At 37.9% G+C, this 230,686-nt stretch carries 229 protein-coding genes, 1 tRNA gene, 2 pseudogenes, 1 riboswitch and 1 other annotated feature (2 of these 234 running past the window's edge); of the genes and pseudogenes, 86 read left to right on the top strand and 146 right to left on the bottom strand.

Going from position 1 to position 230,686, the window contains the following annotated elements; translation table 11 throughout:
* The 5 genes from K1I61_RS02760 to K1I61_RS02740 form a co-directional block, all read left to right on the top strand.
* A protein-coding gene (locus K1I61_RS02760; protein ID WP_223334336.1) for a bifunctional riboflavin kinase/FAD synthetase crosses the window boundary here: on the top strand, nucleotides 1–165 show its 3' portion. Its footprint begins 747 nt before the window's first position; 165 of the gene's 912 nt are visible here — the last part of the coding sequence; its start codon lies beyond the left edge, outside the window; it ends in the stop codon at nucleotides 163–165.
* A gap of 122 nt (nucleotides 166–287) precedes the next feature.
* Complete coding sequence (locus tag K1I61_RS02755; protein ID WP_223334338.1) at nucleotides 288–1,247, top strand: hypothetical protein; 960 nt, start codon at nucleotides 288–290, stop codon at nucleotides 1,245–1,247.
* A gap of 290 nt (nucleotides 1,248–1,537) precedes the next feature.
* The gene (locus K1I61_RS02750) at nucleotides 1,538–4,099 is read left to right on the top strand and encodes a pneumococcal-type histidine triad protein (RefSeq protein WP_223334339.1); all 2,562 of its coding nucleotides are present in this window, start codon (nucleotides 1,538–1,540) and stop codon (nucleotides 4,097–4,099) included.
* Between the two features lie 155 nt (nucleotides 4,100–4,254).
* Nucleotides 4,255–5,184: a metal ABC transporter solute-binding protein, Zn/Mn family gene (locus tag K1I61_RS02745; protein WP_223334341.1), complete on the top strand. Its 930-nt coding sequence runs from the start codon at nucleotides 4,255–4,257 to the stop codon at nucleotides 5,182–5,184.
* 7 nt (nucleotides 5,185–5,191) lie between these two features.
* The gene (locus K1I61_RS02740) at nucleotides 5,192–8,899 is read left to right on the top strand and encodes a pneumococcal-type histidine triad protein (RefSeq protein WP_223335801.1); all 3,708 of its coding nucleotides are present in this window, start codon (nucleotides 5,192–5,194) and stop codon (nucleotides 8,897–8,899) included.
* Between the two features lie 26 nt (nucleotides 8,900–8,925).
* On the opposite strand, the gene pepT is transcribed toward K1I61_RS02740, so the two are convergent.
* The 3 genes from pepT to K1I61_RS02725 form a co-directional block, all read right to left on the bottom strand.
* Nucleotides 8,926–10,149 (bottom strand): peptidase T, encoded by a 1,224-nt coding sequence (gene pepT, locus K1I61_RS02735; protein WP_223333165.1) that lies wholly within the window; start codon nucleotides 10,147–10,149, stop codon nucleotides 8,926–8,928.
* 22 nt (nucleotides 10,150–10,171) lie between these two features.
* The gene (mnmE, locus tag K1I61_RS02730; RefSeq protein WP_223333163.1) at nucleotides 10,172–11,545 is read right to left on the bottom strand and encodes a tRNA uridine-5-carboxymethylaminomethyl(34) synthesis GTPase MnmE; all 1,374 of its coding nucleotides are present in this window, start codon (nucleotides 11,543–11,545) and stop codon (nucleotides 10,172–10,174) included.
* A 114-nt stretch (nucleotides 11,546–11,659) separates the two neighbouring features.
* Nucleotides 11,660–11,842, bottom strand: coding sequence for a 4-oxalocrotonate tautomerase (locus K1I61_RS02725; RefSeq protein ID WP_001117401.1), 183 nt, complete (start codon nucleotides 11,840–11,842; stop codon nucleotides 11,660–11,662).
* 122 nt (nucleotides 11,843–11,964) lie between these two features.
* Here K1I61_RS02725 and K1I61_RS02720 point away from each other — a divergent pair, with 122 nt between their 5' ends.
* The 13 genes from K1I61_RS02720 (at nucleotide 11,965) to msr(D) (ending at nucleotide 24,694) form a co-directional block, all read left to right on the top strand.
* Nucleotides 11,965–12,549: a thymidine kinase gene (locus tag K1I61_RS02720; protein WP_004252774.1), complete on the top strand. Its 585-nt coding sequence runs from the start codon at nucleotides 11,965–11,967 to the stop codon at nucleotides 12,547–12,549.
* A gap of 2 nt (nucleotides 12,550–12,551) precedes the next feature.
* On the top strand, nucleotides 12,552–13,631 hold the full coding sequence (prfA, locus tag K1I61_RS02715) for a peptide chain release factor 1 (RefSeq protein ID WP_223335800.1): 1,080 nt from the start codon (nucleotides 12,552–12,554) through the stop codon (nucleotides 13,629–13,631).
* Entirely contained in the window at nucleotides 13,631–14,467 is an 837-nt protein-coding gene (prmC, locus tag K1I61_RS02710) for a peptide chain release factor N(5)-glutamine methyltransferase (RefSeq protein ID WP_223333157.1), read from the top strand. The genes prfA and prmC overlap by 1 nt, the downstream gene beginning before the upstream one ends.
* Nucleotides 14,451–15,053 carry an L-threonylcarbamoyladenylate synthase gene (locus K1I61_RS02705; RefSeq protein ID WP_223333155.1) on the top strand — a complete coding sequence of 201 codons (603 nt, stop codon included), beginning with the start codon at nucleotides 14,451–14,453 and terminating at the stop codon, nucleotides 15,051–15,053. Before prmC ends, K1I61_RS02705 begins: the two co-directional genes overlap by 17 nt.
* 1 nt (nucleotide 15,054) lies before the next feature.
* The gene (locus K1I61_RS02700) at nucleotides 15,055–15,501 is read left to right on the top strand and encodes a GNAT family N-acetyltransferase (RefSeq protein ID WP_223333148.1); all 447 of its coding nucleotides are present in this window, start codon (nucleotides 15,055–15,057) and stop codon (nucleotides 15,499–15,501) included.
* On the top strand, nucleotides 15,498–16,754 hold the full coding sequence (gene glyA, locus K1I61_RS02695; protein ID WP_223333145.1) for a serine hydroxymethyltransferase: 1,257 nt from the start codon (nucleotides 15,498–15,500) through the stop codon (nucleotides 16,752–16,754). The genes K1I61_RS02700 and glyA overlap by 4 nt, the downstream gene beginning before the upstream one ends.
* 6 nt (nucleotides 16,755–16,760) lie before the next feature.
* Entirely contained in the window at nucleotides 16,761–17,735 is a 975-nt protein-coding gene (locus K1I61_RS02690; protein WP_223333143.1) for a nucleoid-associated protein, read from the top strand.
* Complete coding sequence (locus K1I61_RS02685; protein WP_006148472.1) at nucleotides 17,735–18,337, top strand: lysozyme family protein; 603 nt, start codon at nucleotides 17,735–17,737, stop codon at nucleotides 18,335–18,337. The genes K1I61_RS02690 and K1I61_RS02685 overlap by 1 nt, the downstream gene beginning before the upstream one ends.
* Nucleotides 18,338–18,418: 81 nt before the next feature.
* A complete protein-coding gene (locus tag K1I61_RS02680; RefSeq protein ID WP_223333142.1) occupies nucleotides 18,419–19,393 on the top strand; it encodes a DUF1002 domain-containing protein in 975 nt (324 codons plus the stop codon).
* Between the two features lie 74 nt (nucleotides 19,394–19,467).
* The gene (rlmD, locus tag K1I61_RS02675; protein ID WP_223333141.1) at nucleotides 19,468–20,823 is read left to right on the top strand and encodes a 23S rRNA (uracil(1939)-C(5))-methyltransferase RlmD; all 1,356 of its coding nucleotides are present in this window, start codon (nucleotides 19,468–19,470) and stop codon (nucleotides 20,821–20,823) included.
* Nucleotides 20,824–21,337: 514 nt separating this feature from the next.
* Nucleotides 21,338–21,508, top strand: coding sequence for a hypothetical protein (locus K1I61_RS02670; protein ID WP_000873143.1), 171 nt, complete (start codon nucleotides 21,338–21,340; stop codon nucleotides 21,506–21,508).
* 385 nt (nucleotides 21,509–21,893) lie between these two features.
* Nucleotides 21,894–23,111, top strand: coding sequence for a macrolide efflux MFS transporter Mef(A) (gene mef(A), locus K1I61_RS02665; protein WP_000417519.1), 1,218 nt, complete (start codon nucleotides 21,894–21,896; stop codon nucleotides 23,109–23,111).
* A 119-nt stretch (nucleotides 23,112–23,230) separates the two neighbouring features.
* Nucleotides 23,231–24,694, top strand: a complete 1,464-nt coding sequence (gene msr(D), locus K1I61_RS02660; RefSeq protein WP_000420313.1) for an ABC-F type ribosomal protection protein Msr(D) — start codon at nucleotides 23,231–23,233, stop codon at nucleotides 24,692–24,694.
* Nucleotides 24,695–24,811: 117 nt separating this feature from the next.
* On the opposite strand, the gene K1I61_RS02655 is transcribed toward msr(D), so the two are convergent.
* The 4 genes from K1I61_RS02655 to K1I61_RS02640 are packed head-to-tail and all read right to left on the bottom strand — an operon-like array spanning nucleotide 24,812 to nucleotide 26,056.
* Nucleotides 24,812–25,111 carry a DUF5960 family protein gene (locus K1I61_RS02655; RefSeq protein WP_001072467.1) on the bottom strand — a complete coding sequence of 100 codons (300 nt, stop codon included), beginning with the start codon at nucleotides 25,109–25,111 and terminating at the stop codon, nucleotides 24,812–24,814.
* Entirely contained in the window at nucleotides 25,098–25,466 is a 369-nt protein-coding gene (locus tag K1I61_RS02650; protein ID WP_000567222.1) for a hypothetical protein, read from the bottom strand. The genes K1I61_RS02655 and K1I61_RS02650 overlap by 14 nt, the downstream gene beginning before the upstream one ends.
* A 12-nt stretch (nucleotides 25,467–25,478) precedes the next feature.
* Complete coding sequence (locus K1I61_RS02645; protein WP_000806926.1) at nucleotides 25,479–25,814, bottom strand: DinB/UmuC family translesion DNA polymerase; 336 nt, start codon at nucleotides 25,812–25,814, stop codon at nucleotides 25,479–25,481.
* A complete protein-coding gene (locus K1I61_RS02640) occupies nucleotides 25,811–26,056 on the bottom strand; it encodes a hypothetical protein (protein ID WP_001813542.1) in 246 nt (81 codons plus the stop codon). Before K1I61_RS02640 ends, K1I61_RS02645 begins: the two co-directional genes overlap by 4 nt.
* Nucleotides 26,057–26,791: 735 nt before the next feature.
* Between K1I61_RS02640 and K1I61_RS02635 the strand changes: the two genes are divergently transcribed.
* The 17 genes and pseudogenes from K1I61_RS02635 to K1I61_RS02555 all read left to right on the top strand — a co-directional run bounded on the left by K1I61_RS02635 (nucleotide 26,792) and on the right by K1I61_RS02555 (nucleotide 38,357).
* Nucleotides 26,792–28,561 carry a DUF262 domain-containing protein gene (locus tag K1I61_RS02635; RefSeq protein ID WP_223333140.1) on the top strand — a complete coding sequence of 590 codons (1,770 nt, stop codon included), beginning with the start codon at nucleotides 26,792–26,794 and terminating at the stop codon, nucleotides 28,559–28,561.
* Between the two features lie 583 nt (nucleotides 28,562–29,144).
* Entirely contained in the window at nucleotides 29,145–29,897 is a 753-nt protein-coding gene (locus K1I61_RS02630; protein WP_223333139.1) for a CPBP family intramembrane glutamic endopeptidase, read from the top strand.
* A pseudogene (locus K1I61_RS02625) lies at nucleotides 29,882–30,023 on the top strand (VOC family protein); the annotation flags it as partial. The gene K1I61_RS02630 and the pseudogene K1I61_RS02625, both read left to right, overlap by 16 nt.
* A 21-nt stretch (nucleotides 30,024–30,044) precedes the next feature.
* Nucleotides 30,045–30,365, top strand: coding sequence for a TfoX/Sxy family protein (locus K1I61_RS02620; RefSeq protein ID WP_223333136.1), 321 nt, complete (start codon nucleotides 30,045–30,047; stop codon nucleotides 30,363–30,365).
* A 247-nt stretch (nucleotides 30,366–30,612) separates the two neighbouring features.
* Complete coding sequence (gene aac(6') / locus K1I61_RS02615; protein ID WP_223333134.1) at nucleotides 30,613–31,041, top strand: aminoglycoside 6'-N-acetyltransferase; 429 nt, start codon at nucleotides 30,613–30,615, stop codon at nucleotides 31,039–31,041.
* Between the two features lie 47 nt (nucleotides 31,042–31,088).
* The gene (locus tag K1I61_RS02610; RefSeq protein ID WP_223333132.1) at nucleotides 31,089–31,697 is read left to right on the top strand and encodes a Type 1 glutamine amidotransferase-like domain-containing protein; all 609 of its coding nucleotides are present in this window, start codon (nucleotides 31,089–31,091) and stop codon (nucleotides 31,695–31,697) included.
* Between the two features lie 73 nt (nucleotides 31,698–31,770).
* On the top strand, nucleotides 31,771–32,262 hold the full coding sequence (locus K1I61_RS02605) for a phosphoribosylanthranilate isomerase (RefSeq protein WP_223333131.1): 492 nt from the start codon (nucleotides 31,771–31,773) through the stop codon (nucleotides 32,260–32,262).
* A 136-nt stretch (nucleotides 32,263–32,398) separates the two neighbouring features.
* Nucleotides 32,399–32,809 (top strand): DUF7668 domain-containing protein, encoded by a 411-nt coding sequence (locus tag K1I61_RS02600; RefSeq protein WP_223333129.1) that lies wholly within the window; start codon nucleotides 32,399–32,401, stop codon nucleotides 32,807–32,809.
* A 111-nt stretch (nucleotides 32,810–32,920) separates the two neighbouring features.
* A complete protein-coding gene (locus K1I61_RS02595; protein WP_223333185.1) occupies nucleotides 32,921–33,487 on the top strand; it encodes a hypothetical protein in 567 nt (188 codons plus the stop codon).
* Nucleotides 33,488–33,714: 227 nt separating this feature from the next.
* Complete coding sequence (locus tag K1I61_RS02590; RefSeq protein ID WP_223333128.1) at nucleotides 33,715–34,098, top strand: hypothetical protein; 384 nt, start codon at nucleotides 33,715–33,717, stop codon at nucleotides 34,096–34,098.
* Between the two features lie 25 nt (nucleotides 34,099–34,123).
* Nucleotides 34,124–34,489 (top strand): hypothetical protein, encoded by a 366-nt coding sequence (locus tag K1I61_RS02585; RefSeq protein ID WP_223333127.1) that lies wholly within the window; start codon nucleotides 34,124–34,126, stop codon nucleotides 34,487–34,489.
* A 146-nt stretch (nucleotides 34,490–34,635) separates the two neighbouring features.
* Nucleotides 34,636–34,773 (top strand): hypothetical protein, encoded by a 138-nt coding sequence (locus K1I61_RS02580; RefSeq protein ID WP_223333125.1) that lies wholly within the window; start codon nucleotides 34,636–34,638, stop codon nucleotides 34,771–34,773.
* 14 nt (nucleotides 34,774–34,787) lie between these two features.
* Complete coding sequence (locus tag K1I61_RS02575) at nucleotides 34,788–35,759, top strand: DUF6892 domain-containing protein (protein ID WP_223333123.1); 972 nt, start codon at nucleotides 34,788–34,790, stop codon at nucleotides 35,757–35,759.
* A gap of 270 nt (nucleotides 35,760–36,029) precedes the next feature.
* Nucleotides 36,030–36,911, top strand: a complete 882-nt coding sequence (locus K1I61_RS02570; RefSeq protein WP_223333120.1) for a diacylglycerol/lipid kinase family protein — start codon at nucleotides 36,030–36,032, stop codon at nucleotides 36,909–36,911.
* Nucleotides 36,912–36,966: 55 nt separating this feature from the next.
* Nucleotides 36,967–37,845: a DUF4300 family protein gene (locus tag K1I61_RS02565; protein WP_223333119.1), complete on the top strand. Its 879-nt coding sequence runs from the start codon at nucleotides 36,967–36,969 to the stop codon at nucleotides 37,843–37,845.
* A 13-nt stretch (nucleotides 37,846–37,858) separates the two neighbouring features.
* The gene (locus tag K1I61_RS02560; protein ID WP_195184269.1) at nucleotides 37,859–38,041 is read left to right on the top strand and encodes a hypothetical protein; all 183 of its coding nucleotides are present in this window, start codon (nucleotides 37,859–37,861) and stop codon (nucleotides 38,039–38,041) included.
* Between the two features lie 4 nt (nucleotides 38,042–38,045).
* Nucleotides 38,046–38,357, top strand: a complete 312-nt coding sequence (locus tag K1I61_RS02555) for a hypothetical protein (protein ID WP_223333118.1) — start codon at nucleotides 38,046–38,048, stop codon at nucleotides 38,355–38,357.
* A gap of 61 nt (nucleotides 38,358–38,418) precedes the next feature.
* On the opposite strand, the gene K1I61_RS02550 is transcribed toward K1I61_RS02555, so the two are convergent.
* Complete coding sequence (locus K1I61_RS02550) at nucleotides 38,419–39,438, bottom strand: hypothetical protein (RefSeq protein WP_223335799.1); 1,020 nt, start codon at nucleotides 39,436–39,438, stop codon at nucleotides 38,419–38,421.
* 251 nt (nucleotides 39,439–39,689) lie between these two features.
* On the opposite strand from K1I61_RS02550, the gene K1I61_RS02545 reads away from it, so the two are divergent.
* The 10 genes from K1I61_RS02545 to K1I61_RS02500 all read left to right on the top strand — a co-directional run bounded on the left by K1I61_RS02545 (nucleotide 39,690) and on the right by K1I61_RS02500 (nucleotide 48,950).
* Nucleotides 39,690–40,706, top strand: a complete 1,017-nt coding sequence (locus tag K1I61_RS02545) for a hypothetical protein (RefSeq protein WP_223333116.1) — start codon at nucleotides 39,690–39,692, stop codon at nucleotides 40,704–40,706.
* 586 nt (nucleotides 40,707–41,292) lie between these two features.
* Nucleotides 41,293–42,747: an aminotransferase class I/II-fold pyridoxal phosphate-dependent enzyme gene (locus K1I61_RS02540; RefSeq protein ID WP_223333113.1), complete on the top strand. Its 1,455-nt coding sequence runs from the start codon at nucleotides 41,293–41,295 to the stop codon at nucleotides 42,745–42,747.
* Nucleotides 42,748–43,608, top strand: a complete 861-nt coding sequence (speE, locus tag K1I61_RS02535) for a polyamine aminopropyltransferase (protein WP_084857435.1) — start codon at nucleotides 42,748–42,750, stop codon at nucleotides 43,606–43,608. It begins immediately after the preceding gene.
* Nucleotides 43,605–44,864 (top strand): saccharopine dehydrogenase family protein, encoded by a 1,260-nt coding sequence (locus K1I61_RS02530; protein ID WP_223333110.1) that lies wholly within the window; start codon nucleotides 43,605–43,607, stop codon nucleotides 44,862–44,864. Before speE ends, K1I61_RS02530 begins: the two co-directional genes overlap by 4 nt.
* Nucleotides 44,864–45,991, top strand: coding sequence for a carboxynorspermidine decarboxylase (gene nspC / locus K1I61_RS02525; RefSeq protein WP_223333108.1), 1,128 nt, complete (start codon nucleotides 44,864–44,866; stop codon nucleotides 45,989–45,991). The genes K1I61_RS02530 and nspC overlap by 1 nt, the downstream gene beginning before the upstream one ends.
* Entirely contained in the window at nucleotides 45,988–47,073 is a 1,086-nt protein-coding gene (aguA, locus tag K1I61_RS02520) for an agmatine deiminase (protein WP_223333107.1), read from the top strand. Before nspC ends, aguA begins: the two co-directional genes overlap by 4 nt.
* 9 nt (nucleotides 47,074–47,082) lie before the next feature.
* Nucleotides 47,083–47,958: an N-carbamoylputrescine amidase gene (gene aguB, locus K1I61_RS02515; protein ID WP_223333106.1), complete on the top strand. Its 876-nt coding sequence runs from the start codon at nucleotides 47,083–47,085 to the stop codon at nucleotides 47,956–47,958.
* A 144-nt stretch (nucleotides 47,959–48,102) separates the two neighbouring features.
* Nucleotides 48,103–48,240, top strand: coding sequence for a hypothetical protein (locus tag K1I61_RS02510; protein WP_223333187.1), 138 nt, complete (start codon nucleotides 48,103–48,105; stop codon nucleotides 48,238–48,240).
* 63 nt (nucleotides 48,241–48,303) lie between these two features.
* Nucleotides 48,304–48,540, top strand: a complete 237-nt coding sequence (locus K1I61_RS02505; RefSeq protein ID WP_006148508.1) for an AbrB/MazE/SpoVT family DNA-binding domain-containing protein — start codon at nucleotides 48,304–48,306, stop codon at nucleotides 48,538–48,540.
* Entirely contained in the window at nucleotides 48,537–48,950 is a 414-nt protein-coding gene (locus tag K1I61_RS02500) for a type II toxin-antitoxin system death-on-curing family toxin (protein ID WP_223333105.1), read from the top strand. Before K1I61_RS02505 ends, K1I61_RS02500 begins: the two co-directional genes overlap by 4 nt.
* A 140-nt stretch (nucleotides 48,951–49,090) precedes the next feature.
* Here K1I61_RS02500 and K1I61_RS02495 read toward each other — a convergent pair whose 3' ends face one another.
* The 3 genes from K1I61_RS02495 to K1I61_RS08970 are packed head-to-tail and all read right to left on the bottom strand — an operon-like array spanning nucleotide 49,091 to nucleotide 50,940.
* Nucleotides 49,091–49,906, bottom strand: a complete 816-nt coding sequence (locus tag K1I61_RS02495) for a TIGR03943 family putative permease subunit (protein ID WP_223333104.1) — start codon at nucleotides 49,904–49,906, stop codon at nucleotides 49,091–49,093.
* Nucleotides 49,903–50,808, bottom strand: coding sequence for a permease (locus K1I61_RS02490; protein WP_223333102.1), 906 nt, complete (start codon nucleotides 50,806–50,808; stop codon nucleotides 49,903–49,905). The genes K1I61_RS02495 and K1I61_RS02490 overlap by 4 nt, the downstream gene beginning before the upstream one ends.
* Nucleotides 50,809–50,940, bottom strand: a complete 132-nt coding sequence (locus K1I61_RS08970; protein WP_000268695.1) for an SPJ_0845 family protein — start codon at nucleotides 50,938–50,940, stop codon at nucleotides 50,809–50,811.
* Nucleotides 50,941–51,094: 154 nt separating this feature from the next.
* Between K1I61_RS08970 and K1I61_RS02485 the strand changes: the two genes are divergently transcribed.
* The 3 genes from K1I61_RS02485 to K1I61_RS02475 are packed head-to-tail and all read left to right on the top strand — an operon-like array spanning nucleotide 51,095 to nucleotide 53,993.
* Nucleotides 51,095–53,224, top strand: coding sequence for a Tex family protein (locus K1I61_RS02485; RefSeq protein ID WP_223333101.1), 2,130 nt, complete (start codon nucleotides 51,095–51,097; stop codon nucleotides 53,222–53,224).
* Nucleotides 53,211–53,660, top strand: coding sequence for a SprT family protein (locus K1I61_RS02480; protein ID WP_223333100.1), 450 nt, complete (start codon nucleotides 53,211–53,213; stop codon nucleotides 53,658–53,660). The genes K1I61_RS02485 and K1I61_RS02480 overlap by 14 nt, the downstream gene beginning before the upstream one ends.
* A gap of 60 nt (nucleotides 53,661–53,720) precedes the next feature.
* Entirely contained in the window at nucleotides 53,721–53,993 is a 273-nt protein-coding gene (locus K1I61_RS02475) for a PspC domain-containing protein (RefSeq protein ID WP_223333099.1), read from the top strand.
* A gap of 54 nt (nucleotides 53,994–54,047) precedes the next feature.
* On the opposite strand, the gene K1I61_RS02470 is transcribed toward K1I61_RS02475, so the two are convergent.
* Nucleotides 54,048–54,743 carry a VIT1/CCC1 transporter family protein gene (locus K1I61_RS02470; protein WP_223333098.1) on the bottom strand — a complete coding sequence of 232 codons (696 nt, stop codon included), beginning with the start codon at nucleotides 54,741–54,743 and terminating at the stop codon, nucleotides 54,048–54,050.
* Between the two features lie 191 nt (nucleotides 54,744–54,934).
* On the opposite strand from K1I61_RS02470, the gene K1I61_RS02465 reads away from it, so the two are divergent.
* Nucleotides 54,935–56,215 (top strand): O-acetylhomoserine aminocarboxypropyltransferase/cysteine synthase family protein, encoded by a 1,281-nt coding sequence (locus tag K1I61_RS02465; RefSeq protein ID WP_223333095.1) that lies wholly within the window; start codon nucleotides 54,935–54,937, stop codon nucleotides 56,213–56,215.
* 63 nt (nucleotides 56,216–56,278) lie between these two features.
* On the top strand, nucleotides 56,279–56,959 hold the full coding sequence (gene radC / locus K1I61_RS02460) for a RadC family protein (RefSeq protein ID WP_223333093.1): 681 nt from the start codon (nucleotides 56,279–56,281) through the stop codon (nucleotides 56,957–56,959).
* 2 nt (nucleotides 56,960–56,961) lie between these two features.
* Here the strand turns inward: radC and K1I61_RS02455 are convergent, their stop codons facing one another.
* The 8 genes from K1I61_RS02455 to K1I61_RS02420 all read right to left on the bottom strand — a co-directional run bounded on the left by K1I61_RS02455 (nucleotide 56,962) and on the right by K1I61_RS02420 (nucleotide 62,281).
* Complete coding sequence (locus K1I61_RS02455) at nucleotides 56,962–57,474, bottom strand: hypothetical protein (RefSeq protein WP_223333091.1); 513 nt, start codon at nucleotides 57,472–57,474, stop codon at nucleotides 56,962–56,964.
* Nucleotides 57,475–57,498: 24 nt separating this feature from the next.
* Entirely contained in the window at nucleotides 57,499–58,188 is a 690-nt protein-coding gene (locus K1I61_RS02450; RefSeq protein WP_223333090.1) for a gamma-glutamyl-gamma-aminobutyrate hydrolase family protein, read from the bottom strand.
* A 15-nt stretch (nucleotides 58,189–58,203) separates the two neighbouring features.
* Entirely contained in the window at nucleotides 58,204–58,845 is a 642-nt protein-coding gene (locus K1I61_RS02445; RefSeq protein WP_223333089.1) for a redox-sensing transcriptional repressor Rex, read from the bottom strand.
* Between the two features lie 87 nt (nucleotides 58,846–58,932).
* Complete coding sequence (locus K1I61_RS02440; protein ID WP_223333086.1) at nucleotides 58,933–59,142, bottom strand: DUF4649 family protein; 210 nt, start codon at nucleotides 59,140–59,142, stop codon at nucleotides 58,933–58,935.
* Between the two features lie 9 nt (nucleotides 59,143–59,151).
* Nucleotides 59,152–59,499 carry a DUF1831 domain-containing protein gene (locus K1I61_RS02435; RefSeq protein ID WP_223333083.1) on the bottom strand — a complete coding sequence of 116 codons (348 nt, stop codon included), beginning with the start codon at nucleotides 59,497–59,499 and terminating at the stop codon, nucleotides 59,152–59,154.
* Between the two features lie 5 nt (nucleotides 59,500–59,504).
* On the bottom strand, nucleotides 59,505–60,623 hold the full coding sequence (locus K1I61_RS02430; protein WP_223333080.1) for a cysteine desulfurase family protein: 1,119 nt from the start codon (nucleotides 60,621–60,623) through the stop codon (nucleotides 59,505–59,507).
* Between the two features lie 15 nt (nucleotides 60,624–60,638).
* On the bottom strand, nucleotides 60,639–61,589 hold the full coding sequence (locus K1I61_RS02425; protein ID WP_004252940.1) for a ribose-phosphate diphosphokinase: 951 nt from the start codon (nucleotides 61,587–61,589) through the stop codon (nucleotides 60,639–60,641).
* Between the two features lie 122 nt (nucleotides 61,590–61,711).
* Complete coding sequence (locus K1I61_RS02420) at nucleotides 61,712–62,281, bottom strand: CYTH domain-containing protein (protein ID WP_223333077.1); 570 nt, start codon at nucleotides 62,279–62,281, stop codon at nucleotides 61,712–61,714.
* Nucleotides 62,282–62,414: 133 nt separating this feature from the next.
* Between K1I61_RS02420 and yjbM the strand changes: the two genes are divergently transcribed.
* The 7 genes from yjbM to K1I61_RS02385 all read left to right on the top strand — a co-directional run bounded on the left by yjbM (nucleotide 62,415) and on the right by K1I61_RS02385 (nucleotide 69,106).
* A complete protein-coding gene (yjbM, locus tag K1I61_RS02415; protein WP_004252944.1) occupies nucleotides 62,415–63,086 on the top strand; it encodes a GTP diphosphokinase in 672 nt (223 codons plus the stop codon).
* On the top strand, nucleotides 63,070–63,888 hold the full coding sequence (locus K1I61_RS02410) for an NAD kinase (protein ID WP_223333075.1): 819 nt from the start codon (nucleotides 63,070–63,072) through the stop codon (nucleotides 63,886–63,888). The genes yjbM and K1I61_RS02410 overlap by 17 nt, the downstream gene beginning before the upstream one ends.
* Nucleotides 63,885–64,784 carry an RluA family pseudouridine synthase gene (locus tag K1I61_RS02405; RefSeq protein WP_036754014.1) on the top strand — a complete coding sequence of 300 codons (900 nt, stop codon included), beginning with the start codon at nucleotides 63,885–63,887 and terminating at the stop codon, nucleotides 64,782–64,784. The genes K1I61_RS02410 and K1I61_RS02405 overlap by 4 nt, the downstream gene beginning before the upstream one ends.
* A gap of 15 nt (nucleotides 64,785–64,799) precedes the next feature.
* On the top strand, nucleotides 64,800–65,774 hold the full coding sequence (gene pta, locus K1I61_RS02400) for a phosphate acetyltransferase (RefSeq protein WP_223333074.1): 975 nt from the start codon (nucleotides 64,800–64,802) through the stop codon (nucleotides 65,772–65,774).
* A 148-nt stretch (nucleotides 65,775–65,922) separates the two neighbouring features.
* Nucleotides 65,923–66,774: a ribosome biogenesis GTPase YlqF gene (gene ylqF / locus K1I61_RS02395; RefSeq protein ID WP_223333073.1), complete on the top strand. Its 852-nt coding sequence runs from the start codon at nucleotides 65,923–65,925 to the stop codon at nucleotides 66,772–66,774.
* Nucleotides 66,761–67,540, top strand: coding sequence for a ribonuclease HII (locus K1I61_RS02390; RefSeq protein WP_223333072.1), 780 nt, complete (start codon nucleotides 66,761–66,763; stop codon nucleotides 67,538–67,540). Before ylqF ends, K1I61_RS02390 begins: the two co-directional genes overlap by 14 nt.
* A 15-nt stretch (nucleotides 67,541–67,555) precedes the next feature.
* Nucleotides 67,556–69,106 (top strand): ClC family H(+)/Cl(-) exchange transporter, encoded by a 1,551-nt coding sequence (locus K1I61_RS02385; RefSeq protein ID WP_223333070.1) that lies wholly within the window; start codon nucleotides 67,556–67,558, stop codon nucleotides 69,104–69,106.
* A gap of 837 nt (nucleotides 69,107–69,943) precedes the next feature.
* On the opposite strand, the gene K1I61_RS02380 is transcribed toward K1I61_RS02385, so the two are convergent.
* The gene (locus tag K1I61_RS02380) at nucleotides 69,944–71,179 is read right to left on the bottom strand and encodes an Abi family protein (RefSeq protein WP_223333062.1); all 1,236 of its coding nucleotides are present in this window, start codon (nucleotides 71,177–71,179) and stop codon (nucleotides 69,944–69,946) included.
* Between the two features lie 744 nt (nucleotides 71,180–71,923).
* On the opposite strand from K1I61_RS02380, the gene K1I61_RS02375 reads away from it, so the two are divergent.
* From K1I61_RS02375 to xerS, 3 genes are all read left to right on the top strand, one after another.
* On the top strand, nucleotides 71,924–72,898 hold the full coding sequence (locus K1I61_RS02375) for an Abi family protein (protein ID WP_223333061.1): 975 nt from the start codon (nucleotides 71,924–71,926) through the stop codon (nucleotides 72,896–72,898).
* Nucleotides 72,899–73,426: 528 nt separating this feature from the next.
* On the top strand, nucleotides 73,427–73,687 hold the full coding sequence (locus tag K1I61_RS02370; RefSeq protein WP_223333060.1) for an adenine-specific methyltransferase EcoRI family protein: 261 nt from the start codon (nucleotides 73,427–73,429) through the stop codon (nucleotides 73,685–73,687).
* 96 nt (nucleotides 73,688–73,783) lie between these two features.
* Entirely contained in the window at nucleotides 73,784–74,854 is a 1,071-nt protein-coding gene (gene xerS / locus K1I61_RS02365; RefSeq protein WP_223333058.1) for a tyrosine recombinase XerS, read from the top strand.
* A 70-nt stretch (nucleotides 74,855–74,924) separates the two neighbouring features.
* On the opposite strand, the gene K1I61_RS02360 is transcribed toward xerS, so the two are convergent.
* From K1I61_RS02360 to pynA, 11 genes are all read right to left on the bottom strand, one after another.
* Nucleotides 74,925–75,914, bottom strand: a complete 990-nt coding sequence (locus K1I61_RS02360) for a lipoate--protein ligase (protein WP_223333055.1) — start codon at nucleotides 75,912–75,914, stop codon at nucleotides 74,925–74,927.
* Nucleotides 75,915–75,973: 59 nt separating this feature from the next.
* Nucleotides 75,974–77,677, bottom strand: coding sequence for a dihydrolipoyl dehydrogenase (gene lpdA / locus K1I61_RS02355; RefSeq protein WP_223333053.1), 1,704 nt, complete (start codon nucleotides 77,675–77,677; stop codon nucleotides 75,974–75,976).
* Nucleotides 77,678–77,716: 39 nt separating this feature from the next.
* Nucleotides 77,717–78,760 carry a dihydrolipoamide acetyltransferase gene (locus K1I61_RS02350; RefSeq protein WP_223333047.1) on the bottom strand — a complete coding sequence of 348 codons (1,044 nt, stop codon included), beginning with the start codon at nucleotides 78,758–78,760 and terminating at the stop codon, nucleotides 77,717–77,719.
* A 215-nt stretch (nucleotides 78,761–78,975) separates the two neighbouring features.
* The gene (locus K1I61_RS02345) at nucleotides 78,976–79,968 is read right to left on the bottom strand and encodes an alpha-ketoacid dehydrogenase subunit beta (protein WP_049548449.1); all 993 of its coding nucleotides are present in this window, start codon (nucleotides 79,966–79,968) and stop codon (nucleotides 78,976–78,978) included.
* Between the two features lie 16 nt (nucleotides 79,969–79,984).
* A complete protein-coding gene (locus K1I61_RS02340) occupies nucleotides 79,985–80,953 on the bottom strand; it encodes a thiamine pyrophosphate-dependent dehydrogenase E1 component subunit alpha (RefSeq protein WP_223333046.1) in 969 nt (322 codons plus the stop codon).
* A gap of 181 nt (nucleotides 80,954–81,134) precedes the next feature.
* Complete coding sequence (locus tag K1I61_RS02335) at nucleotides 81,135–82,475, bottom strand: MATE family efflux transporter (protein WP_223333045.1); 1,341 nt, start codon at nucleotides 82,473–82,475, stop codon at nucleotides 81,135–81,137.
* Nucleotides 82,476–82,518: 43 nt separating this feature from the next.
* On the bottom strand, nucleotides 82,519–83,787 hold the full coding sequence (locus tag K1I61_RS02330; RefSeq protein WP_223333044.1) for a dihydroorotase: 1,269 nt from the start codon (nucleotides 83,785–83,787) through the stop codon (nucleotides 82,519–82,521).
* A gap of 12 nt (nucleotides 83,788–83,799) precedes the next feature.
* Entirely contained in the window at nucleotides 83,800–84,264 is a 465-nt protein-coding gene (locus tag K1I61_RS02325; protein ID WP_001135768.1) for an NUDIX hydrolase, read from the bottom strand.
* A gap of 9 nt (nucleotides 84,265–84,273) precedes the next feature.
* Nucleotides 84,274–84,927, bottom strand: a complete 654-nt coding sequence (locus tag K1I61_RS02320; protein WP_223333043.1) for a uracil-DNA glycosylase — start codon at nucleotides 84,925–84,927, stop codon at nucleotides 84,274–84,276.
* Between the two features lie 11 nt (nucleotides 84,928–84,938).
* Entirely contained in the window at nucleotides 84,939–85,694 is a 756-nt protein-coding gene (locus K1I61_RS02315; RefSeq protein ID WP_223333040.1) for a DUF4336 domain-containing protein, read from the bottom strand.
* Between the two features lie 64 nt (nucleotides 85,695–85,758).
* A complete protein-coding gene (gene pynA, locus K1I61_RS02310; protein WP_223333038.1) occupies nucleotides 85,759–86,451 on the bottom strand; it encodes a pyrimidine 5'-nucleotidase PynA in 693 nt (230 codons plus the stop codon).
* Nucleotides 86,452–86,867: 416 nt separating this feature from the next.
* On the opposite strand from pynA, the gene K1I61_RS02305 reads away from it, so the two are divergent.
* A complete protein-coding gene (locus K1I61_RS02305; protein ID WP_223333035.1) occupies nucleotides 86,868–88,799 on the top strand; it encodes an LPXTG cell wall anchor domain-containing protein in 1,932 nt (643 codons plus the stop codon).
* A 99-nt stretch (nucleotides 88,800–88,898) separates the two neighbouring features.
* On the opposite strand, the gene K1I61_RS02300 is transcribed toward K1I61_RS02305, so the two are convergent.
* From K1I61_RS02300 to K1I61_RS02265, 8 genes and pseudogenes are all read right to left on the bottom strand, one after another.
* A complete protein-coding gene (locus K1I61_RS02300) occupies nucleotides 88,899–90,983 on the bottom strand; it encodes a glucosaminidase domain-containing protein (protein WP_223335798.1) in 2,085 nt (694 codons plus the stop codon).
* Between the two features lie 215 nt (nucleotides 90,984–91,198).
* Nucleotides 91,199–91,624, bottom strand: a complete 426-nt coding sequence (locus K1I61_RS02295; RefSeq protein ID WP_223333030.1) for a hypothetical protein — start codon at nucleotides 91,622–91,624, stop codon at nucleotides 91,199–91,201.
* Nucleotides 91,599–92,510 carry a phosphodiester glycosidase family protein gene (locus tag K1I61_RS02290; protein WP_223333025.1) on the bottom strand — a complete coding sequence of 304 codons (912 nt, stop codon included), beginning with the start codon at nucleotides 92,508–92,510 and terminating at the stop codon, nucleotides 91,599–91,601. The genes K1I61_RS02295 and K1I61_RS02290 overlap by 26 nt, the downstream gene beginning before the upstream one ends.
* Nucleotides 92,507–93,550 carry a bifunctional glycosyltransferase family 2/GtrA family protein gene (locus K1I61_RS02285; protein ID WP_223333024.1) on the bottom strand — a complete coding sequence of 348 codons (1,044 nt, stop codon included), beginning with the start codon at nucleotides 93,548–93,550 and terminating at the stop codon, nucleotides 92,507–92,509. The genes K1I61_RS02290 and K1I61_RS02285 overlap by 4 nt, the downstream gene beginning before the upstream one ends.
* Nucleotides 93,551–93,759: 209 nt before the next feature.
* Complete coding sequence (locus tag K1I61_RS02280) at nucleotides 93,760–94,257, bottom strand: YkgJ family cysteine cluster protein (RefSeq protein WP_006152239.1); 498 nt, start codon at nucleotides 94,255–94,257, stop codon at nucleotides 93,760–93,762.
* A gap of 89 nt (nucleotides 94,258–94,346) precedes the next feature.
* The gene (gene addA, locus K1I61_RS02275) at nucleotides 94,347–97,997 is read right to left on the bottom strand and encodes a helicase-exonuclease AddAB subunit AddA (protein ID WP_223333023.1); all 3,651 of its coding nucleotides are present in this window, start codon (nucleotides 97,995–97,997) and stop codon (nucleotides 94,347–94,349) included.
* On the bottom strand, nucleotides 97,994–101,245 hold the full coding sequence (gene rexB / locus K1I61_RS02270) for an ATP-dependent nuclease subunit B (protein WP_223333184.1): 3,252 nt from the start codon (nucleotides 101,243–101,245) through the stop codon (nucleotides 97,994–97,996). Before rexB ends, addA begins: the two co-directional genes overlap by 4 nt.
* 132 nt (nucleotides 101,246–101,377) lie before the next feature.
* Nucleotides 101,378–102,049: pseudogene (locus tag K1I61_RS02265) on the bottom strand (lysostaphin resistance A-like protein).
* A 184-nt stretch (nucleotides 102,050–102,233) separates the two neighbouring features.
* Between K1I61_RS02265 and K1I61_RS02260 the strand changes: the two are divergent.
* The 3 genes from K1I61_RS02260 to K1I61_RS02250 all read left to right on the top strand — a co-directional run bounded on the left by K1I61_RS02260 (nucleotide 102,234) and on the right by K1I61_RS02250 (nucleotide 104,989).
* Complete coding sequence (locus tag K1I61_RS02260; RefSeq protein ID WP_223333022.1) at nucleotides 102,234–103,043, top strand: Cof-type HAD-IIB family hydrolase; 810 nt, start codon at nucleotides 102,234–102,236, stop codon at nucleotides 103,041–103,043.
* 268 nt (nucleotides 103,044–103,311) lie between these two features.
* On the top strand, nucleotides 103,312–104,220 hold the full coding sequence (locus tag K1I61_RS02255) for an ATP-binding cassette domain-containing protein (RefSeq protein WP_223333021.1): 909 nt from the start codon (nucleotides 103,312–103,314) through the stop codon (nucleotides 104,218–104,220).
* 10 nt (nucleotides 104,221–104,230) lie between these two features.
* Complete coding sequence (locus K1I61_RS02250) at nucleotides 104,231–104,989, top strand: ABC transporter permease (protein WP_223333019.1); 759 nt, start codon at nucleotides 104,231–104,233, stop codon at nucleotides 104,987–104,989.
* A gap of 39 nt (nucleotides 104,990–105,028) precedes the next feature.
* Here K1I61_RS02250 and K1I61_RS02245 read toward each other — a convergent pair whose 3' ends face one another.
* The 8 genes from K1I61_RS02245 to glmU form a co-directional block, all read right to left on the bottom strand.
* Nucleotides 105,029–105,907: a sensor histidine kinase gene (locus tag K1I61_RS02245; protein ID WP_223333018.1), complete on the bottom strand. Its 879-nt coding sequence runs from the start codon at nucleotides 105,905–105,907 to the stop codon at nucleotides 105,029–105,031.
* Nucleotides 105,904–106,605 (bottom strand): response regulator transcription factor, encoded by a 702-nt coding sequence (locus K1I61_RS02240; protein WP_223333017.1) that lies wholly within the window; start codon nucleotides 106,603–106,605, stop codon nucleotides 105,904–105,906. Before K1I61_RS02240 ends, K1I61_RS02245 begins: the two co-directional genes overlap by 4 nt.
* 105 nt (nucleotides 106,606–106,710) lie before the next feature.
* Nucleotides 106,711–106,971, bottom strand: coding sequence for a SemiSWEET family transporter (locus tag K1I61_RS02235; RefSeq protein ID WP_045763891.1), 261 nt, complete (start codon nucleotides 106,969–106,971; stop codon nucleotides 106,711–106,713).
* 130 nt (nucleotides 106,972–107,101) lie between these two features.
* Nucleotides 107,102–109,390, bottom strand: a complete 2,289-nt coding sequence (gene pcrA, locus K1I61_RS02230; protein WP_223333016.1) for a DNA helicase PcrA — start codon at nucleotides 109,388–109,390, stop codon at nucleotides 107,102–107,104.
* A 121-nt stretch (nucleotides 109,391–109,511) separates the two neighbouring features.
* Nucleotides 109,512–110,207 (bottom strand): 5'-methylthioadenosine/adenosylhomocysteine nucleosidase, encoded by a 696-nt coding sequence (locus K1I61_RS02225; RefSeq protein WP_223333015.1) that lies wholly within the window; start codon nucleotides 110,205–110,207, stop codon nucleotides 109,512–109,514.
* A gap of 10 nt (nucleotides 110,208–110,217) precedes the next feature.
* Entirely contained in the window at nucleotides 110,218–110,529 is a 312-nt protein-coding gene (macP, locus tag K1I61_RS02220) for a cell wall synthase accessory phosphoprotein MacP (RefSeq protein WP_016465808.1), read from the bottom strand.
* Between the two features lie 11 nt (nucleotides 110,530–110,540).
* Nucleotides 110,541–111,086, bottom strand: coding sequence for an NUDIX hydrolase (locus tag K1I61_RS02215; RefSeq protein WP_223333014.1), 546 nt, complete (start codon nucleotides 111,084–111,086; stop codon nucleotides 110,541–110,543).
* A gap of 9 nt (nucleotides 111,087–111,095) precedes the next feature.
* Nucleotides 111,096–112,475 carry a bifunctional UDP-N-acetylglucosamine diphosphorylase/glucosamine-1-phosphate N-acetyltransferase GlmU gene (gene glmU, locus K1I61_RS02210; protein WP_223333013.1) on the bottom strand — a complete coding sequence of 460 codons (1,380 nt, stop codon included), beginning with the start codon at nucleotides 112,473–112,475 and terminating at the stop codon, nucleotides 111,096–111,098.
* Nucleotides 112,476–112,632: 157 nt separating this feature from the next.
* Between glmU and K1I61_RS02205 the strand changes: the two genes are divergently transcribed.
* From K1I61_RS02205 to lysS, 5 genes are all read left to right on the top strand, one after another.
* Nucleotides 112,633–113,433 (top strand): glycoside hydrolase family 25 protein, encoded by an 801-nt coding sequence (locus tag K1I61_RS02205; protein WP_223333012.1) that lies wholly within the window; start codon nucleotides 112,633–112,635, stop codon nucleotides 113,431–113,433.
* Between the two features lie 106 nt (nucleotides 113,434–113,539).
* Nucleotides 113,540–114,382 (top strand): DUF368 domain-containing protein, encoded by an 843-nt coding sequence (locus K1I61_RS02200; protein WP_074324115.1) that lies wholly within the window; start codon nucleotides 113,540–113,542, stop codon nucleotides 114,380–114,382.
* Nucleotides 114,382–114,864 (top strand): aminoacyl-tRNA deacylase, encoded by a 483-nt coding sequence (locus K1I61_RS02195; RefSeq protein ID WP_223333011.1) that lies wholly within the window; start codon nucleotides 114,382–114,384, stop codon nucleotides 114,862–114,864. The genes K1I61_RS02200 and K1I61_RS02195 overlap by 1 nt, the downstream gene beginning before the upstream one ends.
* The gene (locus tag K1I61_RS02190) at nucleotides 114,864–115,490 is read left to right on the top strand and encodes a histidine phosphatase family protein (protein ID WP_223333005.1); all 627 of its coding nucleotides are present in this window, start codon (nucleotides 114,864–114,866) and stop codon (nucleotides 115,488–115,490) included. The genes K1I61_RS02195 and K1I61_RS02190 overlap by 1 nt, the downstream gene beginning before the upstream one ends.
* A gap of 134 nt (nucleotides 115,491–115,624) precedes the next feature.
* A complete protein-coding gene (gene lysS / locus K1I61_RS02185; protein ID WP_223333004.1) occupies nucleotides 115,625–117,115 on the top strand; it encodes a lysine--tRNA ligase in 1,491 nt (496 codons plus the stop codon).
* 84 nt (nucleotides 117,116–117,199) lie between these two features.
* On the opposite strand, the gene K1I61_RS02180 is transcribed toward lysS, so the two are convergent.
* Nucleotides 117,200–118,870 (bottom strand): formate--tetrahydrofolate ligase, encoded by a 1,671-nt coding sequence (locus K1I61_RS02180; protein WP_223333003.1) that lies wholly within the window; start codon nucleotides 118,868–118,870, stop codon nucleotides 117,200–117,202.
* A 233-nt stretch (nucleotides 118,871–119,103) separates the two neighbouring features.
* Between K1I61_RS02180 and coaB the strand changes: the two genes are divergently transcribed.
* The 3 genes from coaB to K1I61_RS02165 are packed head-to-tail and all read left to right on the top strand — an operon-like array spanning nucleotide 119,104 to nucleotide 120,903.
* Nucleotides 119,104–119,790 (top strand): phosphopantothenate--cysteine ligase, encoded by a 687-nt coding sequence (gene coaB, locus K1I61_RS02175; protein ID WP_223333002.1) that lies wholly within the window; start codon nucleotides 119,104–119,106, stop codon nucleotides 119,788–119,790.
* Nucleotides 119,791–119,804: 14 nt separating this feature from the next.
* Nucleotides 119,805–120,356: a phosphopantothenoylcysteine decarboxylase gene (coaC, locus tag K1I61_RS02170; protein ID WP_223333000.1), complete on the top strand. Its 552-nt coding sequence runs from the start codon at nucleotides 119,805–119,807 to the stop codon at nucleotides 120,354–120,356.
* The gene (locus K1I61_RS02165; RefSeq protein ID WP_004253621.1) at nucleotides 120,340–120,903 is read left to right on the top strand and encodes an ECF transporter S component; all 564 of its coding nucleotides are present in this window, start codon (nucleotides 120,340–120,342) and stop codon (nucleotides 120,901–120,903) included. The genes coaC and K1I61_RS02165 overlap by 17 nt, the downstream gene beginning before the upstream one ends.
* 33 nt (nucleotides 120,904–120,936) lie before the next feature.
* Here the strand turns inward: K1I61_RS02165 and udk are convergent, their stop codons facing one another.
* The 3 genes from udk to K1I61_RS02150 form a co-directional block, all read right to left on the bottom strand.
* Nucleotides 120,937–121,575, bottom strand: coding sequence for a uridine kinase (gene udk, locus K1I61_RS02160; protein WP_004253618.1), 639 nt, complete (start codon nucleotides 121,573–121,575; stop codon nucleotides 120,937–120,939).
* Between the two features lie 119 nt (nucleotides 121,576–121,694).
* Complete coding sequence (gene ptsP, locus K1I61_RS02155; protein ID WP_025170577.1) at nucleotides 121,695–123,428, bottom strand: phosphoenolpyruvate--protein phosphotransferase; 1,734 nt, start codon at nucleotides 123,426–123,428, stop codon at nucleotides 121,695–121,697.
* A 4-nt stretch (nucleotides 123,429–123,432) separates the two neighbouring features.
* Nucleotides 123,433–123,696 carry a phosphocarrier protein HPr gene (locus tag K1I61_RS02150; RefSeq protein ID WP_000146952.1) on the bottom strand — a complete coding sequence of 88 codons (264 nt, stop codon included), beginning with the start codon at nucleotides 123,694–123,696 and terminating at the stop codon, nucleotides 123,433–123,435.
* A gap of 360 nt (nucleotides 123,697–124,056) precedes the next feature.
* Between K1I61_RS02150 and nrdH the strand changes: the two genes are divergently transcribed.
* From nrdH to K1I61_RS02130, 4 genes are all read left to right on the top strand, one after another.
* Entirely contained in the window at nucleotides 124,057–124,275 is a 219-nt protein-coding gene (nrdH, locus tag K1I61_RS02145; protein ID WP_036757515.1) for a glutaredoxin-like protein NrdH, read from the top strand.
* Between the two features lie 69 nt (nucleotides 124,276–124,344).
* Nucleotides 124,345–126,504 (top strand): class 1b ribonucleoside-diphosphate reductase subunit alpha, encoded by a 2,160-nt coding sequence (nrdE, locus tag K1I61_RS02140; RefSeq protein ID WP_223332998.1) that lies wholly within the window; start codon nucleotides 124,345–124,347, stop codon nucleotides 126,502–126,504.
* 137 nt (nucleotides 126,505–126,641) lie between these two features.
* Nucleotides 126,642–127,604, top strand: coding sequence for a class 1b ribonucleoside-diphosphate reductase subunit beta (nrdF, locus tag K1I61_RS02135; protein WP_036757519.1), 963 nt, complete (start codon nucleotides 126,642–126,644; stop codon nucleotides 127,602–127,604).
* Between the two features lie 130 nt (nucleotides 127,605–127,734).
* A complete protein-coding gene (locus K1I61_RS02130; RefSeq protein ID WP_006151600.1) occupies nucleotides 127,735–128,502 on the top strand; it encodes a DeoR/GlpR family DNA-binding transcription regulator in 768 nt (255 codons plus the stop codon).
* 39 nt (nucleotides 128,503–128,541) lie between these two features.
* Here the strand turns inward: K1I61_RS02130 and lacG are convergent, their stop codons facing one another.
* The 22 genes from lacG to eno all read right to left on the bottom strand — a co-directional run bounded on the left by lacG (nucleotide 128,542) and on the right by eno (nucleotide 150,054).
* Nucleotides 128,542–129,948 (bottom strand): 6-phospho-beta-galactosidase, encoded by a 1,407-nt coding sequence (lacG, locus tag K1I61_RS02125; protein WP_317627977.1) that lies wholly within the window; start codon nucleotides 129,946–129,948, stop codon nucleotides 128,542–128,544.
* Nucleotides 129,949–130,161: 213 nt separating this feature from the next.
* Nucleotides 130,162–131,853, bottom strand: coding sequence for a lactose-specific PTS transporter subunit EIIC (locus K1I61_RS02120; RefSeq protein WP_223332995.1), 1,692 nt, complete (start codon nucleotides 131,851–131,853; stop codon nucleotides 130,162–130,164).
* Nucleotides 131,853–132,170, bottom strand: a complete 318-nt coding sequence (locus K1I61_RS02115) for a PTS lactose/cellobiose transporter subunit IIA (protein ID WP_223332994.1) — start codon at nucleotides 132,168–132,170, stop codon at nucleotides 131,853–131,855. Before K1I61_RS02115 ends, K1I61_RS02120 begins: the two co-directional genes overlap by 1 nt.
* A gap of 33 nt (nucleotides 132,171–132,203) precedes the next feature.
* Nucleotides 132,204–133,040: a PRD domain-containing protein gene (locus K1I61_RS02110; RefSeq protein WP_223332993.1), complete on the bottom strand. Its 837-nt coding sequence runs from the start codon at nucleotides 133,038–133,040 to the stop codon at nucleotides 132,204–132,206.
* A 229-nt stretch (nucleotides 133,041–133,269) separates the two neighbouring features.
* Nucleotides 133,270–134,250, bottom strand: coding sequence for a tagatose-bisphosphate aldolase (gene lacD / locus K1I61_RS02105; RefSeq protein WP_006148581.1), 981 nt, complete (start codon nucleotides 134,248–134,250; stop codon nucleotides 133,270–133,272).
* 1 nt (nucleotide 134,251) lies between these two features.
* Nucleotides 134,252–135,181 carry a tagatose-6-phosphate kinase gene (locus K1I61_RS02100; RefSeq protein WP_223332991.1) on the bottom strand — a complete coding sequence of 310 codons (930 nt, stop codon included), beginning with the start codon at nucleotides 135,179–135,181 and terminating at the stop codon, nucleotides 134,252–134,254.
* Nucleotides 135,182–135,191: 10 nt separating this feature from the next.
* Complete coding sequence (gene lacB, locus K1I61_RS02095) at nucleotides 135,192–135,707, bottom strand: galactose-6-phosphate isomerase subunit LacB (RefSeq protein WP_001216925.1); 516 nt, start codon at nucleotides 135,705–135,707, stop codon at nucleotides 135,192–135,194.
* Between the two features lie 29 nt (nucleotides 135,708–135,736).
* Nucleotides 135,737–136,162, bottom strand: a complete 426-nt coding sequence (gene lacA, locus K1I61_RS02090; protein WP_006148584.1) for a galactose-6-phosphate isomerase subunit LacA — start codon at nucleotides 136,160–136,162, stop codon at nucleotides 135,737–135,739.
* 263 nt (nucleotides 136,163–136,425) lie between these two features.
* Nucleotides 136,426–137,319, bottom strand: a complete 894-nt coding sequence (locus tag K1I61_RS02085; RefSeq protein ID WP_223332989.1) for an aldose 1-epimerase family protein — start codon at nucleotides 137,317–137,319, stop codon at nucleotides 136,426–136,428.
* Nucleotides 137,320–137,414: 95 nt separating this feature from the next.
* Nucleotides 137,415–138,890, bottom strand: a complete 1,476-nt coding sequence (locus K1I61_RS02080) for a PTS galactitol transporter subunit IIC (protein ID WP_223332987.1) — start codon at nucleotides 138,888–138,890, stop codon at nucleotides 137,415–137,417.
* A 44-nt stretch (nucleotides 138,891–138,934) separates the two neighbouring features.
* Complete coding sequence (locus K1I61_RS02075; protein WP_006148587.1) at nucleotides 138,935–139,240, bottom strand: PTS sugar transporter subunit IIB; 306 nt, start codon at nucleotides 139,238–139,240, stop codon at nucleotides 138,935–138,937.
* 41 nt (nucleotides 139,241–139,281) lie between these two features.
* Complete coding sequence (locus K1I61_RS02070; RefSeq protein WP_006148588.1) at nucleotides 139,282–139,758, bottom strand: PTS sugar transporter subunit IIA; 477 nt, start codon at nucleotides 139,756–139,758, stop codon at nucleotides 139,282–139,284.
* Between the two features lie 186 nt (nucleotides 139,759–139,944).
* The gene (locus K1I61_RS02065) at nucleotides 139,945–140,556 is read right to left on the bottom strand and encodes a hypothetical protein (RefSeq protein WP_036757544.1); all 612 of its coding nucleotides are present in this window, start codon (nucleotides 140,554–140,556) and stop codon (nucleotides 139,945–139,947) included.
* Between the two features lie 73 nt (nucleotides 140,557–140,629).
* On the bottom strand, nucleotides 140,630–142,453 hold the full coding sequence (gene lepA / locus K1I61_RS02060) for a translation elongation factor 4 (RefSeq protein ID WP_036757546.1): 1,824 nt from the start codon (nucleotides 142,451–142,453) through the stop codon (nucleotides 140,630–140,632).
* A gap of 81 nt (nucleotides 142,454–142,534) precedes the next feature.
* Complete coding sequence (locus tag K1I61_RS02055; RefSeq protein ID WP_036757547.1) at nucleotides 142,535–143,263, bottom strand: metallophosphoesterase family protein; 729 nt, start codon at nucleotides 143,261–143,263, stop codon at nucleotides 142,535–142,537.
* Nucleotides 143,264–144,931 (bottom strand): DNA repair protein RecN, encoded by a 1,668-nt coding sequence (gene recN, locus K1I61_RS02050; protein ID WP_223332986.1) that lies wholly within the window; start codon nucleotides 144,929–144,931, stop codon nucleotides 143,264–143,266.
* Between the two features lie 6 nt (nucleotides 144,932–144,937).
* Nucleotides 144,938–145,369 (bottom strand): arginine repressor, encoded by a 432-nt coding sequence (locus K1I61_RS02045; RefSeq protein ID WP_223332985.1) that lies wholly within the window; start codon nucleotides 145,367–145,369, stop codon nucleotides 144,938–144,940.
* Nucleotides 145,362–146,177: a TlyA family RNA methyltransferase gene (locus tag K1I61_RS02040; RefSeq protein ID WP_223332984.1), complete on the bottom strand. Its 816-nt coding sequence runs from the start codon at nucleotides 146,175–146,177 to the stop codon at nucleotides 145,362–145,364. The genes K1I61_RS02045 and K1I61_RS02040 overlap by 8 nt, the downstream gene beginning before the upstream one ends.
* A complete protein-coding gene (locus K1I61_RS02035; RefSeq protein ID WP_223332983.1) occupies nucleotides 146,170–147,045 on the bottom strand; it encodes a polyprenyl synthetase family protein in 876 nt (291 codons plus the stop codon). Before K1I61_RS02035 ends, K1I61_RS02040 begins: the two co-directional genes overlap by 8 nt.
* Nucleotides 147,042–147,254 (bottom strand): exodeoxyribonuclease VII small subunit, encoded by a 213-nt coding sequence (locus tag K1I61_RS02030; protein WP_004253516.1) that lies wholly within the window; start codon nucleotides 147,252–147,254, stop codon nucleotides 147,042–147,044. The genes K1I61_RS02035 and K1I61_RS02030 overlap by 4 nt, the downstream gene beginning before the upstream one ends.
* Entirely contained in the window at nucleotides 147,232–148,572 is a 1,341-nt protein-coding gene (xseA, locus tag K1I61_RS02025; protein ID WP_223332981.1) for an exodeoxyribonuclease VII large subunit, read from the bottom strand. The genes K1I61_RS02030 and xseA overlap by 23 nt, the downstream gene beginning before the upstream one ends.
* Nucleotides 148,573–148,749: 177 nt before the next feature.
* Nucleotides 148,750–150,054: a surface-displayed alpha-enolase gene (gene eno / locus K1I61_RS02020; protein WP_006148599.1), complete on the bottom strand. Its 1,305-nt coding sequence runs from the start codon at nucleotides 150,052–150,054 to the stop codon at nucleotides 148,750–148,752.
* A 163-nt stretch (nucleotides 150,055–150,217) separates the two neighbouring features.
* Here eno and K1I61_RS02015 point away from each other — a divergent pair, with 163 nt between their 5' ends.
* Complete coding sequence (locus tag K1I61_RS02015) at nucleotides 150,218–150,661, top strand: DUF1694 domain-containing protein (RefSeq protein ID WP_006148600.1); 444 nt, start codon at nucleotides 150,218–150,220, stop codon at nucleotides 150,659–150,661.
* A 2-nt stretch (nucleotides 150,662–150,663) separates the two neighbouring features.
* Here the strand turns inward: K1I61_RS02015 and K1I61_RS02010 are convergent, their stop codons facing one another.
* From K1I61_RS02010 to gyrA, 28 genes are all read right to left on the bottom strand, one after another.
* Complete coding sequence (locus tag K1I61_RS02010; RefSeq protein ID WP_006148601.1) at nucleotides 150,664–151,773, bottom strand: glycerate kinase; 1,110 nt, start codon at nucleotides 151,771–151,773, stop codon at nucleotides 150,664–150,666.
* Between the two features lie 18 nt (nucleotides 151,774–151,791).
* A complete protein-coding gene (serB, locus tag K1I61_RS02005) occupies nucleotides 151,792–152,433 on the bottom strand; it encodes a phosphoserine phosphatase SerB (RefSeq protein WP_223332979.1) in 642 nt (213 codons plus the stop codon).
* Between the two features lie 62 nt (nucleotides 152,434–152,495).
* On the bottom strand, nucleotides 152,496–153,929 hold the full coding sequence (glgA, locus tag K1I61_RS02000) for a glycogen synthase GlgA (protein WP_223332976.1): 1,434 nt from the start codon (nucleotides 153,927–153,929) through the stop codon (nucleotides 152,496–152,498).
* Nucleotides 153,926–155,065, bottom strand: coding sequence for a glucose-1-phosphate adenylyltransferase subunit GlgD (gene glgD, locus K1I61_RS01995; RefSeq protein ID WP_036757569.1), 1,140 nt, complete (start codon nucleotides 155,063–155,065; stop codon nucleotides 153,926–153,928). The genes glgA and glgD overlap by 4 nt, the downstream gene beginning before the upstream one ends.
* The gene (locus tag K1I61_RS01990; protein ID WP_004253502.1) at nucleotides 155,055–156,197 is read right to left on the bottom strand and encodes a glucose-1-phosphate adenylyltransferase; all 1,143 of its coding nucleotides are present in this window, start codon (nucleotides 156,195–156,197) and stop codon (nucleotides 155,055–155,057) included. Before K1I61_RS01990 ends, glgD begins: the two co-directional genes overlap by 11 nt.
* Entirely contained in the window at nucleotides 156,187–158,115 is a 1,929-nt protein-coding gene (gene glgB / locus K1I61_RS01985; RefSeq protein WP_223332974.1) for a 1,4-alpha-glucan branching protein GlgB, read from the bottom strand. Before glgB ends, K1I61_RS01990 begins: the two co-directional genes overlap by 11 nt.
* Nucleotides 158,116–158,522: 407 nt before the next feature.
* Nucleotides 158,523–160,805 carry a type I pullulanase gene (gene pulA, locus K1I61_RS01980; protein WP_223332972.1) on the bottom strand — a complete coding sequence of 761 codons (2,283 nt, stop codon included), beginning with the start codon at nucleotides 160,803–160,805 and terminating at the stop codon, nucleotides 158,523–158,525.
* 106 nt (nucleotides 160,806–160,911) lie between these two features.
* Entirely contained in the window at nucleotides 160,912–162,870 is a 1,959-nt protein-coding gene (gene ligA / locus K1I61_RS01975) for an NAD-dependent DNA ligase LigA (RefSeq protein WP_223332970.1), read from the bottom strand.
* A 93-nt stretch (nucleotides 162,871–162,963) separates the two neighbouring features.
* Nucleotides 162,964–164,223, bottom strand: a complete 1,260-nt coding sequence (locus tag K1I61_RS01970; RefSeq protein WP_223332967.1) for a nucleobase:cation symporter-2 family protein — start codon at nucleotides 164,221–164,223, stop codon at nucleotides 162,964–162,966.
* On the bottom strand, nucleotides 164,223–164,804 hold the full coding sequence (locus K1I61_RS01965) for a xanthine phosphoribosyltransferase (protein WP_223332965.1): 582 nt from the start codon (nucleotides 164,802–164,804) through the stop codon (nucleotides 164,223–164,225). The genes K1I61_RS01970 and K1I61_RS01965 overlap by 1 nt, the downstream gene beginning before the upstream one ends.
* Nucleotides 164,805–164,880: 76 nt before the next feature.
* A riboswitch (purine riboswitch) is annotated at nucleotides 164,881–164,977 on the bottom strand.
* A complete protein-coding gene (guaC, locus tag K1I61_RS01960) occupies nucleotides 164,970–165,953 on the bottom strand; it encodes a GMP reductase (protein ID WP_223332962.1) in 984 nt (327 codons plus the stop codon). (Overlaps the previous riboswitch by 8 nt.)
* Nucleotides 165,954–166,136: 183 nt before the next feature.
* Entirely contained in the window at nucleotides 166,137–167,432 is a 1,296-nt protein-coding gene (locus tag K1I61_RS01955) for an McrC family protein (protein ID WP_223333182.1), read from the bottom strand.
* A complete protein-coding gene (locus tag K1I61_RS01950; RefSeq protein WP_223332960.1) occupies nucleotides 167,419–169,056 on the bottom strand; it encodes an AAA family ATPase in 1,638 nt (545 codons plus the stop codon). Before K1I61_RS01950 ends, K1I61_RS01955 begins: the two co-directional genes overlap by 14 nt.
* Nucleotides 169,057–169,228: 172 nt before the next feature.
* Nucleotides 169,229–170,008, bottom strand: a complete 780-nt coding sequence (locus tag K1I61_RS01945; protein WP_223332958.1) for an L-threonylcarbamoyladenylate synthase — start codon at nucleotides 170,006–170,008, stop codon at nucleotides 169,229–169,231.
* A gap of 23 nt (nucleotides 170,009–170,031) precedes the next feature.
* Nucleotides 170,032–170,625, bottom strand: coding sequence for a 3-isopropylmalate dehydratase small subunit (leuD, locus tag K1I61_RS01940; RefSeq protein ID WP_223332956.1), 594 nt, complete (start codon nucleotides 170,623–170,625; stop codon nucleotides 170,032–170,034).
* Between the two features lie 9 nt (nucleotides 170,626–170,634).
* Nucleotides 170,635–172,017: a 3-isopropylmalate dehydratase large subunit gene (gene leuC / locus K1I61_RS01935; protein WP_223332955.1), complete on the bottom strand. Its 1,383-nt coding sequence runs from the start codon at nucleotides 172,015–172,017 to the stop codon at nucleotides 170,635–170,637.
* Between the two features lie 3 nt (nucleotides 172,018–172,020).
* The gene (locus tag K1I61_RS01930; protein ID WP_223332954.1) at nucleotides 172,021–172,290 is read right to left on the bottom strand and encodes a DUF1294 domain-containing protein; all 270 of its coding nucleotides are present in this window, start codon (nucleotides 172,288–172,290) and stop codon (nucleotides 172,021–172,023) included.
* Nucleotides 172,287–173,324 (bottom strand): 3-isopropylmalate dehydrogenase, encoded by a 1,038-nt coding sequence (gene leuB / locus K1I61_RS01925; RefSeq protein ID WP_223332953.1) that lies wholly within the window; start codon nucleotides 173,322–173,324, stop codon nucleotides 172,287–172,289. The genes K1I61_RS01930 and leuB overlap by 4 nt, the downstream gene beginning before the upstream one ends.
* Before the next feature lie 11 nt (nucleotides 173,325–173,335).
* The gene (locus K1I61_RS01920) at nucleotides 173,336–174,898 is read right to left on the bottom strand and encodes a 2-isopropylmalate synthase (RefSeq protein WP_223332952.1); all 1,563 of its coding nucleotides are present in this window, start codon (nucleotides 174,896–174,898) and stop codon (nucleotides 173,336–173,338) included.
* 310 nt (nucleotides 174,899–175,208) lie between these two features.
* On the bottom strand, nucleotides 175,209–175,865 hold the full coding sequence (locus tag K1I61_RS01915; protein ID WP_223332951.1) for an MmcQ/YjbR family DNA-binding protein: 657 nt from the start codon (nucleotides 175,863–175,865) through the stop codon (nucleotides 175,209–175,211).
* 43 nt (nucleotides 175,866–175,908) lie between these two features.
* Nucleotides 175,909–176,541, bottom strand: a complete 633-nt coding sequence (locus tag K1I61_RS01910) for a copper homeostasis protein CutC (protein WP_223332950.1) — start codon at nucleotides 176,539–176,541, stop codon at nucleotides 175,909–175,911.
* 92 nt (nucleotides 176,542–176,633) lie between these two features.
* Nucleotides 176,634–176,993, bottom strand: coding sequence for a YbaN family protein (locus tag K1I61_RS01905; RefSeq protein WP_223332949.1), 360 nt, complete (start codon nucleotides 176,991–176,993; stop codon nucleotides 176,634–176,636).
* A 108-nt stretch (nucleotides 176,994–177,101) separates the two neighbouring features.
* A complete protein-coding gene (gene topA / locus K1I61_RS01900; protein WP_223332947.1) occupies nucleotides 177,102–179,189 on the bottom strand; it encodes a type I DNA topoisomerase in 2,088 nt (695 codons plus the stop codon).
* Between the two features lie 120 nt (nucleotides 179,190–179,309).
* The gene (gene dprA, locus K1I61_RS01895) at nucleotides 179,310–180,167 is read right to left on the bottom strand and encodes a DNA-processing protein DprA (RefSeq protein WP_348982806.1); all 858 of its coding nucleotides are present in this window, start codon (nucleotides 180,165–180,167) and stop codon (nucleotides 179,310–179,312) included.
* 106 nt (nucleotides 180,168–180,273) lie between these two features.
* Nucleotides 180,274–181,209 carry a 4-hydroxy-tetrahydrodipicolinate synthase gene (gene dapA / locus K1I61_RS01890; protein WP_036757606.1) on the bottom strand — a complete coding sequence of 312 codons (936 nt, stop codon included), beginning with the start codon at nucleotides 181,207–181,209 and terminating at the stop codon, nucleotides 180,274–180,276.
* Between the two features lie 283 nt (nucleotides 181,210–181,492).
* Nucleotides 181,493–182,569, bottom strand: a complete 1,077-nt coding sequence (locus K1I61_RS01885) for an aspartate-semialdehyde dehydrogenase (protein WP_223332945.1) — start codon at nucleotides 182,567–182,569, stop codon at nucleotides 181,493–181,495.
* 155 nt (nucleotides 182,570–182,724) lie between these two features.
* Nucleotides 182,725–183,471, bottom strand: coding sequence for a class A sortase (locus K1I61_RS01880; protein WP_223332940.1), 747 nt, complete (start codon nucleotides 183,469–183,471; stop codon nucleotides 182,725–182,727).
* On the bottom strand, nucleotides 183,471–185,939 hold the full coding sequence (gene gyrA, locus K1I61_RS01875; protein WP_223332939.1) for a DNA gyrase subunit A: 2,469 nt from the start codon (nucleotides 185,937–185,939) through the stop codon (nucleotides 183,471–183,473). The genes K1I61_RS01880 and gyrA overlap by 1 nt, the downstream gene beginning before the upstream one ends.
* A gap of 194 nt (nucleotides 185,940–186,133) precedes the next feature.
* Here gyrA and K1I61_RS01870 point away from each other — a divergent pair, with 194 nt between their 5' ends.
* Nucleotides 186,134–187,120 (top strand): L-lactate dehydrogenase, encoded by a 987-nt coding sequence (locus K1I61_RS01870; protein ID WP_006155600.1) that lies wholly within the window; start codon nucleotides 186,134–186,136, stop codon nucleotides 187,118–187,120.
* A 61-nt stretch (nucleotides 187,121–187,181) separates the two neighbouring features.
* Here the strand turns inward: K1I61_RS01870 and sdbB are convergent, their stop codons facing one another.
* The 10 genes from sdbB to K1I61_RS01820 all read right to left on the bottom strand — a co-directional run bounded on the left by sdbB (nucleotide 187,182) and on the right by K1I61_RS01820 (nucleotide 194,725).
* Nucleotides 187,182–187,745: a thiol-disulfide oxidoreductase-associated lipoprotein SdbB gene (sdbB, locus tag K1I61_RS01865; protein ID WP_036757613.1), complete on the bottom strand. Its 564-nt coding sequence runs from the start codon at nucleotides 187,743–187,745 to the stop codon at nucleotides 187,182–187,184.
* Nucleotides 187,746–187,757: 12 nt separating this feature from the next.
* Nucleotides 187,758–188,465 carry a thiol-disulfide oxidoreductase-associated membrane protein CcdA2 gene (gene ccdA2 / locus K1I61_RS01860; RefSeq protein WP_223332938.1) on the bottom strand — a complete coding sequence of 236 codons (708 nt, stop codon included), beginning with the start codon at nucleotides 188,463–188,465 and terminating at the stop codon, nucleotides 187,758–187,760.
* Between the two features lie 119 nt (nucleotides 188,466–188,584).
* On the bottom strand, nucleotides 188,585–189,445 hold the full coding sequence (locus K1I61_RS01855; RefSeq protein ID WP_223332936.1) for a methionyl aminopeptidase: 861 nt from the start codon (nucleotides 189,443–189,445) through the stop codon (nucleotides 188,585–188,587).
* Between the two features lie 15 nt (nucleotides 189,446–189,460).
* Complete coding sequence (gene spxR, locus K1I61_RS01850; RefSeq protein WP_223332930.1) at nucleotides 189,461–190,738, bottom strand: CBS-HotDog domain-containing transcription factor SpxR; 1,278 nt, start codon at nucleotides 190,736–190,738, stop codon at nucleotides 189,461–189,463.
* Complete coding sequence (locus tag K1I61_RS01845) at nucleotides 190,731–191,282, bottom strand: GNAT family N-acetyltransferase (protein ID WP_223332927.1); 552 nt, start codon at nucleotides 191,280–191,282, stop codon at nucleotides 190,731–190,733. The genes spxR and K1I61_RS01845 overlap by 8 nt, the downstream gene beginning before the upstream one ends.
* 16 nt (nucleotides 191,283–191,298) lie before the next feature.
* A complete protein-coding gene (locus K1I61_RS01840) occupies nucleotides 191,299–192,558 on the bottom strand; it encodes a UDP-N-acetylglucosamine 1-carboxyvinyltransferase (RefSeq protein WP_004253395.1) in 1,260 nt (419 codons plus the stop codon).
* Between the two features lie 309 nt (nucleotides 192,559–192,867).
* The gene (gene rpmA, locus K1I61_RS01835) at nucleotides 192,868–193,161 is read right to left on the bottom strand and encodes a 50S ribosomal protein L27 (protein ID WP_223332924.1); all 294 of its coding nucleotides are present in this window, start codon (nucleotides 193,159–193,161) and stop codon (nucleotides 192,868–192,870) included.
* Between the two features lie 16 nt (nucleotides 193,162–193,177).
* Nucleotides 193,178–193,522 (bottom strand): ribosomal-processing cysteine protease Prp, encoded by a 345-nt coding sequence (locus tag K1I61_RS01830; RefSeq protein WP_000613699.1) that lies wholly within the window; start codon nucleotides 193,520–193,522, stop codon nucleotides 193,178–193,180.
* A gap of 15 nt (nucleotides 193,523–193,537) precedes the next feature.
* A complete protein-coding gene (rplU, locus tag K1I61_RS01825; RefSeq protein ID WP_000109141.1) occupies nucleotides 193,538–193,852 on the bottom strand; it encodes a 50S ribosomal protein L21 in 315 nt (104 codons plus the stop codon).
* A 35-nt stretch (nucleotides 193,853–193,887) separates the two neighbouring features.
* Nucleotides 193,888–193,975: a sequence feature (ribosomal protein L21 leader region), on the bottom strand.
* Between the two features lie 54 nt (nucleotides 193,976–194,029).
* Nucleotides 194,030–194,725 carry a YoaK family protein gene (locus K1I61_RS01820; RefSeq protein ID WP_223332922.1) on the bottom strand — a complete coding sequence of 232 codons (696 nt, stop codon included), beginning with the start codon at nucleotides 194,723–194,725 and terminating at the stop codon, nucleotides 194,030–194,032.
* A gap of 146 nt (nucleotides 194,726–194,871) precedes the next feature.
* On the opposite strand from K1I61_RS01820, the gene K1I61_RS01815 reads away from it, so the two are divergent.
* Both K1I61_RS01815 and K1I61_RS01810 read left to right on the top strand, forming a co-directional pair.
* Nucleotides 194,872–195,849, top strand: a complete 978-nt coding sequence (locus K1I61_RS01815) for a Gfo/Idh/MocA family protein (protein ID WP_223332920.1) — start codon at nucleotides 194,872–194,874, stop codon at nucleotides 195,847–195,849.
* Nucleotides 195,846–196,928, top strand: coding sequence for a DEAD/DEAH box helicase (locus K1I61_RS01810; RefSeq protein ID WP_223332918.1), 1,083 nt, complete (start codon nucleotides 195,846–195,848; stop codon nucleotides 196,926–196,928). The genes K1I61_RS01815 and K1I61_RS01810 overlap by 4 nt, the downstream gene beginning before the upstream one ends.
* Before the next feature lie 179 nt (nucleotides 196,929–197,107).
* Here K1I61_RS01810 and K1I61_RS01805 read toward each other — a convergent pair whose 3' ends face one another.
* Complete coding sequence (locus K1I61_RS01805) at nucleotides 197,108–197,485, bottom strand: YwiB family protein (protein WP_016465741.1); 378 nt, start codon at nucleotides 197,483–197,485, stop codon at nucleotides 197,108–197,110.
* A 72-nt stretch (nucleotides 197,486–197,557) separates the two neighbouring features.
* On the opposite strand from K1I61_RS01805, the gene K1I61_RS01800 reads away from it, so the two are divergent.
* On the top strand, nucleotides 197,558–198,862 hold the full coding sequence (locus K1I61_RS01800; protein ID WP_223332916.1) for an HD domain-containing protein: 1,305 nt from the start codon (nucleotides 197,558–197,560) through the stop codon (nucleotides 198,860–198,862).
* A 12-nt stretch (nucleotides 198,863–198,874) separates the two neighbouring features.
* On the top strand, nucleotides 198,875–199,681 hold the full coding sequence (yidA, locus tag K1I61_RS01795) for a sugar-phosphatase (RefSeq protein ID WP_223332915.1): 807 nt from the start codon (nucleotides 198,875–198,877) through the stop codon (nucleotides 199,679–199,681).
* 75 nt (nucleotides 199,682–199,756) lie between these two features.
* Here yidA and K1I61_RS01790 read toward each other — a convergent pair whose 3' ends face one another.
* From K1I61_RS01790 to K1I61_RS01740, 11 genes are all read right to left on the bottom strand, one after another.
* Nucleotides 199,757–200,230, bottom strand: coding sequence for a hypothetical protein (locus K1I61_RS01790; RefSeq protein ID WP_223332914.1), 474 nt, complete (start codon nucleotides 200,228–200,230; stop codon nucleotides 199,757–199,759).
* Between the two features lie 61 nt (nucleotides 200,231–200,291).
* Nucleotides 200,292–201,164: a hypothetical protein gene (locus tag K1I61_RS01785; protein WP_223332913.1), complete on the bottom strand. Its 873-nt coding sequence runs from the start codon at nucleotides 201,162–201,164 to the stop codon at nucleotides 200,292–200,294.
* 308 nt (nucleotides 201,165–201,472) lie between these two features.
* Nucleotides 201,473–202,258 carry an ABC transporter permease gene (locus tag K1I61_RS01780; RefSeq protein ID WP_223332911.1) on the bottom strand — a complete coding sequence of 262 codons (786 nt, stop codon included), beginning with the start codon at nucleotides 202,256–202,258 and terminating at the stop codon, nucleotides 201,473–201,475.
* Between the two features lies 1 nt (nucleotide 202,259).
* Nucleotides 202,260–203,054 (bottom strand): ABC transporter permease, encoded by a 795-nt coding sequence (locus K1I61_RS01775; RefSeq protein WP_003013825.1) that lies wholly within the window; start codon nucleotides 203,052–203,054, stop codon nucleotides 202,260–202,262.
* Nucleotides 203,051–204,037 (bottom strand): ABC transporter ATP-binding protein, encoded by a 987-nt coding sequence (locus tag K1I61_RS01770; protein WP_003010129.1) that lies wholly within the window; start codon nucleotides 204,035–204,037, stop codon nucleotides 203,051–203,053. Before K1I61_RS01770 ends, K1I61_RS01775 begins: the two co-directional genes overlap by 4 nt.
* 577 nt (nucleotides 204,038–204,614) lie before the next feature.
* Nucleotides 204,615–204,686 (bottom strand) — tRNA-Arg (locus K1I61_RS01765).
* Between the two features lie 42 nt (nucleotides 204,687–204,728).
* Nucleotides 204,729–205,076 carry a 50S ribosomal protein L19 gene (gene rplS / locus K1I61_RS01760; protein WP_001068670.1) on the bottom strand — a complete coding sequence of 116 codons (348 nt, stop codon included), beginning with the start codon at nucleotides 205,074–205,076 and terminating at the stop codon, nucleotides 204,729–204,731.
* Between the two features lie 118 nt (nucleotides 205,077–205,194).
* Nucleotides 205,195–205,524: a fluoride efflux transporter CrcB gene (gene crcB / locus K1I61_RS01755; RefSeq protein ID WP_036757292.1), complete on the bottom strand. Its 330-nt coding sequence runs from the start codon at nucleotides 205,522–205,524 to the stop codon at nucleotides 205,195–205,197.
* Nucleotides 205,518–205,892, bottom strand: coding sequence for a fluoride efflux transporter CrcB (gene crcB, locus K1I61_RS01750; RefSeq protein ID WP_036757295.1), 375 nt, complete (start codon nucleotides 205,890–205,892; stop codon nucleotides 205,518–205,520). The genes crcB (K1I61_RS01755) and crcB (K1I61_RS01750) overlap by 7 nt, the downstream gene beginning before the upstream one ends.
* A complete protein-coding gene (locus K1I61_RS01745) occupies nucleotides 205,889–206,155 on the bottom strand; it encodes a chorismate mutase (RefSeq protein ID WP_006148651.1) in 267 nt (88 codons plus the stop codon). Before K1I61_RS01745 ends, crcB (K1I61_RS01750) begins: the two co-directional genes overlap by 4 nt.
* 114 nt (nucleotides 206,156–206,269) lie before the next feature.
* A complete protein-coding gene (locus K1I61_RS01740) occupies nucleotides 206,270–206,713 on the bottom strand; it encodes a flavodoxin (RefSeq protein WP_004253355.1) in 444 nt (147 codons plus the stop codon).
* 103 nt (nucleotides 206,714–206,816) lie between these two features.
* Between K1I61_RS01740 and K1I61_RS01735 the strand changes: the two genes are divergently transcribed.
* Together K1I61_RS01735 and K1I61_RS01730 are read left to right on the top strand one after the other, a co-directional pair.
* A complete protein-coding gene (locus tag K1I61_RS01735) occupies nucleotides 206,817–207,755 on the top strand; it encodes a DHH family phosphoesterase (RefSeq protein WP_223332909.1) in 939 nt (312 codons plus the stop codon).
* A 92-nt stretch (nucleotides 207,756–207,847) separates the two neighbouring features.
* Complete coding sequence (locus tag K1I61_RS01730; protein ID WP_004253349.1) at nucleotides 207,848–208,090, top strand: type B 50S ribosomal protein L31; 243 nt, start codon at nucleotides 207,848–207,850, stop codon at nucleotides 208,088–208,090.
* A gap of 214 nt (nucleotides 208,091–208,304) precedes the next feature.
* On the opposite strand, the gene K1I61_RS01725 is transcribed toward K1I61_RS01730, so the two are convergent.
* The 4 genes from K1I61_RS01725 to K1I61_RS01710 all read right to left on the bottom strand — a co-directional run bounded on the left by K1I61_RS01725 (nucleotide 208,305) and on the right by K1I61_RS01710 (nucleotide 212,081).
* Nucleotides 208,305–208,580, bottom strand: a complete 276-nt coding sequence (locus K1I61_RS01725) for an HU family DNA-binding protein (RefSeq protein ID WP_004253345.1) — start codon at nucleotides 208,578–208,580, stop codon at nucleotides 208,305–208,307.
* Nucleotides 208,581–208,688: 108 nt separating this feature from the next.
* Nucleotides 208,689–209,525, bottom strand: a complete 837-nt coding sequence (locus K1I61_RS01720) for a DegV family protein (protein ID WP_223332907.1) — start codon at nucleotides 209,523–209,525, stop codon at nucleotides 208,689–208,691.
* Between the two features lie 170 nt (nucleotides 209,526–209,695).
* Nucleotides 209,696–210,928: a tetratricopeptide repeat protein gene (locus K1I61_RS01715; RefSeq protein ID WP_223332905.1), complete on the bottom strand. Its 1,233-nt coding sequence runs from the start codon at nucleotides 210,926–210,928 to the stop codon at nucleotides 209,696–209,698.
* Nucleotides 210,918–212,081, bottom strand: a complete 1,164-nt coding sequence (locus K1I61_RS01710; RefSeq protein ID WP_223332903.1) for an AI-2E family transporter — start codon at nucleotides 212,079–212,081, stop codon at nucleotides 210,918–210,920. Before K1I61_RS01710 ends, K1I61_RS01715 begins: the two co-directional genes overlap by 11 nt.
* A gap of 188 nt (nucleotides 212,082–212,269) precedes the next feature.
* Between K1I61_RS01710 and K1I61_RS01705 the strand changes: the two genes are divergently transcribed.
* The gene (locus K1I61_RS01705; protein ID WP_223332901.1) at nucleotides 212,270–213,283 is read left to right on the top strand and encodes a lactonase family protein; all 1,014 of its coding nucleotides are present in this window, start codon (nucleotides 212,270–212,272) and stop codon (nucleotides 213,281–213,283) included.
* A 43-nt stretch (nucleotides 213,284–213,326) separates the two neighbouring features.
* Here the strand turns inward: K1I61_RS01705 and K1I61_RS01700 are convergent, their stop codons facing one another.
* From K1I61_RS01700 to K1I61_RS01645, 12 genes are all read right to left on the bottom strand, one after another.
* Nucleotides 213,327–213,746, bottom strand: coding sequence for a F0F1 ATP synthase subunit epsilon (locus tag K1I61_RS01700; protein ID WP_006148659.1), 420 nt, complete (start codon nucleotides 213,744–213,746; stop codon nucleotides 213,327–213,329).
* A gap of 10 nt (nucleotides 213,747–213,756) precedes the next feature.
* On the bottom strand, nucleotides 213,757–215,163 hold the full coding sequence (atpD, locus tag K1I61_RS01695) for a F0F1 ATP synthase subunit beta (protein ID WP_036757320.1): 1,407 nt from the start codon (nucleotides 215,161–215,163) through the stop codon (nucleotides 213,757–213,759).
* Nucleotides 215,164–215,353: 190 nt separating this feature from the next.
* The gene (locus K1I61_RS01690; RefSeq protein ID WP_004253324.1) at nucleotides 215,354–216,232 is read right to left on the bottom strand and encodes a F0F1 ATP synthase subunit gamma; all 879 of its coding nucleotides are present in this window, start codon (nucleotides 216,230–216,232) and stop codon (nucleotides 215,354–215,356) included.
* A gap of 15 nt (nucleotides 216,233–216,247) precedes the next feature.
* The gene (gene atpA, locus K1I61_RS01685; RefSeq protein ID WP_006152674.1) at nucleotides 216,248–217,753 is read right to left on the bottom strand and encodes a F0F1 ATP synthase subunit alpha; all 1,506 of its coding nucleotides are present in this window, start codon (nucleotides 217,751–217,753) and stop codon (nucleotides 216,248–216,250) included.
* 14 nt (nucleotides 217,754–217,767) lie between these two features.
* Entirely contained in the window at nucleotides 217,768–218,304 is a 537-nt protein-coding gene (locus K1I61_RS01680) for a F0F1 ATP synthase subunit delta (RefSeq protein WP_223332900.1), read from the bottom strand.
* Nucleotides 218,304–218,798 carry a F0F1 ATP synthase subunit B gene (atpF, locus tag K1I61_RS01675; RefSeq protein WP_036757323.1) on the bottom strand — a complete coding sequence of 165 codons (495 nt, stop codon included), beginning with the start codon at nucleotides 218,796–218,798 and terminating at the stop codon, nucleotides 218,304–218,306. The genes K1I61_RS01680 and atpF overlap by 1 nt, the downstream gene beginning before the upstream one ends.
* An 18-nt stretch (nucleotides 218,799–218,816) precedes the next feature.
* The gene (gene atpB, locus K1I61_RS01670) at nucleotides 218,817–219,533 is read right to left on the bottom strand and encodes a F0F1 ATP synthase subunit A (protein WP_004253312.1); all 717 of its coding nucleotides are present in this window, start codon (nucleotides 219,531–219,533) and stop codon (nucleotides 218,817–218,819) included.
* A gap of 32 nt (nucleotides 219,534–219,565) precedes the next feature.
* Nucleotides 219,566–219,766, bottom strand: a complete 201-nt coding sequence (locus K1I61_RS01665; RefSeq protein WP_004253309.1) for a F0F1 ATP synthase subunit C — start codon at nucleotides 219,764–219,766, stop codon at nucleotides 219,566–219,568.
* A gap of 228 nt (nucleotides 219,767–219,994) precedes the next feature.
* Nucleotides 219,995–220,306, bottom strand: a complete 312-nt coding sequence (locus K1I61_RS01660) for a CHY zinc finger protein (protein WP_223332899.1) — start codon at nucleotides 220,304–220,306, stop codon at nucleotides 219,995–219,997.
* A 13-nt stretch (nucleotides 220,307–220,319) separates the two neighbouring features.
* The gene (locus K1I61_RS01655) at nucleotides 220,320–221,606 is read right to left on the bottom strand and encodes a peptidase U32 family protein (protein WP_223332898.1); all 1,287 of its coding nucleotides are present in this window, start codon (nucleotides 221,604–221,606) and stop codon (nucleotides 220,320–220,322) included.
* A gap of 122 nt (nucleotides 221,607–221,728) precedes the next feature.
* Nucleotides 221,729–223,939 (bottom strand): ComEC/Rec2 family competence protein, encoded by a 2,211-nt coding sequence (locus K1I61_RS01650; RefSeq protein ID WP_223332897.1) that lies wholly within the window; start codon nucleotides 223,937–223,939, stop codon nucleotides 221,729–221,731.
* Complete coding sequence (locus tag K1I61_RS01645) at nucleotides 223,923–224,564, bottom strand: helix-hairpin-helix domain-containing protein (RefSeq protein ID WP_223332896.1); 642 nt, start codon at nucleotides 224,562–224,564, stop codon at nucleotides 223,923–223,925. The genes K1I61_RS01650 and K1I61_RS01645 overlap by 17 nt, the downstream gene beginning before the upstream one ends.
* 240 nt (nucleotides 224,565–224,804) lie before the next feature.
* Here K1I61_RS01645 and ald point away from each other — a divergent pair, with 240 nt between their 5' ends.
* On the top strand, nucleotides 224,805–225,917 hold the full coding sequence (gene ald, locus K1I61_RS01640; protein WP_036757336.1) for an alanine dehydrogenase: 1,113 nt from the start codon (nucleotides 224,805–224,807) through the stop codon (nucleotides 225,915–225,917).
* 49 nt (nucleotides 225,918–225,966) lie between these two features.
* On the opposite strand, the gene K1I61_RS01635 is transcribed toward ald, so the two are convergent.
* The 6 genes from K1I61_RS01635 to trmFO form a co-directional block, all read right to left on the bottom strand.
* Nucleotides 225,967–226,953 (bottom strand): PhoH family protein, encoded by a 987-nt coding sequence (locus tag K1I61_RS01635; protein WP_223332895.1) that lies wholly within the window; start codon nucleotides 226,951–226,953, stop codon nucleotides 225,967–225,969.
* 84 nt (nucleotides 226,954–227,037) lie between these two features.
* Nucleotides 227,038–227,253 (bottom strand): YozE family protein, encoded by a 216-nt coding sequence (locus tag K1I61_RS01630; RefSeq protein ID WP_001232087.1) that lies wholly within the window; start codon nucleotides 227,251–227,253, stop codon nucleotides 227,038–227,040.
* Nucleotides 227,254–227,261: 8 nt separating this feature from the next.
* Nucleotides 227,262–228,116 (bottom strand): RNA-binding virulence regulatory protein CvfB, encoded by an 855-nt coding sequence (cvfB, locus tag K1I61_RS01625; protein WP_223332894.1) that lies wholly within the window; start codon nucleotides 228,114–228,116, stop codon nucleotides 227,262–227,264.
* 60 nt (nucleotides 228,117–228,176) lie between these two features.
* On the bottom strand, nucleotides 228,177–228,734 hold the full coding sequence (gene frr / locus K1I61_RS01620; protein ID WP_074324176.1) for a ribosome recycling factor: 558 nt from the start codon (nucleotides 228,732–228,734) through the stop codon (nucleotides 228,177–228,179).
* An 8-nt stretch (nucleotides 228,735–228,742) separates the two neighbouring features.
* The gene (gene pyrH, locus K1I61_RS01615) at nucleotides 228,743–229,480 is read right to left on the bottom strand and encodes a UMP kinase (protein WP_004253279.1); all 738 of its coding nucleotides are present in this window, start codon (nucleotides 229,478–229,480) and stop codon (nucleotides 228,743–228,745) included.
* Nucleotides 229,481–229,563: 83 nt separating this feature from the next.
* A protein-coding gene (gene trmFO, locus K1I61_RS01610) for a methylenetetrahydrofolate--tRNA-(uracil(54)-C(5))-methyltransferase (FADH(2)-oxidizing) TrmFO (protein ID WP_223332891.1) crosses the window boundary here: on the bottom strand, nucleotides 229,564–230,686 show its 3' portion. Its footprint extends 212 nt past the window's final position; only the last 1,123 of its 1,335 coding nucleotides appear in the window; the start codon falls outside the window, past its right edge; the stop codon is at nucleotides 229,564–229,566.

The raw sequence follows: 230,686 nt of genomic DNA, 5'->3' as shown, positions 1-230,686 counted from the left end.
GAGGAAGAGCGTTTTGAAGTGAATATCTTTGATTTTGATGAAGATATTTATGGTGAAACAGTGACCGTCTATTGGTTAGATCGTATCCGAGATATGGTGAAATTTGACGGCATTGAACAACTGGTCAAAGAACTCGAAGAAGATGAAAAAGCTGCAAGAAAATAAAATCAAGTTCGAATGAAAATTCGAGCTTTTTATTTTGTTAAAATCTAATAAAAATTAGAATAAGAGATGAGATATAAACTTAAGTCTGGTATAATTCTAATAAGAGATTAAGGGAGATTATGATGTTTAAAGAAAAAAGAAATAAGGGTTTTATTTCTGTACTGATGCTTTCGCTGGTATTCTTTGCGATTGCTTCTATTTCAGGATTCTTAGGTCAAATGCACAAGAAGCCTACAGAGAGGTTTGCAGATACAACTGATACTGGAAAAGAAGTTACTATGTCAGTCTACGGTATCTATCCTGAACCTGTTGGTGAAGTTGATGGTGGAACTGTTGTTTATATTGTGCAATATAGCAAGGAAGGTGAAGGAAAGTTTGCTGTAGTTGAATCTAAAGTGAAAGATGAGTCAATTAATAAACTTCTTGAGAACGCAGACAGTCTTGCTGATAATCCTGAAACTCTCACAGGTATACAGTTAGAACCCCTCACTGATACCAATTTTGTCAATACTTCGAAGAACACTAAGATTATCAATCTTGATGAATTTATTAGCTCTATTCTTCCTGCTAAATCGGTTGTCGCTCGTAATATGAATACAAGAATTTATCTCAGTCTCAGTGAATACTTACGAGACAGTCTGAGCTATATTTTTGGTATTGTGATTTTTTCCGGCATGGGGCTAATGACTTTAATCGCAGCATTTATCATACGAAAGAAAACAGTTGATTCATTCAAAGAGCTGTATCGTCTGTACCCTGAATTAGACGGAAATCTTGAGCTGCTTGATACTCAAGCTGAATTTTACGACCAGGACTTGAAAGTTATTTTGTATAAGAATCATCTCATTACTTATTACAAAGGAACCCAAGCTCTAGATCTTAGAGATGTGTGGAGGATCTATTTAGTACGTACAAGTTATAGCCGTTTTACAAAAGTTTATCAGTTTGTATACACTCGAAAAGATAGTTCTAAGAATTATAGCCTAACTATTCGAAATACTAATAGAGTAGAAGAACAATTAGAAGAATTCTGGAATCTTCTTCCAAAAAAATTTCCTGAGATCAACATTGGTAGTTTATAAGAAAGCATCTTTTAGGGTGCTTTTCCTTTTGGGTAAAATTTTGGAAAAAGTGAATTTATAACTTGACATCTTAAATGTTAAGGAGTAGAATATTTACTGGTTAATTAAATGGTAAAGTTTATATATCCAATATATTTGGCTAAACAATACTAGAAATCTATAAAAAGGATTAGAACATTTTAATTGTTTTTATAAATATTTCTAGTCATAAACTTAACTGGTTAATGACACAAAACTTATAGTGTTGCCTAAATCTTATATTTAGTAGTAAAAATAGAAAGTGTGTTTAGATGAAAATCAATAAAAAATATGTTCTTGGTTCTGTAGCTCTTTTAGCCTTAAGCCTTTCAAGTTATGAATTAGGGCGTTATCAAGCAGTACAGACTGGCAAAGAGTCTAATCGTGTGGCTTATATAGATGGAAATCAGGCTAGTACTAAGAGAGAAAATTTGACGCCAGATGAAGTTAGTCAGCGAGAAGGAATCAATGCAGAACAGATAGTCGTTAAGATTACCGATCAAGGCTACGTAACTTCACATGGAGACCATTATCATTACTTTAATGGTAAGGTTCCTTATGACGCTATTATTAGTGAAGAACTCTTGATGAAAGATTCGAATTATCAACTTCGAAATGAGGATATTGTCAACGAAGTCAAGGGTGGCTATGTCATTAAGGTTGATGGTCGCTATTATGTATACCTCAAAGATGCTTCTCATTCCGAAAATATTCGTAGTAAGGATGAGATCAATCGTCAGAAGCAGGAACATGGACATGGTGGAGGAGTAAAGGTTAGTAATGAAGTCGCTGTTGCAAGAACTCAGGGACGTTATACGACGGATGATGGTTATATTTTTAATGCTAGTGATATTATTGAGGACACGGGTGATGCTTACATCGTTCCACATGGCAATCATTTCCACTATATTCCTAAGAGTGACTTGTCTGCCAGTGAATTAGCTGCTGCTCAAGCCTTCTTATCCGCTAAAGGTGGTCAAACAAGCTCAGTTGGGTATCGACAGTCAACAAATTCTTCTAGCAGCTCATCAGATGCTTCGAATAGTAGTACATATAGACAAACGAATCAAAGCAATGTTGAGGCAAATACTAGAAGATGGACCCCAAGTGTTAGCCCACAAGTGGATAATAGTTATCAAGCAAGTCCAAGTGAAGATGTATCTAGTCTTTTGAAACAACTTTATGCCTTGCCACTCAGCCAACGTCATGTGGAATCCGATGGTTTGCTCTTTGACCCTGCCCAAATCACGAAAAAAACAGCAAATGGGGTAGCAGTACCTCATGGGGATCACTATCATTTTATCCCTTATAGTCAAATGTCAGCTTTGGAAGAAAAGATTTCACGGATAATTCCAGTTGGAAATCAAAAAATTGTTTCCGTTCCTGGGGCTACTAGTTTACAGCCGAATCTTACGATAAAACCTCTTCCTCAACCAGTTCCAAATCCGCAACCAACTCCAGTTCCTATTCCTGAAAATCATTCTAATGAGGAACTTACCAAGCAAGTAGTCAGAAAAATTGGTCAGGGTTATGTCCTTGAAGATAAAGGAGTATCACGTTATGTCTTGAGTAAGGATTTGTCTAATGAAACTCTTTCATCCTTTGATAAAAAAATAGCCAAAGTAGATAAGATTTCTCACACCTTAGGGGAGAAGAAAATTACAGTAGCTCCTAGAGATCAGGAGTTTTATGATAAGGCTTATAGTTTGTTGGAACAAACACATAAGAATCTACTTGAGAACAAGGGACGGATGTCTGACTTCAAGACTTTGGATCAGTTGTTAGAAAGATTAAATGATGAGCATGTTAATAAGATAGCTTTTGTAGATGATTTGCTTAAATTTATTGCACCGATTAGTCATCCAGAACGTCTTGGCAAGCCGAACGCTCAAATTGAGTATACTGAATATGAAGTTCGTGTAGCCCAGCTAGCGGATAAGTACACAACATCGGATGGTTATATCTTTGATGCCCATGATATTATCAGTGATGAGGGGGATGCCTATGTAACACCACATATGGGGCATAGTCATTGGATAGGTAAGGATAGTTTGTCCGAAGCTGAGAGGGCAACTGCTCAGGCTTATGCCAAAGAGAAGAGGTTGACGCCTCCTAAGACTGATAATCAGAACTCAACAAAATCGGAAGCAAAAGGGGCAGAAGCTATCTTCAATCGGGTAAAAGCTGAGAAGAAGGTACCGCTAGATCGCATGCCTTACAATCTACAGTATGCAGTTGATGTCAAAAATGGTAACTTGATTATCCCTCACTTTGATCATTACCATAATATCAAGTTTGAATGGTTTGATGAAGGGCTTTACGAAGCTCCTAAGGGATATGCGCTCGAAGATCTTTTTGCGACTGTGAAGTACTATGTCGAGCATCCAAGCGAGCGTCCGCATTCGGATAGTGGTTGGGGAAATGCAAGTGACCATGTTCTAAGAAACCAAAATGGACAACATGACCATTCGAATAATGAAAAACCAAATGGGGAGAAACCTCAGACAGATAAAACTGAAGATGAAAAAACTCTTGAGGAGAAACCGCAAATGGAAAAGCCAGAGGATACTAATCCAGCTGATGAACCAGAAGAATCTCCAGAGGAAGAACCACAGGTTGAGACTGAAAAGATAGAAGCTAAACTACAAGAAGCTGAGGAGTTATTAAAGAATGTGACAGATGCAGGAGTGAAATCCAATGCTAGTGAAACTTTAGCTGGTTTACGAAATAATCTAACACTAGGTACTATGGATAACAATGGTATTATGGCTCAGGCTGAAAATCTTTTAGTCTTGCTAAAAAATAGTAAGCCTATAACAAACGAAAAGAATTAAAAGTCAAATGATAAAGATGACTAGTGAGAACTGATCATGAAATCTAGTTCTCACTTTTTTCATGAAAATCCATAAAAAATATTGACATTTTAAGTTTTTAGGAGTAAACTATTTACTAGTTAATTAAATGGTTAAATACTAGTTAAGGAGTTGTTATGAAAAAAAGAAGTATTCTATGGGTCATGATTACCTTCTTTGTTCTCGTTTTGGGAGCTTGTGGACAAAAGGCTAGTCAAGACAATCGCAATGAAACTAAGGGAATGAAGATTGTGACTAGTTTTTATCCTGTCTATGCTATGGTCAAAGAGGTTTCAGGTGATCTAAATGATGTTCGGATGATTCAGTCGAGTTCAGGTATCCATTCCTTTGAACCTTCGGCAAATGATATTGCAGCCATCTATGATGCCGATGTTTTCGTTTATCATTCTCATACCTTGGAATCATGGGCGGGAAGTTTGGATCCAAGCCTGCAAAAGTCTAAGGTAAAGGTTTTAGAAGCATCAGAAGGTATGACCTTGGAGCGCGTGCCTGGATTAGAAGATATGAAAGCTGGAGACGGGATTGATGAGAAGACCTTGTATGATCCTCATACTTGGCTTGATCCTGAAAAGGTTGCTGAAGAAGCTCAGATTATCGCTGATAAGTTATCCGAACTAGACAGCGCTAATAAGGATAATTATCAGAAAAACGCACAAAATTTCAGTGCCAAAGCTCATGATTTGACCAAGAAATACCAACCCATTTTTGAAAAAGTCAATCAAAGAAATTTTGTAACTCAACACACAGCTTTTTCATATTTAGCTAAACGCTTTGGATTAAATCAACTCGGAATAGCTGGTATTTCACCAGACCAAGAACCAAGTCCGAGACAGTTAACCGAAATTCAAGAATTTGTAAAGAATTATAAGGTCAAAACTATCTTTACAGAGAGCAATGCTTCGTCTAAGGTTGCTGATACACTTGTTAAATCAACAGGTGTGAGTCTTAAAACCCTCAATCCTTTAGAGGCCGACCCACAAAATGACAAGTCCTACTTGGAAAATTTAGAAGACAATATAGCTATTTTAGCTGAAGAATTGAAATGAGGAGTTTATGAAAATTAATAAAAAATATCTAGCAGGATCTGCAGTTGTCCTTGCATTAAGTGTCTGCGCTTACGCTTTAAATCAACACCAAGTGCCTGAGAACAAAGAAAATAATCGTGTATCCTATGTTGATGGGAAAGAGTCTGATGCTAAAAAGAATGATAATCTGACACCTGATCAAGTTAACCAAAAAGAAGGAATAGAAGCTGAACAGATTGTTACTAAGATTACAGATCAAGGCTATGTGACTTCCCACGGTGACCATTTCCATTTCTACAATGGTAAGGTGCCTTTTGATGCCATCTTTAGTGAAGAATTGGTCATGAAGGATCCAAACTATCAACTAAGTGATGGAGATATTGTCAATGAGATTAAAGGTGGCTATATCATCAAGGTGGATGGCAAATATTATGTCTATCTGAAGGATGCTAGTCACGCAGATAATATTCGTACCAAAGACCAAATCGAGAAACAAAAACAAGAACACACATCAGATAGTAACAGTACAAGTAATGAAGTTATTGCTGCCAGAGCACAAGGTCGATACACAACTGATGACGGTTACGTCTTTAATGCTGCAGATATTATTGAAGATACAGGTGACGCTTATATCGTTCCTCATGGTGGCCATTATCATTACGTTCCTAAGAGTGCTCTATCTTCAAGTGAATTGGCTGCCGCTCAAGCTTACCTTACTGGAAGAGGAAGTCAACAAAGTTTAACAAACTATAAACCGATTCCAAGTGTTGAACCAAGTCATCAAGTAGAGAAACCAGCTACAAGCAATCCAGTACAAGAAGAAAATAATCTTCAAAAACTTCTAGAACAGCTTTACGCTTTACCAGTTAGTCAACGCTATAAAGAATCTGATGGTTTGGTATTTGACCCGGCTAAAATTACCAGTCGTACGCCTAATGGAGTTGCTATCCCTCATGGAAATCATTACCATTTCATCCCTTATAGTAGTTTATCTGCTTTGGAGCAAAAGATTGCACGCTTGATGCCACTTTCAGGTCTAGTAACACCATCAAATCCTGTAGAAACTCCAAGTAAACCAAACGAAGACCATGATCACGACCATGGCCACGAAGATGTTGATCATCAACACGAAGAAGACCATGACCACGATCATGCTAATCATCGACATGGTGAAGACCACGATCATGGCTTTGCTATTGATCGAGTGATTAGTGAGGACGACCAAGGTTTCGTAGTTTCACATGGAGACCACAATCATTATTTTTACAAGAAAGATTTGACGGCTCAACAGATTAAAGAAGCTCAGGAACACTTGAAAGGTAAAACCGAAGTTAAACCTAATCCATCAGATGATCACCATGATGAAGACGGGCATGATCACCACCATGGTGAAGACCATAATCACGGATTCGATGCTGATCGAGTGATAAGTGAAGATGAAAAAGGATTTGTCGTTTCTCATGGGGACCACAATCATTATTTTTACAAGAAAGATTTGACGGCTCAACAGATTAAAGAAGCCCAGGAACACTTGAAAGGTAAAACCGAAGTTAAACCTAATCCATCAGATGAGCACCATGATGAAGACGGGCATGATCACCACCATGGTGAAGACCACGATCACGGATTCGATGCTGATCGAGTGATAAGTGAAGATGAAAAAGGATTTGTCGTTTCTCATGGGGACCACAATCATTATTTTTACAAGAAAGATTTGACGGCTCAACAGATTAAAGAAGCTCAGGAACACTTGAAAGATAAAACCGAAGTTAAACCTAATCCATCAGATGAGCACCATGATGAAGACGGGCATGATCACCACCATGGTGAAGACCACGATCACGGATTCGATGCTGACCGAGTGATAAGTGAAGATGAACAAGGTTTTGTAGTTTCACATGGAGACCATGCCCATTATTTCTTTAAGAAAGATTTATCAGCAGAGCAGATTAAGGCTGCACAAGACCATCTTCATGGCCATCAGCAGACAGAACCTGTTAAACCTCTTGCCAAGACGGTTGAAAGTTTCTCTCGAGATGCCAGCGATGAAGAAAAAATAGCTTATATTTCTAAAACATATGACGTTCCTCTTGAGGCTATCAGAATTTCAAATGGATTCTTTGTATTTGGTAATCCAGACCAGGCTTATGACCCAACTCACATTCACCCTTACGCTGTTCGTAAGGAACACGTTCGTATTCCGATTCAAACTGGAGATGCAGAGCTTGATTTCCTAAACGAACTCTATACAACTGCTCTACGTGATGGTGTTTCTCCTTATAGCTTGCAGGTTGAAAATGGTAGCTTTGTTATCCCTCATGGTGACCATAACCACTACATCAAGGTTCAAACTAAAGGTTATGAAGTCGCTTTGAAAAACAAAATTCCTGTATTACAGTCAACTTACCAACCTGGTGCTTTTGATGAAAAAGTAGTCCAGTATAAGATTGATCAACTCCTGGCAGAGAGTCGTGAAGTCTATAAAGATAAACCAATTTTACAAAGACAGATTGAACTTGCTTTGGGGCAATTTTCTGAGAATATGAAGAAGCTATCAACTAACTCTACTGCAGGTTATTTGGCAGCTTTGGATTTGTTTGATAAGCAGTATATTCACATTGACTCAAGTGTCAAACCAACAGAAATCAGTCCTTTAGACAAGAAATATCAAGCTTTAGTAGATAAGATTAATACCTTAGACACAGATGCTTATGGACTTCCTAAGAAGGATTTATTGACTCAGCTTCAAGAAAACAAACTAGCCCAAGATGAAGCAGGTTTAGATGCAGTTGAAGCTAAGTTGCAAGCTTTGCAAGATTTTAATGACCGTACTGGAGTTACAACAGTAGAATACATCAAGTATTTCTACCAACATCTATCTGACGGTCGCTTAAATGACACTCTTAGAAATAAAGTTGCCAACCTAACGTGGACTCTTTACCAGTCACAATCATTCCTAAAGGCAACAGATTTAAATAAACTCTTCCCTGAAATCTACCAAACAAAAATGGAAGTAGAGGAAGCACTGAAAAATGAGCCAGTTGCAAGCAAGGCTTCTGAAACAATCTTAGATACAGAAAAAGTGGATGGACATAGTGCTAAAACTGCAGTCTATGAGTTCTTGAAAGGTTTGTATGATGATCTCAAACCTGAGGAACAAAGTAACCATGTCTTAAAAGGGCAAGTAGAAGAGTTACTAACAAAAGCTGAAGAATTAGTGAATCAAGTCAATGAGGAGGGGGTTAAAGCTTCACTCTCTGACGAAGTGAAAAATCTGAAGGTTGCTATGGAGAAAGAAGACGCAGACCTTGATGAATTAAATACACAGGTTCAAGATCTCTTGAAACGTATTTCACTAACAATCCAAAATGAACGTGATAATTCGAAACAAGACCCAGAGGTTTTAGTTCTTTACCAAAAACTCTATAACGGTGTCATTGCTCTCCATACTTATTTGGAAATGAATAATGGTTCTGATGCGGACTTTGATAAAGTAGATGCCTTGTTTGATAAGCTAAGTGCAGCAAGCAAAGATAAGCAGGCTCTTCTAGCTCTTGCCCAAGAAATAGTCTTGTTAAATCAAGAGCTTAGATCTAAAGCAACGCCAAGTCAAGAAACACCTGTTGAAGCAAAACAAGAAACACCAGGTCAAGCTAGCACCGAAGTAACAAGTGAAGAATCAAGTTCACATTTAACAACTACAAGTCCTGAAACAAGTGACAAAGAAGTAAATTAAAAAGAAGTACCATTGCTACTTCTTTTTTAGTCTTTATAAGCTACAATTCCAATAATAGTATCAACTGCACGTTCCATGGTTTGAAGGCTAACGTATTCAAAACGACCATGCATGTTTTCACCGCCAGCGAAGATATTCGGCGTTGGAATTCCCATAAAGGAAATCTTAGAACCATCTGTTCCTCCACGGATAGGCTCGATAATAGGTGTGATATCAAGACTTTCCATTACTGATTTAGCGATGGTGATTGGTGTCATATCCTTTTCGATGACTTCTTTCATGTTGTAATACTGGTCTGTCAAAGTCAAGGTTACACGATCACTACCAAGTTCTTGGTTCATCTTATCAGCGATAGCTTGCATAGCAGCTTTACGCGCTTCAAAGTTTTCATTTTCGAAGTCACGAATGATGTAGCTAGCACGCGCTTCCTCAACACTACCAGATACATCCATGAGATGGTAGAAACCTTGATAGCCCTCAGTCAATTCTGGGCGGTCACCAGCTGGGAGTTGGTTGTGGAAGTCAATTGCCAACTGAAGAGCGTTAACCATTTGTCCTTTAGCTGTTCCTGGGTGAACATTACGGCCTTGGAAGTGAAGTTCAGCTCCTGCAGCAGAGAAGGTTTCATACTGCAATTCTCCAAGAGGTCCGCCGTCGACTGTATAAGCGAAGTCAACATTGAAGTCCTCTGCATCAAATTTATTGGCACCGACACCAATCTCTTCATCAGGTCCAAAGCCGACACGGATTTCACAGTGTTTAATCTCAGGATGAGCAGTCAAGTATTCGATAGCAGTCATGATTTCGGCGATACCAGATTTGTCATCGGCACCGAGAAGAGTAGTCCCATCTGTAGTAATCAAGGTTTGTCCATGATACTTCTCTAAGCTCTTGAAATCTGCAGGATCAAGTTTGAAACCAGAATTCCCAAGCTCTATAACTCCCCCATCATAGTTTTCAATAACTTGAGGGTTAACACCTTCAGCATTAAAATCAGCCGTATCCATGTGGGAGATAAAACCAATCTTGCGAGTTAAACTTGGATCGTTAGCTGGAAGTGTACCGATAGCAAAACCGTTTGGCAAATAATAGACATTTTGCAAACCGACACGTTTCATTTCTGGGATGAGGATATTAGTCGCAAAGTCTACTTGACTCTGAGTGCTTGGTGTAGTAGTAGAATTTTCGTCTGAACGTGTGTTAACCTTAACATAAGTTAAAAAACGCTCTAGTAATGTTGGATATTTCATCATAACTCCTTTTTATAATTTTTTATTTACCTAAACAGAATTGGCTAAATAATTGAGTAATAAGTTCATCTGGCGCAGCATCACCAGTTATTTCGCCAAGAATTTCCCAGGTACGGGTCAAATCTACTTGAAGAAGATCAACTGGCATCCCCAGTTCAAGACCTTCGTTAACAGCTTGCAGGCTTTCAACTGCCTTCTCAATCAGAGAAATATGACGGGCGTTGGATAAATAGGTAGCATCTTGTTCAACAAGTCCTGCATTTTCAAAGAAGAGGTTATTGATGCGTTCTTCAATCTTATCAATGTTTTGATTTTTGAGGACTGAAATACGAATGACATCATCTGGAAGTTCAGAAGTTTCAATCGCTTCTGGCAGGTCAGTTTTATTAAGTAGGATGATTCGATTAGTATCTTGACTAATTTCAAGAAGTTGTCGGTCTTGAGCAGTCAGAGGTTCACCAGCATTTAGGACTAGTAGAACTAAGTCAGCTTCCTTGAGGGCTTTTTTGGAGCGTTCAACACCAATTTGTTCCACGACATCATTCGTTTCACGAATACCAGCTGTATCAATCAACTTCAGTGGAACACCGTTGATATTAACGTATTCTTCGATGACATCTCGAGTAGTCCCTGCAATATCCGTTACAATGGCCTTGTCTTCACGCAGGAGGTTGTTGAGAAGGCTTGATTTCCCAACGTTTGGACGACCGATAATGGCCGTTGCAATTCCTTCGCGGAGAATTTTCCCACGACGTGCAGTTTTTAGGAGATTGGTTAAGAGTTGTTCAAACTCCATAGTTTTTTCGCGGACAACAGCAGTAGTGGCTTCTTCCACATCGTCATACTCAGGGTAATCAATATTAACCTCAACCTGAGCCAAAGTATTGAGAATTTCCTGACGAGTATTGTTAATGAGGTCGGACAGGGATCCATCAAGTTGTTTGACTGCTATATTCATAGCCTTGTCAGTCTTAGCACGGATGATATCCATCACTGCCTCAGCCTGAGTCAAGTCTACACGACCATTGAGGAAGGCACGTTTGGTAAATTCACCAGGTTCTGCCATGCGAGCCCCTTCACGGATAGCCAATTGCAGGATTTCATTGGTCACGGCAATCCCTCCGTGGGTGTTAATCTCGATAATATCCTCGCGAGTAAAGGTCTTCGGAGACTTCATAGCCCCAACCATGACCTCGTCCATAACCTTACCAGTCAAAGGGTCAATAATGTGACCGTAGTTCAGTGTGTGGCTAGCAACTTTGCTCAAGTCTTTGCCTTTAAAAATTTTTTGTGCAATAGCAAAGCTATCCGTTCCGCTTAGGCGAACAATCCCAATCGCCCCTTCACCAAGCGGAGTCGAGATTGCAGCAATGGTATCAAATTCACGTGTAATCATTTCATTTCCTTTTAACAATTTATATACAAATATCTCTTAAAATTGTAACAAAATAAAGTTTTTTATTCAACGAATGCCACTTATAAAGAAAAGCCTAAGCATATCGCTTAAGCTTTACTTAGTGCGCATTTCACCTTGTGGGAAATAGGTTCCTTCAGGCATATCGTTGATAATGACATGAACAGCAGATTGAGGTGCACCAGTGTTACGAACCACAGCTTCAGTTACTTCCTTTGCTAGGGCTTTCTTTTGCTCGAGCGTGCGCCCTTCAAATAAATCGATGCGTACAAATGGCATAATAGCTTCCTCCACTAGTTTTTGATTTCTTCTATTTTACCACATTTTGCCGTTTAAAGCTTTTGGAAAATATGATATACTAGAATGTAGCAGAAAATTAGAAATGGACGTGAAATAGAAACATGGCACAGTTGTATTATCGTTATGGGACCATGAATTCAGGAAAGACCATCGAGATTCTCAAGGTAGCCTATAACTACGAGGAGCAAGGAAAGGGAGTTGTTATCATGACTTCGGCTCTGGATACAAGAGATGGTATAGGCTATGTGTCGAGTCGGATTGGCATGAAGCGACCAGCAGTTGCTATCGATGATACTACGGATATTTTTGGATTTATTCGAGATTTACCTGAAAAGCCCTACTGTGTTTTGGTCGACGAGGCCCAGTTTTTGAAACGTCATCATGTTTACGACCTAGCGCGTGTTGTCGATGAGTTAGACATACCTGTTATGGCATTTGGTTTAAAGAACGACTTTCGTAATGAGCTGTTCGAAGGATCTAAACATCTATTGTTATTAGCAGATAAAATTGATGAGATCAAAACCATTTGTCAGTATTGTAAGAAAAAAGCGACCATGGTGTTGCGTACGCAGGACGGACTGCCTGTTTATGATGGTGAACAAATCCAGATAGGTGGGAATGAAACCTATATCTCGGTTTGCCGTAAACATTATTTTGCCCCTGAAATCAATAAGGAGAATCAATAAGAATGAATATCTATGATCAACTACAAGCTGTAGAAGACCGTTATGAAGAGTTGGGAGAATTGCTGAGTGACCCTGATGTGGTCTCTGATACCAAGCGTTTTATGGAGCTTTCAAAAGAGGAAGCTTCAACACGTGACACCGTAACTACCTACCGCGAATACAAACAAGTCCTCCAAAACATCGTTGATGCTGAAGAGATGATTAAGGAATCAGGCGGAGATGCTGACTTGGAAGAAATGGCCAAGCAAGAACTCAAGGATGCTAAGGCTGAAAAAGAAGAGTACGAAGAAAAACTAAAAATCTTGCTCCTTCCAAAAGATCCAAACGATGATAAGAACATCATCCTTGAAATCCGTGGAGCTGCTGGTGGAGATGAGGCAGCACTTTTTGCTGGTGACCTTCTAACAATGTACCAAAAGTATGCTGAAGCCCAAGGCTGGCGCTTTGAAGTCATGGAAGCCTCAATGAACGGGGTTGGTGGTTTCAAAGAAGTGGTTGCCATGGTTTCAGGTCAGTCAGTATACTCTAAGCTTAAGTACGAGTCAGGTGCCCACCGTGTGCAACGTGTCCCTGTGACAGAAAGCCAAGGTCGTGTTCATACTTCTACAGCAACTGTCCTTGTCATGCCTGAAGTAGAAGAAGTAGAGTACGATATTGATCCAAAAGACCTTCGTGTTGATATCTACCACGCATCTGGTGCTGGTGGACAGAACGTCAACAAAGTTGCGACTGCCGTTCGTATCGTTCACTTGCCAACCAATATCAAGGTTGAGATGCAGGAAGAACGTACCCAGCAGAAAAACCGTGAGAAGGCTATGAAGATTATTCGTGCGCGTGTTGCTGACCACTTTGCTCAGATTGCCCAAGATGAGCAAGACGCAGAGCGTAAGTCTACTATCGGTACTGGTGACCGTTCAGAACGTATCCGTACTTACAATTTCCCACAAAATCGTGTAACAGACCACCGTATCGGCTTGACTCTACAAAAACTTGATACAATTCTAGCAGGTAAATTGGATGAAGTTGTAGATGCCTTGGTTCTTTATGACCAAACACAAAAATTGGAAGATTTAAACAAATAATGAAACTAGCTCAAATTTTTAAAGATTTTGAGGAAAAGTTGATAGCTAAAGGAGAGGAAGCAGAAAGCCTCTCCTTTGTCTATCGTAGCCTAAAAAATCTATCTTTTACAGACTTCGTCTTTGCCCTCCAGCAAGAAGTAACAGAGGAAGAAAAGCAATTTGTGGAGGAAATCTACAAAAAATTAGCAGCACATATACCTGCCCAGTACATCATCGGTTATGCTGAATTCTTTGGGACGGAGTTAAAGGTAGATGAGCGGGTCTTGATTCCCCGTCCAGAGACAGAAGAGTTGGTGGAGCTCATCCTAGCCGAGAATCTAAAGGACAATCTCAAAGTTCTGGATATCGGAACAGGAAGCGGTGCAATAGCCCTTGCTTTAGCTAAAAACAGACCAGATTGGTCGGTCACAGCTGCGGATATTTCACAGGATGCTTTAGACTTATCGATGGAGAATGCTAACGATCAAAATCTAAATCTCTCTTTTATCAAATCTGACTGTTTCTCTGAAATTTCTTCAAAATATGATATAATTGTATCCAATCCACCATACATTTCTCGTGAAGATCAAGAAGAAGTTGGCTTGAATGTTTTGCATTCAGAACCACATTTGGCACTTTTTGCTGACGAGGATGGCCTAGCTATCTACCGTAGAATAGCGGAAGACTCCAAGGACTATCTAAATGATGGTGGTAAGATTTATCTTGAAATTGGCTACAAACAAGGTCAAAGTGTACCGGATCTCTTTATGAAAAATTTTCCAGAGAAACGAGTTCGAACGCTTAAAGACCAATTTGGCCAAGATAGGATGGTAGTCATTGATGATGGAGAAAATTAAGCAAGAGTTGGAAAAAGGTAGAGCAGTAGTTTTGCCAACTGAGACAGTTTACGGTCTCTTTGCAAAAGCATTGGATAAAAAGGCTGTTGACCATGTCTACCAGCTAAAACGTCGTCCAAGAGACAAGGCACTTAATCTCAATGTCGCTCATCTAGACGATATCTTGAACTTTTCTAAGAATCAGCCACCTTATTTACAAAAACTTGTTGATAGTTTTCTTCCTGGTCCATTGACCATTATCCTAGAAGCTAATGACAAGGTCCCTTACTGGGTCAATTCAGACTTAACGACTGTTGGATTTCGCATGCCCAGTCACCCTATAACACTAGAATTGATTCGTGAGTTTGGTCCCTTAATCGGCCCTTCTGCAAATATTTCGGGTCAAGCTAGTGGTGCTAGCTTTAAAGAAATTTTAAAAGACTTCGGACAAGAGGTTCTTGGGATAGAAGATGATGCTTTTTTGACAGGTCAAGATTCGACTATTTTAGATTTGACTGCTTGTAAGGCAAGAATTCTACGCCAAGGTTCGATAACTCGAGAAGATATCCTTGCCAAGATACCTGAAATTCCTTTTGAGGAGGTATGACATGCTACGTGCTTTGAAAGCAACAGATGTTGCATCGATTTATGAGATTAACAAAGATGCTTTAGGTTATGATTTTAGCCCTGAGGAAACGGCTAGTCAACTAGCAAAATTATCCCAAGACTCACATCATTTCCTACTTGGTTATGAGGACGATACTAGTCACGAACTAGTTGGTTATATTCATGCTGAGGTTTATGAGTCTCTCTATTCTAAAGCAGGATTCAATATCTTAGCCTTGGCAGTGTTGCCGCAAAGCCAAGGTAGAGGTTTTGATAGAGATTTACTTGAAGGGTTGGAGAAAGAAACAAAAAGACGGAGTTATGAGTTTATTCGATTAAATTCTGCAGACCATCGTCTTGGTGCGCATGCATTTTACGAAAAAGTTGGTTATACCTGTGATAAAGTGCAGAAACGATTTATTAAGTTAATTAAAGGAGAAAAACTATGATTTTTGACAAAGATGATTTTAAAACATATGACGCAGAACTTTGGAATGCCATTGCCAAAGAAGAAGAACGCCAACAAAATAATATTGAATTAATCGCTTCAGAGAACGTAGTCTCTAAGGCTGTTATGGCTGCTCAAGGTTCTATCTTGACTAATAAATACGCTGAAGGTTATCCAGGACGTCGTTACTATGGTGGTACTGATGTAGTGGATGTTATCGAAAGTCTAGCTATTGAACGTGCGAAAGAAATTTTTGGTGCTAAATTTGCCAATGTCCAACCTCACTCAGGAAGTCAAGCTAACTGTGCAGCATACATGGCCTTGATCGAACCAGGTGATTCGGTTATGGGGATGGATTTAGCTGCGGGTGGGCACTTGACTCACGGAGCTCCTGTTAGCTTCTCAGGCCAAACCTATAACTTTGTTTCATATAGCGTTGATCCGGAGACAGAGCTATTGGACTTTGACGCTATCTTGAAACAAGCTCAAGAAGTGCAACCAAAACTTATCGTAGCTGGTGCCTCAGCCTATTCTCACATTATTGATTTCTCAAAATTCCGTGAAATTGCGGATGCTGTGGGCGCAAAACTCATGGTCGACATGGCTCACATTGCTGGCTTAGTTGCAGCCGGTCTTCACCCAAATCCAGTTCCATACGCACATATCACAACGACAACAACTCACAAAACTCTTCGCGGACCACGTGGTGGGTTGATTTTGACTAACGATGAAGACCTTGCTAAGAAAATCAATTCTGCGATTTTCCCAGGTATCCAAGGTGGACCATTAGAGCATGTTGTTGCTGCTAAGGCTGTAGCCTTTAAAGAAGTATTGGATCCTGCCTTTAAAGAATATGCAGCTAATGTCATCAAGAACAGCAAGGCCATGGCAGATGTCTTCTTGCAAGATTCTGATTTTCGTATTATCTCTGGTGGTACTGAAAACCACCTCTTCTTAGTGGATGTCACAAAGGTTGTAGAAAGTGGAAAAGTAGCCCAAAACTTATTGGATGAGGTTAACATTACCCTTAATAAAAATTCAATTCCTTACGAAACATTGTCACCATTTAAGACAAGTGGTATTCGTATCGGAGCGGCAGCAATTACTGCTCGTGGTTTTGGTGAAAAAGAAAGCCGTCAAGTTGCTGAACTTATTATTAAAGCCCTTAAGAATGCAGAAAACGAAGCTGTCTTAGAAGAAGTGAGAAGTGCAGTCAAATCCTTGACAGATGCCTTCCCATTATATGAGGACTAATATTTTATGGATATTTATATTAAGAAAGCCATTATCCATCAGTTCATCCCTGATGACACAGAGTTGTTCTTGGCGGATAAGTTTCTCAATATCACTCCTAAAATCGAGGAATACTTGCGTAAAAAAGTGGAGCGTGTGTATTCGGATGATGCCAAAACTGGTATTTTTGAAGAGGATAATCCATTTTTCAACCACATCACAGATGATTTAATGGAAACATCTGTTACAATTGCTAATCTCTGGAAAGAGGAATTCTCTGTATCTGAAAACCAAAAGACGAATGACTTGGTTTTTGTCCAGTTTTCAAAAGAGGGAGTAGACCACTTTGCCTTTCTACGAATTGCATTACGCGAAACTTTGACACACTTGGGTGGCGAGGTTGACAATCCAATCAAACTGACTCAGAATAACCTACCTGGATTTGGAACTGGAGCAGATGAAGCACTAGTTGTTAATCTTCAAAGTCGCAAGTATCACTTGATTGAAAAACGCATCAAGTATAATGGAGCCTTTTTAAACTATTTTTCTGAGAATCTTATTCAAGCACAACCAAAGATTTCACCAAAGAAATCCATTAAGGAACTAGAAAAAACGGCTCAAAAGATTGCCGAAACCTTTAACACAGATGATTTTCAATTTCAATCCAAGGTAAAATCAGCAATTTTCAATAATCTTGAAGAGAATAATGAGCTCTCTCCAGAAAAATTAGCCAATGATCTTTTTGACAATAATCTTACTGCTCGACTTAGCTTCATTGACCAGGTCAAAGAAGCGGTACCAGAGCCAGTACAGTTTGATGAAATTGATGCCAGTCGTCAGTTAAAGAGATTTGAGAATCAGAAACTTTCCTTGTCAAACGGAATTGAACTCATCGTACCAAACAATGTCTATCAAGATGCGGAATCAGTTGAGTTTATCCAAAACGATAATGGAACCTATTCTATCTTAATCAAAAACATCGAGGATATACAAAATAAATAATGTTTAAATTTATACGAAGAATGCTGGTACTAGCAGTCTTCCTTTTCGCTGGATATAAAGCTTATCTGATTCGTCAGGATGTCAAACAAGTCATGACCTACCAACCCATGGTTCGCGAAATCTTGAATGAAAGAGATACCCCAGCAAACGAAGAGCTTGTGCTCGCCATGATTTATACAGAAACTAAGGGTAAAGAAGGGGACGTGATGCAGTCAAGTGAATCTGCTAGTGGCTCTACCGATACCATAAACGATAACGCAAGTAGTATTCGTCAAGGAGTTCAAACCTTGACAGAAAATCTCTATCTAGCTCAAGAAAAAGGAGTGGATGTCTGGACAGCCATTCAAGCTTATAACTTTGGACCTGCTTATATCGATTTTATCGCCCAGAATGGGAAAAAGAATACTCTTGTACTAGCTAAGCAATACTCCAGAGATACAGTTGCGCCTATATTAGGAAATACAACAGGGAAAACCTATCGCTACATCAATCCCATTTCTATTTTTCAAGGTGGAGAACTTTATGTGGATGGGGGAAACTATTATTACTCTAGACAGGTTCAGCTAAATCTCTATATTATGAAAATTTTTAATCTATTTTAAGCATCTAGAATTTCTAGGTGCTTTTATAAGTTTTCTTTAAGGATATTTTAATATTCTAGAGTAGAAAAGGAGGAACGTCTCATGCGAAAGAAATTCTTTCTGACTAGCGCTGCAGTACTTTTAGCAGTTGCAACACTGCAAAGCGCCCAGGCAGCTACTGATGTTCAAAAAGTCATTGATGAAACCTATGTTCAACCTGAGTACGTCTTGGGTTCTTCATTAACGGAAGATCAAAAAAATCAAACACTTAAAAAACTTGGCTATGATGCCTCAAAAGATACTAAAGATTTGAAGACTATGACACCAGATGTCTACTCAAAAATTATGAATGTCGCAAACGATTCAAGTCTTCAACTTTATTCATCAGCAAAAATTCAAAAATTAGGAGAAAAATCTCCCCTTGAGGTCAAGATTGAGACACCTGAAAATATCACTAAAGTGACGCAAGATATGTACCGTAATGCGGCTGTCACCTTGGGTGTGGAGCACGCGCGTATCACCGTTGCGGCACCAATTCCGGTTACTGGTGAAAGTGCCCTAGCAGGTATTTACTATTCCCTTGAGTCAAATGGTGTAAAATTACCTCAGGAAAATAAAGACTTGGCTCAGGAAGAGCTCAAGGCCTTGTCAGATATTAACGATGAAAACAAGGACAAATCAGGCTTTGATGCCAATAAACTGAACGTAGCCCTTGCTGATATCAAAGCTGCAGTCGCTAAGGCTAAAGAGTCTAAGGGTGAACTTACAGAAGATGATGTTCGTAAGATTGTTGAAGATACTTTAAAGAACTATAAACTAGATCAAGTTGTTACAGGCAACCAAGTCAATGTCATCATCAACTTTGCCTTTAATCTTTCTAAGAGCGATATTCTTAACAACGAAGACTTTACTAAGACGCTAAAAGATTTGAAACAAAGTATCGTTGCACAAGCAGGTGATAGTTTCAGCAATATCGATCTAAACTTTGATGCTAATAAAGCTATTCAAGACGGTGGAAACATCCTCAGCGCAATTTGGCAAGCTATCCTTGATTTCTTCAAGAGTTTTGGTGCTTAGATCAATTCATGGTATAATAGATGGTAACAGGATTGTTGCCGTCTTTTTTTGTCGGCTTATAGAAAGTGAAAATTATGTTAAAGAAAAATGATATTGTAGAAGTTGAGATTGTCGATTTGACTCATGAAGGAGCAGGTGTTGCCAAGGTAGATGGCTTGGTCTTTTTTGTAGAGAATGCTCTTCCGACTGAAATAATCCTTATGCGTGTCCTTAAAGTCAACAAGAAAATTGGCTTTGGTAAAGTCGAGGAATATCTTACGCAATCTCAACATCGTAACCGAGACTTAGATTTGGCTTACCTTCGTTCAGGCATTGCTGACTTGGGGCATCTAGCTTATCCAGAGCAACTCAAGTTTAAAACCAAGCAAGTAAAAGATAGTCTTTATAAAATTGCTGGAATCACGGATGTAGAGGTTGATGATACTCTTGGTATGGAAAATCCTATCAAATATCGGAACAAGGCTCAGGTTCCTGTTCGTCGTGTCAATGGTGTTCTGGAGACTGGTTTTTTCCGTAAGAATTCTCATGATCTTATGCCACTAGAAGATTTTTATATCCAGGATCCAGTCATTGACCAAGTTATTGTGGCTTTACGTGATTTGCTTCGTCGCTATGACTTAAAACCCTATGATGAAAAGGAACATTCTGGCTTGATTCGTAACCTTGTTGTACGTCGTGGCCATCATTCAGGTCAAATTATGGTTATCTTGGTGACAACTCGTCCTAAAATTTTCCGAGTTGAACAGTTGATTGAACAAGTCATCAAGCAGTTCCCAGAGATTGTGTCTGTCATGCAAAATATTAATGACCAAAATACAAATGCGATTTTTGGGAAAGAATGGCGAGTTCTCTATGGTCAAGATTACATTACGGATCAAATGTTGGGGAATAGCTTCCAAATTTCTGGACCAGCCTTTTATCAGGTCAATACAGAAATGGCAGAGAAGCTTTATCAGACAGCTATTGATTTTGCGGGGTTGAGTGAAGATGATGTGGTGATCGATGCCTACTCAGGAATCGGAACTATTGGATTATCTGTCGCTAAGCATGTCAAGGAAGTCTACGGGGTGGAAGTTATCCCAGAAGCAGTAGAAAATAGCCAGAAGAACGCAGAATTGAACGGTATTACCAATGCCCACTATGTCTGTGATACAGCTGAAAATGCCATGAAGAATTGGCTCAAGGAAGGCATCCAACCAACTGCCATCCTGGTCGACCCACCACGCAAGGGCTTGACCGAAAGCTTTATCAAAGCAAGCGCTCAAACAGGAGCTGACCGCATCGCCTATATCTCATGTAATGTCGCAACCATGGCGCGTGATATCAAACTCTATCAAGAGTTGGGCTATGAATTGAAGAAAGTCCAGCCGGTGGACCTTTTTCCGCAAACGCACCATGTTGAGGCGGTAAGTTTGCTAGTCAAGGAGTAAAACGACGAAGATTAGCATTTACTTCCGCCCATGCGATAGCTGTCCGTGATTGACAAGTGCTAGCACGCAGACAGAACGGAGATAGCGAACCGCTGAGTGTGTCGCTCTGCTCGTAAAAGCTTAGAAACCTTTGAACGAAAGGGATAATGAAAGCCTTGATTGCAAGGCTTTTTGCTTTATGGTGGGTAAGTATCAGAGTGAGAAAATTTTTGGAATGAGTAGAAGTGATAGCTAGAAATTATCAGTTTCTATTTCCATTTACCCTGTGGGTACGTGTTTGTTTCCATTGACAAGGAGTTTGTGGGAATAGAAATGTACCCACCTTGTTTGAATCAAGTGAAGTGTAGTTGAAGGAAATCTGTTGAAAGCAATACTTCATTTTACCGAATAAGTAATAATTTAGGCAACTTCAAATCGATTAAAAAAAACTATTTTAAAGGTTAAGAGTAGACAAAAATTGTCCACTCTTTTTTGCAAACTCAATTTATCAATAAATGAAATGAGGGAATGTAAAATGAAATATTTTGAGGTTGAGTTAGAAAATCCTGATGAATTTTTAAAACTACAAACAGAAGATTTTGTGAAAGCTAATCGCTTGCTACTAAGGAAGATAATCCAGAGCGTTACAGTCTATGAAGAAAACTTCGTCATATCCTTTAAATCTGGCATCGAATTGGAAGTATGAGTCTCATTCCATAACTTTTATATTGAACATATCATCTTGTTGTGTTATACTATAAATTGATATAAACAAAGATGTAGGAGGAACCGAAACTATGACAGCCTCAATGCGTTTAAGATAAGCTGGCAATAAAAAAAGCAGAATCTATACCCGATGATAGGCTTTTTTGTTGTGCTTATTTATACGATATTGAGCATTCATTAGTTACGGTGAGGATATTGGTTATTTAACTATACCTTTATTTAACTATGTCTTTAATATGAATGTTTCCAAATTGTATGTATGCAGACCAAAAGCCACATTGTGGGGTTTGGCCTGCATTTTTTATTGCCTAGAATGCTATTCAAAATAGAAATTCAAGCAAAATAATATGCAGGAGATAATATAAATGGAAAAATACAACAATTGGAAACGAAAATTTTATGCAATATGGGCAGGGCAAGCAGTATCATTAATCACTAGTGCCATCCTGCAAATGGCGATTATTTTTTACCTTACAGAAAAAACAGGATCTGCGATGGTCTTGTCTATGGCTTCATTAGTAGGTTTTTTACCCTATGCGATTTTGGGACCTGCCATTGGTGTGCTAGTGGATCGTCATGATAGGAAGAAGATAATGATTGGTGCCGATTTAATTATCGCAGCAGCTGGTGCAGTGCTTGCTATTGTTGCATTCTGTATGGAGCTACCTGTCTGGATGATTATGATAGTATTGTTTATCCGTAGCATTGGAACAGCTTTTCATACCCCAGCACTCAATGCGGTTACACCACTTTTAGTACCAGAAGAACAGCTAACGAAATGCGCAGGCTATAGTCAGTCTTTGCAGTCTATAAGCTATATTGTTAGTCCGGCAGTTGCAGCACTCTTATACTCCGTTTGGGATTTAAATGCTATTATTGCCATCGACGTATTGGGTGCTGTGATTGCATCTATTACGGTAGCAATTGTACGTATACCTAAGCTGGGTAATCAAGTGCAAAGTTTAGAACCAAATTTCATAAGGGAGATGAAAGAAGGAGTTGTGGTTCTGAGACAAAACAAAGGATTGTTTGCCTTATTACTCTTAGGAACACTATATACTTTTGTTTATATGCCAATCAATGCACTATTTCCTTTAATAAGCATGGAACACTTTAATGGAACGCCTGTGCATATTTCTATTACGGAAATTTCCTTTGCATTTGGGATGCTAGCAGGAGGCTTATTATTAGGAAGATTAGGGGGCTTCGAAAAGCATGTATTACTAATAACAAGTTCATTTTTTATAATGGGGACCAGTTTAGCCGTTTCGGGAATACTTCCTCCAAATGGATTTGTAATATTCGTAGTTTGCTGTGCAATAATGGGGCTTTCGGTGCCATTTTATAGCGGTGTGCAAACAGCTCTTTTTCAGGAGAAAATTAAGCCTGAATATTTAGGACGTGTATTTTCTTTGATCGGAAGTATCATGTCACTTGCTATGCCAATTGGGTTAATTCTTTCTGGATTCTTTGCTGATAAAATCGGTGTAAATCATTGGTTTTTACTATCAGGTATTTTAATTATTGGCATTGCTATAGTTTGCCAAATGATAACTGAGGTTAGAAAATTAGATTTAAAATAAACAATATTGGAGGAATATTTATGTATCTTATTTTCATGTAACTCTTCCTGCTAAAATCGCAGGGTTTTCCCTGCATACAAGCAAATGAAAGCATGCGATTATAGACAGGAGGAAATGTTATGGAATTAATATTAAAAGCAAAAGACATTCGTGTGGAATTCAAAGGACGCGATGTTTTAGATATAAATGAATTAGAAGTATATGATTATGACCGTATTGGTTTAGTAGGAGCAAATGGTGCTGGAAAAAGCACTTTACTCAGGGTACTTTTAGGAGAATTAACTCCCCCAGGATGTAAAATGAATCGTCTGGGTGAACTTGCCTATATTCCCCAGTTGGACGAAGTAACTCTGCAGGAGGAAAAAGATTTTGCACTTGTAGGCAAGCTAGGTGTTGAGCAATTAAATATACAGACTATGAGCGGTGGTGAAGAAACAAGGCTTAAAATAGCACAGGCCTTATCGGCACAGGTTCATGGTATTTTAGCGGATGAACCTACGAGCCATTTAGACCGTGAAGGAATTGATTTTCTAATAGGACAGCTAAAATATTTTACAGGTGCACTGTTAGTTATTAGCCATGACCGCTATTTTCTTGATGAAATAGTAGATAAAATATGGGAACTGAAAGATGGCAAAATCACTGAGTATTGGGGAAACTATTCTGATTATCTTCGTCAGAAAGAGGAAGAACGTAAGAGCCAAGCTGCAGAATACGAACAATTTATTGCGGAACGTGCCCGATTGGAAAGGGCTGCGGAGGAAAAGCGAAAACAGGCTCGTAAAATAGAACAGAAGGCAAAAGGTTCTTCAAAGAAAAAAAGTACTGAAGACGGAGGGCGTTTAGCTCATCAAAAATCAATAGGAAGTAAGGAAAAAAAGATGTATAATGCTGCTAAAACCCTAGAGCACAGGATTGCGGCCTTAGGAAAAGTAGAAGCTCCGGAAGGCATTCGCAGAATTCGTTTCAGGCAAAGTAAAGCATTGGAGCTCCATAATCCATACCCTATAGTCGGTGCAGAAATTAATAAAGTATTTGGGGATAAGGCTCTGTTTGAAAATGCATCTTTTCAAATTCCGTTAGGAGCAAAAGTGGCGTTAACTGGTGGTAATGGAATCGGAAAAACAACTTTAATCCAAATGATCTTAAACCATGAAGAAGGAATTTCTATTTCGCCTAAGGCAAAAATAGGTTACTTTGCACAGAATGGTTACAAGTACAACAGTAATCAGAATGTTATGGAGTTTATGCAGAAGGATTGTGACTACAATATATCAGAAATTCGTTCAGTGCTAGCATCTATGGGGTTCAAACAGAACGATATTGGAAAAAGTTTATCTGTTTTAAGCGGTGGAGAAATTATAAAATTGTTGCTTGCTAAAATGCTCATGGGTAGATATAACATCCTAATAATGGATGAACCCAGTAACTTCCTTGACATACCAAGTTTAGAGGCTTTGGAAATACTAATGAAGGAGTACACCGGAACTATCGTGTTTATCACCCACGATAAACGATTACTCGAAAATGTAGCAGATGTAGTTTATGAAATTAGAGATAAGAAAATAAATCTGAAACATTAAATTTAAGGTAGTCGCTGGTCAGTATAGTCTGTTCTGGTTGGCGACTCCATTGTTAAAGAGTATAAAGACTTTAGATTTTATGAATATTAAAAATAGGAACAGTCAATTGAACTGCTCCTATTTTTCTGCTAAATATATTGTAGTTTTCTTATATGTATAATGATAGATTAGCGGATTCTCATCTACGGTACTTACTTCAAATATGAAGAAGTGATCGCGGTTATCTCTGGACTTTTCCTTATTGAGGACAAAGTAATTCTTACGTGAAGTCGCCATTGTTTTTAGGATATCATCAGTTAGGAAGGTCAATGGAATATTCATGTTAGAGTAGCGGTAGAAGTCACGTTCAAAATCTTGGTAGCTCTCGCTATAATAGTCCATTTGTAGGTGATTACGCTGAAACTCAAGCTGATTCATAGAGCACCTCCTCGACAAGTTCAATACTAATAATGTCTTTTAATTTCAAATTGATGTGACCTGTTGTAGTTTTTATCAAAATGAAATCTTTGGTCAGACTTGGTATTGTTCCAGTGTAGGAAACACGCTTGTTTTTTTCAATCACTTGAATGCGTGTGCGTAGCTGCCCGGCGTATACTTGACTGAGGAGTAATAATTTCTTCTCTAGTGATAAGTCAGACATGTACGTTACTTTGTTTGTATCATCAGAGAGTGCTGATGCATGTTCAGATAGGAAAAAGCCCATCCATTTTTGCATCTTTGTATCCTGGTACTCTCTTGCTGATTGAAATGGTAAATATGAACGGTCAATCATATCAAATCCTTTCTATGCAGAGGCAAGGGTATTTTTATCAAATTGAATCGTAAAACCTTGAATTCCCCCACCTGTGTAACATTCTTTAAAGCGATTGATTACCTCAGTATAGATTATCACAGATGAGCTTGTTGGCTTAATGCTAAATGTAAATTCCAATGGTAATCGGTTTTCAGATTTAGCATGTACTAGTCGTATCGATATTTCAGTTGTTTTGAGTTTTCTCTGACGAAGTTTTGAAGTTGCTGTTTCAACGATTCCATGTAAAAATCTTTCAAGCATTTCAATATCATTACATCCTTTGCTACGGATTTCTGAAAATTGTACTGTATTTTTTTCTTGTTTCATTTTAATCCCTCCAATCCACCCGCGGAATGACCACCGATAAGTTTACTGCGTTCAATATTTCTGGAACCTTCAGTTAGGACGGTTCCTTTTTGTATGGCTAAAAAACCAAACTGTTCTCTGACAACATCAATAGCTGTCTGAAGTCTATTATCTTTTTCAATTTGTTCTACATCATCAAAGAGTGATAGTAGAGTATAGCTTTCATCTACGAAGCCACTATAAGATACACCAATTTGTCTCACTGCACCAGAGGTGTATTTTTTCGGAATAATACAAGTACATGACTCACCATTGTTTTGGGGAGATTTGCGGGTTCAATTTTATTCTGAGCATTTATAGATTTTTTCATCTCAGTCCTAGAATAGCCAATATGAATAGAAACGACAGTAGTCAATACTAGGGCTACTGTTCCGTTCCACAGTATCATTTAAAAATCATTTTCACACCCTTTCGTCTATTAGTATAGAAGAAAGCTCTCAGCACACGCGTTGAGTGTGTTGCTCTGCTCGTTAAAGCGTAAAAACCTTGTAACGAAAGGGGTTAAGAAAAGCCTTGTAGGTAAGGCTTTTTCTTATGTGCTGGGGAAGTATCAGAGTGAGAATACAAGTTGAGTATCTTGATGTGATAGCCTGATAGGCTGTCAATCTATTTCCATAAACCCTAGGGGGTACGGAGTTGTTACCATAGACTAAGCGTTAACAGGAATAAACGTATCCCCTATTAATGAAACTCAAGCAAAGTTTGATCCAGGGAGATAAATAGAAGTTAGATGATACAATTTAATTCAATAAAATCGTTGAAATTTTAAACTTTCAAGGATTTTATTTAGGGAGTAGATAGATTTCAAAAATGTCATCGTTCAAAAAATGTAAACGTTAAAATGCTATTAAATCGTTAGATAGTTCGGATATACTTAGAGTTTAAATGTTAGCGTTTTCGTGATATAATATCATAAGAAAAATTATTGGAGAAACTGAATGAGAAACGATATTCAACCGGCTTTACAAACAATAAAATCTTATTTTGAAAAATCAGAATTTTATATTCCTACCTATCAGAGACCCTATGCTTGGCAAGTATCACAATGTGAACAACTCATTGAAGATATTAATCTTCATATGGAAAATTTCGATGATAGTTCCCAAGACAATTATTTCTTTGGAGCTGTTCTCATTGCTCAAGAATCTGGAGAAGAGCATGAAGTAACCTTGATTGATGGCCAGCAAAGAACAACGACATTTATGTTACTTCTTAAGGCAATCTTATTGAAGATTGATAAGGAGCTTGAACTTCAACCGACTCTAGATACTGATGCACGCAGATTAGTGAAACGTCTTAATGGTCTTAAAGAGCAGATTGTAACAATGCTTTTCAATGTTTCTGATGACGAAAAAGATGATTTCGTTGATGGACTATATTATCCTAGCGATGATAGAATAAAGTATCTAAATCATTCGATTTCAGAAAAATATGCTAGTGAGATGACTACTATCTTGCTAGGTAAAGATTTTATATCTATTAAAGATAGAGTTCATCAAATCTATCGTCGCCAGAAAGACAACCGCTATACTAACTTCTATAAAAACTTTAGATATTTTTACAATATGTGTAACGAATTGAACGTTTTTACTCTTATCAATTTTGCTAACCACTTTATTGATAATTGCCAAGTGATTACTATTACAAGTTATAATACTGATCAGGCAATAAATATTTTCAATTCTTTAAATGGGACTGGTGTTCCATTGACCCCAATTGAAGTAATTGTATCTAAGACCACCGCAAACGCATCAGATAGGAAAAACTTCGAAAAAAATTGGCAAGAGATTGTACAACGTACAGATTCATCTAGATTAGACTTAAATGCGTTAATTACTCACTATATTTTCGTAAAACTCTCAGAACAAAACGGAGCTGATAGAAGAAATCCTGGTATAAGAGCCTTTTTCTCAAAAAATAAGCATCTATTAAATGAAGATATTCTGTTTACTTCTGAACTAAATACAATCATAAACAATTTTGAACGAGTATCTGATACTATCAATGGTCAATTGATAAACAAATTAAACGGTAATTTACGACCTTTTGTTAGTAGTTATTTATTTTTCAGACAAGACAACACATATCTGGAATATTTACTTAGACTTGGAGTTTTGATTGAATTATCTGAACTCTCATATAGCCATAAACTTTTTAAAGGCTTCCTAGAAGAAATTAATCTGATGTACAGTCAAGTCGATTCAATTTCAATCGACGAACTTATTTCAAAAATAAAGAACCATATTCATACTAATTTTGTTTATGAAGATGTTAAACAAACTTTGACTGAAAGTGGTGTTTCAAATTCTATTCTTTATGTAAATGAATTCCTATTTTCATTGGAAAAAGGTATGGAATTTAATTTAGATGGAAATATTGATATTGAACACATTATGCCGCAAAGTGGTTTGAATAGAGAAAATATTATGTCAGATGCTGGACTAGAAAGCCAGGAAGAATTTAGAGATTATGCTGAGAAACTTGGTAATAAAATTCTCCTTGAATCCGAAATTAATCGTGGAATTGGAGATGCTTGGTTTAGAACAAAAAGAGAGAATACAATCACAAGTGGTCATGGATATATAGGTAGTAAGTTCCCAATAGCTAAATCTCTTGTTAATTATGTAAATGACACTTGGACTAAAACTGACATTGAAGTGGCAACAGAAAAAGCTGCTAAACGAATTGCTGATTTTATTTTTGAATAAACTAGAACGATAGAATTAAGAGGTAGGTTATAATTATGTCATCAAATCAAGTTACTATAGAAATTCCATTAAATATTCAGAAAGGATTAGACTCTGGAATTTATAAAAGCTTACATGCAGTTCAGAATTTCTTATTTATAAACTAGAGTACAAAACCGATTACTGAAGAGTATTTAGAAAGTTTGGTATTACTATAGTTATTATTTATTTCCACATTAAAATTCTAAAATTACTTTTTCTTACCTTGTCCATCAGTATATAAGAACTCTATCACCACATGTTGAGACGGTATCACTGCTTGTACGAGCTGAAGCATCAGAGAAGTAGAAGCAGACGATCTGCCCATGGGATAGCTGTCGTAGAGTAAGGAGTTTACGACGAAACGATACGGCAACAGAGAACCGTTGAGTGTGTAGCTTTGCTCGTAAAAGCCTAGAAAGCTTGGTGTGAATCAATAATGAAAAGCCTTGATTGTAAGGCTTTTTTTGTGTTTTTGTGATAGAATATAGGTAGTTATAATCGAGAGCAACTAAGAAGCAGTAAAAAATTATTAAACATAGAATATCAGGATTAGGAAGATAAAATGACAGAAATTGACAAAAAGAATTTAAAAAATTATCTTTATTGTACATTTGGTATTACTTATATAGCTTGGGGGATTCTTTCCATCTTTACGCAATCTCATATTTTAGGATTAGAAACATTTATAGGGAGAATGTTACATATAGTAGGTGCACTTGGTCCGGCTATTGCAAGTGGCTTTTATTTGAAAAGGAATAATATAAAATTTAAACATTTTGTATTTAATAAAAGAAAAAATAGTAGTATTTATTTCATTATTCATTTGTTAGCAATTTTGATACTATTTTCTGTATCTTCCTTAGAATTAAATGAAGTATCAATTTATCTGATGCCATTATTCTTTATACAACTAATTTTTTTTGGTGGTGGACATGAAGAATTAGGATGGAGAGGAATATTACAGCCGTTACTTGATAAAAAATATACTTATTGGCAATCTAATTTGATTGTAGGATCAATTTGGGGAATATGGCATCTGCCTTTATGGTTTATAGTTGGAGAAAGTCATCAAGGATTTCCTTTTATTCTATTTTTTATATATACATTATTTTTAAGTTTTGTTTTAGGGCTTCTTTACCGTCAAACGAAATCTGTGGGATACTGTATATTATTTCATGCGTTCGCAAATTTGTTAAATCTCTATTTTGTGTTAAAAATTAATGTTATTTTTATTATCATTTTTATTGCTTATTTAATTTATACAATATTGGCGAGTAATAGAATTAGTAAGGAAAAGCAGGTGGAAAAATTGTAAAAGAGCCACAGGGACTTTTCTGGGGTGGATATTACGAATATTTTTCAGATTTAGATGGATATTATTGGGAGGTTTCTTGGGGGACTTAATTTTCAATTTGATGAAAATGGACTATTGAAATTTTAGTAATTAAGGGAGATAGCAAAAATGGCTTCAAGTAAAGAATATTTAGATTTCATTTTAGAACAATTGTCCGAGTTAGAAGAAATATCATATAGAGCGATGATGGGTGAGTATATAATTTATTATCGAGGAAAAATCATGGGTGGAATTTATGATGATAGATTTTTAGTGAAGCCTGTCAAATCTGCAATAGCGTATATGCCGAATGGAGAATACGAATCGCCGTATGAAGGTGCAAAGGAAATGCTATTGGTAGATGATGTTGACAACAAAGAATATTTGACCGGCTTATTTAATTCAATGTATGATGAGTTACCTGCACCAAAACCAAAGAAAAAGAAATAATAAAATCTCAGTTTGTCTAGGTAATACCATTTAACGATAACCTTATGCTATCATTAAAAAGTTTATAGAACAGACAAGACTACCTGGCATAATTAGTGTTCACTCGTTTCATGCTGAGACCGTACCACTGCTTGTCCGATCTGAGACATCGAAAAGTAGAAGGGGATGGTATTGGTATCAATCAATGAGTAACAAAGTAACAGCATGATTCGAAACATTTGCCTGTAATTTGCGGAGGAACATCAATATGGATGGAATAACAAAAGATTCTATAAAAACGGCTAAACTAATGAAACAATTATGGCCCCAATTGACCGATAAAGAAGCTATTGATGAAGTGAAAAAATATACGAATGGCAAAAATACTGCAATCTTTACTGAAGTTGAAGGTGACACAATTGTAGGTCTAGCACTATGTTCACTCAGATTTGATTATGTTGAAGGTTGTAAATATAGTCCTGTTGGATTCTTAGAAGGGATTATTGTCGACGAGGAATATCGTTTAAAGGATATTGCTAAAAATCTCTGTACAAAATGTGAGGAATGGGTGAAAAATAAAGGATGCAAGGAATTTGCAAGTGACTGTACTTTAACGAATACGGATTCTATAAGATTTCATCTCAATATTGGATTTCAGGAGGCAAATAGAATTATTCATTTTAAGAAAAAATTATAATTTCAGAACGTGGTCAAAATTTATGTATCTTTAGAAAGTGTGAAAGATTGGACGAAAAAATTTTTTTGATGGGTGGAAATCCGCCGATAAAGAACCATACGATTGTTAATAAAATTGTGTCATCAAGGAAGATCGAAAGAATTGTCATTTTTACAGTTTTTCGAGACAATTGGAAACCGTATATGAAAAAGTACACGGAAGTTATCCAAAGCCATTTTCCTAACTTAAACACTGATTACTTATTCTTGGACACTGAACAGATTGATTTTGATAGCTATCTAGATGCTGATCTAATTATTATCGGTGGTGGAAATACGGAAAAGTATTTAGCTACTTACGTCAATCAGCAGTTCAAAAATTATATCGATCATATGCTGAATAAAGGTGCGAAAGTTATGGGATTTTCTGCAGGAGCCCTATTATTAGGAGAAAAGGTCTATGTCTCACCTAATGATAATTCAGATCATCAGATAAAGATAAAAAATGGATTAGGAGTCTTTAGTCAGTTTTTAATTAGTGTCCATTATGATTCATGGAATGATAAAGCTAATAAGGATAGAGCTGAAGAACTTGTTGATGTTCCCATAATTCCACTAAATGATCATTCATGTCTTGTATTGGATAAACTTGGAAATATCATAGAGAAAATTGACTAGTTTACATTATCTAAATCTTGATTTAGGTAACTAAAGTGTAAACTAACATTTATATGAAAGGCTTAAAGTAAACATGAGTCTCTTATTTGAAGAATTTAAAACCATTTGTTTCCATTTAAATCGAGTCGGAATTACACCGACACTGATGGGTTCTTTGGGATTGGAGTTTAGAACGAAAGAAAATTGGGGGTCGTCTGACATTGACATTCATGTACCTGGTGACCCTAGAGGTTGGGAAGCACCTGACCATCTCAGAATTTATGACTGGGACAAGATAATGAAAGTGATGAAAGACTTAGGCTACGTCTTAATAGATATTCATGAGCATGAATTCCAAAAGGATAGAGAGAGTGTTGAATTTGGAAGTATCGATTCCTTACTCGATTTTGCAGGAGTTTCGGAATCGGATATAGAGCTTATTCACATTGAAGGCATCACTTTTCGTCTTCCAAGTCTGGAGCAGTATCTAAGTATCTACAAAGCTTCTTCTCAAGACTCCTATCGAAATGAACAAAATAACAATAAGGATTTTAAAAAGATCGAGTGGCTGGAAAAACATTTGTAAATTATCATATGAAAAGTAGTAAGTTGTAAGACTGGTTGCTATGTTATTTTTATTGGTTATTTAATTTATACTATATTGGCGAGTAAGAGAATTAGTAAGGAAAAACATTTTAAATTTTAGAAAAGGAAGTATTATCATGGGAATATTCGATGATTTTGAGTACAAAGAGAACTACCAAAATGAAGAAAAAGTAATTGAAGTACTTAAAAAGATTTTAAGAGCAATTCATCTAAATAATTATAGAGATATTATGGATTGTGTTGATGGTTCAGAAGTTGATGATGTAAGAGAGTTGCTTGAATATATTGACGATTCATTACAATTAAATGATTTTGATAAAATTGATGAATATGGTGTAGAATGTAATTTCCATCCGACTTATGAGTATTCTCAACTACAAGTTTATGAATTTAATGATCAAACAGGATTTGCTGTTGAATATCAGATGACCTCCGATTCTGAATTAGTAGATTTAACCCTACAATTAGAATTTTTATACCAAGAGGATGATTACAAAATAACTTCTATAGATGTAGATCCTGGATAAACTTTAGTTAAATAACTTCGTTATGAAATATATGTGTATACTAAGGATAGATAATTAGGTTGTAAGTCGCTTAAATCTCGGTTGGTTTTTCAAATATTGGAAGGATTAATGATGTATCTATTAGAATTGTACCAAAACAATTATTCAAAGGATTTAGTCATATTTGAGACTTTAGAAGAAGGGAAAGAATTTGTAGCCAAAATACCTGGATATACTTTAGAAAAAGAAGATAGTTTTGAAGTGGAGTATTTTAATCCAAAAAATCTTCCGGATTATATGGAGATTATCTTCAACGGAAATATTGTCCCTTTATCTAGATTATCGTTTAATTCTGAGGAAAATGTGGACATTATTTGGAAAGAAATTTCGAATCTATCCCTTAAAAACGATAAAATGATCGAAGGAGCTACAAAAGTAGATGCTTATGTCGTGAATAACGATGAAGTGAAAGCCTATGTCGAAGCCAGAGAATCTAACTTCCGCAAGGCAAAAGCTTTCTTAGAAAACAAAGGATATGAAGTTGACAGAAGCTTTTTCGGAAGTGAAGACGGCGAAGCAATTCTCTACAGAAAGAAAGACGCCAAAGATTGGCACTTTTTATGTCACTTAGATCCAATATTTGTAGAGTTTGAAGATGTAGAGGGATATGTGGAAGAAGCGATAGAAGAAATGCAATAGTCAAATTAAATTCCTCGTGAGTGAGTAGCTTTGCTGGTAAAAGAGTAAAAACCTTGTATCGAAGAAAATCTTTTTCGTCTTAATGTAGATTGGTGAGTTTAAACATAATTTCTAGCAAGCTGTAGGGTTGGAGAAATAAGATGATTTGGGATAAAGAATATTTTTCAAAATTTGAATTTATTATCTATTGTGGATGTTAAATTATTGGTTATTTTAAGTGTAATTTGATGACCTCTGAACTGTCTTACCAAGAATCTAGTAATCGTGGAATAATCTCCTTTGAACATAGTCAAAAACTGTCAGAAAAAGCTCTGTCAAAACTCACGCTCTATACGCATCTTATTGATTTTGAACAATATAGAACGGGGAACAATTCAAATAAGAAGGATAAAATTATTGGTTATAGAGATGTATTTTCGATAACTTTTAAGGGCTATAGCCAAGATGGAAAACCCTTGCTGATTTATAAGATGGAATATGTATACAAGGATTGGTACAAAAGACCGGTTGATAAACTATACAATTTTATCAGTAATACCTATTTTTCAGACTTCCAAAATAATAGTTGTTTTATTGCTCAAGGTTTGATGGCTGGTGTACTTCCATTTTAGGTATAATAGAAAGGTTTAATAAATAGTGAAATCAAAAAAATTATTACTCATAAACGGAATTAGTGCCATCATTGGATTTTATGTGATTGTTTATGCCTCTTCTGATAAAGATGGGGGAAAAATTTTCTATTTAATCTCTCGGTTTGTTGAAGTTCCTGATTTGAGAAATATGGTCTATTTCACCTGTTTTATATTGCTAATTTTGGCTTTTCTGGCATTTTTTCTCCATGATGAGAACTCAAAAGTCAATAATAAAACCTATCAGTTTTTGTTTACTGCATCCATTCTAGGATTTATTCCCTTTTTTTCCTACTTTTCTAGTATATTAGCTTTAGTTTCAGGAGTTTTGTACTTGACAGACTATGTGACTTTATCTAAGAAAGATGTGTAGGAGTTAAACCATTGTAGCTTTAATCTTTTTAATGAGTTATTGAATGTGATCCTGAAAGCTTATAGATGGAGTTTCAATAGCACAAATGATATAGTCAGTTACTAGAAATTTTGCCATATCTTTAAAGAGAATGATATATGAATAAAATGATGGTGATTATTAATCCAACATCTGGTAGTGAAAAAAACTTGGATTATGATGTGAGCATTTCACCCTCAGAGGTGTTTGCCTATGCTAAAGAACAGGAATACCAAGCGGTCAAAATTTATCTGGAAGAAACTTAAGAAAAGGTAGTAATATGTTTAATTTTTTTAAGAAAGCAACACACAAAAAACTTGAAATCAATCTCCACAACAATTCAATGATTATTAACGGAACCAGTTTAACTTTTCCTATGTCCTTGAAAGATATTGAAGCTGTATTGGGGAAGCCTGATCAGGTTGTCAAAAGAGATAATAAGTTTATTAAATACATTTATGACAATATTGGTATTGTATTTGAACATTCATTTTCGATTAAAAATCATTTAAAAAAATCTAAAACATACATTGATGAGGAACATTTGATTTCTACTGTTTTCCTCTACTATGGCGATGTTGTAAAATCTATGACTGGAGAGAAAGAATTGCCAAAGCAACCATGTCAAGCTGTGGTATTATCAGATGGAAAATCTCCTTATTTCTTTTCTGATAGGCATAGAGTAGGGGATTTTAACCTTATTTTATGGACTCCTTATGGAGCAAATTTTAAAGGAATTACAGAGACAATCACAGACACACTTTCTATTTCCTATTTTCCAGAGATAAAGCGTGAACGGGAAAGTTACAAGTTAAAAGAAACTGACGAAGAACTGCTTTCCTTTGAAAATATAAATTTTAAACTAGCTATTATCCAGGTTTTAATGTATGATTTAGAGGTTTTGAAACCTGTTTTTAATATTTTTGACTTTGCAGAGGAAACCAGTGAGTTGAACATCGACACAGAAAGTATGGAGATTATTCAGCCAGCACTTGATTACATGATAAATCTTCCTATACCTAAGAAATATGCTGAACAAGTTCAAGAAATCGATATGGATGGAGGTAACGAGATTTATATGAATCTGATACCTCAGTGGGACGGTGAAGATGATAGTTTCGATCTAAATGAAGTTAGTCTTAAAGAACTGCAACAGTTTCCAAATCTGAAGAAAGCGACAATTATGACTAGTAATTTTGAACAAGTTGAGGATATTTTTAAGAGTCAAGGAATAAAAGTAGAACGACTATAAACGTCCTTTTTAACTAGATTTAATAAGTTCTCTCAAGATGGAGTGTCAAAGGATACTAGTAGCAAGCATTCTACTCTTCATGATTTTTAACATTGAAAACTTAAGAACTTTAAGAATTAATATTAAGGCAATAAAAGGCAAGAGATCAATCTATTTAAATTCAGGACATCCAATTTTTAATTTTGAGAATTTAGTTATATAATGGCATAGTATTAAAAAAGCTATATTGAAACTTAATTTTTTATAGTTAGGTTGTAAGGAGAATTATAAATGAAAAAAATTATGGTAATCATCAATCCAACCTCTGGTGGCGAAAAAGCTTTGGATTATAAGGTGAAACTTGAGAATAAAGCTAGAGACTATTTTGAAGATGTGGAAATTAAAATTACGGAGAAAGCGCAAGACGCCACAAACTTTGCAGAAGAAGCTTCTCGTGAGAGATATGATGCTGTTCTTGTTTTTGGTGGAGATGGGACTGTCAATGAAGTAATCTCTGGTATCGCGGAAAAAGACTACATTCCTAAACTTGCGATTATCCCAGGAGGAACTGGGAATCTTATCACCAAACTATTAGAAATCAATCAAGATATTGATGGTGCCATTGACGAACTCGATTTTAATTCTACCAATAAGATTGATATCGGAAAATCAAATGGGCACTATTTCGGATACATTTTTAGTATTGGTTCACTACCAGAAGCCATCCATAACGTTGGGATAGAAGATAAAACAAAATTTGGTATGCTTGCCTATGCGATTAATACCATGAAGTCTGTCGTGACAGATCAAGCATTTAACATTAGAGTTGAGACAGAAAATGGAAATTACATTGGCCCAGCCAGTCATGTCTTGGTTCTCCTTACCAATTATTTCGCTGACAAAAAAATCTTTGATGAAGACAAGGATGGTTATGCAAATATTTTGATACTAAAAGATGCCTCAATCCTTACTAAATTGTCAGTTATCCCTGATTTATTAAAAGGGGATGTCGTCGTAAATGATAATATCGAGTATATAAAAGCTCGTCATATCAAAATCTCTTCTGATTCTGAATTGGAAACGGATGTTGATGGTGACAAATCTGATGACCTACCAGTAGAAATCAAGGTGCTAGGTCAGCATATCGAGGTCTATTCTCAACCGAAAGAATAAGATTTTTAAACTTTGACAAGCCTTTTTAACGATATTTTTTAATAAAGGAAAGCCTATGAAAATTAAAAAATTAGCAACTGTTACTCTTTGCTCAACACTTCTTTTGACCTTAGTAGCTTGTAGTCAAACTCAAAAGACTTCTGATAGTACTGCTGAAACTTCAGTGACTCAATCACAGTCGAATCAAGTTTCCTGGAAAGCAACTTATAGCAATTTGAACAATCAACCGAGTGTAGAAGAAGTTCGAAAAGCCTTGGCTGCACATTTGGATCAAGAAAGTGTCGATGCATTTTTCAACCTTGTCAATGATTATAACGCGACTGTCGGTTCAGTAGGCTTAACTGGGGATTTTTCTACATTTACAAAAACAGACTATGATGTTGAAAAGATAAGTAATCTATGGGCACCTAAAAAGGGTGATTTTGTCGGTACCAACTGTCGTATTAACAGTTATTGTTTATTGAAAAATTCTATTGAAATTCCTAAATTAGAGAAAGATGATTCTCTCTTGTTTGTCGATAATGATGCCATTGACAAAGGTAAGGTCTTTAATGCAGAAGACAAGGATGCTTTTGATATTTTATTCTCAAGAGTCAAGACCGAAGCAACGACAGATGTTAAGGTGCATGCTGCAAAGATGGAACAATTCCTTTCTCAATTCAAATTTAATGAAAATGCAAGAATGCTCTCTGTAGTAGTACATGATGACTTGGATGGTCAATCCCTCTTTATTGGCCATGTCGGGATACTTGTACCAAGCGAGGATGGGTATCTCTTTGTCGAAAAGTTAACCTTTGAGGAGCCTTATCAAGCCATCAAATTTGCGACCAAGGAAGATTGTTACAAATATCTAGATACAAAATACGAAAACTATACAGGAGAAGGTCTAGCTAAACCATTTATTATGGATAATGATAAGTGGGTTCAATTTTAAAGGAGTAGACATAATGGATGTATTGTTTGGACTGATAGTCTTATTCCTAATAGGAGTATGGGCTGTTTGGGTTATCAAAGGAAACCAGCAGAGACCAAGAAAAAATGAAAGGTTTATTGGTTATATCAATCGATACGATGAAGATGGAGAACCTTACCAAGCAGAGATTTGGGAAGTTAGTGAAGATGAGGAGTAGACATATGGAATTACAAGATTTTACGAAACAAGAACAAGAAATGATTAAAAAGGGATTAACTTTTTCTAAACTGAGTGATAAAGAAACTGCTGACAAAATTATCGCGTTGATCCCTCAAGAATACATTAAGCGTATTCCATTTTTTGTTAGAAAACATGCGATTACACGTACTGTCAAGAGAATTTCTCTTGAATATCCGGAATTGTACGCTGTTGCTAAACAAGAAGGGCAACTTCCAGAAAAAGAAGCTCAAGAATTACGACAAATTCTTACAGATATTTTCCAAGAAAAAATGAATAAGCATAAAATCAAGTAGGAACGCCTAAACGCTCATCTATTTGATTATATGCTTACTAATGACTAAAGCTAACACTCCATCATTCCCACATGCTATGCTGGGCTCTGACTCCATAGCTATCAATCGAACCATCTGAATTGAACTTGGATTCAATACGGTACCTTTTCCAGAGGTCGTAATCTGCTGTTTGAATGGTTAGGATAAAATTGTTATCCTTATCAGAGACATTATAATCAGCAGGATTGACTTCGAAGATATTGATTAATTTTCGTCTTTGAAAATCTTGGAGCTTGAGATTTGCTAGCTTGACATGATTGATGGAAATTTTTTCTAGTTGATTGCTATCCTTAGGTGTTCTGTAATAGGTGATGACGCAGTTTTTAAGTTGATCAGTATCTCTTCCTGTGGGAGTAAGGCTCATAAAGCCGTAGGATTGATTATCCCGCTTGACTTCTAGAAGCTGACCGTAATAGAAGTGGTCGTTTTTGGGATTGGTGATGGGACTCTCTGGACTTTTATCTTCGAAGCTAAAGCCTTGGTCTAAAAGCTCGGAAGCCTTGGTCTCCCCGATAATGATAGTGGTATCTTGAATGGTTACTGGAACAGGTTGAGCTGGAAGGCCACTCATCATCATGCAAAACATAAAAACATAACTCGTTAAAAAAGCTGTCCCGATAAAAGCGTTGGTTGATGCATAGACATGACTGTTATGAAAGTTTTTTCTTATAGCGAGTACAACAAATTTGCCAATACTTTTTAAAACCATACTAACAATTACGATAAAAAATTGTTTTTTCAAACATTCATAAATGGCTTGAGGAAAGCTATTACCATGATAGTAGAAGACAGCCAATACGAGTAGATTTACGATTAAATAGATTAGCAAGAACCAATGAATCTCTTTAAGGGCATTAGCATCAGTGATTTCTTCATAGTCAACGTGAATTCTTCCTTGAATAGCATGGCCAAGTTTATAAATCCATTTGGGAATGTCTTTGCCTTTTTTAACCGCAACTACAAGTCTAATATAGAGATAGATAGTAAAGCACAAGTATAGAAAGAAAAGAGCATAAAATCCTAAAACTATAGTGGTGAGCATGACTACTTCCCCCGTTTTTCAATTGCTAGAGAACAATTTTGTTAGCTCCATTATAGCACTTTCTAGGGAAATAGAGCTAGAAATATCAGCAGTTTCCTTAAAGATAAAAAGAGGAGAATCATTGCCATTTAAGCTTTACCGATTGTGATGATAGAAGGCTGCCCCCTTCTTCTTAATGGTTTTATTGATTGGGAATTGGACAATGAAGAGAAAGATAAGATTTGAGAGAGAACATAAAGGAGTAGAGAGCCATGGGTAGAACGGTGATTATAGGTACTTTAATTGCTTTTGCAATTTTTAATCTGCTACTCGGTCTGGGTTTTTATCTCTTTCTAAAAAAGAGGAAAGAGAATGGGCAGTCATTGTACGAAACTCCTGTAAATCAAGAAACTCGAACAGAAAAACTAGGTTTAGGTGAGATTTTGGTCTACCTGACACTGATTGCCATCGCAGGGATTTTTGCTTTTCAGACCTTAAATAGAGGCGGTGTAGGGAATTCTATTTTAGCCAAAATGATCCTCCTCCCTGCTATAATGGCTCTTTTCAATGCAAGAAAAAGGACTGGAAAGTCTTTACTTGCCCTCCTTATAACCTTCCTAGTCTTTCTAGTAGGAGTTATGTTTAATCTCACGATTGGTTTGCCACCTCAAACACCAATTTTGCAAATTAATGAAAGTAAAATCACATTAGCAGAAACCAAAGCAAGTGATCTGATGGAAGCTGGATTTGATATCTATGTAAGACAAGGTGATGGTGCTAGCGACTACGAAGACCTCCTGACAGATGGCAATTTCCAAAAGTATTCAGGAGATAAACCAGTCATTATCGAAAAAGGCTTCAGACTTGATAGCAATGCTGTTCCCTACGCTCCCTATCTCTTTGCAAAAGATGGCATAGTACTGGGCAGTATTTCCTTTTACGGGGCAGAAGATAAGGACGTGGTTTTAGAAGATTCTAAGGTTATTCAAATTCGATTTAATAAGGACAGTATTGAAGAAGCAAAGAAACATTCTATCGCTTTCAAGTTAGATGAACTCGACTTGACTAGTCGACTGGACCTTCCTCTTGTTAAAGAAACTTTCAAAAAGCATCTATGGTCAATCCCCCCATCAAATACAAGTGATGTCACTCAATTGTGGTATGGATTACAGTGGTCAAGTAACAGTGACTCTCTATTTTGGAATGAGTATTATAGTCTTATCCATCTAGATGAAAATTATTTGATGACTGATTTTGAACTAGCTGCCAAAGTTGCGCGTGATGAGTAAGTACGATTTTGAATAGTTGAATTTGCTTATGACTATCTATAGGAATTAATTTATTTAGTTCCTTTTTTTGTTTTTGATTTAAATGTAAAACGATTTCTATTTTGAAATTAAATAAATTTTACGAACAAAACATAAATTTTTTACAAAAAAGTACTTTACAAGCTAGTCAAAACATGTTATAGTAATGAAGCTTAGAAAATGAGATGATGTTTTCTAGCAAATATAAACCCGAGTAAAAAATGCCTACGGACAGGCAGGGTTGAATGCCGAAGCGTGGTTGAAAAGCCACATTATTGATAGGGTTAAAAGCCTACTTTTATAAGTTGATGTTAGGACACTTGTCCTAATTCGTATAGATTTGTTAGTGTGGTGAAAGCACACGTCATCTTGTGAAACGATCAATAAAGTACGTAATATTTGCTACTAGAGAGTTAGGAAACATCAGGAACAGACATACTCAAAAGAAACAAACATAAACACGTCAGTAGATTGTAGAGCAGGTGCCAACCTGCTCTTTTTTTCATAAGTATCCTTTAGAGCCTTACATAAGGTGAAAATAACTATGATAAAGGAGTATGTCTCTATAATGTTAAATCAAAACCAAGCTCCTATCTATGAGGGGCTGGTAAAGTTACGAAAAAAAAGAATTGTACCTTTCGATGTACCAGGTCATAAGCGTGGTCGTGGGAACCCGGAATTAGTGGAACTTCTGGGTGAGAAATGTGTTGGGATCGATGTCAATTCTATGAAGCCCTTGGACAATCTAGGACATCCCATTTCGATTATTAGAGAAGCGGAAGAGTTAGCGGCAGAAGCATTTGGTGCTGCTCATGCCTTTTTGATGATTGGTGGGACAACTTCATCCGTGCAGACCATGATTCTTTCTACCTGTAAATCAGGTGATAAAATCATACTTCCACGAAATGTCCATAAATCAGCAATTAATGCGCTAGTTTTATGCGGGGCTATTCCCATCTATATCGAGATGAGTGTGGATCCAAAAATTGGTATTGCTTTGGGGCTTGAAAATGAGCGTGTTGCCCAAGCAATCAAGGAACATCCGGATGCCAAGGCTATACTCATTAACAATCCAACCTATTATGGGATTTGTTCAGATCTTAAGGGTTTAACAGAGATGGCACACGCAGCGGGAATGAAAGTCTTAGTAGACGAGGCGCACGGCGCTCATCTGCACTTTACAGATAAACTTCCTCTGTCTGCTATGGACGCAGGAGCAGATATGTCAGCTGTATCCATGCATAAGTCCGGTGGCAGCTTGACTCAAAGTTCCCTTCTTTTGGTTGGCAATCAGATGAATCCTGAGTACGTACGCCAGATTATTAATCTGACACAGTCAACATCAGCATCCTACTTGCTAATGGCTAGTCTAGATGTTTCTCGTAGAAACCTAGCCCTTCGTGGTAAGGAGTCCTTTGAAAAGGTCATTGAGCTATCTGAGTACGCACGTCGTGAAATCAATGCCATCGGTGGCTACTATGCCTACTCAAAAGAACTAGTAGATGGTGTATCAGTTTGTGATTTTGATGTAACCAAGCTGTCAGTTTACACTCAGGGGATTGGTCTAACAGGGATTGAAGTTTATGATCTCTTACGAGATGAATATGACATTCAAATTGAGTTTGGTGATATAGGCAATATCTTAGCCTACATTTCGATTGGTGACCGTATCCAAGACATTGAACGCTTGGTCGGTGCTTTAGCTGATATCAAGAGACTCTACTCGCGAGATGGGAAGGACTTGATTGCTGGAGAATATATCCAACCAGAGTTGGTGCTGTCTCCTCAGGAAGCCTTCTATGCAGATAGAAGAAGCTTAACATTGGACGAGTCCGTTGGCCAGGTCTGTGGGGAATTTGTCATGTGCTATCCTCCAGGTATTCCAATCCTAGCGCCAGGTGAACGGATTACACGAGAAATTGTCGATTATATCCAATTTGCCAAAGAACGTGGTTGTTCCCTCCAAGGAACGGAAGATCCAGAGGTCAATCACATCAATGTTATTGAGAGAAAGGAGAACTAGATGGATTTATGGTTTTCTGAAGTTCATACTCCAGATGTTAAGTTAACGATGAGAACAGCAAAACAACTGTATTCTGGTCAAAGTGAATGGCAGGATATTGAAGTATTAGATACACCAGCTTTTGGGAAAGTGTTAATTTTAAATGGGCACGTTTTGTTCTCAGATGCGGATGATTTCGTCTACAATGAAATGACGGTTCACGTTCCTATGGCTGTCCATCCAAATCCAAAGAAAGTCTTGGTTATTGGGGGTGGTGACGGTGGAGTTGCCCAGGTTTTGACACTATATCCTGAATTGGAACAAATCGATATTGTAGAACCAGATGAGATGCTGGTTGAGGTTTGTCGAGAATACTTCCCTGATTTTGCTGCAGGACTTGATGACCCTCGTGTCACCATTTACTACCAAAATGGACTGAGATTTTTGAGAAACTGTGAAGATGATTATGACATCATCATCAACGATGCGACAGATCCATTTGGCCATACGGAAGGGCTCTTTACCAAGGAATTTTACGGCAATAGCTATAGAGCTTTGAAAGAAGACGGTATCATGATCTACCAGCATGGTAGTCCTTTCTTTGACGAAGATGAGTCAGCTTGCCGAAGTATGCACCGCAAGGTCAATCAAGCCTTTCCAATCAGCCGAGTTTATCAGGCACATATCCCAACTAGTCCTGCGGGCTATTGGTTGTTTGGATTTGCATCGAAAAAATATCACCCTGTCAAAGATTTTGACAAGGAAGGCTGGAAAAAACGCCAGTTATTTACGGAATATTACACTGCAAACTTACATGTGGGGGCCTTTATGTTGCCTAAGTATGTAGAAGACATTTTAGAAGAAGAGGAAGGAAAAAAATGAGTCGTTTATTAGTTATTGGATGTGGGGGAGTTGCCCAAGTTGCTATTTCAAAGATTTGCCAAGATAGCGAAACTTTTAAAGAAATTATGATTGCTAGCCGTACCAAGTCAAAATGCGATGATTTGAAGGCTAAATTAGAAGGCAAAACAAGTACTAAAATTGAAACAGCTGCTCTTGATGCTGACAAGGTAGAAGAAGTGATTGCCTTGATCGAAAGCTACAAACCAGAAGCTGTTTTGAACGTAGCTTTGCCTTATCAAGACTTGACTATTATGGATGCTTGTTTGGCAACAGGTGTCCACTATATCGATACTGCCAACTATGAGGCCGAGGATACAGAAGACTCTGAATGGCGTGCTATTTATGAGAAACGTTGCAAAGAACTTGGTTTTACAGCTTACTTTGACTACTCATGGCAGTGGGCTTATCAAGAAAAATTCAAGGAAGCAGGCTTGACCGCTCTTCTGGGTTCTGGTTTTGACCCAGGTGTAACCAGTGTCTTTTCAGCTTATGCACTCAAACATTACTTTGACGAAATCCACTATATCGATATTTTAGACTGTAATGGTGGTGACCACGGTTATCCATTTGCGACAAACTTTAACCCAGAAATCAATCTACGTGAGGTTTCTGCACCAGGTTCTTACTGGGAAGATGGAAAATGGGTAGAAGTCGAAGCCATGTCTATCAAACGTGAGTATAATTTCCCTCAAGTTGGTCAAAAAGACATGTATCTCCTCCACCATGAAGAAATCGAATCATTAGCAAAGAACATTCCAGGTGTTAAACGAATTCGCTTCTTTATGACTTTTGGTCAATCTTATTTAACTCACATGAAATGCTTGGAAAACGTTGGTCTCCTTCGTACAGATGCTATTAATTTTAACGGACAAGAAATCGTACCAATCCAATTCTTGAAAGCCTTGCTTCCAGATCCTGCCAGCCTTGGCCCACGTACTGTTGGTAAAACAAATATCGGATGTATCTTTACAGGTATCAAAGATGGCGTTGAAAAGACCATCTACATCTACAATGTTTGCGACCATCAGGAGTGCTATGCAGAGGTTGGTTCACAAGCCATTTCTTACACAACAGGTGTTCCTGCCATGATTGGGACAAAATTAGTGATGGATGGTACATGGAAACAACCAGGAGTTTATAACCTTGAAGAGTTGGATCCAGACCCATTCATGGAAGCTTTAAATAAATACGGTTTGCCATGGGTTGTGGTTGAAAATCCAGAAATGGTGGACTAATGAAATTAGAACAAGTACCAACGCCTTCTTATATCATTGACTTAGGAAAATTAGAAGAGAATTGCCGCATTCTACAAGAGGTTCAGGAAAAGGCAGGTTGTAAGGTTTTGCTAGCTCAAAAGGCTTATTCTCTCTATAAAACCTATCCTTTGATTAGCCAGTATCTATCAGGTACGACAGCTAGTGGACTCTATGAAGCGAAGTTAGCTAGAGAAGAGTTTCCGGGGGAAGTCCATGTATTTGCGCCTGCTTTCAAGGAATCAGATATGGAAGAGCTACTGCAAATATCTGATCATATTGATTTTAACTCAGAGAGACAACTTCGAAAGTATGGTCAACGTTGTCGTGAGGCTGGTATCAGTGTGGGTCTTCGCATCAATCCTCAATGTTCAACGCAGGGTGACCACGCGCTTTATGACCCCTGTGCTCCCGGCTCTCGTTTTGGAGTAACTTTGGATAAGATACCAAGTGATCTATTGGATTTGGTTGACGGACTTCATTTTCATACCCTCTGTGAGCAAGGGGCAGATGATTTACAAACGACTTTGAAAGCAGTTGAAGACCAGTTTGGTGCCTATTTGCACCAAGTTAAATGGCTCAATATGGGCGGTGGACACCACATCACAAGAGAAGATTACGATGTGGACTTACTGATTACTGAGATTAAACGTATTCGAGAAACTTATAACCTTGATGTCTATGTCGAACCAGGTGAAGCCATTGCCCTTAATGCGGGCTATCTAGCGACAGAAGTCTTGGACATTGTTGAAAATGGAATTGAGACCTTGGTGTTAGATGCTTCAGCAAGCTGCCATATGCCAGATGTTCTTGAGATGCCTTATCGTCCCCCATTGAGAGATGGTTTTGAAGCGCAAGAAAAGGCATATACCTATAGACTTTCTTCCAATACCTGTCTAACAGGCGATATCATTGGGGATTACAGCTTTGAAAAACAGATTGAAATTGGCGATCGCCTCTATTTTGAAGACATGGCTATTTACTCATTTGTCAAAAATAATACCTTTAACGGCATTGGGCTTCCAAGTTTGTATCTCATGGATAAAGAGGGTGAGTGCAGTCTAGTCAAAGCATTTGGCTATCAAGACTTTAAGGAGAGATTATCATGATGGACAGTCCCAAAAAATTAGGCTATCGTATGCCAGCCGAGTATGAACCCCATCATGGAACTCTCATGATATGGCCGACTCGACCAGGGTCTTGGCCTTTTCAAGGAAAGGCTGCAAAAAAAGCATTTAGCCAGATTATCAAAACCATTGCCCAAGGGGAAACAGTCTACCTTTTGGTTGAGGAGGACTATCTATCTGAAGCACAATCCTATCTTGGAGACAAGGTTGTTTATCTAGATATTCCGACAAATGATGCCTGGGCGCGCGATACAGGTCCGACCATTCTCCTCAATGATCAAAGGGAAAAGTTGGCGGTAGATTGGTCTTTCAATGCATGGGGTGGTGCTGTTGACGGTCTTTACCAAGACTATGAAGCAGATGACCAAGTAGCCAGTCGTTTTGCTGATGAGTTGGAAATACCTGTTTACGATGCCAAACCATTTGTACTGGAAGGTGGAGCTATTCACAGTGACGGTCAAGGAACCATTTTTGTGACTGAAAGTTGCCTTCTCAGTCCTGGTCGTAATCCTCACCTGACTAAAGAGGAGATTGAAAAGACCTTACTAGAGAGTCTTGGTGCCGAAAAAGTTATCTGGCTTCCTTATGGTATTTATCAAGACGAGACAAATGAACACGTCGACAATGTTGCAGCATTTGTTGGTCCTGCAGAGCTTGTTTTAGCTTGGACGGACGACCAAGATGATCCTCAGTATGCCATGTCTGCAGCTGATTTAGCTCTCTTAGAGAAGGAAACTGATGCAAAAGGCCGGAGTTTCACTATTCATAAACTTCCAATCCCAGCTATTCATCAAGTAGTTACAGAGGAAGATTTACCGGGCTATTCTTATGAAGAAGGCGAAGAGGAGCGTTATGCAGGGGAACGTTTAGCAGCTTCCTATGTAAATTTTTACATTGCTAATAAATCTATATTAGTGCCACAATTTCAGGATGCTAACGACCAAGTGGCCTTGAATATTCTGAGCCAGTGTTTCCCAGACCGCGATGTTGTCGGAATTCCTGCAAGAGATATTCTATTAGGTGGTGGAAATATCCACTGCATTACCCAACAAATTCCAGAATAGGAGAAAAAGATGAGAAATGTAACGGTTGCAGCTATTCAGATGCAATGCACTAAGGATGTGGAAACCAATATCCAAACAGCTGAACGTTTAGTTCGACAAGCTGCTGAGCAAGGAGCCCAGATCATTCTTTTACCAGAATTATTTGAACGTCCCTATTTCTGTCAGGAGCGTCAGTATGACTACTACCAGTATGCCCAGTCGGTGACAGAGAATACGGCCATTCAGCATTTTAAAGTAATTGCCAAGGAGCTAAAGGTCGTTTTACCAATTAGTTTCTATGAAAAAGATGGTAATGTCTTATACAATTCCATTGCTGTCATTGATGCGGATGGAGAAGTACTAGGAGTTTATCGTAAAACTCATATACCAGATGACCATTATTATCAGGAGAAATTCTTCTTTACTCCTGGAAATACTGGATTCAAGGTCTGGGACACTCGCTATGCTAAGATTGGTATCGGGATCTGTTGGGATCAATGGTTCCCTGAAACTGCCCGTAGTCTTGCGTTAAATGGTGCAGAATTACTCTTTTATCCAACAGCCATTGGTTCAGAACCTATTTTGGATACAGATAGTTGTGGTCATTGGCAACGTACCATGCAAGGACACGCAGCAGCAAATATTGTCCCAGTTATTGCTGCTAATCGTTATGGTTTGGAAGAAGTCATTCCTTGCGAGGAAAATGGAGGACAAAGTTCCAGTCTGAATTTCTACGGTTCATCCTTTATGACCGATGAAACAGGAGCTATTTTAAGTCAAGCTGAACGACAAGATGAAGCAATCCTCTTAACCACTTATGACCTTGACAAGGGAGCAAATGAGCGCCTGAACTGGGGTCTCTTTAGAGATAGAAGACCAGATATGTATAAAGATATCGTGAAATGAGAAAAAGCCTACTATAGGCTTTTTTCTATATATACTATAATAATTTTTGATAATGTCCCAGGATTCTGATAAAATGAACATAGTGTAAGAATGATAAGAGAGATTGGTGAGCTCTCAATCAATTTATTCTTGAAGAATTAAGTAGTGACTGAGGTTAATTATGGGAAATGGACATGTAGATGTGGTCAAGAAATGAACGACCACCAAGCGCCTGATCCAAATGCTTATTCGGTTTATTCGGATGAGTTGTTTGAAGAAATCTCTCATGCAGGAGTATTCTGACTGATATCCTCTTATTGTAATTACGGTAATTATTTGTTATAATACTTCAAAGGAGGAAATCAGATGGTAGTAAAAACAAGAAAACAAGGAAATTCAATCACCATCACCATTCCAAGTGAATTCAATATTCCAAGTGGTGTAAAATACGAAGCAAAATTGTTACCAAGTGGTGAAATTATCTTTACTCCCGAAGAGTCTGGACATCAGATTTCTTATGTAACTGATGATGCCTTTGACTTAAATTTGGACAAAATTTTTGACGAATACGATGATGTTTTCAAAGCTTTGGTGGAAAAATGACAGTCTATCTGACAGAAAAGCAAATTGAAAAAATCAATGCTTTAGCAATTCAACGGTATTCACCTAATGAAAAAATTCAGACAGTTAGTCCTTCTGCCTTAAATATGATTGTCAATTTACCAGAGCAATTTGTCTTCGGTAAACCTCTTTATCCAACAATTTTTGATAAGGCAACAATACTATTTGTCCAATTGATCAAAAAGCATGTTTTTGCCAATGCTAATAAACGAACTGCTTTCTTCGTATTGGTGAAATTTCTACAGTTGAATGGCTATCTTTTTTCTGTAACAGTTGAGGAAGCGGTCGATATGTGTGTAACTATTGCAGTAGAATCCTTAACAGATGAAAGATTATCTAGCTACACCAAATGGATTTCTGAACATTCATTTAGAGTTAATGGCAAGAATTAAGTTTGGATGTTTAAATCCTATAAGAAAAAAATAGACAAACAGACAGTATTAGAATTCTGTAATTCAGAAAACTAATATTTTGAATATGTCAAACATTCAACCTTACTAAACAAGAAAAAGTAGCCCTCTCAGGCTACTTTTTAAAATTCTTTGTAAACATAAGTATTTTCGGGTTTGTCTACTTTGATGAAGGACTGGACTTCAAGGGTTGGGAGGACTTGGTTGAGTTCTTTGTGATAGTGATTCCTAATCTTGCCTTTGACTCTGACCCAAGTGTTATTTTCGTACTGATTGGTGTTTCCTGTAGTCAAAAGGCCAAAAACTCCTGAATCAGCGATACAGTGCATAATACCAAAGCGAAAAACAAATTGACTATTGGTATGATTTGGATCGTTGTAGACAAAACCAGTAAACTCTATTTCCTTACCTTCAAACTCATTTGGATAATCATAGATAGCTTCCATGACCTCTAGGTAATTTTCATCATTGATAACTATACTAGATTGAGCTAAGTATTTATCAGCACTCTTCCGAATAATATTTTCATAAGCTGTTTGTGAATAAAAGCGACTGGTATCCGGCTTAAGATACTGACTGCTCGTTCCTTCACTTGCTTGGATTGCCTTGTCAGTTCCTTCCGACAAAGGGAAATAATATCCTTTTGCCGATACTGTTTGTGAATCCAGAGTAACTGTTGGAAATGTAAATCCAACTAACAAAGGCAAACTTAAGAGGACAAAACTAGCAAGCTTGGCTGAATAGCTGTGTAAGTGGCTATGTTCTTTCAAACGCTTGAAGCAAATATAGGCTTGAACGATGGCTAGGAACAATGACAAAACCATGGTGATATAAGCCAGATAAGAGTAATGGAGGTTTAGATACTGATTGAGCTTACCTGATAGGTACAAATAAAGGGTTAAGATAAAATAGCCAAATAAGATAAAAAATCGAATCATAGCATTACTCCGACTAAATAAGAATAGACAAGAACAACAAGAGTTACAATTGTCATGAACTGCCAAATAAAGCGAGTTTTGAGATAGTTCTTCATCATGAGGAGGTTCTTGACATCAAGCATGGGACCTATTACCAGAAAGGCAAGTACTGGAGCAAAGCCAAAACTTGATAGAAGAGAAGAGCCGATAAAGGCATCAGCTTCACTACAGAGTGATAGAAGGAAGGACAAGATCATCAGAAGAACAATCGCAAGTAGTGGTGTTGCGCTGATAGATGTCAGGATACGAGTTGGAACATAGACTTGGACTATACTTGCAAAAAGACAGCCAAAGACCAAGTAACGCCCCATATCAAAGAATTCATCAATAGCTTGGATAAAGACCTGAAGGATTTTTTGACTTTTAGTTAAGTGAGAGAAATCATGCTCATGACAAGCCAATCTATTTTCTTTTTGGATAGGTTCCTCCCATACAAAACCAAGAAAGACACCCAATATAGTAGCAACTAGAATCGCGCCCAAAGCTCTTAGGAAAACCATTTGAATTGAATTACCAAAAGCTGAATAGGTCGCAAAAAGTACGATAGGATTGATGATAGGAGCCGTTACTAGAAAAGGTACCGCTGTATAGCTAGGAACCTTCTTTTCTAAAAAGCGATTGATGATAGGAACGATTCCACACTCGCAAGAAGGGAAGAGGAAACCGATGAAGCTACCAAAAAAGATTCTCCCCAAGCGATTTTTAGGGAGAAACTTATAGACCTTCTCAGGTGTGACATAGACTTCAATGGCACCAGAGATGATGCTACCGATTAAGACAAAGGGTAAAGCTTCAATGATAATTGAAAGAAAAATGGCGCCAGCTTGTAGCACACTAGAAGGTAAACTTTGAAAGAGTGTCATCTATTTTTTCTTTTCTGCCTTATCTTTCTTTTCTTTGTCGTCTGGAAATGTTACTTGCTTCAAGTCAGGTAGTTTAGCGAATTCTTCGAACATCTTATCTAAGTCATCAGTTTTTGTAAATTTAACAGCCATAAGGCATACCTCGATTCTTTTAGTTAACACTATTATACTATTATTTCTAAGAAATAGTTGGATTTTAAAATAAACATGGTTTTATCTTTATAAAGTTGAATGAAAGCAACAAATTAATGAAAACAAGCTTTCTTCCTTATGGTATAATAGTTTCATGGATAAAAAATATGAAAAAATTTCCCAAGATTTGGGTGTAACTTTAAAGCAGATTGATACTGTCTTGTCTTTGACAGCAGAAGGAGCAACTATCCCCTTTATCGCCCGTTATCGGAAAGATATGACCGGAAGTCTAGATGAGGTAGCTATTAAAGCTATTATCGACCTCGATAAGAGTTTAACTACTCTAAATGATCGCAAGGAAGCGGTCTTAGCAAAAATCAAAGAGCAAGGCAAGCTAACAAAGGAATTGGAAGAAGCTATTTTAGCAGCTGAAAAACTCGCAGATGTAGAAGAACTCTATCTTCCCTATAAGGAGAAACGTCGCACCAAGGCAACGATTGCGCGTGAGGCTGGACTTTTTCCACTTGCTCGTTTAATTTTACAAAATGTTTCTAACCTAGAAAAAGAAGCAGAAGCATTTGTCTGTGAAGGTTTCGAAACTCCTCAAGAAGCTTTGGCTGGGGCTGTAGACATCTTGGTTGAAGCACTATCCGAGGATGTTTCTTTACGTTCAATGACATATCAAGAGGTACTTAGACGCTCTAAGATTACTTCTCAACTTAAAGACGAAACTCTAGATGAAAAGCAAGTCTTTCAGATTTATTACGATTTCTCAGAGACAGTTGCAAACATGCAAGGTTACCGTACGCTTGCCCTTAATCGTGGTGAGAAGCTAGGCATTTTGAAAATTGGCTTTGAGCATGCGACTGATCGTATTCTATCTTTCTTTAATGTTCGTTTTAAGGTTAAGAACGCCTATATTGACGAAGTTATTCAGCAATCTGTTAAGAAAAAAGTATTACCAGCTATTGAGCGTCGTATTCGCACTGAACTAACAGAGAAGGCAGAAGAAGGAGCTATCCAACTCTTCTCAGAAAACCTTCGAAATCTTCTCCTTGTTGCACCTCTTAAGGGGCGCGTGGTCCTTGGATTTGATCCTGCCTTTCGTACAGGTGCTAAGCTTGCGGTCGTAGATGCTACTGGGAAGATGCTGACAACGCAAGTCATTTATCCAGTCAAACCAGCTTCAGCTCGTCAGATTGAAGAAGCAAAGAGAGATTTGGCAGATTTGATTGGCCAATATGGTGTTGAAATCATTGCCATAGGTAATGGTACTGCTAGTCGTGAGAGTGAAGCCTTCGTCGCTGAAGTACTTAAAGATTTTCCTGAGGTCAGCTATGTCATTGTCAATGAAAGCGGGGCATCTGTCTACTCAGCTAGTGAACTTGCTCGTCAAGAGTTTCCAGAGTTAACTGTTGAGAAACGCTCTGCTATTTCTATTGCTCGTCGCTTGCAAGACCCACTTGCTGAATTGGTTAAAATTGATCCCAAATCCATCGGTGTCGGTCAATATCAGCACGATGTTAGTCAAAAGAAACTGTCTGAAAGTCTAGACTTTGTTGTTGATACAGTAGTTAACCAAGTTGGTGTCAATGTCAATACAGCTAGTCCAGCCTTACTTTCACACGTAGCTGGGCTTAACAAAACAATCTCTGAAAATATCGTGAAGTACCGTGAAGAAGAAGGAAAAATTACATCACGCGCCCAAATCAAGAAAGTTCCTCGTTTAGGAGCAAAAGCCTTTGAACAGGCTGCAGGTTTTCTCCGTATCCCTGAAAGTAGCAATATCCTTGACAATACAGGTGTTCACCCAGAAAACTATGCTGCCGTCAAGGAACTTTTCAAACGTTTGGACATTAAGGACCTAAACGAAGAAGCACAAGCAAAACTCAAGTCTATATCAGTTAGTGAAATGGCTCAAGAGCTAGACCTCGGTCAAGAAACCCTCAAAGATATTATTGCAGATCTTCTCAAACCAGGCCGTGATTTCCGTGATTCTTTCGATGCTCCGGTCCTTCGCCAGGATGTCTTGGATATCAAGGATTTAAAAATCGGTCAAAAGCTTGAAGGTGTCGTTCGTAACGTTGTAGACTTCGGTGCCTTTGTTGACATTGGTATTCACGAGGATGGCCTGATTCATATCTCTCACATGAGCAAGAAATTCATCAAGCATCCGAGTCAAGTCGTTTCAGTTGGTGATTTGGTAACCGTTTGGGTAAAGAAAATCGATGTCCAACGCGAAAAAGTAAATCTGTCGCTCATTGCACCAGATGAATCTAACTAATTACGTTCGACAAGTTTCTTTAGAAGACTTTGGGAAACCTTTCAAACACCAAGCTCAATGGAATTCTCGTCTACGGTCGACAGGTGGACGATTTTTCCCTAAGGATGGGCATTTAGACTTTAATCCTAAAGTCTATCAAGAACTTGGTTTAGAGGTTTTTCGGAAAATTGTCCGTCACGAACTCTGTCATTATCATCTATACTATGAGGGCAAGGGGTATAAACATAAAGATGTAGCCTTTAAGAAACTGTTAAAAGAAGTAGACGGGCTCCGCTTTGTTCCTCCCTTATCAAGTGTCAGTCAAACACCACTTCTAGTCTATATTTGTCAGACTTGTCGCCAAACCTATCAACGAAAGCGACGAATTGATACCAAACGTTATCGTTGTGGTCTCTGTCGTGGTAAACTTATCCTACAAAATCCGCCTAAGGACTGATGCAAGCAGTTTTTATTTCATGTTATACTTATTACAAGAATACCGAAAGAGGTACAAACTATGAATAAAAATTTTTACAAAATGAGACGAAATCGTATGATATCAGGAGTACTTGCTGGACTCTCTGATAAATGGGACCTTGATGTTACTCTTGTGCGCTTCATTTTTGCTATCTTTACAATCGCAAACTTTGGGCTTGGAATCATCATTTACATCATCCTAGCCACTATCTTACCTACCAAGGAAGATATCGAAGCAGAAATGTACGGAACTGGCCCACGTAAGATTAAAGAGGCTGAACCAATTGATGATGATAAAGGTTGGTTTTGGTAGTTTTACTTAATTGTTTATGTTTGGATAAAAAAAAGATACCGTAAGGTATCTTTTTTAAATACTAAACAACTGACCCAATAGATAAGTCACTCCCATGGTTAAAAGACCGATACAAAGGTTACGAATCATAGCTGTTTTGGTTGGGGCTTTTCCGAGTTTTGCACTGGTATAACCTGTAATCAATAGAGAAATCACAACGATAAAAACAGTAGCAGGGATTCGATAGTCACTTGGAAAAATGGTAATGGAAAGCATTGGTGGTAGACTACCAAGAACAAAAGCGATGAAGCTAGATGCTGCAGCATGCCAAGGATTTGTAAACTCTTCATACTCGATTCCGTATTTTTCTTCAACTAAGGCTTTAAGTGGATTTTTAAGAAAATCTTTATTGACTAAAAGTTGAGCTGAAGTTTCACACTCACCATTTTGAAGATAAGCAGCATAAAGAGATTTCTTTGCGGCCTCGATATCCTTATCCAAAAGTAATTGTTCACGGGCTACAGCGGCTTCTTCAGTGTCTTTTTGAGTGGATACTGAAACATATTCACCTCCAGCCATAGAGAAGGCACCCGCTAAGATGGCAGCCAAACCTGAAAGAAAGATTATCCAGATATTGCTGGTTGCACTGGCAACCCCGATAACAACTCCAGCGATGGAAATGATCCCGTCATTGGCTCCGAGCACACCAGCACGTAAAATATTTAAACGACCAGCGAAGTTTGAATCAATTTCATGTGTAATTTCTGACATAGTCTTCTCCTTTTTATCCATTATAAAGTATAGAAATAGCGAATACAAACTTTTTAAACTATCTGAAAAAAGTTTTTCAATTCTAATAAATGCCATAGCTGTTGCTTATGCTAATATATAACAAAGTTGTATTTGTAACTGACTGCCATAGATGATACAATTAATTTAATGAAATCTTTGGAGGTCTGATGATGACTCGTGAATTTAAATTTGAAACTCTTCAATTGCATGCAGGGCAAGTGGTAGATGCTACTACCAAGTCTCGTGCTGTCCCTATTTATCAAACAACATCTTTTGTATTTGAAGATACACAGGAGGGTGCAGACCTTTTTGCCCTTCAAAAAGCTGGAAATATCTATACTCGTATTACCAATCCAACAACTTCAGCCTTTGAAGAGCGTATTGCAGCGCTAGAAGGCGGAGTAGGTGCACTTGCCACAGCTTCAGGAATGGCAGCTCTTACTTATACTATTCTTGGACTTGCTCACGCAGGTGACCATGTTGTTGCAGCTTCAACTATCTACGGTGGGACCTTTAACCTTTTGAAAGAAACTCTTCCTCGTTACGGAATCACCACAACTTTTGTTGATATTGATAATCTAGAAGAAGTAGAGGCAGCGATTAAAGATAATACAAAACTTGTCTTGATTGAAACTTTGGGTAATCCGGTTATCAACATTCCTGATATCGAAAAAATTGCTGAAATTGCCCACAAACACCAAATTCCTTTAGTTTCTGATAATACTTTTGCAACACCATATCTCATTAATGTCTTTTCACACGGTGTAGATATTTCAGTTCACTCGGCAACTAAATTTATCGGTGGTCACGGTACAACTATTGGCGGTGTCATTGTTGATAGCGGTAAGTTTGACTGGGCTGCTTCAGGGAAATTCCCTCAATTCGTAAATGAAGATCCAAGCTACCATAATTTGAGCTATACTCGAGATGTAGGTGCTGCAGCCTTTATCGTTGCTGCTCGCGTGCAATTGCTTCGCGATATGGGAGCTGCCCTTTCACCATTTAACTCATTCTTGCTCCTACAAGGTCTTGAAACACTATCTCTCCGTGTTGAACGTCATGTGCAAAACGCTGAGAAAATCGTTGATTTCCTTGTGAACCATCCAAAAGTTGAAAAAGTTAATTATCCAAAATTAGCTGATAGCCCTTACCATGCCTTGGCGGAGAAATATTTACCAAAAGGTGTTGGTTCAATCTTTACCTTCCATGTTAAAGGTGGAGAAGCAGAAGCTCGTAAGGTGATTGATAGCTTAGAAATCTTTTCAAACCTTGCAAACGTAGCAGATGCCAAATCATTAGTCGTTCATCCGGCAACTACAACTCATGCTCAATTGTCTGACTCTGATCTAGAAGCAGCAGGAGTAACTAAAAATCAAATCCGACTTTCAATCGGTCTTGAAAATGTCGATGATTTGATTGAAGATTTACGACTAGCACTTGAAAAAATCTAAAAATAACTAGTTTTTATCGAATTAAGCATCCTTCTCACGAATAATAAAGTGAGGAGGATTTTTATGTATAGTATTTCATTTCAAGAAGATTCGCTTTTACCAAGAGAGAGACTAGTAAAAGAAGGAGTAGAAGCGCTCAGCAACCAAGAATTACTGGCAATATTACTAAGGACAGGCACAAAACAGGCCAATGTTTTTGAAATAGCACAGAAGGTCTTAAATCAGCTGACATGTTTAACTGACCTAAAAAAAATGAGTCTACAGGAATTGCAGACTCTATCGGGTATTGGACGTGTTAAGGCTATCGAATTACAAGCCGTTATTGAATTAGGCTACCGTATCCATAAAAGGGAAACAGTGGAAATGGAGAGTATTCTTAGCAGTCGTAAATTAGCTAAAAAGATGCAGTCTGAGCTTGGAGATAAAAAACAAGAGCACCTAGTGGCGATCTATCTAAATACTCAAAATCAAATCATTCATCAGCAGACTATTTTTATCGGGTCTGCCACGAGAAGCATTGCTGAACCGAGAGAAATTCTCCACTACGCTTTGAAGCATATGGCAACATCTGTGATTCTGGTTCATAATCATCCATCAGGAGCAGTAGTTCCTAGCCCCAATGATGACCATGTTACGAAGCTTGTTAAAGAAGCCTGTGAAATAATGGGATTGGTCTTATTGGACCATTTAATTGTCTCTCATTCTGATTATTTTAGTTACCGTGAGAAGACGGACTTGATATAGGATTATTTTTTGAAGTTTAGGGGACCCTGCTCAAACGCTTGTAAAGCATAGGATTCAACTTCGTTCATAACAATTTTAGGAAGAGGATCAATTGTAGGGACTAGCAACTTTTCTTGCGCGATAAAGTCAATAATAGCATTGAAGTCTTCAATTTTATAATACTTTTTTGAGTGGATCAAGATATCTCTGTAAAAAACAAGCGAAGAACGAAATCTGCCTTTAAATTTAGCATCTGCCTTTTTACAAAATGGTTTTGCCTTTTTAGACATTTCTTTTAGTTCTTTTTTTTTGTCTTTTAGTGAGAGTTTGTCGAGATACTCTTTATTCTTAGAAAATGATTGGTAACTTTCTGCCGTTAAAAGTCTGTATAGATTAGAAAGTTGAAAATAAACTTCTATTTTCTTTTCCTTATAGGTTGAGAAATGGTCAATTTCCTTGCTCTTAATAGATGAGAAAACATTAACATCTAAATCTCTCAAAAGCTCATGAGTAGAAGGTGGGGTAAGTTCATTCATAATTAATTAGCTAATTTATCGAAATTATAATTCATTGACGACATAGTCGAAAAGTGTTTTATCTTTGGGGCGATTTTCAAAGAGAAATTCAGGATGCCATTGAACCCCAAGATAAGGGAAGCCATCCGTAGTTGTAACAGCTTCGATAATACCATCTTTAGGATCATGTGCTACAACCTTAAGATTAGGAGCTAAATCTTTGATGCTCTGATGGTGGAAAGAATTGATATGAGAGATTTCTCCATAGATTTCTCTTAGAATAGTATCTGGTTCGGTGATAAGTCGCTGAGTGGTGTATTCAGCGGAAGTATCTTGCCAATGATCTTCGATATCTTGATAAAGTGTTCCACCCATGGCAACGTTAAAGAGCTGAGTACCACGACAAACAGAAAAAATTGGTTTATTTTGTTTAATGGCTTCTTTGATAAGTGCTAGTTCAAAAATATCACGTTGAAGGTGGTAATCGTCGCTATCAATAGCTTTTGGCTCACCATAGTATTTAGGGTCAACATTTTGCCCACCAGTTAGAATAAGCTTATCAATTAAACTAATGTAGTAACTGGCCATTTCTTCATCGCCAATCGGTAGGATAATGGGGATACCTCCAGCTTCTTTAACACCTTCAACAAAACCTTTTGCAGCATAACTCATCATAAGATCATCATCTGGATGTGGGGTTTCATTTCCTGTAATCCCAATAACTGGTTTTTTCATAAATCAATTCGCTTTCTAATCCTCTTTTCGCATGAAATAGAGGAGGGTTTGAAGTTCGCTAGTAAGATCGACATACTGAACAACTACGTCTTTAGGAAGATGTAGGTGAACAGGAGAAAAACTGAGGATACCTTTGATACCAGCATCAACCAAAAGTTCCGCAACTTCTTGAGATTTAACACTAGGAACCGTAAGAATAGCAGTTTTAACATCACTATCCTTAATTTTATCCTTTATTTGAGAGATTCCATAGATTGGAACACCATCAGGAGTTCGAGTGCCGACCTCTGGATGATCATCTAGATCAAATGCCATAATGATTTTCATCTTATTGCGCTCATGAAAACGATAGTGGAGAAGGGCATGCCCCATATTTCCAATACCTACAAGCATAACATTGGTAATAGAATTATCATTTAAAAGATCAGCGAAAAAGTTCATGAGCTTTTTGACATCATAGCCAAATCCACGACGTCCAAGTTCGCCAAAGTAAGAGAAGTCACGACGAACAGTGGCAGAATCAATTCCAATCGCTTCTGCAATTTGTTTGGAATTAGCTCTTTCAATTTTCTCGGCATTAAATCTTTTAAAAATACGGTAATAGAGAGAAAGTCTCTTTGCTGTTGCTTTTGGAATAGCAGACTGTTTTTCTTTCACAAAATCACAACCTTTCTATCTATTATTTTATAGAAAGCTTGTGAAAATTGCAACAATAACGAAAAAAAACTAAGAAAAAATCTTAGTTTATGTATTTTCGTGATAGGTTGTTAAAAAACGATAAAGATTTCCAAGAAGACCTTGATAGATTTTAACCCCATTGTGGGTCAGTGATGTGACAACAGTCGTATCAGGAAGCGTCACACAGCCTGATAGAGAAAGCATAAGAGCTTCATAGTCTTCGTATTCTTGAATACGCTCTACTTGATAGGCATCTTTATAAGTTAATCGAAACATAACAAGCTTCTATCTTTTGCTTTTTGTAAATATGCCACGTTCGACCAGGCTATCCATCAAAAAGTAGAATTTCTCTTGGTGGATATGAGTTTCTTCTGATTTGAAGATATCAACTAAACGTAGACCAAATTTATCAGTGATATTGATTTTTACACCAGTTAAGTCTTTGTTGATGATAATCTTAAGTTGGAATCCTTCTCCGCTATTTGGAACTTTTTCAAGTAGACGCGTTAATTCATAGTTACCAACTTTAGTTTCAAAAAAAGTATTATCTTTAAGCGTGAATTTTTTAACAGTTGGACTAAGTGTGTATTCGTAACGACAATTTTTAAGTTTAATCGTTTGTTCAAATGCCATTAAGTTTATCCTCCGATGATATTTTTAAGAGTTTTAGCAAGAGTTATCATTTCTTGTTCCGTATTTTGAGGTGAAATGCTGACGCGTACAGACTCGTGTAAGCGAGGAGATTCTTCTCCGTAGAAGGCTTGAAGAACATGACTGACCTGAACAACACCAGCTGTACAAGCAGAACCTGTTGAAATAGAAATACCTTCAAGGTCTAAACGAAGTAGTAGTAGATCGTTGCGTTGTCCCGGAAATCCGATATTTAGGACATAAGGGAGTTGCTCTTTACCTTGATTCAGATAATAGGTTGATCCAGCCATTTCAGTTAGAAAAACTTTCTGTAGTTTTTGAACTTTATTAAAGTTAGCCTCTAGATGATCTATATCGTCCTTAAGAGCTGCAACCATACCTATAATTGCGGGAAGGTTTTCTGTCCCTGCTCTTTTTTTCTGTTCTTGATCTCCACCATGTAGGTAAGGATCAAAATCTGAAGAAGCAACGTATAGGAAACCGATACCCTTTGGACCGTGAAATTTATGAGCAGAAGCACTGAGGAAATCTATTCCTAGTTCTTCAGGAAGAATCTTTAGCTTCCCGACAGCTTGAACAGCATCTACATGATAAGCTGCTGAATGGACTTTTAAAATCTGACCAATTTCAGCGATTGGTAAAAGAGTACCTGTTTCATTGTTAACATACATAGTTGAAACGAGAATAGTATCTTCACGCAGTGCATTTTTGACTTGATCTGCAGTGATTTCTTGATTGTCGTCGGGTTTTAAAATAGTCACTTCAAACCCAAAATTTTCCACCAGATATTCAATTGGTTCAAGCACAGCGTGATGCTCAATAGCAGTAGTAATAATGTGTTTTCCGCGATTTTGATGACGAAGACAGTAGCCGATAATAGCTGTATTATTACTTTCTGTACCACCAGATGTGAAGAAAATGTGTTGGGGCTTTGTACCTAGTAAACATGCTAACTCTTGACGGGCTTCACGTAATAATTTTCCTGCTTGACGCCCATGACCATGAATACTAGAAGGATTGCCATAAGTCTCCTGCATGACTTGAGTCATTGCTGAGATAGCTGCAGATGACATGGGTGTCGTAGCAGCATTATCTAAATAAATCAAAAACTCACCTAATTTCTATTTAAATTTAAATAGTGGACTAACTGGTTTTCTTTCATGAATACGAACCATGGCATCACCAATTAGTTCGCTTGCGGTAATATATTGTACATTCTTAGGTTTTTTACTTTCTGTCAATACAGAATCTGTAACCAAGACTTCCTTGATATTAGCTGCATCCAACAACTCTGCAGCACCGTTGACGAACAAACCATGGCTGGATACTGCGTAGATTTCAGTAGCACCATCGCGTTCCAAAATTTTAGCAGCTTCAGAGAAAGTACGGCCTGTATTAAGAATGTCATCGATTAAGATTGCTTTCTTACCTTCAACCTCTCCGATAATGTAACCTTGGCTACGTTCAGAATCATCTTGAGCATAGTCAATGATAGCAATCGGAGCATCAAGGTATTCAGCAAGGCTACGAGCACGTTTTACACCTGAGTTTTTAGGGCTGACAACAACCACATCTGGACCAGTTAAACCTTTATCAATGTAGTGTTTTGCAAATAGCGGAATTGTATAGAGGTTATCTACAGGAATATCAAAGAAACCTTGTACTTGAACAGCATGAAGGTCCAGTGTCAATACACGGCTAACCCCAGCTTTTACTAACATATTTGCAACAAGTTTAGCTGTAAGAGGTTCTCGAGAAGAAGCAATACGGTCTTGACGTGCATAACCAAAATAGGGCATGACAACATTAATTGTATTTGCACTGGCGCGGACACAAGCATCGACTGTGATTAAAAGTTCCATTAAATGATTGCTAACTGGATAAGAAGTAGACTGAATGATGTAAACATCATATCCACGTACACTTTCTTCGATATTAACCTGGATTTCGCCATCGGAGAATTGACGTGATGACAACTTTCCAAGTGGAACACCTGCAGCATCTGCAATTTTTTGAGCTATTTCATGATTGGATGAAAGTGAAAAAAGCTTCATATTTTTTGTATCTGACATTGATAAACCGTCCTCTATAAACTAAGTAAATCGGTGAAAAAACATTTTTAAAGGAAAGTGTTTTCTTTCACAGATTCTATTATTTTTTATCTCTTCTATTTTATCAAAAAAAGAAGATTATTTCAGTTATTTTTCATATTTTCTATAAATCGTACTAATTTTGAAGATGCTTTCTTGTATTGGATCACATTTACCTGTAAAAACTCCTGAAAATCAAGACTTCCTTGGTCACCGTTTTCAACTTCTAGCTCTAGTTCATAATCTACAATATCGAAGTAGCTGCTTTGGTCAAGCGCCATGAGTCCAATTGCTGTTTCTTTTTCGAAACGAACGGTTGTTAAACAACCTAAAACCACCCAACCACTTGTTGAAAGTCCTCGACTTTTTAGTTCTTCCACAATCATCCCCTGGGGGAGTTTACAATTATCAAGACAATTTTTAGCTTCCTCAAGAGTGAGGTCTTGGTTGTATTCCATATTTCCGATTTCTTGAGGAATCTTAATAGTCAATTCAGCGCTTGTATCGAAAGTACGAATGCGCATAGCAATTTTATGATGTCGAAGGTAAAAATCAGGCGTATCTAGGTAGTAATTTTTTTGTGTAACAGGAGTGACTTCTGAAAATTGAGCTAGCAATCGATCATATTCTTCTTCACTGAGAAGTGTTTTCATTTCTATTTCTAAATGTTTCATTTTTACAACCTTTTCTTTATATTTGAAAGCGATTTATGGTATAATAAGCATTGTATTTATTGTATATGATTTTCATGAGAAAATCAAAAACTAGATAAATTAAACTGCATAGAGAATTGGACGTAAGAGCTATATGATTACAGAATGGGAAGAATTTTTAGATCCTTACATTCAAGCTGTCGGAGAATTAAAAATAAAACTCCGAGGAATCCGAAAACAATACAGAAAACAAAACCGACATTCTCCAATCGAGTTTGTCACGGGTCGGGTTAAACCGATTGAAAGTATCAAAGAAAAAATGGCACGCCGGGGTATTGGCTATGACACACTTGAACAGGATTTGCAAGATATTGCAGGTTTACGTGTCATGGTTCAATTCGTAGACGACGTAAACGAGGTTGTTTCTATCCTTCGTAAAAGACAGGATATGAGAGTTGTTCAAGAACGTGATTACATTACTCATCGAAAGGCTTCGGGTTATCGTTCTTATCATGTGATTATTGAGTATATGGTTGATACGATTTACGGTGCAAAAACCATTCTAGTTGAGATTCAAATTCGTACCTTGGCTATGAACTTTTGGGCTACAATCGAGCATTCACTCAACTATAAATATCAAGGAGATTTCCCAGAGGAAATCAAGGAACGACTTGAAATTACAGCCAGAATTTCACATCAGTTAGACGAAGAAATGAGTAAAATACGTGCTGATATCCAGGAAGCACAAGCGCTCTTTGATCCTTTGCATAGAAAGTTAAATGACGGGGTAGGAAACAGTGACGATACCGATGAAGAATACAGGTAAACGAATTGACCTAATTGCCAACCGTAAGCCTCAGAGTCAGAAAGTTCTATTTGAGTTAAAAGAACGATTAAAAAAGAATAATTTTATCCTGAATGATAAAAATCCAGATATCGTCGTCTCTATTGGTGGAGATGGGATGTTGTTGTCTGCTTTTCATAAGTATGAAAACCAACTGGATAAGGTTCGTTTTGTTGGGGTTCATACGGGACATTTAGGTTTTTATACGGATTATCGTGATTTTGAGTTGGACCAATTGGTTACAAATTTACAATTGGATAATGGAGCTCAGGTTTCTTATCCACTCTTAAGTGTCAAAATATTTCTCGAAAATGGTGAAATCAAGTCTTTCCGAGCACTAAATGAAGCTAGCATTCGTCGAGCGGATCGAACTATGGTTGCTGATGTCATTATTAACCATGTTCCCTTCGAACGCTTTCGTGGTGACGGCCTAACAGTTTCAACGCCGACTGGAAGTACTGCTTATAATAAATCACTTGGTGGAGCAGTACTTCACCCGACTATAGAGGCCCTACAATTGGCTGAAATTGCTAGTTTGAACAACAGAATCTACCGCACACTAGGTTCATCAATTATTGTTCCTAAAAAAGACAAGATTGAATTGATACCAACACGAAATGACTATCACACAATCTCAATTGATAATAGTATTTATTCTTTCCGAAATATTGAGAAAATAGAGTATCAGATTGATCACCACAAGATTCATTTTGTAGCCACGCCAAGCCACACCAGTTTTTGGAATCGTGTTAAAGATGCCTTTATTGGTGAGGTGGACGAATGAGGTTTCAGTTTATTGCCGACGAACATGTCAAGGTCAAAACCTTTTTGAAAAAACATGAAGTTTCAAAAGGGTTACTTGCCAAGATTAAGTTTCGAGGTGGTGATATTCGAGTAAATGGGCATCCGCAGAATGCAACCTATCTCTTAGATATCGGAGATGAAGTCGTCATTGATATTCCGCCAGAGGAAGGATTCGAGACACTTGAAGCAATTGATTATCCTCTAGATATTCTATTTGAAGATGATCATTTCTTGATTATCAACAAACCCTTTGGTGTTGCATCCATCCCTAGTGTCAATCATTCCAATACCATTGCCAACTTTATCAAAGGTTACTATGTAAAACAAAACTATGAGAATCAGCAGGTTCACATTGTGACTCGGCTTGATAGAGATACCTCTGGATTGATGCTTTTTGCTAAACACGGCTATGCGCATGCCAGATTAGACAAACAATTGCAAAAAAAGGCTATTGAAAAGCGTTATTATGCCTTAGTCAAGGGAGATGGTCATCTGGAACCTCAGGGAGAAATCATCGCTCCGATAGCCCGAGATGAAGATTCTATCATCACTCGACGAGTAGCAAAGGGTGGAAAATATGCCCATACATCCTATCAAATCGTGGCATCTTATGGGAATATTCACTTAGTTGATATTCGTCTCCACACTGGGAGAACTCACCAGATTCGGGTTCATTTCTCGCATATTGGATTTCCATTACTTGGAGATGATCTTTATGGGGGAAGCTTAGAACATGGCATCGAGCGCCAGGCTCTACATTGCCATTACTTATCGTTCTATCATCCTTTCTTAGAAGAGCAGTTAGAGCTAGAATGCCCACTGCCGGATGATTTCGACACACTTATTACACAGTTATCAAATAATAATTTATCTTAAAAGGAGTCAAAACTCATGGAAGTTTTTGAAAGTTTGAAAGCCAACCTAGTTGGTAAAAATGCTCGCATCGTTCTACCTGAAGGTGAAGAACCACGTATCCTACAAGCAACGAAGCGTTTGGTTAAAGAAACAGAAGTTATCCCTGTACTCCTAGGAAACCCTGACAAGATTAAAATCTATCTCGAAATCGAAGGAATTACAGAGGGTTATGAAGTCATCGATCCAGAACATTACCCACAATTTGAAGATATGGTAGCTTCACTTGTTGAACGTCGTAAAGGAAAAATGACAGAAGAAGAAGCGAGAGAAGTACTCATCAACGATGTTAACTACTTTGGTGTGATGTTAGTTTATATGGGATTGGTTGATGGTATGGTTTCAGGAGCTATTCACTCTACAGCTTCAACAGTTCGTCCAGCTCTTCAAATCATTAAGACTCGTCCTAATGTGAGCCGTACATCAGGTGCCTTCCTTATGGTTCGTGGCACTGAACGTTACTTGTTTGGTGACTGTGCTATCAACATCAACCCAGATGCTGACGCTCTAGCTGAAATTGCTATTAACTCTGCTATCACTGCTAAAATGTTTGGTATTGAACCTAAGATTGCTATGCTTAGCTATTCAACTAAAGGCTCAGGTTTTGGCGAAAGTGTTGACAAGGTTGTTGAAGCAACAAAAATCGCTCATGAGCTTCGTCCAGACCTTGAAATTGATGGCGAATTGCAGTTTGACGCTGCCTTTGTTCCAGAAACTGCAGCTCTTAAAGCACCAGGAAGTAATGTAGCTGGACAAGCTAATGTCTTTATCTTCCCAGGTATTGAAGCTGGTAACATTGGTTACAAGATGGCTGAACGTCTTGGTGGATTTGCTGCAGTTGGACCGGTTTTGCAAGGACTTAACAAACCTGTAAACGACCTTTCTCGCGGATGTAACTCTGATGATGTTTACAAATTAACTCTTATCACTGCAGCACAAGCGATTCATCAATAAGAATTTTATCCCTCTTTTCCTCTTGGTAAAGGGGGATTCCCCTTTTTTAAAGACATCATTCATCTGCAAAATTAGCCAAAATATGGTAAAATAGTCAGTAATCATCTATGTTTTATAGAATAAGTTTGTATGAAGAAAAGGAAATAAAATGGCAACTATTCAATGGTTTCCTGGGCATATGTCCAAAGCACGACGTCAGGTCCAGGAAAATTTAAAATTTGTTGATTTTGTGACAGTTTTAGTAGATGCACGTTTGCCCTTGTCTAGTCAAAATCCGATGCTGACTAAAATCATCGGAGATAAGCCAAGACTATTGATTCTAAACAAGGCAGACCTTGCGGACCCAGCTTTAACAAAAGAGTGGCGTCAGCACTTTGAATCACAAGGTATTCAGACACTTGCTATCAACTCTAAGGAACAAATAACAGTAAAAGTAGTAACGGATGCTGCTAAGAAACTCATGACAGATAAGATTGCTCGTCAAAAAGAACGTGGAATTCAAATTGAAACCTTACGCACCATGATTATCGGGATTCCAAACGCTGGTAAATCTACTCTGATGAACCGTTTAGCTGGTAAGAAAATTGCTGTAGTTGGTAATAAACCTGGTGTGACAAAAGGCCAGCAATGGCTTAAAACCAATAAGGATTTAGAAATTTTGGATACTCCAGGGATTCTCTGGCCAAAATTTGAAGATGAAACTGTTGCACTCAAACTCGCGCTTACGGGAGCAATTAAGGATCAGTTACTTCCAATGGATGAGGTAACGATTTTCGGTCTCAATTACTTTAAAACCCATTATCCTGAAAAGCTTCAAGAACGTTTTAAACAAATGAATCTGGACGATGAGGCTCCAGAGATTATCATGGACATGACGCGTATCCTTGGTTTCCGTGATGATTACGATCGTTTTTACAATCTCTTTGTCAAAGAAGTTCGTGATGGAAAACTGGGTAATTACACATTAGATACATTGGATGATCTCAATGGCAACGATTAAAGAAATCAAAGAAGAATTAGCAAAGATAACTGATTTTGAAAGCCCTTTATTTAAGGAATTTGAAAAAGATTCTCGTTCAGGTGTACAAAAGGAAATTGAAAAGCGTAAAAAGGCCATCCAAGCGGAAATGGATGAAAATCTTCGCTTAGAATCTATGCTTCGATATGAAAAAGAACTTTACGTTCAAGGGATAAACCTAATTGCAGGTGTAGATGAGGTTGGACGTGGTCCGCTAGCTGGTCCAGTGGTGGCTGCTGCAGTGATTTTACCTCAAAATTGTAAAATTAAAGGTTTAAATGACAGCAAAAAAATTCCTAAGAAAAAACACCAGGAGATTCATCAGGCTGTCAAAGAGAATGCCCTAGCAATCGGTATCGGGATTATGGACAATCATGTCATTGACCAAGTCAATATCTATGAAGCGACGAAACTAGCCATGAAGGAAGCTATCTCTCAACTTGAACCTCAACCAGAGCACCTCTTGATTGATGCTATGAAGTTGGATTTGCCGCTTTCTCAGACATCCATCATCAAAGGGGATGCCAACTCCTTATCTATTGCAGCAGCATCGATTATAGCTAAAGTTACCAGAGATAAGATCATGGCTAACTATGACGAAGAATTTCCAGGCTATGATTTTGCTCAAAATGCTGGCTATGGAACTGCTAAGCATCTAGAAGGAATTGAAAAGCACGGTGTCACACCTATTCATCGCACCAGTTTTGAACCGATTAAAACGACCATTTCAGAAACTAGTAAAAGATAATTAAAGGAGAGAATTATGGAGGAACAGTCGGAAATACTAAGTTCCAAGAAAGAATTTGCTTTCGCGTCCAGTACGATCTTAGCTCAAGTTGGGCGAGGTATTATTGTCGGATTAGTCGTAGGAATTATTGTAGGATCATTTCGATTTTTGATCGAAAAAGGCTTTCATATCGTTCAAGGATTTTATCATGACCAAGAGAATCTGATACGGAATCTATTGATCATTTTATTGTTTTATATCCTCATTTGCTTACTTAGTGCCAAATTAACACGTTCAGAAAAAGATATCAAAGGTTCTGGTATTCCTCAAGTTGAAGCGGAGTTAAAAGGTCTCATGTCTCTCAATTGGTGGAGTATCCTCTGGAAGAAATACATTCTAGGTATTTTGGCCATTGCGAGTGGGCTCATGCTCGGTCGTGAAGGTCCCAGTATTCAGCTAGGTGCCGCTGGAGGAAAAGGAATTGCTAAATGGCTCAAGTCTAGCCCTGTTGAGGAGCGTTCTTTGATTGCTAGTGGAGCTGCGGCTGGACTTGCTGCAGCCTTTAATGCACCGATTGCGGGGTTATTATTTGTAGTAGAAGAAGTCTATCACCATTTTTCACGATTCTTCTGGGTTTCTACCTTAGCTGCTAGTCTAGTAGCAAACTTTGTTTCCCTTCTCATCTTTGGCTTAACACCTGTGCTTGATATGCCTGATAATATTCCTCAAATGAGTCTTAGTCAATATTGGATTTATCTGGTTATGGGGATTTTTCTTGGAGTTTCTGGATATCTATATGAGAAAGCCGTTCTGAATGTCGGGAAAGTATATGATTGGGTTGGTCAAAAAATTCATCTAGATAAGGCCTATTATCCTATTCTAGCTTTTCTTCTTATCATTCCAGTAGGAATCTTCCTACCACAGATACTTGGTGGGGGAAATCAAATCGTATTATCCTTAACAGAACAAGATTTTAGTTTTAAAATTCTCTTAATTTACTTCATCATTCGCTTTATCTGGAGCATGATCAGTTATGGAAGTGGACTACCAGGTGGAATTTTCCTACCTATTTTAGCTTTAGGATCCTTACTTGGAGCTCTGGTCGGTGTTATTTGTGTCAATCTTGGCCTTGTTAGCCAGCAGCAATTTCCTATCTTTGTGATTCTTGGAATGAGTGGGTATTTTGGTGCTATCTCAAAAGCACCTTTGACAGCTATGATTCTTGTGACTGAGATGGTCGGTGATATCCGTAATCTCATGCCTTTAGGTATGGTGACCTTAGTTGCTTATATTGTTATGGATCTGCTCAAAGGAGCCCCTGTCTATGAAGCCATGTTGGAGAAAATGTTACCTGAATCAGCAGCTGATGATGGAGAAATTACCCTAATTGAAATTCCAGTTTCAGATAAAATTGCTGGTAAGCAGGTACATGAACTCAATTTACCACACAACGTACTCATCACAACCCAAGTACATAATGGGAAAAGTAAGACAGTTAATGGATCTACAAGGATGTATCTAGGTGATATGATTCATCTCGTGATTCCAAAAAGTGAAATTGGAAAAGTGAAAGATTTATTGTTGTAGAATTAGTTGTTTACATAACTTATGTTATGTCTTATGTATTGTTGGTCTAAAATTAGCAATTAAAATGATAGACCGAATCATATGAATAAAAACTCGATTCCTAAATAATGGTATCGAGTCTTTTTATTTTATTCTGATAAACTGGAGAAGCTTTAGAAATTTTTTAAGTCAATAAATTAATGATCTATAATTCACTTAGCTAATCTAGACGTTTTTTAGAATTGTATAGAAAACTAAAAATTTATGAACAATTGACCTTACATAGTCTAAAGTCTTGATAATACTGGGATAGAAGCATAAAGTACATTGATTAAAAAATGTACTTTATTTTTATTTTGTACTTTTGAATAGGGTTATTTATTGTTCATAATGATTAGTTTATTTTATTCTTTGTATCAATTTCAAAAGTATATTTTTGAGTTGCAGAATCGTATATCTCTTCTCGAAATTCAGAAGAAAGTTATGAATGGGCTAGAGCATGTGGTGAATTTAATCCTAAAAAGAAATTTATACGATTTGATGATATAAAAAACAAGGCTGATTTTCCATCAAATTTATGGCGATATCAATATCAACTTGCTAATGAAGTTACTCATCCTTCTTCACAAGGCACTTTCAATAGACTTGGGACAATGCAAAGTGAAGAAATAAGCAATGCAGTTAATAATAATTAACAGCCCTCAATCAGATCTCCCAGTATATACGCTGGTTGAATATAAAAAAGCTCCAATAAACTTGGAGCTTCATTTAGAGTACCCATCATTAAGGCACTCACGCCGTCTCGGCAATTCAATTATGTGAACATTATATCAGTATCGTATAATATTGTCAACACTTTTATTTCACTCTTTTTAGAAAATTTTTGTTAATTTTCCATTTTAACTGAATAATATTTTTCAAAAAATATATTAAAAGTATTTTTCTGATTCTTCTAACATCGAATAAGGTAACCTCGTTTAGTACTTTCAATATATCAAATAAAGCAATTTTCTTTAAATCATTAGAATTATTAATTTTAGGATTCAGTTTTAGGCGACGAACTAAATTAGTATTTAGAATCAAATTTTCAGGAGTTCGAATTCGAGAAATTAGACCATAGTGTGCAACACAATTTCTAGCTTCTCTCATTATTTCAAGATAATTTATAAACTCTTCTTTCTTAGAAGATGGACTCCCTACAAAACCTAAATCTTTCATAATATTATTTTGAATAGTAAAGTCTAGACCTAAAAATAGTACAATCAAATCATTTAGCATCAAAGTGTTAATAACTACCCATATAGGTGGATATTCATATTTTGCTACATATGGGTACTTAAATTTGCAGTAATCGCTGTAACTTAAACTAATAAAGTCTCCAGTGCATTCTTTCATTCTAAAATTTGTTAATTGTTGATTATTAGACAAGTTTTGCAAAGCTGAAGACTGTGCTGAATCAACTACAAATTTTCCTTTGAATCTGTTTTTTTCGATACCTCCAAATTTTCCTCTAAATTCTCCATCAAAAAATAATTTCTGATTACCTAATTTATTATGATAAGTACAAGTACCAGTGAAATAGACATTAAACGCAAAAACGTCTTTCTGGACATATTTTTTAAAAAATTTATGGCTATTATATACTTCATTTTTTTGAATATCATAGTTATAAAAATAATTAATTAAATGAGCTGGACCAGAATTTTGATTAGGAATAGAATAATGACTAATATCAAGGTAGAAAGTGTTTAAATTTGAAGTAATTGTACCAAAATTACCAAAATAAGACTTACTTAAATGATAAGAAATACTAGAACTAAGTGCTAATTCAACTAAAGCTAGTTGCTTATATAATTCCTTAGAAATTTGCTTATCTAGATTATACACTCGTCTAAAATCATTAAAAGAAATATTTTTATGGTAAATTTTAGATTTTTTATCACTCAAAAAAAGTGTTTCAAAACCATTAATAGCATTAAAATAATTATTCTGTTTTATATACTCATCAAATATTGACTCATTGATGCGTTTAAGTCCTCTTTGGGATTGAATTTTTCTTTGATCAGGAATGTCTTTAAAAAGCTTATTTTTCATTTTTGGATATTATTTTTCCTTAACATATTTTACATTTCCTGAAAGGTGCTTCATAAATCAGCATTCTCTCTATCTATATTATATCACATATAACAAACCGAAACAGGATAAAATAATTCAGAGTTTATTTATTGTGAAAAATTTCAAAAATCGAACTAGTAAAAATAAGGTCGTTGCTTTGTAAGGTATGAAAATTAATAAGATTAAAATGGAACGCTGGATTTTATATTTATCAAAAAAATACGACATATTCGAACTGTTGGGCATACTGATTATGGATTAACTACTCCAGGTGAACACTTCGCAATTACTTTAGCACAACTTACAAGTTTGCTTTTAACCGTGTATCCATCTGGTGATGCTCTAGTTGCAACAAACATGATAAATAAGTGGGTAAATGTGGTAAGAGAAGAGTATTTCAAGACTCATGATTTCATTTTTCCAGATGCTGCTAAATTATGGGATGATAAAATAAATTAAAGTATAAGATGGGTATTTGATAGAAAAAAAGTTCAAAAAATTTAAAAATTTTTTTAACAAAGATTCAGCCAAGACACAAGATATTGATTTTTTTATTTATAAACTTCAAGTTATCATTGAAAATCACTACATATTGTGTTACAAGTAGTAATTTGACAATTATCATTGGGTGTAGTAGAATAGACTTATGAAGACAATCCCCTCATTCCGTAAAGGCAGACACGTTCTGACATGAGGGCTTTTATTTTACTCTCGGGAGCATATATGGAACCAAAATCTTTAAAAATTGAAGACCAACTTGATCTCTTTTATAGGAGAGGTGTTTTCATAACAGACAAAAATAAAGCCTTAGAGAAACTTAAGCACATTAGTTATTATAGGCTTAAAGATTTCGCTAAACCTTATTCAAGTATAACAATGTACGGTAATGTACCTGTGTTGAAATATTCCAACATTACATTTGAAGACATTGTTAAAAGATATTATCAAGACAAAAATTTAAGAATACATCTTCTTCATGCCATTGAAAAAATAGAAGTATCAATAAAAAGAAATATTTCTTTCATTTTAGGGAATAGATATGGCTCTTATGGGTATTTAGAATTTGATAAATGGGCAAATAAAAAAGATTACAACAAATTTGAGCTAGAAAAGAAACAGTTTTATTTTAAAAAAGATTTACTTAAAACCGTAAAAAAATCGTCCCTCTCAGTTCTAGCTGATAGAAGGAATTTGAATTCTGAAGGATTTCCAACAATTTGGATTGCAACTGAAGTTTTAATGTTTGGTGAGCTAGTTCACTTAATAAAAATAATGAGTACCAAAAATCAAAATGAATTAGCAAAATTTTATAACTGTTCATTCAAAGAGTTGTTATCATGGCTTAAATGTTTAAACTTTGCTAGGAATGTTTGCGCTCACAATGCCAACATCATTGATATCAATTTGCAAACAAAGCCCTTAATACGTAATAAATGGAAAGATAAATTTTTATATACTACGACAGATAGCAATGGCAACAAAATAGTAGTTCATAAAGTCGCCACTATAATTTTGATTACAATAACTTTAGTAAATGAAATAAATAAAAAGTATAGGTGGAAGCCTATTAGGAGTAATATTGCTACAATTTGCAAAGATTCTAATGTTTATAAAGCTGATTTGAATTCTAATATCATAGGTTTTGCAAATTCGACTACTGCGTTAGATTTAGCTACATTTGCGAATGGTAACTACTGAATTTAAAGAGGAATCTGGAGAGATACAATAAAGTGACGTAGTTTGTGTTAAAAAATCTCTGTAAAGTTTATTTAATTAGAAAAAAATAATTGAATTAAACAAGGAAGGCTCTTTGAACCCACCTTAGTGAGATTGAAATCTGATATCGAGAAAGAACTAGTATTGTTCTTTCTTTTTATTGTATCTAATTTTGAAATTATGTCCCTTACTTTATCTTCAAAAAAATTCAATTTACTTTTGATCTATGAGCATGTTTTTTCTAGTAAAATATTATTAATTAATGATATAGTGTAAAGTGAAATGGCACAAAATAGAGAGAAACATTTAAACATCTAATACACTTACTTAAATTATGATTGTTTAAGTGTACGTATATCATTGAATCAATATAAGAGAAAACGATATAAATACAATACTTTTAATTAACAAATCGTTTGTTAATTAAAAGAGAATTTTGAGTATATTTTTAAAACTAAATACAACGATTCTATATTTTTCTTTTATTTCCTAAAAAAGAGAGGAGATCAAATGGCTGCAAACTTAGCTCTACATACAGCAATGAGTGATAAAAATGATGAATTCTATACTTTATACTCTGACATCGAAAGAGAAATGAATTCTTATATTGATTTTAACCCCAAAGTATTTAACGGGAAAACTATACTTTTACCTTGCGATGATCCAGAATGGTCGAACTTCACAAGATATTTTGCCGCAAACTTTGAACGATTAGCTTTAAAAAAATTTTTGGTTATAAAACTTACTGTTATCTTATTTGAATATTCCTAAGTCTCCCTTATAACATCTTTCCGAAAAACTATAATTTTCTTGAAAAATATATCTAGCTATGCTATACTACTAGTATAGAAAGATTTGGAGAGAAATATGAAACGCGAGATCTTATTAGAACGTATCGATAAACTCAAACAAGTCATGCCCTGGTATGTTCTAGAATACTATCAATCGAAACTGGCTGTTCCATACAGTTTTACGACCTTGTACGAATACTTAAAGGAATATGATCGATTTTTTACTTGGGTTTTAGAATCTGGCATATCAGATGCTGACACCATGGCCAATATTCCCTTAGAAGTTCTGGAGCACATGACCAAGAAGGACATGGAATCTTTTATTCTTTACTTACGGGAACGACCTTTGCTTAATGCTAATACAACCAAAAACGGAGTTTCTCAAACAACAATTAACCGTACTTTATCTGCATTGTCTAGTCTTTATAAGTATTTGACCGAGGAAGTTGAAAATGAACAAGGTGAACCTTATTTCTACCGTAATGTCATGAAGAAGGTTTCTACCAAGAAAAAGAAAGAAACCTTGGCGGCCCGAGCTGAAAATATCAAGCAAAAGCTCTTTTTAGGGGATGAAACAGAGGGATTTTTGAATTATATAGATGAGGAATACCCTAAAACTCTCTCAAATCGAGCCTTATCGTCCTTTAACAAGAATAAGGAGCGAGATTTAGCCATTATCGCACTCCTTCTTGCCTCTGGTGTCCGTCTCTCTGAGGCAGTTAACCTAGATCTTCGAGATCTCAATCTTAAGATGATGGTGATTGACGTCACTCGAAAAGGTGGAAAGAGAGACTCGGTCAATGTTGCTGCCTTTGCTAAGCCCTATTTAGAGCAATATCTTGCTATTCGAGACAAACGTTATAAGACAAAAAAGACTGATACAGCTCTCTTCTTAACCTTGTATCGAGGTGTTCCAAACCGGATTGATGCTTCTAGTGTTGAAAAGATGGTGGCCAAGTATTCAGAAGACTTTAAAGTCCGCGTAACTCCCCACAAACTACGCCATACTCTTGCAACCCGTCTCTATGATGCAACCAAATCCCAAGTTTTGGTCAGCCACCAGCTGGGACATGCTAGCACACAGGTAACGGACTTGTATACGCATATCGTTAATGACGAACAGAAAAATGCCTTAGATAGTTTATAATTTACATAATATAAACTATGTAAATAATAGCTACAAAAAAGAAGCTGGGAAAAACCAACTTCTTTTTTGTTTATTCTACAACAGCTTCGGCAATTTCTTCTGCAGTTATTCCTGCGAAGTAACGACCTAGGTTAATGGTTTGAAGGGCTTTGAGGACGTCTTCACGTTCGTATTTAACGCCACGAAGAACATCTTCTACTGCTGCAACATCTTCGATACCAAAGAAGTCACCGTAAATCTTGATGTCTTGAATTTTTGACTCAATAACATTCGCAAAGATTTCAACCTTACCGCTTGGGAATTTAGTTCCACGACGGACATTGTATTCAGGTGATTTCCCATAGTTCCAGTCCCAAGTTCCAAACTTAGTTTCTTTGATGCGATTGATTTCAGCCAATTCTTCATCTGAGAATACATACTCAGTCATCTCAGGGTATTCTTTTTTCATGTATTCCAAGAGTAAATCACGGAATTCTTCAACAGTGATCTTTTCTGGCAATTCATCGATAATATTAGTTACACGAGCACGTACTGATTTAACCCCTTTTGATTCAAACTTATCTTTAGACACTTTAAGTGCGTTAGCTAGGACTGACAAATCTACGTCAAAGAGAAGACAACCATGGTGCATGATGCGGCCATTGATATAGGCTTGTGCATTTCCACAGAATTTCTTACCGTCGATTTCTAAGTCGTTACGGCCTGTAAATTCAGCTTTAACACCAAGTTCAGCCAAGGTATTGATAACTGGAGTAGAGAAGCTCTTGAAGTCAAAGGCCTTGTTTTCATCTTCTTTTGAAATGATGGTATAGTTAAGGTTGTTCAAATCATGGTAAACAGCACCACCACCACTGATCCGACGGACTACTTCAATACCGTTTTCGCGTACATAGTCACGGTTAATTTCTTCGATGGTATTTTGGTGACGTCCTACAATAATAGATGGTTTGTTAATCCAAAGAAGGAAGATTTGATCTTCGTCAACAAGATGCTTAAAAGCGTACTCCTCTAAAGCAATATTAAAAGCAGTGTCGTTTGAATGATTGATAATGTATTTCATAAGGTACCTTCTAATACGATAGAGACTGGAAAAATAATTCCAGTCTAGTCTATCAATTTTTATTTTTTCTTAGGTGAATGGATAGCCATTCCAAGAACATCAGCAAATGCTTCGTACATAACTTCAGAGTATGTTGGGTGACCGTGGATTGTCTTAAGCATTTCTTCAACAGTGATTTCCATTTCGATGATGCTTGACGCTTCATTGATCAACTCTGCAGCAGCAGGACCAATGATATGAACACCAAGGATTTCACCATACTTCTTGTCTGCAATGACTTTAACAAATCCTTGAGCTGCATCTGATGCAATGGCACGTCCGTTTGCAGCAAAGTTGAATTTACCGATTTGGACGTCATATTTTTCACGAGCTTGTTCTTCTGTCAAACCAACTGCTGCTACTTCTGGAAGTGTGTAAATAGCTGCAGGAGTCAAGTTCAATTTGGCAACAGCGTGGTTTCCTTTAAGGGCGTTTTCAGCAGCTACTTCACCCATACGGAAGGCAGCGTGAGCCAACATCTTAGTACCGTTAATATCACCTGGTGCATAAATACCAGGAACAGAAGTTTCCATGTACTCGTTAACCTTGATACGACCACGGTCTAACTCAAACTCAACTTCTCCGATTCCTTCAAGGTCTGGAACACGGCCGATTGAAAGAAGGGCTTTATTTGCGATGATATCATCTTTTCCTTCAACCTTGATACGAAGTTTGCCATCTTCTTCGATGATTTCTTGAAGTTTAGTACCTGTCAAGATAGTCATACCTTTACGTTCAAGAATCAAGCGAAGGTTTTTAGATACTTCAGCATCCATTGCTGGAACAATACGGTCCATCATTTCGATAACCGTAACTTTTGAACCAAATGTCATGAAGGCTTGACCAAGCTCGATACCGACAACTCCACCACCAATGATCACAAGGCTTTCTGGTACTTCATCCATTTCAAGGATGTCATCACTAGTCATCACAAGAGATGATTCCATACCAGGAACATTGATTTTGCTTACTTTAGAACCACCAGCAAGGATAATCTTCTTAGTTTCAAGCAATTCAGAACCATTTACCAAAACATTCTTATCTTTAGTAATAGTACCGATACCTTTATGAACATCAACTCCATAGCTACGAAGAAGTCCTGCAACACCACCTACAAGGGTATTGACAACTTTAGATTTAGTTTCCAAAAGTTTCTCCATATCAACTGTGAAATTAGGATTTTCAATCACGATACCACGATTGGCTGCATGACCGATATTCTCGATAATTTCAGCGTTATGAAGGTAAGTTTTAGTTGGGATACATCCGCGGTTCAAACATGTTCCACCAAGTTCAGATTTCTCAACAAGAGCGACCTTACCACCTAATTGAGCTGCTTTAATGGCAGAAACATAACCAGCAGGTCCACCACCAATAACAACGATATCATAAGCATCATCGCTCTTACCATCATCGTTCGAAGCACTTGCTGCAGGTGCTGGGCTAGCTTCTGGTGCAGCTGCTCCAGCTGTTGGGATATTTTCCCCTTCTTCACCAAGATAACCGATAACTTCAGTAACAGGAACAGTCTCGCCGTCCCCTTTCAGGATAGCGATCAAGTAACCGTCTTCTTCTGCTTCCAATTCCATGCTGACTTTGTCAGTCATGATTTCCAAAAGGATTTCTCCTTCTTTTACAAATTCTCCGACTTTTTTATTCCATTGGACGATTTGTCCTTCTGTCATATCCACGCCTGCTTTTGGCATAATTACTTCTAAGGCCATATCTTACTTCCTTTATCTATATTTCTAAAAATAAATTCTCTAAACCAACATTGAGATTGGGTTTTCAATTAAAGCTTTCAAGTCTTTCATAAACTTAGCACCAGCCATACCATCTACGACACGGTGGTCAATTGTTAAACCAAGACTCATAATTGGACGAATCACGATTTCACCATTAACAACAACTGGTTTCTCAATTGTTGAGCTAACCCCAAGGATTGCTGAGTTCGGTTGGTTAATGATTGGACCGAATGATTGAACACCAAACATTCCCAAGTTACTAATGGTGAAGGTTGAATTTTGCAACTCGCTAGGAGCTAGTTTACCATCCAAAGTACGTCCGATAACATCTTTAAAGGCAACTACTAACTCAGACAAACTCAATTTTTCAGCATTATAAACAACTGGCGTCATCAAACCATTATCCATTCCTACAGCCATCGCAAGGTTGACATAGTTGTGAGTGATAATTGTCTTACCGTCTTCAGTTAATGAAGCGTTAATGTACGGGTGTTTCATAAGCGTCTTAACAACCGCAAGTGAAAGCAAGTCTGTAACGGTAATTTTCTTACCAGTTGCTTCCATGATTGGATCAAGGACCTTCTTACGAAGGGCAAGCATTTCAGACATATCGACATCATAGTTAAGCGTGAAGGTTGGTGCAGTCAAGTAAGATTCAACCATACGTTGAGCAATAACCTTACGCATTGGTGTCATCGGAATACGCTCGATTTCCCCATAAGGAGTTACGTTATCTGGAATTTCTTCCACTTTTTCGATCTGAGAAGGTGACTTGATTGTATCGTTTTCAATATTTTCCGGAAGGAAAGCTAAAACATCCTTCTTCATAATCTTGCCACGATGACCAGTTCCTTGGATTTCCTGCCATGCAATGTTATGTTCAAGGGCAATTCGTTTTGCAAGTGGTGAAATGCGAACCACATTAGTGTCTTTAAATGTTTCCACGTCTTCTTTGTGGACACGACCGTTTGCGCCTGAGCCAGAAATATCGTAGAGATTAATTCCTAAATCATCCGCTAATTTTCTAGCTGCAGGAGTCGCTCTTAGCTTATCATCAGCCATGACCTCTCCTATTCTATTTATGATGCAAAGGGCGTTTAAAAGCAACCGAAAAATAGGAAATCAACACAGACTTCGATGAAGTCAAGGAGATTTATCTTTTTTCCGAGCTTTTAGCCCGTGCTCTAATCTAAGATACTAAGGACGTAGAGAACTTTGCATCTATAGATACAAAGCATCTCGTCCGATTAATTTATTTACATAATTTATATTATGTATTATTGTTTGTTGTGAGTTTTACGGATTGCATCTTTGATGCTTTCAACTGTTGGAATCATTGCATTTTCAAGATTTTGTGCATAAGGCATTGGTACATCCTCACCTGCACAACGGCGAATAGGTGCATCTAAATAATCGAATGCTTCTGATTCTGAGATAATAGCTGAAATTTCACCGATAAAACCACTTGTCTTGTGGGCATCGTTGACAAGAACTACTTTTCCAGTCTTCTTAACTGAGTTAATGATGATTTCTTTATCAAGTGGAACCAAAGTACGTGGGTCTACTACTTCTACTGAGATGCCTTCTTCAGCCAACTCTTCAGCAGCTTGCATAACACGACGAAGCATTTTACCGTATGTTACAACAGTTACATCAGTTCCTTCGCGTTTAATTTCACCAACGCCAAGTGGAATGGTATAGTCAGGATCTACCGGTACTTCACCCTTTTGGTTAAATTCTGATTTGTATTCAAGAATGATAACAGGGTTGTTGTCTCGAATAGAAGACTTGAGAAGTCCTTTCATATCAGCCGGAGTACCTGGAGCAACAACTTTCAAACCAGGAATATGGGTAAACCATGATTCCAAAGATTGGGAGTGTTGAGCTGCAGAACCTACTCCGTTACCAGCGGCACAACGGATTGTAATTGGTACTTGACCTTTACCACCAAACATGTAACGAGTTTTAGCAGCTTGGTTGACGATATTATCCATGGCAATAACAGAAAAGTCCATGAAAGTCATATCAACGATTGGACGAAGTCCAGTCATAGCAGCACCAGCAGCTGCTCCAGAAATAGCTGCTTCAGAAATCGGACAGTCTCGAACACGTTCTGGTCCAAATTCCTCAAGCATACCTACAGATGTACCAAAGTCTCCACCAAAGACACCTACATCTTCACCCATCAAGAGTACATTTTCGTCGCGACGCATTTCCTCAGACATTGCAAGGATAATGGTATCGCGGAAAGACATTAATTTTGTTTCCATATTTCTCTACTTCTCCTTAGTCTGCGTAAATATCTTCAAAAGCTGATTCTAGTGGAGGGAATGGACTTTCTTCTGCAAACTTAACAGATGCTTCCACTGCTTCCTTGACTTGAGCCTGAATTTCTTCGAGTTCTTCTGCACTAGCAATTTTATTTTCAACAAGGTACTTGCGAAGGTTTTCGATTGGATCTTTTTCTTTCCACTCATCGACTTCTTCACGTGTACGATATTTACCAGGGTCTGATGATGAGTGACCAAGCCAACGGTAAGTTACACTTTCGATTAAGACAGGACCTTTACCAGAACGAACATGGTCAACTGCTTTCTTAAATCCTTCGTAGACATCGATAACATTGTTACCGTCTTCGATAAACATTCCAGGAATACCGTAAGCAGCACTACGCTCATGGATATGCTTGACATTTGTCATTTTCTTAATATCGGCAGAGATTCCATAACCGTTATTGATACAGTAGAAAATAACTGGTAGATTCCAAATTGAAGCCATATTAACAGCTTCGTGGAATACACCTTCATTCGTCGCTCCATCACCAAAGAAGCAGACAACGATCTTGCCAGTGTTTTTCATTTGTTGAGTAAGGGCTGCACCTACTGCGATTCCCATACCACCACCTACGATACCGTTAGCACCAAGGTTACCCGCATCTAGGTCGGAGATGTGCATTGATCCACCTTTACCTTTACAAGTTCCAGTATACTTACCAAGGATTTCAGCCATCATACCATTAAGGTCGATTCCTTTAGCAATGGCTTGTCCGTGACCACGGTGGTTCGATGTTATGAGGTCGTCTTCGTTTAGAGCTAACATAGCCCCAACGTTTGCAGCTTCCTCACCAACAGAAAAGTGCGTCATACCTGGCACTTTCCCTTTTTTTACTAATTGAGCAATTTTTAAATCCATACGACGAATTTCTTCCATCTTACGGAACATCTCAAGCAAAAGATTTTTATCTAAAGTTGACATAATCTTGCCTTTCTAAGTTTAATTTCTTATAGTTCTATTCTAACTTATAGGTTAACTATAGTCAAAGATTATGCTTGATATTTTTTCACAATATAAAAAAAGAAAAGTCACTGAAATCAAGACTTTTCATTATGTAAAATGGCTATTTCACAAACTGATTTCCATGGATATTTTCAACAAATTATTTGAATCTTTTCATAATAACTTGTAAACGCCACTGATAGAGTAATCCGCTGACAACTAAACTTACGATAAGACCTATCCAATATGAATAAGCATCAAGATTTGTTGAATAATCTAGAAACAAACCAAGAGGTATAGCAACTCCCCAGTATCCAAGGATACCAAGGTAGAAAGGGATGACAGTATCTTTGTAGCCTCGTAAAATCCCTTGTAATGGTGCCGCAAATGTATCAGCTAACTGGAAAAATAAGCTATAGGTCATAAAACTAGCAGTTAGTTGAACGAACTCTGGATCATGACCATAGAGACTGGCAACATTTTCTCTAAAAACATACAGAAAAGAAAGTGTTAAAATTGCGAATGCCATAGCTGATAGTCGTCCAATTTTTATGTATTTTTTAGCATCCCCTAGACGTTTAGCACCAACTTCGTAAGAAACAACAATAGCCATTGCTGTTGAAATGCTCATAGGAAAAGCGTACATGAGAGATGAAAAGTTCATAGCAGACTGATGACTAGCTATTATCAATGATGAAAACTTCGCCATAATCAAGCCAACGGCTGAAAAAATAGCAACTTCTGCAAAAACAGTTCCACCAATAGGCAACCCCAGTTTTATCGCTTCTTTTATTTTATTTTTATCTAAAGGTAGTCGGTTTTCTAAATGTAGTTCTTTTAATTTTTCTTGTTTAAGAAGTACTAGTATAGATATACCCAACAAGGCCCAATAAGCCATAGAGGTCCCAAGTCCCGCTCCAGCTCCTCCCAACTCAGGAAAACCAAAGGCACCATAAATCAATAAATAGTTAAAACCACTATTGAGAGGGAGCAATAAAAGCATCAAATACATGGACAACCTTGTTAACCCAAGCGCATCCAGTAATGAACGGATAACACTAAAGAGTAAGAGAGGAATAATCCCTATTGCTAAAAACCATAGATAACGAACTGCTATATTTGCTACCGTTGCTTCTAATCCCATATTATTTAGAACTAGAGGAGCAACCAGAAAAACTAAAACAAATAGAAAAATGGATAAGCCAAGCGAAAGATAAAGAAACTGGTAGAAATCAGAAGCCACTTCTTCTTTTTTCCCACGTCCTAAATGATGCCCAACTATAGGAACTAAGGCAGAAACAATACCTGTTAAAAAAGTAAAGAAAGGATTCCACAAGCTAGTAGCCATTGATACACCAGCTAAATCAATAGTATTATACTGGCCGGTCATGGTTGTATCGACAAAGGAAGCCGAATAATTTGCGAATTGATAAACCAAAATAGGGAAGAAAATCTTAAGAAATAAAATGAACTTGTCTTTAAAATGATGGGTTGGATACATACAGACTCTCTCTAAATTTAAATTTTATAGAGCAGTATTTCATCTAGTTTTTATAAACAATCTGTCCATTACAAATAGTGTATTTTACCTGCCCTTTTAAAGTTTCACCGATAAATGGTGAATTAGCTGCTTTAGAAGCAAAATGTGTGTCTACAATTCGGTCAGCTTTATCATCAAAAATGGTAATATCAGCTGGACCATTTTCAGCCAAATAACCTGCTTCAAAATGATACAATTTTGCTGGATTTACAGTCATTTTTTCTAATAATTCCATCAAGCCTAGCTCACCAGCTTCGACTAAGTAAGTTAAACCAAGTGACAATGAAGTTTCCAGTCCTGTCATACCTGAAGGAGCTTTTGTGATATCCTCGACATTCTTTTCATCAGCATGGTGAGGCGCGTGATCTGTCGCAATTACTGAAATGACTCCTGATTTCAAACCTTCGATAACTGCCAAGCGGTCTGACTCCAATCGAAGTGGTGGATTCATCTTAGCATTACTTCCCTTAGTCAAGAGAAGCGCTTCAGTTTTAGAGAAATGTTGCGGTGCTACTTCTGCAGTTACGTTTGCTCCCAAACCTTGAGCGAACTCCACAACCTTAACACTTTCTTCCTTGGATAAGTGCTGGATATGAACATGGGCTTTTGTTGCATAGGCGATCATAACATCACGTGCAATCATTGCATACTCTGCAACCCCTGTAGCGCCACAAATATGGAAGTGTTCTTTAGCAATATTTTCATTAAAACCTAGCGTACCATTCAGACCAGGATCTTCCTCGTGTAAGCTGATAAAGGTGTTGAGTTTTTTAGCCTCTTCCATAGCTTCCTTGACCACTTTACTGCTTTCAAGCGGAATACCATCATCTGAAAAACCAACGGCTCCAGCTTCTAAAAGCGCCTTAAAGTCAGTCAAGTCTTGGCCATTAAAGTTCTTGGTAATCGTTGCTATAGACTTAACATTAATTTTTTCCTTTGCCGCAGATTGAAGAACTTCCTGCAAAGTCTCAACATCGGAGATGGTTGGATTGGTATTAGCCATCATGACAACTGTCGTAAAACCACCAGCTGCAGCTGCTAGTGCACCTGTATGAATGTCTTCTTTATGAGTTTGACCAGGTTCACGGAAATGAACATGGATATCCACCAAACCAGGTGCAACTACAAGACCAGTTGCATTAATGACCTCTGCACCTTTTTCACTAATTTGTGGTGCAATTTTGACAATTTTACCGTCTTCAACCAAGACATCACACACTTGATCCAAACCAGACTTAGGATCCATTACTCGACCATTTTTAATTAGTAACATCTGCTTTCTCCTTTATTCGTAGAAATCCACTTGGGTATCCAATAACTTATCACCATCATAAACAAACTTTGCTGAAAAGAATGGTTTATCTTCTAAAAGCCACTCTACGAAGGTGTGGTCTCCTTCCCAGGTTGGTTTGCTTAAAACCTCATCATAAGGAACCCATTCTAAAGTCCCTTCATTGCAGTCAATTAAATCACCCTCAAACTCCGTCACCTTAAACACATAGGTGTACCAGTCTAAGTCCGGTGTGAACTCAGGAAAGGTTATTACACCTTTGAGGACTGGCTTAGCCTTCAATCCTGTTTCTTCTAAAATCTCGCGGGCCGCACATTCTTGTGGAGTTTCTCCACGCTCTAACTTTCCACCTACACCGATCCATTTTCCTTCATGGACATCATTAGGCTTTTTATTGCGATGAAGCATGAGCAGTTCTTTTCCATTATCAATGTAGCAAATCGTCGCTAACTGGGGCATATTCTCTCCTTATCTAAGCCAATTAATCGGCTCTTGTCCTGTCTCTGTTAAGAATGTATTGGCCTTGGAAAAAGGCTTGGAACTCCAAAATCCTCTGTAAACGGAAAGGGGACTCGGGTGAGCTGATTCAATAATCAGATGCTTAGGATTGGTCACCAATGATTTTTTCTTGCGTGCATAAGCACCCCAGAGAACAAATACTACTGGTCTATCTAAATTATTGACAACCTTAATCACGGCATCCGTGAAAGGCTCCCATATCTGACCAGCATGACCATTGGCCTTCCCAGCAGGAACTGTAAGACAAGCATTGAGAAGTAAAACTCCCTGCTCAGCCCAAGCTGTCAAATCATGGGATGCTTTAACTCCAATATCATCAGCAAGTTCTTTTAAAATATTTTGCAAAGAAGGAGGTGCTGGGATATTATCTGGAACAGAAAAACTCAAACCTTGAGCCTGACCAGGACCATGATAAGGATCCTGACCAAGAATCACCACTTTAACCTCTTCAAGAGGAGTTGTCAAAAGAGCCTGAAAAACCTTTTCCTTTGCTGGATAGACAGTTTCTTGTGCATAAACCTGTTCCATAAAGTGATTGATTTTCCCAAAATAACCTTCCGGTAATTGCTCCTTAATCAAGGCGTGCCAAGATGAGTGTTGCATCTTTCTCTCCTTTATCGTATCCATCTAAAAGCACGTCTTAATTCATCCGTACCATTTTTAAAAAAGCATAAACCATGTGCAAGTATGATTTTATCCGGTTTCCAGTTTAACATAAGGGAAAAGGAAACCTTTGCTTCCCTTTGTCTTCCTAAAAAAGTCATCCGATAGTCAATAGGAGTTTGACCATCAGGGGCTGTTACACGAGCTAAACGATAAATTTTTCTTCGGATTGGACTAGCTATCTTTTCTGGTTCAAAATTCTCTATAAGGTCCGTTACAATTAGTGTTTTAGTTGATTTATGAAAAAACACCACCTCTTCAATGACTGAACTTCCCTTAAAAATGAGTTGATCAATCTCATCAGACCATAATTCAGGAGCCTTATCTGTTAAGGGAGCATCAAATTCCACCTTGACATTCTGACTTTTTGCTCTCTCTTCAACTCCTGGACTAGACCATGCTTGTGCATAAGGATATCTTTTTTTCCAACCTGCAATATAGGCGTAGTGAATCTTATTTGGTGAAATCAGGTAAGCGACTTTGCCCAAAGCATCCAGTTCAGTAAAGAGCTCCTCATTTGGCGCAATAGGAGAATGAATCCAGAGTTTTCCATCGTTTAACTTTATCACTGTCATACGTGTCTGAAAAGGAAGTTTGAAGACCTTCAAGTCCATTTGTATCAAGTCACCATCTGCTATCCAGATATTTTGATCAACTTCCTTTAGTGTATACAATGGTTCATAAAGAGAAAGTTCTAGTCTTGACATCGTTTACTATTCCTTCATTTTTACTGCCTCTATTATAGCAAAAAGTGGCTATTGAAACCACTTTTTACAGTTTATCTAAGAGTTCTAGCAGAGCCTGATAAGAGTCAACTTCGTAAGTTGGCTGGGCTTGTGTGTGATTTTCCAGGTGATGAGGATTGTACCAGATTGTGTCAATCCCTGCATTATTGCCACCTTGGATATCGGCGGTTAGAGAATCTCCAATCATCAGCGCCTTTTCTTTACTAAATCCAGCAATCTGCTGACCTTTTTTTTCATAGAATAGTGCATCAGGTTTTTGCGTTTGCAACTGCTCTGAGATAAAGACTTGATTGAAATAGGGAGCAAGACCTGATTGAGCCATGCGACCTGTCTGAATTGTAGTTATCCCGTTGGTGGCAGCATAGAGTTCATAACCACGATCAATAAGGCTATCTAAGAGTTCCATGGCCCCAGAAAATACCTGCCCCTGTTGAGCTAAATAAAACTGATAACGTTCAGCTAAGTATACGCCATCCTTTTCAATTTCAAAATGAGCAAATAAACGAGAAAAACGTGTGTTGACTAGTTCTTGTTTGGTTATCTTTTTCTCTTCCAAATCCTTCCAGAGAGACTTGTTCATTGGAACGTAATAATCTTTATAGGCTTGAATATCCTCAACACCTTCTTCTTTTAGAAGTTGCGTTAAAGCCACATCCTCGGCAGCATCAAAATCGAGCAAGGTATGGTCGAGGTCGAAAAGTAGAAAATTATAAGTCATAAGTATAGTATCCTAAAGTTTCCAAATAATGGTTGTTAAAATATCTTCACAATCCTTAGCTCTAAGTATATCATATTGAACATCTTATTTCTGAAACTTAGTTCATATCCTAACTAAATTTTTAACTCAGTATAGGTTAAATCTTTTAAAAAGTTTGTAAAAAATGAACAATCTTTTTATTTTTTTGGAAATTTGTCGGAAATATCTTACTATTTTATATTATTATTTGTCTTACACTCCTCATTGTGATATAATTCACCTATAGGATAGTTTTAGTAATAGACTAGGAGGAGGGCAACAATAAGGGTGTCTATAAAATCATCCTATATAAAATAATTGATTCAGGGAGTATTACTTAAAGTACAATATTTTTTTGTATCTTAAGAATACCAATCTAACAAAAGGGAAGGATAATAATGAATAACAAAAAGAAATTGGGAATCTTTTCTTTTATTATTTGCATATTGACAACTGTCTTTGTATTTAGTTTGAATAAAACATTTGCTGAAACCACTGAGGTTTCAGTATCTGGAAAATTTGTGGATACAATCACAAATGTTAAAGTAACGAATAACGAAGGTGGAGATTTAAATTGGGATTTAGAGCAATGGGCTACATTCCTTATCACTGCAAATTTTGATTTAAAAAATAAAAATGTCAAAGCAGGGGATACTACCGTTATATCTGTACCAGACGCTTTGATGATTACTTCACAATCATTCGATATTAAGGATATCAAAACAAATGAGATTATCGCACATGCCAAAGTGAGTGCAGATAACAAGTCCATTTCTTTGACTTATACGGATTATGTTGAAAAATACTCTGACACAAACGGATCTTTCTTCTTCTATGCTCGTGTCGATTTCAAAAAACACCCACAACAAGGAGAAATTCCAATTGAAATCACGATAAACAAGGAAACAAAACCTGCTGGAAAGATAACATTTAAAGGTATCGGAGACGGAAATCCTTATCTTTTAACAAAGACTAGCTGGGTTAACAGTGGAGACCAAAGAGAGATCCAATACACAATTTCTGTCAATCGTACAAAACAAAATATTAAGAATGTTACACTTGAGGATCACTTGCAATTTACCAATGCTTCTTACGAAAAGGATAGTATTAAAATTATTAAAGGTAAATTCTCTTACGATACCGGTGAATGGGTATTCTCAAACCGTGTTGATGTAACAGACCAACACAAGATTACAATTAGCGAAGATGGACAATCTTTCGTTATTGAATTAGGGGACATTACAGAAGAAGACCAATATCGTATTTCTTATAAAGTTCGTCTAAATTATGACCCTGTAGATCGTGAAGTCTTGAGAAATGAAGCAACGCTTAAAGGCCTAGGTATTGAAAACAAGAACGTAATTAATGCTGCTGCCGTTCAAATTCCTGGTGGTGCTGGTGTTGGTTATGTTTACTCAATCAATATCCATAAAGTCGATGAGGCGAATCAACCACTTAAGGGCGCTAAATTTAAAGTAGTTCGTCAAGCTAATAATCAAGTTATTGGTGAGTTTGTATCAGATGATAATGGTAATATTGCTGTTAACAAACTGTTAAAAGATAAATACACCATCACTGAAGTTGAAGCACCATCAGGTTATATCATCAAAGAAGCGGATACTGAAGTTAACGTTGAAGATTTTGGAGCTGATTATTCAGTAACAAAAACGATTGTGAATCCGAAGGAAGAAACAACCACAACAACTACAACGACTACTACAACTGAAGCACCTACAACCACGACTACAACAACAGAGGCACCTACAACCACGACTACAACAACAGAAGCGCCTACAACAACAGAAGCTCCTACAACAACAGAAGCGCCTACAACAACAGAAGCGCCTACAACAACAGAAGCTCCTACAACGACAGAAGCTCCTACAACAACAGAAGCGCCTACAACAACAGAAGCTCCTACAACAACAGAAGCTCCTACAACAACAGAAGCTCCTACAACAACAGAAGCTCCTACTACGACTTCTGTAACTACTACTGAAGCGCCTACAACAACAGAAGCTCCTACAACGACAGAAGCTCCTACAACAACAGAAGCTCCTACAACAACAGAAGCTCCCACAACGACAGAAGCTCCTACAACAACAGAAGCTCCTACAACTTCGGTAACTACTACTGAAGCAACTACTACTGAAGCAACTACAACTCCTTCATCAACTTCCGAAACAACAACTACGGAAGACAAGCCAGGGCTTCCAAATACAGGTGAAAGTAAAGGAACATTGATTACAATCATTGGGGCTGTAACTCTAATTTCATCAATAGTCCTAGTAGCATTCTTGCATAAGTCAAAAAAGACTAAGATAAATTAGAAACTTGAAAAGGATTTACTTTTAATGAGTAAATTCTTTTTTATATTTCTGATTAATAAAAAATCGATAACCTTTTTATAGTTATCGATTTTAAAATATTTAATCTTTTTCACCAAGTTTACTATTGATTGTCATCATAATGCTGGCAATTTTTTCTCCCCAATATGGATCTGAAGCATAAAGGACATTCATACCTGATGATTTATTTCCTAGGTGTGTTCTCCCATTATCGATGTAATTTTCGCGAATCCACTTGGCTGCACCTAAGATACCCTTATCAACATCGTCAAAGCTTTTAGCTGAATCATATGGAGTTGTATCATAGGCAGCAATACCAAAGAAGTTATTCTTATCTTTTGCAATCTGACTTCGTCCCCATGCACTTTCTAGAGCACTGTGAGCCATGAGATAGAGTGCATTCACCTGATAACGTTTCTCCGCTTCTTTGAAGACCTCTCCTTTACCTGCAAGGCGGCTGCCCTGAATATTCATAAGAGAATATACCTTATTCAATTCTTCTGCTGTATAATTTGTTGGCTTTCTTAGATCTCTATAGAGGAATGGGTTCTCAACTTTAAAGTTCTCAAAGTTAACGCCATCTGCTGAATAGTATTTTGTACCAATAGCCATCGATGAACTATGAGGTGCTACACGAACACTGGTATAAGGTGATAACTCGTGATAAAGATAACGACCATCGCTTGTGTAATGAGGGATAAACTCATTATTAGTGTTAACAGCTACAAGGTCACTCTTATTCATAAAACCTGAAAGTCCAGAAATTTGGACTGGGAGTCTGTCACCTTGAGATTCTGTGTCAGAAACAGCAACTATAGTACCTTGGGAAATATAGCTAAGTCTAGCTCCAGAAGCACTATAAACATAGGCTGTTATTGGTTTTACTTTATAATAAGTAGATAGATTAGAGATCCACTTCCCGTTATTTTCAAAGCTATAATTTTTCCCATTGATTTTGAGTGTTCCAGTAGCATATAGTCCATCTTCTTTTAGATAATACCAAGCATTGTAACTCTTATCAAAGATCCACTCATTCTTGGCCATATAACCATATGATTTGAGATAGTAGGACCCTTGCCATTGGTTTTCAGCATAAGAACCATCTGATTTTAAATAGAACCAACTATTGTATTTTTTATCAAAGAACCATTCGTTTTGAGCCATGGCGCCACTCTCTTTTAGGTAGTATTTATCTTTCCATTGACTACTCAACATGACCCCGTCTTTGTCAAATAAGTACCAAGAGCTATTAATCTTTTCCCATTTATTACGAACGACTTTACCTGAATCAGTAGCATAGTACCACTTTTCATCAATTTTTACCCAGTTCTTTTCAGCCATAGCACCGCTAGTCTGAAGAAGATAGTCATTATAAATGGTTTTACTTAACATGATACCAGTTTCATCAAAACGATACCATGAACCGTTAATTTTTTCCCATTTGTTGCGGATAATCTTTCCTGATTCTGTGGCATAGTACCACTTTTTATCCATTTTTACCCAATCTTTTTCAGCCATAGCACCGCTAGTCTGAAGAAGATAGTCATTATAAATGGTTTTGCTTAACATGATACCAGTTTCATCAAAACGATACCATGAACCGTTAATTTTTTCCCATTTGTTGCGGATAATCTTTCCTGATTCTGTGGCATAATACCACTTCTCATCTATTTTTACCCAAGAAGTTTCAACCATAGCACCACTTTTATTAAAGAGATAGTCATCATAAACTGTATTGCTAAGCATGATACCATCGTGGTTAAAATAATACCAAACTCCAGCAATCTTCTTCCAATTTTTGACATCCTTTTTATTTTCATAATAACGCCATTGACCATTCTCTTTTTGCCAACCTTCTTTGTTGACCTCTTCAGTAATTTCTTCTGTTGAAGAGTTATTCTTGGTAAGGGCTGTTTCTTGTTTCTGTGTAGATTGAGAAGAATCTTTTTCTGCCTTGTTTTGTGTTTCGTTCTGATTCTGTTTATCGCCCTGTTCTTGACCTTGAGCTTGCTTTTTCTCTTTAGCTTCCTTACTCGTTGCATTTGCTACAGTTTTTTCTGAACTTTGTACTTTGTTTGTAGCTTGGTTTTCCTCTGCTAATACAGTTGTTTTAGAAATCCCGGCTATGGAAAGAACAATTGTACTTGCTAGTAATATCTTTTTCATTTTTTACCTTTCAATTTTATATTCCCTATATTTTTTACTTCTTACTTATCGTTTTAAAGACAACGTTTATCCACTTTATTATACAATATAATTTCAATTATAAAAGTAACGTCTTAAAGAAGAAAGAAAGTTGTAATATTGTTAAAACAATTTAGAAATAAAAGTCAACAAAAAGTAGTCGAACAGGGTGTGAACGACTACTTTTTATCATTTATCTAAACTTCTGCTGTTCTGACATTCTTCTTCAATCGAATAGGATTTATAAAAATTGATAAAAGAGCTAGTACTGCAAAAGCAATACCTACATACCAGTAAGGGGCATCAAGAGTAGTTGAACGACCAGATAGATTGACAATCCCACGGAATAGTGTTCCTGTTGTAGCAATTGCTACTGCCGAATTCCATAAATTAAGACTAATACGAGAAAATTGAGGAAGAACTTTGAGAAAGATTGCTAGTAGAATTCCTCCAATAAGAGGTACCGCAAATAAATAGTGCATATGGACAGATGTCTCTCCAAAACTAAATGCTTCATAAATTCTAGAAAAAGCAAAGAAGAAAATCGTAATTAGTGTATAAGAGATGGCAGCTTTTTTAAAACGTTTTTTGCCAAGATTAGTAACCGATGTAGACAATATCACTCACCGCCCTTTCTGAAATTTTGTTTCCTCCAGTCGTTGGTTTATTGATAACCTGACCGTTGAAGTAAAGTGTAGAGGAACCCCCACCATCAAGATTGTAGGCAGTTTTTGCACCATATGATTTCATGACCTCAGCAAGCTGATAAAGAGAGAGACCTTCACTTTCAGAAGTACGTCCGTCAGAAACTACAATAATGTAGTGGTTTTCGTCGATAATACCAATAGCTGTACGTGGATTAGAAGCCATAGCTTGTCCAACTTCTTGGTTTTTTCCTACTGCTATTTCACCATTTTCGACCAAGGCAGGACCAAAAGCTAGGAGATTAATAACTCCGTCTTTGACAAGTTGCTCAGCTGAAATCTGATCCTCGTAAATAATCTTGAAAGAACCATCTTTATAAATGGCTAAATCACCATTATTAGAATTTTTACGGACAGTATCACGATAGACAACTCCATTACGGATAACATAACCCGAAGAGTTGGCACCGTAATAGTCGCCATTGACTGCTAAAATTGCATCATTATCTGCAGCAGTGACAGATGTTTTAGCTGTTACGTTTGTTCCAAATAATTTTTGAGCAAATGCTGTTTTTAGATATTCTGATGAACTTACTGTAACATCTGCAACATACACTTGGGTATGATTAACCGTCGTTTCAGTCAAATTGATAGAGATATTCTCGTCCTTATAACTTGAGTTAGTTACTGTTGCTGTTTTAGCAGCTTGACTAGCTTGAGCTGTATTGGAACTTGTATTAGTTGTTGCTACTGTCGAAATAGTTTCAGCGAGTACAAAAGTTTTAAACATTGAGTAACTAAAGGATCCTGTCAAGAGTAAACCGAGAACCGAGGCATAAGCATATGGTTTCTTTAAAAATTTCATAATACAGTTGATGTCCTTTCCTTAAAAATCAATTTCTTTTGCACTGTCCAAGAGACAGCGAAGAGAAGGATGCCGACGATAACTTTGGCAATCAGAAGGTTGATACCAAATACAGTAAAGAATAGACGAATAAGCAGAGTATCTAAAACAAAGAGTCCGACTGCTAGACCAAAGTACCCCATCCCTGTTTTCACAAGGCTATCGTCGTTTTTAAAGACTAGTTTTTTATTTGTAGAGTAGTTAAAAATAGAGCTTGTCACACGAGCTAGTCCATTAGCTAGGAAAATTCGGAAACTTGTTGGTGCTGTTGGTAAAAACAAGATTGCAATAGCGTAAACAAGATAGTCTACAACAAAGCTACTGAGTGATGATAAGGCAAATTTAAAGATATTTTTATAAATCATGAGCCCATCTTTTATTGGTCGGAAGTGTGAATCCTCGTTATCATTGATATAGACAGTTTCAATGGGAACTTCTAAAATTTGATATTCTTTAGTAGCTTCAAGTAACATATTCATTTCATATTCATAACGTTGTCCTTCGATTTTTAGCATAAAAGGAATAAGATTTGTTGTAAAAGCTCGAAGTCCTGTCTGAGTATCTGCTACTTCTACCCCAGTTTGAATCTTAAAAAGTGCTTTTGTTAAGCTATTTCCAAAACGGCTACGAAGAGGTACTTTACCTGTGAAGGCACGCACACCCAAGATTAGCTTGTTAGGATTTTCAGAAGCTTTGTTAGCCGTACGGAAAATATCCCAAATCTTATGCTGACCATCTGCGTCTGCCGTTACAACCGTTCCATAGCTGTTTTGTTGTTGGATATAAGTAAAGGCTGTTTTAAGCGCTTGGCCTTTACCTTGGTTCTCTTGGTGACGGAGTACCGTAGCATATTGTTCTGCTTTATCAAAGATATTTTGACACTTTGATGAACTACCGTCGTCGATAACTAGAATACGAAAATCACTCTTTTCGTGGATTTTTTCGATGAGTTTGATAAGTTTATTATCAGGTTGATAAGCTGGAATTACTATATAGTTCATACCGGCACTCCTTTCTTAGTGATGGTATAACTATACAGAATATCGCTTAAAGATACCTTATATCAGTTTTCTTTAAGAAAAAGTTAAAGAAACTTTAAGACTGGAACTAGTTTTCTTTAGAAAGCAAAAACAATCAATATTAATAAATATACAAAAATCCTCAAATAGCAAATGAATTTGAGGATGGAATTTATTATAAAATAAACTATTTATTCTATTTTATCTCTTAATTTCTCGACAAAGAGATAGGCTGCGGGACAGGTTAAAGTATTTTTGATAGTCAAATTATTGATTTGATAAATCTTTTTACGGTCGGTATGTGGAAATTCTCTACAGGCCTTGGGACGGACATCATAGATGGAACAGAGATTGTCACCACCGAGAAATGGACATGGCATTGACTTAAAGATCTTATCACCGTCTTCATCTACCTGTAGAAATTCATCTTCGAAGGCAGGTAATTTCATTTTAAAGTACTTGGCAATGCGTGTGATATCTGCTTCTTTAAAGTCTGGTCCAAGGCTCTTGCAGCAGTTAGCACAGGCTGTACAATCAATTTCTTCAAAAACTTCTTGGTGAATTTCAAGGGCAATCTTATCTAGGTTTTTTGGAGCCTTCTTTTTCAGATTTCCAAGAAATTTACGATGCTCTTTTTGCTTTTGTAAAGCTAATTGGTGATAGTATTCGATATCGATTTCTTTTGACATAGATTCTTTTACATCCTTTTCTGAAACTAGTATACCATAACTGAAAATAAATAAAAACTACTGCCATTAAGGCAATAGTTTTTACAAGATTAGTTAGCTTCGACCACCTCAACCATATCTTTGCCAAGTAAGATTAAATATTTTTCAACTTGATCTATTTGGTAAGAACGAGACAAGGCTTCTGCATATAGAGATAATTGACCTCTATAATGTTCAATCAGTTGACTTGGATATTCATAATGATCTGTCTTGTAGTCAAAGAGAACAATTTTATCCTCATAGAGGAGATAACCATCTAAAATTCCACGGACAACAAAGTCTTCCTTACTCTTAGCATCTCTTTTTAACATAGAGAAGGGTTGTTCTCGATAAAGTTTATCTTGATTTGCAAGAATCTCTTGACCAAGATCTGTATTAAAGAAGGACAAGATTTTTTCTAGATTAACTTTATCTTTAACAGTTGAAGTTGCCTGAACTTGCTCCAAGGCTTCTGTCAAGGTTTCCAAAGTAGGTTTCTTAGCGAGATTGATTCGCTGCATGAGTTCATGGGTAGCACTACCAATCTCAGCTCCAGTGACTTTTTCTGTCTTAGAGAAGTCTGGAAGTTCAAACTGAATCATAGTTTCTTTTGGTTTAGATTGACCAGCTACTACTACACCTTCCATATCCATGACTGGTTCATAAAACTTCTTAATCTGACTTGGAGTCTGAACACTCGGAAGATTAATCGCTGCACGGTGGATTTCATTATACACTTCCACTTCTTTCAGCATTTCTAAAGCTTCCTTAATGGTATCAGACTGACGGTTGCTTGCCTGAGAAAGATCTTGGAGCTGGCTTTTAGTTTCCAATTTACCGATAGCTTCTTCTGTCAGTTGTTCTTCACCCTCGAAACGAACACTAAAGTGTAAGTCCTCTTTAGAAAAAGCTTGATAGATGGCCCAAATCCAGTCCTGGAAATTTTGAGCATCTAACCTGGTTTGACGAGTTAGGAGGCCTTGTCCATTTGTCGGGCATTCTTTAGACTCCAACTTTTCCCTTGATCCCTTTCCAACTAGATAGAGTTTTTTCTCAGCACGAGTCATGGCTACATACAGTAAACGCATCAACTCAGAATAGCTTGCTAATTGGAGCTCCTCCTCAATTTGACTATAAGTCAAGCTTGGAATGGATAACTTAATCGTAGATGGAAGATATTCCTCTTTTGCATTTGTAGCTACTCTAGCAACATACTTGAGACCAAGGCCATTTTTACGACTTAGGATAACTTCAGACATGGAATCTTGCTTGTTAAATTGCTGATCAATATTGAGAATAAAGACATAAGGGAACTCAAGCCCCTTACTCTTATGAATACTCATAAGCTCCAATACATCCTTAGGTGGAGCTACAGTGACACTGGCAAGGTCGTGCTTGGCTTCCAAGACTTGATCAATCATAGTTATGAAACGTGATAAGCCTTTAAAATTACTCTTTTCAAACTGATCAGCTCGTAGTGCTAGGGCATAGAGGTTGGCCTGTCTAGCCTGACCATTTGGTAAAGCACCAACATAATCATAGTAGAAACGTTCGCTATAAATTTTCCAAATAAGGTCATAAAGCGAATGCGTTTTTGAGAACAAACGCCAAGAATTAACAGTTTCCAAGAAAAGGTTAAGCTTTTTATGGAGTTCAGATTTTATTAAATCCTTTTGGATACTAGTTTTTGCTTGAGCATTGACTAGTTTTTCATAAAAGTTCTCTTGAACCTTATCCTCAGAATTTTGAAGAGCTAGACGAGCCAATTCATCTTCATCAAAGCTAAACATAGGAGACTTCATGAGAGCTACTAAAGCGAAGTCTTGCAGAGGATTATGGATAACACGAAGAGTATCCAACATAACCTGCACTTCTAAAGATTGCAAATAATTGTTTTGAGCGCCATCCGTTTTAACTGGTATCCCATATTCCGACAAAGCAAGTAGAACCTGGTCATTGCGACTTCTGCTGGCAGTCAAGAGAGCAATGTCATTGAAAGGGACACCTTTGTCATTATGAAGATGCAATATCTCCTTAATGACCATTCGCATTTCACCAGTCAATTTGTTGGTCGAAAACTCTTCCTCTTCCTTAGAATCACCATCAACATCCTTATCATACAAGAGGACTTCTGCCTTGTTTTCTGGATCTGGGTGTAAATCAGTATTTCCGAAAATAAGTTGATGCATGCCGTCATAAGAAATCTCTCCAACTTCCTCATCCATGAGATGCTTAAAGACGTCATTGGTAGCATTTAGTACTTCAGAACTACTACGGAAATTTTCTTTAAGCAGAATTAACTGACCTTCTTTGCCATCCTTAGCAAAGCTGTGGAATTTTTCATTAAATATCTGGGCATCTGCCTGTCTAAAACGATAAATAGACTGTTTAATATCTCCCACCATAAAACGGTTATGCCCGTTAGAGAGGAGCTCCAACATTCTTTCCTGGATATGGTTGGTATCTTGGTACTCATCGACCATGACTTCGTGGAAGCGTTCCTGATACTCTTGTCGCACCTGAGGGAAGTTTTCCAATATCTCAATGGTATAGTGGCTGATATCCGCAAATTCAAAGGCATTCTCTTCGCGTTTACGCTTTTGATAGGCGTCAACAAAATCACTCATAAAAACTTGAAAAGTCTTTGCTAAGTCCCAAGACTCTTGATGATATTTTTCCTGGAATTTCAATAAAGTAAGTTGGTCATTTAATGCAATTAACTTTTCAAACTTATCTTTTCTCTCTTGGTTGTACGCTTCTTTTAGTTCTAGGAGTTCAGCCTTGCGACTAGCATTTGTTAGAGCACGGCCACCCTTATCTTTAGAAATACTCACAACTCGTTCTAAAACTTCTTGGTATTGTTCAAAAGTAGATTCGTGAGTTAAAGCACCGATTTCATCAAGAACTAGTTGAACAGCCTCTAAATACGCTGCTTTACCAAATTCCTTGGAATCATTCTCTAGATGGTAACGGAAGAAACTTTCTAAATCCCAGAGTCTTTGCTGAATGTCTTGGGCCAGCTTTTCTTTAGAAATAGTAAAATCGGCCTTTTCGAATCCTTTTAAGAAAGATTCCTGTAGCCAGGCCTGAGGATTACTAGTGGATTGTAAGAACTCATAAATCATATAGACCTGTTTACGCAATCCACGTGCATCCTTACTTTTACCCGCAAAGTTCTTGACCAGCTGACTAAACTGTTCTTGTTCCTTACCTTGGTAGTGTTTTTCAAAAACCTGCCGAAAGACTTCGTTTTTTAAGAGGAGTTGCTCACTTTCATTCTCAAGAATCCGAAAATTTGGGGCGAGGTCAATCAGATAACCATGTTTAGCCAGGAACTTCTGAGTAAAAGAGTCCATAGTTCCGATGGCAGCGTTTGGTAAATCAGCTAATTGTCTTCCAAGATGCTTTTTTAGCTCCAAATCTTGAGTCTCTTGGATTTGTTGGCTGATTTTCTTTTCCAAGCGTTCTTTTAACTCGGTTGCTGCCTTTACCGTAAAGGTTGAGATAAAGAGTTGGCGAATTTCTACACCACGCGCTAGTTGATCAAGTATTCGTTCAGCCATGACAAAAGTTTTTCCTGAGCCAGCTGATGCTGAGACCAGAATATTTTGACCAGAACTGTAAATAGCTTGAATTTGCTCAGCAGTTTTCTTGGGTTTCTTGTCAGATTGAGCTTCTTCTATCTGCAACTTTTCAATCTCTTCTTGGGATAAAAATTTCATCGCTCCAACTCCTCTCTAATTATATTAAACCATGTTTCCTTATCATTGCTCTTAGCAACCTTATCTAACAATCTAGCCTGACCTAAATGGTAATTAGCTTCAAAACCAGTTATCGACTGATATTGTTGGACATATGGGGCAATACTTCTGCCGTCTTCTGTGTAAGGATTGATAGCAAATCTACCAGATAAAATCTTCTCTGCTGCTTTCTTATAAATAAGGGCGTTATAGTCCAGCAATAACTGGAATTCCTCATCAGACAACTGATAGGTCTTGTTTTTATTATATAGTTCACCAAGATTCTTTATTTCTTTTTCAAGAAATAGCCCTTGATATTTCATACTCTTAGTCGTTTCTGCTAAAGCCTTTGAAAGTGTTTTAACAGATTGTAAGGACTGAACTGGCTCACCCATCTCTAAATACATAGCACCAAAGAAGTCTGTATTCCCTTCTTTCTTAAGAGCAGCTAGATAGGTTGGTAATTGTGAATTAAGGCCGTTATAAAAGAGAGGGAAGTTAAACTGAGTTAGAGAAGATTTGTAATCGACAACACCAATCGCATCACTTGTCTTTAAGCGATCTATACGGTCGACTTTACCACGGACATAGACATTTCTGCCGTTATCTAACTGAACAAAAGCTTGTTCCTTACCACCAAAGACTGCTTCTTCCTGAATTGTTTCAATTTCAGAATTGTGACGAAGAATGTGCCCAGTTGCACGCGCAACGTCTAAAAGAACTTCCTTGGTTAATTGAGCTTCCAAACTTTCTTGATAAATCGCTTGAAATTCTCGCTCTTGACTGGTTTCAGAGATTGCTTGCTCTAAGCGACGATCAAAAGATGTATCAGCAGGAAGTTTCATAGCCCGTTCAAAAATACGATGCAAGTAATTCCCATGACTTCGTGCATCAGGCCGCAAACGTAATTCTTCTTGCAAGCCTAAGACATATCGAAGGAAATAACTGTATTCGTTTCGATAAAACTCTGTCAATCCAGAAGTTGATAGATAGAAATCTTGATCTTGAGGATACAAGGCTTCCAGAGTTTCAGTAGCTAAGGTCTTACTTTTCGGACTTGTCGGTAGGACAGGATTATCAAGACCTTGATCTTCTAATCTTCTCCCCATGACACGAGCTAGAACCTTAATAAAGGTTAAGTCCTGCTCACTTGTCTCCGACTCACCTTGCTGGTGATAAGCAACAAGACTAGACAACAGACTGTGATAAGAACCAATATCATCCTTTGTTATATTTTTTCGGTCAATTCTCTTTTCAATCTTGGTAAAACCAAAATCCTGCAATTCTTTCAGATAAATTGACTCTTTACTCTCGTTTTCATTGAGTAGACTAGGCGCTGATAAGACTAATTGTTTCTTGGCAGAATTTACCAAAGAAAGCATGGTATAGCGATTCTTCTTAAGATTTTCATGGCTAGCAATCAATAATTGAGAGCCATCTTCAGTAACCTGGTTTAAAACTTCTCTTTCTTCATCACTCAAAAGACTAGTATTTTGGGTGATTTTAGGTAGATGATCCTGGGTTAAGCCAAGTGCATAGATGTAATCAGAAGTCAAAGGCGAAATCAAATCATAACTTTGCACCAGAACAGTATCTACCGTTGCTGGGATTGTACGATAATTTGACAAGGACATCCCTGAGTGAAGAAGAGCCAAGAAATCATCTAAAGCAACCTGAGACCCTTCAAAAACAGTAGCAAATTGCTCCATTACGTGACAAAATGCTTTCCAGACCTCCTCTTGTCTTTCTTGCTCTGCCGCTTCCATGGTTTCAGATAAGGATTGTAATTGCTTGGTCACAGATGCATCCTTCAAAAAGTTGTTCCATTTTGTAAGGATATTTTCAACTTTTTGCTTACGACTAGATAAAAGAGTTTCTAGTGGATCTAGAACACGGAGACGAAGCTCATTTAATTTTTCTAAATCAAATTTCCCATGATGGTTTTTTGTAAATTCTTGTTTAAAGTTAGAAAGGCCATCAATACCTAAATAGCGGATATATTGTTCAAAGCTATCGATTTCCTCTTGGGAAAGGTCAGTGTATAAGCCGGTTCGTAAGAGATTAATCAAATCTTCCTGACGGAAATAATAACGTTTGAGGCGTCCCACAGATTCTACAAATTGAGTCAAAGGATGATGAGTCATAGACTCGCTTTTACCTAGATAAAAAGGAATCTGATATTGATTAAAAATTGTCTGCAAGGACAGTTTATAAGACTCTACGTCACCAAGTAAGATGCGAAAATTCTTATAGCTAAGTTTTGACTCTTGATGCAATTTCTTACGGATACTACGAGCAACTAACTCCAGCTCTTCTTTTTGTGTCAGACAAGACCAGATTTGCAATTCTTCTCTATCCTTAGCATCCACTTCTAAGCTAATTTCAGAATAATCATAAGCACTTTCCAGTAATTTTGAGGCTTTAGCAAAGGCATCAAGATTTTTATGTTCTTGACAGGCATCTTCTGCCTTGGTCTTATATTTAAAAGCTAAATGACGTAGAAATTCAACACTGGCTTGATAGAGGTTCCCTTCACTAAAAGAGCTATTATAGGCTCTCTTAGACGCATATACACCAATAATAATCTCAACACCCTTACGATGAAGCAAATCCACTAGGTGTTCCTCTTCTGCAGAAAATCGGGTAAAACCATCAATGACAAGGGCAATCTTACTAAAATCACTACTTACCTTGTTTTCTTCGATAGCATCAATCAGATAGGATAATGGACTCCCCTGTGAAACTTGACCTTGATTTAAATAAGCTGTTATCTTTTCAAAAATCAAGATTAAATCAGAGCGTTTATCAGCATCTGTCAAACTTTCCAAGTCCAAAAAATTCATATTTGCAGTTGAAATTTCATGATAAATCTCAATCAGTTGCTGGATGAATTGAGGATCTTGTTTAATAGCCCCGTAAACACGTAAATCCTTAGGGTCAATCTCGGACAGACATTTATAGAAAGCCATACCAAGACCGATATCATCGAGACTTGACCTCTCAGGAATATCATTTAAAACCAGATAGCGAGCCATTTGGGCGAAGCGCGTGACTGTGATAGCAAAAGAAGCCTGCTGGCTTAAACATTCCAGCACGGCACGTTCCTTTTCAAAAGAAAGAGAGTTAGGGGCGATATAAAAGACTCGTTTGCCTTGGGTAACTAGTCCTTGAGCCTCCTTGGTTAGGATTTCTGTCAAAGAAGTCCGAATATCGGTATAAAGTAGTTTCATCTCTGCCTCGTTTGTTTTTGTCATTACCTTTTATTATATCATTTTTTAAGTCAAAACAGATTGATATAAAGTCCTAATTTTAACCTGTCCCATATCAAAAAAGTCGGAATAAAATCCGACCTTTTATAGTTATTAAGTACCAGAAAACAAGAGTACCCATAATTCCCAAAATGCTAAAATGTTAATCATGATATGGAGCAAAATGGGATAATAGAGAGAATGAGTTTTTCGGTAGAGGAATGCTACAATCGCTCCTCCGCTTGCATAGGTGAAAAAGGCAAGTGGTGTTATACCATCAGAAACATGCACATAGCCAAAGACACAGGCTGATAGTAAAACATCTCCATACCAAGGTGAATCTTTCAAAAATGTATTCATCAGAACTCCTCGATAAACCAATTCTTCTGTAATTGGTCCTAGCAGACAAGTAATAAGCAATAAATATAGTAACTCTTGTCGCCCTGTCATCTCAACTAATTCATTTAAAGCCATTTGATTGGACGTTGCTGGGGTTAAAAAGGAAAACACAATACCTGAAAGATGATTGACTCCATAAGCAAGAAGCAAATAAACTGGATATCTCCATTTCCACTTCAACTCAAAAGTTCTTCTACCTTCGAATACTAGTAAATAAAGAATAGCTAGAAAAGTAACGCTAAACTCTAAAAAAGAAAGAATTTGAAAAAATTCTCTACTAGCAGGTACAAGCCTACCTGCAAAATGATTAAAAATCCACCAAAATCATGTCTTTCTATAAATAATTACTAACAAGGCTAGTAAAATCTGTACTGTTCTTTTTTTCATGCCAAGTCCTCTGATTTTTTATCCATTATCAGCATAAATATTAAATATATTACTAATTTAGTATATCATATTTTCGTTATCGATCTACTAAAAACCTAAATAGAAATGGTATTTCACTTAGCTTTAGACTCATTTGCCTCAAAATATGCTATAATATAAGCAAAACACGAAAAAGGGAAATGCTATGATTAAACTACTTGCTCTGGATATGGATGGTACTCTTCTCAACGAAGCAAAGGAAATCCCTCAAGCTCATATTGACGCCATTCGTAAGGCTATCGAAAAAGGTGTTAAACTGGTTCTATGTACTGGACGACCTCTCTTTGGAGTTCTTCCCTACTACAAGAAACTCGGTCTTGATTTGCAAAATGAATACGTTATTGTCAATAATGGTTGTTCTACCCACCAAACCAGCGACTGGAGCCTTGTCGACTGGCGGGAACTTAGCAAATCTGACATCGAATACCTCAATGACCTTGCTGAAAAGAGTGAAGTCCAGTTGACTCTCTTTGATGAAGAGCACTATTTCGTTCTCGGAGGCAAACCAAATCCTATCGTTCAATATGATGCCACACTTGTCTTTGCTGACCTGACTGAAATCACACTAGAGGAAGCTACTAGTGGTAAATATCGTATGTTCCAGGGAATGTTTTTAGGGACAAAAGAACAGACAGATGACTTTGAACAACGATTTGCTGATGAACTTTGTCAGAGATTTAGCGGTGTTCGTTCTCAACCTGTTATCTATGAAGCAATGCCACTCGGTACAACAAAGGCTTCAGCACTTTCTCGTTTGGCTGAGATTTTAGATATCCAACCTTCTGAAATCATGGCTATGGGTGATGCCAATAACGACATTGAGATGTTAGAGTTTGCTGGGCTGGGGATCGCCATGGGAAATGCCAGCGACCACGTAAAATCTCTCGCTGATGCCGTAACTGCTAGCAATGAAGAAGATGGTGTTGCACGCGCTATTGAGAAATATATTTTGTAGAAAATAAGCCCAGTCAACTAGTATTTCTAGCCAACTGGGCTTTTATTTTTTTAAAATTTAAAAACTTTAGAAACTCTTTAGAAATGCTTGACGATTCTTTGATATCTATGCTTTATACTAGAGTTATAAAAATAAAACATCTTATACTCTTCGAAAATCAAATTCAAACCACGTCAGCTTCGCCTTGCCGTACTCAAGTACAGCCTGCGGCTCGCTTCCTAGTTTGCTCTTTGTTTTTCATTGAGTATTAAGGTTAAAGGAGAAAACTATGAAAACAGTCCTCGAAATCCATGGCTTGTCCAAACAATTTGGCAAACAACCTATTCTACAAGATCTTAGTCTCTCAGTTAAAGAAGGAGATATCTATGGACTTATCGGAAAAAATGGTGCTGGTAAGACAACTCTAATTAAAATCATTACCCAATTATTATCTGCTGACCAAGGAACTATTTCCCTCTTTTCTAGTCAAGGGTATAAGGAGTGCACGAAAGCCCTATCTCGAGTAGGTTCAGTCATTGAATCCCCAGTAGCTCACAATCATTTAACAGCCTATCAAAATCTAAGATACTATTGTACTATTCGACATATCCCAAATGCTGATCAAGTCATTCAAGAAACATTAAAGTATGTGGGGTTAACAGATACAGGTAGAAAAGTTTTTCGAGATTTCTCTCTTGGAATGAAACAACGCCTAGGCATTGCGATTGCCCTACTATCAAAACCAGACTTTCTCATCCTTGATGAACCTATAAATGGACTTGACCCAATCGGTATCAAAGAGTTTCGTCAAATGATTCAACGTCTGAATCAAGAACTAGGAATAACAATTCTCATCTCTAGTCATATCTTGTCAGAACTCTATCTGGTTGCCAATCGCTTTGGAATTCTTGACCAAGGGAAAATCATTCGAGAAATCAGTAAGGCCGAATTTGAGACACTGAATGAAGACTATATTGTTCTAAAAACAAGTGACAAAGAAAAAGCTAGTCAAATCTTAAAAGACAAAGTGCATCTTGAATTTAAAGTTGTTAATTCAGATAATGAGATTCATATTTTTAGTCATGAACAAGATGTCAAACGCATTCTCAAAGAACTTACTCTAGCAGATGTTGATGTGGATGAGATTTACTATGCTCGTCAAAATCTTGAAGAATACTTCACACAATTAGTAAAATAGGAGGAACACCATGATACACACAATTCAAGCAGACTTTTACCGTCTTTTCCGTTCCAAAGGTTTTTGGATTACAGAGATTGTTCTCTTTGCACTCATGTTAATGGGAGCTACTATTGGGGCTACAGGACATCTAATGTCAGTTGATACAACACCTCCAGAAACTGAACTTCCAAGTAAGGGCTGGGATGGTATTCAAGCCCTGATTAACGCATCTAGTCAAGGTTCAAACCTAGTTTTCCTCTGCATTATCCTTGCTTGCTTAGTTCTAGGAGTTGATCTTATCGGAAAACTCTATAAAAATAGTTTGACAGTGGGTGTTTCTCGTACAGAATTCTTCTTTGCCAAATCTGTTGTATTAGCAAGTATCGCTCTAATGCAAATTCTTATTAGCCTAGTCATTGCTTTCGTACCAGCAACTATCCTAAACGGGATTGGTACGATGCCAGAAGGATTTATTGGCAATCTCCTTCTAACAATTACTATTCAATTCCTCTGCCTTCTAGCTTGGCTATCTATTGTGTCCTTCATTCTCTATGTGACTCATTCTTATTTGGCTGTTTTCATTGGCTATTTAATTAGTTCTATCTTACTTTCAATGCCAATGCTTATCTTTCCAGATATCGAGATTTTGCGCTATTTATCCTTGAATTTTGCCTATGCTATGACTGCCTATAGTCAAGCTGTTCTCTATACCATAACGGTTTGCGTAACGGTCATACTTTTCTTCTCTTTCAGTGGACTGATAATTTTCAAGAAGAAAAGCCTATAAAAACAACCTCCTCTATTCAAAAAGAGGAGGTTCTTTGCTTTAAAAGAGAACTCTAACTATAAACCAAGAACCATCTGTACTTAGTTGTAGTTCTGCACTAAGTAGATGGGATAATTCTTCTGTAATATAAAGACCTAAACCTGATGATTCTTCAGTATCTGAGAGGTTTTCAGAGTAAAATCGTTGACTGAGATTTTCAATTTTACGAATGGGTTGTTTGACCAGATTAGCAATTTCCAAACAGATATGATTGTCCACTTCCTTCAGAGAAAATCTCGCTTCGTTCTTGCCATGTTTTAGAACATTGCCAATAAGATTTTGTAACATACGATCTAATAAATCTGGATCTGTTAATAAATAGAGACCAGGTTCTACTTGAAAATCAAGGTTAATCTTTGCCGTCTGAAAAGAATCATAATAGGTCAGCAATTTTTGCGTCATAAATGTTGAAACTTCTAACTCAGATAAGTCAGGTTTAACTGCTCCTTCCATTAACCGACGATAGTCCAAAAGAGCCTCTAGCCGTTTTGAAACTTGATTGAGATGATGAGCAATTTTTTTCAAACTCTCAGACTCAGGATTTTCTGTTTTAAGCAATTGCTGAGTATAACCTGACGCAATCGTTAAAGGTGTTCGAATATCGTGTGCAATATTGCTAATAGCCATGTCTAAAGTCTGCTTCTCTCGCTTCATAATCAAGCGTGACTGCTCAACTTCTTGAAAGAGATGATTGATTTGCTGGTAAAGATGTAAAAAATCCTTGGAGAAAGTTGATACTCCTATTCTCTTCATACTTCCAGTCCGAATCTTGTCTTCAATTTGTTGGCTCAAGTTTACGAGTGCTAGATGATAGCGAATCAATCCTATCGTCAATAGGATAATAACCAGCAGTAGCAAAGAAAGTAAAATATAGATCATTGCTCATCTCCTTTTAATCGAACACCAACTCCCCAGATAGTTTCAATATACTCTTGCTCTGGATCAAGTTGGCTTAATTTTTTACGGAGGTTACTTAAATGAGTGTTGAGAGTATTGTCGCCTGGTAAATAAGGATCCTCCCAAACTAATTCATAGAGTTCTTCTTTCGTGAAAATTTTCTTAGGATGTCCCAACAAGGTTTGGAGAATCAAGCATTCTTTCTTAGCTAGGCGAATAGTTTCCTGGCTATTTTTGATTTCAAAACTATCTGCATCAAATTGAATATTTTTTAACTGTTGAATCAACTTGTCAGGATGTTCGATTTCAGCTGCTTGCTTGTCACTATTTTGACGTAATTGTACCGTAACCCTGGCAAAAACTTCATCCAAATCAAAAGGCTTTACAATATAATCATTAGCACCATCTAAGAGATATTGGCTGATGAGCTTTTTATCGCTTAGGGCAGTTAGCATGATGACAGGAACTGAACTATCGTGTCTAATGGCTTTTAAAACCTGATCACCATTTTTTCCCGGAAGCATAATATCTAGCAGGATTAGATCAATGTCACCTTGTTCAAATCGTATCATACCTTCAGTACCAGAAAAAGCCTGAATCACCTCATGCTCCTCAGAAAGAAGAGTTCTCAAAATTTCTTGAATCTCATTATTATCTTCAACGATAAGTATTCTAGCCATAAACACCAACCTTTCTAATAGTATTATATCATGTTTTTTTAGGAATTTCGGATAAAGAAAAACTCTCCTTCATGCTTAAATACGAAGAAGAGTTCACCCTATGTATTAAATTAAAGCTGTCAATGCGGTAATAAGTCCAAAAACGATACCTGGTGCATTAGCTGCTGCCAAAGGAATATCACGTTCTTTCTTAAAGAGACCGTAGTAAACCCAAAGACTGCAGTTAAGTGCAGCTACTGCAGGTTGGATAAAATTTCCTTTTTGACCAGCAAGGTTATTCATAATTTGAGGAATATAAGAGACATACATCATTACAGACATAAAGGTTGCAATCCAACCTAAAGTTTTCATTTGTTTTTCAGTCATTTTTTCTCCTTTCAAAAACAGTCTCAATTATACACTATTTTTTAAGATAGTGAAGTTTAAAAAGCTATTTGTTAAAAACTTGTAAATTATCACAATCTTGTGATAAGGGAATCTTATTCATTTAGATAACTTACTTCTTCTCAATCGGTGCTACACTTGCCAAAAGTTTTTTCAAACCGACTTCTGGGAAGTTGATTTTTAGTTCCTGAGTAGATCCACTACCTGATACTTCAAGGACAGTTCCTTCACCCCATTTTTTATGAAGGGCTATATCACCGATAGACCAGCTAGTTTCACTGGAAGAAGATTTACTATTAGATGCAAATTGTCCAAATGGTAAACCACTTGATTGGATAGATGTAGGCGCAGTATTTCGTTTTCGTTCTTGAAGAGCCTGTGCCAGACTCATTCCTTGCCCAAATGTAGTACCACCACTACTGTATGATGCTTTAAAACTTGTATTAGCTGGACGAGCCAAACCTTGATAAGTCAACAAATCTGAACTAATCTCGTTGATAAAACGGGTCGGACGATTGTAACTTGTACGTCCGAATAGCAAGCGAGAGTTGGCGTTGGTTAGATAGAGAATTTTCTCGGCTCGTGTGATTCCTACGTATGCCAAACGACGTTCCTCTTCTAATTCATCAGGATCCTCAGAGGCGCGACTAAGCGGAAAGACATTCTCCTCCATACCGATAATAAAGACAACCGGAAACTCGAGTCCTTTGGCAGCGTGTAAGGTCATTAAGGTTACTTCTGACGTCTCCTGACTACCAGAGTCCGTATCTGCAATTAAGGCAAGATCATTCAGGAAACGACTAAGTTTATCTAGTCCTGTTTCCTCTTCTTGGCTTTCAGGATTGTCATCAAAGTTTTTGGTAACAGAGAGGAACTCCTCGATATTTTCAACCCGAGCCTTACTCTCCAATGTTGCTTGTGCATTTAGAATATCAACGTAACCTGTTTTTTCAAGGACAGCCTCAACCAACTCTGTAATGTTTAATTGATCCAGTTGCTCCCTCAAATCCAGAATCATATTGGCAAAGCCCCAAATAGACTGGGCTGCCTTACCCTTAATTCCTGATAACATAATATTAGCTGAAGCATCCAGCATGGACATTTCTTGCAAATTAGCGAAGTCTCGAATTTTTTCAACAGTTCCTGGGCCAATTCCACGCTTTGGTTCATTGATGATACGTTCAAAACTGATATTATCACTTAGGTTGGCAATGAGATTGAGGTAAGCAATGATATCACGGATTTCCTTACGGCTGTAGAATTTGGTACCACCAACCATGGTATAAGGAATATTAGACTTGAGAAGGGCCTCCTCAATAGTACGTGACTGGGCATTAGTACGATAAAGAACTGCAAAGTCTTTGTGTAGGAAGTTTTGACTTCGACCAAGTTCATCAATTGTTTTGGCTACAAAAACAGCCTCATCTTGTTCGTCATTGGCACGATAGTAGACAATTTGTTCCCCATCCGCATTTTGAGTCCATAGATTCTTAGGACGGCGATTTTTATTGTTTTTAATAACGTCATTAGCTGCTTGGAGAATGGTTTTGGTTGAGCGATAGTTTTCCTCCAATAAAACAACCTTGGCTTGAGGATAATCCTTCTCAAAATCCAAGATATTCTGCATATCAGCACCACGCCAACCGTAGATAGACTGGTCCGCATCCCCAACAACACAGATATTTTTAAAGCGAGAAGCCAACAGTTTGACCAGTTGGTACTGGGCATGATTGGTATCTTGATACTCATCAACATGGATATATTGGAACTTTTGCTGATAGTAAGTCAAGACATCAGGATTTTGGTCAAAGAGACGAAGCGTAAGCATAATCAAATCATCAAAGTCAACTGACTCAGACTGACGGAGTTCCTTTTGATAGGCCTCATAACACTTAGCGACAATGTTTGTATATAAATCTCCTGCTTGAGCAGCATAAGCAACATCGTCAATCAAATCATTCTTAGCATTAGAAATGGTCCCTAAAATAGAGCGTTCATTCCACTTTTTAGGATCCAAATTTAATTGCTTGAGAATACGCTTCATCAGTGATCGCTGCTCACCTGGATCGATAATGGTAAAGTTACGATTGTAACCAATATGATCCGCATCACGACGTAAGATACGAACGCACATAGAGTGAAAGGTCGCTATCAAACAGTCCTGTGTAGCTGGATTGAGCCCATAGGCACGTTCTTTCATTTCACGAGCAGCCTTATTGGTAAAGGTAATGGCTAAAATATTCCAGGGATTAACCATCTTTTCATCAATTAAGTAGGCAATACGATGGGTCAAAACTCGTGTTTTACCAGAACCAGCCCCCGCCATAATCAGCAGTGGACCTTCTGTTGTTTGGACCGCTTCAGCCTGTCGGTCATTCATACCGTTTAATAAAGGATTCATTTTCTCTTCCTATTCTTCAAATCAATGTTTCTATTATATCAAAAAAGACTGAAAATAACTCTATCAGAGACAAGCTTCCTTTTTTCCTAAAAAAAGAACACTAACAAGTGTTCTTTTTATTTTAATCATGAATAGATTGTAAAAGTGTCAACAAGGCTTGAGCCGATCTGCGTCCTGCTTCTACGATAAATTCATCAAATGAAATAGAAGCTTCGTGGTTAGCATTATCACTCATGGCACGTACAACTAAGAAAGGTAGATTAAGCGCGTGAGCTGCTTGAGCGATAGCCGCTCCTTCCATCTCCACAGCAAGAACTTGAGGGAAATGTTTTTTTATAGCAGCTATCTTGTCTTCACCAGCTACAAAGCTGTCACCCGTCACAATCAAACCTAGATGCCATTTTTGGTCAAGTTTAGACAAACTCTCTTGAATCAAACTGACAAACTTCTTGTCAGTTTCGAAATAGAGTGGTTGTTGGGCCATCTGACCGTATTCATAACCAAAAGCAGTCACATCAACATCATGATAAGCTAGCTTATCAGCAATCACTACATCTCCAACTTCGATTCCTTCTGCTAAAGCACCAGCTGAACCAGTGTTGATAACAGCATCTACTTTAAAGTGGTTAGCTAAGATTGCTACACTCATAGCAGACATGACTTTACCAATTCCACTCTCCACCAAGACAAGCTCGACTGAACCAATTTTACCCGTATGATACTTATTTCCTAATACCGTCTCTTCTTGAGCGTTTTCTAAATGTTGAATCAGAAAAACTAACTCTTCTGGCATAGCTGCTATAATTCCAATTTTCATGACATTCCCCTTAAATAAATCTCATTGCTAAAACTAGCAAAATTAAGAGAAGAATAACAGCAAATAGAATCTTATTCAGTTTTGAGTTAAAAACATTTCTCTTAGTATTTTCAATTCGACGACTTTTATGGATTTGTGGTTCAACCTCAATCGTTAGGGTATCTTGACTAAAACCATGGTCACTTGAACGTGAAGCTCTATAATGTTGAGATGAAGTCGATAATATCTTTGTTTCTTGATCATCTACTAAAGTAGGACCAGAGATATCTTCACCACGATTTGCACGCTCGATTATTTCGTCTGTTAATAAAGGTTTTCCCATAGGTTCCTCCCCTATTTTTCTTGTAATTCCCAGTACTGGATAGCCATGATAGTCTTGGCATCACAGATATCACCAGACTGGATCAGTTGTTTAGCTTCTTCAAGACTAACTTCAAGTAATTCTAAAGTTTCATCTTCATCCTGCGGACGTGGATTTTTAACCTTTTTCAAATCACTTGCCAAATAAAGTTTTAATCGCTCATTACAGAAACCAATAGCAGAATAGAAATCATACAAAAGACTTAGTTTTCCAGTGTAAGCTGCTTCTTCTTCCAATTCGCGAAGGGCTGCCGCTTCAGGATCAGCATTTTCTCCAATTTCTAGTTTTCCTGCAGGAATTTCAACAGAAACTTTTTCAATCGCCTTGCGGTATTGCTTGACTAGAACAATCTTATTTTCTGGAGTAACTGCAAGAACACATACTGCACCATTATGGAAAATCAAATCACGTTGAGCAGTCCCTTTTCCATTAGGAAGTTCAACCTGATCTTGTACCAATTGGAAAATAGGACCTTTATAGATTTCTCTACGGCTGAGTGTTTTCTCTTCAAATTCCATGGTTAGCTCCTATTTGTTTTTAGGATGGTGAGGGAGATGAGTTGCATATTCGTCTTTGTTAACTTGGCGGCCACGACCGATGGCAATAGCATCAGCAGGCACGTCTTTAGTAATGGTTGAACCTGCGCCAACAAGAGAGTTATCTCCTAGTTCAACAGGAGCAATGATGGTTGAATTAGAACCAACAAAGACATTGTTGCCGATGACTGTCTTGAATTTATTTTTCCCATCATAGTTCACTGTTATAGTACCAGCACCAAAGTTGACGTCACTGCCAACTTCACAGTTACCAATGTATGTCAAATGGCCAGCTTTTGTATTTTCTCCAATGCTAGAACCTTTCACCTCAACAAAGTTTCCAATATGAACATCTTTTGCTAGGCTAGAACCTGGACGAATATGAGCGTAAGGTCCGACTGTAACACCATCAGCAACTGTGCTCTCCTCAATCATAGAGTTGGTAATCACTGCACCTGAACCGATAGTACTATCGACAATATAAGTTCCATTCGTCAAAATAGTCTCAGCACCAATCTTACTAGAACCTTTGAGGGTTACATTAGCTTCAATTTGTACATCTGGAGCAATTTCAACATCAATATCAATATAAGTCGCTTCTGGATTTACAAAACTAACGCCATTAACCATGTGAGCTTGGTTAATACGACGACGCATAACAGCTTCGGCTGTAGAAAGTGCTACACGATCATTGACCCCGAGGCTTTCATCAAAGTCTTTAAGAGTATAGGCTCCGACTTTTTCACCAGCTTCACGGAAAATACCAATCACATCTGTGATATAGTATTCGCCTTGAGCATTATTGGTATTGATGTTTTTAAGAGCTTCAAAGAGACGAGCATTATCAAAAACATAAGTTCCTGTATTGATTTCTTTGATTTGCTTTTCAAAATCAGTAGCATCTTTTTGTTCAACAATTCTTAGTACTTCAGCATTATCATTGCGAACAATACGTCCATAACCAAATGGATCTTCAGCTTCTGCGGTAAGGATAGTGGCTACGTTCTTGTGATTCACATGAAAATCGATCAAGCTTTTCAAACTTTCACCTGTGATTAATGGTGTATCACCTGCAATAACCAATGTTTGTCCAGAAAGACCCTCAAGAATTGGTTCAGCCATCATAACTGCATGACCAGTACCTAATTGCTCAGATTGTCTCACAAAATCAGTCTGCCCTGCTAAAACTTGCTCTACAAGTTCAGCCTTATGCCCGATTACAGTAACTGTTTTTTCAGGATTAATTGCGCCAACACTACGAAAAACATGCTCAAGCATTGAAATTCCCGCAACCTTGTGCATAACTTTAGGTAGATCTGATTTCATACGGGTACCTTTACCCGCTGCTAAAATAATTGCATAATTTGCCATATTTTTCTCTTTTCTATAGAAATTCTTTATTATTATACCACAATTTACTTCACGATACACAAATTTGTTGACCTCAACATAACGCTAATGACTGTCACTACTCCGTTTTGAGTAAATTTTTTGATTTTTTTAACAAATTAGGATAAACTATAGGAGTATGAGAAAAAAAATTCGTCCAGCTTTTATAGTTATTATATTTGCTGCTTTTATAGGACTCTTGATTCTCAATCGTCCACGATTCGAAGAACATCCTGTAAAAACCAAACAAAATCCAGTTCAAATAGAAACACAAGCTCTACATAACTTGGATAAGCCTATCATCGATATCTCTGGTTGGCAACGACCGTCAGAGATTAACTATGATATTTTATCTAAAAATATCTCTGGTGCTATTGTTCGAGTCCACGGAGGAAACCAGATTACTACTGAGAACGATGCATCTTATACGAATGGAACAGATAAAGCTTATAAAAGTCATATCGCTGAGTTTCAAAAGAGAAATGTTCCAGTTGCTGTATATGCCTATGTATCTGGAAAAAGTGTAGAGGATATGGAAAAGGCTGCTGAAGCATTCTACAATTCAGCTTCCCCATACAATCCAAGTTACTATTGGTTAGATGTCGAAGAAAAAACCATGTCAGACATGAATAAAGGGGTTGAAGCTTTTCGTGCTAAACTAGAATCTCTAGGTGCTAAAAACATCGGTATTTACATCGGAGTTTACTTCATGGAAGAGCATAGCATCAGCACAGATAAGTTTTCAGCTATTTGGATTCCTTCCTACGGACCTGATTCGGGCTATTTTGAAAGTTCACCAAATACAGACCTTGACTTCGATCTTCATCAATACACCTCAAAGGGTAAACTGGTTGGATTTGAACACCATCTAGACCTAAATCTTATTTCTTTGTCAAAAGATAAGGAAGAGACGTTTAGAAAACTATTTTTAAAACCTTAATTTCATTCAGCAAGCAAGATATTACTTCTGCTTGCTTTTTTTATTTCTCTTACTTTGTGATATAATACAAGAAGAGAATTTTAGAGAATAAATATGGAGAGAGTTTATGTTATCTTGGATTTCAAAAATGATTAAAGGAATTGTTATTGCCCTAGGATTTATTTTGCCTGGTATTTCTGGTGGAGTCTTGGCGGCTATTTTGGGTATCTATGAGAGAATGATTCGTTTTCTTGCCCATCCATTTAAAAACCTAAAAGAAGATATTCTTTATTTCTTACCTGTTGCTATCGGTATGTTACTAGGTATTGGGCTATTTTCTTATCCAATTGAGTACTTACTAGAGCATTATCAAGTTTATGTTTTATGGAGTTTTGCGGGTGCTATTATTGGTACAGTCCCTAGTCTTGTAAAAGAGGCTACTCAAGATTCTGAAAGAGACAAAGTCGATCTTATCTGGTTTTGGGTGACCTTTATTGTTTCTGGAATTGGTCTTTACGCTTTAAACTTTGTGGTTGGTTCACTCAACGCAAGTTTCACAAGTTTTATCCTAGCTGGTGCTCTTCTTGCTCTAGGTATTTTAGTTCCAGGATTAAGCCCCTCAAATCTTCTCTTGATTTTAGGTCTCTATACCCCAATGTTAACTGGATTTAAAACTTTTGATTTATTTGGTACCTTCCTTCCGATAGGAATTGGAGCTGCTGCCACTCTTATTATATTTTCAAAATTGATGGACTACGCTCTTCGAGAGTATCACTCTCGTGTTTATCACTTCATCATTGCAATCGTTCTTTCAAGTACACTCTTGATATTGATTCCAAATGCGGGTAATGCTGAAAGTATTAACTACAGTGGTTTATCTCTTGTGTCTTATGTGATTGTTGCCTTCTTTTTTGCTCTTGGCATTTGGTTAGGTATTTGGATGAGTCAGTTGGAGGATAAATACAAATAATGGCTAAGAAAGTTAAAGTTAAAAAAACCTTAGTAGAGCAAATTTTAACTAAGGCAGGTGTTGATCATCAAGGCATTCAAATCAATGCTTTAGAAGGAGAACTTCCTTCTGATTATGATAGAAATCATATCTTTAAGACCTTAGCATTATTGGGTGATAAGACTGGTCCGGTAATAGGAATTGTTCCTATCACCGAACACCTTTCTGAAAAGAAATTAGCAAAGATTTCTGGTAATAAAAAAGTGGCCATGATTCCTCAAAAGGATTTAGAAAAAACGACTGGATATATCCATGGAGCTAATAATCCTGTAGGTATCCGTCAAAAACACAACTACCCTATTTTTATTGATGAAACAGCTTTAAAATTGGAAAAAATGATTGTCTCTGCTGGCGAGGTCGGACACAGTATCATCATCGCACCTAAAGATCTGGCAAACTTTGTAAAAGCTGAATTTGTAGATATCTTGGAGGAGATAAACTGATGAAACTTTACTTTGTCCGTCACGGTCGAACAGTCTGGAATCTAGAAGGTCGTTTTCAAGGGGCTGGCGGAGATTCACCACTTCTTCCTGAATCCATTGATACCTTAGAGGAACTCGGTCAATATCTTAAAGATATCCCTTTTGACAAGATCTATTCGAGTGATTTACCAAGAGCAGTAAAATCAGCTGAAATTATCCAAAGTCAGCTGACAAATCCATGTCCTTTAGAAAGTGTTCCTGAACTCAGAGAATGGCACCTCGGTAAACTGGAAGGTCTAAAAATTGCGACTTTAAATGCTATCTACCCTCAGCAAATTCAAGCCTTTAAAACTAACTTAGCTAAGTTTGATACTCGCATGTTTGAAGCCGAATCACTCTACACTACAACTCAGCGCACCATCCAATTTATCAAGTCCTTAAAAAACTCTAAGGCAGAACACCTATTACTTGTTGGTCATGGAGCAAACTTTACTGCAAGTCTTCGTACACTTATAGGCTATCAGGAAGCTCTGCTTCGTAAAGACGGAGGTTTGGCTAATGCAAGTCTAACAATTATAGAAACTGATGACTTTGAAACATTTACTCTAAAAACTTGGAACGATACTTCTTATCAAAAAAATCATTGAACTTGAAATAAAACGTCAAGTTCTTTTTTGTTTTTATAGAATATCCGTGAATTTCTTGACTATTTATGATAAAATGGAGTATCGTGAAAAATTAATTTATTATTTCAAATTTCGATTAAAATTAGGAGGAACTCATGTCAACAGAACACATGGAAGAATTGAATGACCAACAGATCGTTCGCCGCGAAAAAATGGCTGCGCTCCGTGAACAAGGAATTGATCCTTTCGGTAAACGTTTTGAACGTACTGCCAACTCTCAAGAACTAAAAGATAAATTTGCTGATCTTGATAAAGAACAGCTACACGAACTAAATGAAACTGCTACTATTGCTGGACGTTTAGTAACAAAACGTGGAAAAGGGAAAGTTGGTTTTGCTCACCTTCAAGACCGTGAAGGTCAAATCCAAATCTACGTTCGTAAAGATGAAGTTGGTGAAGAAAACTACGAAATCTTCAAAAAAGCTGACCTCGGAGACTTCCTTGGTGTCGAAGGTGAAGTTATGCGTACTGATATGGGAGAACTCTCTATTAAGGCAACTCACATTACTCACTTGTCTAAAGCCCTTCGTCCGCTTCCTGAAAAATTCCACGGACTAACTGACGTTGAAACCATCTACCGTAAACGTTACCTTGATTTGATTTCAAACCGTGAAAGCTTTGAACGTTTTGTTACTCGCTCAAAAATCATCTCTGAAATTCGTCGTTATCTTGATCAAAAAGGTTTCCTAGAAGTTGAAACACCTGTTCTTCACAATGAAGCTGGTGGTGCTGCTGCTCGTCCGTTTATCACTCACCACAATGCACAAAACATTGACATGGTGCTTCGTATCGCGACTGAGCTTCACTTGAAACGACTTATCGTCGGTGGTATGGAACGTGTGTATGAGATTGGTCGTATCTTCCGTAACGAAGGAATGGACGCTACACACAATCCTGAGTTCACTTCTATCGAGGTTTACCAAGCTTATGCAGACTTCCAAGATATCATGGACTTGACTGAAGGCATTATCCAACACGTTGCAAAAGCTGTTAAAGGCGACGCTCCAGTTATCTATCAAGGAACTGAGATTAAACTTAACGAACCATTCAAACGTGTACACATGGTTGACGCTATCAAGGAAATTACAGATGTTGATTTCTGGAAAGATATGACTTTCGAAGAAGCTAAAGCTATCGCTGCTGACAAGAAAGTTCCAGTTGAGAAACACTATACTGAAGTAGGTCACATTATCAATGCTTTCTTTGAAGAATTTGTTGAAGAAACATTGATTCAACCAACCTTTGTCTATGGACATCCAGTAGCAGTATCTCCACTTGCTAAGAAGAATCCTGAAGATGAACGTTTCACTGACCGTTTTGAACTCTTCATCATGACTAAAGAATACGGAAATGCCTTTACTGAGTTGAACGACCCAATCGACCAGCTTAGTCGTTTTGAAGCCCAAGCTAAAGCCAAAGAACTTGGTGACGATGAAGCAACTGGCATTGACTACGACTACATCGAAGCCCTTGAATATGGTATGCCTCCAACAGGTGGTTTGGGAATCGGTATCGACCGTCTCTGCATGCTACTTTCTGATACTACTACTATCCGTGATGTACTTCTTTTCCCAACTATGAAATAAAAACTAAACTCCTAGATGATTTCTAGGAGTTTTTTTGTAGTTAAAAAGACAACCTTATCAAAGAGGTTGTCTTTTGTGTTTGAATTAGAATAATCCAAGAACAGTTCCATCGCTTTCAACATCCATGTTGAGAGCAGCTGGTCGTTTTGGAAGTCCAGGCATAGTCATAACGTCACCAGTAAGTGCAACGATAAAGCCTGCACCCAGTTTTGGTACCAATTCACGAATAGTAATTACAAAGTTTTCAGGTGCTCCAAGAGCGTTAGGGTTATCTGAAAAACTGTACTGAGTTTTGGCCATACAGATTGGCAGTTTATCCCAACCATTTTGTACGATTTGTGCAATTTGGGTTTGAGCTTTCTTTTCGAAGTTTACTTTGCTACCACAGTAGATTTCGGTAACAATCTTTTCAATCTTTTCTTGAACAGAGAGTTCATTGTCATATAAACGAGTATAGTTTGCAGGAGTTTCAGCAATCGTTTTGACAACAGTTTCAGCGAGCGCTACTCCACCTTCTGCACCATTAGCCCAAACGCTAGCCAATTCAACCGGCACATCAATAGAGGCACAGAGCTCTTTCAAGGTTGCTATTTCAGCTTCTGTATCTGATACAAATTCGTTGATAGCAACAACTGCTGGGATACCGAACTTACGGATATTCTCAACGTGGCGTTTCAAGTTAGCAAAACCTGCACGAACTGCTTCTACGTTTTCTTCTGTCAGAGCATCTTTAGCAACTCCACCATTCATTTTAAGGGCACGAAGAGTCGCTACAATAACTACTGCACTTGGAGCTGTTGGCAAGTTTGGTGTCTTGATATCCAGGAACTTCTCAGCACCAAGGTCTGCACCAAAGCCTGCTTCAGTTACTGTGTAATCAGCTAAACGAAGAGCTGTTTTTGTCGCCAAAACAGAGTTACAACCATGGGCAATATTGGCAAATGGGCCACCGTGTACGAATGCAGGTGTACCATAGATTGTTTGAACCAAGTTGGGTTTAATAGCATCTTTCAAAATCAATGCCAAGGCACCCTCAACCTGTAAATCACCAACTGAAACTGGTGTGCGATCATAACGGTAGCCGATAACGATATTAGCCAAACGACGTTTCAAATCTTCAATATCAGTTGCCAAGCAAAGGATAGCCATGATCTCTGAAGCAACTGTGATATCAAATCCATCTTCGCGAGGAATACCATTAAGAGGACCACCGAGTCCAACAGTTACATGGCGAAGAGCACGGTCATTCAAGTCAACAACACGTTTCCAGAGAATACGACGTTGATCGATTCCTAGCTCATTTCCTTGGTGCAAATGATTGTCAATCAAGGCAGAGAGAGCATTGTTTGCAGTTGTGATTGCGTGCATATCACCAGTAAAGTGAAGGTTGATATCTTCCATTGGTAACACTTGGGCATAGCCACCCCCAGCAGCTCCACCTTTAATACCCATAACAGGGCCAAGTGAAGGTTCGCGGATGGCAATCATAGTTTTCTTGCCAATCTTGTTCAAAGCATCAGCAAGACCAATGGTAATGGTTGATTTTCCTTCACCTGCTGGCGTAGGGTTGATAGCTGTAACAAGAATCAACTTACCAACTGGATTGGTTTCAACTTCACGAATTTTATCAAAGCTTAGTTTAGCCTTGTACTTTCCATACAACTCCAAATCATCGTATGAAATACCAAGTTTCTCAACAACGTCAACGATTGGTTTTAACTCAATACTCTGTGCAATTTCAATATCTGTTTTCATAAAAAACTCCTCTAGCCTCTAATGTATTAATTCATTATATCATAAAACAAGATTTTTAACAGTCATTATGATTAGTAACGTTCGTGAATATCGCTAAATGATAGGCTTTCTATATCTCTATTTAAATTTTTATATGCCTTTATAGATTTTAACTATGGATTAATATCCTATTTCCGACCCTCGTTACATCGCTTTCATTTTACTTAATGCTCATTTTTTTGTACAATAGTTCTATGGAAATTTTAGTTACTTCTGGCGGTACAAGTGAAAAAATCGATAGGGTTCGTTCTATTACCAACCACTCTTCCGGTAAACTTGGAAAAATTATCACCGAAACTCTTCTAAAGGCTGGTCATGAAGTTTGTTTGATTACCACTCTTCAGGCAGTTAAGCCAGTTAGTCATCCAAACTTAACCATCATCGAAATTAAAAATACAGCTGATTTGCTACAAGTCATGAAAGATAAGGTAATGGATTACCAGGTCTTGATCCATTCTATGGCTGTATCAGATTACACGCCTGTCTATATGACTGGATTTAATGAGGTTAAGGATAGTCAAGATTTAACAGAGTTTTTAGATAAGAAAAATCAGGAAACAAAAATCTCATCTAAGGAAGACGTCCAAGTTCTATTTCTCAAGAAGAATCCAAAAATCATATCTCTTGTTAAAGAATGGAATTCTAAGATTCACCTGATCGGATTTAAATTATTAGTTGATGTCAGTCGTGAATACTTGATTCAAATTGCTCGGGAAAGTCTTGAAAAAAACAAAGCTGATATAATTGTTGCTAATGATCTCACACAGATTAATGCTGAACAACATATCGCATATCTAGTTGAAAAAGCTAACTTCCAAACTGCTATGAGTAAACATGAAATTGCTGATTTACTCCTCGAGAAAATCAACAGTTATGACTAAAAGAAAGGAATTTTATGGCTCGTATTACACTCGCTATTACAGGATCTATTGCCGCATACAAGACAGTTGACCTAGTTAGTTCTTTGAAAAAACAGGGGCATTCAGTTACTGTTCTTATGACTCAGTCAGCAACAGAATTCATTCAGCCATTAACTTTACAAGTACTATCACAAAATACTGTACATCTCGATGTCATGCACGAACCTTTTCCAGATCAAGTGAATCACATTCAAATAGGAAAAGAAACAGATTTATTTATCGTAGTTCCTGCGACAGCCAATACAATCGCTAAATTAGCTCACGGTTTTGCTGACAATATGGTGACTGCTACTGCTCTTGCTTTGCCACACTTTGTACCTAAACTATTGGCTCCAGCTATGAACACAAAGATGTATGACCACCCTGCGACCCAAGCTAATCTTAAAACTTTAGAAGATTATGGTTATACAATTGTTTCTCCCAAAGATTCTCTACTCGCCTGTGGGGATACAGGTCGTGGTGCTCTCGCTGATCTCAAAACTATTTTACAAGAAATAAAGGATAAAATTCATGAAAAAACGCTCTAATATTGCTCCAATCGCTATCTTTTTTGCCATTATGATTGTTATTCATTTACTAAGCTCAATTTTATTTAATGTGCTTCCCTTTCCAATCAAACCAACCATCGTTCACATTCCAGTAATTATTGCAAGTATTATCTACGGACCAAGAATCGGCGCAACCTTAGGTTTCCTGATGGGAATGCTTAGCTTAACAGTTAATACTCTCACAATCCTACCAACAAGCTATCTCTTCTCACCATTTGTACCAAATGGTAACTTTTATTCAGTTGTGATTGCAATTGTTCCTCGTATCTTAATCGGTTTGACCCCTTATTTCGTCTATAAACTACTAAAGGGAAGAGCTGGACTCATCTTTGCAGGTGCACTTGGCTCACTCACGAATACAGTTTTTGTCTTAGGCGGTATCTTCTTTCTCTTTGGTAATGTTTTTGATGGAAATATTCAAAAACTATTAGCGACTGTTATCTCAACAAATTCAATCGCAGAATTAATTATCTCGGCCCTCTTAACACTCGTCATTGTTCCGAGACTTGAAAAAATTAAACAATAAAAACTGTATCAAGAGATACAGTTTTTTTAATTATTACTGGGCTAAACGAGCTTCTTCTAAAATCTTTTCAATCTTTGTTGTCAGTAAATCAATTGCTACAGTATTGGTCACTCCTTCTGGAATAACGATATCTGCATAACGCTTTGTTGGCTCGATAAATTGATGATACATAGGTTTTACGACACCAAGATACTGATCAATAACGCTATCCAAACTACGACCACGCTCTTCCATATCACGCTTAATACGACGAATGATACGGACATCATCATCTGTATCAACGAAAATCTTGATATCCATCAAATCACGAAGTCGTTTGTCTTCCAAAACCAATATTCCTTCTACAATAAAGACATCTTGAGGTTCTTGGCGATAAGTCTTCGAGCTTCTTGTATGGGCAGCATAATCATAGGTAGGAATATCAACAGGACGCCCCGCCAATAATTCCTTAATTTGCGCAATCATCAAGTCAGTATCAAAAGCAAAAGGATGATCATAGTTTGTTTTGATACGCTCCTCAAAGGTTAGATGAGATTGATCTTTATAGTAGGAATCATGCTCAATCATGGCAATTTTTTCATTTGGGAAATGGGATAAAATTGCTTTAGAAACACTGGTTTTTCCTCCACCAGATCCCCCTGTTACTCCGATAATGATTGGTCTGTTTTGCATAGTTGCCTCCGTATTTTTCCTTTGTCTATTTTACCATATTTTTAGAAATTTTACAGGATGACTTTTCAAATTAGAGTAGAAAAAACCTTGTAGTTTAGTTCTACAAGGTTTTAATGTTTTTAATCAAAGTTAACGTATTCTTTTGAAAGTTCAAGAACTTCTTCCATTGTTGAACATTCAGTAAGAGCACGGTTAGCGTATTCTTGCATCTTAGCTGTGTCAAGTTTCTTCATCAAGCTACGTGTACGAAGTACTGAAGTAGCTGACATTGAGAACTCATCCAAGCCCATTCCAACAAGAAGTGGAACAGCAGTTTGGTCCCCAGCCATCTCACCACACATACCAGCCCATTTACCTTCAGCGTGAGCTGCTTTGATAACATTGTTAATCAAGCGAAGGATTGATGGATTGTATGGTTGGTAAAGGTATGAAACTTGTTCGTTCATACGGTCAGCAGCCATTGTGTATTGGATCAAGTCGTTTGTACCAATTGAGAAGAAATCAACTTCTTTGGCAAATTGGTCAGCAAGCATAGCTGCAGCTGGGATTTCAATCATGATACCAACTTGGATATCATCCGCAACAGCAACACCTTCAGCAACTAATTTTGCTTTTTCTTCTTCAAGGATACCTTTAGCAGTACGGAACTCTTTCAACAAAGCAACCATTGGGAACATGATACGCAATTTACCGTGAACAGATGCACGAAGCAATGCACGTAATTGCGTACGGAACATTTGGTTACCAGTTTCAGAGATAGAGATACGCAAAGCACGGTAACCCAAGAATGGATTCATTTCTTTAGGAAGATCGAAGTAAGGAAGTTCTTTATCCCCACCGATATCCATTGTACGAACGACAACAGGTTTACCGTTCATACCTTCAAGAACTGCTTTGTAAGCTTCGTATTGGTCGTCTTCCGTTGGGAAATCTTGAGAATCCATGTACAAGAATTCTGTACGGTAGAGACCAACAGCTTCAGCACCATTTTCGTTCACACCTTCAACATCTTTAGGTGTACCGATATTAGCTGCCAACTCAAAGTGTTTACCATCTGCAGTAACAGTTTTAGCATCTTTCAAAAGAGCCCATTCAGCTTTTTGTTTAGCGTAAGCTTCACCAGCTGCTTTGAATTCTGCAATTTGTTCTTCAGTTGGGTTGATAACAACTTCACCTGAAATACCTGAAACAGCCAAAATGTCACCATCTTTTACAAGTTCAGTGATGTTGTTTGTACCCAATACAGCTGCAATTTCAAGTGTACGAGCCATGATAGCTGAGTGACTTGTACGTCCACCAATGTTTGTCACAAAAGCTTTTACAAAGTTTTTGTCCAATTGAGCAGTATCAGATGGAGTCAAGTCATGTGCAATCACGATTACTTCTTCATTAATAGAAGCTGGGTTTGGCAGTTTCTTGCCAAGAAGATTTGCCAAAACACGTTTTGTAACGTCGCGAATATCCGCTGCACGTTCCTGCATGTATGGGTTGTCTTCCATGCCTTCAAAGATTGTGATAAACATGTCTGTAACTTCTTTCAGACCTGCTTCTGCATTTACTTTCTTAGCACGAATTGTTTCTTTAATCTGACCGATCAATTCAGGGTCAGCAAGAACCATCAAGTGAGCGTCAAATACTTGCGCCGCTTCTTCACCAAGCGTACCTACAGCCTTCTCGCGGATAAGAGAAAGCTCGTTTTGAGAAGCTTCAAGAGCAACATCCAAACGAGCCTCTTCTGCATTTGTATCTTCGACTGTAATAGTCTCGAATGATAAATCCGGTTGAACGAGTAGATATGCTTTAGCAACTGCAACACCATCAGATGCTGCGATTCCTTTAAGCATTTCTGTCATATCCTTATGCCAATCCTTCTTTTTCCATTGTTTCTGAGATAGCAGCGATAGCGTCATCAGCGTCTGCACCTTCAGCAGTGATTGTAACGTCAGCACCTTGACCAACACCAAGGCTCATAACACCCATGATAGATTTAAGGTTAACTGATTTACCTTTGTACTCAAGAGTAATATCTGAAGCAAATTTGCTAGCAGTTTGTACCAACAATGTTGCTGGACGTGCGTGAATACCTGTTTCTGCCACTACGTGGAAATCTTTAGAAGCCATAATTTGACTCTCCTTTAAATGTTTTCTTTTTGAGTTATATCTGATAACCCTTACAATTTGGTATTATATCACCTTCTAGGATTTTTTTCAAGTATTTTATGGGATTTCTTCTTTTTCCTTTCAGATAACTTGCTGAAAATCTTCTATTTTATGTATCAAAATACATCATGTAGTTTTTTATAATTTTAACATTTAGAAAACGCTGTTATTTATGGGTTTTATTTTTTACAATCACTATATATTGTGCTTGGATAACTCTCATCTGAAAAAAATCTACAATATTTAGTTTTTCTTCGTTGACAAAGATTTTTTTTCTGATATACTTAAGAAGTAATTAAATTTTGAAAGAGGAGTTACAGAATGGTAACCGTTTATTCTAAAAACAATTGTGTTCAATGTAAAATGACCAAACGATTCTTAGATAGTAACAAAATCGCATATCGCGAAATCAATCTTGATGAACAACCTGAATTTATTGAACAAGTTAAAGAGCTAGGCTTCAATGCTGCTCCTATCATTCAAACACCAACTGAAGTTTTCTCTGGTTTCCAACCAGCAAAACTTAAAGAACTTGCTTAAGTATCAGGATTAAAAGCTTCTATGTCAATCTTAGAAGCCTTTCTTTTGTAATGAATTAAAGGAAATTTTATGGGATTAAAACAACTTGAGGACGTAACTTACTTCCGTCTAAATAATGAAATCAACCGTCCTGTTAATGGACAAATCATGCTCCACAAAGATAAAGAAGCCTTGGACGCTTTCTTTAAAGAAAACGTTGTACCAAATTCTATGGTTTTTGATTCTATCACTGATAAAATTGATTACCTTATTAAACAAGACTATATCGAAACAGCCTTTATCAAAAAATATCGTCCAGAATTCTTAGAAGAGCTTTATCAATTTATTAAAGATCAAAACTTCCAGTTTAAGTCTTTCATGGCTGCATACAAGTTTTACAATCAATACGCCTTGAAAACTAATGACGGAGAGTACTATCTTGAGAGCATGGAAGACCGTGTCTTCTTTAACGCTCTTTACTTTGCTGATGGTGACGAAGCTATCGCAATTGATATTGCCAATGAAATCATCCACCAGCGTTACCAGCCAGCTACACCTTCTTTCTTGAATGCAGGCCGTGCACGTCGTGGTGAATTGGTATCCTGTTTCTTGATTCAGGTAACAGATGATATGAACTCTATTGGACGTTCTATCAACTCAGCTCTTCAACTTTCACGTATCGGTGGTGGTGTCGGAATTTCCCTCAGCAACCTTCGTGAAGCTGGAGCACCTATCAAAGGGTATGAAGGGGCTGCTTCTGGTGTCGTACCAGTTATGAAGCTTTTCGAAGATAGCTTCTCTTACTCTAACCAACTAGGTCAACGTCAAGGGGCTGGGGTTGTTTACCTTAACGTCTTCCACCCAGACATTATTGCTTTCCTTTCTACTAAGAAAGAAAATGCTGATGAAAAAGTTCGTGTCAAGACTCTTTCACTTGGTGTTGTGGTACCAGATAAATTCTACGAATTAGCACGTAAGAATGAGGAAATGTACCTTTTCAGCCCATACTCTGTAGAAAAAGAGTATGGCGTACCTTTCAACTATATCGATATCACAGAAAAATACGATGAGTTGGTAGCAAATCCAAACATCCGTAAGACAAAAATTAAGGCCCGTGATTTGGAAACAGAAATTTCTAAATTGCAACAAGAATCTGGCTATCCTTATGTAGTCAATATCGATACTGCTAACCGTGCAAATCCTGTCGATGGTAAGATTATCATGAGTAACTTGTGTTCAGAAATTCTTCAAGTTCAAGAACCAAGTCTTATCAACGATGCGCAAGAATTCCTTCAAATGGGTACTGACGTTTCATGTAACCTTGGTTCAACAAACGTTGTAAATATGATGACATCACCTGACTTTGGACGTTCTATTCGTGCAATGGTTCGCGCTTTGACCTTTGTAACAGATAGCTCTCACATCGTTGCTGTTCCAACTATCGACCACGGAAATAGCCAAGCTCATACATTTGGACTTGGTGCCATGGGGCTTCACAGCTATCTTGCTCAGCAATTAATCGAATATGGATCTTCTGAGTCTGTTGAATTTACAAGCATCTACTTTATGCTTTTGAATTACTGGACTTTGGTAGAATCAAACAATATTGCGCGTGAACGTGGCATTACCTTCCACAACTTTGAGAAATCAGACTATGCAAATGGTACTTATTTCGATAAGTATACGTCTGGTCAATTTGTTCCAAAATCTGATCGTGTTAAAGAACTCTTTGAAGGAATCTTTATCCCGTCTGCAGCTGATTGGGCTGAACTTCGTGATAAAGTTAAAGCAGATGGACTTTACCATCAAAACCGTCTTGCTGTAGCGCCGAATGGTTCTATCAGCTACATCAATGACGTGTCTGCTTCTATCCACCCGATTACTCAACGTATTGAAGAACGTCAAGAGAAGAAAATTGGTAAGATTTACTATCCTGCTGCAGGACTATCAACTGAAACTATTCCTTACTACACTTCTGCCTATGACATGGATATGCGTAGAGTTATCGATGTCTATGCTGCTGCAACTGAGCACGTAGACCAAGGACTTTCACTCACTCTCTTCATGCGTAGTGATATCCCAACAGGTCTTTACGAATGGAAGAAAGAGAACAAACAAACAACACGTGACCTATCTATCCTTCGTAACTACGCCTTTAACAAGGGCATTAAGTCTATCTACTACGTTCGTACCTACACAGATGACGGCGGTGAAGTTGGTGCTAACCAATGTGAAAGCTGTGTGATTTAAAACCTCACTAAAATCTTGTTTACAAAGATAAGGTAACATCAAAAAGTCGGAGTACCGACTTTTTGTGCGGTAACCCAATCACACAAGGATAGAACATTCATCACTATTTTAATAAAATCAAAAGAAAGAGATTTGTAATGGAAACTTACTACAAAGCCATTAACTGGAATGCTATCGAAGATGTCATCGATAAATCAACCTGGGAAAAACTAACTGAACAATTTTGGTTGGATACACGTATTCCCTTATCTAATGACTTAGATGACTGGAGAAAGTTATCAAATCAAGAAAAAGACTTGGTAGGAAAAGTCTTTGGCGGTTTGACACTTTTGGATACCATGCAGTCTGAAACAGGGGTAAATGCTCTTCGCGATGATATTCGTACTCCTCACGAAGAAGCTGTTTTTAACAACATCCAATTTATGGAATCTGTCCACGCTAAATCTTATTCTTCTATTTTCTCAACCTTGAATACCAAGACTGAGATTGAAGAAATCTTTGAATGGACTGATACAAACCCATATCTTCAGAAAAAGGCACAAATCATCAATGAGATTTACCTTAACGGAACACCACTTGAAAAGAAAGTGGCTAGTGTATTCCTTGAAACCTTCCTCTTCTACTCTGGTTTCTTCACTCCACTCTACTATCTAGGAAATAACAAGTTGGCAAACGTTGCTGAAATCATCAAACTCATCATTCGGGACGAGTCAGTACATGGAACATATATTGGTTATAAATTCCAACTTGGTTTTAACGAATTACCAGAAGAAGAGCAAGAAAAATTAAAAGACTGGATGTACGACCTTCTTTACACACTTTATGAAAATGAGGAAGGTTATACAGAGAGTTTATATGATGGTGTTGGTTGGACTGAAGAGGTTAAAACTTTCCTTCGCTACAACGCCAATAAAGCTCTTATGAATCTAGGACAAGATCCTCTCTTCCCTGACTCAGCTGACGATGTAAACCCAATTGTTATGAATGGAATTTCAACTGGTACATCCAACCACGACTTCTTCTCTCAAGTTGGTAACGGATATCTACTTGGTGAAGTTGAAGCTATGCAGGATGATGATTATAACTACGGATTAGACTAATTAAAAAATATAAAAACATCTGAGTTAAAAATAAACACAGATGTTTTTTGTTTTTGTTTATTTTTGTTTTATTTAAGTTGCTTGGATGTTTAAAATGTGATAAAATGATATTGGATATGGGGGTGATTCAATGCTAAAACAAGAAAAACTAGATGTGATTTTAGAGATTGTCAATACAAGAGGAACCATCACAGTCAAAGAAATAATGAATCGTTTAGATATTTCTGATATGACTGCTCGACGTTATCTGCAAGAGTTAGCTGACAAGGATCTACTTGTTCGAGTGCATGGAGGTGCTGAAAAACTTCGTTCTGGTTCTCTATTAGCAAATGAACGCTCGAATGTCGAAAAGCAAGGTCTTCAGATTGCTGAAAAACAAGAAATCGCAAAGTTTGCTGGTCATTTAGTCGAAGAAAGAGAAACGATTTTTATCGGTCCAGGTACTACTCTTGAGTTCTTTGCGCGTGAACTTCCAATAGATAATATTCGTGTGGTAACAAATAGCCTTCCTGTTTTCATTATCTTGAATGAACGAAAACTGACTGATTTAATTTTGATTGGTGGAAATTATCGTGAAATCACCGGTGCCTTTGTCGGAACCTTAACGCTCCAAGATATCGAAAGTCTTCAATACTCTAAAGCTTTTGTTAGTTGCAATGGTATAAAAGATCATGCTATCGCTACTTTTAGCGAGGATGAAGGTGAAGTCCAAAAGCTAGCATTAAATAATGCTAATAAAAAGATTCTTCTTGCTGACCACAGTAAATTTAATAAGTTTGATTTTTATACTTTCTATAATATCACTGATATTGATACGATTATTTCAGATTCAAAACTTAGCCAAGAAACCCTAAAAACTTTGTCTAAACAAACAAAAATTATTAAATCGACACCTTAAAAAGTCTCACCATTGGTGAGACTTTTTTTATCGTTAAATCTACTCAATAAGGCCTGTTTCAGCTACTTTCTTATACCAATGAGCTGATTTCTTAGGATAACGTTCTTGTGTATCGAAATCAACGTAGAAGAGTCCGTAACGTTTTTCATAACCATTGGACCATGAGAAGACGTCCATGAGTGACCAGATGAAGTATCCTTTGACGTTTGCACCATCGGCAATCGCATCAGACAATACTTCCAAATGTTGTTTCACATAATCAATACGGCCATCATCGTAAACAGTGTTGTCCACAAATTCATCTTTGTATCCAAGTCCGTTTTCTGTGATATAGATTTTCTTGTAGTTTGGATAGTCTTTCTTGACGCGCATGATTTGGTCATACAAACCTTGAGGATAGATAATCCAGTCCCAGTCAGTGCGAGGTACATAGTCAGGAGCTACACGACGACCAACACCTTTGATTTGGTATTTGGAGCTTCCTTTTTCACCTTTACCATTATGAATGATCTCTGTTTCGCCATCAAAGGCTTCCATCCAATCACTCATGTAGTAGTTAATTCCAAGGAAATCATTCAGGTCTTTAGCTGCTTCAAGTGCCACAAAGTCTTCGTCTCGAAGATCCAATTCACCACCATTAACTGAAAGAATGTGGTTTACACCTTCCATTGTTGCATCTGAATAGTGTCCAAGATAGGTTGCATCCAAGATAAATTTGTTGTGGATGATATCTTCCAACTCAGCAGCACGAACGTCTGCAGGATTTTTAGGATCCAATGGATACTTAGTTGGAAGGGCGTGAACAACCCCGATTTCACCTTCATACCCTTTGTCTTTATATAATTTCACAGCACGCGCATGAGAAACCATCATATTGTGGTGAGATTGGAAGACTTTGGCAAGGTCATACTGAATCCCTGGAGGGAATTTTCCTACTAAGTATTGACCATCTCCGATTGGGCCAATTTCATTGAAGGTTGTCCAGTAGTTGACTTCTGGGAATTCTTCAAAACAGAAGGCTGCATAATCTACAAAGTGTTCGATATTCTCACGATTCAAGAAATCTCCATTTGAGTGAAGCGCTTCAGGTGTATCAAAGTGGTGAAGAGTTACAAATGGTTCTACATGACGTTTATGACATTCTGCAAATAACTTATGATAGAATTCTACCCCTTTCTGATTGACTTCGCCATATCCAGTTGGAAAAATCCGAGACCAAGCAATAGAAATACGAATTCCGTTTACGCCATATTCTTCAGCCAACTGTAAGTCTACTGGATATTTATGGTAGAAATCACTTGCTGGTTCAGCAGTATACCAATAGTTGTCTGCTAAGTATTTGTCCCATGCAACAGGTCCTTTACCGTCAGTATGGGTAGCTCCTTCTGCTTGATAGGCGGCCGTTGCCCCACCAAAAATAAAATCTTTAGGAAGTGTTTTTGTCATTTTTTCACCTATTTCTTGATTGTATAAAATGAAAAGTGAGTGGAGAGGAGTTAGTGAGCCATCCATCTCCATCTCACTTCTTGTTCCAAGCCACCGTATTGTGACATGAGGAGGTAAAAACGATATATTTTTACCGACGAATTAACAAGGCGATTAGGAAAATCGCCATAGCGATTTCCGCTACGATAGGAGACTGTTTCACAGTCCCTATCGTTAATCGAATTGATCCTGAACGAAGGCCAGAGCGCCTTTACCATCACGAGTCAACTTAATGTATTGAGCTCCTTCAGTCTTAGCCAATTTGATGCCTAGTTTATCTGTTTCAGCCTTCATATCTTCGAAGTTGGAAGCAACCTGAGGCGCCAAGATAACAAGGTCAAATTCTGGCAACATTTCACGGTGGGCTCCATAGCCACCTGCTGCAGCTTTAACTGGAACTTTATACTCTTCTGCGGCTTTATTCAAAGCATTGGCAAGAAGACCACTTGTTCCTCCACCCGCACAAAGAACAAGGACGTTTGTTTCTTCAGTAATTGTATTTTGTGCTGATTCCACTCCAGCTTTTGCAAGAATAGCATCTGCTTTTGCAGTGTTAAAGTTTGCAGCTACTTTATCTTTTAATTCATCATTAGCTTTACCTGAACGTTCTTCTTCAAGAATTTGTTCATCATAAACCTTGAGGAATGGATAGTAGATAACAATATCTACTACAATTAACAATGCTGCAAGAGCGAATGATAAGAACTGGAAGTTTGTACCAAGAACAATACCAAGAGGTCCTGGTGTAGTCCATGGAAGGTTGGCAGTAAATGAGTTCATGCCAAGTGTTTCAATAAAGAACTTAAAGATCCATACGTTTGCAATTGGTGCAAAGATGAATGGGATAAAGAAGATCGGGTTCAAAACAAGTGGTGCACCAAACAAGATTGGTTCGTTTACACCAAAGAATGTAGGAACTACTGAAGCGCGTCCAATAGCACGATTTCGTTTCGATTTACATAACCACATAAACATGAATGGAACCACAAGAGTTGCCCCTGTACCACCCATAGTAACGATAAACATTTGTGTACCAGATGTAAGGATCTTATCAGCGTGCATACCTTGTTGAAGGAGGTTCAAGTTGACTTCAGCATTGGCATAAGTGATCGCTGCAATCGCAGGCTCAACGATAGATGGGCCGTGAATACCAATAAACCAGAAGAATGCAAAGGCACCGAAAATAATCGTAATACCAACATAACCGTCTGCTGCTGAGAATAGAGGCGCAAAGAATTTACCGATTGATTCTGCTACGCTTGCACCAACAAAATGACGAGCAAGTAAGTCAAGACCGTATAGGGAAACGACAGAAAGCGTAAATGGAATAACATCTTTAAAGACCTGTGAGATATTTGGTGGAACTTCATCAGGCATTCGAATAGTAACATTATTCTTCACACAAACCTTATAGATTGCTACAGTCACAAAGGCTGCTAGAAAAGCTGAAAGCAAACCTTTTGTTCCGAGGAAACCTGTTGCAAAGCCCCCTTCAATTGGGTCAGCTGCCAACATCAATAACCCAACAATAGCAGCTAATAGAGTTGACATATAGTTGATTTGGTTAGTTTTTTCCATGCTACGGTTAACAGAGTCTGTTAAAGATTTAGCAGTTGTACCAGCAACCAAAAGTGCGAGAATACCCATTGAATAGCTATAAGGTTTCATCAATAGTGCCACTACATCATCTGACCACTGGAATCCCCATGAATTAGGCACAAAGGCAATCAAGATAAAAATACTTGAGAATAGAATGACTGGCATTCCTGCGATAAATCCATCTCGAATAGCACGAAGATAGATATTACGAGATAGTTTTTCAAAGAAAGGTTTTCCTTTCTCGATATAGGCAATTAACTTATTCATTATTTAGCTCCTCTTTTATAAAGTTCAATTAAATGATGCATCAAATCTTTTAGCAAGATTGTTGTCATCAGGTGATCTTGGCCATGCATCATGGTCACGCTATAGGCTAAATCCTCACCAGTAGCTTCCTTAGTCAATAGACTTGTTTGGGCGTGGTGGGCCTCAGCAATACAGCTACCAGCTTCCTCTACTAGAGCGTCCGCTTTTGCAAAATCACCAGCTTCAGCAGCCTTCAAGGCTTCCAATAGTTTCGAACGAGCATCGCCAGCATAGGCAACAATCTCAAAACCTAACAATGTTACTTCTTCTCTATTCATGATAGATTTCTCCTTATATAATTTTTAGTAATATTATGACAATAAACGTTGAATATGTAGAACAAGGTAAACTCGTTCACTCTTATAAAGGTCAACACCCGTTTCCTGTGCAATAACTTCATAAATTTTACTACCAATCTCGAATGCTTCTGGATAGGTATTTTTTATATGCTCCTCCATATCGAGCAAGGATTGATTATCATCCCGACTTCGATCAAGGTAATCCAAGAAATAATTTAGATGAATCATAAAACGATCGTAGAAATTATTATTTTCTTGGGTTCTTTGAATGTTATAGCTCCTGAGAAGACTCTCAACCTTCTTTATGATTTCCTTTCTCTTATCAATAGCTTCTGCAACTTCTACCTCATTCTCACCCTCGGCATTAATAAAGTGGTAGGCTATTCTTTTTATTTCATCCTTTGGTAAATTACCAGATAGTTTACTATTATAGATTTCAAAAGACTCTTGAGCTATTTGAAAAGCAATAGGATACTCCTTTGAAATATCAGGTAAATTACTATCCTTATAACGTCCTTGGCTAATCGCTTGATAAGAACAATAGATATGGTCTGTCAAGGTTACGTAGAGGTACTCTTGAATAGGATATTGGTATTTTTTTGAAAGATTATCGATAATTTCATAAGTAACGGTAATAAAGTCTAACGGAACATCCTTGAGTAGAGTCATAAAATTTTCTCGAGATTCTTCAGTCTTCATCCGAAAGACTTTTTCAACCTGATCCTCAGAAATCAAATCTCCCTTCTTCTTACCAAACGAAATACCCTTACCAACTACGATCAACTCCTCTCCCTTGCTATTCCGCACAAGAGAAACATTGTTATTCATTGGATTTAATATCCGATACATGTCGACCTCCTTGTTCTGTCATTTAAGAGCTAGAATATAAAAAATGACCACAAATGACCCTGAAAATAAATTTCTGAGTCATCTGTGATCATGCCTAATATTACTTAGTAACACTCACTCTTATTAACTTGTGACTTAAGTATAGCACAAGATTTTTATTTTGTAAACCTTTACATGCAACTTTTTTTAAAAGTTTTTAGCTGGGTTTTGACATAAAAAGGGTGGAAATTTACACACGTTCAGTCCATGAAGTTGCTGTTGTTTTAAGAACTTTGTTGAGTTCATCGATGTTCTCAAAACCAGTTGTACGAAGCCATTCGCGAGCAGCTGCTTCACCGTCTTTGATATAAGCTTCAACTGATCCAGCCCATGTTGCACGTCCACAAAGAACACCATTGAAGTTTGCACCTGATTCGTGGGCAAATACAAGAGTTTCTTGGAAGAGCTTAGCTGATACACCTGCACTCAAGTAGATGTATGGCAAGTTAGTAGCTTCGTCTTGAGCTTTAAAGAAGTCTGCTGCTTCTTCACGTGTGTGAACGATTTCGCCATCGCCAAATCCTTCAACGTATTTCACGTTAACTGGAACTTCCACTTTCAAGACATCGATATTAAAGCGCGGGTCTGAGAAGACCTTCATAGCACCGATAACCTTGCGTGGTTTTACTTTAGCGTATTCTGCAGAACCTGCATCCGCAATCTTTTCATCGTAAGCTAAGATTTCAAGGAAGAATGGAATATCTTCAGCTACACACTCAGAACCAATACGTTCAATGTAGGCTTGTTTTTGTTGGTTGAGTTCGTCAGAGCTATCAACGTCATAGTAAAGCAAGAACTTAACCGCATCTGCACCTTGTTCCTTGATACGTTTTGCAGACCAAACGTCCAAGCAGTCTGGCAAGCGTTTTGTACTTGTTGTATCGTATCCTGTTTTCTCATAAGCAAGGAGAAGACCAGCATTTGGATCAAGAGCTTTTGTAGCTGGAAGTCCGTACTCAGGGTCAAGTAGCATAGATGAAGCATATTTAGTCAATTCATCTGCAACCAATACTTTAAGTTCTTCCATTTGAGCAACTGTTGGCTCTTCTGTTTGGTATTGAGCCATGAGGCGTTTCAAAGCACCACGTTGGTCAAAGGCGAGAGCTGAGATGATACCATTCTCATCAGAGAGTTTTTGCATACAAGCGCGTTTATTTTCTGTTAAAACCATTTTATACCTCTTTTACAATTAATTGGTCATATAGACCTTGATAGTTGGCCATATTGACATGACCGGTCATTTTTTCTTGAGCATTAAGCATACCAAGGACATTTGCCTTGATCAACAGTTCTTGATCCGTTTCGTTATGGAAAAGACCTGAAGCAATACCTGCCACTGTAGAATCTCCAGAACCGACTGGATTTACTACTTGAATTCTTGGAATATCTACTTTGTAGAAAGTGTTACCGTGTTTAGCGAATGCTCCGTTAGCACCTAAGGAAACGATAATCCACTCGATTCCATCAAATAGTGGTTCTTGAAGGACTTCTTTTAATTCATACAAGTCTTTAGAAATTTCTCTTCCCAAAAGTTGAGATAATTCTTCATTATTTGGTTTGATAACTGTTGGCTTATGAGGAGATTCAAGAACCGCATGAAGTGCAGCGCCTGAACAGTCCAAGACAACAGGTTTACCAGCTTGATTCGAAAGTTCAACTAAACTAGCATAGTAATCAACTGGAAGTCCTGCAGGTAGACTACCTGAAATGGCCACTACCTCTACAGTCTCTAAAAGTTCTTTGAAATGAGCCAAGAAATCTTGACCTTCTTTTTCTTGAACTTCAGGACCTTTTTCTAGGATTTCTGTTTGGTTTTCTCCATGTAGAATTGCGATACAGTTACGGGTTTCACCTTGAATAGAGAAGAAACGTTTGCTTACTTTATCATCAATATTCTCTACTAAAAAATCACCAAGTTTACCACCGACAAGTCCTGTTGCGACTACGGAGTCACCAAATTCTGATAGGACACGAGTAACGTTAAGACCTTTACCACCGGCCGTCTTAGTTACATCCACCACACGGTTGACAGTGTCAATTTTCAATTCATCCAAAGGATAGGAAATATCAATGGATGGATTCATTGTGACTGTTAAAATCATAAGTCACCTCTTAGTCGTGGTATTCACCGCGATCCCATTTTTCAAGGAATTCTGTAAAGAAGTTGGCATCAGTTTGATGATCGTTATGAGTCTCAACGTGTTGGATTTTAGCGATCAATTTTTTGTTTTCTTCTGATGGTTTGTATTCAGCGTTGATGAAAGCTTCAATGATATCACACATGAGCAATTCACCAGTTATTTTACCACCAAATCCGATTACGTTGGCATTCAATTGTTCTTTTGCATATAGAGCTGTTGTCATATCGCGAACCAAAGCAGAACGAACACCAGGAACCTTGTTAACAGCATTATTAATACCTACACCAGTTCCACAGATACATACACCAAGATCAGCTTGGCCACTAACTACTGCTTCACCAACTTTTTTACCAAAGATAGGGTAGTGGGTACGAGCATGGTCATAAGTACCAAAGTCGATAACTTCGTGTCCTTTTGATTTCAAAAATTCTGAAACAGCCATTTTTTCATTTGTTACGATGTGGTCACATCCGATTGCAATTCTCATTTTATCTTACCTTTCTTTCAATATCAAAATTAGCACATTTTGTTCAACATGTCGACACGGATTTGGTGACGACCGCCGTCGTATTTACCATTTACAAAGCCTTTAGCAATGTTTTTAGCTAATTCATCACCAACAAGTTGAGCACCCATCGTAATCATACGTGAGTTGTTGTGACCGCGAGTCATATAAGCTGAACGTTCATCAGAAACTTCTGCAGCAACCATTCCTTTGATTTTAGTAGCAACCATAAACGGACCTGCACCATAAGCATCAATGACGATACCAAGGTTTTGTTCTTCTTTCTTAACTTCTTCCGCAACTGCTAGAGTTACATCAACAAAGTCTTGACCTTCTGCTGTAACATCCACTACGTGGAAGTTTTCTTTTTCCAAGAAGTCTTTTACAACTTCTTTCAATCTTAAACCTGCAGCATCTGCACCAATAACAATAGCCATATTGTATACTCCTTTTTTATAATAGACCAGTAAAACTTTTTGATTCTAGCCCAAAAGAGAACTTTCTCAAATAGTTACTAGTAGTTTTGTTGACAATAATTTAAATTAAGAACAAATATCTTATTTGTTTCTTAATAAGCTTTCTTCAGAGAAAAGCCAGAACAGTAATCTTGTTAAAATAAACACAAATTGTTCTTTATAAACATAATATACTACTATTAGTTGGAAAAGTCAACATTTTATGTTTGTTTTTGTTTATTTTTTTATAAAATCTCGATATCAAATCCAATCTGATCAAAATCACAAGGTTTTATAATCTTAACATCTTTCTTATCTTCCAGTCGATCTCCTTCTTCTATTGAAGTAGACAAACCTGACCATGGTTCCAAGGCAATAAAAGGCCCTTTATTAAGAGTTGACCATACGATTAAATTTGGAAACTCTTTAAAATGTAGTTTCAAACCTTTATCATGTTTTCGTGAACGCAAAGCTACTGTGCGAGATTCCAACTCATCTAATGTCACAGCATCATAGCTAAAGAAGTCATAATTCAAGTCTATTTCTTTTTGATTGTTTAACCAAGAATTTCTATCTTTGAAATCCAACATTCCTGTTTCTGGGAAAGGTTTTGGAACTGTACATGTTTCTGGCTTTTCAAATTCAAGATAGTAATCTTCATATACCTCGTCATCTAGTAAGGGACAGTTAAAACCAGGATGCCCACCGATAAAATATGGCATACTCTTTTCTGATTCTTTATTATAGATTTTATACTGAGTACGTATGGTTTTCCCAGTCACTGTATAAGTGATTTCTAAACGAAAATGATAAGGGTAATTTGCATACATTTCTTCATCGTCTTCGATAGCGAATGTAACAGAATTATCTGTTTGTTCTACTAATGTAAATTCTTTTTTTCTTACTAGACCATGTCGAGGAATTTTTCCTTCTTTTTGACTACCATCTTCTTGATCATATAGGACCGTATCATTTCTAACCGAGCCACAAATTGGGAATAATACAGGAGCTTGTCCACTCCAATAAGTTGGATCTCCCTGCCACAAATACTCTACACCATCCTTGTCCTTTATAGAAGAAAGTGCGCCACCAAGTGTTTGAAACTGAACATATAATTGATCTGATTTTAATTCAATCACAAGTCTTACCTCCAATTCTCTAAAAAAACTAGGCTGACTGCTCCATAGTGGAAACTGACAACCTAGTTTTTACAATTTACATTTTTAGGAGCAAATTATTTTGCGTTTGCTGCGTATTCTTCGTTACGTTTGATCATTTGTTTTCTGTACCATGCGAAAATACCGATATAGAAAGTAAGGAAGATTACTGCACCAATAATTGCTTTGATATCACCTGTTGTAGTGTTACCAATTGTCCAACCAAGAAGTTTTTCGATTGGTCCTTCAAGTGTTGAGTGAGTGATCAATTGAGTTTGGCTCACACCTTCTGGGAAGGCACCTACACTTTTAGCAAGATCTGTTGCAAATGGTGCGATAAGTGTACCTGAAAGAAGGAAGAGTGGCAACAATAGTGTTCCGAAGATAATCATACGGAGCAATTTACCACGAGTAACTACCAAGAGAGCTGGAGTTACACCCATTGCGATGATACCAGCAAGTGGCAAGATACCATTTCCGACATTTGAAAGAAGCACTGCTTCAATCAACATGATTGGTGCAAGTACGTTGGCACAAGCCCAGATTTCAGCACGACCAGCGATAAATGGCCAGTCAAGACCGATGTTGAATTTACGTCCTTGAAGACGTTTAGTAGCAACGTTTGTAATACCTTGTGAAAGTGGTTCTACGGCTGCGATGAACCATGAACCGATCAATGAGAAGAGCTCCAAGCAGACACCGGCAGTCAAACCAAGTGACAACCAACCTTTAATAACTAGTTCCCATTTATCAGCACCTTCAACACCAGCAACTGGATGTGGAGTTCCCATCAAACCGATAACGATACCAAGGATGAAACCGATGAAGAATTTAGATCCCCAGAAACCGATTCGTTTGTTCAATTTAGCAGCGTCAAAGTCGTATTTATCAAGACCTGGGAAGAATTTATCAAAAATCTTATCCAAAACCATGATAACTGGGTTCATCATGTAGTTCATGTGAGTTGAAGTCATTGGTGATGAACTTGGTGCGTTAAGAAGATCATCAAATGTTGGTTTCATCAAGTCAGAGTTGATGATTTTAAGAACCCCTACAAGAACAACTGCTGCAGTCGCGATGAAAAGAGAAACCCCTTGACCAACTCCACTCTTGTCAGCATACCATTTAATCAAAAGACCTGTAATAGACAAGTGCCAGATATCGAAGATATCAACGTCAAGTGTGTCTGTTTTCTTCATTGCAAGCATTACAATGTTGACAATCAACATCACAAGCAAGAAGTAGAGTGTCCAGGCAGAACCCCAAGTGATTGTAGCAAGTGGTGCCCAACCAACGTCGGTGATGTTCAATTGAATACCAGTATTTTCAACGAATTTTGCAAGAGAAGCTGAGAAAGCTCCGTTAAGCATTCCGATGATAGCACCGATACCAGTAAGCGCGATGGCAAGTTTAATACCACCTTCAAGTGCTTTGGAGAATTTCACTCCAAATAGTAAAGCCAATACTGTCAAAATGATCAGCATGATGATTGGGCCACCCATATCCAAGATTGGCTTGAATACTTTATTGGCCAACTCAATAATGAAATCCATAATTTTTCCTCCCTTTATTTTTATGGAAAATTACAAAATAATAATTAACTTAATCCGTGTTCTTTAATTGCTGCTTCAATATTGTCATAAACTGGAGCACTCATCGCTGGAATACGGAATAAGATAGGTCCAGCTTCTACTACTGGGATACCAGGGTCAAAACCTAAGTCTGTTGCAGCAATTGGTGTGAAGATATCATAACCTTTAATCAAGTCTTCGTTGACATCTTTAACCATAACTGCGTCACACTGTACGTCGTATCCACGGTTAGATAGCTCTTCTTCTAGAGCGCTTTTAATTTGGTGGCTTGAGTTAACACCTGCACCACATGCAGCAAGAATTTTAATCATTTGGATTTCCTCCGATTTTTATTTACTATTTATTTATGAATTTAAGCAGTTGCTTCTGAGATATACTGGAACAAAGCTTCTGGTTCTGTAATCTTAGAAAGTGCTTCTAGATGACCATTGCCTGTAAAGAAGTCCATCAATTGAGCAAGAATATTAGTTTGACTCGAACTTGAATTATTGATGATAAAGAAGAGTAATGATACTTCTACTTCCTTGTCAGGAGCAATCATGTTGTGGAATGTTACTGGTTTCGCTAAGCGAACCACAACAACGTTTTCAGTTAAATTATGAATCGTGTCTGTGTGAGGGATTGCTACATTCGGCAAGTCCTTCCCAAGAAATTCCATATCTAAACCGGTTGGGAACATTTTTTCACGTTCAATCAATGCCGATCGATAGGTATCCGTAACAACTTTCTTTTCTTCCAATAGGGTCGCAACTTGATCAAATAGTTGCTCTTGATTATCTGCTTCTAAACAAAAAACTAAGTCTTTGCTGAAGAAATGATCTAATCCCATGACCTTCTCCCTTCATATTTAACTTTTATGATAAAAGTATAACACTATATGAAACCGTTGTCAATATTTTTTTGTTGTATTTTGTTTGATTTTTATTTTTTTTGTTTGATTTTAAACAGCAAATAATTTTAAATAGTTTTAAAAAAAGATAGAAAAAAACAGGACATACATCCTGTTTTTTTTATATTAATTATTTTTCGTAGTCCAACTTTGTTCAATCAATGGAAGCATATCCTTTAAAACTTCAGGTGTTCCTTCTAGAGAAACGTATCTAAACTTACCATCGTCTGATTTAAAGATCCAGATCACTAAATATTTACCATTTTTAGCAATACAGTTTACGACATAGGCGTCATAACCACCAATTTTTGACTTAGATCCCCAAACTTTAGAGAAATCCTTGCTTTGTTGTTTAGTTTGATAAACACTAGTAGAGACTTGAACAGCATCAAGAGCAGCATATTCACTTTCACTAACACCAAGGTGCTCTGGTTTAAAAGTATTTAGGGTTACGATATTGATGTCCGTTCCATCACAGTACTGAATATCATCACCACCCTCAACTTCTGTAAAATGAATCCATGATTTTGGCACTTTTACGTAGCCATAAGCATCTGACCCAATTACCTGTGTATCTTTAATTGTTGATTCGGCTACAGTTGTTGTTTCTTGAGCAGTGGTAGTTTCCTGGACTGTTGTTGTATCTGAGGCTACTTCTTTTTTAGATTTTGAAGTATTACAAGCAGCGAGGCAAAGGCAACACACTAAAAGTGTAGATAAGCTGACGATTTTTTTCATAATCCTTCTCCTTTCACTTCTATTCTAATGAATGAAAAGATAAGTGTCAAAAGATAACTGTATTAGGAATCAATTATTCTTCATCCATACTCAAGACACTTAGGAAGGCTTCTTGAGGAACTTCTACTGATCCGATAGCTTTCATACGCTTTTTACCAGCCTTTTGTTTTTCAAGAAGTTTACGTTTACGCGAAACATCTCCTCCATAACATTTGGCAAGAACGTTTTTACGAAGAGCTTTGATATCTGTACGAGCTACAATCTTGTGTCCAATAGCTGCTTGGATTGGAACTTCAAACTGTTGACGTGGAATGATTTTCTTGAGTTTATCAACGATGAGTTTCCCACGTTCATAAGCAAAGTCCTTGTGAACGATAAAGCTGAGTGCATCCACCTTGTCTCCATTGAGAAGGATATCCATTTTCACTAGCTTAGATGGGCGATACTCTGACAGTTCATAGTCAAAACTTGCATAGCCACGTGTTGAAGATTTGAGCTTGTCAAAGAAATCAAAGACAATTTCAGCAAGTGGAATTTGATAGATAACATTGACACGATTATCATCGATATAGTCCATCGTGACAAAGTCACCACGTTTGCGCTGAGCTAGTTCCATAACAGCTCCTACAAATTCCTGTGGTACCATGATTTGTGCTTTAACATAAGGTTCTTCAATAGTTGCAATTTTAGTAGGATCAGGAAACTCGGATGGATTCGATACATCCATAGACTCACCATCAGTCTGATTGACCTTGTAAATAACAGATGGTGCAGTCATAATAAGATCAATGTTAAATTCCCGTTCTAGACGTTCTTGGATAACATCCATATGTAGAAGTCCGAGGAATCCACAACGGAAACCGAATCCAAGAGCTTGCGATGTTTCGGGTTCAAACTGAAGACTAGCATCGTTCAACTGCAATTTTTCAAGGGCTTCACGAAGGTCATTGTATTTATTTGACTCGATTGGATAAAGACCTGCGAAAACCATCGGATTCATCTGCTTGTATCCAGATAGGGGTTCTGAAGCAGGGTTTGCTGCCAAGGTAACTGTATCACCGACACGAGTGTCTTGAACAGTCTTGATAGATGCTGCAATATAACCAACGTCACCTGTCGCAAGGAAGTCTCGTCCCACTGCTTTGGGTGTGAATATTCCAACCTCAGTAACATCAAAGGTTTTGCCATTGCTCATAAGTTGAATCTTATCACCTGGCTTAACAACTCCATCCATGACACGAACTTGGAGGATAACGCCACGATAAGCATCGTAAACTGAGTCAAAAATCAAAGCTTTTAATGGTGCTGATACATCACCAGTTGGTGCTGGAACTTTTTCTACAATTTGCTCTAAAATATCTTCAATTCCAATCCCAGCTTTTGCTGAAGCTAATACAGCCTCACTAGCATCCAGACCGATGACATCTTCAATTTCTGTACGCACGCGCTCCGGATCTGCCGCAGGTAAGTCAATCTTATTAATAACTGGAAGGATCTCCAAATCATTATCTAAGGCAAGGTAAACGTTAGCTAATGTTTGAGCCTCAATCCCTTGGGCAGCATCAACGACCAAAATGGCTCCCTCACAGGCAGCTAGAGAACGCGATACCTCATAAGTGAAGTCCACGTGTCCTGGTGTGTCAATCAGGTGGAAAATATAGGTCTCGCCGTCTTTGGCAGTATAATTAAGCTCGATGGCATTTAGTTTGATAGTAATTCCACGCTCCCTCTCAAGGTCCATACTATCTAGAAGCTGAGCTTGCATTTCACGACTAGAAACCGTCTCTGTAGCCTCTAAAATACGGTCCGCCAATGTTGACTTCCCATGGTCAATATGCGCGATAATGGAAAAGTTCCGGATCTTCTCCTGACGTTTTTTCAATTCTTCTAAATTCAAGATTCTCTTCCTTTCAGGGTATCTATTAATTATAAATTGTTTTTATGTTTTTGACAAGACCATAATACCCTGTAGAGAGTATTAATCTTCAGCAATAAAGCCGTCATTTTCGATGAAATAGTGGTCTGTCATACCTTGGTCAGTAAAGACAATTCCATGAAGGACACCACCATAGACAGCTCCTCCATCCATTCCGATTTTTCCATCTTCTGTTATCCAAAGTTCTGCAGTTCCTGGTTTTTGTTCCAAAAGTCCATAGACTGGTGTATGCCCAAAGACAATTGTTTTCCCTGTATGATTAACTGCTTCGTGGAATGGTTTTCTGAGCCAGACTTTCTTGTAATCTGTAGTTTCATGCCAATCATCCAAAGTTAAATCAATTCCTGCATGAACAAAGATATACTTATCTGTTTCAATCACGAAAGGCATTTGTCGGATAAAAGCAACCAAGTCTGCTGCTTCATTTTCTACACGCTTAGCATCTGCTACTCCATCTACTGGTGCATCCAGTGGACGCCCCAAAATAGAATTAATAGTTGTATCCCCACCATTACGACGATAGTGGTCATAGCTTTCTTCAGGATTATCCAACCAAGTCAAAAACATGTACTCGTGATTTCCTGAAATGCAAATCGCTCCTTGATTTTCTACCAAGTCTTTGACCATTTCAAGGACACGACGACTATCTTCTCCTCTATCAATCAAATCTCCAAGAAAGAGTAATTGAGTCTTACCATCCCATGTTTTTAGAAGGTCTTCAAGCATTCCTGCTTTCCCATGGACATCTCCAATAACATAATAGTCTGTCATTTATTTCTCCTTACTTTGTAACAATTCTCTCGCTTGACTAAGTGCTGCTTCAGTTACATTCTCCCCTGCCAACATCTTGGCAACTTCTTCTACTCTTTCTTCAACTGTCAACAAGCGAACGGTTGAAACGGTTGAATGCTCATTGCTAATCTTTTCAATAAAGAACTGATAATCTGCGATTGCAATGACTTGAGGAAGATGAGATATAGCCAATACTTGACCATTCTGACCAATTTTATGAATCTTTTGAGCGATTGCTTGAGCTACACGACCTGAAACTCCTGTGTCCACTTCATCGAATACAATACTGGTCTTACCTTCCTTACGAGAAAAAGCAGACTTAATCGCCAACATGAGGCGAGACAACTCTCCTCCAGAAGCTACTTTAACCAATGGTTTAAAGTCTTCTCCAGGGTTGGTGGAGATGTAAAATTCAACACTTTCATTTCCTTCACGAGTAAACTTACCTTTAGTAAATTGAACCTGAAATCGAGCCTTATCCATATAAAGGTCTCTGAGTTCTTGCTGAATCTCAATTTCTAATTGTTGAGCTAAGTTATGTCGAGCAGATGCAAGCTTAGTTGCTAAGTCAACTAGACTTACTTCCAATTTTTTGAGTTCTGCTTCCATATCATCTGAAGATAAATTATTGCCAGTCAGAAGGTTGTATTCTTCTGTGATTTTAGCAAAGTACATCAAGACATCGTCAACATTCCCACCATACTTACGTGTAATGGCGTGAAGGAGATCTAAACGGATTTCAATCTGCATCAAGCGATTACCGTCGAAATCTAAATCTTCGATAATATCTTCTAAACGCTTAGTGACATCCTCTAAAACATAGTAGGATTCAGATAGAGAGGACGATATTTCACGGTACTCTGCATCATAGTCTTCTAAACTTTCCATATCATTCATAGCTGAACGCACATTAGCTAGACTTGAAAATTCTTCATTATCTAACATTGTATAAGCGTTAGTCAACGTATCAGCAATATTTTTATGATTTAGAAGTTTATCTCGTTCTTGGTTTAGTTTGAGGTCTTCACCTGGCTGTAAGGACGCAGATTCAATTTCAGCCATCTGAAATTCCAACATTTCAATACGAGCCTTGTGCTCTTCTTGATTTTTCTTAATCTCAAGAAGTTGCTTGCGCATTTTACGATAAGCATCAAAGTTTGTCTGATAGGCTTGCTTCAGTTCCAGAAAATCTGCATCACCAAAACCATCAAGCATCTGAATATGCAATTGGGGACGCATTAACTCTTCTTGATCATGTTGGCCATGGATATCAACCAGATACTGTCCAATTGAGCGAAGAACAGATAGATTAACCATCTGTCCATTGACACGACTAACACTACGCCCGTTTTGTAAAATCTCACGACGGATGATGATTTCATCACCTAACTCTATTCCTTGCTCATCAAAAATCATTTGCAAAGCATGACTATTTTCAACCGAGAAAAGACCTTCGATTTCAGCCTTAGGAGCACCATGACGAATGACGTCCGTTGTAGCTCTTGCTCCCAGCATCATATTCATGGCATCGATGATGATAGACTTCCCAGCACCGGTTTCCCCAGTCAGAACTGTCATTCCCTTCTCAAAATTAAGTGAAATAGCCTCAATGATGGCAAAGTTTTTAATTGAAATTTCAAGTAACATAAGGTCCTACCACTTTTTAACTTGCTCAACAATCTCTATAGCTGCTTCTTCAGTTCGCGCCACAATTAAAATTGAGTTATCATCTGCTAAACAGCTAAAAATTATATCCGAAAATGTTTGAGTCAATTGACTTTTTACAAAAATTGTATTCCCAGGAATGACATCTAAGTTGATGAGATTTCCCATTCTTTCAAAACTTTCGATATTGTTCTCAGCTAACTGTAAACTTTTAACTACTGACTTTGGTAATTCATAGACATATGTATTGTCTTTCAAAGGAATTTTTATAATCCCTAGTTCTTTGATATCACGTGAAACAGTTGCTTGAGTAGCAGAAATCCCTGCTTCTCTCAAGTGTTCAACGATTTCTTCTTGTGTGCCGATTTGATAGTCAGTCACAAATCTTCTAATCTTTTCAAGTCTTTCTTTTTTATTCATCTTTAAACTCTCTATGTGCTTTTTCTACTACTTTTTCTATTTCAGAAACTACTTGGTTGCTTGCATGTTCTTCTTTACGTAAATAAGCAAGAAACTCAATATTCCCATGTCCACCTTGAATAGGAGAGAAATCCAATCCTAAAACTGAGAATCCTTCATCAACTGCCATTTTAGTAACTGATTCTAAAACATTTTGGTGAACTTTGGCATCTCTGATAATTCCATTTTTACCAATCTGTTCTCGGCCTGCTTCAAACTGTGGTTTTATGAGTGCAACAACTTCCCCTTGGTTGACCAATATTCTATGTAGAGCCGGTAAAATGAGACTCAAAGAAATAAAACTCACATCGATACTTGCAAAACTTGGCTCTTCTTCAAAGTCATTTTTTTCAGCATAACGAAAGTTAAATTGCTCCATGCTGATAACACGTGAATCTTGGCGTAATTTCCAGGCTAGCTGATTGGTCCCAACATCAACGGCATAAACCAGTTTTGCACCATTTTGAAGCATGACATCCGTAAAACCTCCTGTTGAAGCACCAATATCAATGGTCGTTTTGCCTTCAACCGATATATCAAATTTTTCTAAAGCTTTCTCAAGTTTCAAGCCCCCTCGACTAACATACTTGAGTTTCTCACCCTTGAGTTTTAATTCAGTATCATCAGGAATTTTTTCTCCTGGTTTATCGAAACGCTCACCATTTAGGACTGCAATCACTAATCCAGCCATTACGCCCCGCTTAGCTTGTTCTCTTGTTTCAAATAAACCTTGTTTGTAGGCAAGTACATCTACTCTTTCCTTAGGCATTGATTCTCAAACTTTCTACTATTTTTACAATTGGTTCTTTATCAAAGTCAACTAATTGGCTAATCACGTCTAACTTTTCATTAGCCTGATCCAAAGTTCGGTTACAAAAAACTTTTGCCTCATCCAAACCTAACAAAGCAGGATAGGTTGATTTCTCAGCTTGCAAATCTTTTTGTGGTGTTTTACCAATTTCCTCAAAACTAGCAGTAACATCAAGGATATCATCTCTCACTTGAAAAGCAAGCCCAATCAGCTCTCCAACTGTTTTCAACTGTTTTTGAAGATTTTTATCCAATCCTGCAATAACTCCTGCCGCTTGAAAAGGGAAGGCTAAGAGTTTACCCGTTTTATTAGCATGGATGGTCTGAAGTTCTTCTAGGTTTAAATGTTTACCTTCACCTTCCATATCCAAAACTTGGCCAGCGACCATCCCCATACTTCCAGAAGAAAGTGACAAAGAAGCTATTAAATCTACCTTAATTTCGTTTGGCAAGTCTGCTTGTGCTATCAAAGCATAAGGATCTAAAAAGAGGGCATCTCCTGCTAAAATTGCTAGTGCTTCTCCAAACTTCTTATGGTTGGTTAAACGCCCACGACGAAAATCATCATCATCCATAGCAGGAAGATCATCATGAATTAAGCTTCCTGTGTGAATCATCTCAAGCGCTGCTGCAACCTGGGCATGAGCTATAGTGATTGGCACCTGCAAAGACTCCAAAACTTCTAAAAGCAGATAAGGACGAATTCGTTTACCACCTGCATGAATAGAATAGAGAACAGCTTCTCTGAGATTAGCAGCTAATTGCTGGTCTCCATAAAACTCCTCAAGAGCTGACTCAACCAAAGCTAATTTTTCTTGCTTGTTCATAGAAGTTCGCTTTCTGTTCCATCTTCTTGCATAACTTTAACCAAGGTCTTTTCTGCTTTATCAAGTGTTGCTTGCAATTCTTTTGAAAGAACCATTCCTTTTTGAAATGCAGTAATAGCATCTTCTAAAGCAATTTCACCATTTTCTAAACTCTGAACAATAGTCTCAAGCTCTGCTAAATTATCTTCAAATTTCTTCTGTTTTGACATCTTTAACCTCTAATTCTACCTGACCATCTCGCATCATCAGCATCACCTGGTCATTTTTTTTCAAATCATTTGCAGAAGATACCACGGTATCCTCTTTTTTAACAATCGCATAACCCCTTGCTACGATACGACTCGTATCTAACATGAGTAAAGCTTCTGACAAGCGTTTTACTTCAGCAACCTTAGCATCATAGATCACAGCCATCTGGCTACGCATTAATTTTTGTAACTGTTGAATACGATCTTGGTAGCGCTGAATCTTGACATTTGGCGATAATTGCTCCAAACGGTGAATTTGAGCTTGAACCTTCTGTTGATTTCTAACTAACTCACCATTCAATCCCTGCTTCAGTCGAAGTACTAACTGATCCAAGCGTTGCAGATATCCATCATATAAACGCTCTGGTTGCCTGAAGATGACTGATTGACTAAGCCCTCTCAAGGCTTCTTTTTTCTTTGATAAAGTATTTTGTACAGCAGTAGCCATTCGTTTTTCTTGATTTTTAAGGTAGGTCAGTAGATCTAACTTGGTCACAGGTGTAGCTAACTCTGCTGCAGCAGTTGGTGTTGCTGCTCTCTTGTCAGCAACAAAATCAGCCAAGGTTACATCTGTTTCGTGGCCCACACTTGAAATAATAGGAAGACGCGATTCAAAGATAGAACGCACTACAATCTCTTCGTTAAAAGCCCAAAGATCCTCAATTGATCCACCACCACGACCAATGATAAGAACATCCAAGTCTTCTCGTTCATTAGCTCTAGCAATGTTACGGGCAATCTCCTCTGCTGCCCCTTCACCTTGAACCTTGGTAGGATATAAAACAATCTCAACCCCTGGGAAACGTCTACTAACGGTAGTAATAATATCCTGTAAAACAGCACCACTACGACTAGTCACAACCCCGATGCGTTTTGCAAACTGAGGGATTGCTTGTTTAAAGCGTTCTTGAAAAAGGCCTTCTTCTGATAATTTCTTTTTTAATTGTTCGAACTGAATTGCAAGAGCCCCTACACCATCAGGCTCTGCCTTTTCAATGATGATAGAGTAGCTCCCACTTGGTTCATAGACTTGGACACGACCGATAACATTGATCTTCATCCCTTCTTCCAAATCAAAACCTAGTTTCTGATAAATACCTGACCAAATAGTCGCTTGGATTACTGCTCGATCATCTTTTAGAGAAAAATATTGATGAGTTGGACGCTTCCGGAAGTTAGAAACCTGACCAGTTAAATAGACCCTCTCCAAGTATGGGTCTTTATCGAATTTCATTTTCAGATACTTAGTCAAAGTTGTTACCGACAAATACTTTTCCATCTCAACCTCCTTCTTTCTCTAGTTTTTCCTGGGTATTATTATACCAAAAAAACGTTTAAAAATCTCTCTTTTCACCTCTAGAATACGAAAACAAGACTGGATTTCTTTGAGCTTGTCTAATAATATACAAAAGCCCTCGGAAAAATCCAAGGGCTTTCATTAGTTCACTGAACTATTTTATTTTTTCAAGTTGTAGAATGATTTCAATCCACGGTATTCAGCTACTTCACCAAGTTGATCTTCGATGCGAAGCAATTGGTTGTATTTAGCGATACGGTCAGTACGTGAAAGTGAACCAGTCTTGATTTGTCCTGCGTTTGTTGCAACTGCGATGTCAGCGATTGTTGAATCTTCAGTTTCACCTGAACGGTGTGATACAACGGCAGTGTAACCAGCTTCTTTAGCCATTTCGATAGCTTCAAAAGTTTCAGTAAGAGTACCGATTTGGTTAACTTTGATAAGGATTGAGTTAGCAGCACCTTCTTGGATACCACGTGCAAGGTAGTCAGTGTTTGTTACGAAGAAGTCGTCACCAACCAATTGAACTTTCTTACCAAGACGTTCAGTAAGAGCTTTCCAACCATCCCAGTCGTTTTCATCCATACCATCTTCGATAGTGATGATTGGGTATTTGTTAACCAATTCTTCAAGGTAGTCGATTTGCTCTTCAGAAGTACGAACAGCAGCTCCTTCACCTTCAAATTTAGTGTAGTCGTATACTTTACGTTCTTTATCGTAGAATTCTGATGAAGCACAGTCAAATCCGATAAATACGTCTTTACCTGGAACGTATCCAGCAGCTTCAATGGCAGCAAGGATAGTTTCAACACCATCTTCAGTTCCTTCGAAACGAGGAGCGAATCCACCTTCGTCACCTACGGCAGTTTCCAAACCACGTGATTTAAGGATTTTCTTAAGAGCGTGGAAAATTTCAGCACCGTAACGAAGAGCTTCTTTAAATGTTGGAGCACCAACTGGCAAGATCATAAACTCTTGGAAAGCGATTGGAGCATCTGAGTGAGATCCACCATTGATGATGTTCATCATTGGAGTTGGAAGAACTTTAGTGTTGAATCCACCAAGGTAGCTGTAAAGTGGGATTTCAAGGTAGTCAGCAGCAGCGCGAGCTACAGCGATAGACACACCAAGGATTGCGTTTGCACCCAATTTACCTTTATTAGGAGTACCGTCAAGAGCGATCATAGCACGGTCGATAGCTTGTTGGTCACGTACATCGTAGCCGATAATTGCTTCAGCAATGATGTTGTTTACGTTGTCAACAGCTTTTTGTGTACCAAGACCACCGTAACGAGATTTGTCACCGTCGCGAAGTTCAACTGCTTCGTGTTCACCAGTAGAAGCTCCTGATGGAACCATACCACGTCCGAAAGCACCTGATTCAGTATAAACTTCTACTTCAAGTGTTGGGTTACCGCGTGAGTCTAGGACTTCGCGAGCGTAAACATCAGTAATAATTGACATTTTTTACTCTCCTTTGAGTTAAATTATTTTACACCTCTATGATACATCAAAAAGATACCTTTTTCAAGAAAAAACGTTATCTTTGTGCAAATTTTCCTTAAGTTTCTTAAGTAATCGCTTTCTTTTCCGCCTTATCTATAGACTTTTATGATATACTATATTTATGACTGATATATCAAAACAAATATTAGAAAAAGCTCATGGCGGGCTTAAATTAAATCCAGACGAACAAAGACGCTTTCTTGGTACCTTTGAAGAACGTGTTCTTGGCTACGCCGAACTCGCTACTGCGAATGATGACAAATTTCAAAAGGCATTTTTAACAATTTTAGAGACTTTTAAAAAAGAAACTGAACCTCTGTTTGTCAAAATCTCTCCTCAAGTTGAGTTTGAAAAACAAGTTTATTATTTAAAAAATGCCAAAGATTCTGATTGCCAAGCAACTATCGTTTCTGAAGATCATAACTCTTCTCCTTTCGGACTGGTTATCCATAGCGATGTTCCGGTTCAAACAAGTGAAAAAGACCTCAGAAAGGCCTTTTCAGACTTGTGGCAAGAGAAAGAGACGAAAGCTCCTACTTCTCTCTGGAAAAAATGGTTTGGTTAACTCTATCTCAAAGACATGATTCGTGCGATACTTGCAGCTGTATTTTCTAAATAGACAGCTGCTTTTTTTAGACTGTCTGCTAACGGTTCGCTTTTTTCAAGTATGGAAAAAGCTGCGACTATATTCTCAAATGGTAAGGGTGGTAAATCCTCTGATAAACTACCACAAATAGCAATAACTGGAACACCCCTTGGTGTTCTTTTTGCTACTCCAATTGGCGCCTTTCCAGCTAGACTTTGCGAGTCCAGTCTACCTTCACCAACGATAACGAGATCCGCATCTGCGACCTGTTCATCAAATTTCACTAAATCCAAACAAGTTTTGATACCAGATACAATCTCTGCTCCAGCGAAGGCACACAAGCCAGCTGCAATACCACCGCCTGCTCCTGCACCCTCTAATTTTGATATTTCAGGTGCGACTTTACCATAAAAGTTTTCAATAGCAATATCAACGTCTTGGAATTTAGCAGGGTTTAATCCTTTTTGTTTTCCAAATGTATAGGTGGCTCCATGAGGTCCACAGAGAGGATTGGACACATCCGCTAAAATTTTGATACGAACATCTGCAGGAACAGATGAGGCTTTATCTTTCGAAATATGACTAATTTCAAACAAGGACTGGCCACAAGCCTCCAGTTCAATTCCATTTTCATCATAAAATTGATATCCGAGTCCTGCAGCAATGCCAATTCCACCATCGTTACTAGCCGTACCACCGACACCAACGTAGATATCTTTGATTCCTTGTTCTATCAAATGGAGAATAAGTTGACCAATTCCCTTTGTTTGAATCTCTAGAGGATGTCGTTTTTCAAAAGGGATTTTAGCAAGACCTACTAAATTTGCAACTTCAAATAGAGCTAATTCTCTTTTTTGAAAGTAAGACATCAAAACCTCATCACCAAAAGGTCCAGTTACCTGGACTGTTTTTTCTTCCAAACCTAGAGAACTTTTAATGGCGTCTACTGTTCCTTCACCTCCATCACCAACAGGTAAAAGTAGACATTCAGCATCTGGTATCACCCTTTTAAATCCTCTTTTTATAGCTTCTGCTACTTCGTTTGCAGGAAGACTCTCTTTGAAAGAGTCCGGCGCGATAACAACTTTCATTTTGATTCCTCTTTCTATCTAAAGGAAGTCTATCATTTCCAAAACTTTCCCAAAATCTCTCTCATCTATCTGAAGATTTATTTCCTTTTTCACAATATCCTTGGCACAAAAGGCTATTCCAAGTCCTGCACTTTTAAGCATTTTTAAGTCATTAGCTCCATCACCGATTGCAATTGTTCTATCAAAAGGGACTTCTAATTCTTCAGCCCATCTCACGAGGGTTGCTTCTTTTACTTCTCTGCTAATAATAGAGCAAATTAGATTTCCAGTTAAATGATCATCTTTGATTTCCAGTTGATTAGCAGTATATAATGAAATACCCAAATCTTTTGCTAATCTTTCTACAACAGTGGTAAATCCGCCTGATACTAAACTGACTTCTATCTTATTTTCTTGAAGAACTTTAATAAACTTGACAGCATTTTTACTAAGGTGAAGTTCATGATAAATCTTATCAAAAGAATTTATAGAGAGACCTTTAAGAAGAGAAACACGTCTTTTTAAACTTGCCTCGAAGTCTAATTCTCCTCTCATAGCTTGAGCTGTTAGCAGGACTACTTCTTCTTCGCACCCTGCCTCTTTCCCTAATAAATCAATAACCTCTTCTTCTATCAGAGTTCCATCAACATCTAGGACACAGAGTCCTCTAGCTTTATTCATTTATTCCCCATACTTTCATCATCTCAAAAAATCGTATGAAAGCATCATACGATTTTATTTATTTAATTTGCTAAGCTGTGATACAAATCAAGGTAAGACTGACAAGCTGTATCCCAAGAGAAGTCACATTCCATTGCTTGGACTTGAAGTTTCTTCCAAACATCTGGATGATTATAATAGACATCCAAGGCTGTTTGAAGAGCCCAGTTAAGCCAGTATGAGGTTAAGTTATTAAAACTAAATCCTGTACCCGTTCCTTCAATTGGATTGAATGGTTGAACAGTATCTCTCAACCCGCCTACCTCATGAACAAGTGGTAATGTTCCATAACGCATAGCCATCATTTGAGAAAGTCCACAAGGTTCAAAACGACTTGGCATGAGAAAAATATCACAGGCTGCATAAATTTCTTGTGCTAGCTTGACATCAAAGGTAATATTGGCAGATAGTTTATCTGGGAATACTTGACCAAACCATGAGAAGGCTTGTTCAAAACCAGGATCACCTGTACCCAAGAGAACGATTTGAACATCTTCTTGAAGCATGCGATGCAAACCTTCAACGACGACATCAAAACCTTTCTGTCTTGTCAAACGCGACACAATACCAATCATTGGAACATCGGGACGAACTGGAAGACCAACTTTTTCTTGAAGTTTAGCTTTATTATGAGCTTTTCCTGATAGGTCTGATTTATTAAAATGATAATCCAACAAAGGATCCGTTTCTGGATTATAAAGATCCGTATCGATTCCATTTACAATACCAGAAACCTTACCAGACTCCATTCGTAAAATCTGATCCAAGCCACAACCAAACTCTGTTGTCATGATTTCATAAGCATAGCTTGGCGACACAGTAGATACACGATCTGCATAGAGGATACCAGCCTTCATCCAGTTCAGGCAGTCATTCCAGCGAACTGTACCATCCGCATAGCGTTCAAATCCAACTCGGAACAAATCCCAAAGCATACCTTCAGAAAATTGACCTTGGAATTCCAAGTTGTGGATTGTTAAGACAGTCTTGATGTTTTGGTAGGCCTGTATCCATCTGTATTTTTCCTTCAACAAGAAAGGAATCATAGCTGTATGATAATCATGAGCATGAAGAACATCTGGAATAAATCCAATACGCTCCATAGCTTCTAAGGCTGCAAGTTGGAAGAAGGCAAAACGTTCACCATCATCGAAATCACCATACACATGACCACGGAAGAAATAATACTGGTTGTCAATAAAATAGAAGGTAACACCATTTAAAACAGTCTTCTTAATACCACAAAATTGTCTACGCCAACCAACGTATACTTCAAATTGAAGAACATCTTCAATTTGATCACCAAACTTTGCTTCCACCATGTCATAGTATGGCAGGATAACAGCAACTTCATGACCAGCTTTAACTAATGATTTTGGAAGAGCCCCGATAACATCTCCCAAGCCACCTGTTTTAGAAAAAGGGGCTCCTTCGGCTGCTACAAATAAAATTTTCATGAAAGAATGTCCTCTGTTACTTTTTCACCTTTTTTGATGACAACAGGATTTTCTGCTGTACCACGAATAACAACTCCATCAGCTACTTCAGCACCCTTATCAATAATTGCATACTCAACTTGAGCACCTTCACCAATGACAACACGAGGGAAAACAATAGATTCTTTAACTAAGCTATCTTTATGAATTTGAACATTACGTGAAACAACTGAACGAACAACCTTACCTTCGACAATACTACCAGAAGCAAACTGCGAAGTATTTACTTCACAACCAGGTGCATAATAAGTTGGTTCTTCGTTTTTCACCTTTGTGTGAATCTTTTGATTTGGAGAGAATAAAGAGTAGAATTTATGCAGATCAAGCATATCAATATTGGCTTGGTAATATGTTTCTACAGAATGAATATTAGCTAAATAACCAGTATACTCGTATGCAAAAGCACCTGATTCTACTGCTAAGTCACGAAGAACATAACGTAGTTTTTCTGGGTGTTCTTTCTGAGCTTCTTCTTCCAGACGTTCAATCAACCATTGAGTATCTACAACAAAGATATCCGTTGACATGTTGTAGTATTCTTGTTCAGCTTTTTTATCGAAGAGTTTGTGAGACAGCACGTGGTCAGTTTCATCAATATCTAGGATAGCATTTACTTCTGAAATATCCTTTTTAGGTAGTTTCTTATAAACAACCGTAATAGGAGATTTTGTAGTATTATGCAAATGGAAAACCTGAGTAAGATCAATATTTACCAAAACGTCACAGTTCAAGGAAACCGTTTGGTTAGATCCAGAACGTTTTAAATAAGTCAAGAGTTGTTGATAATACTCTTTACCAACAGTACTACTTTCCACACGAGTATTGTAGATTCCAAGATAGTAGTGGCTAAGAAGGGTATTCAAGCCCCATTCACGTCCTGAACGAATGTGGTCAAATACAGAGCTGATATTATCTTGTTGGAAGATTCCAAAGACACTTCGAACACCAGCATTTGCTAAACTTGAGAGTGGGAAGTCAATCAAACGATACTTTCCTCCAAATGGCAAACTTGCCACTGGACGGTTACTTGTCAAGGTTGACATATCATGGAAACCAACGGTATTTCCTAAAATCGCTGAATATTTATCAATCTTCATCTGTTGCTACCCCCACTACTTCGTTATATCCGACTACTTGTACTTCTTCTGTACCATCAATTTCAACACCATCGGCAATAATTGCACCTTCACCGATGATTGCACGTGTAATTTTAGCACCTCTACCGATAACTGCTCCACTCATGATGACAGAATCAACAACTTCTGCTCCCTTACGAACTTGAGCAGCTGTAGAAAGAATGGAATGTTTTACAGTACCATTCACGTAACATCCATCTACTACTAGAGAGTCTTCTACTTGAGCAAATTCTCCAAGGTAGTTTGGTGGAGCGATAAGGTTACGAGAATAAATTTTCCATTGACGATTTCGGCTGTCTAGAGCATTTTCTGGAGAGATGTATTCCATATTTGCTTCCCAAAGAGATTCGATTGTACCAACATCCTTCCAGTATCCATTGAATTCATAAGCATAGACACTTTCACCTGTCTCAAGATAATTTGGAATAACATTCTTTCCGAAATCAGACATATCTAGGTTAGCCTTTTCAGCAGCAACTAGCATGTTGCGAAGTCGTTTCCAGTCAAAGATATAAATCCCCATTGATGCCTTGGTTGATTTTGGTTGGGCAGGTTTTTCTTCGAATTCAACAATGCGATTATTAGCATCTGTATTCATGATACCGAAACGACTAGCTTCTTTTAGTGGTACATCCAAGACAGCTACTGTCAAGCTGGCATTGTTATCCTTGTGTGATTGGAGCATATCATCATAGTCCATCTTGTAGATATGGTCTCCTGAAAGAATCAAAACATACTCAGGATTAATGCTATCGATATAGTCAATATTTTGGTAAATCGCATGACTTGTACCTTCAAACCAACGATTTCCTTCACTTGCAGAGTAAGGTTGAAGGATAGAAACACCTGAATCAATTACATCAAGACCCCAACTAGAACCATTACCAATGTGGCTGTTGAGAGCTAGTGGTTGATACTGTGTAATAACCCCAACATTATGGATACCAGAGTTGGCACAGTTAGAAAGAGCAAAGTCAATGATACGATAGCGCCCACCAAATTGCACAGCAGGTTTTGCAATGCTTTGAGTGAGTTTACCGAGACGAGTTCCTTGCCCACCGGCAAGGATTAAAGCTAGCATTTCATTCTTCATTTTCTACTCCTTTTTGAGATTTATTTGATTCTTTTTTAGCGGGTTTCAAGCGACGTTTGATTTTCCATATACTTGCCCCCAAAGCTGGCAAGGTAAAGGTCAATGTCTGCTCATAATCCTTCCATAATCCTTCTTGAGTTTGAACGGTTTGATTGTGTTCTTTCCAAACACCTCCCCATTGTTCCAACTCTGTATTCCAAATTTCTTCATACACACCTGCAACTGGTAGTCCAATTGTGAAATCAGGACGTTCGACTGGTGCCATATTAAAGACACAGACTAGCATCTCGCCTTTCTTTCCTTTACGAATAAAGGAAAGAACACTCTGATCTCTATTATCTGCATCGATAATTTCAATTCCATCATAGCTTGTATCAATTTCCCAAAGACAACGGTGGTCCTTATAAAGTTGATTCAACTGAGATGTGAAGTATTTCATCTTGGCATTCATTGGATCTTCAAGGTTTGACCATTCTAATTGCTCTTCTGATTTCCACTCTAAGAATTGACCGAATTCGCTACCCATAAAGAGCAATTTCTTACCAGGGTGACAAATTTGATAAGTATAAAGATTTCTAAGGCCTGCAAATTGATTGTAACGATCCCCCCACATCTTATGCATCATACTCTTCTTACCATGTACAACCTCATCATGTGAAAATGGTAGGAGATAATTTTCATTAAAGACATACATAAAACTGAAGGTTACAAGGTTAAAATCATACTTGCGGTAAATTGGATCTTCTTCGTAGAAACGTAAGATATCATTCATCCAGCCCATGTTCCACTTGTAGTCAAATCCAAGACCACCCATCTCTTTCGGACCTGATATTTTAGTTGCCGAAGAGCTTTCTTCTGCAATCATCATGACATCAGGGTGAGCTAGCTTAATAACAGTATTTAAACGCTGAAGGAAATAATAGCCTTCGTAGTTAAGATTTCCACCGTCTTTATTTGGTGTCCAAGGTGCATTATCATAATCAAGATAAAGGATATTACTTACGGCATCAACACGGATACCATCTAAATGATAAAAATCAATCCAGAACTTAATGCTAGAAATTAGGAAAGACTGTACTTCGTTTTTCCCTAAGTCGAAGTTTAATGCCCCCCAACCATAGTTATGAGCTTTGTTATGGTCTTGATATTCAAAAGTCGGAGTTCCATCAAAGTAGGCTAAGGCATCATCATTGATTGTAAAGTGACCTGGCACCCAGTCAACAATAACTCCAATATTATTTAAATGACACTCCTCAACAAAGTCTTGAAACTCTTCTGGTCTTCCGTAAGAATGTTCTAAACCGAAATATCCCATCAGTTGATAGCCCCAACTCAAACCTAGCGGGTGAGCCATCAAAGGCATAAACTCTATATGAGTGTAGTTCATTTCAACTAAGTAAGGAATCAACTCTTCTTTTAATTGAGCAAAACTATATGGAGTTCCATCTGGATTTCGTTTCCACGAACCAGCGTGTGCTTCGTAAATATTAACTGGTCTTTCGAAGAATCCCAAACGTTTTCTACGAGCTAACCAAAGTCCATCCTTCCATTTCTTTTCTGGAATTTCTGTTAACACAGCCCCTGTTCCTGGACGTGCTTCATACCGAACAGCTAAAGGATCAATCTTCATAAGCTGATGACCGTTAGCCCGTGTGATATGATATTTATAAATCTGACCTTCTTGGGCAAAAGTTGTAAAAACTTCCCAAACTCCAGATTCGTTTCGAACCATAGGGATTTGATTTTCAACCCAATTCGTGAAATCACCGACTAGATGAACAGCCTGCGCATTCGGAGCCCAAACACGGAATGTGTAACCCCATTCCCCGTCTTTCTCCTCACGATGTGCGCCCAAATAGTGCTGAAGATGGAAATTTTCGCCTGTTGTAAAAGTTCTTAAAGCTTCTAATGTATCCATAAATCCCCCTTTATATTGTAAGCGTTTTCTATATTTCTATTATACTATCTTTTAAGAAAACTTTCAACCAATTTCCGAATTATCATAAATATTTTTTAGAAAATCTTCAAGTAATTATCTTGACATTTCTTAAATTTTCAGTATTTATTGATATTCTACCTTGATAAAAGTTTTTGAATCATTAAATCACTTACAATATTTTTTTCAATGCTAATTTTGCAAAACAGATACTTAAAAAACTTAACGTTATTTTCATGAATCAAACTTTTTGTTCGGATAAAGTATCTTAAGTACAATTTTATCAAATTTTCTGAAATTTTCAACTATTTTTAGTAATATTCCCATATTTTTTATTAGGACAAATTTATATAGAAAAAAACTCAAGATTAATCTTGAGTTTTATTTTTTTAAACTAAAACATTCATAACTGCAACGCTCACATTATCAAGAGTGTTTTCTTGGTTTGAACGACTATTTGTAACCAACATTTCTAGATTTCCAGCATTTTCATAATAGAAAGATGCACCTTTGGCATTAAATACAACCAAGAAATGTTCTTTAGTTCCCTGAATCTCATAGACAATCCAGCCACTATTTTCAATAGCTGTGTGAACAAAGACGTGACGGTATACTTCCTCGTATGTAGGATATGAAAAGGCACTAGTCTTTGTTTTAAGACCTATAATCTGACGAATAAATTCTATGCTTTCTTGACGCTCATTGATTAAGTCCCAGTCTACCTGGTTAACAGCGTCTGGAGCATTGTAACTGTTCATAGCACGTTCGCGATCATCATGAGTCAACTCACCGTTTTCACCTGTAGGAACCAGTTTGGTACGTCCAAACTCTTGACCAAGTTCCATAAAGGAGATGCCTTGCATGAGTAGATTCATTGCAGTTGCTGTTTCTACCTTTTTCATGATACTTGCTTGGTCTTCTGTTGGATGAAGTGTTGCTAATAAATCATGCAAGTTATAGTTATCATGGGCTTCTACATAGTTGACAACCTGGTTAGGACTTAGATAAGAGCCCAGTTCACGACTACCAAGGATAGCTTTGGCAACAATCGGTTCAGTGGCAGCACCACTTACGAAGCCTGATTTGATATCACCATAAACTTCAGCACCTTTTACCGCATTACGTTGATCATCATTGAAGAAGCCAATATTAGGTAATTGATAGGCATTGTCTTTCTTAGCCTTATCATAAGGAGCAAGACCAGTTCCCATATCCCACCCTTCTCCATAAAGGATGATTTTAGGATCGACTTCATCCATAGCCCAACGAATCATCTGCATAGTTTTAACATCATGGATTCCCATCAAGTCAAAGCGGAAACCATCAATATTAAACTCATTCACCCAATAAAGAAGTGAATCAATCATGTACTTACGGAACATTTCGTGCTCACTAGCAGTCTCATTTCCAACACCAGTACCATTTTGATAACTTCCATCGCGATTCATTCGGTAATAATAGTCTGGAACGGTTGTTTGGAATGGAGCATCAACAGTTGAAAACGTATGGTTGTATACAACGTCCATGATGACACCAATACCAGCATCATGATAGGCTTGAATCATCGTCTTCAAATCGCGGATAACTTGACCTGGATCATTTGGATTCGTAGACATGCTGGTTTCTGGTGCATTGTAGTTTTGTGGATCGTAACCCCAGTTGTAGGTCACATTTCCATCTGCATCATACTCTTTATGACGGTCAGCAATCGGCTGTAGTTGAACATAGTTAACACCAAGTTCCTTGATGTAGTCAAATGCAGTAGACTGACCGAAGTGATTGACTGTTCCAGTCTGGGCAGCACCTAAGAATGTTCCTCTTAATTCTGGAGCAACACCAGAAGTTTCAGACTTGGTCAAGTCACGAATGTGCATTTCGTAAACAACCGCTTGACAAGAATTTTCCAATCGCCAAGTAGCTTCCGTTCCATTCTTAACTTCAAAACCTTCAACTTGACGTTCTTTTTCTGAAAGAATCGCTGAACGTTTGCCATCTGGACTGGTAGCAATAGTATATGGATCACGTGTCAATGATTGATGATGTGGAAAATTAATCTGATATTGATAGGCACGACCAGCAAGACTTTCAGGAACTGTCAAATTCCAAACGCCAATTGTATTATCCTTGTGACTATATGAATAACTGTTGCCACGTTGCATTTCATAAGACTTTAGGATAGGCGCATCATTAGAAGCTGATTCATAAACTACAACTTGTACAGTTGTTGCTGTTGGCGACCAAAGTTTAAAGCTTGTTTCTTCTTCGGAAACCTGGCATCCCAACTCTCCTTGGTAACCCCAGTGGTGATCAAAACTAGCACTGTTAATCGCTTTATCAAAAGCAAATGGATTTTGATCTTTATAGTGTGGACTTGCAATGGCTGGATTTTCAGAATAATAAACGGTGTCATCTCCATCTAAAATCCAAACTTCTGTTAAGAGTGGATAATGATTGAATCGGATAGGATATTCTTTGCTTACTCCATCTTTTTCAACTGTAAACACCATTTGTTCAAGAGTTGTTTCACTTGATTGGGTAAATGAAAACTTCTCTCCAAAGTATTCTTGCTCTTTAACAAATTCTACTGAATCAGCTGGCCTTTTACTAAAGTTGCAACTCTGATATGCTTCATCCTTACGATGATAATGAATAAGTACAGGATAGTTGTACATGTTTTTCCCTAATTTCTAATTATTATTTTATATAGTAACATTTCTTGATTCACTTATTTGGATAGAAGCAAGAAATCATAGATGATTATTCTAGACTATGTATTCCTTACAAACTCTCTAACCAAGCTTCATCTCGAATCTCAATTCCAAGTTCTTGTGCTTTTTGGAGTTTGCTTCCTGCATCGGCTCCTGCTACTACAAGGTCAGTCTTCTTCGATACGCTACCCGTTACCTTGGCTCCAAGATTTTCGAGCTTACTTTTGGCTTCTGAGCGAGTAAGACGTTCAAGTTTCCCTGTCAATACGACAGTTAGACCTGATAAGGCAGCATCTGCTGCAACGACCTGTCCTTTATAGTCTAGATTAACACCTAATTCTTTCAATTCACTTAAAAGAATTTTTGCACCCTCAGTCTCAAAATAAGATTGGAGACTTTGAGCAATGACACTTCCCAGACTTTCGATGCCTGCAACTTCATCAGGACTTGCTTGAGCAAGTGATACGATTGAATGGAAATGTTGTAAGAGTAACTGACTTGCCTTGCTACCAACATGACGAATGCCTAAACCAAACAAAAGTTTTTCAGCAGAATTTTCTTTAGAAGCTTGAATAGCCTGATAAAGCTTTTGAGCTGATTTCTCCTTGATGCCGTCTAACAAGAGAAAATCTTCAACTGTCAAACGATATATATCTGCAACATCTTTAACCAAATCGGTAGCAAAAAGTTTCTCGACGATAGATGGTCCAAGGCCAGAAATATTCATGGCATCACGGGATGCGAAGTGAATTAGACCTTCCTTGATTTGAGCTGGACAACGTGGATTTATACAACGAAGAGCCACCTCATCTTCAAAGTGTAACAGCTTGCTCTCACAACTTGGACAGTTTGTTGGAATATCTAGTTTTTCCTCTGACACACGCTTAGACTCTACCACTCGTAAAACAGCTGGAATGATATCTCCTGCCTTGTAGACAATGACTGTATCATCCTTGCGGATATCCTTTTCAGCGATATAGTCAACATTATGAAGCGTTGCACGACTAACTGTTGTACCTGCCAATTGCACCGGAGTAAGATTAGCAGTCGGAGTTACAACTCCCGTACGACCAACTGTCCAGTCAACAGAAAGCAATTTTGCTTCTTTTTCTTCTGCTGGGAATTTATATGCTACTGCCCACTTAGGTGCTTTAACTGTAAAACCAAGTTGCTCTTGACCAGCTAGGTCGTTGACCTTAATCACGACACCGTCGATATCATATGGCAATTGGTCTCTTTCTTGGCCTACTTCTTGGATAAATTCCCAAACTTCGTCCATGCTGTGGGCTAATAGTCGTCTAGGGTTAACCACAAAGCCCAACTGTTCCAGATGATTTAAAACCTTCTCTTGGCTGTCTCTAGTTGAAGGACTTGCTTCCTGATAGAGGAAAGTTGCAAGATTACGCTTAGCTACTACTGCTGTATCTAACTGGCGAAGGGTTCCTGCAGCTGCATTTCGTGGATTAGCAAACTCCGGCTCACCGTTTTCTTGACGAGCAAGATTGACTTGATTGAAAGAAGCTCTTGGCATATAACATTCACCACGAACAGTGATATCTAATTTCTCTGGTAAGGATAAAGGAATGTCTTTCACTCGTTTAAGATTTTCAGTGATATTTTCACCAATAGAACCATCACCACGAGTTGCTCCAGCAACAAAAAGTCCTTGCTCATAAGTCAAGGAAATCGATAGTCCATCAATCTTCAACTCACAAATATAAGTGACATCATCCAATTCTTTACGGACACGCGCATCAAAGGCATCCAATTCTTCACGTGAAAAAGCATCCTGCAAACTATAGAGAGGATACTGATGACTATATTTTTCAAATCCATCAAGAATCTTTCCACCTACACGATGTGTCGGGCTTTCTGGCAAGACTTGGTCCGGATGAGCTTTTTCTAACTCTACCAATTCACGATAAAGACGGTCATACTCACTATCAGATACAGATGGATTGTCACTTGTATAATACTCTGTCGCATAGCGATTGAGCAACTCAACGAGCTCTTTCATTCTTTCATTCATAGAACCATTTTACCATAAAAAGGACTCTATAAACAATACTCAAGCTCTAAAAAAGAAAATGAGAAGGGCTTTTCTATCCCTTCTCACTAATTTTTATTTTTTACGGTTCAAAATAGCATTCAAGATAATAGCTACTGTACTTGCAATAACGATACCATTTGAGAAGAACATTTGTAATTCAGTCGGTAAAGTATTGAAGAGGTTGCTTCCATTTAATCCCACCCCTGCAGAAATAGAAACTGCTGCAATGAGGAAGTTATGTTCATTATGTTCGAAATCCACACGTGCCAAGATTTGCATCCCTTGTAGAGAAACAAAACCAAACATGACAAGCATAGCTCCTCCTAAAACAGGACTTGGGATAATCTGAGCTAAGGCACCAAATTTTGGCAAGAGACCAAGTAAGATAAGGAAACCAGCTGCGTAGTAGATTGGCAAGCGGGTACGAATACCTGATAGTTTAACCAAACCAACGTTTTGAGAAAATCCTGTATAAGGGAAGGTATTGAAAATACCACCGAGAAGCACCGCAATACCTTCAGCACGATAACCATTACGGAGACGAGTGCTATCGATTGGATCTTTAGTAATATCAGAAAGGGCAAGGTATACACCAGTTGATTCTACCATTGATACAGTAGCGATAATACACATCATTACAATAGAAGAAATCTCAAATTGTGGAGCACCAAAGTAGAATGGAGTTGGGATATGAACAAGTGGAGCTTCTGCTACTGGAGAGAAATCAACCAAGCCCATAGTCGCAGCGATGATAGTACCTGCAATCAAACCAATCAAAATAGAAATTGACTTAATAAATCCTTTTGTAAAAATATTGACCAAAAGAATGATGAGAATGGTGATTGTTGCTAATGCTAAACTTTGTCCCGTTGGTTTTTCGACGTTATTTCCCATATTTCCGATAGCTACTGGAATCAAGGTCAATCCGATTGTTGTAATGACAGAACCCGTAACGATTGAAGGGAACAGATTAGCAATCTTAGAAAATACACCTGCAACAAGAACGACATAAATACCAGAAGCAATCAAGGCACCAAACATAGCACCACTACCGTGACTTTGTCCAATCATAATAAGTGGAGCAACAGACTGGAAGGCCACACCTAGAACAACCGGTAAACCGACACCGAAATATTTATTTAATTGTAACTGCAATAGAGTTGCAACCCCACACATAAAGATATCTGTAGAGATAAGGTATGTCAGTTGTTGAGGTGAGTAACCTAGGGCACCTGCAATCATAATTGGTACTAGGATTGAACCTGAGTACATAGCAAGTAAGTGTTGCAAGCCCAATACGGCTGCTTTTGAGTGATTTTCTTTTTGATTCATTAGATGTCTGCCTCCTTGAAGATAACTCTTCCATTTTCAAAACGCTCTAAACGAGCAAGTGATACGACCTGATGACCTGATTTTTCTAACAGTTCACGACCATCTTGGAAAGATTTTTCAATCACAATCCCGACGGCCTCGACTGTAGCACCAGCTTGTTCGATAATCTGAACCAAACCTTTAGCTGCTTGACCATTAGCCAAAAAATCATCAATAATTAATACTTTATCTCCTGGAGATAAGAACTTCCCTGCAATGGATACGGTACTAGTAACTTGTTTCGTGAAAGAATAAACCTCAGCAGTCAAAATTCCTTCATTCATGGTAATATTTTTTGCCTTCTTAGCAAAAATCATAGGTACATCTAATTGTTCTGCAACATATAGAGCTGGAGCAATTCCAGATGCTTCAATGGTTACGACTTTGGTAATACCTGCATTTTTAAAATATTCTGCAAAGGTGCGGCCAATCTCGCGCATTAAGGAAAAATCCACTTGGTGGGTCAAGAAGGAATCCACCTTAAGAATATTCTCACCTAGAATATTCCCATCTTTTAAAATACGTTCCTCTAGTAATTTCACAATAACCTCCGAAATAAAAAGGGACTCACAAAGCAAGTCCCTCGGAAACATAGAAACAGATAGTACTACTTCTTTTATCTCTCTTCGACTTACTCATTGTTAGGTATTTACGGTACCTTGTAGAAACGCCACGCCAATTCGCGACATAAATAAGTAATCATATTTTTAGTGAGCATCTCCATTCCAGATAGAGTTCTTCACAATCACATAATCTACATGTCTAAGATCAGCTACCTTTCGACCTCCAGCATAAGAAATCGAACTTTGCAAATCTTGTTCCATCTCAGTTAGGGTATCTTGTAAATGTCCTTTGGCAGGAAGAAGAATTTTCTTACCTTCGACATTCTTATAGGCACCCTTTTGGTATTCTGAAGCAGAACCATAGTATTCTTTAAATTGTTTACCATCGACTTCGACAGTTTTACCAGGGCTTTCGATATGGCCTGCAAATAAAGAACCAATCATAACCATACTTGCACCGAAGCGGATTGACTTAGCAATATCTCCATGTGTACGGATACCACCATCGGCAATAATTGGTTTACGGGCAGCTTTAGCACACCAGCGAAGAGCTGCTAACTGCCAACCACCAGTACCAAAACCAGTTTTAACCTTAGTAATACATACTTTACCTGGACCGATTCCGACCTTAGTAGCATCTGCACCAGCATTTTCAAGTTCACGAACGGCTTCTGGAGTACCAACGTTACCAGCGATGACAAAGGTATCTGGCAATTCTTTCTTGATGTGCTGAATCATTGAAATCACACTATCGGCATGTCCATGAGCGATGTCAATAGTGATGTACTCTGGAGCATCTTCCTTTAATTGACTTACAAAATCATACTCGTAATCTTTAACACCAACAGAGATAGAAGCAATTAACCCTTTCTCATGCATGCGTTTCACAAAAGGGATGCGTCCAGCTTCATCGAAGCGATGCATAATATAGAAATAACCACCTTTTGCAAGCTGTTCTGCAACATCTTCATCTAGGATTGTTTGCATATTCGAAGGAACAACTGGTAATTTAAAGGTGTGCTTTCCAAGTGTAACGTGTGTGTCAGCTTCTACACGACTTTTAAGAACACACTTATTAGGAATTAGCTGAATATCTTCATAGTCAAAAATCGGAAATTCATTTAACATTTCGATGTCTCGTTTCTTTTATAATGACCTTCCTATGCTTTCGCATCGCTACGTCTTTTCCGACGTTTCCTTTAACGATTATAAACTAAGGTAAAGTTTTTGTCAATTATTTTGAAACCTAAAATTTATAACGTTCGGATTTTGCTTATAGTTTCATAAAAAAACAGAGAGTCTATGAACTCTCTATTTTTGATTTATATTATTTCGAAAAATTTTTTCTGACATCCCCAGCATTTCATTGAATTCGCTGTAGGATGATGCTTTCTGAGGAATTTGGATAGACCACTTTTTAAGTAAGACCCCATAACCTACAACCGTTCCTATTTCACTACTTACTGTCTGATCTATGCTAGGGAAAATCAAGCCAGCTTTTTCTGCTTGTAAGATATAAGCATAAGAAATCAATTGAAATAGATCATCACGATTAATTCCCTTTTTAGTCAATTCTAGTTTTTTATATTTAGCATCTAAAACGATTTTTAACTCTTTATGATAAAAATCTGGATATACCTTTCGTTTCCCACTAGAAATTACAGAGATACCACCTTTCTTTTCTTTATTGCGTGGATGCATGAAATCTTTTGGCAACAAGGTATGAACATATTCTTCCCAAAGCCAAGCAACGTCAAAGAGAATACCATGAATTTTTTGCTCTTGATATCCTAAACCGTGCTTTTCTCTGTTTAATATCATCAGACAAAGCTCTTGCAACTTTCTATATTCTCGAAAGTAGGCATGACGAAGGGGTTTAGTTTGATTTCGTCGAATAATCTTAGCACGATCAGCTAGTTTATACGAGGGTGTTACACGAATTATTTCTGTAATATTTTCACGATTGCTATCAATGATGCCTCTTCCTAGAGATTTTTGATTTTTAATGTACTCGATCGTATGACGAACCAGCTGCATTATCGGATTATCAAAAGTAAACTCTCTTGTAGTATAAGCAATATTACCTGTGAAAGGAAGATTTTTCTTGAGATGATTTACTACATCAATCACTCCCTTGATATGACTATTATTATGGGAAAACCTCTGGTATTCCTTATAAAGTCCCTTTCGCATAGCTGCTTCCAGATACTTTGGAAAGAGGTAGATTAAAAGCTGATAGAATCTTTCCTCACGTGATAAACCAACATCCAAACTAGTGAGATTGATATTTAGAACTTTCTGCAATAGATAATGCAAAAAATAGTCATCACTTTTACTCGAAAAGCGAGAAGAAATCGTTAATCTCTCCTGACCACAACCCAAAAAACCAATTACATTTCCTGTCTTAATTTTCTGATTGACTGTTTCCAAAATCTTTTGGTCCTTATCCAAATCAGGAGAGTTTTTCAGGTCGTTTGGAAATATAAAGATACTATCTTCTTGAGAAAGATTATCTAGAGTTCTATCTAAAAGAACCTGACTAATTTTAGGATATTTTGCGATAAACTCTTCTTTGCTAATGCTCTGTTGATTATCAGTTATCCGCATCGTCATCACCAATATCTTGCTGATTTGTCAGATTATATGCTTTTTTCAAAGTATTCAGCGTCGTATCTTCTTCATAAGAACCACGCAAGTAATCTTCCAAAAGTGGTTTAAGATAATCTGACCAGAGTAACTCATAGTCAAAATCTACTTCTTCTAGTTTAAGGAAATAACTTGGTCCGATATGATAATGACTGTTTAGTTCCTGAACTTTCTCAATTTCGGCATTCAAGTTTCTTAGACGCGCTTTAGCTTCTTCAGCCTTATCACCAAGAGCATCATCTAGCATGCCTAGTTGGCTTTCAGCAGTAACTTCAACAAAACGGAAACGACGGCGCATTGCAAAATCAAAGGTATCTACCGAACGGTCAATATCATTCATAGTTCCGATAATATAGATATTTTCAGGGATATAGAACTTTTCATCAGTTTCGTGTAGATTGGCATATTGAGTAGAAACACTTCCCTTTTCACCACGATAGCCAGGGTCAATAGAGAAAAAGAGCTCTCCAAAAATCTTAGAAATCTCACCTCGGTTAATTTCATCAATGATGAAGACGAATTTCTTGTCAGCGTTAATACCTATTGGGGAAACATATTCTTTAAGTCCAAATTTTTTCCTTAAAGTTTCGAGTACTTTTTTTCCTTGGCTACGATAATAAAGTTGCTTCGGATATTTTTCATCTTTATAGAGTTCATAAACATATTCTCTTGTTAAGACAGTTCCTTGAGCCTTGGTTTCATAATTGACATTAAAATTATTTCTACTATTTACAGTCAGATATGAAAATTCTGTCAAATACTCTTTTTCATCTCTACTATTTACATACTCAAGATAAAGATCCCAAGCTTCATCAAAATTATCTTGCCCTCCAATCTTCTGAGCTTCTTTAGCTAATTGACAAAACTTCTTAAAGATACCATCTTGTAGTTTAAAATCAATAGTTCCATCCTCATTTGAATCCGGTCTTAACCCCTCTACAAAATCTGTATAGTCATACGAAGGGTGAAACTGTACAAACTCGATTTGGTCTTCGTTTCCACCTGTTAATTCTAAAGCAATTTCTTTAGCTAAATACGTTTTACCTGTCCCAGGTGCACCACGGAGGATGAGGTTTTTGGATTTTACTAATTTATCTAAATAATGATTAATATTTTTATTCATAACAACTTTCTCTTTATTTTCTCTGTATGTACCATTTAATATCGATTTATATAAATCGATACGTTCCTTATTTCTGTCCCAGTTGATGGTTTGTCTTGCACCTTTTTTACCTTTGTATTTCCATCCACCATCTACTTTCAACCAATTGACACCAATACAATGTTTAAACTCTGTTTTTGTTTCATCAAAGTAATATGTTTTCACACATTGACCAATCCCTAAAATTTTGTTAAATCCTGAGGTAGCTATTATATAATCATTTATTTTTATGTCATGTGCAAACTTCCAAATAAATAAATTCCTCTGTTTTCCTTGCTTTAATTCTTGAGGATTTTTATAACCTAAAATATTAGATAAATTAGAATCAAAATCTATGCAAGCAATATTTTCATCTTTAAATAAAGACCAGACCTTTCCACCTCCTCCTGCAACTATCATCCAATAATTTACTTTCTCTTCCATTTTGTTACTCCGTTTTTATAAATAGGAAAGTTAATATCCAAGATTACTAAATCCTACTTTCATTTATTTCATATATAGAATATCATATCCTGTGAAAAATGAAAAGAATTTCTAAATAAAAAGCCCAGCGTTAGGAGCTTCAACCGCTCTTAACACTAGACTATTTTGAATCTTAATAATACTCACCTTGACGGTAATCCCATGAGTTAAAGGTATCTGATAGATGCATCATGATTTTATCAATATCCAGTCCTTTACGGATCACAACTGGAGCTGGTGAAATTGAACGTGCTCCACCTTGTTCTGGGATGAGTTTTCCATCCTTATCAACCATAGAGACCATCACACCTTGCTCGTAACGAGTTTCAATCGTTTTGTCTGGCTGGATAGATGCAACATAGTCGTCAGCTTCAATGACAAGATCCACTGCTCCTTCGATACGTTCACCGATACCTTCAACCTTACCACGATTTCCTTTTCCAGATGGGTTTGCTGATGAAGCGTAGACCATCTTGCCTTCTTCCCAGAGTTTAGCAGCCAATTGTTCACCAGCTTTCCCAAACTTGATAACGAAACAGCTCGTTCCACGCACGTCTGTCATGAGTTCTTCACGACCATCACCGTATGCTTTCAATTTTTCAAAGGCTTCTGGTTTCCATGGAAGGATACAACCGAGAAGAATGTCTTCGTCCCAATGTTTTTGGTAGAAGGCTTCAATTTCTGGGTTAAGTTGTGCTAAGTCACGAAGCTCGTCCATGCTACCGCAGAGGACAACACCTGGTTTGTTACGGTTACGCTCTTTAGCTTCAAATTTGCGTTCAAGACCTGCCTTATCGCTAGTCATGATAATGTAACCAACTTTAGTAGGACAAACGATACATCCGCCCTCACCTTTTAAAATGTCATAACCTTCTTGTGAAAGTGTTCCGTTCCATTGAATGTGTTTTGTCATAGTTCTATTTCCTTTTCTATTTTTTATTCTTGCCAGTAGGCTGGTCGTTGTTTTTCATAAGCAGCAATCAAGTCTTCATACTGCAAAGTAATACCGATATCATCTAAACCATTTAAGAGCTTGTGTTTCCACTCACTATCAATTTCGAAAGTGAATTCTCCAACTGGTGTGATGATTGTTTGTTGTTCCAAGTCAACCGTCACTTTGTCAGTTGGTTGGAGCTGGGCGAGTTTTTCTCTAACTTCCCTAGGTTGAATAATAGGCAACATACCATTATTGAGTTCATTATTGTAATGAATATCCCCAAAAGATCCTGCAATTACGACCTTAAAACCATAGTCTGCTAGCGCCCAAGCTGCGTGCTCCCTCGAAGAACCAGCTCCAAAGTTATCCCCTGTGATGAGAATACTAGCCTTACGGTACTCTGACCGATTAAAGACAAAGTCAGGATCCTCAGTATACTGATCATCTAGATAACGCCAAGCATACATGAGGTACTTGCCAAAGCCTTTCTTGTCAATCAACTTCAGAAACTGTTTGGGAAGAATTTGGTCGGTATCGATATTGTCATTCATCAGAGGAACCGTTGTTCCTGTATAAACTGTAAATTTTTCCATATCCTCTCCTTACTGGGCTTCAGGCATTTTCCGAACATCTACGAAGCGCCCTGCGATAGCTGCCGCAGCTGCCATTGCTGGACTACAAAGATGAGTCTTCGCTCCAAATCCCTGTCTATCTTCAAAGTTACGGTTGCTAGTTGAGGCGCAGTGAACACCATCTGGCACCTTGTCAGGATTCATCCCTAAACACATAGAGCAACCTGGGTCTCTCCACTCAAACCCAGCATCTAAGAAAACCTTATCCAAACCTAACTTCTCAGCAGCTCGCTTGACTGGACGAGAACCTGGTACTACGATTGCTGTTAGATTGGGAGCAATCTTCTTCCCTTTGACAAATCGCGCAGCCAGTTGCAAATCGCTAAGTCTAGCGTTGGTACAAGAACCAATAAAGACATAGCCTAGTTGGATATCTGCTGGTTTTTGACCTGGTTGCAAATCCATGTAATGATAAGCACGTTCATCATTCATATCTTTTATTTCTGGGAAGCTAGTTTCAAAGTCAACTCCCATGGCAGGATTAGTTCCCCAAGTTACCATAGGTGCTAATTCTGAAACATCCATACGAATCACCTTGTCATAGACGGCATCGTCATCACTAACCAGTCTTTTCCAATCAGCAACTGCTGCATCAAAATCCTTTGGAACACACTCACGTCCCTTCAAATAATCATAAGTCCTCTGATCTGGATTCATAATTCCCATTTTGGAACCAAATTCGATGGACATATTGCAGATAGTCATTCGCTCTTCCATGCTAAGTGCATCAATGGCCTGACCCCGATACTCCACCACGTAGCCTACACCACAGGCAACGCCGTATTTGGCAATCAAGGCTAGAATGAAATCTTTGGCATAAACCCCTTTTTGAGGAACTCCTGTGAATTCCACCAACATTTTCTTGGGTTTAACCTGCCAAATGGTTTGGGTTGCAAAGACATGTTCGACTTCACTAGTCCCAATTCCGAATGCGATGGCTCCAAAAGCTCCATGGGTCGCTGTATGGCTATCTCCGCAAACGATAAATTTTCCTGGTTGTGTTCTTCCTGTTTCTGGACCAACCATATGAACGATACCTTGCTTTTCTGAACCGTGGGGAGCGTGTTCGATTCCAAACTCTTCAACATTTTCAGCTAACTTATCAATCTGTGCTTTTGAGATTACATCTCGAATATCATAAATATTAACCGTCGGGACATTGTGGTCAAAGGTACCAAATGTTAAATCTGGTCGTCTCAATCTACGTCCTGCATCTCGCAATCCTTGAAAAGCTTGAGGACTGGTCACCTCGTGAATATAGTGCTGATCTACATACATGAGTTGAGGCTGTCCTTCTTCTCCTGTAATCACATGGAGGTCCCATAATTTATCAAAAATCGATTTTCCTGCCATTCATTACCTCCATATCAAATACAAAGCTACTAGTGTAGTCACTATTCCTAGGAACCAAACCGTTTTAAAATACCATTTTCTAGTCTTGTGGTGAAAGGTAACACCTGCCAACCAAGCACCAAAACCACCACACAAGAATGCAATTGATAATAAATATTTTTCAGGGATGCGCCAAGCACCTCTCTTTGCCCTGGATTTGTCAATTCCATAGATCATAAAAGTCAAAAGATTCCAAATCAGTAGGACAAAAGTAATTCCTTGATTTATCTTCATAGTCTTGTGATAATGGCTTCTGTCATTTCCTTGGTAGAAGCCTGTCCTCCTATATCTCTCGTTAAAATTCCTGCAGCTAAAGTTGCTTCAACAGCGCACTCAATACGGTCAGCATCCTCATATCGTCCAAAACTATCTCGCAACATCATAGCAATTGATAAAATCATCGAAATAGGATTGGCGATTCCTAGGCCTGCTATATCAGGCGCTGAACCATGAATGGGTTCATAGAGACTCGGTCCATTCTCAGAATGACTGGCTGATGGCATAACCCCAAGTGTACCAGATAAAACACTTGATTCGTCTGAGAGGATATCTCCGAAAAGATTCTCTGTCACGATAACATCAAACTTGGCTGGATTGGTAATCATGAGCATAGCAGCTGAGTCGACCAACTGGTGTTCCAGGATTACATCTGGAAAATCTTTTGCGACTTCCTCAGCCACTCTTCGCCAAAGTTTTGAGGTTGCCAAAACATTTTGCTTATCAATACTTGTAAGGATTTTTCTCCGATTTCTTGCGATTTCAAAAGCCTTACGAATGATCCGCTCTACTTCCTCATAGCTATAGTCATTGATATCACGCGCTTTTCGGTCTTCAAGGATATGATCACCAAAGTAAATCCCACCTGTCAACTCACGTACTACAACAAAGTCAACACCAGCAATTCGTTCAGGTTTGAGAGGCGATAAGTGCTTAAGACTATCAAAAATTTTAACTGGACGAATATTGGCATAAAGATTAAGTTCCTTGCGGAGTGCTAGAAGCCCCTGTTCAGGTCGAACTAGAGCATCATCATACTGAGGACTACCGATTGCAGCAAGGAGGATAGCGTCCGCTTCCCTAGAAGCCTTGAGTGTTGCTTCTGGTAAGGGGTGACCCTCAGCATCAATACCTGCACCGCCAAAAGGTTGTTTGACTATCTCAATGTCAAAGTCTGTTTTTTTGGCTATAGATGCTAGAACTTCTAAACCAGCTTCCATGATTTCTGGCCCAATCCCATCACCTGCTAGGGCAACAATTTTTTTTGTCATAGCTTACTCCTTTAAAGACTAGGCATGTCGCGATAGGAAACATTTGGACCTATCTCTCCGGTATTCTCTTTTTGAACAAAAGTATTAGCATTGATGTAGGCAATAGCTGAAGCCTTCAACACATCGAAATCAATTCCGGCTGCGTTAAAGATGGTTTCTGTATCTTTGTTTTCAACAGTAACTAAGACTCTAGCCTGAGCATCGATTCCATCCGTCACAGCGTCAATAGTGTAGGAAACCAAGCGAACAGATTGATTAAAGAACTTGTCAACAGCGTTAAAGATAGCTTCAACAGAACCTTGTCCAGTTGCATTAAAGTCGACTTTCTCACCATCCAAATTAGCCAATCTGACAGTTGCTTCAATTTCATTTTCCTCATGAGTTTGAAGTTGTAAATCATCAAAGTGAAAGCCTTCTGGGTTTTCAACCATGGTTCCAGCTACCAGAGCACGAATATCCGCGTCTGTGACTTCTTGTTTCTTATCTGCAAGTGATTTGAATTTGTCAAAGAGTGGCTTAATATCCTCTTCTGTGAAGTCTAAGGCCAGTTCTCTCAGTTTTTCTACAAAGGCATGGCGACCAGATAATTTTCCAAGCGGAAGACTATTACTCTTTACACCCACCAATTCTGGTGTTATGATTTCATAGGTAAGTGGGTTTTTAAGAACTCCGTCTTGGTGAATACCTGATTCATGAGAAAAGGCATTTCCACCGACAACTGCCTTATTTTTGGGAACTGGAATTCCTGAAAAACGAGAAACCATTTCAGAAGTATTGATGGTTTCATTTAGGACAATACTTGTCTCTGCTTGGTAATAATCTTGGCGAATATTGAGAGCTACTGCTATTTCTTCTAAAGCAGCATTCCCAGCTCGTTCTCCAATACCGTTAATGGTTCCTTCGACACGTCCTGCACCATTCTTTACAGCTGCGAGGCTATTCGCTACTGCCATTCCGAGGTCATCATGACAGTGAGGAGAATAGATAATCTGACGATTAGTCTTGACATTCTCAATCAAGTATTTGAATATAGCACCATACTCTTCTGGCGTCGTAAATCCTACTGTATCAGGAATATTGATATAAGTCGCACCCGCATCAACCGCAGTTTGAACAACTTGTAGGAGAAAGTCCAGCTCAGTTCTAGTCGCATCTTCTGGAGAGAATTCTACTACTTCAAACTTACTCCGTGCATAGGAAACATGTTCACTGATCGCTTCCAAAATCTCTTCCTTACTCTTATTGAGCTTATACTTACGGTGAATAGGACTTGTTGCTATAAAGACATGTATTTGTGGATACTTAGCATCCTTAAGTGCTTCATAACAAGCGTCAATGTCTGATTTAACAGAACGAGCTAAGCCTGTCACGGCTGTTTTTTTCATAGCCTTAGCAATTTCTTGAACAGCTGTAAATGAATCTGGACTAGCAGCTGGGAAACCAGCTTCGATTGCTGAAATACCCCATTTCTCAAGCTGTTTTGCTATAGCAACCTTTTCCTTTATTGAAAAATTGACACCTGGTGTCTGCTCACCATCTCGGAGACTGGTATCTAAAAACTCAACTACACGCATGAGAATTCTCCCTTCACATTTTCGATATAGAAAAAACATCTCGCTCGGAGTTCCAAGCGAGATGTTGATTTACTCCCGCTTGGTAAGCCAAACAGGACTAATGCTTTTGCACTAGTCCGAGTACCTCAACAACAAAGCAAATTGATTAAACTTAGCTGTTTTCATGTTTGGCTTTCTCCTTTGTTTGATGTCTTGTTTAGTATTCTAGCATAGGAAAAATCACTTGTCAAGAAAAAATCCAATATTTTCTGAAAATTTCTTCAATAAAGAATATTTTGCGAATTGAAAGTATTTGAAAACTCAAATATATTTATTTCTTAGAAGTCAAAAACCAACTTCTCTCAAATAATTCAAGGACCTTTTCGTCAGTTAGAGTTTCATCAAGTGGAAGACTAATCCAATAGCGTTTATTCATATGAAAGGCTGGATAAATCCCATTTTGTGAAAGCAAGTCAGCTACTTGGTCGTGTTTGAGGTTGACTGCTTCCACTAGCCCTTCTCTACCCTTATCTAGCCTATCCCAAGGAATTCTCATTAAAATAGCATACCACTTCTGATTATCTTCATGACGCAAAACCGCCGTATCAGGTGATTTCTCCCATAGATATTCCAGCTGATTGCCATACTTTTCTTGAACAAGCGTCATGATTCTCTTGGTCTGTGGACAGAGAAATTCCTGTACCTCAAAACAAGCCTTTCGAATGCCATAAAGAACTTCTAAACAAGCCTCTCGAACGCTTCCGGCAAAAGTACCTCTCATACTTTCCATATGAACTTGAGGATAGAGGTCCCTAGTTTCTTGGTCATAAACTCGAAAACTTAAGTCCCCATCCTCAACTGTAACCATCATGAGAAAATCTCCCTGCAAGATAGTCGAACTATAGGTCCATACACCTTGATTTTCTACAAAACCATACTCTTTAGCCTTTTTACTATTAAACTGATAGGCTTTAAAAATTTCAAACATAAGCGAAAACTGCTACCAAAAGCTAGCAGTTCCTTTCTATTTTTTAAAAGACAACCTTTGTTCCATGTAATTGTGTCACGCCCAGTTGATCGATAAAGGTTTGACGGTTGTCCATGTCAATCCCACCACCCGGTAAAATTTCGATTTTTCCTGCAGCGTGTTCTAAAATTCTGCGGTAGTGAGCAAAACGTTTCTCTAACGAGTCGCCAGATACACCAGCTCGAGTGAGGATGCGTGTTACACCAGCCTGGCTGAGCCAATCAATGGCTTCCAACTGCTCTTCATCGCTCAAATCATCGAAAGCCATGTGGAAGACAATCTCCATACCTTTAGATGCAGAAATCAACTTTTCGAGGTTAGCCTTATCCAATTTCTTATCTGCTGTTAAGGCACCAAAGACAACCCCTTGGCTTCCTGCTTGAGCAGTTAGACGAATATCCTCAAGCATAATAGAAATCTCGAGGTCATTGTAAACAAAGTCACCACCACGTGGACGAATCATAGTCATGATGGTCGTATCATAGTCGGCCGCCAGTTCCACAGCTGCCTTTGTCACTCCGTAGCTTGGAGTTGTTCCACCAACTGCTAAATTATCACAGAGCTCAATACGGCGAGCTCCAGCTTGCATAGCCTTTTCAAGCAAGGTTACATTTTCAGCACAAAATTCGTAAATCATTTGATACTCCTTGAAGGTTTCTTTGATATTATTATATCATATTGTTTTAAGTAACCCCTACTTTTTATCAAGGAAAATCATGACTTTTTTAGCTATTCTTTATCTGGTATCACCTTAAAGAGATAATAGGTTATAAATACTGTTAAGCAGCCTAAAGCAATTTTTACAGGTAAGAGCGGAGCAAAATAAATGGAGATTCCCATCAAAATATAAATCGATACGATAATCTTCTTCTTCCGTTCACGCGCAATAGACTTAGTTTCTCTAAAGTCCGCAACATAGGTTTGGTAGAGCTTGGTATGATAGAGCCAATCTTCAAAACGTTTAGAAGATTTTGAAAAACAAGCTATTGACAACAAGAGAAAGGGAGTTGTTGGCAATAGTGGCAAGGCAACTCCAACGATTGCCAAAGCTAGTGAAATGAATCCGATACTGAGATAAATGATGCGCATATCTACTCCTAAGTAAGAATAATCTTCTTCTAGTTAAGCATAAAAAGATAAAATCTGTCAAGTTTAAATTAAAAAGAGCTGAAATTATCATTTCAGCCCTAATTATTTTTATTTAATCTTTTCTTCTTCGTAGTCACCATTGCTACATACGATCTGTTTCCCGCCACCACGGATTTTTTTCTCCATGAGGAAGTGACCACATTTAGGACAATCACGTCCAACAGGTTTATCCCAAGAGGTAAACTCACATTCTGGATAACGATTGCATCCATAGAAAATACGATTACGTTTGGTTTTGCGTTCGATGATTTGCCCTTGATGACAATTTGGACATGTAACACCGACTTCTTTAACAATGGCTTGCGTATGTCGACAATCTGGAAAATTACTACATGCGTAAAACTTACCGAAGCGTCCAATCTTAATTACCATAGGACTACCACAAACTTCACAGTCAAATCCAGCTGGCTCATCCTTGATTTGAATTTTTTCCATCTCTGCTTCAGCTTTTGCGACCTCTTTAGAGAATGGTTTGTAAAATTCATCAATAACCCGTTGCCACTCTTCTTTTCCGACCTCGACATCGTCCAGTTTACCTTCCATTTCAGCGGTAAATTTCACGTTAACAATGTCTGGGAAGTATTCAACAATCAGCTTGTTAACGACTTGACCTAGTTCAGTTGGTTCAAAGCGTTTAGATGCTAGTCTTACATAGTAACGTTTTTGGATTGTTTCAATAGTTGGAGCATAGGTAGATGGGCGTCCAACTCCGTTTTCTTCCAAGGTCTTAATCAAAGTAGCCTCAGAATATCGTGCCGGTGGTTGTGTGAAATGTTGTTCAGGTTTGCTATTAACCTGTTTGACCACATCTCCTACTTCCATATCAGGCAGCATCTTATTTTTATCAGAATCATTGTAAATGGCTAAATAACCATCAAATTTAACCTGACTACCATTCGCTGCGAATTGAACACCATTTTGCGAAAGTTTAACAGCCATGGTATCAAAAATTGCACCAGTCATTTGACTCGCTACAAAGCGGTTCCAGATAAGGGTATAAAGTTTTAGCTGGTCTTTATCCAAATACTTAGCAATTTTCTCAGGTGTATTAAAGACACTTGAAGGACGAATAGCTTCGTGGGCGTCTTGAGCGCCAGAGGCATTTTTCACCTTGCTACCATGTTTAGAATACTTACTACCAAAACGTTCATTGATGTAGCTAGCGGCTTCATTCTGAGCAACTGGACTGATACGAGTAGAATCCGTACGCATATAGGTGATCAAACCTTGGACACCTGTACCAATATTGATTCCTTCATAGAGTTGCTGAGCAACCATCATCGTCTTTCGAGTACGGAAGTTAATCTTGTTAGCAGCATCCATCTGCATAGAAGACGTTGTATATGGAAGAGGAGCATTGCGCTTTCTTTCCTTTTTATCTACTTGATCAACTGTAAAATCCTTGCTGTTCAAATGAGATAAAACTTTTTTGACTTCATCATTGGTAGTCAACTTCATCTTCTTACCATTCATTCCGTTGAAAGAAGCTTGGAATTGCTTGGTTCCCTTTTTGAAGGTATCATCAATCGTCCAATATTCTTCTGGTTGGAAGGCATTGATTTCATTTTCCCGATCAATGATTAGCTTAAGAGCAACAGACTGTACACGCCCTGCTGACAAGCCTTTTTTAACCTTTTTCCACAAGATTGGAGAAATTGAATACCCCACTAAACGGTCCAAAACACGACGGGCTTGTTGGGCATCGACCAAATCCATATTGATTTTACGAGGTTCTTTAAAGGCATTTTTTACTGCATCTTTGGTAATCTCGTTGAAAACAACACGGTTGGCATCATTCTCGTCTAGATCTAAAATATGCGCTAAATGCCATGAAATAGCCTCCCCTTCCCGGTCCGGGTCACTTGCAAGAAAGACTTTATCGGCTTTCTTAGCTTCTTTTTTCAAATCATTGATGAGAGGACCTTTCCCACGAATATTGATATATTGCGGTTCGTAATTATTTTCCACGTCAACTGACATACTTGATTTTTTCAAATCACGAATATGTCCTACGCTGGCTAAAACCTTATAATTACGTCCTAGATATTTTTCAATCGTTTTCGCCTTAGCAGGCGACTCCACGATTACAAGATTTTTTTTACTTGTTGATTTTTTCTTTTTGGTTGCCGTTACCACAGTATCACACCTTCTCAAAGTAATTAAACTTTATAAAGTGTAAACCATTTTTAAAAACCTGTCAAGACATAACACCCATATAATAGAAGAAAAGTTTGCTAAATGAAATCATTTCATTCATTAAAATTCAAATTCTGCTAGTATATCCTGCCCACATGTTGCTAGTTTTGCTCCTTCTTGGATTAAATGATGACAACCGTCTGAGCGTCCATCTAAAATAGAACCTGGAATCGCAAAGACATCTCTACCTTCCTCCATGGCACGCTCACAAGTGATTAAGCTACCAGATCTCATTTTAGCTTCTGCAACGATGACTCCTCGACACAATCCCGCAATAATACGATTTCTTGCAGGAAAGTGAAATTTCAAGGGTTCTTCTCCTGGACCGTACTCACTTAGTGCTAAATGATTGTCTCCAATATATTCTTGAAGGCGTTTATTGGAGCGGGGATAATAGACATCTAAACCAGTCCCAATCACTGCAATCGTTTTGCCCCCAGTTTGTAGAACAGACATATGGGCTGCTGTATCAATTCCTCTAGCAAGTCCACTCACCACAACTAATTCATTTTCCAATTCTTCAATGATTTTACGGACTGATTTGGTTCCTATTTGACTACAAGAGCGACTACCAACAACAGCAACCTTGGGTAATTTTAAGAGATTTAGATCTCCTTTATAAAAAAGCAATACAGGTGCATCATAAATTTCACTGAGTGAAATGGGATAAACATCATCCAAAATTGAAAATGATGGGAACTTTTCAAAATCTTTCTTCAGGCGTTCCATACTTTCAAAAGTCAGTTTATGATACCGCTCCATAAAAACTACTGGATTACGACACTCCGATGCTTCAGCGATTTTCTCTAAACTCAATTCCTGATCATAAATTTCTCCGTATTGAAGTACTTTCAGAACCTGCTGATTACTTAAACCTGCTTGCTTTAACTTATAAATCTCGAAATTATCAATCTTAATTTTCATGATCGACTCCTTTTTTCTCTCTCTATTTATATATTCGTAGAAAAAGAAAAAAACTTCCAACAATTTTACTTGTTAAGAAATTTTTTTAATATTTGTTATTTTAATAATCAGGTCGAAGGACTCCGGTGACAGTCGCCTTGGTCGCTTCATAGTCTCCATCAATAACAACCTTGATAATGCGTTTAGCATCCTCTTCAGGCGCAGGAACCAATGGGAGGCGAGTTGGACCAGCTTCAAATCCCATATAGTTGAGGACAGCCTTAACAGGTGCAGGACTTGGGTATGAGAAGAGAGCATTAACCTTGGGAATAAACTTACGTTGAATAGCTGCCGCTTTCTTCATATCACTCTCTTCAATCGCAGTGAACATTTCATACATTTCATCACCATTGGTATGAGAAGCAACAGAGATAACCCCGTCAGCACCAAGGTTCATAGCATGGAAAGCATCTCCATCTTCACCAGTGTAGATCAGGAATTCTTCTGGTTTATGCTCAATCAAATAAGCCATATTTGCAAGGCTGGTACATTCCTTGACACCAATGATATTTGGATGTTCCGCTAAGCGAAGCATGGTTTCTGGTGTCAACTCAACTACTACACGACCTGGAATATTATAGATAATGATGGGTAAATCAGAGGCATCTGCAATAGCTTTAAAGTGTTGATACATTCCTTCTTGAGAAGGTTTATTGTAGTAAGGAACAATTGCGAGACCAGCCGCAAAGCCTCCAAATTCTGCTACTTCTTTGACGAACTCAATAGAGTCGCGTGTATCATTAGTACCAACACCAGCAATTAAAGGAACACGTCCATTAACAACCTTCTGAACTGCCGCAAACAACTGTAACTCCTCATCGTGAGTAAGAGTCGGACTCTCAGCAGTCGTCCCCGCCAAGAGAATTCCGTCTGTGTGATGTGCCAATAGATGTTCAATCAATTTCGGAATCGCGTCGAAATTTATGGAGCCATCTTCATGAAAAGGGGTAATAAAAGCAGTGATAATTTTACATTCTTTTAAATCTTGATAAGCCATAGAAGAAACCTTTCTCTATATAAGAAAGAGGCTGGGGCTTACTTGCCTTTGCCTCCTGTTCTGTTCGTAAAATAAGAGGAAGAAATCAAACTCTTCAAGTTACTGATTTCTGTTTCATAACGCAGTGGTTGATTGGAACTACTCATGTTTGCAACATTCGTACTTACTAATCAACTGTGCGGGGGGAGTATAAAAGTCCGGTGGACTTTTATAGCCTGAGCCTTAAATTATAAAAGCGAGGAAGAAATCAAACTCTTCGAGTTACTGATTTCTGTTTTGCTCCCTATTTCAATTCAAATTTTAATTCTGTAGTTGGACGAACCAAACCACGTTCATGTAAAGTCTCTGCAATTTGCACTGAGTTCCAAGCAGCACCCTTGAGAAGGTTATCAGATACCACCCACATATGGATCCCTTTTTCAGCATCCAAGTCTTTACGGATACGTCCGACAAAGGTATCGCGAGAACCAACCGCATTGATAGCTTGTGGATAGATTTGGTGAGCCACATCGTCTTCAAGAACTGCACCTGGAAAGGCAGCAATCGCAGCTTTGACTTCATCGATTGGAGCCACTTCTTTTGTTTCAATATAAACTGACTCAGAGTGAGCTGACAAGACAGGAATACGCACGCAAGTTGCTGAAACAGCAATGCTATCGTCTTCCATGATCTTCTTAGTTTCGTTTGTCATCTTCATTTCTTCATAAGTGTAGTCATTATCGGTGAAGACGTCAATTTGAGGAAGAGCATTAAAGGCGATTGGATAGTGCTTCTTATCTCCACCTGAAGGTAAGATTTCCGCATGCAAATCACGTGGATTTACACCATCATTCAATACTTCACGCAATTCACGTTGTGTCTCAAGAATAGCTCCCATACCAGCACCTGAAACAGCTTGATAAGTTGAAACGATGATACGGTCTAAGCCCCATTTTTGACGAACTGGTTCAAGAGCTACCATCATTTGAATAGTTGAACAGTTAGGACATGCAATGATCCCATTATGAGCATCAAGGGCATGGGCGTTTACTTCAGGAACAACCAATGGCACATCTGGATTTTGACGGAAATAAGAAGTGTTATCTACCACTACTGCCCCTGCTTTAACAGCATAAGGTGCGTATTTTGCAGAAGTTGAACCACCAGCAGAGAAGAGAGCAATATCAACTCCTTCAAAAGCTTCTTCTGTTGTTTCTTCAATAGTCACATCTTGGCCCTTGAATTGCAAGACCTTTCCTGCAGAACGTGCAGACGCAAGGTAGCGAATCTTATCGATTGGAAGAGTTGATTCTTCCAACATTTTGATCATTTGAGCACCAACGGCACCTGTAGCACCGACAACAGCAACTGTATATCCCATAACAAACCTCTTTTGGAATTTTCTAAAAATTTCTATAATAGAAACATTATACTACTTTTTAGAAAAATTGAAAAGTCTTTACCTTATCTATTTTCTGAAATTGACAAGAAAAAAGGTCGCTATCATTAGCGAACCTTTTTCTAAAAATTTACAAATTAATATCTTTGTTTATACGGTTTATTAAATGCATCTAAAACATCTGACGGAGTGTCTGAATAAGATTTGATTTCTTTTAAATCTCCCTTTACGATAATCCGTTCGGTTGCATCATAGTCTACACAAGTGACCAAGGTAATTTCATTGATACCTTCACGATCATCAATTTCATCAACTCGATCTGGGGTTACGTGTTTCACATCCCGAATTTCGTAGGTATAAACTTTATCCTTATCAGTCAGATAAATCTTCATTCCTTCTTTGGCATTAACCAAAGGAGAAAATAGCATTTGGCTAGCATTCTCAGCTGTAAAGATATGGTGACTAGCTAGAGAATAATTTCCTTCACCCATTTTTTGATTTGGTTTCATGGTTCCTGCTCCGTAGAACAAGTTTACATTGTCCAAACCTTTAAAGATTGGCAAGTTGATTTCTACTTCGGGAACTGCAATTCCACCTATAACAGGCAACTGTTGTGCATCCCATTGGGATGATAAAACAGCCTCCGAAGAAATAGCCTTCACGGAATTAAAATCAAAATTCCCTTCTGCACCATTGTTCTCTTCAAGCTTCTCTTTTGAGACTTGACTAACTTGATACTTGTTAGTATTCCAAACCATAAAGATATTACGAATCTTTGAGTTAAAAATCAAGGCTAGAGACAAAAGGATTAGAAAGCCAGCTAAAATATTAATCAGCAGATTCTTACGTTTATTTTTTTTACTCTTAGTTCTTTTTTGAGACATTATTCTTCACTTTCTGTTTCGTTTTCTGCCCCAACTTCTTCTTTCTCAGCTGCCGCAACTGTTGTAAAGGTTACAATCTTAGCGTTCTCATCTAAACGCATAACCTTAACTCCCATGGTTGAACGTCCAGTTTGAGAAATATTGGCAACATTTGTACGAATCATGACACCGGTATCTGTGATAACCATCAAATCTTCGTCACCTTTTACTGTTAGAAGACCAGCAAGATGACCATTCTTATCTGTAATATTGGCGGTCTTCATACCTTTACCAGCACGACCTTTAGTTGGATATTCAGTGGCAACTGTACGCTTACCGTATCCTTTTTCGGTGATAATGAGGACCTCATCTTGGTCAGTGATTACTCTAGCTCCGACTACAGCATCTCCTTCACGAAGATTTACCCCTTTAACACCAGTAGCACTACGACTCATGCTACGAACGGATGACTGGTTGAAACGAACTGCATAGCCTAACTTAGTACCGATAATGATATCAGTATCTTCTTGAGTAAGAAGAACATTAATCAATTCGTCCTCATCTTTCAAATTCAAGGCTTTTAGACCATTTTGACGAATGTTGGAAAATTCTTTAACACTAGTTCTCTTAACAATACCTGCTCGAGTCGTAAAGAAGATGTAGGCATCATCACTACGTTCTGATTCGACATTAATGATAGTTTGGATGCTTTCTCCCTCATCTAGCTTCAAGAGGTTAACTACAGGCAATCCCTTGGCTGTACGACCATACTCTGGGATTTCATAACCTTTCAAACGATAGACACGACCTTTGTTGGTAAAGAAGAGCAAGTGATCATGGGTGCTGGTAGAAACCAACTCACGGACAAAGTCATCATCCTTGACTCCTGTTCCCTGTACGCCACGTCCACCACGTTTTTGGGCAGTAAACTCGTCTTGGTCCAAACGTTTAATATAACCTTTATTTGATAGAGTGATAAGAACATCAGACTCTTCAATCAAGTCTTCATCTTCGAGGGTCAAGACTTCACCGACCATTAACTCAGTACGGCGTTTATCTTCATACTTGCGTTTGACTTCATCCAATTCTTCCTTGATGATTTGAGCCACACGTTCTGGTTTTGCAAGAATATCTGCTAAGTCGGCAATCAAAGCGATGAGGTCATCATATTCAGATTGAATCTTATCACGCTCCAAGCCAGTCAAACGACGGAGACGCATGTCTAGGATTGCTTGGCTTTGACGTTCAGATAGCTTGAACTTGCTCATCAATTCCGCTTGAGCTTCTTGGTCAGTTTCGCTGGCACGGATGATACGAATGACTTCATCAATATGATCCAGAGCAATTAGCAAACCTTCCAAGATATGCGCGCGTGCCTCAGCTTTTTCTTTATCAAATTGAGTGCGACGAGTCACAACTTCTTTTTGGTGCTCAATGTATGCATCCAAGATTTGACGAAGAGAGAGAATCTTTGGAACACCATTTTGGATGGCCAGCATATTAAAACCAAAGCTAGTCTGCATCTGAGTCATCTTGAATAAGTTGTTCAAAATAACATTAGCTGATGCGTCGCGTCTAACTTCAATAACAAAGCGAACACCTTCACGGTTAGATTCATCACGAACAGCTGTAATTCCATCGATACGTTTTTCCTGAACTAAGCGTACAATATGTTCATGTACTTTGGTTTTGTTGACCATATATGGGAATTCAGTAACAACGATACGTTCGCGACCTGTTTTAGTTTCTTCAATTTCCGTACGAGAACGAAGAACAATAGATCCCTTACCAGTCTCATACGCCTTATGAATACCTGATTTACCCATAACTAGGGCACCAGTTGGGAAGTCTGGACCAGGCAAAACTTCCATCAAATCTTTGGTTGTAACTTCAGGATTATCCATGACGAGTTTAACAGCATCAATGGTTTCACCCAAATTATGAGGTGGAATATTGGTCGCCATACCAACGGCAATACCTGTGGCACCATTGACCAAAAGATTTGGGAAACGAGCTGGTAAAACAACAGGTTCTCGTTCATTGGCATCATAGTTATCAACAAAATCAACAGTATTTTTATTGATATCGCGAAGCATTTCAAGAGTAATCTTGCTCATACGTGCTTCGGTATAACGTTGCGCGGCAGCACCATCACCGTCCATAGAACCAAAGTTACCGTGCCCATCTACAAGCATGTAGCGGTAGCTCCACCATTGAGCCATACGAACCATAGCTTCATAGATAGATGAGTCCCCGTGTGGGTGGTATTTACCCATTACGTCCCCTGTAATACGGGCAGATTTCTTATGAGGTTTATCAGGCGTAACTCCTAATTCGTTCATTCCGTACAAAATACGACGATGAACAGGTTTCAACCCATCACGAACATCAGGAAGAGCCCGCGATACGATTACACTCATGGCGTAGTCGATAAAGCTAGTCTTCATCTCCTTGGTCAGATTGACATTCACTAAATTTTTATCTTGCATTAACAAATGCCTCATTTCACTATTAGTAATTACATATATTATACCATAGTTTGGACTATTTTACAGTTTAACAACACGTGTAAAACGTTTACATATTTATCCCGAAGGTATATCCGTGACAAAGCTTAGCAAAAGTGATAGAATGAAATCAAATGGGGTTCCCCCTTAATAAAATAAAGGAGATGTTTAGACAAATGACAGCAACTAAACAACACAAAAAAGTTATCCTCGTCGGTGACGGTGCCGTAGGTTCATCTTACGCTTTTGCCCTCGTAACACAAGGAATTGCACAAGAACTTGGTATCATTGAAATTCCTCAATTGTTTGAAAAAGCAGTTGGTGATGCTGAAGACCTTAGCCACGCGCTAGCTTTTACTTCACCTAAAAAAATCTATGCAGCTAAGTACGAAGACTGTGCGGATGCAGACCTTGTAGTTATCACTGCTGGTGCTCCACAAAAACCAGGTGAAACTCGTCTTGATCTTGTTGGTAAAAACCTTGCTATCAACAAATCAATCGTTGAACAAGTTGTTGCGTCTGGTTTTGACGGTATCTTCCTTGTTGCTGCTAACCCAGTTGACATTTTAACTTACTCAACTTGGAAATTCTCAGGATTCCCTAAAGAACGTGTTATCGGTTCAGGTACTTCACTTGACTCAGCTCGTTTCCGTCAAGCACTTGCTGAAACTATCGGTGTTGATGCTCGTTCAGTTCACGCCTACATCATGGGTGAGCACGGTGACTCAGAATTTGCTGTTTGGTCACACGCTAACGTTGCCGGTGTTAAATTGGAACAATGGTTGCAAGCTAACCGTGACTTGAATGATGCTGACCTTGTTGAACTCTTCATCTCAGTTCGTGACGCTGCTTACTCAATCATCAACAAAAAAGGTGCTACTTACTACGGTATCGCGGTTGCCCTAGCTCGTATCACAAAAGCTATCCTTGACGATGAAAATGCCGTACTTCCACTTTCAGTCTTCCAAGAAGGACAATACGGAGTTGAAAACGTCTTTATCGGTCAACCAGCTATCGTTGGTGCGCACGGTATCGTTCGCCCAGTTAACATCCCATTGAACGACGCTGAAACTCAGAAAATGCAACTTTCTGCTCGTGAATTGCAAGAAATTATTGATGAGGCATGGAAAAACCCAGAATTCCAAGCTGCTTCTAAAAACTAATTCAATTAAATTTTAAAAAAAGAATGTCTAGACAAAACAGTCTAGACATTTTTTTATAACATTAATCCATTTGTGCAAACGCTGCTTCTGCATCTGCATTACTAATCGCTCCAAGCTGAATTTTTCCAATTTTCCCTTGTGAATCAATCAAAATTTCTGTTGGAATACTTCGAATTTGATAGGCTTGAAAAACAGCTCCTTTTGTATCATATAAAACGGGGATGTCTTTATAGCCTTGTTCCTCAAACCATTTTGGAAATTGCTCAACAGTTTTTTCACCTTGAAGCCCTGGCGCAATCACCGATAAAATTTCGAAATCACGATCTTTCTTAGCAGCGAGTTCCATTAATTCTGGCATACTTTTACGGCAAGGCCCACACCAAGAAGCCCAGAATTTTAGATAAACTTTTTTACCTTTAAAATCAGATAGTTTGACTTCTTTTCCATCCATCGATTGTAGCGTAAAATCAGGCGCTTCTGCTCCTACAGCTATTTGCTTAACCGTTGCTTGTTGTTGTGTTTGAGTCTTTTGATTTTCTTGACTTGATTCCTTCTCTTCCTTGCCACAAGCAATCAAAAGAAAGATAGATAAGAAACTAAGTCCAAAATAGATTGTTTTTTTCATAGATAACTCCTTTTATCCTAATATTCCAGATAAGACATTTAACTGTCCCAACATTAATAAAATTCCCATGAGAATAATTAGTAAACCACCAATTCTTTTCAGTAACAGTAGGTGAGATTTAATTTTACTAAAATAAGGCATGATGAGTCCTGATGCCAAGGCCAATACTAAAAATGGAAGCGCCATTCCAAGAGTATAAACTAGGGTTAATAAGGCCCCTTGAAGAGCTCCATTTCCTCCTGAGGCAGCTAATGCTAAAATTGAACTTAAAACTGGACCAATACATGGAGTCCAACCAAAGCTGAAGCTAATACCTAATAGAAAGGCTGATAGATATTTACTAGACTGTTTTTGATCAAATCTTACTGTTTTTTGGAACTCTAATTTTCGTAAATGAAGGATTTCCATCTGATGTAAGCCTAGTATGATAATAATACCACCCATAACATAACGAAACCAATCAGCATAGAGTAAGTTCCCGAGAAATCCAGCTCCAAACCCTAGAATAAAGAAAATTAGAGAGATACCTGCGATAAAACAGAATGTCCGAATTAATCCTGACCAGGCAACATCTTTACCTAAAAACCGAAATGTCTTTGACTGCTCTTGATCATCTAACAAAACACCTGCATAGACTGGTAACAAAGGAAATATGCAGGGAGAAAAGAATGACAAGATACCAGCTAAAAATACAGAGATAAAAAATATAATACTTTCCAATTAAAAACCTTCTTTCAAAATTTTCACTTTATATTTTACTACAAATAACATTATAAGTCTTAACTTTGCTACGCTATTATTTTAGAGAAAACAAAAAGGAGCTCAGCTCCCTTTTTTTATTAATAAGTTCCTTCTTCACCCTGACTTGTCAAGATTACAGGTCCATCCTTGGTAATAACAAACTGGTGTTCATACTGACATGATAGACCACCGTCAATAGTTTTGTGAGCCCAACCTGTTTTCATGTCTGTATCGATTTCCCAATCACCTGTATTAATCATAGGTTCGATTGTCAAAACCATACCTTCACGAAGTCGGAGACCACGACCAGCTACACCATAGTTAGGAACCATTGGTTCTTCATGCATGGTTGGTCCAACACCGTGTCCTACAAGATCACGGACAACACCGTATCCACGACTTTCAGCATATTCTTGAATCGCTGCACCAATATCACCAATTCGGTTGCCAACAACAGCTTGCTCGATACCCTTATACATAGCTTCCTTGGTCACGTCCATCAAGTTTTTAACTTCTTCTGATGGTTTACCAACTGCGTATGCCCAACAAGAATCGGCTAATCCACCCGTAAAGTTTTGAGTATATTTTTTCATCTGCTCAACGTTGTTAAAATTGAGTTTAGAAACATTGAGGTCAGACTTCACGATTGGCCCACCAAGAACCATATCAACCTTGAGAAGGTCACCCTCTTTGAGGATATAATGACGAGGGAAGGCGTGTGCTACTTCGTCATTGAGCGAACAGCAGGTTGCATATGGATAGTCCATCATTGCCCCATCAACACCTATCTGTAGTGGAAGGAAATTCTCTTCTTTACAACGACGGCGAACATACTCTTCTACTTCCCACATATCAACACCTGGCTTGATGATATCACGCAAGCCAATGTGAATGCTTGCAAGAAAATCACCGGCCTTATCCATAGCTTCGATTTCTCTAGCTGATTTTAATGTAATCATGTTTACTCCTAGATTCTAATTAATTTTTACAGTTACATTTGCTTTTGATACAATTTGATGATTGAGATAAATGTCATAATCAATAATAGCCGATCGTCTCGTATGATGAATAATTCTAGCTTGAATCCGAAGAACATCATCAATCTGAACAGCCTGTAAGAAGTAAATCAACATTTGTTCAATGATGAGATTACGACCGCTATTAACGACCAAGTCTTGCGTCATATGAGTCAAGATTTCTGAAAGAACACCATTAGCCAGAACACCATTTTTTTCTAACATAAAGGGTTCTACTGTAATAACAACTTCATCATGATGATAAGATAACTTCTGTCCAATCTGCTCTGAAAAGGTTGGTAAAGTTGAGACCTGAGAACGACTCATTTTTTCCATGACATCACGTCTAGTAATGACACCAAGCAAGGTTTGATTGCTCCGTACAACAGGTACCATTTCAAAATCTTCAGCAATCATTCTCTGGCTCACGTTAGCAATATTTGTGGCTAAACCTGTCATGTAGACAGTTCTTGTCATGACCTTATCAATGGTAGTCCCTGGTGATTTATCTCCAGCATCACGCATGGTCACAACACCCACAACAACCTTATGCTGATTGATAACAGGAAATCGACTACTTCTATTCTTACGAACTAAATCTAAATAATCTTTTACAGTATCCGTTTCTTGTAAAAAACCATATTCATGACTAGTACGATAAATCTTTTCAACCGTTAAAATATCTGTCTTAATTTGAACATTTGACAAAGCACGGTTGATCATCGTCGCAATTGTAAATGTATCATGTTTACTACGTAATACTGGAATATTTTTCTTATCAGCAGCATCCAAAACATCTTTATGAACTTCAAATCCACCGGTTACCAAGACAGCATTTTCGTTTTCTAGTGCCAACAATTGGATACGTGTTCGGTCACCGACAATGACTAATCCACCATCATGAAGGTATGAAAGTATATTTTTCTCAGTCATCGCCCCGATGGAAAATTTACTAAATTCTCTATTCAAACCAGCTTGTCCGGCTAAAACTTCTGAACCAGTAACTTCTGCAATTTCTGCAAATGTTAGCTTTTCGATGGCAACTTTTTTTGACTTCACACGGACTGTCCCACTTCGAGGACGTGTTTCAACTAAGCCTCTATTTTCAGCTTCTTTGATCGCACGATAGGCTGTCCCATCGCTCACTCCCAGACGATTTGAGATACTTCGAACGCTAACCCGTTTTCCGACTGGTAATTCTTCTAAATAAGCTAAAATTTCTTGGTGTTTACTCATTTAGCTCTCCTTTTGTATAGCGAAATTCTAGATAATCCCGCATCTTACGAGTATAGCGGTCACTACCTTTAAACCGACGATATAAAACGAAGCCGGACTTTTGCGCAACCTTTTGACTGGCGCTATTTTCCAGATGTGTCACAATAGACAGTTGTTTTAATTCAAACTGATTCACAGACAAATCTCGCAATTTGGTAACTGCTTCCGTCATATATCCCTGAGACCAATAGTCTTTCCTTAAAAAATAGCCAATTTCAGCTTCTTTCCTTATTTCATCAAGCTTTTCAAACTTAATTGCTCCAATCATTTTTTGGTCTTTTTGATCACAAATGGCCCAAATTCCCAAGGGTGATTTCATAAAGTAGTTGGCAAGAGCATATTGACTTTCTTCAATACTAGCTTGCGTAGGAAAAATAAATTGAAGATTTTCAGGGTCTGATGCCAGCTGATGGAAGTCTTCTACATCCGTAAAAAAGAATGGACGGAAATACAAACGTTCCGTCTCATAGAAAGAAAACATTGCTAATTTTGTCCAGATATTCATTGTTATCCTCGAATTGCTAATCTTCAATTAGCTCAATATCTGCTCCAAGATTACGTAATTTCTCAATAATATTTGAATAGCCTCGTAGGATGAACTCAACACTAGTAATCTCTGTTCTACCTTCAGCCATTAATCCAGCAATAACCAAAGCTGCACCTGCACGTAAGTCTGTCGCTCTTACACTTGCACCTTGTAAAGGATTGCCACCTTTGTAGAAAATATGGTCATTCGTTGTAGATATATCTGCGTTCATTTTGGCTAATTCGAAAACATGATTGACACGTTTTTCATAAATGGTATCGATCAATGTTCCTCGTCCTTCAGCTTTCAATAAAAGAGGAGTAATCGGTTGTTGAAGGTCTGTAGCAAATCCTGGATATGGAGCTGTTTTGATATTAACAGCCTTAAGATTTGTTTGCTCTTCAACGAAGATACTATCTTCAGAAACCGTCATATGAACACCCATTTCCTCAAGTTTTGCGATAAAACCTTCTAAATGTTCATAAAGTACATTGTTAATACGAATTCCTTGTCCCACAGCAGCAGCCATTGCAATATAAGTCCCTGCTTCAATACGGTCAGGAATTACTTGATGGCGTGTGCCGTGTAAAGATTCAACACCATCGATAGTAATCATATCTGTACCTGCACCACGAATATGAGCTCCCATATTATTTAACAAAGTAGCTACATCAATAATTTCAGGCTCTCTAGCCGCGTTTTCAATGACTGTACGTCCTTGGGCTTTTACCGCTGCAAGCATTGTGTTAATAGTTGCTCCAACACTAACAGTATCCATGTAGATGTGTGCGCCTTGCAACTTAGAACCATTTGTTGAGAGATTCATATTGTCTCCCTCATAGGTTGTCTTAGCACCCATAGCTTCAAAGGCTTTTAAATGCAAGTCAATCGGACGAGGTCCCAAGTCACATCCACCAGGTAAACCTACTGTTGCTTCACCGAAACGTCCAAGAAGACTACCGTAGAAATAATAGGATGCGCGAAGACTGTTGATTTTACCATATGGCATTGGTTTATTTTGAACACCACGAGGATCAATCTCTAAAACATCATCATAGCGCTTTACACTAGCACCCATAATTTCCATGATATCAACCAAACTAGCAACGTCAGAGATGTCTGGAACACAGTCCAAAATAACTACATCATCTGACAAAATAATAGCTGGAATCAAAGCAACTACACTATTTTTTGCTCCGCTAATGGTTATTTCACCCTTTAATGGACGTCCACCGTTAATGACAATTTTTTTCATTATTTTTTATATACTCTTTCACTATTTATTCATAAGGTCTCACCCTATATTATACCATATTTCTTTCTTATTATCTATCATAATAAATCAAATAAGTCCCTTAAGATTTTATTGATTTAGATTAGTTTATCAAGTAAACTTAACAAAAAAACTGATACTAATTATCGGATTTTAAATATGGATACCAAACTGGGTACCAAAATAAAAAATAGGCTTTCCGAAAATCTCGGAAAGCCTTATTTTATGCTAGTTCTAGCTTCCTCGCCTTTTCATTTCAAGGCTCGGGATAAAAAGGTTCACTGGACCTTTTTATTTAGCGATAGGGTAAACAGAAACTTGTTTCTTATCGCGACCTTTACGTTCGAAACGTACTACGCCTTCAATTTTAGCGAACAAAGTATCGTCTCCACCACGTCCAACGTTTACACCTGGATAGATGTGTGTCCCACGTTGACGGTAAAGGATTGATCCACCTGAAACAGTTTGTCCGTCAGCTGCTTTAGCTCCAAGACGTTTAGCTTGTGAATCGCGTCCGTTTGATGTAGAACCTCCACCTTTTTTGTGGGCGAAAAGTTGCAAGTTGTTAAGAGTCATTTTTAACATAATGTTTTCCTCCGTGTTAGTTTTCTGTGATAACTCTGGTTTGGACGAACTCAGAAGAGTTCTCCGATAAGTTTGCCATACCCAAGAAAAATGATTCAAAGAATAATTGTGTCATTTCTCTCTGGTGAGAAGGAAGATCTTTTGGAATTTCAACCATCAGATAGCCACCTTCATCTTCGTTTAATTCTAAGATTGGTTCATAGCCTGCAAATTTCTCAATGGAATTGATAAAGTTAATGGCAAGCGTAGAAACCGATGCACACACGACATCTAGGCCGTATTCGCCACTCTCGGCGTGTCCAGTAATCTCCGCACTCCTCAGCTCGCCATCTTCGGCTCTCTCAAAGACTGCTTGTATCATGTGTTCTCCTTAAAATTAAGCGTTGATTGCGTTGATGACAACTTTAGTGTATGGTTGACGGTGACCTTGTTTACGGTGGCTACCTTTTTTAGGTTTGTACTTGTAAGTAACAACTTTCTTTTGTTTTCCTTGTTTTTCAACAGTTCCAACTACAGTAGCTCCAGCAACAAGTGGAGTTCCGACAACAGTGTTTTCACCACCAACAAGAACAACTTCGTTAAAAGTAACTTCTTGACCAGCTTCAACGTTCAATTTTTCAACGTAAACTGCTTGACCAACTTCAACTTTAACTTGTTTTCCGCCAGTTTTGATAATTGCGTATGTGCTCATTATGCACCTCCTATGATTTTTTGGGGTTTCCCCGAATTTTTGTGAAGACTCGCCTAGCATCGTGGGACGAACCACTTAAACTTGATGAATCAAGCAACGATGTTCGTGCGGTTGCACAGGACTGTGCATAGTCAACTCTACAAGTATAGCATGATTTCAAATTTTTGACAAGTATTTTCACTCAAAATTCAGCCTTTTATTAGACTTTTTTCGCAAAGAAGATAAAAGCATACTTAGATAAAAAATACTCATCATGATAGGGACGCCTAAAATCGTTTTTTCGTTGAAGATAATCGTTAAGTAAGCTGAAAATACTACTCCTAGAATGAAACTAACTAGTAGGCTCACAAAAATCAATCCTTCCATCAAAAAGGCTGTATGCTTGGTCCGAACATATTCGCCAAAAGCCAACATGGTGCGTTTGATATTTCCCGTCATAAATGCATTGTTATAGGCTATCCCTGAAACCTCTCCAAAAGCTGTTGTAACGAGACCCATACAAAAAGCCAGAGGAGGAACAATAAACATGTTATCTACACTCAATGGAATAAAGCCGATTATCAATGATAAAATGGCCAATGGTATAAGTGATATAATGGGTTTTTTAACAATGCGAAGTTTTTCTTTGTAAATCGTAAGCAAAAAAACGCCTAACATGAAAGATAAAAGTGTCAATATCTTTATTTCAGCATCAGCTAAATTTCTCTGAACGATTCCGACTGATAAAAATACCACATTCCCCGTTTGCCCAGCGACTAAGGTATTCCCTCTTACTATAAAGGTATAGGCATCTACATAGCCTGCACAAAAAGTCAAAAAAAGCGCCAATCTTTTTGAATGACGAGAAATTTTTCTCATGGGTAATAATCTCATACTAATCTCCTAAATATACTGTGACTATTGTACCATTTTTTCTAGAAATTTCGAAGTATCAAAGCAAAAGAATTATCTCAAGGTAACGAGTTGACTCTTTCTATGTTATAATGAAATCAATCATTACTTGTGGAAAAGGAGTAACTATGCTAAAACTTGGTATCATCGGGACCAGTGCAATCAGCCATCATTTTCTAGAGGCTGCCCATACTAGTGGAGAATTTCAACTGGGTGCAGTCTATTCTAGAAAAATAGAAACCGCAGAAAAGTTTGCTGAACAGCATCAAGGCGTGAAGCTATTTGATCAGCTAAATGATTTCTTTAATGATTCATTCGATGTGGTATACATTGCTAGTCCGAATTCCCTGCATTTTAGTCAGGCAAAGATGGCTTTATCTGCTGGAAAACATGTTATCCTTGAAAAACCAGCTGTCACTCAACCACAAGAATGGCAGGATTTAGTTCAAACGGCTAAAGATAATAAATGTTTTATCTTTGAAGCAGCACGTAACTACCACGAAGATGCTTTTGCCACAATCAAAGACTTTCTTGCGAACAAACAAATTCTTGGTGCTGACTTTAACTACGCTAAATACTCTTCTAAGATGCCTAACCTACTTGCTGGCGATACTCCTAATGTTTTCTCAGACCGTTTTGCAGGTGGTGCACTCATGGATCTTGGTATTTATCCTATTTATGCAGCTGTTCGCTTATTTGGAAAACCGACTCATGCAACCTATCAAGCTCAGAAACTAGATAATAGCATTGATTTAAATGGGGATGGTATTCTCTCATATCCTGACTATCAAGTACACATCAAAGCAGGAAAGAATATCACTTCTAATCTTCCTTGTGAGATTTATACTACTGATGGAACCTTGACACTTAATACAATCGAGCATGTCCAATCAGCTACTTTTACAGACCACCAAGGAAATGAAGTTCAACTTCCTATCCAGCAGGCTCCTCACACCATGACTGAGGAAGTTGCTGCTTTCGCACATATGATCAAACAACCAGACCAGGCACTTTACCAATCTTGGATTGATGATGCGACACACGTCCACAACCTACTTTACACCATGCGCCAGAATGCTGGCATTAGATTTGAGGCAGAAAAATGAAAACCAAACTACCTACCGAATGGCAAGAATTGATTGATCAACTGGGATTCCAAGAATTTACTCCCATTCAAACTCAACTTTTTCAACCTATAACAGAAGGTGAAAATCTTCTGGGAGTCAGTCCAACTGGTACAGGGAAGACTTTAGCCTATCTCCTACCTAGTCTTCTCAAACTGCAAAAGAAAAAAGCCCAACAATTATTGATTTTAGCACCTAATACTGAGCTTGCTGGACAAATTTTTGAAGTCACTAAAACCTGGGGTGAGGCTATCGGATTAACAGCTCAGCTATTTCTATCCGGTTCGAGCCAGAAACGCCAAATTGAACGACTTAAAAAAGGACCAGAAATTCTAATTGGAACACCTGGTCGTATCTTTGAACTCATTAAATTGAAAAAAATCAAGATGATGAATGTGGAAACAATCATTCTTGATGAATTCGACCAGCTCCTTGACGATTCTCAAATTCATTTTGTTGAAAAAATTACCAACTATGCACCTCGTGACCATCAACTTATTTACATGAGTGCCACTACCAAATTTGACCAAGATAAGATTGCACCTAACACGCGCATCATTGATCTATCAGACCAAAAGTTAGACAACATTCAACATTTCTACATGCAAGTAGACCAACGTCACAGAGTAGATATGCTTCGTAAACTAGCACAGGTTGAAGATTTCCGTGGTCTTGTCTTCTTTAATAGCTTGTCTGACCTTGGAAGCGCCGAGGAAAAATTACAATATCGTGATGTTTTAGCAGTTTCGCTAGCTAGCGATGTCAACGTTAAATTTAGAAAAGTTATTCTAGAAAAATTCAAAGATAATCAACTGACACTACTTCTTGCCACAGACCTTCTCGCTCGTGGTATCGACATTGATAGCTTGGAATGCGTGATTAACTTTGACGTCCCTAGAGACACGGAAACTTACACTCACCGTGCGGGTCGTACAGGACGCATGGGTAAAGAAGGATATGTTATCACTCTTGTGACACATCCAGAAGAGCTAAAAAAACTGAAGAAATTTGCAAGCGTACGTGAAATCGTCTTGAAAAATCAAGAACTCTATATCAAATGAGAGTGGGACAGAAATCGGTAATTCTTTAGAATTCGATTTCGTCGTCCCACCTCCGCACAGTTGAGTAGGGCTGTAAAAGCTGATGAAATCAGCGTAGTAGAGCCCACTCAACCACTGCGTCTTGCTCGACACTCCAAAGACAATTGAGAGGCTAGGACTTTTGTCCCAGCCTCTTTTTCTTATCCCCAAGTAATTTCTAAACGGTAGTTGGCAAATGGAACTCCTTCTTTGTTTTGTAGTTGGTAGGCTAGTTCAATCTTCTCTTCACCAACATCGTAGTGGCTTGTTTGGATGATAAACTCCTGCAGTCCCATAGGTGTTGGAATATAGGCTAAACTATCAGTATCCTTGAGAAAACGCATGATGGTCTTGGGATTTGAGAAACGTGTCATGACCAGTTCCTCCCCATTAAATTTCAAAACTACTTTTTCTTGGTCTTCATTGTAAAAAAGGAGATAGGAAAAATCGCCCTTTTCACGTAATTCAACATCATAAAGTTGATCGATTACTTCCAATTGTTCATCGAACTTGATGGTATTTCTCATTCTAATCTTCACAACTATTCCTCTTTCTTCTCACTTATCCCTACTATTTTACCAAAAAGCCTCGGAATTTGCTATAATGGTCTTATGAATGAAAAAGTATTTCGTGACCCAGTTCACAACTATATCCACGTTAATAATCAAGTCATTTATGACCTGATCAATACCAAAGAATTTCAGCGGCTCCGTCGCATCAAACAGCTTGGGACATCTAGCTATACTTTCCACGGTGGAGAGCATAGTCGTTTTTCTCACTGTTTGGGTGTCTACGAAATTGCTAGGCAAATTACGGAAATTTTTGAGGAGAAATATCCTGAGGAATGGGATTCTAACGAGTCACTATTAACCATGACTGCGGCTCTTTTACATGATCTCGGACACGGTGCCTACTCTCATACTTTTGAAAATCTCTTTGACACCGACCACGAGGCCATTACCCAGGAAATTATCCAAAGCCCTGATACAGAGATTCATCAGGTTCTTTTGCAGGTTGCACCGGACTTTCCAAAAAAAGTAGCCAGCGTTATCGATCACACTTATCCAAACAAACAAGTGGTTCAGCTCATTTCTAGTCAGATTGATGCAGACCGTATGGACTATCTCCTTCGCGACTCCTACTTCACCGGTGCTTTTTATGGCCAGTTCGATCTGACACGTATCCTTCGTGTTATTCGTCCTGTTGAAAATGGTATCGCCTTTCAACGGAATGGGATGCATGCCATAGAGGATTATGTACTCAGTCGTTACCAGATGTATATGCAGGTTTATTTCCACCCAGCTACACGAGCCATGGAAGTCCTTCTGCAAAATCTTCTCAAACGTGCTAAGGAGCTCTACCCTGAAAATAAGGACTTCTTTGCCCTTACATCCCCACATCTACTGCCATTTTTTGAGAAGAAGGTAACCTTATCTGACTATCTTGCACTTGACGACGGGGTTATGAATACCTATTTCCAACTCTGGATGACTAGTACAGATAAAATTCTAGCCGACCTTTCCCAACGTTTTATCAATCGTAAGGTCTTTAAATCTATTACTTTTTCTCAGAAAGATCAAGACCAGCTTGAAATCATGCGAAATTTCGTAGAAGAAATTGGTTTTGACCCCAACTATTACACAGCTATTCATAAGAATTTTGACCTTCCTTACGATATTTATCGACCAGAGTCTGAAAATCCAAGAACTCAAATCGAGATTGTCCAAAAGAATGGCGAGCTGGCAGAACTTTCTAGCCTATCTCCTATCGTTCAATCTCTTGCAGGAAGCCGTCATGGTGACAACCGCTTCTACTTCCCTAAAGAAATGCTTAAGCAAAATAGTATTTTTACAAATATCATTCAACAATTTTCCCATTTGATTGAGAATGATCATTTTACTCCAGACAAGAAATAACAGAGGAAATTTATGAGTATAAAACTAATCGCCGTCGATATAGATGGTACCCTAGTTAATAGCAAAAAAGAAATTACTCCCGAAGTTTTTGCAGCTATCCAAGATGCCAAAGCAGCTGGAGTCAAGGTTGTCATTGCAACAGGACGCCCCATCGCTGGTGTTGCCAAACTCCTTGACGACTTGCAGTTGAGAGATGAAGGTGACTATGTTGTGACCTTCAACGGTGCCCTTGTTCAAGAAACTGCTAATGGCCATGAGATTATCAGCGAATCCTTGACTTACGAGGACTATCTGGATATGGAATTTCTCAGCCGTAAACTGGGAGTCCATATGCATGCAATTACCAAGGACGGCATTTACACTGCCAATCGCAATATCGGAAAATACACCGTACACGAATCAACCCTCGTCAGCATGCCAATTTTTTACCGTACACCTGAAGAGATGGCTGATAAAGAAATCGTCAAATGTATGTTTATCGACGAACCAGAGATTCTCGATGCTGCTATTGAAAAGATTCCAGCAGAATTTTACGAGCGCTACTCTATCAACAAATCTGCTCCATTTTATCTAGAACTCCTTAAAAAGGATGTAGACAAGGGCTCAGCTATTACACATCTGGCTGAAAAACTAGGATTGACAAAAGATGAAACTATGGCTATCGGGGATGAAGAAAATGACCGTGCCATGCTTGAAGTCGTTGGAAATCCAGTTGTTATGGAAAACGGAAATCCAGAACTCAAAAAAATCGCCAAATACATCACCAAAACAAATGATGAATCAGGCGTTGCCCATGCGATTCGTACTTGGGTCTTGTAAATTTATTAGAATATAAAAAAGCACCTCAGAAGTTAGAGATAAAAAACTAACTCCTGGGGTGTTTTAAATTACAGATTATTCTTCTGATTCCCTTTTTATACTTGGAATTTTCTTAGTATCAAGTTTAGGAATACCCTTGTTCTCAATCTTGGGAAGGTTCTTTATTTCATCGGCAGTAGGGACCTTCTGGTATACCTTAGCAGGCCTATAGAGTAAGGCAAACGAGAAGAACAAAGCAATGACACTTCCAACAGCTGCCAAATTCCGTTTACTCGTTTCTGACGATGGGACCTTAACTCTACTTGTACTAAGGTCCTTCCATTCAGGATGCTCTGCTTCAATCGCTTTTTTCTCTTCCCAAAGTGGAACGAGTAAAAAATGGTTAAATGGCACAACTGTAGCCATTGCTGTTGCTCCTAGTGGGATAAATCTATTGAGATTTATGATAAGCATAATGCTTAGAATAGAAAATAATACGAATAGAGCTATTACTAAAACTAGTCGAATTTTATATTCTTTTTTTAGTCGAAGGTATTCTTCTTGGGACATCTGACATATTACCTCTTTTCTCTAAACTCTATACAGCTAAAAAGCATTAGTACAGTGACTCCTACTGTAAATCTTTGATAAACTCCACAACTTGACGATTCTCAATCTTCACATAATATCCACCACTATTATTAACAAGTTTATTCCCCTCATATTTATCAATCTTTACAGCATAAAGACCGCTTGGAAGGGGTTGATTGTTAAGAAATTCTTTCATTTGCGATTCAAGATCTTCAAGATAGGCATCATATAACTGATCCTTCTTGTCTTCTGGAGTGTAGTATCCAAATTGAAATTCTGGTATAAAAATATCTTTTTGGAAAAGATATTGAGCATCCATAGGATACATCCCTTGTAATGCTTGTCCATTTTTTTTATTTTCCTCTAAGATTTCATCATAAAGGTGGATATTACCAGATTTACTATTAAATTGAAAATCAATCCCTTCGTACTTCAAAGCAGTCATTTTAGGATCTGTTATTGAAGTATCCAATGTTTTTAAAAATTCGCTGGTGCCTGGACTAATCTCAATTCCTAAATAAGCTAATTCTGGAAAAACTTGATAAATTTTTTTGTTTTGTTTATAATCTACTTCCGCATCAGTCTTTCTATACGTTTCTTTTTCCGAAGGACGAGTATAGTATTTAAAACGAGAATTAACCTGATAGATTTTACCATCTATATTTTCAGTGTAAGTACCATGGATTACAAATCCTCCTACACTTGTATAGTTTTTTTCGTATTTTTCTAACTCAAACTGACCTTTAAGACCGTAGTTCTCATAAGAGCGATGTACTACTTGCTCAAGTTCATTCCGACTTGCATGGGCAAATAGACCCCACATATCCATCATTGCAAGAATAGGACTAAGTATTATGAATATTGCAAATAGTATAACTATGGATAAACAGCCAATTAATAAACCTTTTTTCATGTTTTTCTCCTGAACATTCTATGTCCATTATAACACACCATGGATATCTTATGAATGGTTCAAAATTTGGTCAAAGAAAAAACACTGGTTACCCAGTGTTTTTGTGGCTAGTTTTGCTCCCTGCAGGAATATAAATATCAGTCCTAAAACCCTATTCTAATAGGCTTTTGAATACTTTTGGTCAATTTTTGGTCAAAAATTTCGCTAACTTTTTATCCAACTCACTCCGGCAATTCCACCTTCAAGCTCATATCCGAAAGTACAGCGAATCACTTCCTTTAGTCAAACATATAACTGAACAACATTGTTTATCTTCCTGCACTTTCATATTTTTTCAATCCTTTTCTAAAAATTGTACGACTGATAATAATCAAAAAAACTGTAAAAACTATTTGATAGAAAAATAGGTTCAATGTATCTTTCCCTAAAAATATTAATACTGCAGGATTGGCAATTAATAAATTGGGAACAAATAACATAGTGATCAATCTGTTAATACCTGTAAAAATATTATATGGATACTTAGAAATTCCAATATAATTCAAAAATATATCTACTTTTGAAAATTTAGTTGGGAACCAAAATGAACTAATCGTTATTAGAAACCAAATTGAATAATATATAATACAACCACACATTAAAGAAAGGATATAAAATAATATTTTTAATGAATTTAAATGTACATTTAAATTTCCATAACTTATAAAAATGATCGCAAGACCAAAAAAAGTATTCACGAATTGAACTAAATTAAATGATCTAAAAATATAGAACAACTGAGTATCAAACGGCCTCAATAAAATTTGATCCAAGTTACCACTCAAAATATCTGATTCTAAAATTCCCATACTTCTAATTAACAATCCCATCATAACTCCATCTACAATAGTGTAGGAACCTACCAAAAATAAAATTTGATAATAGTCCCAACCATTAAAAGAGTCTATGTTTAAGAAAATCAATCTAAAAAATACAATAGGTAAACCAATCCACAGTATCGACGAAAATAGACCACAAAAGAAGTCAAAATGAAAATTCATATCAGATTTAAAACCAAAATGAAGTAGCCTAAAAATTACTTTTATTCTAAACATTTTATCCTCCCACATTTGAGAAGTGCTCCACTCCTTTTCTCAATATGAATCTTGATATAATATAAAAAATGATGCACCAAATCAATTGAATACAAATAATTCTCAAATAGTCTATTAATTTATATGTATCATTACTAAACATCTGAAGCGGTTCATATACTAAGTATTTAAAAGGTAATACATCTAAAAACAGACGAAAATTATTTGAAAAAAAACTTAAAGGCAATAATATTCCTGATAAAAACTGAATTACTATTTCTTTAACAGTAAGGACAAAAAATATATTTTCTAACCAAAAAGAAAGCATACCTACACAACATGATATTAAAAACCATAGAACCATAGATAGAATAATTGCAATACTTCCTAAAATAAGAATTTCAATGGTTAATAACTCATTCTTGTAATAAACACTGGAGAATAAAATGACAGGAATGATGATAAATAATAAATGAGCAAGCCTATCTCCAAGCATTTTACAAAAATAATACTTATAAAAAGTAACAGGTTTTATTAATATGCTAAAAAAATTTCCTGAATGAACATCGTCATTGATTTCCCAATCAACTGGATAAAAAACAAAATATGAAAAAATTATAGTCCCCAAATAGTATTGAACCATTGAGGTAAAATCATATCCTGCTATATTTATCTGGTTACTCTGATATATATACGTCCATAAAAATACTGATATCATAATTTGTATACTTGCCTGTAACATTAACAATAGTACACTTGATTTATAGTTCAAAATAGATCGAAATGATATCAGAATAATAGACATTTCTTTTTTCAATTGTGCTCCTTTTTTGTAAAATAGTTTTGTAAAATAATTTCTTCTAAAGAAAGATTTGATATTTCAAAATCTTCTATATCTACAAGCTTATTGATTGATTCTAATGTCTCAAAGACAAAATCTCTAGGTATTTTTAGTATACATTCCGATTTTGTTTGAGAAATGACTACTACTCCTTTAACAGAGCATAACTCTGGTACCAAATCTAATGTCATTTTTATCTTTAAATATTTAAAATCAGAAAATTTAGATAAAATAACATCCATTGACTCCTGCAAAATAATTTTTCCTTTGTCAATGACGATTAATTCGTCACAAACAGACGAAATATCATCCATATCATGACTCGTTAAAATAATAGTAGTATGACATTCTTCATTCATTTTCTTTAAAAATGTTCTGATATCTTTTTTAGACTGTATATCTAACCCTATAGTAGGCTCGTCTAAAAATAATATTTCCGGACTTGTTAAAGATGCCGCGATAAACTCCATTTTCATTTTTTGTCCAAGAGAGAGGGTCCGGACCTGCTGGTAAAGCTGATCTTTTACATTCAACAAATTGCTTAATTCCTGAATTCGTTCTTGTAAAATCGCCGGTTCTACCTCATATAAAGTACCAATCAATTGAAAATAATCCATAGCCGAAACATCTTGAAATAACTGTAATTTATTTCCTACTACTATTGAAATTTTTTTTCTAAAATTTATACTTCTTTTAAATGGAATTTCTCCATTCACTTCTAATTTTCCGGAACTAGGATAAAGAGTCCCAGTCAACATTTTAATCGTTGTGGATTTACCAGCTCCATTACTCCCAATAAAGCCAACTATACTCCCTCTCTTAATCGTAAAACTAATATCTTGAACAGCTCGAATCGTTATTTGATTACGTTTCAAAAATCTCTTGATAAATGGGAGTCTTGAATCAAAATTATAAAAATTTTTAGATAAATTCTGAGCATTAATAACTATTTCACTCATATATCTCTCCTTTCGATAAAATATATTTACTTGTACTTTTTCCATACTTTACCAAAATGCTAAAGATTGAGCTAAAATCTTCGGGATGGGTAAAATAATAGATGTTAAATATATGTCTTCGTGTACTTCTGTTATTAAATCAATAATCCTCTGACTACTCTTAGAAGATATCAAAAATTCCGACCACAACGTTTCTTATTGATTTTATAACGGTTATAGTAATCATACATTTAAAGATTCAAATTCCATAATCCATTCCTTGCTATTCATAAATAACCTCCATTTTTTTATAGTCAGTCAAATATCTACTATTTTCTATATAATATCATTGTATCATTATTTTACATATTCGTATATAAACGAGACAATACTCCTCATAACTAATTTACATTAAACAGAGATAAAACAGTCAAAAATTAATTATTTAACTAACATAGCGAACATAAATAACTTATACCTATAAAGACTTACTCCTATGATCTACTTAACTTCATAATCATAAAAATCAAAACAAATATTTGGTCAAAATTTGGTCAAAGAAAAAACACTGGTTATCCAGTGTTTTTTTGGCTAGTACTGCCCCCTGCAGGAATCGAACCTGCAACTACTCCTTAGGAGGGAGTTGTTATATCCATTGAACTAAGGGAGCTAGAGAAAAACCCTGCCTTGCAGCAGAGTTTTGTTCATCGAATTAACGACGGATTTCTTTGATACGAGCTGCCTTACCTTGAAGAGCACGCAAGTAGTACAATTTCGCACGACGTACTTTACCGTAACGAACAACTTCGATCTTTTCAACACGAGGAGTGTGGATTGGGAAGATACGTTCAACACCTACACCGTTAGAGATTTTACGAACTGTGTAGTTTTCTGAGATGCCAGCACCTTTACGTGCAATAACAACACCTTCAAAGATCTGAACACGTTCACGGTTTCCTTCGACAACTTTCGCGTGTACACGAACAGTGTCACCAGGACGGAATGAAGGGATATCTGTACGAAGTTGACCTTCAGTCAAGCTTTGGATTAATGGATTCATTTTATTCTCCTATCTTTGTCAATCTTGAGGAAACTTCCTCAGCGGATAAACTGTATTTTTGTGCGTCCATTACACACAAGATACAGTTTATCAAATTTCCTGGAAAAAGTAAAGAAATTTATAGCAAAGTTCCTAAAAAAATTGCAAGAAAACCAAGCAAGTAGGTTAATAATAAATAACTATAAAATGCCTTCTTGTCATTGATCAGTCTTTGGAGTTCATCATTCAAAGTTGAGAAAGTAGTCAAACCACCACAAAAACCAGTTGCAAGAATAAGATAGACTTCTTTTGACTCCACATGGTTATAGCATAATCCAATCAAAAAACAACCTAGAAGATTAGCTATGAGTGTTCCTAGTGGTAGCACTGACACTTGATTATAACGGGAAAAGAAATAACGAACAAGAGCACCCAGTCCACAAGCAAGCGCTAGATAAAATACTACCATTTCTTCCTCCCTAGACAATAAGCAAATAGAAGCCCACCGCCGATGCTCAAAAGCAAATAGGTCACTAAACTAAGGTACCGCCCTGTGTCCAGCAATTTCACTGCATCTAATAGGAGACTAGAAAATGTCGTTAAGCCACCACAGAATCCTGTTCCAAGCGCTAGAATAGTGCCTTTACTACTTCCCTTATAAACCAGATAACCTTTTACAAGGTAGACAAGGCAAAAAATTCCTAAATAGTTGACTACTAGTGTTCCCCATGGGAAGTCTGGACTAGATGGCAACCATCTCGAAATCTGAAAACGCACAATTCCTCCCAGCATACCAGCTAGAAAGATTCCTAGAGGGTAAAATTTTTCTTTTTTCATTTGATCGTTTTATCCTGATAATCACGTGAACGTTTGAGAATATCTGAAAAAGTCTCAACAATTGTATCTTCGTATTTTTTATTGCCTACACGACTTTTGACTTTCTCAAAGATAACTTCTTCTCTTTTAGTATCTAGAATAGGTTTTCCTGAAGCTTTTTTATAGGCAACTACTCCTTCAACTAAATGCATCCTCTCTTCTAAAAGTTGAACGATCTGGTCATCGATTTTATCGATTTCTTGTCGAATATTATCTAAATCCATAGAGTCTCCTTTTTAATTGAACTATTGTACCAAAAAAGCACTAAATAGGCTAGTAAAGTCCTAATCCTGTTTAATAAAAACTGCACTGACAATTTTCATCAGTGCACTTCATGCTTATCCTACTTTAGCAGCTAATTCTTCCGCGAATTGCTCCAAGCGTTCAATATCTTCTTCCTCGGCAGAAAGGTCAACTTTAACGCACTCTGAACCCTTTTCAGCTCCAGTAGCTATAAATACTCGGTCGAAGTCATCAACAGCTTTACAGAATTCATCGTAGAAAGTATCACCTGATCCGACTACACCATAGATTTTACCGCTCAAGTTGAGGTCTGCTAGATCTTCGTAGAAGTCCATCATCTCATCTGGTAATTCTCCATCTCCGTAGGTATAGGTTGCGACAATGGCGATGTCTGCTTCTAAAAAGTCAGAAGCGTCAACGGTTGTACACTCATCAACATCCACTTCTAAACCACATTCTCTTAATTTATCTGCTACAATATCAGCGATTTCTTCAGTATTACCGGTCATACTGGCAAATACAATTTTTGCTAATGCCATAAGGTCCTCCTCAATTAATCTTTCTCCATTATATCACATCTTTTTCATTTTAAAAATAAAAACTCTTGTGCTACAATGAAATGAGAAAGAATTGAGGTTCATTATGGAAATTTGTCACCAAATTTTAGAAAAAATCAAAGCATACAATACTATTATCATCCACCGTCATATGAAACCAGATCCTGACGCTCTGGGGAGTCAGGTAGGTTTAAAAGCCTTGCTTGAGCATCATTTTCCAGAAAAAACGATAAAAGTAGTTGGTTTTAATGAGCCAACCTTAACTTGGCTTGCTAAAATGGATCAGGTAGAGGACACAGACTATCAAGGTGCACTTGCCATTATCTGTGATACAGCAAACACAGCACGTATTGATGATAAACGATATCTTAATGCTGAGTCAATTATCAAAATTGACCATCATCCAAATGACGAAGTCTACGGCGATCTTGTTTGGGTAGACACGAACTCTAGTAGTGCGAGTGAGATGATTGCTCTCTTTGCTGAAGCAACTAACTTAGAATTATCCGACTATGCTGCTAAAATGCTCTGCGCTGGAATTATTGGTGATACCGGTCGTTTTCTCTACCCTTCTACTTCTGCACGCACGCTTCGTATCGCAAGTCAACTCAGAGAACATAACTTTGACTACGCTGAATTAACTCGTAAAATGGATACTATGAGCTTTAAGATTGCCAAACTCCAGGGTTATGTCTATGATCACTTAGAAGTTGATGAAAATGGTGCTGCACGTGTCATTCTCACCCAAGAAATCTTGAAGAAATACGACGTTACTGATGCGGAAACAGCAGCTATCGTTGGAGCTCCAGGCCGTATTGATACTGTTAGCCTTTGGGGAATCTTTGTGGAGCAAGCAGATGGTCACTACCGCGTACGTCTTCGCAGTAAATTTGTCCCAATCAATGAAGTTGCAAAAGAACATGATGGCGGTGGGCATCCTCTTGCTAGTGGAGCTAATTCCTATAGTTTAGAAGAGAATGAGCTCATCTACCAAAAATTAAAAAACTTGCTGAAAAATAGATAAAAAGCTTGCCAAACTTTTCAGAATCTGATAGACTAGTATGGTAACAATCTATGGCTCGCAAAGAGACCATGGCAGAAAGGAAATATTGCAAAATGAAAAAAGATATCCATCCAGAATATCGCCCAGTTGTCTTCATGGACACAACTACTGGTTACAAATTCCTTAGCGGTTCAACAAAACGCTCTAGCGAAACTGTTGAGTTCGAAGGCGAAACTTACCCATTGATCCGTGTGGAAATTTCATCAGACTCACACCCATTCTACACTGGACGTCAAAAGTTCACTCAAGCAGATGGACGCGTGGATCGTTTCAACAAAAAATACGGTCTCAAATAATCAACCGCATCACTTGTATACGGTTAAACGAAAACAACTTCGATTCGGAGTTGTTTTTTTGTTTCTTTTATTTTTTCAAGCTTTAATTTTTTATAGCTTATAATAGTGCCAATTTTTATTTCTACTTCTACTTTCGTAACAAGTCCCCTATTAAGCAAAAAAAGCCTGTCATACAAGCTCAAATGCTTGATATGACGGGCTTTTTATAAAATCATTATTTAACTGCTTCTTTAAGAGCTTTACCAGCTTTGAATGCTGGAACTTTAGAAGCTTTGATTTTGATTTCTTTACCAGTTTGTGGGTTGCGACCTTTACGAGCTGCACGTTTACGAACTTCGAAGTTACCAAAACCGATCAATTGAACTTTTTCACCAGCTGAAAGGAATTCAGTTACAGCTGCGAATACAGCGTCAACTGCTGCTGCTGAATCTTTCTTAGTCAATTCTGTAGCTTCTGCTACTTTAGCGATCAAATCTTGTTTGTTTGCCATGTTAATGAATCCTCCAAAAATTATTTCTAATTAACACTTATAATCATAACCTAAATTTCCTTTTAGGTCAAGTCAAAAACACGTTTTTATTGATTTTTCTCAATTTTTTTAGGAATTATAGCGAATTAAGATCGCCCAGGCGTTTTCTCCGGTGTGAGTTTGGATAATTGAGCCTGTTTCTAGGACTGAAATCGGTTTTTCAACGTAAGGTTGTAGAACAGCTTTCATCTCGTTTGCAAATTCATTTGTACCTGCATAAGAAATACCAATCTCAGCTACTGAACGATTTGAAAGAGTGGCTACTAACTCATCCAACCATTTCTTAAAGGTTTTTGAACCACGTCCTTTGACAATCGGTTGAAGCTCATGGTCTTTCATTTGCATAACTACTCGAATATTCAGTAAAGAGCTCAGCAAACCGGTAACACGGCCAATGCGACCACCTTTTACAAGATTTTCTAAAGTTGAAACACCGATGTAGAGTTCAGTGTGATTTTTTACGTCCTCTACATGGGTTAGAATAGTTTCAAGGTCTTTTCCTTCTTGAGCTAGTTTAGCAGCTTCCACAACTTGGAACTTCAAGGCCTGATCTGTGAATGAACTATCCAAAACAGTGACATCTGCTGTTGACAAACTTGCTCCTTGACGAGCCGCTTCAACAGTTCCTGATAAAGCATGGGACATGTGAATAGCTAGAATCTGACTACCATCCTTACCCAAATCATCAAAAATTTCTGCAAAGAGTCCCACTGGTGGTTGACTAGTCTTAGGAAGATTTTTACTAGCTTGCATCAAGCGAAGAAATTCTCCTTCTTCAAGATCTGCATCTGAATAAAGGACACTATCAATCATGACAGATAGTGGAACAACAGTAATATCAAATTCTTTAAACACTTCTGGTTCAATAGTAACCGAAGAATCCGTTACAATTTTTACTTTTGTCATTTTGCCAATCTTTCTATTTTTACTATTGTTGATTATTCAACTTATAACTATAACAATTATATCAAAAAAATACTAAAAGTTCATACTCAATCCACCTAAATTTAAAGCAATTTATACTTCTTTTTAATAAAAAAAGAAAATCACCTATGCTTGGTGATTATCTTTTGTATTTAAGCTAAATAATCATACAAATCTTGCATTTGTAAATTATCGGGTACTAATTGTAGATAGGATTGAATGTAGTCTTTTGATTCTTCTAGCTTACCTAACTCTCTTAACAAATAAATAAACTGTTCCAAAAACTCTGGATTATCCTTGAGTTCAGTAGCAAGTTCCTTATAGAGATCATAGGCTACATCTAATTCTTCAGTCTCTTGATAGCTTCGAGCAATCATCCATTTAGTCAAGAGGTTTTCAGGTTCATAGACTGCTAAAGCTAGAATATCTTCGTATCTTTCTTGTTCTTGGTAGATGGTAGCTAAGCGTAGCAAAATTTCTTCCTGGTCATCAGCATTTTCTTGTGCTTGAATCAGATAAGCTTCTGCTTGCTCAGGTTGATGCAACTCATAAGATAGCTGAGATGCAAGGAGTAAGAGTCGAGTTTCAAAAGGATTTTTTGACAAGCCCTGTTGAGCTATTTTAAGAGCCTCTTCTGTCTGATGCTCTTTATGAAGGGCTTGACTATAACCATATTCATAACCCTCAAAATCTGGGGAAATAGTGTCTAGTTGTTTAAAGTATAGTACGGCTTTCTGGTAGTCCTCTTGATCAAAATAGAGACTTGCAAGCTCAAAGGCTGTTTGGTCATCATATTCTAACTCTAAGGCTTTTTCTAGAAATTCTATTGCAGATTCAAACTTACCAAGTCGTGCATAAGCAAGACCTATTCTCTGATAAGTCGAAATTCCAGTTTGATCGTAGATAACTCGATTATCTAATTGAGCATAGCCTTTAATGGCTTCTAAATCGTTTCCTAGCTCGCTATCTAGCTCGGCTAGTCCAAATATTAGGAGAGGGTCATCAGAGTAGCTACGAGCTTCTAGAAGCTTCTCACGCGCAACATCTGTCAATCCTTCCATCTGATATAAATCTGCTTTTAAGGCAAGAGCTGATACGTACCATTCACTTTCCCGACCAATCTTCTCTAAATAATCAAAAGCCTCCTCAATCAATCCATCCTCACCAGCTATTGCAGCTAGATTGATGTAGACTTCTGGAAATTTCGGTGCTAGTTTCTCATAGATTTGTGCTGCCTGTGGATAGAAACCAATCCTTTCGAGATATGCAGCAAGTTCAAGAAGAACTTCATCTGAATCTTCCTCTAGGGCTTTTTGGAAAAAAGATTCTGCTTTTGATAAATCTTGTTGTTCTAAAGCTTCGAGCATTTGTTGACTATTGTTCACCTTCAGTCTCCTCTACTGGTTCATAAAGTCCACTAACTCCTTTATACCAATCAAATATTGCTGAGATGACTACTTTTGCGGAAGCGTAGATTGGAATACCTAGCAATACACCCCAAATACCAAACATGGATCCTGAAGTCAACAGCACAAAAAGAATGGTAATTGGGTGAATATTTAATTGACTACCCAAAATCAGTGGAGAAACAAAACGTCCCTCAATAGTTTGCTCTACAATGAAAACGATAATAACTTTTAAGAGCATAACAGGACCAGCAATCAAACCCAAAACAAGGGCTGGAATCATTGCAAGAAAACTACCTAGATAAGGAACTAAATTAAAAATACCAGCTGTGATACCTAAAGTAATAGCATAACGAAGTCCAATAATCTTGAATAAGATAATAAACATGATAGCTACGATTACAGCGACCGTAATTTGCCCTCGAACATAATTGGAAAGTTGTTGATTGACTTCTGAAAGAACCTTACCAACTGGTTCTCTCAATTTATTTGGTAAGAATTGAGTAATATAGTCTCTAAGTCCTTTTCCATCTCGAAGGAGATAAAAGAGCATAAATGGCATGATGATCAGAGCGACAATGACCTGTGACGTTCCACTGATAAGAGCACTTACCCAGTTAACAGCCTTAGAAGAAATATTACTTGCCCAAGCAGTTGCTTGTGTTGAAAAATTAGCTAAAACTTGCTCCAGTTGTGGTCTAAAGTCATCTGGCAAACGCTTGGTTACAAGGTCATTAATGACTCTATCAGCATCCTCGAGATAACTTGGGACATTTTGCGCAAAAATTACTACTTGACGTTGAAGGTTTGGAATTGCAACAGCTAGTCCAATAATCAAGAGAATGGCAATAACGATAAAGATAATACTAATGGCTAAGACACGGTTAATCTTGTACTTCTCCATCAGATCTACTAGTGGATTTAAGAGGTAAAAAAGTAGACCCGATAAGATAACCGGCAACATCACTACTGATAAAAAGTCTATAACCGGGAAAAATAAAAAGCTAATTTTACTGAGAATAAAAATATTGAGACCTAATAACAAGGTCACCAAGAAAACAGTGATCGCTTTATTGTCTAAAAACCATTTAAAAAACCAAGATAAGGTAAAGTGTTTCTCTTTTTGTTCCATTTTTTCTTCCTTTCCTTTGTCCTAACATTATACCACGTTTTAAGAAAAATAAGTTTTTTTTATAGTCTTTTAGCAAGGGATAAATTTGTATTCTTGACAAGAGAAGAGCTATTTTTTCTGACTTAGATTTTTCATCTAGCAGGCCATTTTATGTTATAATTGAATTATCTTTTTCTAGAGGTATGAATATGAAAGAAATAGTATATTTTGGAACCTATACACGACGTATTTCTCAAGGGATTTACAAGGCTGATTTTGATACTGAGACTGGCAAACTCTCAAATCTAGAACTCTTTGCAGCAGAGCCAAGTCCAACTTACTTAGCCTTCGATCAGCATCAGCATCTCTATACTGTCGGAAGCCATGATGACAAAGGTGGAATCGCAGCATACAAAACTGATGGTGTCCTCCTGAATCACGTCGTTGAAGAAGGTGCTCCTCACTGCTATGTTGCGGTCGATGAGACACGGGGACTAGTTTATGGCGCTAACTATCATAAAGGTCAAGTTCTAGTCTATAAACGTAAAGCAGATGGCTGTCTTGAATTGGCAGACAAAGTTCAACACACTGGCCATGGTCCACATGAAAACCAAGCTTCTCCCCACGTACACTACACAGATTTAACACCAGACCAATATTTGGTAACTTGTGACTTAGGTACTGACGAAGTCACTACCTATGATGTCAATCTAGAAGGAAAGTTGACTAAACTAGCAACTTATAATTGTAATCCTGGCGCTGGTGCTCGTCACCTTGTTTTCCACCACCACTACAAGATTGCTTATCTCATCTGTGAACTTAACAGTACGATTGAAGTTTTGATTTACGATGGTGTTGGAGAATTTGAACAAATGCAGGTCATTTCAACCTTACCAGATGACTATAGTGGCTTTAATGGTACTGCGGCTATTCGTCTTTCTAAAGATGGCAAATTCCTCTACGCTTCTAACCGAGGCCATGATTCTATCGCTGTTTATAGCATTTTAGCAGATGGAAGCTTGGAATTATTAGAGATTGTTCCAACCAATGGGAAAAATCCACGAGATTTTGATTTATCACCTGACCAAGAATTCCTTATCGCTGTTCACCAGGATTCTGATAATGCGACTGTCTTTAAGCGCAATCCTGAGACTGGTAGACTGGCAGAACTCTCTAATGAATTTCATGTTCCTGAAGCAGTCTGCATCAGTTTCAATAAATAAGGCATAAAAAAATGAACTTGATTTAACAAGTTCATTTTTTATTTTATAATTTATTTCCGACATTGATACGGTTAATAGCACGTTGCAATGCAATTTTAGCACGGCGCTCTTGGTCGATTAAGTGTTTGTCTTGTGCTTCTTCAATTTCGCGTTCTGCACGAAGTTTAGCACGTTCTGCACGACTAACATCAATATCGCGCGCACGTTCAGCTGAGTCAGCAATAATGGTAATGACATTATTAGCAATCTCAATAATTCCTCCGTTTACTGCAATCCAGTTCACATGAGTATCATCATCGATGCGTTTAACCTTTACTTCATCAACTGCTAGAACCGCAATCATATTTTCATGTCGTGGCAAGATCCCCATCTCACCATCCAGAGTTCGTACCGATACAAAGCTGGCATGGTGATCATAGACGAGGCCATCTGGTGTCACGATCTGGACAGTTAAATGTGCCATAGATCACCTCTTAAAATCCCATTTTTTCAGCCTTAGCAATAACATCTTCGATTGAACCTACTCCACGGAAGGCATCTTCTGGCAAATGATCGTATTTACCGTCGAGAATTTCTTTGAAGCCACGAACAGTTTCAGCTACTGGAACATAAGATCCTGGTTGACCTGTAAATTGTTCCGCAACGTTGAAGTTTTGTGACAAGAAGAACTGAATACGGCGTGCACGAGCAACCAAAGTCTTTTCTTCGTCAGAAAGTTCATCCATACCAAGGATGGCGATGATATCTTGCAACTCATGGTAACGTTGAAGCACACGTTTCACTTCAGCAGCTACTGCATAGTGCTCTTCTCCAACAATTTCAGGTGCCAAGGCACGTGAGCTTGAAGCAAGAGGGTCAACGGCAGGGTAAATCCCCAATTGAACCAATTTACGTTCCAAGTTAGTTGTTGAGTCCAAGTGAGCAAAAGCTGTTGCTGGCGCTGGGTCAGTATAGTCATCCGCTGGTACATAGATAGCCTGGATAGATGTTACAGAACCCTTCTTGGTTGAAGTGATACGTTCTTGCAATTGACCCATTTCTGTTGCGAGGGTTGGTTGATAACCAACGGCTGATGGCATACGACCTAAAAGGGCAGATACTTCTGAACCAGCTTGTGTGAAACGGAAAATGTTGTCAATGAAGAGAAGAACGTCTTGACCTTCTACATCACGGAAGTATTCAGCGATTGTCAAACCAGTAAGAGCAACACGCATACGTGCTCCTGGTGGCTCATTCATCTGACCAAATACCATAGCTGTTTTTTCGATAACGCCTGATTCTTTCATTTCCCAGTAGAGGTCGTTCCCTTCACGAGTACGTTCCCCAACACCAGTAAATACTGAGATCCCACCGTGTTCTTGGGCGATGTTGTGAATCAATTCTTGGATCAAAACGGTCTTACCAACTCCGGCACCACCGAAGAGTCCGACCTTACCACCTTTAAGGTAAGGGGCAAGAAGGTCGATAACCTTGATCCCTGTTTCTAGAATTTCTGAAGAGGTAGACAATTCATCAAAAGTTGGTGCTTTTTTATGAATTGGCTGACGCTCTGCATCTTCACCAAAAGGAGCTTCCAAGTCAATGGTATCTCCCAAAACGTTGAAGACACGTCCTAGAGTTTCTTTCCCAACTGGTACTGAGATTGGACGACCTGTGTCCAATACTTCCAAACCACGGGTCAAGCCATCAGTTGATTCCATAGCGATGGTACGAATCATACCATCTCCCAACTCCAAGGCTACTTCAAGGACGATTTTTGTTTTTCTTTCGTCATTTTTGTAGACGACAAGTGCATTATTAATCTCTGGTAGTTTCTCACCTGCTGCAAACATGACGTCTACAACGGGACCGATAACCTGAGCAATTTTACCTGAACTCATCTACTTCTCCTATTCTGTATAAGATACTGTCGGTTCCTAGCTCAACTAGGTCCTAATACTCTTCGAAAATCTCTTCAAACCACGTCAGCGTCGCCTTACCGTACTCAAGTACAGCCTGCGGCTAGCTTCCTAGTTTGCTCTTTGATTTTCATTGAGTATAAGTTCATTTTCATACGAGCTGGACTAGAGCCTATTCTAAGGCACTAGCTCCTGCTACGATTTCTGTAATTTCTTGTGTAATCGCCGCCTGTCTGGCACGGTTATACTGGATAGTCAAATCATTGATAACTTTTTTAGCATTATCTGTAGCTGTTTGCATAGCCGTCATCCCTGCCGCATTTTCAGCTGTCTTGGCATCAATAATAGCACCGTAAATCATACTTTCTGCAAACTGTGGCAATAGTTGATCCAAGATTTCTTCACGACTTGTTTCAAGCTCAAATGTCAAGCTGTAGTTATCATCTGCTTCATTTGGGTCCAAGTCGACAATTGGAAGCATCTGCTCCACACGCATTTGACTTGTCAGTGTATTCACGTGGTGGTTGTAGCAAACATAGAGCTCATCGAAAAGTTCATTTTGATACATTTCAATGGTTTTTGAAATAATCTTACGAACTTCATCGAAGCTTGGTTGACTTGCGAGACCACGCAATTCATAAATTGGCTGAATACCACGAGCTTTAAAGAAGTCTGCTCCCATACCACCGATACAGATGACTTCGAAATCATCACCTGATGGATGGTATTCTTGTTGCAGTTCCATGACAGCCTTCAAGATTGAAGAGTTATATCCTCCAACAAGACCACGGTCAGATGTAATGACGATATAGCCTGTTTTCTTGACAGGGCGACTAATCAACATTGGATTTGTTGATCCGCCAGCACCATCCCCGTGAAGGATGTCTGTAAGGAGTTTACGGACTTTTTGAGCATAAATCTGGAAGTTGCGTGCAGCTTCTTCAGAACGACCTAACTTAGCTGCAGAAACCATCTGCATGGCGTTAGTAATTTGACTAGTATTTTTCGTTGAGGCGATTTTTGTTTTAATATCATTTAGAGATACTGCCATCTGACACCTCTATTCTTATTGGAAGCTGGATTGGTTGAGAAACTCAGTAATCGCAGCATCCAAGACTGCTTCTTCTGGCAAGTCTTTTGTTTCACGAATAGTTTCCAAAATCTCTGGATGTTGCGCATCAAAGAAGGCATGGAATTCTTCCTCAAAACGAACAATATCATCAACTGATATAGTATCCAAGAATCCATGAGTCAAGGCATACAGAATGGTCACTTGTTTCTCAACAGGTAGTGGTTTATGAACAGGTTGTTTCAATACTTCTACAGTACGACGACCACGGTTCAATTTAGCCTGAGTAGCAGCATCCAAATCTGAACCAAATTTAGTGAAGGCTTCCAACTCTCGGTATGAAGCAAGGTCGATACGAAGAGTACCAGCAACCTTCTTCATGGCTTTAATCTGAGCAGAACCACCAACACGAGATACAGAAGAACCCGCATCAATAGCTGGACGAATACCCGCATTAAAGAGACTATCACTTAAGAAGATTTGTCCATCCGTAATAGAGATTACGTTTGTGGCGATATAGGCTGAGATATCTCCTGCTTGGGTCTCGATAAACGGAAGAGCCGTGATAGAACCACCGCCAAGCTCATCTGAAACTTTAGCAGAACGCTCAAGTAGACGACTGTGAAGGTAGAAGACATCCCCTGGGAAGGCCTCACGACCTGGTGGACGACGGAGCAAGAGAGAAAGTTCACGATAAGCTACCGCTTGTTTAGATAGGTCATCATAAACGATCAAGACATGCTTCCCTTGGTACATGAACTCTTCTGCCATAGCAACTCCAGCATATGGTGCGAGGTAGAGCAATGGTGAAGGCTGTGAAGCTGAAGCTGTCACAACGATTGTGTAATCCAAGGCACCGTACTGACGAAGTGTTTCCACTTGTGTACGAACTGTTGATTCTTTTTGTCCAATCGCTACATAGATACAAATCATATCTTGACCTTTTTGGTTCAAGATAGCGTCAATAGCGATAGTTGTCTTCCCTGTTTGACGGTCACCAATGATCAACTCACGTTGGCCACGACCGATTGGAACAAGGGCGTCAATAGCTTTCAAACCTGTTTGCAATGGTTCTGAGACAGACTTACGTTGCATAACACCAGGAGCTGGTGCTTCAACTGGACGAGTCTTATCAGTGTTGATTGGACCCAAACCGTCTACAGGACGACCAAGGGGATCGACAACACGTCCAATCAAGCTATCACCAACTGGAACTTCCATGATTTTCCCTGTACGACGAATTGTATCGCCTTCACGGATATCTGTAAAGTCCCCAAGGATGATAATACCGACATCTGTTGATTCCAAGTTTTGCGCCATACCATAAGAGCCATTTTCAAAAATCAACAGCTCACCACTCATGGCATTTTCAAGACCATGAGCACGCGCAATCCCGTCACCAATATAGGTAACAACACCTGTTTCAGTCACATCAAAATTGGGTTTGAAATTTTCAATTTGTTGCTTAATTAAAGCGCTGATTTCTTGTGCGTTAATTGCCAAAAGAACACCACTTTCTATTTCAAATTTTCCTTAACAACTTTAAGTTGTTGTTTAATACTCACATCAATTGTCTTGTGATTGGCAAAAATAACAAAACCACCGATTAAACTATCGTCAACTTTTTCCTTAATGCTACGAACTTTTAGAGACATCTTTTTCTCGATTAGAGGAATAAGTCGTTCTTTCTGTTCGTCAGTCAAAGGATGTGCAGACAAAATAGTCACTTCAAAACGATTGGTTTCTTTTTCAAGACGATTCAAGCAATCTACAATCACATCATAAAACAGGTTTGATCTGTGATTGTAAAGTAGAACCTCGATAAAGTTTTGTACTAAAGGTGACACAGAGTCCTGGAAAAAACGAACCGTTTTTTCTTTATCCGACTCATCAACTGCCACCTGAGCTAAAAAAGAAGGTAAGCCTGTTTCTTCAGCTACTTGCTTGATTTGAGACAAGTCTGAAAAAATAGTGTCTTCTTCTCCTTTTTCAATCACCAATTGGACAAAAGGCATGCTGTATTTTTCAATTACCTTTAGAGTCTTTTTGTCCATTAAGCTTCTCCTAGCTGATCGATATACTGATCAATGAGTTCTTTATGGGCCTGACCGTCAAGGTTTTGAGAGATAATTTTTCCAGCTAGACTGATTGTCAAGTCTGCCACATCTCCCTTAACACTTTGTAAAGCTTCAGCTTTATTTTGAGCAATTTCTTGGTTGGCTTTTTCTTTTAAGCGCCCTGCTTCAAGTTTAGCTTCGGCCAAAATATCAGCTTTACTTTTCTCAGCTGTTTCCTTTGCATTCTCGATAATCGTTTTAGCTTCGGTACGGCTACCTGCTAACTCAGCTTCGCGTTTGCTAGCAAGTTCCTCTGCCTTTTTACGGGCTTCCTCGGCACCATCAATATCTGAAGAAATCTTTTCAGCGCGTTCATCTAATACACTGGTAATATTTCCCCAAGCATATTTCTTCACTAAAAAGATCAATAAAAGGAAGGAACCAGCGACCAGAATAAAGTCACCAATAATGGTACTAATAGTTAAATCCATCTTCTAATCCTCCTCTACTTACTCTTCCCCTTCATTTATTTTTTTACCAATGTACATAGATGACAACATGGTAAATACATAAGCTTGAATACATGAAATGAAAATCGAAAATGCTGTCCATAACATGTTTGCAATAAAGGCAAAAGGATACCAATACAAGGCATGTTGTGACAAGGCCAATAGCAATCCTGCTAAAACCTCACCGGCAAAGATATTTCCGTAAATCCGAATCGCCAAAGAGGCAAAATTGGTGAACTCTTCTAAAATGTTCATCGGAGTCATAAAGCCAGGTGTAACAAATGCTCTCAAATATTCTTTAACGCCTCTACGACGAACTCCTTCCACATGAGCGATCAAAGTGATCAATAATGAGAGGGATAAATCGTATCCAAGGTTGGCTGTTGGAGAAGTCCACAAGTTATAACCGTTTGTTGTTTGTACTTTTGCCATTAAACCAATATTATTGGCAACCAAGATAAACAAGAATAGAGAAAATAGGAACAAGGAATAGTCCTTGATGTATGAATCTCCAATGTTTGGTTTTGCAAAACTAACCACAAAGTCATAAATCATCTCAAGAGCATTTTGTTTGCCCTTGGGACGGATGGTCATTTTTCGACTTGCCCAATAGACAAAGGCAAAAACCATCAAAACAGTTACAAGAGACATGGCAAGCAGGGTCAAATCAAAGGATATTGGTCCAATATTAACGGTTGGATTCAAACTTTCTTCCATGGTTTGACACCTCCATTTCTAAATAGAGTTGTCTATTTAATGACAAATGCCATCGCTAGGGTTACAAAGAAGGTACCTTCTACAAAGGCAACACCAAGAATTAAAAGGCTGCGTAATTGGTCAATAATTTCAGGTTGACGAGCGGCAGACTTGAAGAGATTACTCATAATCAATCCTTCAGCAATAGATACACCCATACAGGCAAGACAAAGTCCGAAAAATGTTAAATTCATGACGAATTCTCCTTTTTTAAATTAAATTTACATCCCTAGTTTAGTCCTAAAATTTGCTTTTGTCAACTTTTTACTAGTAATGAAAGCGTTTCGAATCATTTATTTCTAATTTTACGATTTTTAAGACAATTATTAGAAAATTTTATTGTTATTTCATACCACTTTCACTACCTTTCCTTGTTTTCTGAAAACAAAAAACCGAGTTTTACAACTCGGATTTGTCAGTTCTTATCTGAAATAAATTGAGTAATGATTTTGACAAGCTGGATTAAATGCAGCATTACAAAATGGACATGTGCCCGTCTCTGTATACTCCTCATACGTTAGTGTTTTCCCACAGGATCCACATAAGATAGGTCTATCCTCTTTCAGATTTAAAGGATAGGGAGAAAATACGTGCGACTCCAGTTCATTATGACACTGATAACAGGCATAGTATTTTTTACACTCATAGCACTGAAGTGCTACGATATCCTTATCACTATGGTAATGAACACATCTGCTTTCATGATCTACTAGTAAGCCCTGAGCTTGAACCATTCTTTTTCCTTATCTAGGCACGAACTGTGACGCTTGTTCCATCTTCTTTGTAAAGATTGATGAGACCTTCTTTCAGGGCACGTACCATGTCACCAGCTTCTACTGGTTGAGGAACCTTGATAGTCAAAAGTTCCATTGGATTTGGTGCGCGATCGATTTTATTTCCTTTAGCATCGTGAAGGTCTTCGATAAAAGTTTCAAAATGACGGAAGCCTGGACCGTAGAACTCAACTTGGTCGCCTTCGTTGATAACATTACGTTGACGAATAGTTGCTGTTTGAGTTGCAGCATCATAAGCTACTACTTCAGCAACAAACTTGTATTCTGGAATCTTACGACGAGCACCGAACAGTTGTTCATTTTCAGATGGTGTTCCGTAGTAGAAACCTGTAGCCAACTCACGTTGGGCAACCTTCCACATTTCATCAATCAAGTCTTGCTTAATAGCTTCAAACTTTTCAGGGCTCTCAAGATAGGCATCAACAGCTGCCTTATAACAGTTTGTTACTGTTGAAACATAGTGGATCGACTTCATACGGCCTTCAATCTTAAGACTGTCCACACCATTTTCAATCATATCAGGGATATGGTCAATCATAGACATATCAACCGCAGACATAGAGAATTCTTCAGGAATTTCTCCCTTAAGGCTCTTACGTTCTTGACCAAATGGCATGTCGTAAAGGTCATATTTCCAACGGCAAGATTGTGAACATCCACCACGGTTGGCGTCACGCATGCTCATATGGTTAGAAAGAGTACAACGACCAGAGTATGAGATACACATAGCTCCATGAACGAAGGCTTCAATCTCAACATCTGTACGTTTGCGAATCTCTGCCAATTCTTCCATAGAAACCTCACGCGCCAAAACGACACGAGTCAAACCAAGTTCTTTCCAGAATTCTAGGGTTTCGTAGTTAGTCGCACTAGCCTGGGTTGAAAGGTGGATTTCAAGTCCAGGTGCTTCTGTTGCTGCAATCATGATCAAAGCTGGATCTGATACGATAACTGCTGCAATACCAATATCACGCAACTTACGGAACCATTCTCCGGCTCCTTCTTCATTTCCCTCGTGCATAACCATATTGGCAGCCACATATACCTTAGCTCCATACTTAGCAGCGAACTGTACTCCTTCTTCCATTTGTTCGAAAGTAAAGTTCCCTGCGCGACTTCGAAGACCATAGGCCTGACCACCGATAAAGACAGCATCTGCACCGTATTGAACAGCTACTTTTAGTTTTTCAAGAGTTCCTGCAGGTGATAAAACCTCAGGACGTTTCAAAGTTTTTGTCATGTTTTCTCCTATTTGCAATATAAAAGTTTGACACTAATCTTTACCATTTTATAGCAAAAAGGTTCTAAAATCAAGTTTTGATTGATTGTTTAGACAATTTTAATTTTCTTGAAAAGCTAAGTTCAGCGAACTGTTTCTATTTGCCAAGCACCCCAACCTTTAAAACGAATGGCCCCCTTTTGATCCGTTTTGTAAATCGAATTCCCAAGTTCTTGGTTATTCTCCCCATTTTTTTCTTTAAATTTTTTCTTCTTGTCAACAGAAATGACAGTGATTTTAGGCTGGAAGATTTCGAAGACTTCGACATCAGTCTTTTTCTTCGATGCTTGCTGATGAGTTAGCACTACATCTGCTTGGATTTTGGAATAATAGCTAGTTAGGGAGTTTTCCTCTATATTCCCAGTAACTAGAAAGGTTTGATTTAGTAGTTTTCCATACATTGCTATTGAATCTTTACTATCCCTGTTTTGATTTTCGATTACTTCTAAACTACTCCCAAAAATAAATAACTGCTCTCCTGTTTTAATAGGACGTACTTTCAAGTTACTTTCATTTAATTTATCCATAAATTCTCTTTTAGATAGAGTTTCTTCAGTTACTAGAATCTCTCCAAGATTGAAGGCTTTACTAATTTCTAGTAGGTGGTCTAGCTGCTTAGGTTCACTATCCGTTAAAACAAGCTGATCAATCTTTGCCACTCCTCTACTTTTCAGATAGGGAATTAAACTCCGTTTGGCAACACTCGAGGTGACTTTCTCCTGCCAAGCTTCTTTTTTCTCAACTGCTAACTTTTCACCGACATCCAGTAATATTGTCTTTCCTGTCATGTCTCTTAGGAAAATGCTCCGTCCCTGCTCCATGTCTAGAACTGTGATTTCATTTTCAAGTGGATGTTTGGTTACTAAGAAAAGGGAAACGATAAATAGGATAAGCAAAGGTGCTTTCTTCAAATTTTTACGATAATCATAAATCAGCGCCAAAGAGACTAATAGACATACCAAAACCCAGAGATTAGGTTGACCCAAAATAAAGGGTTTAGTAGATAGCTGAGATACATAGCGTATGATGTTTTCTAGCCATTCAAAGAGAAAGTTAAACTGGGTAATAGGATATATCCATGACAGACAGAAGAGCATTGATAAAAGTGGTAGCAAGACCATATCAAATAAAAAAGAAAAGACAAAGGTTAAGAGTATGGACCAAGGTTGAAATTCAGAAAAATAGAATGATAAAATCGGCAGAATTCCTAAGGAAATAATGAAACTTTCTCTAACTAGACCTTTTATTCCTCCTACTTCTTCACCAGTCATGGTCAGGATAAAGGCATAGGCACAGGAGAGCACTCCTCCAGCAGTTAGGAAGAAATTCGGCATGATAAGAAATAGAATAAGAATCGTCAAAGCAAAATTATCCAGTCCCTTGAAGCCATGCTGAGCCAAAAGTTTTTGTAACAGACTTCTAATAACAGAAGCTGAGAACCCTGTCAAACCTGCATAGACCAAAGAAAAGGGATAGGCAAGCCATTTGAACTTCTCTTGCGTCAAACCCAATCGTAAGAGTGACTTTTTAAAAGCATTCATGAAGAAACCAACCTGCATCCCTGACAAAGCAAAAAGGTGAATAATCCCTAGACTGGAATAGAGTTCATTCATTTCCTCAAAATCTGTGTCCAAGTGCCCTAATAAAAGACCTGTCATATAATTACGCATGGGGTCAGGAAAATTCCTTTTTATCCAGACAACTGCTTTTCTCCGCAAGCTGGATAGATTTTCTCCTATATCCCAGCTGGATGCTTTCTTTAATTCGACAATTTCCGATATCGTTAAGGTCTGATAAATCCCCTGCGTTTTTAGATAATTTCGATAATCAAATCCAGCAAAATTATTTGCTCCTTGAGGAATAGCTAGCTTTCCTTTTACTACTATCTCATGCAGTTCAGATAACTCTTTAAACCTTTCCTTTTCAGCCTCTGACTGGAATTTATAATATACCTGAAAGAGTCTGCCGTCATCCTTCCCACGAAAGGATAAACTATCTCCATTGACCTTGATAGTATCAGGCAAGATTCGTACCGTATTAACGGAGTCAACAAGATGTTGACTCTCTTCTTCTTGTTGCCATTTTTGAAATATAAACCAGCTTCCAAAAAGACCACAAACAAAGAGAACCTTGACCACAGTCTTCCATGGAAATTGAAAAAAGAGGCAGAGGAGTAAAAAGACAAAGCCCAAGAGTGCTAAAAAGCTTGCTGAAAAGATAGCATAGTAGAGCCAAAGCAGGAGAAAACTAAGATAGATTTTGGGGATGGGAAATCGACTAATCCACTGTGACATACTCTTTTAACTTTTCTATCGTTTTTGCACCAATACCAGAAACCTTTTTGAGCTCATCAACTGACTTAAACTTACCGTTGGACTCACGATGGTCTATGATATCCTGAGCACGTTTGGCTCCCAACCCCTTGACTTGTTTCAGCTCCTCTAAACTGGCTTTATTAAGATTGACTTTCTTATTTTCTTTGGTGTTGGAAGCATTTGAATGCGCCTCTTGACTGGTAACTTCTTCCTTGGTCGGAACATAAACAAGTGCTTCGTCACTAATTCTCTGGGCAAGATTGATAGACTTACTATCAGCATTATCTGTCAAGCCACCCGCTTTTTGGACAGCATCGTTGATACGACTTCCAACTGGCAAATCATAAATTCCAGGTGATTTGACCGCACCTTTGACATCAACAGTAATCAGATCTTGCTCCACCACTTCTTCCTTCTGATTTTTATCTTCCTTTTCCTCCGTCGAATCCTTTGAAACAGTTGTAACTTCTGTTTGCAAATTGCTTTCCTTAGCAGGTGCTTGAGCAACTGGCTTTAGGAGGAAAAATCCACCCAAGACTAAACCCAAAATAGCACAGATAACAATGATTTTATATTCTTTGATTTTCTCAATAAGTTCTTCCATATTTTCTCCTCTCTTAGCTTATTCGTAAGAGGAAGAAAAAACAGCTGAAAAATCTTTTCAACTGCTTACTTATTTGCAAAATAATCTTCCTTGGTCAAGACATATCTTAAGTAGAGAAATAAGTTTTTCTTGCAATTTATAGCGGTTTTATATAAAATAAGAACATCACAAGAAAAGACTGGGTTCTTCCTGTGATGATTTCGTATAAGAACCTAGATGTTAAATAAGGAGCTAATCTCTATGTTAATTGGAATTCCAAAGGAAATAAAAAATAATGAAAATCGTGTTGCTTTGACACCTGCTGGTGTACAGAGTCTTGTCGGTCGTGGTCACCGTGTCCTCATCGAAACAAATGCGGGACTTGGATCTGGTTTTGCTGATGCTGACTATGAAAAGCAAGGAGCTGAGATTGTCGCAACTGCTGCTGAAGCCTGGGCTGCAGAGTTAGTTGTTAAAGTCAAGGAACCCCTTGCTAGTGAGTACCAGTTCTTGCGTGACGATTTACTTCTCTTCACCTACTTGCACATGGCAGCAGCCCCAGAATTAGCGGATGCTATGCTTGCAGCGAAAACAACTGGTGTTGCTTATGAAACTGTACGCAATACTGAAGGTCAACTTCCTCTATTGGTTCCAATGAGTGAGGTTGCAGGTCGTATGGCTGTCCAAATCGGAGCTCACTTCTTGACGAAACAAGCTGGTGGTTCTGGAGTTCTTTTAGGTGGTGTCCCAGGTGTACCAAAAGGAAAAGTAACCATTATCGGTGGTGGTGTCGTTGGTACACACGCAGCACGTATCGCTCTTGGTTTAGGTGCTCAAGTAACTATTCTAGATATCAGCGCTAAACGTCTCTCTGAACTTGAAGATGTCTTTGGTCACCAAATCCAAACACTCATGTCTAACCCATTTAATATCGAAGCAAGTGTGCGTGAAGCAGACGTTGTTATCGGTGCAGTATTGATTCCTGGTGCTAAAGCTCCAAAATTAGTGACAGATGACATGGTTCAACAAATGCGTCCTGGTTCTGTCATCGTAGACGTTGCTGTAGACCAAGGTGGTGTTATTGCAACAGCTGACCGTGTGACAACCCATGATGAGCCTGTCTATGAAAAACACGGTGTTCTTCACTATGCGGTTGCTAACATTCCTGGAGCAGTTGCTCGTACTTCTACTATCGCCCTTACAAATGTGACTCTTCCATATATCGAAGCCTTGGCAGGAAAAGGATTTAAGAAAGCAATCCTTGAAGACGCAGGCTTGCTTGAAGGTGTAACAACTTACCAAGGTCAACTCACAAGTCAACCAGTTGCTGAAGGTTTAGAACGTGACTTCACACCTATCAGTGAACTTGTCTAATAAGAAATTCAAAAAAAATTAAGAGCAGTTTTTCAACTGCTCTTTTTCTTTATTCTGTTTCTTCTTGATTCTCTTCAACTTTGACAGGTCGAGGTTCATAGGCTCTGATAATCTGAGCGACTACTGGATGTCGGACAACATCCTTGGCTGAGAAGTGTACAAAGTCGATTTGGTGAATGTTCTTAAGTTTTTCCTGGGCATCAATCAAACCTGACTTAACATTACGTGGCAGGTCAATCTGGCTAATATCCCCATTGACAATCATTTTAGAATTGAATCCTAAACGTGTCAAGAACATCTTCATCTGCATGATGGTTGTATTTTGGGCTTCATCCAAAATGACAAAGGCATCATCCAAGGTACGTCCACGCATATAGGCCAAAGGCGCAATCTCAATAATTTCTCTCTCCATGAGACGAGTTGTTTGGTCTTTCCCTAAGATCTGATATAAAGCATCATAGACTGGTCGAAGATAAGGGTCTACTTTTTCTTTCAAATCACCAGGTAGAAATCCTAGGCTTTCTCCAGCTTCTACTGCTGGACGAGTCAGGATAATACGCTTGACTTGACCACGTTTGAGAGCTGTAACAGCCAATGTCACTGCTAGGAAAGTTTTTCCTGTCCCCGCTGGCCCAATCCCGAAGGTAACATCATGGTTCTTAACACTATCTACATAAAGCTTCTGCCCCAAAGTTTTAACGCGGATTGGTTTACCAGTATTGTCTTTGATAATCTCTTCTTCATAGAGGGCAACAAACTTATCGATTTCATTGTTTCTAACCATATTGATGGCTGTCACCACATCCGGAGTTCCTACTGTCATGCCACGATTGACCAAGACCATCAAGGCTTGAATGACTTGCCGTGCTTCTTCACAAGAAGACTCCTCTCCCAAGACTTGTACAATCTCTGTACGAGCATGGATGATGACATCTAACTCTTCCTCCATCAAGCGAAGATGGCGTTCATTAGAACCAAAAAGATGAAACAGGTCATCTGGATGACTTAACTGAATGTCTATTGAATGTTCCTTCAAATAAAGAACCTCTCTAACTCTTTAATTTCTTTTTATTATAGCAAAGGCATTTAGAAATTGCTATCCCTAACACCTATGGTATCTTTAATGTTCTAAATATTCTTGCCAGATGCGATCGAAGTCTCCCATATTAAAGGAAAAACTAGCATGTTCTTCTAAAAATCGACTCACCTGATCGAAATCATCCGTATGTTTCGGGAAGGCTGACTCCTCAAAGGCAAGATCCGCTAAAATTGCTTTGGGACTATTACTTTTAGGATTACGCTCTGTCATAAGCCAAGTATAAAATGATTTTCGCATAAGCCTCCCTAAATTAACTCTGTACCAAATTGGTCTTGTTTAATCTTTCCAGCTTTCATTAAACCACCAAGCGCTTTTTTAAACTGACCTTTTGAGATACCAAAGGTAGCCTTGATGTCATCTGGTGAAGATTTATCATTTAAGGTCATAAATCCACCATTACTTTCCAAGTAAGTCAGAATCATTTGTGCATCATTTTCTAACATCTCAAAAGAGCGAGGTTTTAGTGATAGATTAAGAGTTCGGTCAACTTCACGGAAACCAATGACACGCACATCTAACACTTGCCCCAAACGTGGCTCTGCAAAGCGCTCACTTGGGTGGATAAATCCAAGCATGTTGTTTTCTGGTAGATAGACAAAAGTTCCTGATAACTTAAGACGATAAACGATTGCAGGCCAGTTCTGATTTTGCATGTTGTTGTATGCTGGACGTGCCAAACGTTGGAAGTCTTCCTGATAAGCCAAAACACCCCAAATACGGTCTTTCTTATCTACTTCTAGACGAATATAAAGTTTATCGCCCTTCTTAGGCCAAAGCTCTTTCAGTTCAGGAAGGATATCAAGTGACACAACGATTTCCTTGTCAGGAAGCCCTGTATCAACAAAAACACCCAAATCCTTACGCACTTCTGTTACAGTTCCCCAACCAAATTGATCCTGAGTCGCAGTCACTTCTAGTGTAGTCAAACGAAGTTTTTGCTTCATATCTGTGTAGGCAAAGCCTTTAACGGTATCACCTATTGCATGCTGGCCTTCTTCCTTATCTAGAGCATAGGTCTGACCATCCTTTTGGACAAAGTAAAAACGGTCATTTTCATCAGTTATCAAACCGACGATAAAACTAGCAAGATTTGTATTCATGTTTCCTTCTTTCGAATAAAACTCAGCCAGCAATGCCAACTGAGTTTTTCTGTTTATTTCTTAGACTTCCAAGATTTCTTTTTCTTTATTGGCAGTCATGTCGTCGATGTGTTTAACAGCATCGTCTGTCGCTTTTTGAATATCTTTTTCAAGAGTCTTCAATTCATCTTCAGTAATTTCTTTAGCTTTTTCTTGTTTTTTAGCTTCATCCATAGCATCACGACGGATATTACGAATCGCTACTTTAGCATTTTCACCAACTTTTTTCACTTCTTTAGCGAGGTCACGACGAGTTTCTTCTGTAAGAGCTGGGATTACCAAGCGAATAACAGAACCATCGTTAGCTGGTGTAATACCAAGGTCTGAAGCGTTTAAGGCACGTTCGATATCTTTTAGAGAAGATTTATCAAATGGTGTTACCAATAAAACACGTGCTTCAGGAATTGTGATAGAAGCGATTTGGTTAAGAGGTGTTTCGACACCATAGTATTCAACATTGATACGGTCAAGCAAGCTTGCGTTAGCACGACCAGCACGGATACCACCAAACTCACGAGCAAGCGAGTGGTGAGATTGAGTCATTCTCTCTTTAGCTTTTTCTACAATTGCGTTAGCCATAATTTTTCTTATTCCTTTTCTTCGATATTGTTTGAAACAGTTGTTCCGATATTTTCACCAAATACAACACGTTTGATATTGCCAGGTTGGTTCATATTAAAGACAACCAAGTCAATATCGTTATCCATAGATAGAGTTGAAGCTGTTGAATCCATGATACGGAGACCTTTATTAATAACATCACGGTGAGTCAATTCTTCAAATTTAACAGCCGTTTTATCTTTCTTAGGATCCGCATTGTAGACACCATCTACACCATTCTTAGCCATCAAAATAGCGTCTGCTTCAATCTCAGCTGCACGAAGAGCTGCTGTTGTATCTGTAGAGAAGTAAGGTGAACCAATTCCCGCGCCAAAGATAACGATACGTCCTTTTTCAAGGTGGCGAAGGGCACGTCCACGAATATAAGGCTCTGCTACTTGTTGCATGGCAATAGCTGTTTGTACGCGAGTATCAACACCAGCTTGTTGCAATGAATCTGCCATCACAAGAGCATTCATGACTGTCCCAAGCATTCCAGTATAATCCGCTTGCACACGATCCATACCAGCTTCTGCTGCAGGTTCTCCACGCCAAAGGTTCCCACCACCGATAACCAAGGCGATTTCAATTCCTAGCTCGTGAACTTCCTTGATTTCTTGGGCCATACTTTGGACGGTTTTGATATCAATACCGACACCACGTTCGCCAGCAAGGGCTTCACCAGATAGCTTGATTAAGATACGTTTATACTTAGGTTCTACCATTTTCTCTCTCCTTTTTTCATCCTACCTATTTTATCACAATTTCAAGGATTTTTATAGTATCATGAGCAATTCTTTCAAAAAAATTAGACAGATATAAATTTCTCTAAATCAGACAAGGCACGTTCTGCAATTTTCTCATAACGAGCCTTTTTATCACGAATACGCTCACCTTCTAACTCCTTGATAATCCCGAAGTTGACATTCATGGGTTGGAAATGCTTGCTATCAGCATGAGTGATATAATGAGCTAAACTACCGATAGCTGTAGTCTCTGGGAAAATAGCCTCACTTTCTCCCTTGAAAAGACGAGCAGCGTTTATCCCCGCAACTAATCCTGAAGCAGCCGACTCAACATACCCTTCCACACCTGTCATCTGACCAGCAAAGAAGAGATTTGGCTGTTTCTTAGAACGGTATGTTTGCTCAAGAAGATTTGGCGAATCCATATAGGAATTACGATGCATGACACCATAACGGACAAACTCAGCATTTTCTAGTCCTGGAATCATTTGGAAAACACGCTTCTGCTCTCCCCATTTGAGGTGAGTTTGGAAACCAACGATGTTATAGAGACTTCCAGCCGCATTGTCCTGACGAAGCTGAACAACTGCATACGGTGTTTTAAAGTCGCCATCACGAGGCCCTTTATAGTCTTCTGGATATTCTAGACCAACTGGTTTCATAGGGCCATAAAGCATGGTTTTAATGCCGCGTTTAGCCATAACTTCAATTGGCATACAACCTTCAAAGTACTTCTCTTTTTCAAAAGAATTAAGGGGTGCTTCTTCTGCATTGACCAAAGCTTCATGGAAATCCATAAATTCTTGCTTGGTCATCGGAGCATTGAGGTAAGCAGCTTCTCCCTTGTCATACCGAGACTTGAGATAGACCTTGCTCATATCGATGGTATTGACGTCTATAATAGGCGCTGCCGCGTCATAGAAATAGAAGCCATCGCCGTCATTAAGGGCATGAATTTTCTCAGCCAGGGCATCGCTAGTCAAGGGACCAGTAGCGACAACTGTAATAGCATCTGTCGGCAATTCTGTAATTTCATCACGAACCACTTCAATTAAAGGGTGATTGGCAATTTTTTCAGTAACCATTTGAGAAAAACCGTCACGATCAACCGCAAGCGCTCCACCTGCAGGAACCCGCGTTGCTTCTGCTGAATCTAAAATCACAGAACCAAGACGACGCATTTCT

Source organism: Streptococcus infantis, from assembly GCF_019929665.1.
GTDB classification, from domain to species: Bacteria; Bacillota; Bacilli; order Lactobacillales; family Streptococcaceae; genus Streptococcus; species Streptococcus infantis_H.
This window is presented reverse-complemented; position numbering and strand designations above follow the sequence as displayed.

Coding starts and splice junctions, on each gene's coding strand:
- K1I61_RS02755 (WP_223334338.1), top strand. CDS start 288: ATGTTTAAAGAAAAAAGAAATAAGGGTTTTATTTCTGTACTGATGCTT.
- K1I61_RS02750 (WP_223334339.1), top strand. CDS start 1,538: ATGAAAATCAATAAAAAATATGTTCTTGGTTCTGTAGCTCTTTTAGCC.
- K1I61_RS02745 (WP_223334341.1), top strand. CDS start 4,255: ATGAAAAAAAGAAGTATTCTATGGGTCATGATTACCTTCTTTGTTCTC.
- K1I61_RS02740 (WP_223335801.1), top strand. CDS start 5,192: ATGAAAATTAATAAAAAATATCTAGCAGGATCTGCAGTTGTCCTTGCA.
- pepT (WP_223333165.1), bottom strand. CDS start 10,149: ATGAAATATCCAACATTACTAGAGCGTTTTTTAACTTATGTTAAGGTT.
- mnmE (WP_223333163.1), bottom strand. CDS start 11,545: ATGATTACACGTGAATTTGATACCATTGCTGCAATCTCGACTCCGCTT.
- K1I61_RS02725 (WP_001117401.1), bottom strand. CDS start 11,842: ATGCCATTTGTACGCATCGATTTATTTGAAGGGCGCACGCTCGAGCAA.
- K1I61_RS02720 (WP_004252774.1), top strand. CDS start 11,965: ATGGCACAGTTGTATTATCGTTATGGGACCATGAATTCAGGAAAGACC.
- prfA (WP_223335800.1), top strand. CDS start 12,552: ATGAATATCTATGATCAACTACAAGCTGTAGAAGACCGTTATGAAGAG.
- prmC (WP_223333157.1), top strand. CDS start 13,631: ATGAAACTAGCTCAAATTTTTAAAGATTTTGAGGAAAAGTTGATAGCT.
- K1I61_RS02705 (WP_223333155.1), top strand. CDS start 14,451: ATGATGGAGAAAATTAAGCAAGAGTTGGAAAAAGGTAGAGCAGTAGTT.
- K1I61_RS02700 (WP_223333148.1), top strand. CDS start 15,055: ATGCTACGTGCTTTGAAAGCAACAGATGTTGCATCGATTTATGAGATT.
- glyA (WP_223333145.1), top strand. CDS start 15,498: ATGATTTTTGACAAAGATGATTTTAAAACATATGACGCAGAACTTTGG.
- K1I61_RS02690 (WP_223333143.1), top strand. CDS start 16,761: ATGGATATTTATATTAAGAAAGCCATTATCCATCAGTTCATCCCTGAT.
- K1I61_RS02685 (WP_006148472.1), top strand. CDS start 17,735: ATGTTTAAATTTATACGAAGAATGCTGGTACTAGCAGTCTTCCTTTTC.
- K1I61_RS02680 (WP_223333142.1), top strand. CDS start 18,419: ATGCGAAAGAAATTCTTTCTGACTAGCGCTGCAGTACTTTTAGCAGTT.
- rlmD (WP_223333141.1), top strand. CDS start 19,468: ATGTTAAAGAAAAATGATATTGTAGAAGTTGAGATTGTCGATTTGACT.
- K1I61_RS02670 (WP_000873143.1), top strand. CDS start 21,338: ATGAAATATTTTGAGGTTGAGTTAGAAAATCCTGATGAATTTTTAAAA.
- K1I61_RS02655 (WP_001072467.1), bottom strand. CDS start 25,111: ATGAATCAGCTTGAGTTTCAGCGTAATCACCTACAAATGGACTATTAT.
- K1I61_RS02650 (WP_000567222.1), bottom strand. CDS start 25,466: ATGATTGACCGTTCATATTTACCATTTCAATCAGCAAGAGAGTACCAG.
- K1I61_RS02645 (WP_000806926.1), bottom strand. CDS start 25,814: ATGAAACAAGAAAAAAATACAGTACAATTTTCAGAAATCCGTAGCAAA.
- K1I61_RS02635 (WP_223333140.1), top strand. CDS start 26,792: ATGAGAAACGATATTCAACCGGCTTTACAAACAATAAAATCTTATTTT.
- K1I61_RS02630 (WP_223333139.1), top strand. CDS start 29,145: ATGACAGAAATTGACAAAAAGAATTTAAAAAATTATCTTTATTGTACA.
- K1I61_RS02620 (WP_223333136.1), top strand. CDS start 30,045: ATGGCTTCAAGTAAAGAATATTTAGATTTCATTTTAGAACAATTGTCC.
- K1I61_RS02605 (WP_223333131.1), top strand. CDS start 31,771: ATGAGTCTCTTATTTGAAGAATTTAAAACCATTTGTTTCCATTTAAAT.
- K1I61_RS02600 (WP_223333129.1), top strand. CDS start 32,399: ATGGGAATATTCGATGATTTTGAGTACAAAGAGAACTACCAAAATGAA.
- K1I61_RS02595 (WP_223333185.1), top strand. CDS start 32,921: ATGTATCTATTAGAATTGTACCAAAACAATTATTCAAAGGATTTAGTC.
- K1I61_RS02590 (WP_223333128.1), top strand. CDS start 33,715: ATGACCTCTGAACTGTCTTACCAAGAATCTAGTAATCGTGGAATAATC.
- K1I61_RS02580 (WP_223333125.1), top strand. CDS start 34,636: ATGATGGTGATTATTAATCCAACATCTGGTAGTGAAAAAAACTTGGAT.
- K1I61_RS02575 (WP_223333123.1), top strand. CDS start 34,788: ATGTTTAATTTTTTTAAGAAAGCAACACACAAAAAACTTGAAATCAAT.
- K1I61_RS02570 (WP_223333120.1), top strand. CDS start 36,030: ATGAAAAAAATTATGGTAATCATCAATCCAACCTCTGGTGGCGAAAAA.
- K1I61_RS02565 (WP_223333119.1), top strand. CDS start 36,967: ATGAAAATTAAAAAATTAGCAACTGTTACTCTTTGCTCAACACTTCTT.
- K1I61_RS02560 (WP_195184269.1), top strand. CDS start 37,859: ATGGATGTATTGTTTGGACTGATAGTCTTATTCCTAATAGGAGTATGG.
- K1I61_RS02555 (WP_223333118.1), top strand. CDS start 38,046: ATGGAATTACAAGATTTTACGAAACAAGAACAAGAAATGATTAAAAAG.
- K1I61_RS02550 (WP_223335799.1), bottom strand. CDS start 39,438: ATGCTCACCACTATAGTTTTAGGATTTTATGCTCTTTTCTTTCTATAC.
- K1I61_RS02545 (WP_223333116.1), top strand. CDS start 39,690: ATGGGTAGAACGGTGATTATAGGTACTTTAATTGCTTTTGCAATTTTT.
- K1I61_RS02540 (WP_223333113.1), top strand. CDS start 41,293: ATGTTAAATCAAAACCAAGCTCCTATCTATGAGGGGCTGGTAAAGTTA.
- speE (WP_084857435.1), top strand. CDS start 42,748: ATGGATTTATGGTTTTCTGAAGTTCATACTCCAGATGTTAAGTTAACG.
- K1I61_RS02530 (WP_223333110.1), top strand. CDS start 43,605: ATGAGTCGTTTATTAGTTATTGGATGTGGGGGAGTTGCCCAAGTTGCT.
- nspC (WP_223333108.1), top strand. CDS start 44,864: ATGAAATTAGAACAAGTACCAACGCCTTCTTATATCATTGACTTAGGA.
- aguA (WP_223333107.1), top strand. CDS start 45,988: ATGATGGACAGTCCCAAAAAATTAGGCTATCGTATGCCAGCCGAGTAT.
- aguB (WP_223333106.1), top strand. CDS start 47,083: ATGAGAAATGTAACGGTTGCAGCTATTCAGATGCAATGCACTAAGGAT.
- K1I61_RS02505 (WP_006148508.1), top strand. CDS start 48,304: ATGGTAGTAAAAACAAGAAAACAAGGAAATTCAATCACCATCACCATT.
- K1I61_RS02500 (WP_223333105.1), top strand. CDS start 48,537: ATGACAGTCTATCTGACAGAAAAGCAAATTGAAAAAATCAATGCTTTA.
- K1I61_RS02495 (WP_223333104.1), bottom strand. CDS start 49,906: ATGATTCGATTTTTTATCTTATTTGGCTATTTTATCTTAACCCTTTAT.
- K1I61_RS02490 (WP_223333102.1), bottom strand. CDS start 50,808: ATGACACTCTTTCAAAGTTTACCTTCTAGTGTGCTACAAGCTGGCGCC.
- K1I61_RS08970 (WP_000268695.1), bottom strand. CDS start 50,940: ATGGCTGTTAAATTTACAAAAACTGATGACTTAGATAAGATGTTCGAA.
- K1I61_RS02485 (WP_223333101.1), top strand. CDS start 51,095: ATGGATAAAAAATATGAAAAAATTTCCCAAGATTTGGGTGTAACTTTA.
- K1I61_RS02480 (WP_223333100.1), top strand. CDS start 53,211: ATGAATCTAACTAATTACGTTCGACAAGTTTCTTTAGAAGACTTTGGG.
- K1I61_RS02475 (WP_223333099.1), top strand. CDS start 53,721: ATGAATAAAAATTTTTACAAAATGAGACGAAATCGTATGATATCAGGA.
- K1I61_RS02470 (WP_223333098.1), bottom strand. CDS start 54,743: ATGTCAGAAATTACACATGAAATTGATTCAAACTTCGCTGGTCGTTTA.
- K1I61_RS02465 (WP_223333095.1), top strand. CDS start 54,935: ATGACTCGTGAATTTAAATTTGAAACTCTTCAATTGCATGCAGGGCAA.
- radC (WP_223333093.1), top strand. CDS start 56,279: ATGTATAGTATTTCATTTCAAGAAGATTCGCTTTTACCAAGAGAGAGA.
- K1I61_RS02455 (WP_223333091.1), bottom strand. CDS start 57,474: ATGAATGAACTTACCCCACCTTCTACTCATGAGCTTTTGAGAGATTTA.
- K1I61_RS02450 (WP_223333090.1), bottom strand. CDS start 58,188: ATGAAAAAACCAGTTATTGGGATTACAGGAAATGAAACCCCACATCCA.
- K1I61_RS02440 (WP_223333086.1), bottom strand. CDS start 59,142: ATGTTTCGATTAACTTATAAAGATGCCTATCAAGTAGAGCGTATTCAA.
- K1I61_RS02435 (WP_223333083.1), bottom strand. CDS start 59,499: ATGGCATTTGAACAAACGATTAAACTTAAAAATTGTCGTTACGAATAC.
- K1I61_RS02425 (WP_004252940.1), bottom strand. CDS start 61,589: ATGTCAGATACAAAAAATATGAAGCTTTTTTCACTTTCATCCAATCAT.
- K1I61_RS02420 (WP_223333077.1), bottom strand. CDS start 62,281: ATGAAACATTTAGAAATAGAAATGAAAACACTTCTCAGTGAAGAAGAA.
- yjbM (WP_004252944.1), top strand. CDS start 62,415: ATGATTACAGAATGGGAAGAATTTTTAGATCCTTACATTCAAGCTGTC.
- K1I61_RS02410 (WP_223333075.1), top strand. CDS start 63,070: ATGAAGAATACAGGTAAACGAATTGACCTAATTGCCAACCGTAAGCCT.
- K1I61_RS02405 (WP_036754014.1), top strand. CDS start 63,885: ATGAGGTTTCAGTTTATTGCCGACGAACATGTCAAGGTCAAAACCTTT.
- pta (WP_223333074.1), top strand. CDS start 64,800: ATGGAAGTTTTTGAAAGTTTGAAAGCCAACCTAGTTGGTAAAAATGCT.
- ylqF (WP_223333073.1), top strand. CDS start 65,923: ATGGCAACTATTCAATGGTTTCCTGGGCATATGTCCAAAGCACGACGT.
- K1I61_RS02390 (WP_223333072.1), top strand. CDS start 66,761: ATGGCAACGATTAAAGAAATCAAAGAAGAATTAGCAAAGATAACTGAT.
- K1I61_RS02385 (WP_223333070.1), top strand. CDS start 67,556: ATGGAGGAACAGTCGGAAATACTAAGTTCCAAGAAAGAATTTGCTTTC.
- K1I61_RS02380 (WP_223333062.1), bottom strand. CDS start 71,179: ATGAAAAATAAGCTTTTTAAAGACATTCCTGATCAAAGAAAAATTCAA.
- K1I61_RS02375 (WP_223333061.1), top strand. CDS start 71,924: ATGGAACCAAAATCTTTAAAAATTGAAGACCAACTTGATCTCTTTTAT.
- K1I61_RS02370 (WP_223333060.1), top strand. CDS start 73,427: ATGGCTGCAAACTTAGCTCTACATACAGCAATGAGTGATAAAAATGAT.
- xerS (WP_223333058.1), top strand. CDS start 73,784: ATGAAACGCGAGATCTTATTAGAACGTATCGATAAACTCAAACAAGTC.
- K1I61_RS02360 (WP_223333055.1), bottom strand. CDS start 75,914: ATGAAATACATTATCAATCATTCAAACGACACTGCTTTTAATATTGCT.
- lpdA (WP_223333053.1), bottom strand. CDS start 77,677: ATGGCCTTAGAAGTAATTATGCCAAAAGCAGGCGTGGATATGACAGAA.
- K1I61_RS02350 (WP_223333047.1), bottom strand. CDS start 78,760: ATGGCTGATGATAAGCTAAGAGCGACTCCTGCAGCTAGAAAATTAGCG.
- K1I61_RS02345 (WP_049548449.1), bottom strand. CDS start 79,968: ATGGAAACAAAATTAATGTCTTTCCGCGATACCATTATCCTTGCAATG.
- K1I61_RS02340 (WP_223333046.1), bottom strand. CDS start 80,953: ATGTCAACTTTAGATAAAAATCTTTTGCTTGAGATGTTCCGTAAGATG.
- K1I61_RS02335 (WP_223333045.1), bottom strand. CDS start 82,475: ATGTATCCAACCCATCATTTTAAAGACAAGTTCATTTTATTTCTTAAG.
- K1I61_RS02330 (WP_223333044.1), bottom strand. CDS start 83,787: ATGTTACTAATTAAAAATGGTCGAGTAATGGATCCTAAGTCTGGTTTG.
- K1I61_RS02325 (WP_001135768.1), bottom strand. CDS start 84,264: ATGCCCCAGTTAGCGACGATTTGCTACATTGATAATGGAAAAGAACTG.
- K1I61_RS02320 (WP_223333043.1), bottom strand. CDS start 84,927: ATGCAACACTCATCTTGGCACGCCTTGATTAAGGAGCAATTACCGGAA.
- K1I61_RS02315 (WP_223333040.1), bottom strand. CDS start 85,694: ATGTCAAGACTAGAACTTTCTCTTTATGAACCATTGTATACACTAAAG.
- pynA (WP_223333038.1), bottom strand. CDS start 86,451: ATGACTTATAATTTTCTACTTTTCGACCTCGACCATACCTTGCTCGAT.
- K1I61_RS02305 (WP_223333035.1), top strand. CDS start 86,868: ATGAATAACAAAAAGAAATTGGGAATCTTTTCTTTTATTATTTGCATA.
- K1I61_RS02300 (WP_223335798.1), bottom strand. CDS start 90,983: ATGAAAAAGATATTACTAGCAAGTACAATTGTTCTTTCCATAGCCGGG.
- K1I61_RS02290 (WP_223333025.1), bottom strand. CDS start 92,510: ATGAAATTTTTAAAGAAACCATATGCTTATGCCTCGGTTCTCGGTTTA.
- K1I61_RS02285 (WP_223333024.1), bottom strand. CDS start 93,550: ATGAACTATATAGTAATTCCAGCTTATCAACCTGATAATAAACTTATC.
- K1I61_RS02280 (WP_006152239.1), bottom strand. CDS start 94,257: ATGTCAAAAGAAATCGATATCGAATACTATCACCAATTAGCTTTACAA.
- addA (WP_223333023.1), bottom strand. CDS start 97,997: ATGAAATTTTTATCCCAAGAAGAGATTGAAAAGTTGCAGATAGAAGAA.
- rexB (WP_223333184.1), bottom strand. CDS start 101,245: ATGAAACTACTTTATACCGATATTCGGACTTCTTTGACAGAAATCCTA.
- K1I61_RS02260 (WP_223333022.1), top strand. CDS start 102,234: ATGATTAAACTACTTGCTCTGGATATGGATGGTACTCTTCTCAACGAA.
- K1I61_RS02255 (WP_223333021.1), top strand. CDS start 103,312: ATGAAAACAGTCCTCGAAATCCATGGCTTGTCCAAACAATTTGGCAAA.
- K1I61_RS02250 (WP_223333019.1), top strand. CDS start 104,231: ATGATACACACAATTCAAGCAGACTTTTACCGTCTTTTCCGTTCCAAA.
- K1I61_RS02245 (WP_223333018.1), bottom strand. CDS start 105,907: ATGATCTATATTTTACTTTCTTTGCTACTGCTGGTTATTATCCTATTG.
- K1I61_RS02240 (WP_223333017.1), bottom strand. CDS start 106,605: ATGGCTAGAATACTTATCGTTGAAGATAATAATGAGATTCAAGAAATT.
- K1I61_RS02235 (WP_045763891.1), bottom strand. CDS start 106,971: ATGACTGAAAAACAAATGAAAACTTTAGGTTGGATTGCAACCTTTATG.
- pcrA (WP_223333016.1), bottom strand. CDS start 109,390: ATGAATCCTTTATTAAACGGTATGAATGACCGACAGGCTGAAGCGGTC.
- K1I61_RS02225 (WP_223333015.1), bottom strand. CDS start 110,207: ATGAAAATTGGAATTATAGCAGCTATGCCAGAAGAGTTAGTTTTTCTG.
- macP (WP_016465808.1), bottom strand. CDS start 110,529: ATGGGAAAACCTTTATTAACAGACGAAATAATCGAGCGTGCAAATCGT.
- K1I61_RS02215 (WP_223333014.1), bottom strand. CDS start 111,086: ATGGAATTTGAAGAGAAAACACTCAGCCGTAGAGAAATCTATAAAGGT.
- glmU (WP_223333013.1), bottom strand. CDS start 112,475: ATGGCAAATTATGCAATTATTTTAGCAGCGGGTAAAGGTACCCGTATG.
- K1I61_RS02205 (WP_223333012.1), top strand. CDS start 112,633: ATGAGAAAAAAAATTCGTCCAGCTTTTATAGTTATTATATTTGCTGCT.
- K1I61_RS02200 (WP_074324115.1), top strand. CDS start 113,540: ATGTTATCTTGGATTTCAAAAATGATTAAAGGAATTGTTATTGCCCTA.
- K1I61_RS02195 (WP_223333011.1), top strand. CDS start 114,382: ATGGCTAAGAAAGTTAAAGTTAAAAAAACCTTAGTAGAGCAAATTTTA.
- K1I61_RS02190 (WP_223333005.1), top strand. CDS start 114,864: ATGAAACTTTACTTTGTCCGTCACGGTCGAACAGTCTGGAATCTAGAA.
- lysS (WP_223333004.1), top strand. CDS start 115,625: ATGTCAACAGAACACATGGAAGAATTGAATGACCAACAGATCGTTCGC.
- K1I61_RS02180 (WP_223333003.1), bottom strand. CDS start 118,870: ATGAAAACAGATATTGAAATTGCACAGAGTATTGAGTTAAAACCAATC.
- coaB (WP_223333002.1), top strand. CDS start 119,104: ATGGAAATTTTAGTTACTTCTGGCGGTACAAGTGAAAAAATCGATAGG.
- coaC (WP_223333000.1), top strand. CDS start 119,805: ATGGCTCGTATTACACTCGCTATTACAGGATCTATTGCCGCATACAAG.
- K1I61_RS02165 (WP_004253621.1), top strand. CDS start 120,340: ATGAAAAAACGCTCTAATATTGCTCCAATCGCTATCTTTTTTGCCATT.
- udk (WP_004253618.1), bottom strand. CDS start 121,575: ATGCAAAACAGACCAATCATTATCGGAGTAACAGGGGGATCTGGTGGA.
- ptsP (WP_025170577.1), bottom strand. CDS start 123,428: ATGACAGAAATGCTTAAAGGAATCGCAGCATCTGATGGTGTTGCAGTT.
- K1I61_RS02150 (WP_000146952.1), bottom strand. CDS start 123,696: ATGGCTTCTAAAGATTTCCACGTAGTGGCAGAAACAGGTATTCACGCA.
- nrdH (WP_036757515.1), top strand. CDS start 124,057: ATGGTAACCGTTTATTCTAAAAACAATTGTGTTCAATGTAAAATGACC.
- nrdE (WP_223332998.1), top strand. CDS start 124,345: ATGGGATTAAAACAACTTGAGGACGTAACTTACTTCCGTCTAAATAAT.
- nrdF (WP_036757519.1), top strand. CDS start 126,642: ATGGAAACTTACTACAAAGCCATTAACTGGAATGCTATCGAAGATGTC.
- K1I61_RS02130 (WP_006151600.1), top strand. CDS start 127,735: ATGCTAAAACAAGAAAAACTAGATGTGATTTTAGAGATTGTCAATACA.
- lacG (WP_317627977.1), bottom strand. CDS start 129,948: ATGACAAAAACACTTCCTAAAGATTTTATTTTTGGTGGGGCAACGGCC.
- K1I61_RS02120 (WP_223332995.1), bottom strand. CDS start 131,853: ATGAATAAGTTAATTGCCTATATCGAGAAAGGAAAACCTTTCTTTGAA.
- K1I61_RS02115 (WP_223332994.1), bottom strand. CDS start 132,170: ATGAATAGAGAAGAAGTAACATTGTTAGGTTTTGAGATTGTTGCCTAT.
- K1I61_RS02110 (WP_223332993.1), bottom strand. CDS start 133,040: ATGTATCGGATATTAAATCCAATGAATAACAATGTTTCTCTTGTGCGG.
- lacD (WP_006148581.1), bottom strand. CDS start 134,250: ATGGTTTTAACAGAAAATAAACGCGCTTGTATGCAAAAACTCTCTGAT.
- K1I61_RS02100 (WP_223332991.1), bottom strand. CDS start 135,181: ATGATTTTAACAGTCACAATGAATCCATCCATTGATATTTCCTATCCT.
- lacB (WP_001216925.1), bottom strand. CDS start 135,707: ATGAGAATTGCAATCGGATGTGACCACATCGTAACAAATGAAAAAATG.
- lacA (WP_006148584.1), bottom strand. CDS start 136,162: ATGGCTATTGTTATTGGTGCAGATGCTGCAGGTTTAAGATTGAAAGAA.
- K1I61_RS02080 (WP_223332987.1), bottom strand. CDS start 138,890: ATGGATTTCATTATTGAGTTGGCCAATAAAGTATTCAAGCCAATCTTG.
- K1I61_RS02075 (WP_006148587.1), bottom strand. CDS start 139,240: ATGATTAAAATTCTTGCTGCATGTGGTGCAGGTGTTAACTCAAGCCAC.
- K1I61_RS02070 (WP_006148588.1), bottom strand. CDS start 139,758: ATGGGATTAGATCATTTCTTCAGCAAAGACTTAGTTTTTTGTTTAGAA.
- K1I61_RS02065 (WP_036757544.1), bottom strand. CDS start 140,556: ATGAAAAAAATCGTCAGCTTATCTACACTTTTAGTGTGTTGCCTTTGC.
- K1I61_RS02055 (WP_036757547.1), bottom strand. CDS start 143,263: ATGACAGACTATTATGTTATTGGAGATGTCCATGGGAAAGCAGGAATG.
- recN (WP_223332986.1), bottom strand. CDS start 144,931: ATGTTACTTGAAATTTCAATTAAAAACTTTGCCATCATTGAGGCTATT.
- K1I61_RS02045 (WP_223332985.1), bottom strand. CDS start 145,369: ATGAATAAAAAAGAAAGACTTGAAAAGATTAGAAGATTTGTGACTGAC.
- K1I61_RS02040 (WP_223332984.1), bottom strand. CDS start 146,177: ATGCCTAAGGAAAGAGTAGATGTACTTGCCTACAAACAAGGTTTATTT.
- K1I61_RS02035 (WP_223332983.1), bottom strand. CDS start 147,045: ATGAACAAGCAAGAAAAATTAGCTTTGGTTGAGTCAGCTCTTGAGGAG.
- K1I61_RS02030 (WP_004253516.1), bottom strand. CDS start 147,254: ATGTCAAAACAGAAGAAATTTGAAGATAATTTAGCAGAGCTTGAGACT.
- xseA (WP_223332981.1), bottom strand. CDS start 148,572: ATGGAAAAGTATTTGTCGGTAACAACTTTGACTAAGTATCTGAAAATG.
- eno (WP_006148599.1), bottom strand. CDS start 150,054: ATGTCAATTATTACTGATGTTTACGCTCGCGAAGTCCTAGACTCACGC.
- K1I61_RS02015 (WP_006148600.1), top strand. CDS start 150,218: ATGACTGATATATCAAAACAAATATTAGAAAAAGCTCATGGCGGGCTT.
- K1I61_RS02010 (WP_006148601.1), bottom strand. CDS start 151,773: ATGAAAGTTGTTATCGCGCCGGACTCTTTCAAAGAGAGTCTTCCTGCA.
- serB (WP_223332979.1), bottom strand. CDS start 152,433: ATGAATAAAGCTAGAGGACTCTGTGTCCTAGATGTTGATGGAACTCTG.
- glgA (WP_223332976.1), bottom strand. CDS start 153,929: ATGAAAATTTTATTTGTAGCAGCCGAAGGAGCCCCTTTTTCTAAAACA.
- glgD (WP_036757569.1), bottom strand. CDS start 155,065: ATGAAGATTGATAAATATTCAGCGATTTTAGGAAATACCGTTGGTTTC.
- K1I61_RS01990 (WP_004253502.1), bottom strand. CDS start 156,197: ATGAAGAATGAAATGCTAGCTTTAATCCTTGCCGGTGGGCAAGGAACT.
- glgB (WP_223332974.1), bottom strand. CDS start 158,115: ATGGATACATTAGAAGCTTTAAGAACTTTTACAACAGGCGAAAATTTC.
- pulA (WP_223332972.1), bottom strand. CDS start 160,805: ATGTACAACTATCCTGTACTTATTCATTATCATCGTAAGGATGAAGCA.
- ligA (WP_223332970.1), bottom strand. CDS start 162,870: ATGAATGAAAGAATGAAAGAGCTCGTTGAGTTGCTCAATCGCTATGCG.
- K1I61_RS01970 (WP_223332967.1), bottom strand. CDS start 164,223: ATGAATCAAAAAGAAAATCACTCAAAAGCAGCCGTATTGGGCTTGCAA.
- guaC (WP_223332962.1), bottom strand. CDS start 165,953: ATGTTAAATGAATTTCCGATTTTTGACTATGAAGATATTCAGCTAATT.
- K1I61_RS01955 (WP_223333182.1), bottom strand. CDS start 167,432: ATGCGGATAACTGATAATCAACAGAGCATTAGCAAAGAAGAGTTTATC.
- K1I61_RS01950 (WP_223332960.1), bottom strand. CDS start 169,056: ATGGAAGAGAAAGTAAATTATTGGATGATAGTTGCAGGAGGAGGTGGA.
- K1I61_RS01945 (WP_223332958.1), bottom strand. CDS start 170,008: ATGACAAAACACATTCAATGGAACGGAACACTTTCACAAGAAGGTTAT.
- leuD (WP_223332956.1), bottom strand. CDS start 170,625: ATGGAAAAATTTACAGTTTATACAGGAACAACGGTTCCTCTGATGAAT.
- leuC (WP_223332955.1), bottom strand. CDS start 172,017: ATGGCAGGAAAATCGATTTTTGATAAATTATGGGACCTCCATGTGATT.
- K1I61_RS01930 (WP_223332954.1), bottom strand. CDS start 172,290: ATGAAGATAAATCAAGGAATTACTTTTGTCCTACTGATTTGGAATCTT.
- leuB (WP_223332953.1), bottom strand. CDS start 173,324: ATGACAAAAAAAATTGTTGCCCTAGCAGGTGATGGGATTGGGCCAGAA.
- K1I61_RS01920 (WP_223332952.1), bottom strand. CDS start 174,898: ATGCGTGTAGTTGAGTTTTTAGATACCAGTCTCCGAGATGGTGAGCAG.
- K1I61_RS01915 (WP_223332951.1), bottom strand. CDS start 175,865: ATGTTTGAAATTTTTAAAGCCTATCAGTTTAATAGTAAAAAGGCTAAA.
- K1I61_RS01910 (WP_223332950.1), bottom strand. CDS start 176,541: ATGATTTACGAATTTTGTGCTGAAAATGTAACCTTGCTTGAAAAGGCT.
- K1I61_RS01905 (WP_223332949.1), bottom strand. CDS start 176,993: ATGCGCATCATTTATCTCAGTATCGGATTCATTTCACTAGCTTTGGCA.
- dapA (WP_036757606.1), bottom strand. CDS start 181,209: ATGGCTTATCAAGATTTAAAAGAATGTAAAATTATCACTGCTTTTATT.
- K1I61_RS01885 (WP_223332945.1), bottom strand. CDS start 182,569: ATGGGATATACAGTTGCTGTTGTCGGTGCTACAGGTGCCGTTGGTGCT.
- K1I61_RS01880 (WP_223332940.1), bottom strand. CDS start 183,471: ATGTCTCAAAAAAGAACTAAGAGTAAAAAAAATAAACGTAAGAATCTG.
- gyrA (WP_223332939.1), bottom strand. CDS start 185,939: ATGCAAGATAAAAATTTAGTGAATGTCAATCTGACCAAGGAGATGAAG.
- K1I61_RS01870 (WP_006155600.1), top strand. CDS start 186,134: ATGACAGCAACTAAACAACACAAAAAAGTTATCCTCGTCGGTGACGGT.
- sdbB (WP_036757613.1), bottom strand. CDS start 187,745: ATGAAAAAAACAATCTATTTTGGACTTAGTTTCTTATCTATCTTTCTT.
- K1I61_RS01855 (WP_223332936.1), bottom strand. CDS start 189,445: ATGATTACATTAAAATCAGCTAGAGAAATCGAAGCTATGGATAAGGCC.
- spxR (WP_223332930.1), bottom strand. CDS start 190,738: ATGAGTAAACACCAAGAAATTTTAGCTTATTTAGAAGAATTACCAGTC.
- K1I61_RS01845 (WP_223332927.1), bottom strand. CDS start 191,282: ATGAATATCTGGACAAAATTAGCAATGTTTTCTTTCTATGAGACGGAA.
- K1I61_RS01840 (WP_004253395.1), bottom strand. CDS start 192,558: ATGAAAAAAATTGTCATTAACGGTGGACGTCCATTAAAGGGTGAAATA.
- rpmA (WP_223332924.1), bottom strand. CDS start 193,161: ATGTTAAAAATGACTCTTAACAACTTGCAACTTTTCGCCCACAAAAAA.
- K1I61_RS01830 (WP_000613699.1), bottom strand. CDS start 193,522: ATGATACAAGCAGTCTTTGAGAGAGCCGAAGATGGCGAGCTGAGGAGT.
- rplU (WP_000109141.1), bottom strand. CDS start 193,852: ATGAGCACATACGCAATTATCAAAACTGGCGGAAAACAAGTTAAAGTT.
- K1I61_RS01820 (WP_223332922.1), bottom strand. CDS start 194,725: ATGAGATTATTACCCATGAGAAAAATTTCTCGTCATTCAAAAAGATTG.
- K1I61_RS01815 (WP_223332920.1), top strand. CDS start 194,872: ATGCTAAAACTTGGTATCATCGGGACCAGTGCAATCAGCCATCATTTT.
- K1I61_RS01810 (WP_223332918.1), top strand. CDS start 195,846: ATGAAAACCAAACTACCTACCGAATGGCAAGAATTGATTGATCAACTG.
- K1I61_RS01800 (WP_223332916.1), top strand. CDS start 197,558: ATGAATGAAAAAGTATTTCGTGACCCAGTTCACAACTATATCCACGTT.
- yidA (WP_223332915.1), top strand. CDS start 198,875: ATGAGTATAAAACTAATCGCCGTCGATATAGATGGTACCCTAGTTAAT.
- K1I61_RS01790 (WP_223332914.1), bottom strand. CDS start 200,230: ATGTCCCAAGAAGAATACCTTCGACTAAAAAAAGAATATAAAATTCGA.
- K1I61_RS01785 (WP_223332913.1), bottom strand. CDS start 201,164: ATGAAAAAAGGTTTATTAATTGGCTGTTTATCCATAGTTATACTATTT.
- K1I61_RS01780 (WP_223332911.1), bottom strand. CDS start 202,258: ATGTTTAGAATAAAAGTAATTTTTAGGCTACTTCATTTTGGTTTTAAA.
- K1I61_RS01770 (WP_003010129.1), bottom strand. CDS start 204,037: ATGAGTGAAATAGTTATTAATGCTCAGAATTTATCTAAAAATTTTTAT.
- rplS (WP_001068670.1), bottom strand. CDS start 205,076: ATGAATCCATTAATCCAAAGCTTGACTGAAGGTCAACTTCGTACAGAT.
- crcB (WP_036757292.1), bottom strand. CDS start 205,524: ATGGTAGTATTTTATCTAGCGCTTGCTTGTGGACTGGGTGCTCTTGTT.
- crcB (WP_036757295.1), bottom strand. CDS start 205,892: ATGAAAAAAGAAAAATTTTACCCTCTAGGAATCTTTCTAGCTGGTATG.
- K1I61_RS01745 (WP_006148651.1), bottom strand. CDS start 206,155: ATGGATTTAGATAATATTCGACAAGAAATCGATAAAATCGATGACCAG.
- K1I61_RS01740 (WP_004253355.1), bottom strand. CDS start 206,713: ATGGCATTAGCAAAAATTGTATTTGCCAGTATGACCGGTAATACTGAA.
- K1I61_RS01735 (WP_223332909.1), top strand. CDS start 206,817: ATGGAAATTTGTCACCAAATTTTAGAAAAAATCAAAGCATACAATACT.
- K1I61_RS01730 (WP_004253349.1), top strand. CDS start 207,848: ATGAAAAAAGATATCCATCCAGAATATCGCCCAGTTGTCTTCATGGAC.
- K1I61_RS01725 (WP_004253345.1), bottom strand. CDS start 208,580: ATGGCAAACAAACAAGATTTGATCGCTAAAGTAGCAGAAGCTACAGAA.
- K1I61_RS01720 (WP_223332907.1), bottom strand. CDS start 209,525: ATGACAAAAGTAAAAATTGTAACGGATTCTTCGGTTACTATTGAACCA.
- K1I61_RS01710 (WP_223332903.1), bottom strand. CDS start 212,081: ATGGAACAAAAAGAGAAACACTTTACCTTATCTTGGTTTTTTAAATGG.
- K1I61_RS01705 (WP_223332901.1), top strand. CDS start 212,270: ATGAAAGAAATAGTATATTTTGGAACCTATACACGACGTATTTCTCAA.
- K1I61_RS01700 (WP_006148659.1), bottom strand. CDS start 213,746: ATGGCACATTTAACTGTCCAGATCGTGACACCAGATGGCCTCGTCTAT.
- atpD (WP_036757320.1), bottom strand. CDS start 215,163: ATGAGTTCAGGTAAAATTGCTCAGGTTATCGGTCCCGTTGTAGACGTC.
- K1I61_RS01690 (WP_004253324.1), bottom strand. CDS start 216,232: ATGGCAGTATCTCTAAATGATATTAAAACAAAAATCGCCTCAACGAAA.
- K1I61_RS01680 (WP_223332900.1), bottom strand. CDS start 218,304: ATGGACAAAAAGACTCTAAAGGTAATTGAAAAATACAGCATGCCTTTT.
- atpF (WP_036757323.1), bottom strand. CDS start 218,798: ATGGATTTAACTATTAGTACCATTATTGGTGACTTTATTCTGGTCGCT.
- atpB (WP_004253312.1), bottom strand. CDS start 219,533: ATGGAAGAAAGTTTGAATCCAACCGTTAATATTGGACCAATATCCTTT.
- K1I61_RS01665 (WP_004253309.1), bottom strand. CDS start 219,766: ATGAATTTAACATTTTTCGGACTTTGTCTTGCCTGTATGGGTGTATCT.
- K1I61_RS01660 (WP_223332899.1), bottom strand. CDS start 220,306: ATGGTTCAAGCTCAGGGCTTACTAGTAGATCATGAAAGCAGATGTGTT.
- K1I61_RS01655 (WP_223332898.1), bottom strand. CDS start 221,606: ATGACAAAAACTTTGAAACGTCCTGAGGTTTTATCACCTGCAGGAACT.
- K1I61_RS01650 (WP_223332897.1), bottom strand. CDS start 223,939: ATGTCACAGTGGATTAGTCGATTTCCCATCCCCAAAATCTATCTTAGT.
- K1I61_RS01645 (WP_223332896.1), bottom strand. CDS start 224,564: ATGGAAGAACTTATTGAGAAAATCAAAGAATATAAAATCATTGTTATC.
- ald (WP_036757336.1), top strand. CDS start 224,805: ATGTTAATTGGAATTCCAAAGGAAATAAAAAATAATGAAAATCGTGTT.
- K1I61_RS01630 (WP_001232087.1), bottom strand. CDS start 227,253: ATGCGAAAATCATTTTATACTTGGCTTATGACAGAGCGTAATCCTAAA.
- cvfB (WP_223332894.1), bottom strand. CDS start 228,116: ATGAATACAAATCTTGCTAGTTTTATCGTCGGTTTGATAACTGATGAA.
- frr (WP_074324176.1), bottom strand. CDS start 228,734: ATGGCTAACGCAATTGTAGAAAAAGCTAAAGAGAGAATGACTCAATCT.
- pyrH (WP_004253279.1), bottom strand. CDS start 229,480: ATGGTAGAACCTAAGTATAAACGTATCTTAATCAAGCTATCTGGTGAA.